Source organism: Pseudomonas sp. SC3(2021) (genome assembly GCF_019856535.1).
GTDB classification, from domain to species: Bacteria; Pseudomonadota; Gammaproteobacteria; order Pseudomonadales; family Pseudomonadaceae; genus Aquipseudomonas; species Aquipseudomonas monsensis.
The window spans coordinates 57,672-279,870 of record NZ_CP082236.1; the positions used below are offsets into that span (position 1 = coordinate 57,672).

Sequence of the window (222,199 nt, forward strand, 5' to 3'; positions counted from 1 at the left end):
CTTGGACGCGACGACATCGAACGTCGCCTCAGCCAGCGCATCTTCCTGCTCATCCAGCACCTGGCGCGGATGGTCATTACCGGGAATGCTGCTGTCGATCAGACTCAACAGGCTCGATCCGCGCGGCGTCAGCACAAAATTGTTCCCCGTGCTGCCCTCCTCATCCGGACGCGGTGCGATGTAGCCACGCAACAGCAGCAACCTTTCATACTCGCAGGCCAGCGTTTTCAGATGATCCAGATTCTCGATCGGTTCGCCGGCGCCGGCTTTCTCCGCCGCATAGTCTTCGGCATAGGCCCGCGGGGCGAAACTGTGGCCAGCGCTGTTCTGCACTTCGTGCAGCAAGCGCTCAATCAAATCCCAGTTATAAGTCGTCATCCTGATTCAACCTCCGGTGCGCGTGATTATTGGCGCGTTCATAGGTTGTGACCGAGGCCGTCCGCAGCCGTTCAGCCGCATTTTCCGCGCCGACCGACCGGCGGTCTGTCGATTGCTGCCAGGGTTGAACGACTAGTCTGAAACACACGGTTTCAACCCCGCAGGAGAAATCATCATGAACGTTGAGAATCATCCGGTGGTGTCGCGCGAAGAATGGCTCGCCGCCCGCAAGCAGCACCTGGCGGAAGAAAAGGCCTTCACCCGGGAGCGCGATCGCCTCAGCGCCAAGCGCCGCGCATTGCCGTGGGTGAAAATCGACAAGGACTACCGTTTCCAGGGCCCGGACGGCGAGTTGAAACTGGCCGACCTGTTCGGCCAACACAGTCAACTGGTGGTTTACCACTTCATGTTCGCCAAGGGCTGGGAAGAAGGTTGCCAGGGCTGCTCGTTCCTCAGCGACCATATCGACGGCGCCAACCAGCACCTGGCCCATCACGACATTTCCGTGGTCGCCGTTTCACACGCACCGTTCAGCGAGTTTCAAGACTTTAAACGGCGGATGGGCTGGAAATTCGCCTGGGTGTCGTCAGACGGCTCCGATTTCAACTACGACTTTGCTGTCTGCGCTCGGGCCGAAGACGCCGAGGCCGGAAAAGCTACGTACAACTACGAAAAAACTGACAGCTGCGAAGAAGAAATGCCCGGGCTGAGTGTGTTCTATCGCGATCAGGCAGGAGAGATTTTCCACACCTATTCAACCTATGCCCGTGGGCTGGACATGTTGGTCGGCGCCTATCACTACCTCGACCTCACGCCCAAGGGCAGGAATGAAGACGAGATCATGGAATGGGTGCGGCATCATGATCGGTATGAGGGACAACCCCCTTCAAGTTGCTGCCATACGAGCTGAAAGCCTGCGCAGACTGAACTTTTCATCGCAGCGAGGCCTCCACCGGTTAACCCGCCTTACCCGGACCGGAGGCCCGCCCCCATGAAAAACCTGATCAAGCTCACCCTCGCCGCCACCCTCGCCTGCGCCCTGCCCGTCTGGGCCTGCACGCCGGAAGAAGCCACTGCCAAGCGTGAACAACTGGCCAAGGAAGTCGCCAAACTCACTGAGCAGAATCCGGACAAGGCCAAGGAGATCAACGCCGAGTTACAGAAGATGGACCTGGGTACGGCCAGCAAGGATTTGCCGGACAAGTGCCAGTTGATTGATCAGCGGTTGAAAGAGTTGGGCACCGCCGAGAAAAAAGCCGAGAGCTGAAAAACAAGGATCGCAGCCTGCAACAGCACCTACCCAGATCATCGTAGGAGTTGTCACAGGCTGCGATTCTTTGCCTTCGAAAATGCATAAATGCATTTATTTTCTTGCGAAAATGCATATCAAGGCTAAGGTTACATTGAGCAAGGAGATCGGCACCATTCATCGAAGATGAAAACCGTTAGCCACCGATTGCTCGGCAACATCGCGACACCACACAAGCTGGACGCTTGTTTTCACTCATGGAGGATTGAAAGATGTTAACCACTGAAGCAACCCGATTTACCGGCGAAACCCTGCCAAGGTGCCTTATCGGCGCTTTGCTCGACCCGCAACTGGTCGAAGCCGAAGCCGCTGAACAGGTCAGCGCCCTGGCCGCCAGTCTCAACTTCAACATGCAGCAGCAAACTCAGACCAATTGGTGCTGGGCTGCCGTTTCCGCCTCGGTCGGCAACTATTACGGCACGGGGTCCTGGACCCAGTGCGGGGTGGCCAGCGCGGCGCTGGATCGCAACTGCTGCAATCAACCCGGCCCGTGCAACGTCTACGGCTATCTGGACACCGCGCTGCGGATCACCCGTAGTTACAACGGCATGAATCAGGGCTCGTTGCAGATGTCAGCCATTCGGAACCAGATCAGCATGGGCCGCCCGGTCGGCCTGCGCTGCGCCTGGTACGGCGGCGGTGCGCACTTCCTGACGATCTATGGCACCAACGGCGACTACGTGCTGGTGGCGGATTCGATCTACGGCTACTCGACTCGTGCACTGAATGCCTTCCCCCGTTCGTACAACGGTGGCGGTAACTGGACCAACACTTATTTCACCGTGAAAAACTGAGGAGGGCGACATCATGCAACTGACGTATCCAAAGGCGCCTTCCAACGGCGTACAGACTTTGCGCCCGGCGCTGCAAGCCGCGCTGCAAACCCGGGGCTTTGGCGCCAACCGCCAGTTCGCCAACGCCGCAGCGGCGAAGATCAGCCTCAGCGAGGCCTACCGCGGCTATTCGCTGAGCCTGGATGACCTGAGCGCCGGCAAAGGTCTGCGCAACGCGCGGATCGGCGACTGGCACTACCTGGTGTTCGCCGATGACGTAACGATCGCCGATGCCCAGTTGGCCGAAGTCCGGGGTCACGTCGAGTTCGCTTCGTTGAACCACGGCAACCTCGCCGCCGCCACGGTAGGGGCGCTGAAACTGGCGGAGCAAGCGCCGCACCTGCAAGGCAAGACCGTTGAGCTGCGGGTGTTGTTCGTATCGGCACTCAACGTTGTGGCGATCTGGCTGCACGCTGATGACGAAGACGTGCTGATCCCGATCGAGCCGACACCCAAGGACCTGGCCGCCACCCGGTTATACAGCGAGGCCGCCCTGCTCGCCGCGCTGAAACCGGCGGCAGATCAGGCAAAACGCCGCTTCGACGCCGACACCAGCGGTCTGTTAGGAAACTGATAAACGCTGGACGAAAAAAAACCCGGACATCGTTCCGGGTTTTTTCTGCGTGCCTGAAAAGCCTTACTCAGCGGCAGGCGCGGCCGGCTTGCGGCGCTTGAGCGGGGCCATGCCATCGCTGCTCACCAGCGAGTCCGGTTTCGGCCGGTTGACGCTCTTGCGCTTGGTCGGCGTCTTGGCGGCGGTTTTTTTCTTGTCGCCCTTGGCGTCGGTCTTTTTCTTCTTCACGCCAACGGCTTTACCCGAGGCCTTGACCTTTTTCGGTCCACCGTAGGTGCCTTTGACTTCCTTGATCGTGCGGCGCTCGAAGCTTTGCTTGAGGTAGCGCTCGATGCTCGACATCAGGTTCCAGTCGCCGTGGCAGATCAGCGAGATCGCCAAACCATCGTTGCCGGCACGGCCGGTACGACCGATACGGTGTACGTATTCGTCGCCGCTGCGTGGCATGTCGAAGTTGATCACCAGGTCCAGACCATCAACGTCCAGACCACGGGCCGCGACGTCGGTGGCGACCAGAATCTTCACGCCGCCCTGCTTCAGACGATCGATCGCCAGTTTGCGATCCTTCTGGTCTTTTTCGCCGTGCAGCACGAACGCCTTGTACTCCTGAGCCACGAGGCGGCCGTAGATGCGGTCGGCCATGGCACGGGTGTTGGTGAATACGATGGCCTTCTGATAGGTCTCGTTGGCCAGCAGCCAGTTCACGATCTGTTCTTTGTGCTGGTTGTGGTCGGCAGTGATGATCTGCTGACGGGTGGTCGAGTTCAGCTGGCTGACCGCGTTGAGCTGCAGGTGCTCAGGGTTGTTCAAGACCTTGGCGATCATCTCGCGCAGGCCGGAACCGCCGGTGGTGGCGGAGAACAGCATGGTCTGCTGACGGTTCGGGCATTCGTCGACCAGACGCTGTACGTCTTCGGCGAAACCCATGTCGAGCATGCGGTCGGCTTCGTCGAGCACCAGCACTTCGACTTCTTTGAGGTCGAGGTTGCCGGCGTTGAGTTGCTCGATCATCCGCCCCGGCGTACCGATGAGGATATCCGGCACCTTGCGCAGCATGGCAGCCTGGACCTTGAAGTCTTCACCGCCGGTGATCAGGCCCGACTTGATGAAGGTGAACTGCGAGAAGCGCTCGACTTCCTTCAGGGTCTGCTGGGCCAGTTCGCGGGTCGGCAGCAGGATCAGGGTCTTGATGCTGACGCGGACCTTGGCCGGACCGATCAGGCGGTTGAGGATCGGCAGGACAAAAGCGGCGGTCTTGCCGCTACCGGTTTGCGCCGTCACCCGCAGGTCACGCCCCTGGAGCGCCAGCGGAATGGCCGCAGCTTGCACAGGCGTTGGCTCGACAAATTTCAGCTCGGCCACGGCTTTGAGCAGGCGTTCGTGCAGGGCGAATTGGGAAAACACGGGTGCTACCTCGAAGATATGCAAAAAAACAGCTGCATAGGTTACCGGTTTCGAGCGCTCAGGCCGAGTTTCTTTATACAAACGGGCGTAATCAGTGGCTTTTTTGTTGCTCGATTTGTCTCCAACGGTAATACACGGCGTCTTAAATGCTCTAATCGCCCATCGCGTCTTACAGAAGAATCGTTGCTCACATGGATTTCAAACAGCTCTGGCTCAAAGCCCAAGACCTCTGGGGTGTCCTCGAACAGCACCCGTTCCTGCAATCCGGCCTGGCGCTGATGCTGCTATTGGTGATCGCACTGGTCCTCGGACGAGTGGCGCGTTATCTGATCCTGCACGCCAGCCGCATGCTCGGACGCCAACCGGCCCTGCACTGGATCAACGACTTTCGCCACAACAAGGTGTTTCAGCGCCTGGCGCAGATGACACCGTCGCTGGTGATCCAGTTCGGCCTGCATCTGGTGCCGGAACTGAGCAAAACCGCGATGACCTTTCTCGGCAACGTGGCGTTGTCGTTCACCATTCTGTTCCTGCTGCTGTCGGTGAGTGCCCTGCTCAATGCGCTGCTGGACATCTACGCGCGCACCGAACATGCCCGTACCCGCTCGATCAAGGGCTATGTGCAACTGGCGAAAATGGTGCTGTACGTGTTCGGCGCGATCATCATCGTCGCCACATTGATCGACCGTTCGCCACTGTTGCTGCTCTCCGGTCTGGGTGCGATGTCGGCGGTGATTCTGTTGGTCTACAAGGACACCCTGCTGTCGTTCGTCGCCAGCGTACAACTGACCAGCAACGACATGCTGCGGGTCGGTGACTGGATCGAAATGCCCCAGGTCGGCGCCGATGGCGACGTGGTCGACATCACCCTGCACACGGTCAAGGTGCAGAACTTCGACAAGACCATCGTTTCAATCCCGACCTGGCGCCTGATGTCCGAGTCGTTCAAGAACTGGCGCGGCATGCAGCAGTCCGGCGGTCGGCGGATCAAGCGCAGCCTGTTCATCGACGCCAGCGGCGTGCGCTTCATCCGCGACGATGAAGAAGAAAAACTCTCCCAGGTGCACCTGCTGACCGACTACATGAGCCGCAAGAAAGCCGAGCTCAAGGCATGGAACGAGGCGCAGGGTAATGTCGCGGCAATGTCGGCGAATCGTCGGCGGATGACCAATATCGGCACCTTTCGCGCGTATGCACTGGCATATCTGAAGAGTCATCCGGAGATTCAACCGAACATGACCTGCATGGTCCGCCAGATGCAGACCACGGCGCAGGGCATTCCGCTGGAAATCTACTGTTTCACCCGCACCACGGCGTGGGCCGATTACGAGCGGATTCAGGGGGATATTTTCGATTACCTGCTGGCAGTGCTGCCGGAGTTTGGCTTGAGCCTGTATCAGCAACCGAGTGGCGGGGATTTGCGCTCGGGGTTGTTGCCGGCGGTGTTGGGGTCCGCGCACATTCCCGTGCCTGAAAAACACCTCATGTAACGCACGATCCGTGCAGGAACTGCCGCAGGAAAAAAAACGCAACCGAAGTTGCGTTTTTTTCTGCCCAGGGTTATTTGGCCTGCCGTTGCGGCGCCTTGTGCACCATGGTGTAGGCGTAATCGACGCCCATGCCGTACGCGCCGCTGTGTTCCAGCACCAGCTCCATCACCGCTTCATAAGTCTCTTTGTGCGCCCAGTCACGCTGGAATTCGAGCAGCACTTGCTGCCAGGTGACCGGCACCGCGCCCGCCTGAATCATCCGTTGCACCGACATGTCGTGGGCTTCTTTGCTGGTGCCGCCGGACGCGTCGGTCACGATGTACACCTCATAACCTTCCGCCAGGGCTTCGAGGGCCGGGAAGGTCAGGCAGACCTCGGTCCACAGCGCGGCAATGATCAGCTTCTTGCGCCCGGTGGCTTTGACCGCGTCGACCAGCGCCTTGTCTTCCCAGGAGTTCATCGAGGTGCGCTCGATCGGCTTCTGCTCAGGATGAACCGCCAACAGCTCAGGCCAGATGTAACCGCTGAAGCTCTCGGTTTCCACCGAGGTGTAGATCGTCGGCACGTTGAAGATCTTCGCCGCCTTGGCCAGGCCCACGGTGTTGTTCTTCAGGGTCTGACGGTCGATCGACTGCACGCCGAAGGCCATTTGTGGCTGGTGGTCGATCAGGATCAGAGCGGAGTTGGTTGGGTTGAGCAGTTCACGAATAGACATGGCGCGTTCCTTTTGATGTCGATGATGTCGGGTCAGTAAGGGTTGGTCGACGCTGCCGGGGTCGGCGTTGTTGTCGGCTTGGATGTCACTTTAGGGGCTGGCAGATAAAGGGACAATTCCCTAAAATCGAGAATCATTGATTCTAAAAAAGGGACAATCATGGATCGCATCGAATGCATGCGCGCCTTCGTGGTGACAGTCGGCGAAAACGGCTTCGCCGCCGCGGCACGCGCCATGGATGTGCCGCGCTCGAAAGTCAGCAAACAGATCCAGGCGCTGGAAGAAGCCATCGGCGTGCAACTGCTGCAACGCACCACGCGCAGCCTGCACCTGACCGAAGCCGGCGCCGAGTATTTTGAAGCGGCGCGCGAGGTCATTGCCGCCCTGGACGAGGCCGAGCAGCGCGCACGTGACGGGATTGGCGAGTTACGCGGCGTGTTGCGCGTGAATGCGCCGATGTCGTTCGGCTTGCGGCGCTTGGGCAAACTGATCCCGCTGTTCCATGAGCAACACCCGAACATCGAGCTGCAACTGGTGCTCAGCGATCAACAGGTCGATCCGGTAAGGGGCGGGTTCGACGTGACGATCCGCATTGCGAGCATGCCCGACTCGACCATGATCGCCCGGCAACTGGCGCCGGCACCGCGAATCATGGTCGCCTCCCCGGCCTACCTCGAACGTGCCGGGATTCCGCAGACGCCACAGGATTTGCGCACACACCAATGCCTGAACTACGGCTATCTGCAAAGCGGTGTGAGTCTGCAACTGTGCAATGGCAAGGAGACCCAGCGGGTCAACGTCACCGGGCCGTTGCACGCGAACAATGGCGACTTGCTCGCGCAGGCGGCCGAGGCCGGAATGGGAATTGCGCTGCTGCCGGACTTCATCGTCGAAGAAGCCTTGGCGGCGGGTCGACTGGTACCGGTGCTGTGCGAATGGCAGGCACCGGCGATCAGCATCAACGCGGTGTATTCCTCGGCGCGGCGGGTGCCGCAGAAGACCCGGGCGTTCATTGAGTTTCTGGTGACGCAACTGGCCCTGCGCTGACAACAAAATTCCCAGGGGGTCATGCGGTGCGTTTGATCCCCAACCGGCTAATCCATACAGCGGCGAGGATCACACTCCCACCGAGCAACAACCGCCCAAGTTCTTCGTGCTGGTTCCAGATCAGCAAATTCAACAGCAGCCCCACCGGCACATGCAGATTGTTCATCACTGCCAGCGTGCCGCCATTGACCATGCACGCGCCTTTGTTCCACCAGTACAGGCCCAATGCGGTCGAGACCAGACCAAGGAACAGCAACACGCCCCACTGCAGCGGTGCTTCGGGCAGGAAGTTGGCCTTGCCGAACAGCAGGAACGCCGGTAACACCACCGCCAGTGCGCCGAGGTAGAAGAAGCCGAAACGCCGGTAATGCGGCAGGTCGCTGGGGTGTTTCGCCACCAGATGCTTGTACAGCACCTGCCCGGCGGCATAGGTGAAGTTGGCCAGTTGCAACAGCAGGAAACCCATGAAGAAGTCCGGGTTGATCCGGTCGAAGCGGATCACTGCCGCGCCCCCTACCGCGACCAGCGCGGCGATCAGCGCCCATGGATTGAAGCGGCGGTTCAGTGCGTCTTCGATCAGGGTCACGTGCAGTGGCGTGAGAATGGTGAACAGCAACACCTCCGGCACCGTCAGCACGCGGAAGCTCAGGTACAGGCAGACGTAGGTCACGCCGAACTGCAACGCGCCGATCAACAGCATGCCGCGCATGAACGCCGGTTCCACCGAGCGCCAGCGCGTCAGCGGGATAAATACCAGTCCGGCCAGCACCACGCGCACCAACACCGCGAAGTAACTGTCGACGTGACCGGCCAGGTATTCGCCGATCAGACTGAAGGAAAACGCCTGGATCAGCGTGACAAAAAGTAGATAGCCCATGGTCGCCTCTGTTTCGAATGGCGGCGACGATAGCGGTTTTTTGGCCCGACCGCGAACGTGTGCCTACTGACACTCCGCAATCGCGGGCACGCCCGCTCCAACTGGGGATTTTTGGTGCTCTGGTAAATCGCGGGCAAAAAAAAGCCCGATCTCGCTAATGCGTTCAATCGGGCTACAGCACTCAGGAGCAACAAGTGCAAAGGGAGGTTCGATGCGCGTAGAGCCTTGAAGGGGTTGCGCCAGGTCACTAGAACAATCGGCGATTATCTGGCGATTAACATATCAAGCGACCTGGGACAGTTTGGCGTTGGCCTGATTCAGGCCCTTCTCCTGGAAGTCGCCACCCAGGTTCATGCCTTCGGCGTGGATGAAGGTCACGTCGTGGATGCCGATAAAGCCCATCACCTGACGCAGGTACGGTTCCTGATGGTCGGCCGGGCCGCCGGCGTAGATACCGCCGCGAGCGGTCAGCACGTAGGCACGCTTGCCGCTGAGCAGGCCTTGCGGGCCGGTTTCGGTGTACTTGAAGGTCACACCGGCACGCAGCACATGGTCGAGCCAGGCCTTGAGGGTGCTCGGGATGGCGAAGTTGTACATTGGCGCGGCCATCACCAGCACGTCGGCTGCCAGCAGCTCATCGGTCAATTGGTTGGAGCGATCCAGCGAGGCTTGTTCGCTGTCGTTACGCTGCTCGGCAGGCTTCATCCAGCCACCCAGCAGGTTGCTGTCCAGGTGCGGCACCGGGTTCACGGCAAGATCACGCACGGTGATCTGATCAGCAGGATGCGCCGCTTTCCACTGGTTGATGAAGGTCTGGGTCAGCTGACGGGATACCGAGTCTTGCTGGCGGGCGCTGCTTTCAATGATCAGAACGCGGGACATGGTGTGTAGCCTCCATCCGAGAATGTTGTAGGTCGATGGAGTGAAGGTTAAACAGTGTCTAATCGATGAAAAAGCGCAAATAATTGCTGCAAAATATCGAATAATTAGTTTAGATGCTGATCCATAGCCTGCTGGAGTGAGCCTGCTCGCGATAGCGGTGTGTCAGAGCAATCATTATTGACTGACACGCCGCTATCGCGAGCAGGCTCACTCCTACAGGAACAGGTGTTATTTCGGGGTGCAGGTCAGTTTGATACGCAGCTTGATGATCTCGCGGGTGAATTTGGCCGTGGCGTTTTTATGTTTGCCGGCTGCCACTTCGATGTTACGGGTGCGCGGTGCTTCCGGGCCATTGGTAAACACAGCCTTGCAGACGGCATCGACATCGCCGTAGTTGGCTACCCGAATGGAGCCGATGTCGTTGTCGGTATCGAAAGTCTCGTAGTCGATCTTCATGCCGTTGAGATCTTTCTGCACATCAATCGGATAAGCAAAAGCAGTCAGCGGAAGCAGCGCCAGCAGCACACAACAGAATTTTTTCATTCGGCAGTCTCCATGAGGGACAGCCAGCTTAGGACAAGAGGAGCTATTGATGAAAGCGCCCCGCGTGACCCTGGATCAATGGCGAACACTGCAGGCTGTGGTCGACCACGGCGGATTCGCCCAGGCTGCCGAGGCCCTGCACCGTTCGCAATCGTCGGTGAGCTACACCGTGGCGCGCATGCAGGACCAGCTCGGCGTACCGCTGTTACGCATCGACGGGCGTAAGGCGGTACTCACCGAAGCCGGCGGCGTATTGCTGCGGCGCTCGCGCCAACTGGTAAAGCAGGCCAGCCAGTTGGAAGACCTCGCCCACCACATGGAGCAAGGCTGGGAAGCCGAGGTGCGGCTGGTGGTCGATGCGGCCTACCCGAGCGCCCGCATCGTCCGCGCGCTGACCGCGTTCATGCCGCAGAGCCGTGGTTGCCGGGTACGTCTGCGCGAAGAAGTGTTGTCGGGGGTCGAAGAAGTGCTGCTCGAAGGTGTCGCCGATCTGGCGATCACCGGCCTGAGCATTCCCGGCTACCTCGGCGCCGAGTTGAGCGACGTCGAGTTCGTCGCCGTCGCCCACCCTGACCACGCCCTGCATCGGCTCAATCGCGAGCTGAGCTTTCAGGATCTGGAAACCCAGATGCAGGTGGTGATCCGCGATTCCGGCCGGCAGCAGCCGCGCGACGTCGGCTGGCTCGGCGCCGAACAGCGCTGGACCGTCGGCAGCCTCGCCACCGCCGCCACCTTCGTCAGCAGCGGCCTGGGGTTTGCCTGGCTGCCGCGGCACATGATCGAGCGGGAATTGAAGGAAGGCACGCTCAAGCTGCTACCGTTGGATCAGGGCGGCAGCCGCAACCCGAGTTTTTACCTGTACTCGAACAAGGACAAACCCTTGGGCCCGGCCACGCAAATTCTCATCGAACTGCTGCGCACCTTCGATACGTTGCCTCTGGATGCGTCGTACGCCGCCCCCGAACAAGCCTGACACGGAGTTCACCGATGGCCTATTTCGAACATGAAGGTTGCAACCTGCACTACGAAGAATATGGCCACGGCACGCCGTTGCTGCTGGTTCACGGGCTCGGTTCGAGCACCCTTGACTGGGAAATGCAGATCCCGGCCCTGGCCGCGCACTACCGGGTGATCGTCCCGGACGTTCGCGGTCACGGTCGCTCGGACAAACCCCGCGAGCGCTACAGCATCGCCGGGTTCAGCGCCGACCTGCTGGCGCTGATCGAACACCTCAACCTCGGCGCGGTGCATTACGTCGGGCTGTCGATGGGCGGGATGATCGGTTTTCAGTTCGCCGTCGATCAACCGCAAATGCTGAAAAGCCTGACCATCGTCAACAGCGCGCCCGAAGTCAAAATCCGCAGCCGCGACGATTACTGGCAGTGGTTCAAGCGCTGGAGCCTGATGCGCCTGCTCAGCCTCGCGACCATCGGTAAAGCGCTGGGCGGCAAGCTTTTTCCGAAACCCGAACAGGCCGGTCTGCGGCAGAAAATGGCCGAACGCTGGGCAAAAAACGACAAACGTGCTTATCTCGCCAGCTTCGATGCAATTGTTGGCTGGGGCGTTCAGGAACGACTTTCCCGGGTGACCTGTCCAACCCTCATCGTCAGCGCCGACCGTGACTACACGCCGGTCTCGCTGAAAGAAACCTATGTAAAACTGCTGCCCGATGCGCGGCTGGTGGTGATCGCCGATTCGCGCCACGCCACCCCGCTCGATCAACCCGAACGCTTCAACCAAACGCTGCTGGATTTTCTTGCCGCAGCCGATACTCAATCTCAGGATCACTGACCCATGCTGAAAAAACTCGCCCTCGCCGCCGGCACTGTGCTGTTTGCTGCCAACCTGATGGCTGCCACCCCGGCCAAAGCGCCACACGTGCTGCTGGACACCACCAACGGTCAGATCGAAATCGAACTGGACCCGGTCAAGGCGCCGATCAGTACCCAGAACTTTCTCGACTACGTCAACAGCGGCTTTTACACCAACACCATTTTCCATCGGGTGATCCCGGGCTTCATGGCGCAGGGCGGTGGTTTCACCCAGCAGATGCAACAGAAAGACACCAAAGCGCCGATCAAGAACGAAGCCAGCAACGGCCTGCATAACGTTCGCGGTACCTTGTCGATGGCGCGCACCTCCAATCCAGACTCGGCCACCAGCCAGTTCTTCATCAACGTGGCTGACAACGCGTTCCTCGATCCGGGCCGCGACGCCGGTTATGCGGTGTTCGCCAAAGTGGTCAAGGGCATGGACGTCGTCGACATCATCGTCAACTCGCAAACCACCACCAAACAAGGCATGCAAAACGTGCCCGTCGACCCTGTGATCATCAAGTCGGCCAAAGTCATCAACTAAGCTGTACAGGGCGTATCGAGCGGCGTGAGTTCTACCCTACGCCGCTCACACCGATAAAAGGAGAGCCCGGCTCCGGGCGGTTATCTGATGCTCTATCGCCGTTTCGAACAACTGATCGACATATTCCGTGACGCCCCGACGGCGTCTCCGCCGGACCGCGTTCTCCCCTTCTATACCTATTACCTCAAGCAGGTCTGGCCGAGCTTTGCCGCCCTGCTGGTGGTCGGCCTGTTTGCCGCGCTGATCGAAGTGGCGCTGTTCAGTTACCTGAGCCGCATCATTGACCTGGCCCAAGGCACGCCCAACCCGAATTTCTTCAGCGATCACGCCCTCGAATTGACGTGGATGCTGGTGGTCGCCCTGGTGCTGCGACCGATCTTTTTCGGCCTGCACGACCTGCTGGTGCACCAGACCCTGAGCCCGGGGATGACCAGCATGATCCGCTGGCAAAACCACAGTTATGTGCTCAAACAGAGCCTGAATTTCTTCCAGAACGATTTCGCCGGGCGCATCGCCCAGCGCATCATGCAGACCGGCAACTCGCTGCGTGATTCGGCAGTGCAGGCGGTGGACGCGCTGTGGCACGTGGTGATCTACGCGATCAGTTCGCTGGTGCTGTTCGCCGAAGCCGACTGGCGCCTGATGATCCCGCTGCTGACGTGGATCGCCGCCTACATCGGCGCACTGTGCTACTTCGTGCCACGGGTGAAAGAGCGCTCGGTGGAAGCTTCCGACGCACGCTCGAAACTGATGGGGCGGATCGTCGACGGCTACACCAACATCGCCACCCTGAAGCTGTTCGCCCACACCAACTTCGAACAGCACTACGCCAGGGAAGCCATCGAGGAACAGACGGTCAAGGCGCAAATGGCCGGCCGTGTGGTCACCAGCATGGACGTGGCGATCACCACCATGAACGGCCTGCTGATCGTCGGTACTACGGCGCTGGCGCTGTGGTTGTGGACACAATCGCTGATCACGGTCGGCGCTATCGCTCTCGCCACCGGTCTGGTGATTCGCATCGTCAACATGTCCGGCTGGATCATGTGGGTGGTCACCGGCATTTTCGAAAACATCGGCATGGTCCAGGACGGTCTGCAAACCATCTCGCAACCGGTCAGTGTCACCGATCGCGAGCAGGCCAAACCCTTGGCCGTGGCCCGTGGCGAAGTGCGTTTCGAACATGTGGATTTTCACTACGGCAAGAAGCGCGGCATCATCGGCGACCTCAATCTGACCATCAAACCCGGGGAAAAGATCGGTCTGATCGGCCCGTCCGGCGCCGGCAAGTCGACCCTGGTCAACCTGCTGCTGCGCCTGTATGACGTCGAGGGCGGGCGCATTCTGGTCGATGGGCAGAACATCGCCGAAGTCGGTCAGGAGAGCCTGCGCGCGCGGATCGGCATGATCACTCAGGATACCTCGCTGCTGCACCGCTCGATCCGCGACAACTTGTTGTATGGCAAACCCGACGCCACCGATGCAGAGTTGTGGGATGCGGCCCACAAGGCCCGCGCCGACGAGTTCATTCCCTTGCTGTCGGACGCTGAAGGCCGTACCGGTTTTGACGCGCATGTCGGCGAGCGCGGGGTGAAACTATCCGGCGGTCAACGTCAGCGCATCGCCATCGCCCGCGTGCTGCTCAAGGACGCGCCGATCCTGATCATGGACGAAGCGACCTCGGCGCTGGACTCGGAAGTCGAGGCAGCGATCCAGGAAAGCCTGGAAACCCTGATGCAGGGCAAGACCGTGATCGCCATCGCCCACCGCCTCTCGACCATCGCGCGCATGGACCGGCTGGTGGTGCTGGAGAACGGCAAGATCGCCGAGAGCGGCACCCATGCCGAACTGTTGGCCCATCGTGGCTTGTATGCGCGGTTGTGGGCGCATCAGACCGGAGGGTTTGTCGGAATCGACTGACTTTTTCCGTCACTACAAAACTCTGCAGGCTCACTCCTACAGGGGATGTGCGAAATCTGTGACAGAGAAAACCGCCACAGCCCGCTAACTACGGGCGCTGGCGGTTTTTTTGCGCCTGCTGGAAATCCGTTCAAAGCCTGCTGTACTCAGGCAAGGCTCCGGCACGGAACCTGTCGTAAATCGGCATGGAGGCCTCACTCGATGCAGTCTCGATAGCACGCCTATCAAGGACACTCTCATGTCTCTGTTCAAACGTTCAGTTACTGAGTTGTTGGGTACGTTCTGGTTAGTGTTGGGCGGTTGTGGCAGTGCGGTGATCGCCGCGTCTTCACCGTTGGGAATCGGGGTGCTGGGGGTCGCCCTGGCGTTTGGTCTGACGGTGCTGACCATGGCGTTTGCCATCGGCCACATCAGCGGATGTCATCTCAACCCGGCCGTCTCGGTCGGTCTGTTCGTTGGCGGCCGGTTCCCGGCCAAAGAGCTACCGGCCTATATCATCGCCCAGGTGCTGGGCGCGATTCTCGCGGCCGCGCTGATCGCCCACATCGCCAGCGGCAAGGAGGGATTTGATATCGCCGCCGGCCTGGCCTCCAACGGTTATGGCGAGCATTCGCCCGGCAAATACTCAATGGCGGCCGGGTTCGTGTGCGAACTGGTGATGACCGCGATGTTCGTGATCATCATCCTCGGCGCCACCGATAAACGCGCTCCGGCGGGCCTCGCACCGATTGCCATCGGCCTGGCCCTGACACTGATCCACCTGATCTCGATCCCCGTGACCAACACCTCGGTCAATCCGGCCCGCAGCACGGGCCCGGCGCTGATGGTCGGCGGCTGGGCGATCGCGCAGTTGTGGATGTTCTGGGTCGCGCCGCTGTTGGGCGCGGTGGTCGGTGGCGGGGTCTATCGCTGGCTGGGCAAAGAAGAAACCTGAAGCCTGTACAAATCCCCTTGTAGGAGTGAGCCTGCTCGCGATAGCGGTGTGTCAGTCAACATCCATGGCTCTGACGAGACCGCTATCGCGAGCAGGCTCACTCCTACAGGGGATTCAGGTTTGGCGGTAGGGCAAGGCTGTTCTGGCTTCTTCGGCGTACGCAAGGACTCCGGTGCGCTCTTGTTGCAGGAAATCCTTCACCGCCGCTTTCAACCCGGGATGGCGCAGGTAATGCCACGAATGAGTGATCACCGGTTCGAAACCACGAATCAACTTGTGCTCGCCCTGGGCACCAGCGTCGAAACGTTGATAGCCCTGCGCAATCGCGTAATCCATGCCCTGATAAAAACAGGTTTCGAAGTGCAGCCGATCAAACTCCGCCAGGCAACCCCAATAGCGTCCGTAAAAGCTATCGCCACCCACGAGACTGAAGGCCATCGCCACCGGGCGTGAACCCTGTCTGGCCAGCACCACGCGAATCGACTCCGGCATGCGTTCGGCAAGCAGGCTGAAGAACTCGCGCGTCAGGTATGGCGCCTGACGTCGCACCGCATAGGTATTGGCGTAACAGGCGTAAACGAAATCCCATTGTGCCTCGTCCAGCTCCCGCCCCTGCAACCATTCAAACTCGAAGCCCTGCCCCGCCACTTGCTCGCGCTCTTTGCGCATCTGCTTGCGCTTGCGCGAACTGAGCACATCGAGAAAGTCCTGAAAGTCCCGGTAACCGCGATTCTGCCAGTGATACTGACAGCCGATGCGCTGCAACCAGCCTGGTTGTTCAGCCATGGCGGTATCGGTGAAGAGATCGGTGAAATTGATATGTGCGCTGGAAAGCCCTTCGATTTCCAGATACCCCGGCAGGCTCTTGAGCAACTCGAAGCCGTCTTCGACCTTCGCCGCCAACAAGCGTGGGCCGCTGACCGGGCTGAACGGCACGGCCGTCAACAGCTTGGGGTAATAGTCGATTCCGGCGCGGGCACAGGCGTCGGCCCAGCCATGATCGAACACATACTCGCCGTAGGAATGCCACTTGCGGTAACTGGGCAGTGCCGCTATCAGTCGATCATCCTCGATGTGCAACAAATGTTCCGGCTGCCAACCCGTGTGAGGGCCGACGCTGCCGCTGTCCTCCAGGGCGCTGAGGAAGGCATGGCGCAGAAACGGCTGATTCTCCGGCACCAGTGCGTCCCAGGTGGCCGGGGCGATTTCTGACAGGTTTTGCAGGCGTTGCAACGGCATCAACAGAGTCTCCACAAGCGGGTTTCAGCGCCCGGCGAGTATCGCCTATCGCCGGCCATTGCACACGTTCAATCGGGCGACAGCGCTCTAGATCAATAGTTCACGACGCATCTGGATCGTCATCAACCTGCCATCATCGTGCCACTGCTCTGTCATAAACCATCGCGATACTGGCGCCTGTTTTTAGAGCGCCGGGTTCTACCCGGACACTGTTTTCCGACCTTCACGTCGGTTGTGCCCAGGATGGTTCAGCCATCCCCTCTCATCTTCGGAGATTGCTATGCGTCTTGCTTCCACGAAAACTGCGGCGGCCCTGTGCGGTGGCCTGTTACTGGCCATGAGTGTTCCGGCCAGTGCTGCAGTCGACGCCAAACTGCTCGACATGCTCAAGGCTAACGGTTCGATTTCCCAGGCGCAGTACATTGAACTGCAAACTGAACTGGCCAAGGATCAGAAGGCTCAGCAAATCGCGCAGCAGGCGCAGCAAGAGACTAACGAGCAAATCGCGGCAACCGCGAAGAAAACCAATGAGCTGAGCTCCTTCGACCAGAAACTGGCCTGGGCTGCCAAGACCCAGTTCAAGGGTGACGTGCGTATCCGCCAGGAAACCATCAAGATCGACGGCGAACCGAACAACGGCGGCCGCGACAAGGATCGCCAGCGCATCCGTGCCCGCCTGGGCGCCTACACCGAGATCAACCCGCAAGTCGACACCGGCATCCGTATCGCCACCGGCGGCGGCGACGACGCCCGTTCGACCAACCAGGATCAGGACAACTACTTCGACAAGAAGCAGATCTGGCTCGACCTGGGCTACATCGACTACCACCCCGATCAGATCAAGAACCTGCACGTCATCGGCGGCAAAATGCTGCAACCGTGGGTCAGCATGGGTGACGTGATCTGGGACAGCGACATCAACCCGGAAGGTCTGGCCGTTACCTACAAATACCCGTTGGGCAGCAGCGCCGAGCTGTTCGGCAGCCTGGGTAACTACAACCTCAAGGACAACGTCGACGGCGACGGCGTGCAATTCCGTCACGACCTGCGCCTGACCTCTGGCCAGTTGGGTAGCCGCTTCGCGATCACCGACAACCTGAAACTGACCCTGGGCGGCAGCGTCTACGCCTACCAGAACGACAAAGACAGCCGCTGCACCGGGACGTCCACCCCGTGCGCCCTGGCGGTCAACGGCAACTCGGCCAACAACGAATTCCGTCTGTACGAGGGCTTCAGCCAGATCGATATCGGTGGCTTGCCAATGCCGTTGTCGTTCTACGGTCAGTACGTGAAGAACAACGATGCCGTGACCGATGCAGACACCGCCTGGCTGGTCGGCGCCAAGTCGAAAGTGTTCGGTCTGAACCTCGACTACAACTATCGTGACGTCCAGCGTGACGCCGTGGTCGGCGCCTTCACCGACTCCGACTTCGCCAACGGCACCACCGGTTCGCGTGGTCACAAGTTCAAGGTCGGTTACGACATCGACAAGAACTTTGCCATCGGCGCGACGTACTTCCTGACCAAAGCAGACTTCTCCAGCCGTACCCAGCGTGATGCAGACACCAACACCCTGCAGCTGGACGCGGAAGCGAAGTTCTAAGAAAACAGCGACAAGCTTCGAGCGACAAGTTGCAAGTCACCGCTCCCCTTGCGACTTGCCGATCGAAGTTGATTTTCCTGCAGCTCGATGCAGCAACAGCGATCCCCATCATCCGTTCGCTGGTGCTTCACCGGGCTGTGTTTTTTCACGGGCTATCGTCCCGCCGTTGCGCCGCCAAACGTTCCGCCAAGGCATCCACCCCTTCCTCCGGTTTCTCCGGCATCGCCTTCAAGGTCGCCTGCATCAAACGCATCTGCCGAATGAAACGCCGACAGTTCGGGCAGAACATCAGGTGATGACGCACCATCAGCTTCTCGCGAAAGCTCAACTGATCATCGAGATAATCGCTGGAGCGCGCCACTTGTTCCTTACAGGTCAGCATTCCCCGGTCTCCTCAAAATGCTCCACGGTCGCGAAGACTTTCAGCCGCGCACGATGCAGCAGCACACGGACATTGGAGAGCGAGATCTCCAGAAGATTACAGATCTCTTCCAGCTCCAGGCCCTGACGCTCACGCAACAGCAGAACACTGCTTTGCAATTCCGACAGACTGAGCAGCGTATGCTCCAGGCAGTCACGTAATTCACTTTCGGTCAGCAAGGCTTCGGGCGTGTCCTGGTGCCAGGCGAACGGGGCGATCAACCAATGGCCGTCGCCGGGAGAAAAGCGGTCGTCATCAATGGTGCCGTGGGGCGATGGCAAGTCATCCATCAGCACTTCGCGGCGATTCAGCTTGTAACGACTTTTGGCCGAGTTGGCGGTGATGGTCAGCAGCCAGGTCTTGAGGCTGGAACGACCTTCGAAACTGGCGATGTGGCGCACCACGGAAAGCCAGGCGTCCTGCACCACTTCTTCGACATGACGCTGGCCGACAATCGCATACGCCACGGCACGCATGGCGCTCTGATACGTAGTCACCAGTTCCTTGAAAGCCCGTTGTTCACCTGCCAGCAGGCGCTCAAGCAGTTGGGTGTCGTCAGCCATCCAAAAATCTCCTTGTGCCGATTCCGAAATGATAGCGGCAGGACTTCGCCTGCCGCCATTTCCGAAAAATTACAGCGTTTGAGCCGATTCGGATGTAGGAAAAGTCGACGTGTTTAAGAGGAAACTAAACCTCTTTTCAACGCTTGCGCAGAATCACGCTGCCGATCGAATAGCCTGCACCGAACGAACTCAATACAGCCAGCGAACCGGCAGCCAGATCATCCTGGTGCTTGTGGAAGGCAATCACGGAACCGGCGGAGCTGGTGTTGGCGTAGGTGTCGAGAATCACCGGTGCCTCTTCTTCGGTCGCTTCGCGGCCAAGCAGCTTGCGCACGATCAGGTGGTTCATGCTCAGGTTGGCCTGGTGCAGCCAGAAACGCTTCACGTCGCCGACATTGAGCTGATTCTCTTGCAGATGCTCACCAATCAGTTCGGCGACCATCGGGCAGACATCCTTGAACACCTTGCGCCCTTCCTGCACGAACAGCTTGTCGCGGGCGCCGACGCCCTCTTCCGCGGCGCGATTGAGGAAGCCGAAATTGTTGCGGATGTTGTTGGAGAACTTGGTCAACAGTTTGGTGCTGACCACGTCGAACTGGTATTTGGACGTCGCCAGATCGGCACGCTCTATGATCACTGCAGTCGCGGCATCACCGAAGATGAAGTGGCTGTCACGGTCACGGAAGTTCAGGTGACCGGTGCAGACTTCCGGGTTGACCATCAGGATCGCCCGGGCCTGACCCAGTTGCACGCTGTTGGCCGCCGCCTGGATGCCAAAGGTAGCCGAGGAGCAGGCCACGTTCATGTCGAAGCCGAAGCCCTGGATGCCCAGCGCTTCCTGGACTTCGATGGCAATGGCCGGGTAAGCGCGCTGCAGGTTGGAACAGGCAACGATCACGCCGTCGATATCAGCGGCGGTTTTACCGGCGCGCTGCAAGGCTTGCTCGGCTGCGCCGATGGCCATCTGGCACAGCACCGACCATTCGTCGTTGGAACGCTCCGGCAGACGCGGCGCCATGCGCAGCGGGTCGAGGATGCCGTCCTTGTCCATGACAAAGCGGCTCTTGATGCCCGAGGCCTTTTCGATGAACGCGGCGCTGGATTCGGTCAGGGCCTGGACTTCACCGTTGGCGATGGCTTCGGCGTTATCGGCGTTGAACTGGGCGACGTAGGTGTTGAAAGACTGCACCAGCTCTTCGTTGGAGATGCTGTTGGCCGGGGTGTAAAGGCCGGTGCCGCTGATGACGACATTATGCATGGTCGTTTCTCTAATCTGTTCAGGCAGAAAGTGCTGGAACCGTCGTACCAACACACAAAGGGTCTATTCCCATCCGGGGGACGCTGACCTGGCATCGCTTTATTCCGGTTCGCGACCTTACCGAGGGCTCTGGGTCGCGAAACGGGCGTTTATGGTCGCGAAGTTTGCCATAAACCCGAGGTTTTGGCGCCTTTCTCAAGATCGACGCTGCTTCCCTGCAGGAGTGAGCCTGCTCGCAATTGCGTCGTATCAGTCACTATTGCGTTGACTGACACTCTGCTATCGCGAGCAGGCTCACTCCTGCAGGGGGTTGTGCAGGCCTGGCAATCAAGGTTCGACCTGCGTCCACTGCTTGTTCAGGCGTTTGTCGGAAATCGGGACTTTGGTGCCCAACTGCTGGGCGAACAGTGATACCCGGTATTCCTCCAGCCACCAGCGGTACAAATCCAGCTGCGGATCGCGCTTGCCTTCCTGGGCATGCTTGGCGGCGCGGGTCTGGTATTGCGCCCAGAGGCCGGCCAGTTCGCCGCTCCAGACACGATCCTTCTGCACTTGCGCCCCGAGCTTTTCGAAACGCTGCTCGACCGCTTTCAGATAACGCGGCAATTCCTTGAGCCATTGCATCGGCGTTTCCCGGACGAAACCGGGGTACACCAACTGGCTGATCTGCTGCTTGATGTCATTCAGCGCCACCGCTTGCGCAAGGTCGATCTTGCCCTTGAAACGCTTTTGCAGACCGTGCCACAGCTTGAGGATCTCCAGCGTCAGGCGCGCCACGCGTTCGGCGTGTTCGGTCCAGCTGCCGCGCTTGCGCTCGGCCAACGCTGCCAGCCCGGCGCCATCGCGGGGCAACGGGTCTTCGCCTTCCAGAATGCAGCTGTCGAGGCTGGCCAGCAGAATGTCTTCGACCAGCGCATCGACCCGACCCAACTCGCGATAGAGCAGGCCCAGTTCAGTCTGCCCCGGCAATTTGCTGCGCAGGAACTTGGCCGGTTCCGCCAGTTGCTGCATCAGCAGACGCTGCAACGCGCGGCGGTGTTGAAACTCGGCTTCGGCCGGAGTCGAGAAGCGCCCTTCCTTGACCGCGCCGCCCTCTTCCACCAGCGCCGGATACACCGTCATCGACAGCCCGGCGATCTTCTGCTGCGTCTTTTCCGCCACTGGTGCAAAGACTTTCGCCTCCACCGGTTGCTGACTGTTTGCGCTCTGCGGCACCGCCAGTGCAGCCTGACTGGCTTCGGCAAACCGTGCGGTCAACTCGGCCAGATCGCGACCTTCGCCGAGGAACTTGCCCTGGCCGTCGACGATTTCCAGGTTCATCCGCAAATGCCCTTCGACCTGCTGCGCCGCTTCCGCCCACGCCTCATCGCTGACCCGCGCACCGGTCATGCGCAGCAACTCGCGACCGAGCGCTTGCGGCAACGAACCTTCGGCGAAGGTCATGCGCTGCAATGCCGCTTTGATGAAGTCCGGCACCGGTACGAAGTTCTTGCGCAGCGCCTTCGGCAGGTTGCGCACGAGGGCGATGCACTTGGCTTCGATCATCCCCGGCACCAGCCATTCGAGGCGTTCCGGCGGCAGCATCGGCAACAGCGGCGCCGGCACGCGCAAGGTCACGCCGTCGCGCGGGTGATTGGGTTCGAAATGATAGGTCAGCGCCAGTTCCAGGTCACCGATGTGCAGCGTATCCGGGTAGTCGCGCGCGGTGACTTCACTGGCCTCGCGGGCCAGCACGTCCTCTTCGCGCATGATCAGCAGTTGCGGGTTCTTCTGGCTGTTGACCCGATACCAGCTGTCGAAGGTCACGGTCTGGTGAATCTCTGCCGGCAAGCGCGCATCGTAGAAGGCGTACAGGGTTTCTTCGTCGGCAAGGATGTCACGGCGCCGGGCCTTGGCCTCCAGCTCGTCGAGCTGTTCGAGCAACTGTTGGTTGGCCGTCAGGCACTTGGCTTTCGACTGAATCTCGCCGCGCACCAGGCCTTCGCGGATAAACAGCTCGCGGGACACCACCGGATCCACCGGACCGTAATGCACCGGGCGACGGCCAACGACGATCAGCCCGAACAGGGTGATCTGCTCGTAAGCCACGACCTGGCCACGCTTCTTCTCCCAGTGCGGTTCAAAGTGGTTCTTCTTGATCAGGTGCCCGGCCAGCGGCTCGATCCAGTCGGCGTCGATCTTGGCGACCATGCGCGCGTAAAGCTTGGTGGTTTCCACCAGCTCGGCTGTCATCAGCCATTGCGGACGCTTCTTGCCGATCCCCGACGACGGGTGAATCCAGAAACGCCGCTGACGGGCGCCAAGGTAATCGCCGTCCTCGGTTTTCTGACCGATCTGGCTGAGCAGACCGACCAGCACCGCTTTGTGCAGTTTCGGGTAATCCGCCGGCTCTTTATTGAGGCTCAGCTGCATGTCGCGACAGATCAGGCTCAACTGGCGATGGGAATCACGCCATTCGCGCAGACGCAGGTAGTTGAGGAAGTTCTTGCGGCACCAGTTACGCAGCGGGCTGGCCGTCAGCGCCTGGCGCTGTTCTTCAAAACCACGCCACAGATTGACCAGCCCGGCGAAGTCCGAATCGCTGTCTTTCCATTGCGCGTGGGCCTGATCGGCGGCTTGCTGACGCTCCGGTGGACGCTCGCGCGGGTCCTGAATCGACATCGCGCTGGCGACGATCAGCACTTCCTGCAGGCTGCCGAGCCTGGCCGCTTCGAGCAGCATGCGGCCCATGCGCGGGTCCACCGGCAGGCGTGCCAACTGGCGTCCCAGCGGGGTCAACTGACTGTTGCGATCCACCGCCGAGAGTTCTTGCAGCAGATTGAAACCGTCGCTGATGGCTTTGCCATCCGGCGGCTCGATAAACGGGAACGCGGTGATCTCGCCGAGGCGCAAGTGCAGCATCTGCAAGATAACAGCGGCAAGGTTGGTGCGCAGAATCTCCGGGTCGGTGAATTCAGGGCGACCGAGGAAATCTTCCTCGCTGTACAAGCGCACGCAAATGCCCGGCTCGACCCGGCCACAACGACCTTTACGCTGGTTGGCGCTGGCCTGGGAAATCGCCTCGATCGGCAGACGCTGGACCTTGGCGCGGTAGCTGTAACGGCTGATGCGCGCGGTGCCGCTGTCAATCACGTAACGGATGCCCGGCACGGTCAGCGAGGTCTCGGCGACGTTGGTCGCCAGCACCACGCGACGCCCCGGGTGCGACTGGAAAATCCGCTGCTGTTCGGCCGGCGACAGGCGCGCGTACAGCGGCAGGATTTCGGTGTGTTTGAGCTGAGCCTTGCGCAGCATGTCGGCGGCGTCGCGAATCTCGCGTTCGCCGGGCAGGAACACCAGCACATCGCCAGGACTGCGGCGCTCGCTGCGCTCGTAGGCGGCGATTTCGTCGAGGGTGGCGAGGATCGCCTGATCCACGGTCAGGTCGTCTTCGACGCGGTTGCCCTCTTCGTCCTGCTCCAGGGTCAGCGGGCGATACCAGGTGTCCACCGGGAAGGTGCGGCCGGAGACTTCGACAATCGGTGCGTCATCGAAATGTTTGGAGAAGCGCTCCAGGTCGATGGTCGCCGACGTGATGATGACTTTCAGGTCCGGACGACGCGGCAGCAGGGTTTTCAGGTAACCGAGCAGGAAGTCGATGTTCAGGCTGCGTTCGTGGGCTTCGTCGACGATGATCGTGTCGTAGCGTTCCAGATAGCGGTCGTTCTGGGTTTCCGCCAGCAGGATGCCGTCGGTCATCAGTTTGATCAGGGTGTTGGAATCGCTCTGATCCTCGAATCGCACCTGATAGCCGACCAGCGAGCCGAGCGGCGTGCCGAGCTCTTCGGCAACCCGGCTTGCGACGCTGCGTGCTGCAATTCGGCGCGGCTGGGTGTGGCCGATCAAGCCATGCTGGCCACGACCGATTTCCAGACAGATTTTCGGCAACTGAGTGGTTTTGCCCGAGCCGGTTTCGCCGGCGATGATCAGCACCTGATGCTTTTCCAGGGCCTGTTTGATTTCGTCACGCTTGGCCGCAATGGGCAGGCTGTCGTCATAACGAATCACCGGCAGGCTGGCCTTGCGCGCCAGCACCTGATCGCAGGACGCCTGCATCCGCGCCACCCACTGGGCCAGCTTGGCCTCGTCGGGTTTCTTGCGCAGCTCAAGCAACTGCCGCCGCAGCCGGTGACGGTCGGCGAGCATGGCGTGATCGAGGTTTTTCAGCAGTTTGTCGATGGAGGGCGATTCGTCGGTCATCGGGTACGCAATTCGGTCGTCTATTTATGCAGGGGGCGGATTGTCGCAGATTTGGCGGATTTGTGGCGTGTCTGGGGGATTGCGGCCCTCACCCTGGCCCTCTCCCAAAAGGAGCGGGGACCGAGCGAGTCAACTTTGCCAGCTTCACCGACCTGAACGTGCATCACCGAATCCATAATCGCCAAGGCCTTTCAGGTCGATGCTTGCTCCGTCAGCGCCCTCTCCCTCCGGGAGAGGGCTGGGGTGAGGGAGTTTTTAAGAGGGCTATTCGTTATCCAACCCTTTACGCCGATAAGGAAAGACATCAATCACTTTCCCGGCGCGAATCGCCTCCTGCAGGCTCTTCCAGTAATCCGCGTTATACAACTCGCCATGCAACTGATCGAACAACTTGCGCTGCCCCGAATCGGCAAACAGAAACGGCGGAAACTCCTCAGGAAAGACATCCAGCGGCCCGATCGAATACCACGGCTCGGAGGCCATTTCGTCCTCCGGCGTGCGCGGTGCGGGGATGTGGCGGAAATTGGCTTCGGTCAGGAAGCAGATCTCGTCGTAGTCATAGAACACCACCCGCCCGTGTCGGGTGACGCCGAAGTTTTTCAACAGCATGTCGCCGGGAAAGATGTTGGCCGCCGCCAATTGCTTGATCGCCAGGCCATAGTCTTCCAGCGCCTCGCGCACCTGTGCATCGTTGGCGTTTTCCAGATAGAGGTTCAGCGGGGTCATCCGGCGCTCGGTCCAGCAGTGACGGATCAATACCGTGTCGCCTTCGACCGAGACGGTGGATGGCGCCACCTCCAGCAGTTCTTCCAGGCACGCCGGATCGAACTTGCTCAGCGGGAAACGGAAGTCGGCGAACTCCTGGGTATCGGCCATGCGCCCGACCCGGTCGACGCTTTTCACCAGCCGGTATTTCTCGATCACTGTGGCGCGATCGACGTTTTTCGACGGCGAGAAGCGGTCCTTGATGATCTTGAACACGGTGTTGAAGCCCGGCAGGGTAAACACGCTCATGACCATGCCGCGCACGCCCGGGGCCATGATGAACTGGTCATCGGTATTGGCCAGGTGGTTGATCAACGCGCGGTAGAACTCGGACTTGCCGTGTTTATAGAAACCGATTGAGGTGTACAGCTCGGCGATGTGCTTGCCCGGCAGTATGCGTCGCAGAAAACCGATGAATTCCGCCGGCACCGGCACATCGACCATGAAATACGAGCGGGTAAAGGAAAAGATGATCGACACGTCGGCTTCGTCGGTGATCAACGCGTCAATCTGAATCCCGCGTCCTTCACGGTGCAGCAGCGGAATCACCAGCGGCCACTGTTCGTCACGGGTGTAGATGCGCCCGACCAGGTAGGCCCCCTTGTTGCGGTAGAGCACCGAAGAAAACAGCTCGACGCTCAGTTCCGGGTCCTTGCACACCCAGTCCGGCAGGTTCTCGCGCAGTTGCGCTTCAAGGCGGCGCAAGTCGCCGGGCAAATCGGCGTAATCTTCGCTGAAGCGGTAATCGGCAAAAATGCTCGCCAGCATCGCGCTCAGCTGGCCTTGCGGCTTGTAGGTGCGGGTCTGCGCGGCCCGTGCGCGGCGCAGGCTCGGACGCGTGGTGTGGATGAACATGCAGCCATCGCTGATCAGGTCATGGCTGAACAGTCCGCAGAAGATCGAGTTGTACCAGGTCTCGGACAATTCATCGTCGAAGCGCAGGTCGATGACGCTGATGTAGGCGCTTTTCACCAGTGGCCAGCAACTGACATTCATGAGTGCTTCGTCATCGAAGCACTCCCGCAGGCGGGCAATGGTTTCTCCGACTTTCTCTTCGTAGAGGTTGATTCGCGCCGCAGATGCGGTTTGCGTCTCCTGCCAGCGAGCCTGTTCGAAACGCTCCCGGGCGCCGTCGGTAATGCGCCGGAAATGCTCGCGGTAATCGTCAAAGCCTTCGAGAATCATCCGGGCGATGTCGGTGGCTGGCCATGGCTGCGGCATAGATGAGACCTCGGCGTGCAAGTGGGAATCCGTGCCAGAGCTTAGCCATGGATGCACCGGCAGGAGAAGTGCAATTTCTGCCAAATGCGCGGCAGGGTTGTACAACAACACAGTTTTTATCAAAGTTTTTTTAGTCGACCGTTCGGTCAGCAAAGCCACCGGGCAGTCGCGGACAACGCCCGCCAACCACGTGGCGCGGAGCCGCGTATTCATTGGCTTGCGGATCCAATAGCCGCCCCAGCGCTCTAGCCTGCATCTCTTCCTCTGTTACTCGTGCTGCAGCAACACTCGGCATAACGTGCGCAGATTGGTCTTACCAAAATAGTGGCACTTTGATATACAAGCCGCCATCACCCTCTTCACAACAAGATCCTCGACTGACGGGGACGACCTCTCCCCCTCAAAGATCAAGGAGCACATTGATGTCTATCCGCAATCTGCGCATCGGTTTGCGCGCCGGTTTGAGTTTTGCCGTGCTGGCCAGTCTGTTGGTGATCGTCGGCCTGTTTGGCCTGGGTCAGATGAAAACCCTGCGTGAAAGCGCTGCGGTCATCGAAGAGTCGTGGATGCCGGGCATCGAAAGCATTCATGACGCTGCAGCGAACATTGCCAGCATCCGCCTCGAATCCCTGCGCCTGATCACCAGCACCCAGCCAGCCGTGCGTGACAGAAGCAAAGGCCTGATCAAGGTGCAGCGCGAAGAATTGCTCAAGCGTCTCAAAGACCATGAAGCCTTGCTCACCAGCGATCAGGAACGGGGCATGCTCGCAGGCTTGAGTGCCGACATCGGCAAGTACATGAGCATCCTCGACCAGATCATCAGCCAGATTGACGCCGGGCAAACTGAACAGGCCTACACCCGTTTGAACAATGATCTGGCGCCACAGGGCAGAGTGCTCGACACGACCCTGGAGCAGATGATCAGCCTCAACCAGCAAGGTGCCGACGCCGCCGCCGAGGCCGCCGCCGACATGTACCAGCGGGCGCTGTGGATCGTTGCGACGATTATCGTCACCGCGTTGATTGCCACGCTGTTGCTGGCGTGGCAACTGACCCGCAGCATTACCACGCCGATCAATCAGGCGCTGAAGGTGGCCCAGCGCATCGCCGTCGGCGACCTCAGCGGCGAGATCGTCAGCAGCGGTCGCGATGAGGCCGCGCAATTGCTCGATGCCCTCGCGCAAATGCAGGGCAATCTGCGCTCGACCATTCGCGGCATCAGCGAGTCGGCGCAGCAACTGGCCTCCGCCGCCGAAGAAATGAGCTCGGTGATGGAACAAAGCACCCGCGGCCTGCAACAGCAGAATGACCAGATCGAACAGGCCGCCACCGCCGTCACCGAGATGAGCACAGCTGTGGATGAGGTCGCCGCCAACGCCGTGTCCAGTGCCGAGGCTTCCGAAGCGTCGAACGAAGACAGCAAGCATGGCCACGTCCAGGTCAGTGAAACCATCCGTTCGATTCAAGAACTGGTCACCACCGTGCTCGGTGCCTCGGAACAGGCCGAAGGCCTCGCCACCCAGGCCCAGGACATCAGTAAGGTGCTGGAGGTGATTCGCGGGATCGCCGGGCAGACCAACCTGCTGGCGCTCAACGCCGCCATCGAGGCTGCGCGGGCCGGTGAGGCCGGGCGCGGTTTTGCCGTGGTCGCCGATGAAGTGCGCTCGCTGGCGCAGCGTACGCAGAACTCCACCGAAGAAATCGAGTTGATGATCAGCAGCATCCAGCACGGCACCGGCGCGACGGTCGGCGCGTTGCAAAGCAGCGCCGAGCAGGCCAGTCACACCCTGCGTCGGGCCAACAGCGCCGGGCAGGCACTGGAGAAGATCACCGCGTCGATTGGGCAAATCAACCAGCGCAATCTGGTGATCGCCAGCGCCGCCGAGCAGCAGGCGCTGGTGGCGCGCGAAGTCGACCAGAATCTGGTCAGCATTCGCGATCTCTCGACGCAAACCGCGGCCGGCGCCACCCAGACGTCGGCCGCCAGCCAGGAGCTGTCGCGGCTGGCGGTAGACCTCAATGGTCTGGTCACGCGCTTCGTGATCTGAGGGAAAAATTAAATGCCCCGATAGCGGTTGCCATCGCCGGGGCGCTCGGCAACACTCTCGTCCCGATCAAGGAAGGAGTGTTGTCGTGAGCCCTGTCGATATTTTCCGCATGCTGTCGCTGGCCGCCATCTGGGGTGCGAGCTTCCTGTTCATGCGCATTATTGCGCCGGTGATCGGCACGATTCCGACGGCGTTCTTTCGGGTGTCGATTGCGGCTGTCGGGCTGCTGGTGATTCTCGGCCTGATGCGCATCAACTGGGATTTCAAGGGCAAGCTGAAAACCGTGATGTTGCTGGGGGTGATCAACTCGGGCATTCCGGCGACCCTGTATTCGGTCGCGGCGCAAGTGTTGCCGGCGGGTTATTCGGCGATCTTCAACGCCACCACGCCGCTGATGGGCGTATTGATTGGCGGCTTGTTCTTCAGCGAGAGGCTCACCGTCGCCAAACTGACGGGCGTGTTCCTGGGATTGTTCGGTGTCGGCGTGCTCACCCGCGCAGGGCCCGTGGCCTTCGACCTGGAATTGTTGATGGGCGCCCTCGCCTGCCTGCTCGCGACCACCTGCTACGGTTTTGCCGGATTCCTCACCCGTCGCTGGCTGGACCATACCGGTGGGCTCGACAGCCGACTGTCAGCCGTGGGCAGCATGCTCGGTGCCTCATTGTTTCTCTTGCCGCTGTTCGGCTACAGCGTCATCACCGCACCACCGGCAAGCTGGGGTGGCTGGAATGTCTGGCTGTCGCTGCTCGGCCTGGGCCTGGGTTGCACGGCATTCGCCTACATCATTTACTTCCGCCTGCTCAGCTCGATTGGCCCGGTGAAGTCGATGACCGTAACCTTCATGATTCCGGCGTTCGGCGTGCTGTGGGGCGCATTGTTGCTGGATGAGCCGCTGTCGATGGCGCACCTGTATGGCGGGGTGTTGATTGCCTTGGCGTTGTGGCTGGTGTTGAAGCCTGCGGTGGTGAAGCCTGCCGAGGTGGCGGCTCGCTGATTCAGTCTTTGCGGGCAAGCCTGCTCCCACAGTGATTGATGTCGTCCACATCCTGCGGCTCGACACAAAACCCTGTGGGAGCGGGCTTGCCCGCGATGGCGACCGAACAGCCGCCACCTCAACTGGCTATCAGCTGGATTTACGGAACACAAACGCCAGACCGACAATGATCAACAGCATCCCCAGCACGCTCAACGCGGCCAGACGATTACCGAAGATCAGATAGTCCATCACCGCTGTCACCGCCGGCACCAGATAAAACAGGCTGGTGACATTCACCAGATTGCCCCGCGCGATCAGCCGATACAGCAACAGCGTCGCCAGCACCGACACCACCAGGCCCATCCACAACACCGGCACGATAAACCCTGCGCTGTGTTCGAAATGAAACGGCTGGAACGGCACGAAGATCCCGCACAGCAACAGCCCGGCCAGGTATTGCACCGGCAGCGTGCCGAGGGGATTGTCAGTGATGCCTTTCTGCATGATCGAGCCCAGTGTCATGCTCGCCAGCGCCAGCAGACCGAAGAGCATCCCGGCCCAGGACATACCGGCCAGACCGATCCCTTGAAACACCACCATGATCAGCCCTGCCAGCCCCAGCGCCAGCCCGAACAGGCGGCTCGCCGAGCGCTGCCGCTCCATCAATACAACGGTGAGAATCGGCTGCACGCCCATGATGGTCGCCATCACTCCCGGAGTGATTCGGGTGTTAAGGGCCAGCAGATAGAAAATCTGATAAGCCCCCAACAGCACCACCCCGGTGGCGATTGCATAGAGCATCGGCCTGCCGCCCTTGGGCTGCTTCAACTTGAGCAACGGCGCCAGCAGCAACAGCCCGCACAGGGCAATCACAAAGCGAATCAGCAGAAAGGCAAAGGGTGACGCATGGGCCAGGCCCCATTTGGAGAAGATCGCCCCGCTGCTCCACAGCAGAACGAACAGGCTCGTGGACGTCGCCGCGAGCGCGGTTTTTTTCGAAAGGACAAACATGAATACCACCTGTAGTCAGGCAAGAAGCCAACTCAGCCGAAGCTGAAGTTCAGTAGGTTTTTCTGGCGGGCGCAGGGGTCAGCAGAGGATGCCGATCAGCCCGAAACGCCAACGCCCGGCGGTGATACGACTGCGCACACCGGCGTGCTACTGACAGGTGGAGGGTAATGACTGATCTGCACAGGCGGCTGATTCCCGCACGGCACGACGCCAGCGTTGACCGCTGAATCGACTACCGCGTTGATGAGGGATGCAGGCATCGGGGCTGATCTTTGTTGAGGGTCTGGAGGTGAATCGCCTGATTCACGAGCGCCGACTATAACCAGCGCGGAACATGGATTGCAACGATTTGGACAAAGGGCCAGCAGGGACAGCTCGAAGGCAGGCGCATAGGCTGATGAGCAACGGATAGGCCCATTGATGGGGAGACAGGGAATGCTCGAAATCACATGCCAAGGGAACGGACGAATTTGCGGTATCAGTTGTATCGGTCAGAGGCGAGGAAGCAGGCGGCCAATACTTTTGCAAAACTACAGAAAGATTTGCAGCAGAAGGGGATCGTCGATGTCGACCACTCCAGAGTCCGATTTGAAGCTGTCGATGCGCTGGCTCTGAATGCCTATGAAGAATGGCTCGACCCTCATTTTTCATGGCAAGAAATTGTCAGGTGGAAATCCAGAGAACCGATGGGTTTTGATTTGGCTATCTGGTTTGACCATGAGCTCTGCGGGCTGTGCTTTGCAAACCCGAATCAGAGTCGGTTACGCGTGAAAATCGTGCGACTGGAAGGCAAGCCTGGCAACGATCACCCGCTCAAGAGTCGGATCGCGACGTTTGCCCTGACAGCTGTTACTCACTTCGCGCGAATCATTGGCAGTGAGCAGATCGAAATTCAGGAGCCTCTAGCAGGGGTTATTCCTCTCTACCGGCAACTGGGTTTCGATTTCGACTCAGAGGGGCGGCTTGTGATGCCTGTCGACTACGTCTAGTATCAGCTCAACTGCTCATTTAATGATCAATTTCGGAGGCGCCATGAAAAATCTCGTAGAAAGCAAAGCGCCAGACGTCAAATCGACCAACAGCAAGCGCTGTTCTGGGGAGTTGTCTGAAAAAGAGTTGCGCCGAATTACAGAAGCATTGGCAAAGCCCGCCAGTGAGGAGCCGGGAGGTGTTCTCGCCGGCGCCTCATTCACCTTCGCCTCATGAAAAAACCGCTCACAAGGAGCGGTTTTTTTAGTGATTGCGTTCAGCCTCAACCAAACAACCAATACCCCAGCAATGTCAGCACCACCACCGCCAAAATCGGGCGCATGATGCGGTAGGCCTTGGGATTGCGTCGTTTCCACTGTTTGACCACGCCGCTGAACTTGTCGCTGAAGCTCTTGCTCCAGGCATAGGCCTGGTTGATCCCGCCGACACGTTCGTCGTCAAGGTTCTGCGGTGCCGTTGCGCGCCCCAGCCAGCCGCTGATGAAGCGGTTGATGCGAGTCATCAAACGGTTGCTCAACGGACGCTCGATGTCGCAGAACAGAATGACGCGGGTTTTCTCGGTTTCGTTCTTGACCCAGTGCACATAGGTCTCGTCGAACATCACGTCTTCCCCGTCCCGCCAGGCGTAGACCTGACCATCGACGAAGATCCGGCAATCGTCAGAGTTTGGCGTCGACAGGCCCAAGTGATACCGCAGGGAGCCGGCAAACGGATCACGGTGCGGGTTCAGGTGGCTGCCACCCGGCAACAGCGCGAACATTGCCCCTTTGACATTGGGAATCGCACTGACCAGCGCTACGGTCTTCGGGCACAGGGCCTCGGCCGATGGCAGCGGCTTGTCGTACCACTTGAGGTAGAAACGTTTCCAGCCCTTCTTGAAGAACGAACCAAAACCGGCATCGTTGTTCTTCTCGGCGGCACGAATATAGCCCTCGTCGAACAGGTGCATGGCTTCGTCGCGAATGGTTTCCCAGTTGTCGCGCAGCACGTCCAGCTCCGGGAACTTGCTGCGATCCAGATACGGTTTGGACGGCACACCGGAGAACAGGTACATCAGGGCGTTGTACGGAGCGAACAGCGCCGAGTGGTTGACGAACTGACGCAGGACCGGCAAACGCGCCCGACCGCGCAAATGCACGTAGAGGATGCTGCCCACGAACAGCAGCAACACCAACACCTTGGCGGCTAACGAAAAGGTCATCAACGACTCCTTGAATAAAGACAACGCTGCGCAAGGCCCTTTACTCGGCATGGCAGCCGGCCATGATAAACACTACCGGCCTCGGGAAAAACCCGCCCAAGCCAAGATTCAGTGTTAAGAATTGCGCAACAAAGCATTTATTAGCATAACGATCCTGAATCCCGGCTGATTTGAATCAATGGGTTTACTGCTGATTCTCCTGTTCGGTGAACAGATCGCTGAACAACATGCTCGACAGATAGCGCTCGCCGGAGTCAGGCAAAATCACCACGATGGTCTTGCCCTGCATCTCCGGCGTTTCTGCCAGGCGTACCGCTACCGCCATGGCCGCGCCGCACGAAATACCGCACAAAATCCCCTCTTCCTGCATCAATCGCAGCGCCATGGCCTTGGACTCGTCGTCGGTCACCTGCTCCACCCGATCAACCATCGACAAATCGAGGTTTTTCGGCACGAAACCGGCACCAATCCCCTGAATCTTGTGTGGGTTCGGCTTGATCTCTTCGCCCGCCAGCGCCTGACTGATCACTGGCGAGGACACCGGTTCCACCGCCACCGACAGGATCGGTTTGCCCTGGGTATTCTTGATATACCGCGAAACGCCGGTGATGGTTCCGCCGGTTCCGACACCAGCCACCAACACGTCGACTGCGCCATCGGTGTCGTTCCAGATTTCCGGCCCCGTGGTTTTCTCGTGAATCGCCGGATTGGCCGGGTTGTCGAACTGCGACGGCATAAAGTACTTGTCGGCATCACTGGCAACAATTTCGGCGGCCTTCTCGATCGCACCTTTCATGCCCTTGGCCGGTTCGGTCAGCACCAGCTCGGCGCCCAGCGCCTTGAGTACTTTACGACGCTCGATGCTCATCGAGGCCGGCATGGTCAGCATCAACTTGTAGCCTCGGGCGGCCGCGACAAAGGCCAGGCCGATGCCGGTGTTGCCCGAAGTCGGCTCGACAATGGTCATCCCCGGCTTGAGTTTGCCGCTGCTTTCGGCGTCCCAGATCATGTTGGCGCCAATCCGGCACTTGACCGAATAACCGGGGTTACGCCCCTCGATCTTGGCCAGAATGGTGACGCCGCGCGGCGCGATACGGTTGATCTGCACCAGCGGTGTGTTGCCGATGGAATGGGCGTTGTCAGCAAAAATACGGCTCATGGCTGGGTCCTTATGCAGCATTGAATTCAACGCCCAAGGTAAGCCTGTTGCCCAGCGCAGTCCAGTCAGGTCGAACGTCTGCGGCACACAACAGTCAATCGCTTACATCGTCAGGGAATTACCGTCATGAAGCGTCGCTACAGCTGGCCATTAGGGATTTTTGCCGTCGTCGTTGTGTTGCTGATCGCGCTGCACATCGCCCTGCCCTACATGGTGCGCGACTACCTGAACGGCAAACTGGCGGACATGGGCGATTATCGGGGCCAGATTACCGACGTTGATCTGGCTTTGTGGCGCGGCGCGTACAAGATCAACGGGCTGAAAATCGTCAAGGTCGACGGCAAGGTACCGGTGCCGTTCGTCAACGCACCCGTGATTGATCTGGCGGTCAGCTGGCACTCGCTGTGGTACGACCATGCCGTGGTGGCGCAGGTGCAGTTCCTCAATCCCGAGGTCAACTTCGTCGATGGCGGGGCCAACAAGCAGAACTCCCAGACCGGTAAAGGCACCGACTGGCAAGCGCAACTCAGTAAATTGCTGCCGATCACCCTCGACGAGGTGCAGATCCACGACGGCAAGATCAGCTTCCGCAACTTCAGCTCCAGCCCACCGGTGAACATGAATGCCACCCAGGTCGAGGCCAGCGTCTACAACCTGACCAACGTGGTCGACAAGCAGGGCAAGCGCGATGCCCGCTTCGAAGGCAAGGCCCTGCTGCTGGGGCATGCACCACTGGAAACCACCGCCACCTTCGACCCGCTGAGCAATTTCGAAGACTTCCAGTTCCGCCTGCGTGCCCGTGACATCGAACTCAAGCGCATGAACGACTTCGCCTCGGCCTACGGCAAGTTCGATTTCAACGCCGGCCACGGCGATGTGGTCATCGAAGCCCAGGCGAAAAAAGCTCAGGTCAGCGGCTACATCAAGCCACTGCTGCGTGACGTCGAAGTGTTCAACTGGCAACAGGACGTGGAAAACAAGGACAAGAGCATCTTCCGCTCAGTCTGGGAGGCCATCGTCGGCGGCTCGGAAACCGTGCTGAAGAACCAGGCCAAAAACCAGTTCGCCACCAAGGTCGAACTCAGTGGCAACGTGCATCAGCAAAACATCAATGGATTCGAAGCGTTCTTGCAGATTTTGCGCAATGGTTTCATCCAGGCCTTCAATGCGCGGTATGAACGGCCGAAGCCGGATGCGGGCTAAGACTTACGATTGACCACATATCGACCAGACTCCTCAGCTGCCAGCGTAGACTTTTGCTGCAATGAGTCCCAACCGAGACAAGCCAAGGCTAATGACCTTGGCACCGTCTCCCGCCCGTTACTGTATCGGCTGATGCTGCGGGCACTGACACCCAGCGCCTCGGCTGCCTGATTCAGAGAGAGTCCGGTACGTGCGCGCCAACCGATGAAAATACGGGTGTTTTCATCGGCAGTGTTTTGAGCCAGTGCCTCCATATAAAGCGTGTCTGCGCCAATCTGTATATCGGGCTCGAGCCATTCGACAGTCCAGCCATGGTCGTCCAGGGTCGCAGTCGCAAACAGTCCGGGATCCAGCAATGGTTGCAGACCTGGATAAGCGTGGATATCTCGGCTCAGATCAAGCGTCAGATCCTGACCATCAATAAAAGTCAGTTTCAATCGAAAATCCGACAGTGCCTGTACAGCCGACAAACGAGGCCTTTTCATGGGTAACATCGTTTCCAGTCCTCCCGCAGTCGCGCTTGATGAGCCGCAACCCAAGCCAATGCTTCCTTGATAATCAGCGGCGGTGCCTTGCCCGTCATGACCTCGATGGTTTCCAGGCTCAGCATCACGTCCACACCACCGGTCAGGTGAACATAGGGCGGAGGATGATCCTTCTCACGCAACTGAATGCGGTATTTGTCGCGAAATCGGTATTGAGTCGTCATGCCCGACCGGCTATCGCCAAATCGGCGATACTCGAATACTGGCCCCGCGCCGAAACCGAGTCACCATGTGACGCCCCATTCAGAGACTGAATAAGCCGTCTGCGTTCACAGTCGACCGGGCTGCGCGTTATAGTCGGGGCATCCGATTATTCGCCCCCGCCCTGCCCGTGCAGGTCGGCGTTACCGTTCGAGGATTAGCAGATGAAGTTCGAAGGCACCCAGGCCTACGTCGCCACCGATGACCTGAAGCTGGCGGTCAACGCCGCTATCACCCTGGAGCGGCCGCTGCTGGTCAAGGGCGAACCGGGCACCGGCAAGACCATGCTCGCCGAGCAACTGGCCGAATCGTTCGGCGCCAAGCTGATCACCTGGCACATCAAGTCCACCACCAAGGCCCACCAGGGTCTGTACGAGTACGATGCGGTCAGTCGTCTGCGCGACTCGCAACTGGGCAACGAAAAAGTCCACGACGTGCGCAACTACCTGAAGAAGGGCAAGCTGTGGGAAGCTTTCGAGTCCGAAGAGCGGGTCATTCTGCTGATCGACGAAATCGACAAGGCCGACATCGAGTTCCCTAACGACTTGCTGCAAGAACTCGACAAGATGGAGTTCTACGTTTACGAGATCGACGAAACGATCAAGGCCAAAAAGCGCCCGATCATCATCATTACCTCCAACAACGAGAAAGAGCTGCCGGACGCTTTCCTGCGCCGCTGCTTCTTCCACTACATCGCCTTTCCGGACCGCACCACCCTGCAGAAAATCGTCGACGTGCACTACCCGGACATCAAGAAGGATCTGGTCAGCGAAGCGCTGGACGTGTTCTTCGACGTGCGCAAGGTGCCGGGCCTGAAGAAGAAGCCGTCGACCTCGGAACTGGTGGACTGGCTGAAGCTGCTGATGGCTGACAACATCGGCGAAGCGGTGCTGCGCGAGCGCGATCCGACCAAAGCCATTCCGCCGCTGGCCGGTGCGCTGGTGAAGAACGAGCAGGACGTGCAACTGCTTGAGCGTCTGGCGTTCATGAGCCGTCGCGGCTCTCGATAAGGGCATCGTCATGCTGCTCAATCTGTTCAATGAAATGCGTGCAGCCAAGGTGCCGGTGTCGGTGCGCGAGCTGCTCGACTTGATCAACGCGCTGAAACAGCGCGTGACCTTCGCCGACATGGACGAGTTCTACTACTTGTCGCGGGCGATCCTGGTCAAGGACGAACGGCATTTCGACAAGTTCGACCGCGCGTTCGGCGCTTACTTCAATGGCCTGGAAAAACTCGACGATCACTTGCAGGCGTTGATTCCCGAAGACTGGTTGCGCAAGGAATTCGAGCGTTCGTTGACCGATGAAGAGCGCGCGCAGATCCAGTCCCTCGGCGGCCTCGACAAGCTGATCGAAGAGTTCAAGAAGCGTCTGGAAGAACAGAAGGAACGCCACGCCGGCGGCAACAAATGGATCGGCACCGGCGGCACCAGCCCGTTCGGCTCCGGTGGGTTCAACCCGGAAGGCATCCGAGTCGGCGATGCCGGCAAACGCCAGGGCAAAGCGGTGAAGGTCTGGGATCAGCGCGAGTACAAGAACCTCGACGATTCGGTGGAGCTGGGCACGCGCAACATCAAGGTCGCCCTGCGTCGTCTGCGCAAGTTCGCCCGCCAGGGGGCGGCGGAAGAGCTCGATATCGACGGCACCATCGACCACACCGCCAAGGACGCCGGCCTGCTGAATATCCAGATGCGTCCGGAACGGCGCAACACGGTGAAGCTGTTGTTGCTGTTCGACATCGGCGGCTCGATGGATGCACACGTGAAGATCTGCGAGGAACTGTTCTCGGCCTGCAAGACCGAGTTCAAGCATCTGGAGTACTTCTACTTCCACAACTTCATTTATGAATCGGTGTGGAAGAACAACATGCGCCGCACCTCTGAGCGCACCTCGACCCAGGACCTGCTGCACAAGTACGGTGCCGACTATAAAGTGATCTTCATCGGTGACGCTGCGATGGCGCCGTATGAAATCACCCAGGCCGGCGGCAGCGTCGAGCACTGGAACGAAGAGCCGGGCTACGTGTGGATGCAGCGCTTCATGGAGAAGTACAAGAAGCTCATCTGGATCAATCCGTATCCAAAGGACACGTGGGGCTATACCTCGTCGACCAATATCGTGCGTGATTTGATCGAGGATCAGATGTATCCGCTGACCCTGCGCGGGTTGGAAGAAGGGATGCGGTTTCTGTCCAAATAATTGCTGCTGTCTGGACGGACGCCATCGCGGGCAAGCCCGCTCCCACAGTTCTCGAGTTGGACACAAATCTTGTGAACACCACTGAACACTGTGGGAGCCGGGCTTGCCCGCGATGCTTTTAGCGAATCGAAAAGCGCTGCAAATACTCGACATGCTCCCGGTGCGCGACTTCTTGCACCACCGGTCTCAACCGCACCTGCGCCCCCGGCAGACACTGCGCCAGACGCGCCAGCGCCAACGGCGTCAACGCCCCCAACCGCGGATAGCCGCCAATGGTCTGCCGATCATTGAGCAGCACAATCGGCTGCCCGTCCGGCGGCACCTGCACCGCACCCAACGCAATCCCCTCGGAAATCATCGGCTGGCCCTGATACTGCAACGCTTTGCCCAGCAGCCGAATGCCCATGCGGTCGGCGCGACTGTCGAGCGTCCAACGACTGTTGAAGACATCAAACAGACTTTGCCCACTGAACTGGCCGATCTGTGCGCCGAGCACCAGGTCCAGCGGCGTATTCAGCCGCAAATCAGGTCGATGCTCCTGCGACATTTCACGCACCGGCAGCACGTCTGCGTGGTAACTCAGCGTCGCGCCTTTGGCCAGTGGCAATCCCAGCCCCTCGAGACCACCGAGTTCTTCGCGCACCACGGTGGCGCTGCTGCCCAGCACCTTCGGCGCATCAAAACCACCGGGGGCTGCCAGATAAGCCCGGGCCCCGAGCAACGGTTGGGTGAACTGCAGTTGCTGCCCTTTGCCCAGTTTGAAACTGCGCCATGGCGCCAATGGCTGACCGTCGATTCGTGCATCGAGATCAGCGCCGGCCAACGCCAGCCAGCAATCCTCCTGCGCTACCACGGCAAACCCGCCGAGGGTGATTTCGATCACCGGCAGGTCCAGTCGATTACCCAGTAGCCAGTTGGCCCAGCTCATCGAACACCAATCCGCCGCGCCGCCCTGGGTCACGCCCAAATGGCGAACGCCAAAACGCCCGGCATCCTGCAACAAGCACAGGGGCGTGCTCGCCTCTATCATCAGTCGGCTCATGTCAGCGCCTCCAGCGGGGTGTCGTCGCCGCCAAGATTAATGAACTCGGCGTGACCGACCGCTTCGAATCGCACCGTGTCACCCGGCTGCATCAAGCTGTAACCGTCGCGATGGCGGTCGAACAGTTTGGCCGGGGTGCGCCCGATCAGGTTCCAGCCACCGGGAGACACCACGGGATACGCGGCGGTCTGGCGCTCGGCGATACCGACGCTGCCGGCGGCGACTTTCTTGCGCGGGGTGTCCAGACGTGGCGCTGCCAGCACCTCTTCCACCAGCCCCATGAAGGCAAAACCCGGGGCAAACCCAAGCGCAAAGACCTGATATTCCCGGCCACTGTGACGCCGGATCACCTCCTCCACCGACAAGCCGCTGCGTTGCGCCAACAGGCTCAACTCGGGGCCGACACTGAGGTCGTACCAGACCGGCAGCACATGACACTGGCCGGCCGTTCGGGCATTCGGCGACAGCTCGATCAGGGCTTGCGCGATCAATTCACGGGCCTGATTCGGGCTCAGCGCGGTCAGGTCGTAATGCACCATCAACGTGGTGTAGGACGGCACCAGGTCGATCAACTGCGCGCCAAACGTGGCCCGCAGGCGTTCACTGGCGGCGAGCATCCACGGCATGTTGGCTTCGGCGATTTCATCGAACAGGCGCAGCATCAGGCAGTCCAGGGCCACCACTTCAATCCGTGGGTTCATGGCGCGCTCTGCTGGTTCAGGGCCTCACGAATGCGTTGCACGGCGGCCACCGAACTGGCGTTGTCGCCATGCACGCACAAGGTGTTGGCCTGCAGATGCAGCGCGCTGCCGTCGCTGGCGACGAGGTCGCCGCCACGGGCGATGGTCAGGGCCTGTTCGATGATGGTTTGCGCATCGTGATGCACTGCGCCCGGCTGTTGCCGCGATACCAGTCTGCCGGCACTGTCGTAGGCACGGTCGGCGAAGGCTTCGAACCACAGGGTCACGCCGTACTCGTCACCGAGCTGTTGCGCCAACGCGTTGTCGCGGGTGGCCATCAGCATCAGCGGCAAGCTGCGATCGTAAGCGGCGACAGCTTGAATCACCGCACGCAATTGCGCCGGGTTGGCCATCATGTCGTTGTACATCGCGCCGTGGGGTTTGACGTAGCTGACTCGCCCGCCCTGTGCCCGACAAATGCCGTCGAGGGCGCCGATCTGGTAATGCAGGATGTCTTGCAGTTCTTGCGCCGAATACGCCATCGAGCGGCGGCCGAAACCGACCAGATCCTGATAGGCCGGATGCGCACCGATCTGTACGCCGTGGCTCAAGGCGAGGCTGACGGTTTTGCGCATGATGCCCGGGTCACCGGCATGGAAACCGCAGGCCACATTGGCGCAATCAATGAAAGGCATGACTTCGGCGTCCAGACCCATGGTCCAGCTGCCGAAACTCTCGCCAATGTCGCAATTCAATAACAGGCGGCTCACGGTCAACACTCCTGTAGCTTTTTGTCTTTCTATCCGTAGGACAAATGCCCGGTGGGCACTGCCCCCGCAGGTTATCAGTTACTGCGCATCCAGTTGCTTGCCGCGGGTTTCCGGCAGGCTCAACGCCGCCAGGATCACCACCCCGTAGGACACCGCAGCGAACGCGCCGATACCCACGCTCAGCGGGACTTTCTGACTGAGCAAGCCGATCAGCAGCGGAAACAGCGCCGCCAGCGCCCGGCCGATGTTGTAGCAAAACCCTTGGCCCGAACCGCGAATCCGCGTGGGAAACAGCTCGGTGAGAAACGCGCCCATGCCGCTGAAAATTCCCGAAGCGAAAAAGCCCAGCGGAAAGCCCAGCCACAGCATCACGCCGTTGCTGACGGGCATCTGCGTGTACAGCAAGACGATGGTGAACGAGCCGACCGCAAACAGGATGAAATTCTTTTTACGCCCCAACAGGTCGGTGAGATAAGCACTGATCACATAACCGACGTAGGAACCGACGATCACCATGGCCAGATAACCGCCGGTGCCGAGCACGCTCAAACCGCGTTCATTCTTGAGGAATGTCGGTAGCCAGGAGGTGATCGCGTAGTAGCCGCCCAAAGCGCCGGTGGTCAACAGGGAGGCGCGGAACGTGGTGAACAGCATGCCGGGGGCGAAAATCTCGTAGAACTTCGCCGAATTCTCCGGGGTTTGCGCAGCCTTGGCCTCGCGATAGATCTCCGGATCTTTCACCAGGCGACGGACGAAAATCACAAAAATCGCCGGCACGATGCCGAGGATGAACAGCGCGCGCCAGGCGTCTTCCGGCGGCAATACCGAGAACAGCAGCGCATACAGAATCGCCGTCAGCCCCCAGCCCAGGGCCCAGCCGGATTGCACCATGCCCACCGCTTTGCCGCGGTCCTTGGCGCGGATCACTTCACCGATCAGCACCGCGCCGGCGGTCCACTCGCCGCCGAAACCGAAGCCCATCAGGGTGCGGGCGATCAGCAGTTGCTCATAGTTCTGGGCGAAGCCGCAGAGGAAGGTGAAGAAGGCGAACCACAGCACCGTCAGTTGCAGGGTGCGCACGCGGCCGATGCGGTCGGAGAGAATCCCGGCCACCCAGCCGCCGATGGCCGAGGCGATCAGGGTGCTGGTGTGAATCAGCCCGGCCTGCCCGGTGCTGATGCCCCACATGGCGATCAGGGTCGGCACCACGAAGCTGAGCATCTGCGTGTCCATGCCGTCCAGACCGTAGCCGATCTTGCAGCTCCAGAACGTGCGACGTTCTTGCTGATTGATGTTGCGATACCAGTCGAACGGCCCCGGACGCGCCGTTGCCGTGGATGCTTCTAGGGTGTCGGGAGCACTCATGGCTTATCTCCGCAGGTTTTTTATTGGTCTTGTTCGTAGCCCCGACGACGCCTATCGTGGGGGCCGGATACGCCGATTTTTGGGCGCGTCGCCCGGCTGCGTCCAACGAATAAAAACCCGCCTTAGGCATAAGAAAAATTTGTCACCCGAGCCGTTGCCATGAATCTGAAGTTTCTCGAGACCTTTGTCTGGGTCGCCCGGCTGAAGAGTTTTCGCCTGACCGCCGACAAGCTGTTCACCACCCAGGCGTCGATTTCCAGCCGCATCGCGGTGCTCGAAGGCGAGCTGGGGGTGAAGCTGTTTTTGCGTGATTCACGCGGCGTCAGCCTGACGCCCGAAGGCCTGAAGGTGCTGGACTATGCCGAGCAGATGCTCGACACCATGCAGGCGCTGAAGCACTCGATCGAGACCCGTTCGAGCAAGGTCGGCCGGGTGCGCATCGGGGTGATGGACACGGTGATCCACACCTGGCTCAGCCCGTTGGTGGCGCAGATGACTGATCTGTATCCACGGGTGGAAATCGAGCTGGTGGCGGATACGTCGTTGAACCTCTGCGATCAGTTGCAAAAAGGCTTTCTCGATATCGTCCTGCAAACTGACCTGATCCGCCATGAAAGCGTGCGCAGTCTGGAGCTGGCCAGTCATCCGCTGGGCTGGATCGTCGCCAGTAACTCAATCTACAACCGCGACTACGCCGACCTGGCCGAACTGGCGCAGGAACGGATCATCACCTACTCGAAAAACTCCCGGCCGCATCAGGACCTCCTGGCGCTGATGCAGGCCAACGGCGTGCTGACGCCACGCTTGAACTGCGTGAATTCGGTGTCGGCGATCACGCGGTTGTTGCGTGATGGATTTGGCATCGGTGTGCTACCACCGGTGTTGGTCGCCGAGGAGTTGGCGCGAGGCGAATTGACCTTGCTGGACATTGATCAGCGACCGCCAAATCTGCAGGTGGTGGTGTCTTGGCGGGTGGGGGTTGAGTGGGTCGAGGAGATCGTGACGTTGTGTCAGCAGGTGCTGGGGGACTATGCGCGCAAGGTGGGCGATAACTACATCACCCTCACTGACTGATCACACCTGTGGTGAGGGGATTTATCCCCGATGGGCTGCGTAGCGGCCCTTAAACCTGCAGCATCAGGTTTATCTGACACACCATAAGGGGCCGCTTTGCGCCCCATCGGGGATAAATCACTTCACCACAAAATCCCCTCACTTCAAGGGATTGTGCAGAACTTACAAGCCACGCACGTCGCGGTCTTCGATCGGCCGGCTCTGGCGCAAACGCCGGCCGCCCAGCACCACCCAGTCAATCAGACGAATCAGGCACTCGATGCCGAACGACAGCAACAACGCCCCGCTCATGCCCCAGATCATCGCCTCTGGCGTCAGCAGGATCTGGTAGCTGTAACCGTTCCAGGTTTCCTTGCGAATGTCGGGATCTGCCGCCAGCACCACCTGCAGAAAGCGGATGTACCACGGGCCTTGCATCGCCTGGTATTGCTTGTCCAGCGCGATCTGCCGGTTGAGCAAGGTGCTCAGGCTGTCGGCATCGCTGCGAAACACCGGGTCTTCACTGGCACGGTAATGCGCGACCAGCGCCTGCAAGTCGCCCTTGAAGAACTGCTCGGCAGTACCCTGGAAACCACGCAGACCGGTCTGCGCCTCGATCAGATGCGCCTCGACGCGTTTGGCGTAATCGCTGATGAACCCCGGCACCTGGACACCGATCAACAGGCCCGCCGCAAACAACACCAGCCGTAGATAACTGAGCAACATGGGGTGCAATCCTTATTCGGTCGTGCCCTGGCTGACGCATTCGCCGCGTCGCCACAGGCTCCATTGGCCCGGTTCGTAGCGGGTCCAGGTTTCATTTTCGGTCAAAGGCTCGGTGGCGATCACCGTGACCACGTCGTTGGGCGTGGTTTCGGCCTGGAAATCGACGATCACATCGACGTCCTTGAGCCGTGCCGGACCGAACGGCGCGCGTCGGGTGATCTGTGCCAGTTTGGTCGAGCAATAGCAGAACAGCCAGTCGCCGTCGCTGAGCAGGCAGTTGAACACGCCTTTGCTGCGGTATTCGGCGCACGCGGCGACCAGATCCGGCAACAGCACTTCTATATCGACCGGTTCCGGGAAGGCTGCACGCACGCGGTTGAGCAAATCGCAGAACGCCGCTTCGCTGTCGGTGTCGCCCACCGGGCGGTAGAAACTCTTGATCGGGGTGAAATCGGCGAGCTGGCCGTTGTGCGCGAAACACCAGTTGCGCCCCCACAGTTCACGCACGAACGGGTGGGTGTTGGACAGGCAGACCTTGCCCACGTTGGCCTGACGAATATGGCCGATGACCACTTCGCTCTTGATCGGATAACGCTGTACCAGATTGGCGACTTCCGACTCACTGCTGGCGGCCGGGTCCTGAAACAGGCGCAAACCGCGACCTTCATAGAAGGCGATGCCCCAGCCGTCGCGGTGCGGGCCGGTACGCCCGCCGCGCTGCATCAGGCCGGTGAAGCTGAACACGATATCGGTCGGCACGTTGGCACTCATGCCCAGTAATTCACACATGTGCGGACTCTCGGGATTACAGACGCGGCTCGACCCGCATGCGCTGCGGATTGTTCGGCACCGGCGGACGACCGTAGCGGTCATCACCGGCAGCGCCGAACGGTTGATCGTCGTCACGGTCATCGGCACGCGCCGCCGCTTTGGCGGCCTCGGCCTGCTCGCGACGTGCGCGGGAGGCGCGTTCGATCGGGAAGCGGATCAACACGAAAATCAGGTAGATGCCAAAGGCGATCATGCCGTACATGAACAGGTCGGAAATCGCCCGCCAGGCGTTGTTGCCGACCTTGAAGGCCAGATCCAGCGCAGTGATGGCGATGGACGGTGCAACCTTGGCTTTCACCGGGTCAATGATGGTCGGGCTGAACAGCAACACCGCCATCAGCACCCGCAGAGGCTCGCGCAGCCAGCGCCACATCCAGCGGGTCAGGCGCATCCATACCAACAGGCAGCCTACAGCGGCAAAGGCGTAGAGGCCCCAGGCGATCAGATAGTCGTTCTCGGTCATGGTGTCCATGGCAAGGCAGGCAAAGAGGCGCTTATAGTAACGACTTTTCGTCCGCCAGGCTTGTCCCAATGCCAGACGGCCAGCAGCCAACCTGTGGGAGCGAGCTTGCTCGCGAAAGCGGTGGGTCAGTGAAACAAATGTCATCTGACACGACGCCTTCGCGAGCAAGCTCGCTCCCACAGGGGTCGGTGGCGGTCTCAAGAGCGGCGCCCCCTTATTTCCGAACATTGTCCGAGAGCCTTCCATGCCCCAATCCGCCCATGCCATCACTGCTCCGATTGCCCACAAGGCGCCCGGTGCCGACCCGTATGCCTGGCTGCAGGAGCGCGACACCGACGCGGTGCTCGACTACCTCAAGGCTGAAAACGCTTATCAGGAAGCACAAACCGCCGACCAGACCAAGCTGCGCGAAAGCCTGTTCGAAGAGATCAAGGGCCGGATTCTCGAGACCGACCTGTCCCTGCCCTCGCCGTGGGGTCCGTATCTGTATTACACGCGCACCACCGCTGGCGACGAATACGCCCGGCATTACCGCTGCCCGCGTCCGGCGGACGACAGCCTGACCCTCGACGAAAGCCGCGAGCAACTGCTGCTCGACCCGAACGTGCTGGCCAATGGCGGCTTTTTCTCTCTCGGCGCATTCAGCATCAGCCCGGATCACCAGCGCCTGGCCTACAGCGTCGACGCGTCGGGCGACGAGATCTACACGCTGTTCGTCAAGGAACTGACCAATGACAAGGTCAGCGAACTGGAATTCGAAGACTGCGACGGCAGCATGACCTGGGCCAACGACAGCCTGACCCTGTTCTTCGGGGTACTCGACGACACCCACCGCCCGCACAAACTGTTTCGCTACCGCCTCGACGGTACCGCCGCCGAAGAGGTGTTCCACGAGCCGGACGGGCGTTTCTTCCTGCATTGCTATCGCTCCAGCTCCGAACAGCAATTGCTGCTGACCTTGGGCAGCAAGACCACCACTGAAGTCTGGGCTCTGGACGCGCATCAGCCGCACCTGGCCTTCACCTGCCTGGCGCCACGGGTCGAAGATCACGAATACGATGTCGACCACGGCATGCTCGATGGCGCATGGACCTGGTTCATCCGCACCAACCGCGACGGCATCAACTTCGCCCTGTATCAGGCGCCGGACACCAGGGTCGCGCCGAGCGAAGCCGACTGGCAGAACCTGATCCCGCACAGCGACACGGTGATGCTCGACGGCGTCACCCTCAACGCCGAGGCCATGACCCTGAGCCTGCGCGAAGGCGGCCTGCCGATCATCGAGGTGCACTCACAGGGTTTGCCCTCGTATCGCGTGCAACTGCCGGATGCGGCCTACAGCCTCTATGTGCAAAACAGCCTGGAGTTCGACAGCGATCGCATTCGTCTGCGCTACGAGGCGTTGAACCGTCCGGCGCAGGTGCGACAGTTGCTGCTGGCCACCGGCGAGCAAACCGTCCTCAAGGAAACCCCGGTGCTCGGCCCGTTCGACGCCGACGCCTACGTCAGCCAACGCCTGTGGGCCACCGCGCCGGACGGCACGCAGGTGCCGATCAGCCTGGTGATGAAGCGCGAAATGGTCGGCAAACCAGTGCCGCTGTACCTTTACGGTTATGGCGCCTACGGCTCCAGCCTCGACCCGTGGTTCTCCCACGCGCGCCTGAGTCTGCTTGATCGCGGCATGGCGTTTGCCATCGCCCACGTGCGTGGTGGCGGCGAGCTGGGCGAAGCCTGGTACCGCGCCGGCAAGCAGGAACACAAGCACAACACCTTCAGCGATTTCATTGCCTGCGCCGAATTCCTGATCCTCAACGGCATCACCACCGCCGAGAAACTGGCGATCAGCGGCGGCAGTGCCGGGGGTCTGCTGATCGGCGCGGTGCTCAATCAGCGCCCGGACCTGTTCGGCGTGGCGATTGCCGAAGTGCCGTTCGTCGACGTGCTCAACACCATGCTCGACCCGGAGCTGCCGCTGACTGTCACCGAATACGACGAATGGGGTAACCCCGAAGAGCCGGACGTCTATGAGCGGATCAAGGCCTACGCGCCGTACGAAAACGTCACCGCGCAGGCCTATCCGGCAACACTGGTGATCGCCGGCTACAACGACAGCCGCGTGCAGTACTGGGAAGCGGCCAAATGGGTGGCGAAACTGCGGGCGACCAAGACCGACGATAACGTGCTGCTGCTCAAGACCGAACTCGGCGCCGGGCACGGCGGGATGAGCGGGCGTTATCAGGGATTACGTGACGTAGCGCTCGAATACGCATTTGTTTTCAAGGTTCTGGGGCTGGCCTGAGGAACTCCGTCGGTCACTTGGGTCTTAATTCCAGACCCTTGTGGCGAGGGGATTTATCCCCGTTGGTCTGCGAAGCAGCCCCAAGAACTGCAAATTCGGTATCCCTGAAGTACCGTATTGGCAGGATTTGCGACTGCTGCGCAGCCGAGCGGGGATAAATCCCCTCGCCACAAAAGCGTGTTCACACGGGATCCGTGTGAGGCCTTGAAATGTGAAAACAAAAAGACCGCAATGACATGTCAGAACCCACTCTACTGAACAACGAAATCCGTGACTGGCTGATGGACTGCGGCCTGTTCGATCAATTGCAGCTGGCGGACTTTGCCGCGGCCTCCGGCTACTTCAGCATCAGCACCGTGGCGCAAGGCGAGGCGATTTTCCACGAAGGCGATGCCGGCAGCTTCATGTGCATCATTCACACCGGGCAGGTCGCCGTGCAGAAAACCGGCGCCGACGGCCAGGTCATCACCATGGCCACCCTGCGCAGCGGCCGCGCCTTCGGTGAAATGGCGGTGCTCGATGGTGAACGACGCTCGGCGACCTGCATCGCCGCGAGCCACTGTCAATTGCTCAACCTCGGCAAGGACTCGCTGGAAAAAATGCTCAACGACGCGCCGAAGATCGCCGCGAAAATCATCCGCGCCCTCGCCGTTTCCCTGTCGAAACGCCTGCGCATGGCCGACGGCCAACTGGCGGCGCAACAGGTTTAACCGCCAGGGGATTTCGCCTTGGTGCCGCTCGGTTCGATGCCCGGCACCGGTTGATCCTTGCCCGGTGGACTGGGCATTTCGATCGGTACCAGCGGCGGGCTGCCACTGCCGGCACCCGACTTGGGAATGTTGATCGGGGTGATTTGCGGATACGGCGTCGGTGTTGCAGTCCCGGGCGAACCGGGTGACGGCGTCGGGCTGACCGGAATGGTCTGCTGCGCCTGCACTGCAGTAATCGAGAGCGCGGCCAGGGCAATGACCGTTAGAATGGTGCGCTTCATCAAGGGCTCCGTTTGGCCTCTAGTCTGCGCTCAGGCTACTCCCAACGGGCCTGCTTGCCTTCCCCCTTGTAGAGATTTCCATGAAACGTTTCGTTCTGCTCGACACCACGCCGATCCCTGACAACGGTGGCGCCCTGTGCCTGTTCGAGTATGGCGAGGATTTCGTCATCAAGATCCAGGGCGGCGACGGCGGGCAATTGATGAACACGCGCATGCACGGTTCCGAAGATGCGCTGGCCGAGATTCCTTGCCGCAAAGTCGCCGGACGGCCGCACTCGCGGGTGTTGATCGGCGGCCTGGGCATGGGCTTCACCCTTGCCTCGGCGCTCAAGCATCTGGGCAAAAGTGCCGAAGTGGTGGTCGCCGAACTGGTCCCTGGCGTCGTCGAATGGAACCGTGGGCCGCTGGGGGAAAAGTCCGGGCGGACGCTGCTCGATCCGCGCACGGTGATCCGTCAGGACGACGTGGCCAAGGTGCTGCAAAGCGAGCCGAACGGCTTCGACGCGATCATGCTCGACGTCGATAACGGTCCTGAAGGCCTGACCCAGAAGGCCAACAGTTGGCTGTACTCCGCCGCCGGCCTTAACGCCTGCGCCAAGGCCCTGCGCCCCAAAGGCGTGCTCGCCGTATGGTCAGCCAGCGCCGACCGGCAGTTTTCCGACAAATTGAAGAAGGCCGGTTTCAAGGCCGAAGAAGTCCAGGTGTTCGCCCACGGCAACAAGGGCACCCGCCACACGATCTGGATTGCCGAGAAGCTCAAGGGCTGAGCTAAACTCTGCACATATCCGTCATTAGTCTTTTTACAAAGGTGAACCCATGAGTTCGTCCACCCCGACCAACACGTCGAAGCTCGATCGCATCCTTGCCGACAACCAGCGCGACAAGGAAATGGGCTACCGCGACAAGGCCCTGAAGATGTACCCGCACGTCTGTGGCCGCTGCACCCGTGAATTTTCCGGCAAGCGCCTGAGCGAACTGACCGTGCATCACCGCGACCACAACCACGACAACAACCCGCAAGACGGCTCGAACTGGGAATTGTTGTGCCTGTATTGCCACGACAACGAACACTCGCGCTACACCGATCAGCAGTATTTCAGCGAAGGCTCGCTGAGCACGCCGAAGATCGCCAAGGCCACGCACAACCCGTTTGCTGCATTGGCCGGCCTGATGAAAAAAGAAGACTGAAGATCTTCAGCGCCTGAACAGGCCCAATCGCTGGCAAGCCAGCTCCCACAATGATTTTTGGTCGCTCACAAATTTTGTGAACACCCGAGATACCTGTGGGAGCTGGCTTGCCAGCGATAGGGCCAGAGCAGACACCGCAGATCTCGAATCTGCCCGCCCTCCCCCAATCCCCGTATAATCGCCCTCTTTTTCCCGAAGGCACCCCGCTCGTGGCAGACAAACGTTACAGCTGCATTGGTTTGTACAACCCCAAATCACCGGAGAACGTCGGTTCGGTGATGCGCGCCGCAGGCTGTTACGGCGTGGCATCGGTGTTCTACACCGGCAAGCGCTATGAACGCGCCGCCGACTTCGTCACCGACACCAAGCGCGTGCACTACGACATCCCGCTGATCGGCATCGACGACCTGAAAAAAATCCTGCCGCTCAACTGCGTACCCGTTGCCGTGGAACTGGTCGAAGGCGCCCGCCCGCTCCCCGAATACACCCACCCGGACCGCGCGCTGTACATCTTTGGCCCCGAAGACGGCTCGCTGGATAAAGAGATCCGCGACTGGTGCGAAGACGTCGTGTACATCCCGACCACTGGCTGCATGAACCTCGCCGCCACGGTCAACGTCGTGCTCTACGACCGCATGGCCAAGGGTCTGAATACCCGCTCCGGACCAAAATTCCGCTGAAACGTCGCACATCCGATGGAACGAGCTGAGCGCTGCGGCAGTCAGCTTGTTTATCCATTACTCATTGCCTGGAGAAAGATCATGGCCGAGCTCAAACGCGTCGAACGTATCGAATCCACCCCGTTCCAGAGCCGTTCCGAACAGAACGTCGAAGGCTGGGAGCGCATCGGCTCGCTGGCCGGTGGCGTGATCATGGTCGGCAAGGGGCTGCGCCGTGGCGGCGTGTTCGGCCTGATTCAGGTGGCAATTGGCGGCGTGGCGATGGCCCGCGGGATCACTGGGCACAGTTCGATGAAAAGCCTGATCGAGAAGAGTCGTCAGGACATGAACAATGTACGGGCCAAGATCGAGCGCGCCGGGGAAGAATTGAACAAACTCAAGGCCAATGCCGAGGCGGCGACCAGCACCGCCACCGTGACCGGCAACGATTCGGTGAAGTCGCCGAAAGCCGGGGTTTGATCAAGGATTTGCGCTGAGGCTTCTGGCCTCTTCGCTGGCAAGCCAGCTCCCATAGTTTCTGTGTCGTTCACCATTTTGATGAACATCCCGAATTCTGTGGGAGCTGGCTTGCCAGCGATAGCGATGTCACTGCAATAACGCGGTATCGAGGACCTTGGAGGACTCGCCCAGAACACTCTCGGCCAGTTGCACAAAACCCTTGGTATCCACCGTCCCCAGATGCATTGCCCCGCGCAGTACATCATCCAGCGAGCGCTTGTTACGCGTCTTCAGGCGAATCTCGCGATCCAGCTCCTGCAGCACCATCACTGCTTTTGAAAGCTGCGCCGGGCTGATCTGCTCGCCGCGCAAGGTCGTCACCTTCTGACTGTCCCTGGCCAACTTCGCCTGCAACGCCTGATAACGCTCATCGCTCATGCCACCCGCACGGCGCACCAGTTCGATCGCGTAATACTCGGCCAATCCTTCACTGATCCAGTCGCTGCGCTGCGCGTCGTTGATCCGCCCGAACACCTGCGCCAACTCACGCACCAGTGCACTGCTGCCGCTCTCGCTGACCAGCGGCAGCCGCGTGTTCATATAGATGGATTCGTGCGCGCCGAGACTGCCGCGCCACATCGGGTCGTTGGCGCCGACGATCAACAGTTTTTTCGGATGCCGGGGGTAGACCGCTTGCACCTGCGGCCAGACGAACGTCAGCAAGGTCAGCACATCCATGCGGCGCATGCCCTGCCCTTGCGGTGAGGCCACGGTAACTTCGGTTTCGCCCAGGCGCGTGCGGCGGCTGCCGAGATGACCGGCCAGCATCCAGCCCGTAGGGCGGTCGAACAGGCGCGAAGGGTTATCGATGCGGAATTTGTACTTGCCGATGCGCGGCCAGGCGGTTTCGACGCTTTGCCAGCCGCCGGGCAGTTCGAATTGCAGACGCGACACCAGCTCGACGCCATCCTGCTGATCGAGCTTGGCCGGTGGCACCAGATCCTCGCCGCGCAGCAGCGCCCAGCTCGGGGTCATGCGCGTGTCGAAGCTGCCGCCCTTGCGACCGTGGCTGACGCTGACGCGGTAGGTCAGACTGGCCTTGTCGCCCGTCGGACGCCAGATGCCCCGGGCCTGTTTGCCCGGGGTCAGCTGCCACTGGCCGTCGGCCTTGAAGTCGCTGTAATGGCTGCCATCACCGAGGTCGAAGTCGAGGCTGCGCACCGCTTCACCTTTGGCCAGGGTCAGGCGCACTTCGGCCTGATCGCTTTGCGGCAACAGGCGCACGTGATAGTCCAGATCGACTTTCTTCGCTGCCCACACTGGCGCGCTCAACGCCAACAAGCCCACACTGAGCGCCCGCCGCAATCCCCCAGCCATACACACTCCTTGGTGAAAGGTGAATCTGCGGGCGCTTAACCGGCCCGGAAAATCAGGTGATCTTCCCAGTCATCCTCCGGCACGCTGCCTTCGGCGAGCATGCGCCCGGACTGGGAAATCCGTTCGTGGTGCACCGCGTCGCGATCACCGCACACCAGGTGGTGCCACAACGGCAGGTCCTTGCCTTCGCTGACCAGCCGATAACCACAGGTCGGCGGCAACCACTTGAATTCTTCGGCCTGGCCCGGGGTGAGCTGGATGCAGTCCGGGACAAACTTGATGCGGTTCGGGTAATCGCTGCACTGGCAGGTTTTCAGGTCCAGCAGTTTGCAGGCGATGCGCGTGTAGTAGACGCTGTTGTCTTCTTCATCCTCGAGCTTTTGCAGGCAGCACAGGCCGCAGCCGTCGCACAGCGATTCCCATTCCTCGTGATCGAGTTGATCGAGGGTTTTGCGTTTCCAGAACGGTTCGACTTTGGCGGCCATGGCTCAAGCATCAACATCAGGTGGTGAAAAGGCCGCCAGTCTAGTGCCCCCGGCCTTGCGGGCCAAGCGCTGGCGACTGTCGGTAAATCCCGCTTGTCAGGCAAATCACCGCCCAGTAGGGTTCTGTCACGAATTCATGACTCAAACACAGCAAGGAATCTTTTGATGAGTGCCAACCCTCGCGTTGCCGATTACGCCATTCACCCGCAATTCACCGACCGCTGGTCGCCGCGCGCGTTTACCGGCGAAGCGATCCCGGAAGAAACCCTGCTGAGCTTCTTCGAAGCCGCACGCTGGGCACCATCGGCTTATAACTCGCAGCCGTGGCGTTTTCTCTACGCGCGTCGCGATACGCCGAACTGGGCGCGTTATCTGGGTCTGCTCAATGAATTCAACCGCAGCTGGGCGCAACACGCTTCGGCGCTGGTGATCGTGATTTCCAAAACCACGTTCACCGCACCCGGCGCCAGTGAAGAGACGCCGGCGCTGTGGAGCACGTTCGACACCGGTTCGGCCTGGGGCCATCTGGCACTGCAAGCGAGCATCAGCGGCTGGCACACCCACGGCATGGCCGGTTTCGATCAGGAACTCACGCGCAAGGAGCTGAATATCCCGGAAGGTTATGCGCTGCATGCAGCAGTCGCAGTTGGCAAGCTGGGTGACAAGGCGACGCTGGCCGAGTACCTGCAGGCCCGTGAAGAGCCGAGCCCGCGTCGTCCGCTGAGCGAGCTAGTGGCTGAAGGCGACTTCACCCTTTAAGCCATACTGCAAAAACCACTGTGGGAGCTCGCCTGCTAGCGATTGCGGTGTGTCAAACAACATCCATGTTGACTGACACTCCCTGATCGCCAGCAGGCTAGCTCCCACAGGTTTTGTGCATCATTCAAGTGAGCGGTGGATTTAATATCCGCGGTTGAAATCCACTTCGCCGCGCAACGCCTCGCCGGCCTGATACGCCTTCAGGTTGTCGACAAACAGCTGCACCATCAACGAAGGCGAAGTCGGCGCCGAACTGTGGCCGGTCAGCAACAGACCCCAGGCCGTCCAGAACGGATGGCGTTGTGGCAGCGGTTCCTGGCGGCAGACGTCGATCACCGCACCGGCCAGATGGCCTTCTTTCAATGCTTCGACCAGATCCGCATCCACTACAGCCACACCGCGCCCGACGTTGATGAACAACCCGGTCGGCTTGAATTGCTTGAACAGTGCCGCGTCGTAGATATCGTGGGTGTGCTCGGTGTTGGGCAGCAGATTGACCACGTAATCCACCTCGCCCACCAGCCGTGGCAGATCCGCCAGCGCCCCGACTTCGACGAACGGCGCCTGTTCGCGGGCGCTGCTGGCGATGCCGTACAACTCGACGCCAAACGGCAGCAGGAACTGCGCCACGCTCTGGCCAATGTCGCCGGTGCCGACGATCAGCACCTTGCGCCCGACCAGGCTCTGACCGGTGCGGTTATCCCACTTGCGCTCGACCTGGCTGACCAGACGCGCCAGCACTTCACGTTCATGACCGAGCATGTAGGTCAGGACGTATTCGGCCATCACCTGACCGAAAATCCCCACCGCACGGGTCAAGCGGTAATCGCGGCGCAAACCGTCGGCCAGCAACGGCGTGATGCCGGCCCAGGTCGACTGCAGCCATTGCGGTTGATGCCCCTGGCGCAACAGGGTCGCGAGCAGATCCGGCTGCCCCAGCCACACCGGGCAATCGGCAGCCTGTCGGGCCAGTTCGGCGGAGTCGCCGCTGGTCAATACTTCCAGTTCCGGAGCTGCCTGACGCAGCAGCCGGGCGTATATCGCGTGGTCGTGTTCAGCAATCAGAACGCGCATCTTCAAACCTTTCGCAAACCGTGCAGACGGCCACCGGAGTAAGGGTGGCCATCGCGGTAAAAACAGTTCCAGGGTTACCCGAGGCCCAGAACAGGGCCTGGCAGATCAGACCGGATCGTTGCGTCGCAGCAACTCTTCGGGCAAGTGTTCGATGTATTCGTCCTCGGCCGGCGGCATCTGCAGGTGATAGCCCTGCTTGTCGAGGTTTTCCAGCACTACGACGATGTCTTCGCTGGCCAGCTTGCGCTCGGGCGACAGCACCAGATCGAAGGCGTGCTTCGGTTTGCCGAAGGCCAGCATCAATGCTTCCGGCACGCGCTCGAGCGCATCGCTCTTGAGCACGTAAAGGTACATGCCGCTGCGTTTGGAGCTTTGGTAAATGGAGCAAATACGTTTCAAGGCTGTTCTCCGGCGGTGGCCAGGCTGTCGAGCAGCTTCTGGCCCATCAATTCGCGGCGCCAGCCACGCAGCGAATCAGGCAATTGGTAAGGCCCCTCGGGGTAGCCGCTTTTGACCAGCGCCTCGAGGGTTTTCTTGCGCAGCATCAGTTCCGGGGCAATGCCCAGACGCTCGGCCTCGGCCTGCCCCAATGCGCGCAGTTGTTTGATCAATGCTGCGGCTTCGATCGGCAATGGCTCCGGTACGGCGGGCGGCCATTGATCAGGCCCCACACTGCCAGAGCGCTTGATCAGATCAAGCAGAAATTGGCCGTCCTGACGCACGGTACGCGGGTGCATGTCTTCGATCTTGCCCAACGCCGCGAGGTTGTCCGGTTGTGTGCGGGCCAGCGGCCACAGCGAATGCTCGCGGACAATGCGGTTACGCGGGAGATCACGGGCGCGGGCTTCCTTTTCCCGCCAGGCACACAGCTCACGCAGAACCGCCAGTTGCGCACGGGACAGTTTCCACGCCAGTTTGGCCTCGCGATAAACCTCATAAGGGTCGGTTTCGCGGCGCAGGTTGGCGACCAGTTCCGCGCCGTCCTCCAACACCCAGGCGAATTTGTCGTCAGACAGTTTGGGCCGCAGTTGTACGAAAACCTCCGCCAGATGCACGGCATCTTCGGCGGCGTAGCTGATTTGCGTGTCGGACAACGGGCGCTGCAACCAGTCGGAACGGGTTTCGCCCTTGGGCAGTTCGATGCCGAGCACTTCCTGCACCAGCCGCGAATAGCCCATCGAGAAACCGATGTTCAGGTAAGCGGCTGCCAACTGGGTGTCGAACAGCGGTGCCGGCAGGCTGCCGGTCAGGCGCAACAGGACTTCGAGGTCTTCGCTGCACGCGTGCAGCACCTTGAGCACTGCCGGGTTTTCCAGCAACGCAGCCAGCGGTTGCCAGGCGTTGATGGTCAGCGGATCAATCAGGTAGGCGCGCTTGCCGTCACCGACCTGCAACAGACCGGCAATCGGGTAGAAGGTGTCGACCCGCATGAATTCGGTGTCGAGGGCAACGAACGGCAGCTGCTGCCACTCGGCGCAAAACTGCGCGAGGCTTTCGTTGTCGCGAATCCAGTGAATATCGATAGCCACACGGCTCTCCCTTGAAGAATGGCGCGCAGTATATATCGCCACCGGCGATTTACGCGCCTGCGAAGGGCAAGAGCTGTAACGAAATGTCCTGCCAAGGAAAAAGAATAGTCTGACAGAGAGACAGCACATGGTCGGTATAGACCAGCGTGTTGTCGTAACCGTTGACGATGCTTTCGCGGCTGCAATTGTTCAGCGCATTACTTTCGCACACCGGCGTGAAGTGTTCGTACGCCTTCGGATAACGCTTGAAGTATTCCGGACCGTGGCTACCCATCTGGTGCAGCACCAGCACGGTGTCTTTGTCCAGATGCTCGATAAAACCCTGCAGACCTTGCAGGAGAATGTCATCGCGGCATTCGCGGTTGGCGCACCAAGTAGGGTCTTTCATATTGCTGACGTCTTGCAGGGTGACACCGGTCGCAAGTGCCTTTACAGCCGGACTGGTTGTCGTGCCAGATCAGGTCGATCCCGGCATCTTCGATCCGCGCCACTACGCACGCCAGTTCCATTGAGCAAGCTAGAGGCTTCTGGCCATCTTTTCGCGGTTTGCCGGACGACGTCGTATTGCTAAAAGTTTCTGTCCCACAACTGACCGTGAATTGTCCCACGGGGGTTTCTCCTGGCACCATCGTTCCGTTAGGATCATTCGCACACGTTTGCGCGGATTCAGCGCAAGGAGCACAGCGAGACGGAACGGATGCTGAACAGTAACTTGCTTCGAAAGCTCGACATGCAGGATCTCATGGTGTTTATCGCCGTGTATGAGCAAAGCAGCGTCACCGATGTCTCGGAAACGCTGTTTGTCAGTCAGTCCACAGTCAGTTACTGCCTGAAAAAACTGCGCACCAGTTTCGAAGACGAACTGTTCATCAATACCCGCACCGGCATGCGCCCGACCTACAAGGCCAGCAGCATGTACAGCCATGTGCAGAAGATCCTCGAAAGCATCAACCTGTGCCATGCCGGTGCAGCGGCCTTCGATCCGACCCGGCAAGCGGTCACCTTCAACATCTGCGCTCCGGAATACTTCGAACAACTGATCCTGCCGCGACTGTTGAAGCGCTTCGACTTCGATGATTTGCCGGTGATGGTCAACATGCACAAGTTCGAAACCGACGTACCGGCCGACGAGTTACGCGACGGCAGCCTCGACCTGGTGATCAGTTTCGGCCCCAACTTCCATCGCTCTCACGCCGACCTCAAGTCACGGATGCTGCTGGAAGATGATCTGGTCTGTGTCTTCGACAAGCGCGCCACGCCACTGGAACCACGCCTGAGCCTGCAAGCCTTTACCGAACGCCGGCATGTGTTCCCGACACCGTGGACGTCCACCACCAACATGGTCGACGGCTGGCTCGCTCGCCAGGCGCAGAAACGTCAGATTGTTGCGCGCTCGAATAGCTATAGCGCGGCGTTGAAGATGATCACCGGCACCGACTTCATTCTCACCCTGCCGCGCCGCATTCAACGCCTGCTGACCAACGATGCGGTGTTCAAACACTGTGAGGCGCCGAATGGTCTGCCGGGCTTCACCCTCGACATGCAGTGGAGCCAGAACGCCGATCAGGACAGCGCCAACGTCTGGCTGCGCGAGCAGGTGATCAAGGTGTGCAGCGAACTGGAAGTGGCCTGAGCCTTACACGCCGATGGCCGTTTTGCTGTAGGACTCGCGATCAATGTCGAGCAGCTCGACACACAGCTGCACCTCAACCCCGGCCGGCCATTCGCACAGGTCCTGCAACACCGCCAGGAGGCTCTGGGACAACTGTTTCTTGATCTCCGGCGAACGGCCACTGAGCATCGCCAGTTTCACATACACAAACGCACGCTCGCCCATGACCGTGCCGACCTTGAAGGTCTCGACCTTGATCGCCCGGCTCTTGATATCGAATTCCGCCGCGAACTGACCGGACCCCACCAATGTGTTGTTGAGCCGGATCAATGCAACGTCGGCATTGAGCTGCGGCAGATTGGCGGTGTATTCCATATGCAGGTGTGGCATCGCAAGACTCCAGTGTGGCGACAGAAAGGTCGTACATATATCACAGCGGCGACCTGCTCTCCTGCGCGACTTTTCGGCAATCTGTCGCCCCTACCCTTGCAGGAGCCGCCGGAGGCCGCGATCTGTTGATCTTGCTTTCAACATAAAAGGCAAGGATTGCAGCCTTCGGCAGCTCCTGCGGAAAAGCGCTCGCCCTCAGGACACGCTGAGCGGCCGCTCGCTCATGAAGGCCTCCAGCCGTGAGCGCAGCCAGCGTTCTGCCGGGTCGCTGTCGACGTGACTGAGCCAGACCATCGACAGGTCCAGCGTCGGCGTCTTGAACGGAAACGGCTCCTTGAACAGCAACCCCGACGCGGCCATGGCCTCGGCGGTGTAATCCGGCAGGCTGGCGATCAGGTCGGTGCCGGCCAGCAATGCCGGCAAGGCGCTGTACTGCGGCACCGACAACACCACCTGCCGGGTACGCCCGAGCTCCGCCAGCCATTCGTCCGCGAATCCGCTGACGTTGGCGGTGTGAGACACCAGTACGTGCGGGCGGGCGCAATATTCATCGAGAGTCAGCGGCGTATCGGAGGCGTCGGCCCGCAGAATGCTCGGCTGAATGTGCCGCAACAATTTGCGCTTGGCGTTGGCCGGCAGGCCACGGGTCTGACTGATGCCGACGGTGATGTCGCCGGCAGCCAGCAAATCGGGAATTCGCCAGTAATCGACATGTTGCACGACAAACACCACATTCGGCGCCTCCTGACGCAGCGCGCGCAACAGCGGCGGCAACAGGCCGAACTCGACATCATCGGACAGGCCAATGCGAAAGGTCATGGTGCTGACGGCCGGATCGAAGTTGCGCGTCAGGCTCAGCGCTACCGACAGCGAATCCAGCGCAGGCTTCAGATGACGAAAGATATCCTCTGCACGGGCCGTCGGTTCCATGCGGTGCCCCACGCGGATGAACAGCGGATCGTTGAGCATCGTACGCAGCCGGTTGAGCGCCGAACTGATGGTCGGCTGGCCGAGAAACAGCTTCTCCGCCGCCCGCGTCACATTGCGCTCAAGCATCAGGGTCTCGAACACCACCATCAGGTTGATGTCGGCCTTGCGTAGTTCATTGCGATTCATCCCTTGCTCCCCGATCCCCAGATAGCCGGCAGTGTAGAAAGGCCTTGGGGGCGGCGTCCATCGCCACGATGGATCCGCTCACTGTCTAACACTTCGAGGTTTCTGGGTCGCACCTTTCAGAAACATCCGCCAACCATTGGAAACAATTGCCCAATAGCCAAAAACCTCGCCTGCGCTAGGCTTGCGTCGATGCGCCACACAGGCTGGCGCACACGTCTATCGCATGGAGCGAACTGAATGTATTTCGAGATTTACAGGCAATCCAGAGGCACCCCGAGCACCGGCAAAGGGCAATGGCGCTGGAGGCTGAGGGCGGGAAACCACGAGACCATCGCCAGTGGCGAGTCGTATGTGAACAAGGCGGATTGCTTACATGTGATCGAATTGATCAAAGCAGCGCGAGGGGAAACACCGATAAAGGAGATTTAAGCGCGCAACGGTACGCCTGACTTGATCAAACGCGAACAGGCGCTCTCGCGGTCATGACTGTCTGATGCAGGTGTAAGTTAACGCCTGCAAAACAACAAAGCCCCGCTGGTTTGATTCAGCGGGGCTTTGTTCCGGCTCTGCAGAGATTGGAACAGGCAAGACCTGGTCACGCGTTGCCAGATTGATCGCAGGAAACAAAAAAGCCCCGCAGCTTCTCAGCTACGGGGCTTTTTCTATGTAATGGCGGAGAGATAGGGATTCGAACCCTAGGTACCGGTGAAGGTACAACGGATTTCGAATCCGTCCCATTCGGCCACTCTGGCATCTCTCCAACGGCGCGCATCATAACAACACTTTCGCTGGTTGCGAACCCCCCAAACGAAATTTTTTCCGTGCTATCAGATGCTTGCGTCGATTAAAGCGGTACACCCAGACGATTGGCGACTTCTTCGTAGGCTTCGATGACGTCACCGAGGCCCTGACGGAAGCGGTCCTTGTCCATCTTCTTCTTGGTGTCCTTGTCCCACAGACGGCAGCCGTCCGGGCTGAACTCGTCGCCCAGGACGATCGAGCCGTCGCTGAACACGCCGAATTCAAGCTTGAAGTCGACCAGCAGCAGGCCGGCGTCATCGAACAGTTTGCTCAGGACTTCGTTGACCTTGAGCGACAGTTCTTTCATGCGCGCCAGTTGTTCGGTGGTGCCCCAGCCGAATGCCACGACGTGGGATTCGTTGATGAACGGGTCGCCCTTGGCGTCGTCCTTCAGGAACAGTTCGAAGGTGTAAGGGTTGAGCTTCATGCCCTCTTCAACGCCCAGGCGCTTGACCAGGCTGCCAGCGGCATAGTTACGCACAACGCACTCGACCGGAATCATGTCGAGCTTCTTCACCAGGCACTCGTTGTCGCCCAGCAGTTTGTCGAATTGGGTCGGAATGCCGGCCGCTTCGAGTTTCTGCATGATGAAGGCGTTGAACTTGTTGTTCACCATGCCTTTGCGGTCGAGCTGCTCGATGCGCTTGCCGTCGAACGCCGAGGTGTCGTTGCGAAACAGCAGGATCAAGCGGTCAGCGTCGTCGGTTTTGTAAACCGATTTGGCTTTGCCGCGGTAGAGTTCTTCACGTTTTTCCATGATGGGCTCCGCTTGCTAAGTAGGTGGGCTAGGCGATGTGGCGCCAGTCGAGCCCTGAATCTTGATCGGCCAGTTGCAGCCAGTCCGGATCGCACCCGAGGGTGTCGACAAAACATTGCCGGGCCAGTTGCGGCAGGTTGTTCTTGCTGCTCAGATGGGCCAGGACCAGGTGTTGCAGGCCCTGCCAGCCCAACTCGGCCACCAGGAATGCCGCCTGATGGTTGTTCAAATGTCCCAGCTCGCCGCCCACCCGCTGCTTGAGAAAGTACGGATAGTGACCACGGGCCAGCATGTCGCGGCAATGGTTGGACTCGATCATCAACGCATCGAGATCCCGATAACCGTCCAGCACCCGCTCGCAGTAGGAACCCAGGTCGGTCAGCAGGCCGAAGCGCCGCTGCTGTTGATCACTGAAGACGTACTGGGTCGGTTCCTGCGCATCATGGGCCACGGCAATGACCCCGATGTTCAGAGCACCGATCTGCAGTTGCTCGCCGCCGGCCAGATAGCCTGCGGGTTCAATCGGTTTGCGCATCCCGCGCAGTGTGCCGCGACTGAGGTAGACCGGCAGATTGTAGCGCCGAGACAGTAAACCCACGCCATGCACGTGGTCGGCATGTTCGTGGGTCACAAGTATCGCGCTCAGTTGCGCCGGGTGCACACCCAGGCGCAACAGGCGTTTTTCGGTTTCCCGCAGGGAAAAACCACAATCCACCAGCACATACGTATCAGCACTGGCGATCAGCGTGCCGTTCCCTTGGCTACCGCTGCCGAGAACGGCAAAACGCATGTGATCAGCCCAGATTGTCCTGAATCACGCTCAACACTTTGCGCGCCACGTCAGCCGGTGCGACGGTGTTGATGTTTTTCTCGACGGTCACCTGAATGCTCTCGCCAACCTTGCTCAGGCGAACCTGATAGCGCTCGGCGCGGGCTTCCACTTCTTCCTTGCTCGGCGCACTGCCGAACAGGCTGCTGAAGAAACCAGGCTTTTCATCTTTCTTCTCGGCTTTTTCGGCCAGGTTGATGTAGTACAGGCCCAGGCTGCGGTTGATGTCTTCAACGCGCCATTCACCCTGTTCCAGTGCACGGCCGACGCTCGACCAGGCACGGTCCAGATCGGTACCGACGTTCAACACCGGGTTACCGCTGCCGTCTTCGCTGAGGCTGACACGGCTCGGCGTATCGAAGTCACGGGAAGCAAGCATCGACACGGAACCGCCCTTCTCGGAGATACGGCTCATGCTCGCCAGCATGTCGTCGACCAGCGCTGCGTCCAGGCCAGTGTTGACCGAACGGTTGGTGAAGGCCACGTCGGCGGTGCTGCCGGCAGGACGCTCGGCGCTGACCACGTAGATTTCACTGGTGTTGCGCTGCACACCTGGCTCGATACGCACACGAACGCGGGTTTCGCTGTCGCTGGCGATACCGGCCGCGCTCAGGCGCTTGGCCATGGAGGCGGACAGTTCATCGGAATGCTGCCAGGTGGTGGTGAATTCACCGGTTTGCGGACGCTGTTCATCCAGACGGAAACCGTTGTCCTGGAAGAACTGCACAGCCACTGGCCAGACTTCGGCCGGCGGATGCTGTGCCACGACCCAACGTGAGTCACCGCTCTTCTGCAGCGAGTAATCGCTGGCATCGGCAACGGCCGACAACGGTTGAGGACGTGGAACGATGTACTCACCCTTGGCAGTGTCGTCAGCGACGTTGCGCGGGATCGGCAACAGCGGATCCAGACGTTTGGAGGTGCTGACATCCGGTGGCAGTTGCATCGGTGCAGTCTGTTGCGCTTGCAGGTAATCGCTTCCACGGTCGCGGAAATAACCTTCCGGCCCCCAGACCCATCCACAGCCGCTGGTGCTGGAGATAATCAAGGCAAGTGCGGAAAGTCCGGCCATTCGCTTCATGCGTTGTACTTCCTCAATTAAACCAGGACGCTGCACTGGCGCAGGGCCGAGCGAAGCGTTTCATGACAAGGTGCGCTCAGCCAGGTCAGCGGCAGGCGGATGCCTTCGTGCATCAGGCCCATTTCAACCAGAGCCCACTTGACCGGAATCGGGTTGGCTTCGATGAACAGGTCTTTGTGCAGCGGCATCAGTTTTTCGTTGATGGCCCGTGCGGTGTCGGCGTCGCCCTTGAGCGCGGCCTCACACAGGTCGGCCATTTCGCGCGGAGCGACGTTGGCAGTTACCGAGATGTTGCCTTTGCCGCCCAGCAGGATCAATTCGACGGCGGTCGGATCATCGCCGGACAGCACGATGAAGTCCTTGCTCACGCCGTCGATGATGGCCTTGGCGCGCTTGAGGTCGCCGGTGGCTTCCTTGATGCCGACGATGTTCGGCACGCTGGACAGGCGAATCACGGTCTCGGCCTGCATATCGCAGGAGGTGCGGCCGGGAACGTTGTAGAGAATCTGCGGAATGTCGACCGCTTCAGCGATGTGCTTGAAGTGCTGGTACAGACCTTCCTGAGTCGGCTTGTTGTAGTAAGGAACAACCAGCAGGCAGGCATCGGCGCCGGCTTCCTTGGCGTTGCGGGTCAGTTCGACGGCTTCGCGGGTGGAGTTGGCGCCAGTACCGGCGATGACCGGAATGCGCCCGGCAACCTGTTTGACCACGGCTTTGATCACGGCGATGTGTTCTTCTACATCAAGGGTTGCCGACTCGCCGGTAGTACCGACCGCGACAATGGCATGGGTGCCGTTCTTGAGATGGAAGTCCACGAGTTTGCTGAGGCTGTCCCAGTCCAGACGCCCTTGTGCATCCATGGGAGTGACCAGTGCCACCATACTGCCCGCAATCATGAAACCGCTCCTGCCGGAAAAAGAGAGCGGTAATGGTACTGGCGCCAAGATGCTTGCACAAGCGAAGTACTGCGCTGCCGCCATTCCCCTTGGCGTCGCTTTTCGCTACCCTTCAGACTTTGATCGGTACTGATCAGCTTGTACGCCGGGTTCCAGCCTCCCTTTTCGGCCTCCCAGGCCCCGTTCCTGCGTCGCATCGACGCGCTCCCGCTATAGTGGAGCGAGCCGCGAGCGCTGGCCGGGCCTTTTGAACGGACAGCCTGAACAGGCACGCAGGCCCGCTCCGACGACCAACGCCCGTCAACCTACCGACCGCTCATCGCTTTAGGAATGCTGCATGTCCACCCCCACAGTTCGCGAACAATTCCTTGTCATCAGTGCCCTTGGCGCCAACCCCATGGAGCTGACTAACGTCCTGTGCCGCGCCAGCCATGAAAATCGCTGCGCCGTCGTCACCTCCCGCCTGACCCGCCACGGCGAATGCAGTGCGCTGGTGCTGGAGATTTCCGGTAGCTGGGACGCGCTGGCCCGCCTCGAAGGCAGCCTGCCGGTTCTGGCCAAACGGCACGCTTTCACCGTCAACGTGGTGCGCAGTGCGGCGCTGGAAAACCGCCCGCAAGCGTTGCCGTACGTGGCTTATGTCAGCTCGGCGTATCGCCCTGACATCATCAATGAGCTGTGCCAGTTCTTCATGGATCACAACGTCGAGCTGGAAAACCTGACCTGCGACACGTATCAGGCACCCCAGACCGGCGGCACCATGCTCAACGCCACGTTCACCGTGACGCTGCCGGCCGGCACACAGATCAGCTGGCTGCGCGATCAGTTCCTCGACTTCGCCGACGCGATGAACCTGGATGCGCTGATCGAACCCTGGCGCCCACAAAACCCAATGTAAGGAAGCTTTCATGGCCGTTGTCATCGACCAACCGGTTACGGATTTCGAAGCCCCTGCCACCAGCGGGCAGACCGTCAGCCTGTCTGCCCTGAAAGGCAAGCAAGTGGTGATCTACTTCTACCCGAAAGACAGCACTCCGGGCTGCACCACTGAAGGCCAGGGTTTTCGTGATCAGTACGCGGCATTCCAGGCAGCCAATACGGAAATTTTCGGTATCTCCCGCGACAGCCTGAAGTCCCACGAAAACTTCAAGTGCAAGCAGGCGTTTCCGTTCGAGCTGATCAGCGACAAGGACGAAGCCGTTTGCCAGCTGTTCGACGTGATCAAGTTGAAGAAGCTGTACGGCAAGGAATACCTGGGCGTTGATCGCAGCACGTTCCTGATCGACAAGAACGGTGTACTGCGCCAGGAATGGCGCGGCGTGAAAGTGCCGGGGCATGTGGATGCGGTGCTGGCAGCGGCTCAGGATTTGAATAAAGCCTGATGTTTTGGCGTCGCTCTCACTGACGCCATCGCTGGCAAGCCGGCCACCACAGGTTTTGTATGCGCCTGAAACCCTGTGGGAGCTGGCTTGCCAGCGATGAGACCCCAAGCCTCAGCCCGATTTACAGCAAAGGCGCCACCACCGGTTCCTTGCGCGGCCAGGCATCAAGCACAGCCTTGAACAGCGTCGCCAGCGGGATCGCAAAGAACACCCCCCAAAAGCCCCACAGCCCGCCAAACAACAGCACTGCACAAATGATCGCCACCGGGTGCAGGTTGACCGCCTCCGAAAACAGCAGCGGCACCAGCACGTTGCCGTCCAGCGTCTGAATGATCCCGTAGACCGCCATCAGATAGATGAACTGATCGCTCCAGCCCCACTGGAACAAGGCGATCAACAGCACGGGCACCGTCACCACCACAGCGCCGACATAAGGCACCACCACCGAGACACCCACCAGCAACGCCAGCAGCGCCGCGTAATTGAGCCCCAGCGCAACGAAGGCGATGTAAGTCACGCCACCGCAAATTACGATTTCGATCACCTTGCCGCGAATGTAGTTGGCGATCTGCCGGTTCATTTCCTGCGCGACCCGGGTGATCAGCGCGCGCTCGCGGGGCAAATAGCCGCGCACCCACTCGCCGATCATCGACCGGTCCTTGAGGAAGAAGAACACCAGGATCGGCACCAGCACCAGATAGATCATGATGTTGACCAGCAGCGGCAGGCTCGATAGCGAAAACGTCAGCGCCCATTGCCCGAACTTGCCGATCTCGCCACGCGCCGCTTCGATGGCCTGCAGCACCTGCTCATCGGAGACCAGATGCGGGTACCGCTCTGGCAGCAGCAGGAGCAACGATTGCCACTTGGCAAGCATGCCCGGCAGTTCGTTGAACAGCGTGATCACCTGATGCCAGAGCAACGGCAGCACCACGACGATAAACAGCATCAGCACGCCCATGAACAGCGCAAATACCAGCCCCACCGCCGCACCACCCGGCACCCGCAGTCGCTCGAGCGTCACCACCAGGCCCTGCATCAGATAAGCGAGCACCATCCCGGCCAACACCGGGGCCAGCATTCCGCCGAGGGTGAGCACAGCCGTGAAGGCGAGAATCAACAGCACCGCCAGCACCACCGCCTCTTCATCGGAAAAGTAGCGCTGAATCCAGTCGCGTAACACTTTGAACATCAATAATCCTCAGGGCTTTTACGCTGTCGGTTTCAGGCTTTTTTCAACCAGTAACGGTAAACACCGGCGTCGTCTTCTTCGCGCAGCAGCGCATGACCGGCCAAGCGGGCGAAGGTGCGGAAATCGCGTTGCGAGCCCGCATCCGTGGCGATCACCTTGAGCACCGCACCGCTCGGGAGCTTGTTGAGTTCCATTTTTGCCTTGAGTAACGGCAACGGACAATTAAGGCCACTGGCGTCCAGTTCCACGTCATGGGCTACAGCGTCAGTCATTGCGTCACTCCGGATCAGGTCATTCGAGCTGCCTAGAATATCTGGTCGCAAGCCCGGTGTCCGGCTACAGTAAGGTCTTTGTCTTCTAAGGCTTTGTGCATGACTTTTCTGCGCCCTACCCTGCTGACGCTCGCTTGCCTGCTCGCCTCACCGGGCTTTGCCGACGATCTGCCGTCACTTGGCGACGCCAGTTCTGCCATTGTCTCGCCGCAACAGGAATACCAGCTCGGTCGGGCCTGGCTGGCCATGCTGCGCAGCCAGGTTGCACAGCTCAACGATCCGCAGCTCAAGGACTACGTCGAATCCAGCGTCTACAAGCTGGTGGAAACCAGTCAGGTCACCGACCGCCGCCTTGAATTCATTCTGATCAACAGCCCGCAACTCAACGCCTTCGCGGCGCCGGGCGGCGTGGTCGGGGTCAACGGCGGCCTGTTCCTCAATGCACAGACCGAAGGCGAATACGCTTCGGTACTGGCCCACGAACTGGCTCACTTGTCGCAACGTCACTTTGCCCGCGGCGTCGAGGCGTCCCAGCGGATGCAGGTGCCGATGATGGCAGCCCTGCTGGCCGGGATCGTCATCGCCGCAGCCGGCGGCGGTGACGCCGGCATCGCGACCATCGCCGGCACCCAGGCGGCGGCGATTCAGTCACAACGCACATTCTCCCGTCAGAACGAACAGGAAGCCGACCGCATCGGCATCCTCAATCTGGAAAAGGCCGGGTACGACCCGCGCTCGATGCCGACCATGTTCGAACGCCTGATGCGCCAGTATCGCTTCGACGCCAAGCCGCCGGAGTTCCTGCTGACTCACCCGGTCACTGAATCGCGTATCGCCGACACCCGCAACCGTGCCGAACAGGCCAAACCCGGCGGCATCGAAGACAGCCTGCGCTATCAACTGATCCGCGCGCGCGTGCAACTGATCTACGAAGAAACCCCGGGGCTGAGTGCCAAACGCTTCCGTGCACAACTGGATGAGAACCCGAAGAACAACGTCGCACGCTACGGTCTGGCAATCGCCCAGATCAAGGGCGGCCAGTTGAACGAGGCTCGGGAGAATCTCAAGCCACTGCTGGCAGCGGCGCCGAACGAAATCATCTACAACCTTGCGCAGGTCGATCTGGACATCACCAATAATCGCCTGGCAGATGCGCAATCGCGGGTGGACCGGATGCTCACGCAGTATCCGGGCAACTATCCACTGAATCAGGTGCGCGTGGATCTACTGCTCAAGCAGAACCGCACAGCCGATGCCGAGAAGGCCCTGGAAGGCTTGCTCAAGTCGCGCCCGGATGATCCGGACGTCTGGTATCAGGTCGCTGAAACCCGGGGCTTGTCAGGCAACATCATCGGTTTGCATCAGGCGCGCGCCGAGTACTTTGCACTGGTCGGCGATTACCGTCAGGCGATCCAGCAACTGGATTTTGCCAAGCGCAAGGCAGGCAGCAACTTCCCGCTGTCGTCGCGTATTGATGCCCGCCAGCGCGAGCTGATGGAGCAGGAGCGCATGATCAAGGACATGATGGGCTGATTCTGTCTTTCGGCAAAAAGCTTCAGGCATAAAAAACCGCCTCTTTCGAGGCGGTTTGTTTTTGCCTTCGGCGCTGAATTATTCAGCCAGCTTGAAGGTGATGAAGCTCGCGCGACCTTGACGCAGAACCCGCATCGACACCGAACGGTTCTTCGGCAGTGCCTTGGCGATGTCGGCGAACTCCTTGGTGGAGCCGATGGCCTGGTTGTTCAGGTGAGTGATCACGTCACCCGGCTGCAGACCGATCAGGGCCGCAGGACCATCCTGCACTTCCTTGATCACCACACCACCTTTAAGGTCGTAGGTTTTCTTCTGCTCGGCGGTCAGCTCGCCTACCGAAACACCAAGGCGATTGCTGGTGCTTTCAGTGCCCGACTTCGGCAGCGCGTCCAGCGCCTTGTCTTCGTCCGGAATCGCACCCACCGTCAGCTCGACGTTCTTGCGCTTGCCTTCACGAATCACTTCAAGATTGGCTTTCGCGCCCGCCTTCAGTGCGCCGACCAGATGCGGCAGGTCAGCGGACATGACAATCGGCTGGCCGTTCATGCTCAGAATCACGTCACCGACTTGCAGACCGCCCTTGGCCGCCGGACCGTCATCCTGGATCTGTGCCACCAGCGCACCGGCCGGTTTTTCCAGACCGAACGACTCGGCCAGATCCTTGTTCACTTCCTGAATGACCACACCAAGCCAGCCGCGGCTGACCTTGCCACCGCTCTTCAACTGGTTGGACACATCCATCGCCACGTCGATCGGAATGGCGAATGACACGCCCATGAAGCCACCGGAACGGGTGTAGATCTGCGAGTTGATCCCGACCACTTCACCATTCAGGTTGAACAGCGGACCACCGGAGTTACCCGGGTTGATCGGCACGTCGGTCTGGATGAACGGCACGTAGTTTTCGTTCGGCAGGCTACGGCCCACGGCGCTGACGATGCCTTGGGTCACGGTGTGGTCAAAGCCGAACGGCGAACCGATAGCAACGACCCACTGGCCGGCTTTCAGGTCTTGGGATTTGCCAAGCTTCAGCACTGGCAGATCCTTGCCTTCGATTTTCAGCAGCGCCACGTCGGAACGTGGATCGGTGCCGATCAGTTTGGCTTTCATTTCACTGCGGTCGGCGAGACGGACGAGGATTTCGTCGGCATCGGCGATCACGTGGTTGTTGGTCAGAATGTAGCCATCCGGAGAGATGATGAAGCCCGAACCCAACGATTGCGCTTCACGCTGACGATCACCACGCGGCGAGCGCTGTTGAGGCGGCATGCCACGTTCGAAGAACTCGCGCAGCATCGGCGGCAAGCCTTCCAGGTCTGGCATCTGCTGGTTGACCTTGCGATCCGGCAGTTTCTGCGTGGTACTGATGTTCACCACAGCTGGCGAAGCTTGTTCGACCAATTGGGTGAAGTCAGGCAGATCAGCTGCTTGCGCAGCAGGTACAGCCTGACCGAGCAACAGCACGGTGGCGAAAATGGAGAGATAAGATTTCAAACTTGGTATCGACATACAGCTCCCGTTACGACGAGCAGGGTTAAGCGATATGGAGCAAGGAACACCGGAAACCACCGACCGGCATTTTTGTTCCGGGAACAACAAACAAGGCCAGAGCCGTGAGGCTCTGACCTATAAAAAATTTTCAGGTGTTTTGCAAATGAAAATGCTCAGCAAACATTTCTACGTCTCGGCGACGAAGTGGGAATGACTGAAATCAGCTCACTGCTTGCTGGTTGCAGTGCCATCATTGTTACGCATCGACAGCGCAATTCGTTCGGCTGTGCCAATAGGAATCTCGCCCACCACCGTCACCATCATTTCGCCTTGTGGCGTCGTCAGGCGGCGGGACACGGCAACGGTCGGGCCCAATTGCGTACGGGTATCGGTGACCGTAGCGCCATTCAAAGGCTCGAGGAAAACCGAGAAACGCGCCAGACCGTCGTCATACAGCAAGCTGTTGACCTGAGTCTTGGTTTCCGGATCCTTGTGCGACGTGCTGCTGATCAGTTCGAAACCCGGTGGCAACCAGTCGGAATGCCAGACCTGAGCGGTCTTCATGGCTGAAGCCTTGTCACTGTCCAGCGTGACTGGCTTGCAGTCGGCGTCAGCCAGCAAATCCTTGTCCGAAGGAACTTCGTCGGTATTGAGGCTGGTGAACTGGAATCGCTCCAGCAACTGCCCCTTGTCGTTCAGCAGCAACGACTTGAGCGGCAGGCCGGTCTGTTTGTCCAGATGCAGCTCGAAGCCGTAGCGATGCTGATCGCGAGGCGTCAGCGATACGATCACTGCGTCCCGCCCGGCCACGCGCGATTTGCCAATGACGGCAAGGTCATACCAGTTTTTCAGCTTCTGGGGATCGAGAGAACGAGCAGTAGAGTTTGGAGAATCTCCCAACCCCGCAATCAGGGTGCCGCTGACGCATTGAGTATGTCCATCAATGCGCACGACTTCCTGTGCCGAACCGTCGAGCTGGAGCAAACGCTCGCGGACCTGGCCATTCTGGACACGATGCCAGATGTTGTGGGTAGAAAAACTACCGTTGCGCTCGTAAACGAAGGTGCCGTGAAAGCTTTGCCGCTGCTCGGCCTGGCCCAGCCGGGTCAACCAGTCCTGGGCGTCATCAGCGTGGGCTGGAACAATGAACCAGCCACTGAGCAGAAGCGAAAGTAGAGGTATGGCGCGCATGATCCTCCTTAACGGTTTTCCAGGCTTGCGGCACGCGCATAAGGCAGTGCGCTTTCAGTACCTTTCAGTGCAGCCTGCTGAGCGTGCTGACGCAGATAGCCTGGCAGACGCTGGTCATGCCAGCCTGGCTGACCTTGCAATACGCCATTGGCCATTGGGCCAGTCGCTTCGGAACTCTCACTGTAGCCTGCCAGAACAGCCGGGCCTTTGACCTGTGGAGTGGCCAGGGTTGGCTGATTGGATTGCTGAGCCAGTTCGGCACCAGCGATTTCGTCCTGGTTGTACAGACGCACACCCGCCAGCACGGCAACGGTCACCGAGGCTGCAACAGCCAGACGACCAAGGCTGCGCCATGGGCTGCGGGATACTTTGGCCGGAGCCGTTTCGTCTTCCAGCGCAGCAGACACTGCCGCAGCGATATCCAGACGTGGAAGCAGCAAATCCTTGTGCATGGCTGCCCGAGCGATCTGGTAACGAGCCCAGGTCTCACGGGTATCCACATCATCCAGTGCATTGAGCACTCGACGCAATTCCAGTTCGTCCGCTTCGTTATCCATCACTGCGGACAGCGATTCCTGCAGGGCTTCACGACTCATGGCGTTCCTCTCTTGGCTGTCGCCGCTGTCTCAGTTTTCCTGCAACAACGGCTGCAGGGCTTTATCGATGGCCTCCCGAGCGCGGAAAATCCGGGAGCGCACGGTACCCACCGGGCATTGCATGACGCTCGCAATGTCCTCGTAACTCAGACCATCGAATTCACGTAAAGTTAAAGCCGTACGCAAATCCTCTGGCAGTTGCTGAATGGTTCGATGGACGGTGCCTTCGATCTCATCCCGCAGCAGTGCTCGTTCTGGTGATTCGAGATCCTTGAGGCCGTGATCGCCATCGTAGAACTCTGCATCTTCGGAACTGACATCGCTATCCGGCGGCCGGCGGCCGCGTGAAACCAGGTAATTCTTCGCCGTGTTAATGGCAATACGGTACAGCCACGTATAAAACGCACTGTCGCCGCGAAAGTTTCCAAGTGCTCGATACGCCTTGATAAAGGCTTCCTGAGCCACGTCCTGGGCTTCATGGGTGTCGTGCACGAAACGCACGATCAACCCGAGAATTTTGTGCTGATACTTCAGCACCAGCAGATCGAAAGCTCGCTTGTCGCCACGCTGAACGCGCTCGACCAGCTGCTGATCCTCTTCCTGGGTTAGCATGAACACTCCTCGATAAGCCCGGAGGAGGCTTGCACAACTAAACGACCAGACTTGCAAACATAGACTCGGGCTTTTCGCAAAAGTTCTCCCCCTCCAAGCAAGTTTCCTGCGGGCTCTGATTTGGCACGCACGAAAAACGCAGCTCGGGATAAACCGGCTGCGCGAATAATCTTGTCATCGGTTTCGCCGGCAGGAATCTAACTGCAGATTCCGCACTGAAGCCGACACGTCCCTTGTTTCTGGCACCGACTATTGATCTTGGGCCTTTGGCAAAAGTTCCAATTATTTATAGCCGGACCGATCCGACATTGGGCAACCCTGCGCTGAAAAATCCTGTTTCAACGCCGATACAGTCGTCTTTTCGCGAACCCGGCGAAAAAAACTTCCGACGAAGCACCCGGCTTTTTTCGTCACAGTAGTTTCACAATGCCATATCGGCGCGGCTATTGTGCCGCCCCACCCCTCTATATACTAGTGGGCTGTGTGGCTGCCTTGACTCGCCGACCCAGCTGTCTTGCGCCAACCCCGATCCGGGTCGCTTTGAGCGGAATCCTGAAATGAGCCAACAGTTCCAACACGATGTTCTGGTCATTGGCAGCGGTGCTGCCGGTTTGAGTCTCGCGCTGACCCTGCCGGGTCATTTGCGCATTGCCGTATTGAGCAAGGGCGATCTCGCCAACGGTTCAACCTATTGGGCCCAGGGCGGCGTCGCCGCCGTGCTCGACGATACCGATACTGTCGAATCCCACGTTGATGACACCCTCAATGCCGGCGGCGGTCTGTGCCATGAAGATGCCGTCCGGTTCACTGTCGAGCACAGCCGTGAAGCGATCCAGTGGCTGATCGACCAAGGCGTGCCGTTCACCCGCGATGAACAGTCCGGCACCGAAGACGGCGGATTCGAATTCCACCTGACCCGCGAAGGCGGCCACAGCCATCGGCGCATCATCCACGCGGCCGACGCGACCGGTGCAGCCATTTTCAAAACCCTGCTGGCCCAGGCCAGGGAACGTTCCAACATCGAATTGCTCGAGCAGCGGGTTGCCGTCGATCTGATCACCAAGCGTCGTCTGGGACTGGATGGCGACCGTTGCCTGGGTGCCTACGTGCTCAACCGGGCCACCGGCGAGGTCGATACCTACGGCGCCCGTTTCGTGATCCTCGCCTCGGGGGGCGCCGCCAAGGTCTACCTCTATACCAGCAACCCCGATGGCGCCTGCGGGGATGGCATTGCCATGGCCTGGCGTTCCGGCTGCCGGGTGGCGAACCTGGAATTCAACCAGTTCCACCCCACCTGCCTGTATCACCCGCAGGCCAAGAGTTTTCTGATCACCGAGGCCTTGCGTGGCGAAGGCGCGCATTTGAAATTACCGAACGGCGAGCGCTTCATGCACCGCTTCGACAAGCGTGCCGAGCTGGCTCCACGGGACATCGTCGCCCGGGCCATCGACCATGAAATGAAGCGCCTGGGTATCGACTGCGTCTACCTCGACATCAGCCACAAGCCCGAGGCCTTCATCAAGAGCCACTTCCCGACCGTCTACGAGCGCTGCCTTGGCTTCGGCATCGACATGACGAAACAGCCGATCCCCGTCGTACCCGCCGCGCACTACACCTGCGGCGGGGTGATGGTCGACCAGAATGGCCGCACCGACGTCACGGGCCTGTACGCCATTGGCGAAACCAGCTTCACCGGCCTGCACGGCGCCAACCGCATGGCCAGCAACTCGCTGCTCGAATGTTTCGTGTATGCGCGCTCGGCTGCAGCCGACATCGTTGCGCAACTGGATGATGTCGCCGCGCCAAGCACCCTGCCCGTATGGGACGCCAGCCAGGTGACCGACTCGGACGAGGACGTGATCATCGCGCACAACTGGGACGAATTGCGGCGGTTCATGTGGGACTACGTCGGTATCGTGCGCACCAACAAGCGCCTGCAACGGGCTCAGCACCGTGTGCGCCTGCTGCTGGACGAAATCGACGAGTTCTACAGCAATTACAAAGTCAGCCGCGACCTGATTGAGCTGCGCAACCTGGCCCAGGTCGCCGAACTGATGATCAGCTCAGCGATGGAGCGCAAGGAAAGTCGCGGCCTGCATTACACCCTCGACTATCCCGACCTTCTGCCCGAGGCGCTCGACACTATTCTGGTGCCGCCCACCTACGTCGGCTGAACTTGAGCCGGACCCGCAGGCGTCGGTGCAAGTCCGCCGCCTGCGAGTCACGCGGTACGCAGACCGATCTGACCCGCCATTCCCCACGCAAACGAAAGCGCAGCACCACGATCAGTGGCAGCGCCAGGCTGTCCGGGCGCAGTTGTACAGCCTGCCAGCCATCGGCCTGATTCCACAGTTGCCAGCCATCGGCATCCCGACGCAACCCTCGAAACGCCCTTGGATGGCTCAGCAGAACTTGCCGTGGCAGTACCCGAAAAGCGTGCGCAAGACAGGCGAAAGCCCCGAGCACACTGGCCCAGAGCGGAATCGAAAGCAGAAACAAGGCACCCAGTGCGAACGCCTGGGCCAACAGATACACCGCCAGCAACTGCCTTGAGGCGTGCCAGCGGCATTCGAACGAGTTACTTGGGCTGAACACGGTCCAGAATCATGCGAACCATGCGCTGCAGCTCAGGATCTTCAGACTCGCTGCGCTCCATGAACCAGCCGAACATGTCCTGATCCTCACACTCCAGCAGGCGAACGTACAATGCGCGATCGACCTCGTTCAGATCGGCATAAACCTCTTTCACGAACGGCACCAGCAACACGTCTAGCTCAAGCATGCCGCGGCGGCTGTGCCAAAAGAGGCGATTCAGTTCAACTTGTTCGACCATGGGGCCCTCCTCAAATTTGCCGGCAAGTATACAGGCCCGGCGCGGGCCGCACAGTCGGCTTTGGTCGGGCACTACCGATCCTTTATCAACTACCCATTTCAACAACGCGCCCTTATGATGTGCCCCAGTCTATTTACCCTGCGATGACCCATGGCCGATTCTGCTTTTTTCTGCACCCTGTCTCATGAAGGCGTTCTCGCGGTTCGCGGCGCGGATGCCGGAAAATTCCTGCAAGGCCAACTGACCTGCAATATCAATTACCTGAGCGACACCCGGGCCAGCCTCGGCGCCCGCTGCACGCAGAAAGGCCGGATGCAGTCGAGCTTCCGCATCCTGCTCGAGGGTGACGGCGTGGTGCTGGCGATGGCCAGCGAGTTGCTGGAGCCGCAACTGGCGGACCTGAAAAAGTATGCGGTGTTCTCCAAATCGAAACTCACCGACGAAAGCGCGGCCTGGGTGCGCTTTGGCCTGGAGCATGGCGATACCGCCCTGACCAGCCTCGGCCTCGATCTGCCAGCCGAAACCGACAGCGTCGTGCGCAACGAAGGGTTGATCGCCATTCGCGTCTCGCCGCAGCGCGCCGAACTCTGGGCGCCGGCCGATCAGGCTGATGCGAGCAAAGCCAGACTGGCCGCAGCCCTGCCCGAAGCCGGGCTGAATCAATGGCTGCTGGGCCAGATCCGCGCCGGTATCGGCCAGGTCATGTCGACCACCCGCGAGCTGTTCATCCCGCAAATGCTCAACCTGCAAGCCGTCGGCGGCGTAAGTTTCAAGAAAGGCTGCTACACCGGCCAGGAAATCGTCGCGCGCATGCAGTACCTGGGCAAACTCAAGCGCCGTCTGTATCGACTGAGCCTCGACACTGCCCAATTGCCAGAGCCTGGCACCCCGCTGTTCGCACCGAGCCACAACAGCTCCATCGGTGAAGTGGTGCTGGCTGCCCACACCGGGCAAAACATTGAACTACTGGCGGTGCTGCAGGCCGAAGCTGCCGAAGCGGGCGACCTGCATGTGGGCAGCCTCGAAGGGCCCGCCCTGCATTTGCTCGATTTGCCCTACGAACTGGATCGCGACCGCGAAATCCAGCGCTGATCGCAGCGGTTGGTTGCAACACCTTAGAGAGTCTAAATGAGCGAACTGGCGGAAAAGGTCCAACAGGATTTGGTTGAGGCCATCGATAACGATGACCTGGTTCTGCCAACGTTGCCGGAAGTGGCCCTGCAGATTCGCAAGGCCGCTGAAGACCCGGAAATCAGCGTCAGCGACCTGAGTAAAGTGATCGGCCGAGACACGGCGCTGTCGGCGCGCCTGATCAAAGTGGTCAACAGCCCCCTGCTGCGAGCCGCACAGGAAGTCACCGACCTGCACACCGCCATTACCCGCCTGGGTATCAACTACAGCAGCAACCTGGCAATCGGGCTGGTGATGGAGCAAATCTTCCACGCCCGCTCCGAGGTGGTTGAACAGAAGATGCGTGAAGTCTGGCGCAAGAGTCTGGAGATCGCCGGTGTCAGCTACGCGCTGTGTCGGCGCTACACCCAGCTCAAGCCCGATCAGGCCGCGTTGGGCGGGCTGGTGCATCAGATTGGCGTACTGCCGATTCTGACCTACGCCGAAGACCATTACGAACTGCTGTCAGATCCTGTCAGCCTCAACCATGTGATTGATCACATTCACCCGCTGCTGGGCGACAAGTTGCTGCGTGTCTGGGAGTTTCCGGAACGGCTGGTGGAACTGCCTGGGCGTTATCAGGACTTCAAGCGCGATTCGACGACCATCGACTATGTCGATCTGGTGCAAGTGGCGAGCCTGTACTGCCACAAGGACACCGACCATCCGTTTGGGCGGATTGATCCGCTCAGCGTTCCGGCATTTCGCAAGTTGGGGATTGATCCGGAGAACGAGGCGCTGTGCGCGGATCTGGAAGAATCGCGGACGATGTTTTACTGATCCGAAACCGAGACGCCCCGTTCGCAAGCAAACCGCTCCCACAGGAGACAGCATTCGTCTGTGGGAGCCGGCTGGCTCGCGAAGAAGTCATGACAAACCACAGCAACTCAGCCGGCAATAAAACTGACCCGCACTTTAAGCCCCGCCTGCTCGCCATCATGTAGCGTGATCTGCGCCAGGTGCGCGCGACAGATTTCCCCGACAATCGCCAGCCCCAGCCCTGAACCGGCCACCTGCTGATTGCGCCGGTAGAAGCGCTCGAACACTCGATCGCGCTCCTGCAGCGGGATCCCCGGTCCGTCATCCTCGACCTCAAGCACCGCTGGCGCCGTCACCCGCAAAATCACATTACCGCCCGGCGGCGTGTGGGCCAGTGCGTTGTCCACCAGATTGCTCAGCAATTCATTCAGCAGCGTCGGCTCACCGCGCAGCCACACCGGTTCATCCGCCTCCAGCGCCAGCGCCACCCCGCGTTTGTGCGCCAGCGGTGCCATGGCCATGCCCAACTCGCGGGCCAACTGGCTCAGATCGAGCAACTGCGCACCGCCCTCGGCAATCGCCCGCGCGCCGTTTTCGACCCGCGCCAGCGACAGCAATTGATTGGCCAGATGGGTCAGACGGTCAGTGCTTTGCGCTGACGACTCCAGCGTGCTGTGCCAGGTTTGCGGATCATTCGAGCGCAGGCCCAGTTCCAGCCGCGCCTTCAACGCCGCCAGCGGCGTGCGCAATTCGTGGGCGGCATCGGCGATAAACTGCGCCTGCCGTTCGAACTGGCCCCGCAGGCGCTCGGTGAAATGATTGAGGCCGCGCACCAGCGGCCACAGTTCATGCTGCACTTCCACCAATGGCAGCGGACGTAAATCGTCGGGTTGACGCTCCTCCACCGCGGTGCGCAAACGCTCCAGTGGACGCAACGCGGCACTGACCGCAAACCACACCAACAGCAACGCACCGATCGCCAGCATGCCCAGGCGCAACAAAGTGTCGGCCGCCAGACTGCGGGCCATGCTGACCCGGGCTTCGTCGGTTTCGGCCACGCGGATTTCCGCCATGCCATTCATGTTCGGCTCGGTGACCGCTTTCAACAGACTGACCACACGCACGTTCTGCCCGCGGTAGGTCGCGTTATAGAAGCGCGCCAGAGCCGGATAATCATCGGTTCTGGGGGTGCCGGGCGGCGGGCCTGGCAGGTTTTCATAACCGGAAATCAGCTTCTGATGGATGTCATTGACCTGGTAGTAAATCCGCCCGGCGCTGTCGTAAGCAAACGTGTCGAGCGCCACGTAAGGCACATCGGCGCTCAGGGTGCCGTCGCGTTGCGACAAACCCGCCGCGATAGTGCGCGCCGAAGCCAGCAATGTGCGGTCATACGCTGTGTCGGCGGCTTCGCGACCATTCCAGTAAGCACTCAAGCCGCTGGCGAGCATCAGCACCACCAGCAGCAACGCGAGGTTCCACAGTAACCGCCAGCGCAGGCTGCTGGGCTTATGCATCGCGGCTTTCCAGCAAGTAGCCGAGGCCACGGAAGGTCACGATAGCCACCGGTTGGCCGTCGAGTTTCTTGCGCAACCGGTGCACGTAGATTTCGATGGCATCGGGGCTGGCCTCTTCATCAAGGCCAAACACCTGCGCGGCCAATTGTTCCTTGCTCATCACCCTGCCCGGCCGGGCGATCAGGGCTTCCAGCACGGCCTGCTCGCGGGAGGTCAGCGTGAGCAACTCTTCGCCGAGGGTGAAACGCCGGGTGTCGAGGTCATAGGCCAGCACACCGCAGCGCTGTTGCCGCTCGCCGCCGAGCACACTGCGCCGCAACAGGGCTTTGACCCGTGCTTCCAGTTCCGTCAGTTCGAACGGTTTGGCCAGGTAATCGTCAGCGCCTAGATTCAACCCGTGCACGCGATCCTTCACATCGCTGCGCGCCGTCAGCATCAGCACCGGGAGATTTTTCCCGCGTGCCCGCAAACGCGCCAGCACTTCAAAACCGTCCATGCGTGGCAGGCCGACATCAAGGATCGCGACCGCGTATTCCTCGCTGCCCAGCGCCAGATCGGCGGCCACGCCATCGTGCAACACATCCACGGTCAGACCGGTGCTCTTGAGCGCCTGAGCGACACTTTCGGCCAGTTGCAGATGGTCTTCGACGAGCAGAACACGCATGGTTTTTTACCTCGTTCAGGGATGGCCGACGCCACGCTTTGCCGCGGAGTTTACAGCCGCCACCGCCGCTGTGAAGCCCGAAAACCGTGAAAGCCAGCTGAAAGGTTAGTGAAAGGTTAGCCCGTTAGAGTCGTGCTACGGACAGTCCCGACTGCCGTCGCTGATGCCACACAGCGCAAAGAAAAACGCCTCGAAGCGTTTTCGACCAATAAGAACAATAAACGGAGTACACCCGCATGCAGTCCGTGCAGCCTCAGGCGTCCACGCCTGTTCGCCCTTCCCGCTTCAGCCACGCCACCCTCGCCAGTGCCGCCGCCCTCGCCGGTTTTTCGCCGCTGAGCTACGCCGACTTTATCGAAGACAGTTCCGCCACTTTCGAAACCCGCAACATGTACTTCAACCGCGACTTTCGCGACGGCACCAGTGCCCAGCAAAGCAAACGGGATGAATGGGCACAAGGGTTCATGCTCAACCTGCAGTCGGGTTACACCGACGGCACCGTGGGGTTCGGTGTCGATGCGTTGGGCATGCTGGGCGTCAAACTCGATTCGAGCCCGGACCGCACCGGCACCGGCCTGCTGCCGACCCACGATGACGGGCGCGCCGCCAACGAATACTCCAAGGTCGGCCTGACCGGGAAAATGAAAATCTCTGCCACTGAACTGAAAGTCGGCAGCCTGATTCCTGAGCTGCCGATCCTCAAGCCGAACGACGGGCGCATCCTGCCGCAGACCTTTGAAGGCGGCCTGCTGACCTCTAAAGAGATCAAGAACCTGACGTTCACCGGTGGCCGCCTGGAAAAAGCCAAGGACCGTGACAGCACCGACTTCGAGGACATTGCCCTCAACAACAAGAACAGCCGCTTCGCCGGCACTGCGGTCGGCAAACATTTCGATTTTGGCGGCGTCGATTACAAGTTCACCGACAAGATCACCGGCAGTTACCACTTCGCCCAACTCGACGAAGTCTACAACCAGCACTTCTTCGGCCTGGTCGCCTCGCGTCCGATGGGCCCCGGTACGTTTGCCACCGACCTGCGCTTTGCGGTCAGCGATGATCAGGGCGCGGCCCGTGGCGGCAAGATCGACAACCGCTCGCTCAACGGTCTGGTCAGCTACGCCCTGAGTGGCCACAAACTCAGCGCCGGCTACCAGCACATGTCCGGCGACAGCGCTTTCCCGTATGTCGATGGCAGCGACCCGTACCTGGTCAACTTCGTGCAGATCAACGACTTCGCCGGCGCTGAAGAACGCTCCTGGCAGGCGCGCTACGACTTTGACTTCGCCAAACTCGGCATTCCTGGCCTGAGCTTCATGAGTCGTTACCTGAGCGGTGACAACATCAAGCTCAAGAACGGCGAAGAAGGCAAAGAGTGGGAGCGCAATACCGAGATCAAATACGTAGTACAAAGCGGCGCCTTGAAGGATGTCGCCGTGCGTTTGAGGAATGCCACCTACCGCTCCAACTACTCCGCTCGCGATGCAGACGAAGTGCGTTTGCTGGTGAGCTATAGCGTTGCCCTTTGGTAATTCAGTACGTCCATAACAACAACTCCCAAGGAGACATAGATGAACTTATCACTGCGTAAAGTTGCTCTAGCCGCTGGCGTCATGCTGTTCGCCGGCCAACTCATGGCCGAACCGAAACGTCCGGAATGCATCGCCCCCGCCTCCCCCGGCGGTGGTTTCGACCTGACCTGCAAACTGGCGCAAAGCGCGCTGGTCAACGAAAAACTGCTGACCAAACCGATGCGCGTGACCTACATGCCCGGCGGTGTCGGCGCGGTGGCGTACAACGCCGTGGTCGCCCAGCGTCCGGCCGACGCCGGCACACTGGTGGCGTGGTCCAGCGGCTCGTTGCTCAACCTGGCGCAGGGCAAGTTCGGTCGTTTCGATGAAACCAACGTGCGCTGGCTGGCAGCGGTCGGCACCAGCTACGGCGCCATCGCGGTCAAAAGCGATTCGCCCTACAAGACCCTCGACGATCTCGTTCAGGCCCTGAAGAAAGATCCAAGCTCGGTGGTGATCGGTTCCGGCGGCACCGTCGGCAGCCAGGACTGGATGCAAACCGCACTGATCGCCAAGGCTGCCGGGATCAACCCGCGCGACCTGCGTTACGTCGCGCTCGAAGGCGGCGGCGAAATCGCCACCGCCCTGCTCGGCGGTCACATTCAGGTCGGCAGTACCGACATCTCCGACTCCATGCCGCACATCCAGAGCGGCGACATGCGTCTGCTGGCGGTGTTCGCCGACAAGCGCCTCGACGAGCCGGAAATGAAAGACATTCCGACCGCTCGCGAGCAAGGCTACGACATCGTCTGGCCAGTGGTGCGCGGTTTCTACCTCGGGCCGAAAGTCAGCGACGAAGACTACGCCTGGTGGAAAGACGCGTTCGACAAACTGCTGGCCTCCGAGGATTTCGCCAAGCTGCGCGATCAGCGTGAACTGTTCCCGTTCGCCATGACCGGCCAGGAACTGGACACCTACGTGAAGAAGCAGGTCGCGGACTACAAAGTGCTGGCCAAAGAGTTCGGCCTGATCCAGTGATCGCCTCTGTCTAGCGGCTGCGTTCCCGGTTGCGGGGACGCGGCACAGGAGCTCCCATGCTTATTCAACGCATTTTCGCCTCGGTGCTGTTGCTGGTCTGTGCCGGCCTGGCCCTGATGGCGTGGCCGTACCAGGCGGCCTTTTCCTACGAACCGGTGGGCCCGCGCGCCTTCCCTCTGCTGATGCTCGGCCTGATGGGCTTGGCGCTGCTGTACATGGTGTTCCGCCCGGCACCGATCAAACACAGTGAAGACGAGCCGCCTCTGGATCGCGAAACCCTGATCAAGATCGCGATCTGCGTCGTCCTGCTGCTGGTGTTCGCCGGCACGTTCGAACCGCTGGGTTTCATCATCGCCAGCATCATCACCGGTGTTCCGATGGCTCGCCTGTACGGCGGCCGCTGGGTACCGAGCGTGGTGATCATCAGCCTGATGGCCATCGGTCTTTACTTGCTGTTCGACCGTTTGATGGACGTTCCGCTGCCCCTTGGCCTGCTCAGCGTTCTGGAGAACTGATATGGATACTCTTGGCTATTTGGGTCAGGGTTTCGGCGTCGCGCTGAGCCCATACAACCTGGTGACCGCGCTGTGCGGCACGCTGATCGGCACCGTCGTCGGCCTGTTGCCGGGCCTGGGCCCGATCAACGGCGTGGCGTTGCTGATACCGATCGCATTTGCCCTCGGCCTGCCACCGGAATCGGCACTGATCCTGCTGGCGGCGGTGTACCTGGGCTGCGAATACGGCGGCCGGATCAGTTCGATCCTGCTGAACATTCCGGGCGAAGCCTCCACCGTGATGACCACCCTCGACGGCTATCCGATGGCCCGCAAAGGCCTGGCCGGTGTGGCGCTGTCACTGTCGGCATGGAGTTCGTTCATTGGCGCGTTCATCGCCACCTGCGGCATGGTCCTCTTCGCGCCGTTGCTGGCGAAATGGGCGATTGCTTTTGGCCCGGCGGAATATTTTGTGCTGATGGTGTTCGCGATCGTCTGTCTCGGCGGCATGGCCGGTGACCGTCCGCTGAAAACATTCATTGCGGCGTTGATCGGTCTGTTCCTGTCAACGGTCGGCATTGATGCCAACAGCGGTGTTTACCGCTTTACCGGCGACAACATTCACCTGACCGACGGCATTCAGTTCGTGGTGCTGGTGTTGGGCCTGTTCTCGATCAGCGAAATTCTCCTGCTGCTGGAAAAAACCCACCACGGCCAGGAAGCGGTGAAAGCCACCGGCCGGATGATGTTCAACTTCAAGGAAGCGGCGTCGGTGTTCGCAGTCAACGTCCGTTGCGGCGTGCTGGGCTTCATCATGGGCGTATTGCCGGGTGCCGGCGCGACCCTCGCCAGTGCCGTGGCCTATATGACCGAGAAACGTATGGCCGGCGCCAGCGGCAAGTTCGGTGAAGGGGATGCCCGTGGCCTCGCCGCGCCGGAAACCGCGATCGGCGGCGCAGCCTGCGGCGCTCTGGTGCCGATGCTGACCCTCGGCGTTCCCGGCTCGGGTACCACGGCGGTGATGATCGGCGCCCTGTCGCTGTACAACATCACCCCGGGCCCGCTGCTGTTCCAGCAACAACCGGACATCGTCTGGGGCCTGATCGCCTCGCTGTTCATTGCCAACATCATGCTGGTGATCCTCAACATCCCGATGATCCGCATCTTCACCCGCATTCTCGCCGTGCCGAACTGGGCTCTGGTGCCGGTCATCGCGATCATCACCGGGATTGGCGTCTACGCGGTGCACGCCACCACGTTCGACCTGTTCCTGATGATCGGTATCGGCATCTTCGGCTACATCCTGCGCAAGCTGGACTTCCCGCTGTCGCCGCTGCTGCTGGGGTTCATCCTTGGCGAACTGATGGAGCAGAACCTGCGTCGCGCCCTGTCGATCTCCAACGGTGCGCTGGAAATCCTCTGGTCGAGCCCGATCACCGTCGGCTGCTGGGTGTTGACGGGGATCATGCTGTTGATGCCGATCATCCGTATCTGGCGCAAGCGTGCGGCTGCGCAACGCGCCATTGCCGATGTTTGATCGCTCCGCGCTCAAATCCTGGTGGGGCACCCCGCTGGTCGGTCTGCTCGGCGGTTATCTCGCCAGCCAGATCGGCTGGCCGCTACCCTGGATGGTCGGCTCGTTGCTGGCGATCATCCTGGTGCGCTGCCTGACGCCCTGGCAGCTCACGGAAATCCCCGGAGGCCGCAAATGCGGCCAATGGATCGTCGGCATCGGTATCGGCCTGCACTTCACCCCGGTGGTGATGGAGCAGGTGCTCAGTCATTTCGGTCTGATCTTCTTCGGTGCGCTGGTCACCAGTCTGTCGGCGGTGGTCGGCGTCTGGCTGATGCGCCGCACCGGCGAAGATCGCGCCACGGCATTCTTCTCCAGCATGCCCGGCGGTTCCGGGGAGATGGTCAACCTCGGCGCGCGCAATGGCGCGATGCTCAGCCATGTCGCGGCGGGGCAGAGTCTGCGGGTACTGGTGGTGGTGCTGTGTGTGCCGGCCGCATTCAAGTACCTGCTCGGCGATGGCACGCCGATCGCTCACGCCGGCAGCGTCGACTGGCGCTGGCTGGCGATTCTGTTCCCGGCGGGCGCCCTGCTCGCGTGGCTCTGGCAACGTCTGCGTCAACCCAACCCGTGGCTGTTCGGGCCGTTGCTGGTTAGTGCGGCGGTGAGTATTGGCTGGGACCTGCACATCGGTTTGCCCAATGGCGGCAGTCAGATTGGCCAGTGGCTGATCGGCAGCGGTCTGGGTTGCCACTTCAACCGGCAGTTCTTCCGCCGTGCACCGTCGTTCATGGGCCGTACCTTGATCGGCACGGCTCTGACCATGTTGATCGCCACGTTGGCCGCATTGGGCCTGAGTGCGCTGACCCATCTGGATCTGCGCTCGCTGACCCTGGGCATGATGCCCGGCGGCATTGCCGAGATGAGCCTGACGGCGGAAACCCTGCAATTGTCGGTGCCGCTGGTGACGGCGATGCAGGTGATGCGGCTGTTGTTTGTGCTGTTTCTGGCGGAGCCGTTGTTCAAGTACTGGAACCGTAATCCCGAGTAGCACCGAGTCGACTTCATCGCTGGCAAGCCAACTCCCACGGGTTCTTGTGGCTGCCACAGACTATGTGCCCCCCTCCAAAAACCTGTGGGAGCTGGCTTGCCAGCGATGGGGCCCTTCAGACCGCCATCAGATCGGAGGAAGCCGCCACTCGATCGGCGTCTCGCCATTCTGCTCAAGAAACTTGTTGGTCCGGCTGAAGTGCCCGCAGCCCAGGAAGCCACGATACGCCGACAACGGCGACGGATGCACCGACGTCAGTACCAGATGTTTGGTGGCATCAATCAGCTTCTGCTTGCTCTGCGCATGGGCGCCCCAGAGCATGAACACCAGATGCGGCTGGCGCTCGCTGACCAGTTCAATGATCCGGTCGGTGAAAAACTGCCAGCCCTTGTCCTTGTGCGCATTGGCGGTGGCACGCTCGACGGTCATGGTGGTGTTGAGCATCAACACGCCCTGATCGGCCCAACTCTGCAGGTAACCGTGGTTGGGGATGTCGATGTTCAGGTCGCGTTTCAACTCTTTATAGATGTTGACCAGCGACGGTGGCGCCGGCACGCCCGGTTGCACCGAGAAGCACAAGCCGTGGGCCTGACCCGGGCCGTGATACGGGTCCTGGCCGAGGATCACCACTTTGACTTTATCCAGCGGCGTCGAATTCAACGCATTGAAAATCAGCGGTCCCGGCGGATAAATCTCCTTGCCGGCCGCCCGCTCCTGCTGCAGAAAGTTGCGCAACTCTGCCATGTAAGGCTGGTCGAATTCAGCACGCAGTGCCTCCTTCCAGCTCGGTTCGAGTTTGATACGGTCGTCAGCAGTCATGGTCATACCCGGCAAAAACAATGGGGCGAACCCTAGGAAAGCCGACCACGCTTGTCAATTGATCTGACGCAGATCCGGCACTTTCCCACACAACGATCATACTGATCGTTCAAACTCCCGATCGAGGTCACGATGAATCTGCACTTCGAAGAACTCACCGGCACCGACGGTGCCCGCCTCGGTATCGCCAGCCTGGATGCTGAAAAATCCCTGAACGCGCTGTCGCTGCCGATGATCAACGCCCTGAGCGACAAATTGAACGCATGGGCCAAGGATCCGCAAATCGTCTGCGTACTGCTGCGCGGCAATGGCGCAAAGGCGTTCTGCGCCGGCGGCGAGGTGCGCAGTCTGGTCGAAGCCTGTCGCGCCCACCCTGGCGAAGTACCGCCGCTGGCCGCACAGTTTTTCGCGGCGGAATACCGCCTGGATTACAGCCTGCACACCTACCCGAAACCGTTGATCGGCTGGGGCCACGGTTACGTGCTGGGCGGCGGCATGGGCCTGCTGCAAGGCGCGAGCACGCGGATCGTCACGCCGAGCAGCCGTCTGGCGATGCCGGAAATCACCATCGGTCTATATCCGGATGTCGGCGCCAGTTGGTTTCTCGCGCGCCTGCCGGGCAAGCTCGGTTTGTTCCTCGGCCTGACCGGCGCGCACATGAACGGCCGCGATGCGATTGATCTGGATCTGGCCGACCGCTTCCTGCTCGACGAACAGCAACCGGAGCTGATCGAAGGCTTGCTGCAACTGAATTGGCAGGAACAGACCGACATGCAGCTCAACAGTCTGCTCAAGGCCTTGCAGCAGGAAGCCGTGGCGCAAATGCCTGAAGCACAGTGGTTGCCGCGTCGGCAACAGATTGATGAGTTACTGGACGTGAGCGACGTAACCTGCGCCTGGAAAGCCATCAGCCTGCAACGCGACAGCCACGATCCGCTGATCGCCCGAGCGGCGAAAACCCTGAGCGAAGGTTCACCGCTGACCGCGCATCTGGTCTGGGAGCAGATCCGCCGCGCCCGGCACCTGTCGCTGGCGGAAGTCTTTCAGATGGAATACACCCTGAGCCTCAATTGCTGCCGACATCCGGAATTCAGCGAAGGCGTCAGGGCGCGGTTGATCGACAAGGATCAGAAGCCGCACTGGCATTGGCCGGACGTCAGCAGCGTGCCGGATGCGGTGGTCGAGGCGCACTTTCACAAGGTCTGGGAGGGACGCCATCCGTTGGCGGATCTGACGCAGTATTGAGTGTCCAGGACAAAATCCGCGTACAAAAAAAGCGGCGCTTTAAGCGCCGCTTTTCATTTGCGGATGATTACCAGCGATTGCCACGTCCGTTGTGGTCACCGCGTCCACTGTGTCGGTCATAGTTGCCACGACCGCGGTGATCGTTATCCCAACCGCCGCGACGATGGCCATCCCAGCGCCCGCGATCGTTGCCGTGCCAGCGACGACTTTCGTAATAACGTGGTGCCGGTTGGTAGTAGCGCGGCGCCGATTGGTAATAACGCGGTTGCTGGTAATACCGCGGGGCTGGCTGATAGTAGCGAGGCTGCGCGTAATACGTGCTGCCACCGCGGTAATAGGTGCCGCCCGTGTTGTAGTAGGCCGGTGCGGGTGACGTGTAGACCTCTGAGCTGTAATACGAGTCCGCGTAAGAGTACGGGACGCAACCGGCAACGGAAACCATCAACGCAGCAAGCAGAAGAATTCGTCTATACATGGCGGCCTCCTGGACCGCGGGTAGCCTCGCCAGCGACGCTGGCAGGCGTCAGTCGTTTATTCGGTGACTGACGAGAAATCAGACAGCGTTTTCGGCATCTGGTGCGTTCCAGCAACAAGTTGAAACAAGTGATTAATGAAATCCTGTTCATTTGGAAAACGCTGTCATTCAGCGACTGATCAATGGTGACCACCGTGGTACCCACCGCCGTGATAACCCCGTCCATAGCCACCCCGATAACCGTGGCCACCGTAGTAGTAGCGCCCGCCGCCGTAGTAGCGCGGACCGTAATAACCGCCGTAGTAATAAGGCGAGTAATAGCCCGGAGAGTAGTAAGTAGAAGGGTAAGCATCGTAAGGGCCGGCGTAGTAATAACAGCCGGATAAGCCCAGACCGAGCACCGCTCCCAGCAGCACCCGACGCAACGTTTTCTGAATAAGCATGGCGGCCTCCTGAAAGACCTGCGACAGCAGTCGGCACAGACCGGCTGACATCTGCTTTGACTGACAAATCAGGGCCGAGTGCCAACGTTGCATCAGCACCAGATCAGCGGCAGACACGCTGCATCACGGTGCAGTCGCGCACCAACACAAAGCGCCGCTCCGCTGCGCATCAGCGATGATCCACGCCGTGAGCCCGCGCCAGAGCGCCTGACGCGACTTGGCACGCCTCTCGCTTTAGCAAACCCGTGCAGGAGTCATCACAGGTTCGCGGCACCACAATTTGCAATGGCTGACTAGGGTTCCGGCTCGCACTCGCGAGTGGCTGGTCCGAGAGTTGGCGACCTCCAGTTGAGGTTACACGGCGGGACAAAAGCCCGGGAGACAAGCCACCGTTCGCGGTGCCGCGTTGCCTTCCTGTCCGCCCTTGATCAACTGGAGAACCCACCATGTCCCGACTACGTTTGCCCGCCCTGCTCGCCGCTGCGTTCGCCGCGCTCATCAGCACGCAATCCCCAGCCGCCCAGAAAGAACACTTCAGCGTGTGCTGGACGATCTACGCCGGCTGGATGCCGTGGGAATATGCCGGCAGCCAGGGCATCGTCGACAAATGGGCGAAGAAATACGGAATCAAGATCGACGTCGTGCAACTCAATGACTACGTCGAATCGATCAACCAGTACACCGCCGGCCAGTTCGACGGCTGCACCATGACCAACATGGATGCGTTGACCATTCCCGCCGCCGGCGGCGTCGACAGCACCGCACTGATCGTCAGCGACTTCTCCAACGGCAATGACGGCATCGTCCTCAAAGGTGAAGGCAAGACAGTCGCCGACCTCAAGGGCATGGACGTCAATCTGGTCGAACTGTCGGTCTCGCACTACCTGCTGGCCCGCGCGCTGGACTCGGTCGACCTGACCGAAAAAGACCTGAAAGTGGTCAATACCTCCGACGCCGACATTTCCGCTGCATTCAACACCGATCAGGTGAATGCCGCGACCACCTGGAACCCGATGCTCTCGGACATCAAGGCCAAGCCGGGCGTGACCGAAGTGTTCAACTCCAGCCAGATCCCCGGCGAGATCATGGACATGATGGTGGTCAACAGCGCCACCCTAAAAGACAACCCGGCGCTGGGCAAAGCGCTGACCGGTGCGTGGTTCGAAGTGGTCGAGCTGATGAACGCCAAGAACGCCGCGAGCAAAAGCGCGCTGGAGCACATGGCCAAGGCCTCGGGCACTGATCTGGGCGGATTCCAGGCACAACTGGACACCACCCGACTGTTCGCCACACCGAAGGAAGCCCTGAGTTTCGCCACCAGCAAACAACTGCCGGAAACCATGCGCAAGGTCGCCGAGTTCTCGTTCCAGCACGGCCTGCTCGGTGAAGGCGCGAAGGACACCAGCGCGGTCGGCATGGCCTTCGCCAACGGCGTGACCAGTGGCGATACCGGCAACCTCAAGCTGCGTTTCGATCCGACCTACGTGCAGATGGCCGCCGACGCCAAGCTGTAAGCCACGGAGGATTTGGCCATGCGCCTGATCAATCGCCACCCGGATCGCCCGAGTCGCCTGCTGTTGGTGATCCTGCCGTTCGCCCTGGTGCTGTTCGCCTACTTCATGGGCTCGGCCGAGCGCCTGGCCGACAACCCCAACGACAAACTGCTGCCCAGCGCGGTACAGATGAGCGACGCGGTAAAGCGTCTGGCCTTCAATGCCGACAGCCGCACCGGTGATTACCTGTTGTGGCAGGACACCGCGTCGAGCCTGCGGCGTCTGGCCATCGGCCTCGGCATCGCTGCGCTGGCCGGGCTGTGCCTGGGCATCGCTGCCGGCACCTTGCCGTTGTTCGGCGCACCGTTGTCGCCGTTGCTGACGGTGCTGTCGATGGTGCCGCCGCTGGCGATCCTGCCGATCCTGTTCATCGTTTTCGGTCTGGGCGAGTTGTCGAAAGTCATGCTGATCGTGATCGGCATCACTCCGGCCCTCGCCCGGGATCTGGAACAGCGCGCCCGGGAAATCCCCGTCGAACTGCTGATCAAGGCGCAGACCCTCGGCGCCTCGACCTGGACGCTGATGCTGCGCGTGGTGCTGCCGCAACTGCTGCCGCGTTTGCTGATCTCGCTGCGGCTGATGCTCGGCTCGGCGTGGCTATTCCTGATTGCCGCCGAGGCGATCGCCTCCACCGACGGTCTCGGCTACCGGATCTTTCTGGTCCGGCGTTATCTGGCGATGGACGTAATCCTGCCGTACGTGGTGTGGATCACCCTCCTCGCCTGGCTGATGGATTGGGGCCTGAAATACCTGACCCGCCGCGCATTCCCTTGGTATGAGGGGGCGGCCAAATGAGCTTCATCACGGTCAAAAACGTCTGGCAGCAATACGCCGATCAGGTCGTGCTGGAAGGCTTGAACCTGAGCGTCAACGAGGGTGAATTCTGCACCCTGGTCGGCGCGTCCGGTTGCGGCAAATCAACCTTCCTGCGCCTGCTGCTGGGGCAGGAAACCGCCAGTCGCGGCACGATCCTGCTCGACGGCCGGCCACTGGCCAACGAACCGGATGCCAGCCGTGGCGTGGTGTTCCAGCGCTACTCGGTGTTCCCGCATTTGAGCGTGCTCGACAACGTCGCCCTCGGCCTTGAACTGCCTTGCTCGCCGTTGTTCGGTCGGTTGTTCGGCAGCGCCAAACGTGAGGCGCGCGAACAGGCCGCGGCATTACTCGACAAAGTCGGCCTCGGCCATGCGCTCGACAAATACCCGGCGCAGCTGTCCGGCGGCATGCAGCAACGGCTGGCGATTGCCCAGGCGCTGATCATGAAACCGAGGGTGTTGCTGCTCGACGAACCGTTTGGCGCGCTCGATCCAGGCATCCGCAAGGACATGCACGCCTTGCTGCTGGAGTTGTGGCGCGAGACGAAACTGACGGTGTTCATGGTCACCCATGACCTGTCGGAAGGTTTCAGCCTCGGCACCCGGCTGCTGGTGTTCGACAAGGTTCGCCTCGACCCACATGCCCCCGGCGCCTATGGCGCGCGCATCACCTACGACATCCCTTTGAACAGCGACCGCCGCGCCCAACGCGCCGCCGTCGACGCCCTGCCGTTGCCACTGGCAGGCGCCCTTCGCACCGCTTGAGAGGACTTCTTCAATGAATAAGCCGATGACCGATTCGACTCAACTGTTCCCACCGTTTGCCGAAGAAATGCTCCCCGGCGGCGGCCACCGTTCCTTCGTATTGAAGCGCGGCCAATTGCTGCGCCTGACTGATCTGCGCGGCGGCGCCAACGTCAGCCTGACCCTGCTCAACGCCAACGAAAAAACCGAACGGCTGAACCTCCCCGACAGTCTCAAATGCCAACACACCGCCAAGCTCACCGCCGGCCATTGCCTGTATTCGGACATGGGCCGCGTACTGGCCGCGATCACCGCCGACACCTGCGGCTGGAGCGACAGCCTCGGCGGCGTGCTCTGCGCCGCGGAAGTGGCGGAGAAATACGGCCAGGGCCGTTACCAGGAACTGCGCAACGGCTTCTTCCGCAACGGCACCGACAACCTGCTGGTGGAACTGGGCAAGTGGGGGCTGGGCCTGTCCGACCTGCTGATGACCCTCAACCTGTTCAGCCGCGTGAACGTCGATGACGCCGGACGCTTCCACTTCGTCGAGGGCAACTCCAGGGCCGGCGACTACATCGAGTTGTACGCGCCGATGGACACGCTGGTGGTCCTCACCGCCCTGCAACACCCGATGGATCCGGCACTGGAATACGCGCCAAAACCCTTGAAGCTGAGCTGGATGAACGCCGACGCCAGCGTCGCCGAACACTGCCGCACTTCGCGCCCGGAAAACGAGCGCGGCTTTATCAACACCGACCGTTTGTTCGCCTGAGGATCGCTGCCATGTCCGTTGCTATCGCCACTTCGCAAAAACAACCCGACACAGCGGTGTACCGCGCCACGATCCCGGCCGGTGAACCCTGGCTGATGGAGGTCAAGGCCGGCCAGACCCTGCGCATCCTCGACCTGGAAGGCAATCAGGCCATCGACACCTTGTTCTACAGCCTCGCCAATCCCAAGGAGCGCTACGACGTGCAACGCACCTTGCGTCGGCAAAACAGCGTCTACCTGAGCACCGGCAGCGTGCTGTATTCCAATCTCGGCCACACGATGCTGACCATCGTCGCCGACACCTGCGGGCGCCACGACACCCTCGGCGGCGCCTGCGCACAAGAGAGCAACACCGTGCGCTACGCCCTGGAAAAACGCTACATGCACAGCTGCCGCGACAACTACCTGCGCGCCTGCGTCCACGACGGGCGGCTAGGCAAAGGTGACATCGGGCCGAACATCAATTTCTTCATGAATGTGCCGGTGACGGCGGATGGCGGGCTGACCTTCGAGGACGGGATTTCGGCACCGGGCAAGTACGTCGATTTGCGTGCGGAGATGGATGTGATCGTGCTGATTTCCAACTGCCCGCAATTGAACAACCCGTGCAACGCCTACAACCCGACACCTGCGCAGCTGCTGGTATGGAACTGACCATGAGCCGATTGCGCCGTTGGTTTTTCGCACTGTGCCAGGCGCGTTCCGGGCAGTGCCTGAAATCCCCCAGACACCCCTGATCAAAATGTGGGAGCGAGCTTGCTCGCGAAGGCGTCGCATCAGAAACATCAATGCTGACTGACACATCGCATTCGCGAGCAAGCTCGCTCCCACAGGGATCTGTAGTGATTTGAAGTCGGTGTTTTTTCATCCGGGACGGCCCGGATGTCTGTCGAAAAACGGCGGGACGGCCCGCTTCCCCTTCAGGGGTTATGCCATGTTCGAAAAAATCCTCATCGCCAACCGGGGCGCCATCGCCTGCCGCATCCTGCGCACGCTGCGTGACTTGCAAGTGCAAGGCGTCGCCGTGTATTCCGAAGCCGATGCCGCCAGCCTGCATATCCTGCACGCCGCTGAAGCCCACAGCCTCGGTGAAGGGGCCGCCGCCGGCACTTATCTGGCGGTCGACAAAATCCTCGCCATTGCCACGGCCAGCGGCGCGACTGCCATTCATCCCGGTTACGGTTTCCTGTCCGAGAACGCCGCCTTCGCCGAGGCCTGCGAAGCGCACGGCATCGCGTTCATCGGCCCTACAGCCGAACAACTGCGGGTGTTCGGTCTCAAGCACACCGCGCGCGCGCTGGCAAAACAGCATGGTGTGCCGATGCTCGAAGGCACCGAGCTGCTCGACAGCCTCGACGCCGCGCTGATCGCCGGCGAACAGGTGGGCTATCCGGTGATGCTGAAAAGCACCGCCGGCGGTGGCGGCATCGGCATGCGTGTGTGTCGCAATGCCAGCGAACTGAGCGAGTCGTTCGAAGCGGTGAAACGCCTCGGCCAGAACAACTTCAGCGACGCCGGAGTGTTCATCGAGAAGTACATCCAGCGCGCCCGGCACTTGGAGGTACAGGTGTTCGGCGACGGTCGCGGTGAGGTCATCGCCCTCGGCGTACGCGACTGCTCGGTGCAACGGCGCAACCAGAAAGTCCTTGAAGAAACCCCGGCACCGAACCTGCCGGACGGCATGGCCGAAGCGCTTTGTGCGGCGGCGATCAAACTGGCGCAAGCGGTGAACTACCGCAGCGCCGGCACCGTGGAATTCGTCTTCGACAGCGAGGCGCAGCGCTTCTATTTTCTCGAAGTGAACACACGGCTGCAGGTGGAGCATGGCGTCACCGAACAGGTCTGGGGCGTCGACCTGGTACGCTGGATGATCGAACTGGCGGCCGGTGATCTGCCGCCGCTGAGCACGTTGTATGGCGCGCTGAAACCCGAAGGCCATGCGATTCAGGCGCGGCTGTATGCGGAAGATCCGGGGCGCGATTTCCAGCCGAGTCCGGGCTTGCTGACGGCAGTGGCATTCCCGCCGGCCAACGGCATCCAACTGCGCATTGATACCTGGGTCGAAGCCGGCTGCGAGATCCCGCCCTACTTCGATCCGATGCTTGCCAAAGTCATCACCTGGGCGCCGACCCGTGAACAGGCGCGTGCCGAGCTGCATCAAGCATTGGGCGACAGTCTGTTGTATGGCGTGGAAACCAACCGCGATTACCTGCGGCAGATTCTGCTCGACACGCCGTTTGCCAGCGGTGAGCCGTGGACCCGTTGCCTGGAGCATCTGGTCTACCGCGCCAACACTTTCGAAGTGCTCGGCGCCGGCACGCAAACCAGCGTGCAGGACTACCCCGGTCGCCTCGGTTACTGGGCCGTCGGTGTGCCGCCGTCGGGGCCGATGGACAGTCGCGCCCTGCGCCTGGGCAATCGCCTGCTCGGCAACGCTGAAGGCGCGGCTGCACTGGAAATAACCATGAGCGGGCCGCTGCTGCGCTTCAACTGTGAAGCGGTGATCGCGGTGACCGGTGCGCCGATTGGCCTGACGCTTGAGGGGGAAAGCGCGCCAATGAATACCGCCCTGCTGATCCCCGCGGGCGCGACACTGCATCTGGGCAGCATCAGCGGCGCCGGGGCACGCAGTTATCTGTGCCTGCGCGGTGGCTTGCAGGTGCCGGATTATCTGGGCAGCAAAAGCACCTTCACCCTTGGCCAGTTTGGTGGCCATGGTGGTCGAGCATTGCGTGCCGGTGACGTGTTGCACCTGCCTGCGTTGACCGATCGCAGCGCAGGGCAACAACTGGACGAGCACCACATCACCGCGTTGCCGGCGGTGCGGCAGATTCGGGTGATTTACGGCCCGCACGGCGCGCCGGAATACTTCACCGAAAATTACATCGGCACGTTCTTCACCACCTTGTGGGAAGTGCATTTCAATTCCAGCCGCACCGGTGTGCGTCTGATCGGGCCGAAGCCGGAGTGGGTGCGCGCCGATGGCGGTGAAGCCGGGTTGCATCCATCGAACATTCACGACAATCCGTATGCAATCGGTGCAGTGGACTTTACCGGTGACATGCCGGTGATCCTCGGCCCGGACGGCCCGAGCCTTGGCGGGTTTGTCTGCCCGGTGACGGTGATCGAGGCGGACCTTTGGCAACTGGGGCAGCTCAAGGCGGGCGATAAAATCCAGTTCATCCCTGTCTCTCTCTCAAACGCCCGCGAGCTCGCCCTGAAATGGGCTGCCCCCTGTGGGAGCGAGCTTGCTCGCGAAAGCGGTGTTTCAGAAACATCAGTATTGATTGACCCAGCGCATTCGCGAGCAAGCTCGCTCCCACAGGGTCTGGTATCGCCTGTGGTGTTGGCGTTGGGTCAGGGGGATCGGCGGCTTGTTGCGCGGGTCTCCGGGGATACTCACCTATTGCTGGAAATCGGCGAGCCTGAACTCAATCTCGTCCTGCGCTTCCGCGCCCACGCGCTCATGCAAGCGCTGGAAAGCAAAACCCTGCACGGCGTGATCGACCTCACGCCCGGCATTCGCTCGCTGCAAATCCACTACCAGCCCGAGCAACTGCCACTGGCCGATCTGCTCGGCATCATCGCCGGCGAATGGGACGCGGTGTGTGCGGCCAACGATCTGCAAGTGCCGTCGCGCATCGTGCATTTGCCGCTGTCCTGGGACGATCCGGCCTGCCAGCTGGCCATCGAAAAATACATGACCACCGTGCGCAAGGACGCGCCGTGGTGCCCGAGCAATCTGGAGTTCATCCGCCGCATCAACGACCTGCCGAACCTCGACGAAGTGCAGCGCACAGTGTTCGACGCGAGCTATCTGGTGATGGGCCTTGGCGACGTTTACCTCGGCGCCCCGGTGGCGACCCCGCTGGACCCGCGCCATCGTCTGGTGACCACCAAATACAACCCGGCACGCACCTGGACTGCGGAGAATTCGGTGGGCATCGGCGGCGCCTACCTGTGCGTGTACGGCATGGAGGGCCCCGGCGGTTATCAGTTTGTCGGGCGCACGTTGCAGATGTGGAATCGCTATCGCGAAGTCGCCGCGTTCGATGGCAAACCGTGGCTGCTGCGCTTCTTCGACCAGATCCGGTTCTACCCGGTCAGCGCCGACGAGCTGCTGCGTATCCGCCGGGATTTTCCGCTCGGGCGCTTCGAACTCAACATCGAACACAGCCAGCTCAACCTTGCCGATTATCAGGCGTTTCTCAACCGTGAAGCCGAGCGCATCAGCGCGTTTCGGGCTCAGCAACAGGGCGCCTTCAATGCCGAGCGCGAACGCTGGATCACCAGTGGCCAGGCACATTTCGACAGCGAAGAAGCCCTGGCGCCGTGCAGCGAGGATTCGCCGTTGGTCGACGGTGAACACAGCGTTGACAGCCACATTGCCGGCAACCTCTGGCAGGTGCAGGTCGAGGCCGGCAGCCGCGTTGCGGCAGGTGATGTGCTGGTGATTCTCGAGTCGATGAAGATGGAAATCCCGGTACTCGCGCCGATGGCCGGGGTGGTGCGCGAGATTCGCGTGCAGCCCGGTTCGGCGGTGCGCGCCGGGCAACGGCTCGTGGTACTCGAACTCGACTGAAGCCAATTGGATAAGGATCAACTCATGAATCTGCAACTCGATGTTCTGCGCCAGGCCTATCGCTCCGGCGCCACCACACCGCGTCAGCTGCTGCCGAAGCTGCGGGAAAAAGCCGCCGCGCTGAACCCGGATTATCACCTGTTCATTCATCTGCTCAGCGCCGAAGAACTGGAGCCGTACCTCGCCGCCCTCGACGGTCGTGACCTCGACAGTCTGCCGCTGTACGGCGTGCCCTTCGCGATCAAGGACAACATTGATCTGGCCGGCATTCCCACCACCGCCGCATGCCCGGACTTTTCTTACGTGCCCGAGCGCTCGGCGACCATCGTCGAGCAATTGCTGGCGCTGGGGGCGATTCCGCTGGGCAAGACCAATCTCGATCAGTTCGCCACCGGCCTTAATGGCAGTCGCTCGCCTTATGGCGCATGCCCCAACAGCGTGTTGGCGGAGTATCCGTCCGGCGGCTCCAGCGCCGGTTCGTCGCTGGCGGTGGCATTGGGCGTGGCGAGTTTTGCCCTGGGCACCGACACCGCAGGCTCCGGTCGGGTGCCGGCGGCGCTGAACAATCTGGTCGGGTTGAAGGCGAGCAAAGGGCTGATCTCCACGGCCGGCGTGCTGCCGGCTTGCCGCACGCTGGATTGCGTGACCACGTTCACCGCCACTGCGCGTGAGGCCAGTCAATTGCTGGCGCTGACCGCCAAACTTGATCCGCGTGATGAGTACAGCCGCCGCAATCCATCGTGGAATGACGGCTCGGCGTTTGGTGCGCCACGGGCGTTTCGTTTCGGTGTGCCGCGCGCGCAAGACCTTGAGTTTTTCGGCTGCGTCGAAGGTCCGCTGCTGTTTGGCGATGCCATCGACCGGCTCAAGGCGCTGGGTGGCGAAGCGGTTGAACTGGACCTGTCGCCATTCCTCGAAGCCGCACGCTTGCTCTACGAAGGGCCGTGGGTCGCCGAGCGCTACAGCGTCGCCGGTGAACTGATGGAGCAGAATCCCGCAGCGGTGTTGCCGGTGATCCGCGCCGTGCTGGCCAAGGCGCCAGCGGTGACCGGCGTGCAGACCTTCCGCGCGCAGTATCAGCTGCAAGCCCTGAAAGCCCTGTGCGACCAGGCACTCGAAGGGCTCGACTGCGTACTGACCCCGACCATCGGCCGCCCGGTGACACTGGCCGAACTGGACGCAGAACCGGTGCTGCGCAACTCCGAACTGGGTTACTACACCAACTTCATGAACCTGCTCGACTACGCCGCCGTCGCCGTGCCGAGCGGATTCATGGCCAACGGTTTGCCGTGGGGCGTGACGTTGTTTGGCCGGGTGTTTACCGATCAATACCTGCTGAGCGTGGCCGATGCGCTGCAGCGTCAGTTGGATTGCGACCTGCCGACACCGGTGAACGCAGCTCGCCATGATCGCGCACGCATCGTGGTGTGTGGCGCGCATCTGCAGGGGTTGGCGTTGAACTGGCAACTGACCCAGCGGGGTGGGCGCTTGCTGGAAACGACATTGAGCTCGCCGGACTATCAACTGTACGCATTGGCCGGCGGCCCACCACTGCGTCCGGGGATGGTACGAGTCAAGCATGGCGGCGTGGCGATTGCGGTGGAAGTGTGGGAGTTGCCGAGCAGCGAATTGGGCTCGTTCCTGACCGGGATTCCCGCGCCGCTTGGACTGGGCAAGGTGCAGTTGGCGGATGGGCGTTGGGAGAGCGGATTTATCTGCGAGCCGTATGGTCTGGAAGGTGCGCTGGACATCAGCCATTTGGGCGGGTGGCGGGCGTATCTTGAAACTCGGAGCTGATCCAAAAACCAACCCTCACCCTAGCCCTCTCCCGGAGGGAGAGGGGACTGACCGAGGTGTCTGTAAGAGGGTTGTCATTCAGTGATACTCCGTCGAACTCAAGTTTTGAACTCAGCACAATTTAGCCCCCTCTCAGGAGGGCGAGGGTACTGACCGAGGTGTTTGCCATGCGGTGATGCCGAGCCGAACACAACTTTTGAAATCACCACAATTTAGCCTCCTCGCCCTCCCGGAGAGAGGGGGGACTGACCGAGGTGGTTGCCATTCGGTGATACCGAGCCGAACACAACTTTTGAAATCATCACAATTTAGCCCCCTCTCCCTCCGGGAGAGGGTTGGGGTGAGGGGAGCGATCCTCCTGGCACACCCTCTGCGCCATATCCCCTGCCATTTCAGGCATAAATCCCGCAGTCTTTTCCCGGCCATCCCACTAGAATGCATGCCATCGGGCCACTGCCAACGGAACCGCCATGCCGCTTCGTTCTCCCCTGTACTCGCAACGCTCGCTGGTCCTGACGCTGATCGCCCTCCTCGGCGCCGGGTTCCTCGCCACGTCATTGCTGAGCTACTACGCCTCCCGCGCATCGATCCGCGACAGCATCGTCAACACCGAACTGCCGCTGACCTCCGACACGGTCTACTCGGAAATCCAGAAAGACCTGGTCCGGCCGATCCTGATTTCTTCGATGATGTCCCGCGATACTTTCATGCGCGACTGGGTGGTCAACGGTGAACAGAACCCCGAGCAGATGACCCGCTACCTCGACGAGGTCATGACCCATTACGGCGCCTACACGGCGTTTTTCGTGTCCGACAGCACCCACACCTATTACCACGCCAAAGGCGTGCTCAAGCAGGTCAAGGTCGATGAGCCGCGCGACACCTGGTACTTCCGCGTGCGCGACATGAAAGACCCGTACGAAATCAACGTCGACCCGGATCTGGCCAACAAGGACAACCTGACGTTCTTCATCAACTACAAGGTCTACGACTACCACAACCGCTTCATCGGCGCGGCGGGCGTCGGCCTGACTGTGGACGCGGTGATCAAGCTGATCGACAAGTATCAACAGCGCTATCAACGCAGCGTGTATTTCGTCGATACCTTCGGCCGGCTGGTGTTGACCGGTGCCGACGGCGGCCCGGAAGGTGCGCACATCGGCCAGCGTCTCGGTGAACTCGAAAGCCTGAAAGGCCTGGTCAGTCAATTGCCCAAACCGCACAGCGGCAGCTACGAATATGCCACCCATGGTCAGGGGCATTTTCTCAACGTGCGGTTTATTCCGGAGTTGAACTGGTACCTGTTCGTCGATAAACGCGAGGACGGCGCACTGAGTGAAATCCGTCAGTCGCTGTACTTGAATCTGCTGATCTGCCTGCTGGTGACGCTGATTGTCCTGGCGTTGCTCAACCGTGTGATCAAACGTTTCCAGCGCAAAATCCACGCTCAGGCCACCCTCGACAGCCTCACCGAACTGCCCAACCGCCGAGGCTTCGACATTCTCGCCGCACAGGCCCTGCACGAAGCGCAACGCGAGACCAAACCACTGACCGCGTTGTTGCTCGACCTCGATCACTTCAAAGTGTTGAACGACACCTACGGACACATGGCCGGCGATCAGGTGTTGATCGGTTTTGCCCGCGATCTGCAAAGCTGCCTACGCCACGCCGACATTGTCTGCCGCTGGGGTGGTGAGGAATTTATCGTTTTGCTGAAGGACACCGACGGCGACACCGCTCAGAAAATTGCCGAGAAGATCCGCCAACATGTGGAACAGCACGAATATGCCTACAACGGCCACAGCCTCAACCTGACGGTGAGCATCGGTGTCACCACCCTGCAACGCGATGACACCTTGCACAGCCTGCTGTCGCGGGCCGATCATGCGATGTACCGGGCCAAACAAACCGGCCGCAACCGAATCTGCGTGGAAATGCCTCACTCGACTTATGCCTGAATCTGACGTTAAACCCGACCATTGCCCGGCTTGCGGCGCCCGCAACGACTGCAGCCTCGCCGACCCGCGCACCGCCGACCGCGAATGCTGGTGCTATGGCGTGACTATCGACCCGGCCGTGCTCCAAGCGCTGCCGCCAGAACTGCGCAACCAATCCTGCCTGTGCCCGCGTTGCGCGCAGGTCGAGGCGCAACTGCAAGCGACCCGTCCGTCGATCCCGTAAGATGCGCGGCCTTTCACCCTGCGAATTCTGAACATGCGTGTCGATCGTTTCCTCAGCAACCTGCCCCGCTACAACCGTCAGCAGGTTCGTCTGTTGCTGGTGGAAAAGCGTGTGCGGATTGACGGAAAAGTCGTCAGCGATCCCCACAGCGAAGTACTCGACTTCAGCCGAGTCGAAGTCGACGACGAGGTGTTGCAGGTCGGTAAACCGGCGCGCTACTTCATGCTGCACAAACCACCGGGCTGCGTCAGCGCCACCCGCGACCCGCAGCACCCGACCGTGCTCGACCTGATCGACGAACCCGACAAGGACGATCTGCACATCGCCGGGCGTCTGGACTTCAACACCACCGGTCTGATGCTGATCACCAACGACGGCGCCTGGTCGCGCCGTCTGACCCAGCCACAGACCAAGCTGCCGAAGGTCTATTACGTCGAAACCGAAGAGGCGATCGGGCCGGAATACGCGATCACCTTCGCCGAGGGCATCTACTTCGCCTTCGAGGACCTGACCACACAACCGGCGCATCTGGAACGGCTCGGCCCACGCTCGGCACGGTTAAGCATCGTCGAGGGTCGTTACCATCAGGTGAAGCGCATGTTTGGGTTCTTCAACAACAAAGTCCTGCGCCTGCACCGCGAATCCATGGGCCAGCTACTGCTCGATAACGCGCTAAAACCGGGCGAGTACCGTGCTTTGCGCACCGAAGAGATCCATTTGTTCTAAGCCCGCGACCGCTCAGCAGAAGTTGTCGAACAATTTACCAATGGCACTTGCGCGATCCCCATCCCCCTGCTTGAATCAGGACGTCGGCCAGATTGTGACCGATGAGTCACAACATACATCCAAGAAACTTTTTGCCGGTAGAGAGCCTTCAAGGCTCCGCCTCAGCCGGCAGACTGCCCGCCAATAACAATACCCGTCGACCGCAGTCATGGATCGACATGGGCCAAGCAAATTCCAGGCGTATGCCTACCTGTCACAAAGCTCGTGCAATCTCTATTTGCGCGCATACCCGCTTGCTTGCCAGGAGTCTTATGACATGAGGCCAGAAATCGCTGTGCTGGATATACAGGGTCAGTATCGGGTTTACACGGAGTTCTATCGCGCAGACGCCGCAGAAAAGACCATCATCCTGGTCAACGGCTCGATGGCCACGACTGCGTCGTTTGCACAGACTGTGAAAAACCTGCACCCGCAATTCAACGTGGTTTGCTACGACCAGCCCTACGCGGGCCGGTCAAAAGCCCACAACCGACACGAGAAACATCTGACGAAGGAAGTCGAAGGGCAGATCCTGCTCGAGCTGATCGACCACTTCGCCGCCGAACACGTGCTCTCTTTTTCCTGGGGCGGCGCAGCTACGCTGGTTGCCCTCGCGCAACAGCCACGGCGCATCGAACGAGCGGTGATCAGCTCGTTCTCGCCGGTGATCAACGCACACATGCTCGATTACCTTGAGCGCGGCGTCGATTACCTCGGGCAGCGCGACGGCGATCGCGTCGGGCACCTGGTCAACAACACCATCGGCAAACACCTGCCGTCACTGTTCAAACGCTTCAACTATCGCCACGTCAGCAGCCTGGCGGAACACGAATACGGACAGATGCACTTCCACATCAGCGACGTGCTGCACAGCGATCGGCAGTGCTATCTGAATGCAGCGAAAAAGATCAACGTGCCGGTGCTGTTTCTAAACGGCGAATGGGACGAATACACCGCCGCTGAAGACGCTCGCCTGTTCGGCAACCACGTGGCACACAGCACCTTCACTACGCTGCAAGCCACCGGGCACTTCCTCGACATGGAACACAAGGCCGCCTGCCGCGATAGCCAGAACGCCTTGCTCGGCTTTCTGAAACCGGCGCAGCAGGCCAGCCGAACGCGTTACTCGTTTGTTCAGGATCAACATGCACTGGCCATTTGAAAAAGCGTCGTCGCGAGCGAGGCTGCAGGGTTGGGATTTTGCTTTGCGCACCGCAGTGCTCGCCCGCGATTGACCGTTTTCAGCGATTTAAAGCGTTCATGAGTAAAAGAAAAACTTCAAATCCGTGGCCGAGTCTGGTACAAAGTCAGCCGCTCTGAGCGGGTATAGTTTAATGGTAGAACAGTAGCTTCCCAAGCTTCCGACGAGGGTTCGATTCCCTCTACCCGCTCCACTCGAATTTTGGTCTCACGTTGTGTTTTTCGACGAGGGATGCAGGAATAGAAAAAACCGGCCTACAGGGCCGGTTTTTTTGTGGCTGGGATTTGAGGTTGGCCGCTTCGACAGCGCAGAACCATTCAGCAACACACCGTAGATTGCAGATTCGCCAGTCCCCCCTCTCCGCTTCGGTTTCTCTAATGACAACAAGTGCAGTCTGCTCAAGGCAATGATCCGCACCCAGGGGCTTTGACCACCCTATCCCCGAGAAGCAAGACACGACCTGATGACCATGCTTGGGATCAATGACGAAGCAACCCCATGAAATTCGGATCCACAAAGGAGTCCAGGAGTCCATTCGCAGACTTCATTCGAAATGCGAAATCGGAAGAAAAGAAGCGCGTTTACAGTGAAGTGCTGACCGAAGCTACCAAGAAACAGAATGAAGTGATGTTGGCGGCGCGCGAAAAGCAGGCCTGAGTACGATATTGAATTTCAAAAACGCCCGACCGATTGCCGGGCTATTTCATTCCATCGAAAACCCCATCTCTCATCTGCCGATTATCGTATTCCACTGGTTACCATTCGCGAACGGCAGCGTTCGGCCATCAGTGCCCCCAAAATAGCTGCGCGGAGGATTAGCGCCCTTAAGAGAACAGCGTAAAGCGGGACGGGTATATTTCAGTAGAAATTTATGGCTTAAACATTTCCATATGCAAATAAGGCTTGTTAGTAGTAATTGATGGTAAAGGTAGCTGTTGCATTGGCCGGACCGGCGGTGATTCTGTCCTCGGTCTGGATGTATCGGGCCTTCAACGGAATAGTGTAACTGGCACCCTCGACGGCACGCGGAGTTATGCCGCTGGTGCGCAAAGTGGCCAGCGGTAATGGCGTGCCATGACTATCGGCCACTTGCAGGCCGACGCCGGTAGCCGCCGGATCTTCCCCGGGGGCGCTGGGGTTAAGGCCCATGATACCGAGGCTGGGTGTGATTGCCGCACGGGTCGGATCCAGGCGAACCTGCAGCACGTTATTCTTGCGCGAGTCGAGATTGTTGCTGCTGCCGTCGCTTAACCAGCGCGGACCGGTGCCTTGGTAATAGCCGTGGAACGCTGGGCAGTTGTTCAGGGCAATCGAGAAATCCTTCCACGGCGTGAACGAGTTCTTGCCGGAAAATTCGTTGAGCCTGTACGTGCCCATCGGCACCGACACGTCGGGTGTCGAACAGGTGCGCGAGACGATGTTAATGCTCCCGGAGAAGTTGACGCGCTGAACTTCAACGCTATTGCTGCTGACCCGCGACTGAGCCATTGTCGGTAACGACGCGCCCTGAATGGTGCCCGGCAAGACGTCACCGATCTTGATCAACGACAGGTCGAATGACAGCGGGGCTTGAATCGACACGATGCAATTGGCCGTCCCGTTACCGCAGTTCGTGGAGTTGAGCGATGAAGGAAAAGGAGTACCGCTGAACCACAATGCAACCCCAATACCCGGAACACCGGTTTGGTACACATGCCCGCCCCAAGGTGTACCAGCCCAATTGGACAATGGCAGCGGTGTGGTCGGAAGCCAGCGCCGGGTTTCTATATTGTAAATACCTGCATTACAGAGGATGCGCACGACCGTTGTCGCATTGAACGTCTGACGATAGATTTCCGCGCCCAGCGGAACATCCCGTCCAACGGTCAGATTGCCACCTAACAAAGGCTGCGTGCGGATCATGTTGGTGGTGCCGTCGGTGTAGTCACACTGAGCCATTGCCACACTCGCCATCAATGAAAGTACCGCCACCGCCAAACCGGACTTGATCAAACGCTTTGTCTTCATTACTTATACTCTTGGGCGCTGTTCACAGAAGCAACGCGATTATCTGTTTGAGCGACCGAGCACACTGCATCCACTTGCTGCAGTTGCTTGCCTGCGCTTTTCACTGACGGCAATGGCAATGCGCATTGCTGACCGGCCTGAGTGCCCCAACTGATTAACAGTCGGCGCGCGTTGTCCTTGACCCGAGCGTAGAGCTGACCGCCCTGCCCGACCACCCCGACCGACACGCCACGGTCATCGACCACGCTGGCGCCGAACGGCAGGCTGCTGCCGTCGGCCAACGTGACGTTGAGCAACAGCGCTTGACCGTTTTGCGTACCGTATTTGAGCGCCACCACAGCGCCGGCACGCGGCGCGACTTGCTGACTGGTTTCGCTAAATTCGACGTTCATGTCGGTGCCCAACGGATCGATCGCCACTTCGTTCAGCTCATAAGGACGCAAGTACGGCACCACCGCGTTGCCACGTTTATCGAGACGCAGGCCCGGAAAGCCCACCACTTTCGCGCCCTCGGCGCCTTCAGCAGTGATGACCGCCATGGTTTCGCCGCGATACGGGGTCAGCGTCACGCCGTTCGGGTGCGCGACCACGCTGCCGCTGGCGTTCAGCGACAGGCTGTCGTAGCCCTCACCACGGCTGACGGTGGCGCCGACGATGGCTTTGGGGCCGATGTACTGACCATTGACCGAGGTGCTGTTGGTGCGAGTTGCGCCGTCATGGCCGGCCGTCACGCCATAGTTGTACTGACGGTCTTCACCGGCGGTGCCGCTGAGCGTCGCTTGCTCGCTGTAAGCACCACGGGTGTCACGCATGACCCGCGCCGACAGTTGCGGGCGGTTGACCGAGGAGCCGAACTCCAGCGGCATGCTCACGGTAAACAGCAAGCTGGTGTCCATTTCGCCCATGCCCATGCGCGCCCGGTTGGCGCTGACGCCATAACTGACTGAACCGTGCTGCTTGTTGTAACTGAACTGGTACTGCACATCACGACCTGGCAGGTTCCAGTAGTTTTGGGTAAAACCGTTGAAGGCCACCTGGCCCCAGTCGCCCATGCTTTGGTTGGCGGTCAGCGACAGACGACTGCGCGGGCGGCCGTAAAGGCTGGTGTCGAGGCCATTGCGCTCGGCATCGATCAACTGCACGGCGTTGCTGAAATCCAGATAGTTTTCCGTGGAAAAACGGGTGGCTGCCACGGCGAAGTTACTGCCTGTGCTGAGGATGTTTTTGCTGTAGCTCAAACGCGCACTCTGGCCACTGGCGGTGCCGCTCTTGAGGTCGGTCTGCGCATGAGTGACGTCCACCGCCATCGCCCCGACCGGCGTGCTGAACGCCACGCCACCGAGTGCCGCACGGTAGTCGTCGCTCAGTTGCGATCCACCGTAACCGGTGAAAATATTGCTCAAACCACGCTGATAGGTGCCCTGAAAAAGCTTCGCCTGGCTGTCGATATAGTTATTGCGGGTTTCCCCGGCAGTCACGCTGAAACGCGAGGTCCCCGGACGCAGCAATTGCGCAGTCGAGGCAAATGGCACGATGAACGATTGCTCGCTACCGTCGGCTTCGTAGACGGTCACCTCGAGGTCGCCGCCATAACCGGTCGAGTACAGGTCATCGATCACGAAGGCGCCCGGCGCCACCGTGGTTTCATACAGCAGATTGCCGGCCTGCCGCACAGCGACTCGCGCACTGGTGCGGGCGATGCCACGGATTACCGGCGCATAGCCGCGCTGCGATTCTGGCAGCATGCGATCGTCGGTGCCCAGTTGCACACCGCGATAGGCCAAAGTATCGAAAATCTCGCCACTGGTGTTGGCTTCGCCCACCGTCAACTGACTCTTGAGCGAGGTGACATCGCGCTGGGCGTAGGTGTTGAGCACCTGATAACTCTGACCGTTGGACTTGTCCCAACTCGCTGAACCATTGTGGCGCAGCCGCCAGTCACCGATGTTCAACCCGGCATTCAGCCCCAAATAGGCCGAGTCGTAATTGCCGCTGTCGGTCTTGTTGTGGGTGGCGTTGAAGTTGTAGCTCAAAGTCCCGGAGGTCACGCCGCGATCCCATAATTCCGGGCTGACATAACCACGCGCATCGCGGCGCAAGGCAACCTGTGCAATGCTGATGTCGAGTTGCTGATTGGAGGGTGAAAACGTCGCACTCGCGCCTTCGATCAACTGCACGATATCCAGGCATGAGGCGCCGCTTTCAACGCTCGCCATGGCTTCAGCGGACAGGCGACGAAAATCCACGCCGATCAATTCCAACAAGCCACGGCTGAAGCACACCGTCGGGTGGCTGCCATCGGCTTCGGCATTGATGCGGATGTCCTGACGCATCATCAGTTTACCGTTGACCGCGATGTCGGCACGATACTCGCCGGGCAACACCGGGTTGCCCTGCTGATAAGCAGCCAGATCGAGGCTGCGCGAATCCTCAGGCAGAAACGCGTCGTTGAACTGTACGTCTTCGGCCCATGCCTGGGTGGCGAACGCACCTGATACGCCGGCCAGCGTCTGGAGAACCAGAGCGGTCAGCCGATTCAGGGCAAAGCGAGGTCGAGCCTGCGGGCACGCGCCCAGGCGTGGAAGAGTCTTCATAGGTTACTCGTGCGGTGCGCTAAAAACGTTCGCGGGAAGTCAGGGCTTGAGTGGTTGCTTTAATGGCACCAGAGCGCCGTAGTCATTGATGGCGTTGAACTCGACCTGCGCCGTAGCACCGGGCATCGACTTGAGTGTGGGCAAGGCAAATGTCTTGGTTTCACCCGGGCCGACCATGCCGTTTTCACTCTCGAAACGTTGTGCGCCAACTGTCAGGGCCAGTTCGACCTGGGACAGGTGGAACGCGCTCGGATTGAATGCCTGCAAGGCAAAACCCTTGTCCGCCGGTACGACTTTCCATTGCACCTGCTGCATCGCCTCGTTGGGATTACCTGGCAGACCGTCGGGGCGATAAAAAATCTTGATCCGTGAACGGAAAGCCATTTGCAGCATGTTCAGATCCGTCGGGCCTTCGGCCTTCGGCGGGATCTCCAGCACGTTGAGCCAGAACACCGACTCCTTGTTGGTCGGTAACGCTGCGCCGGTGAACATCAGGCGCAGGCTTTGGCCCTTGCTCGGGTCGATACGCGACACCGGCGGCGACAGCACAAACGGCGACTTGGAGCTGGTAGGACTCGACTGGATATCACCGCTGTCGACCCACGATTGCACCAGCACGGGACGCGCGCCGTTGTTGTTCAATTTGACGGTGACTTCTTTCTGACTCGCCGGATACACCAGACGCGTCCCGGTGATCACCACACCGGCCTTGGCTTGCGCATGCATCAGCATGCACAGCAGCAACACTGCACTGACTCGAAACAGACTTGCGTAACGCATGACGCACCTCTTTTGCCGCACTCTGATGCGCCCTTCCCCCTGGTTCAGGGCACGTCAGAGGGCTATCGGCTTACTGGTAGTCGACGTTGTAGGTCACGGAGCTGACCACGGTGCCCGGCGTGGTTGCGCCAGTGGCGATGTATTGCACGGCGTACGGCATGTTGGCCGCGCCAGTGCCATCGATGGTGTTGCGGGTGGTTTTGGTGATCTGGTTGGTGTTACCCGCCTGAATCACTGCGCCGCCCTGCTGGTCAACCAGTTGCAGTTGCACGTTGTTTGCGGTGCCGGTCATGTTGTTCAGGTTGCCGCTGACCGGATCAACGGTCGAACCGGCGTTGAAGAACGCCGCCGCAGTAGTCGCGGTACCGACGCAGCTGCTCAACTGAATGTTGAAACCGGTCTGGCCTTCAACCTGCCCAGCGGTAGTCAAAAGGCCCGTGGAGATGGTTGGCAGGGTCACGGTTGCGACAGCCGGTGAAACCACGCCGTCAACGGAGATGGTGCAGGTCTGGTTGACCAGCTCGCCATTGAAATTGATGGTGCCGTCAGCGGCGTTGGCGAACTGAGCGCCAGAGGCGGCAACCAGCACAGCGATAGCGAGAGCTTTGCGATTCATGGGACAACTCCAAAAGTAAGATACGAACCCGTCGCGTAAGTCTGGACGGTTGTCCGGCGCGGAATGCGTCGTGATTTACAAGCCATCTAGCTGGGCGACGAGACAATCCTGGTCTTTTGGAGAGAGCATTCCCGTAGGCGTCTTCCCTCTCAGCTGTAGGAAATTTCCCACCGCTGGCAATTGCCAATATTGGAGGACAATGGTGCGCACCGATATTCGTGAGAGACACAAAGTAAGGCGATGAATATTGGTAATAGCTAATTTCGAACTTCCGCTTTTGGCCGACAGCAGCCGTTGATGAACGACCCCTTCTGGTTTCAAGCCGGTAGCCACTGAGGCATCGCTTGATGCCCCTAGCTAGTTTGATCTCGATGTAGCCCTGCCCTCCGTTCGAAGGCAGACAAAAATGCATTACTCGTAAATGGATTGGATGCCAGAAATCATCCCTCTACCCGCTTCACTCAAACATTGGTCTCACGTCGTGATTTTTTGACGGGGAATGAAGGCACAGCAAAAACGCGCATAAAGAACCGATTTTTTGTGTCCGGGAATTGAGGTTGGCGCTTCACATTACAGATTCACAACACTCCACCGGTTTTCACCTCCCACCCGACCGACTAGCATTTCCCCATCACCCACCACCCTCCCCCTGCGCGGCCATCGACGAATACGCGCCATCACTTTCGAGGGATTCCAATCGCGGCCACTTTGCCGCTGACGATCGAACTCAAAAGAGCACTTCACCATGACGCAAAACATTTACGACGATCCCGAATTTTTTCAGGGCTACAGCCAGATGAATCGCTCCATCGGCGGCCTCGACGCGGCGCCGGAGTGGCCGGCGCTCAAGGCATTGCTGCCTTCCATGCATGGTTTGAACGTGGTGGATCTGGGCTGCGGCTATGGCTGGTTCAGCCGTTGGGCGGTCGAGCATGGCGCGGCCAGTGTGTTGGCGCTGGATGTTTCGGAGAAGATGCTGGAGCGCGCGCGTGCGACCACGGCGGCGGCGAACATTCGCTATGAGCGCGCCGATCTGGAACAGCTCGACTTGCCCGCCTGCAGTTTCGATCTGGCTTACAGCTCACTGGCGCTGCATTACATCAAGGATTTGCCGGGGCTGTTTGCGCATCTATACGCGGCACTGAAACCGGGTTCGCATTTTGTATTTTCCATTGAGCATCCAATCTTTATGGCACCGCGTAATCCGGGCTGGTTGATTGATGCTGAAGGCAACAAGCGTTGGCCGCTGGACAGCTATCAGCTGGAGGGTGAACGGGTGACAAACTGGTTGGCCGAGGGAGTGATCAAGCAGCATAGGACGGTAGGAACGCTGCTGAATTCGTTGATCGATGCAGGGTTCGCCATTCGCCATGTCAATGAATGGGGCCCGAGCGATGCAGAGGTGGCGGCGCAACCGGCGCTGGCGGAAGAACGGGAGCGGCCGATGATGATGCTGGTGGCGGTGCAGCGCTGAGCGGGTTTACAACTTGAGAAGCCCCCTCACCCTAACCCTCTCCCAAAGGGAGAGGGGACTGACCGCGGTGCCAGTACGAGCTACGCCGACGTGCGAAATCGAGGCGAACTCAGGTTTTGGAAACGACACCACTCGGCTCCCTCTCCCTCGGGAGAGGGCTGGGGTGAGGGGCCTGTCCGAAAGTGCAGACAAAATTTCAAGCCGGACAACAGGCCCAATTGATTTTATCGGGTCGCGACGATAAACAACCTGGGAAACGGCAACAACACCGAGCCATCCGCCAACGCCGGATAAGCCCGCTCAACCTCCGCCAGATACTGCTCCAGGTACTGCGTCTTTTCCTCCTCGGTCAGCGGACTCAAAAACGGAATCAAGCCGCTGCCCTTGAACCACTCCACCACCCCCGCCGCCCCGCCAGACAGCTGATGGTGATAGGTCGTGCGCCACACATCGACCCGCGCACAGTGCGGTCGCAGCATGGAGAAGTAATCGCTCGCACTCGCCATGTCGGTACGTTGCCCCGCTGCGCCGCTGAGCTTGCTCGCCCACGGGCCATTCGCAGCGACTTCACGCATCAAGCGGTGGGACGGCTCGTTGAGGTTGTCCGGCATCTGGATCGCCAGACTGCCACCGGCCGACAACTTGCCGGCGAGTGCCGGTAACAATGTCGCATGATCCGGCAGCCACTGCAGCACGGCGTTGGCAAAGATCACATCGTAAGGGCCGACATCGGCCCATTTATCGATGTGCGCGACGTCGAACTGCAACTGCGGCAAGCGCTTGCGCGCGGCCTCGATCATGTCGGAGGAACTGTCCAGGCCGCTGACCGTGGCTTGCGCAAAACGCTGCACCAGCAGTTCTGTCGAGTTACCGGGACCGCAGCCGATATCGACCACCGTTCGTGCCTGTGCCGTGGGAATCGCCGCCAGCAGATCGCGGGCCGGGCGGGTGCGTTCATCTTCGAAAGCGACGTATTGTCTGGCGGACCAACTCATTGCGTTCTCCTGTCGGGGGCATGGCAGCGGTTCGTCACGATACAGGCAGCGCAGCGGGCAGTTCCACAGCGACTGATTGCAAACGATGTCAGATCACCGCACCGACTTATCGCCGACCGATTGGTCGTTATGAATGCTGCGACCGTCCGTCGAGTCGTATAAAAGCGATTTTGACAGCTAAAAAAACAAACCTATAGTCAAGTGGCGGCAATCGGAAGGAACCCGATCAGACGATTTCGTGCAAGGAGCACGGCCTGCTCACCTCTCGTGACCGGTGGGTTCCCCCCAGTAGTGTGCTCGCAAATGCCATACGGCAAGCAAGCGTCGTCGTGCCTGGACTGCGGGCCGGCGTTCACTATGAAAAAGGAGCATTACCATGTCTCGAGTGACGGATATTCTGGTTTCCATCGACACCGAAACCATTCTGAAAAAGTATCCAAACATCAGCAAGGACCCGAAAAATCCGACGCTGATCGATTGGAAACATGTGTACATGGTTACCAATCAGGACAACGTCGTCAGCGGTCAGGCCGGTGGCGAACTGGATCTCAAGGCGCAGGTCGGCGACCTGATCCGCTGGCGTGAAACCAGTCTGTCGCAGAGCTTCGAACAGGCGGTGATTTTCTACAAATTCATTGGCAACGCCGGCGCCGACCTGATCTCCCCACCCTCGCCACGCAAGGCCAGCGCCTGTGTGGCGGTGCCGAACACCAGCAATCCATCCGTGCCGAGCTGCCAGAAAGTCGATAACCATTACTGGTCATCCGAGACCCTGGACTGCGGTCGCGTGACCTATCACTTCCACTTCCTGATCGTAGACCGCAACTGCCAGATCATCGGCTGCTGCTCGTGGGACCCGTTCATCTCGATCCACAACTGATGATGCGTCGAGCCCCTTGGCAACGAGGGGCTTTACCGATCCGTCGCCGCCCCGGCCGGAACAGGATGCGTTGCCTTGACCGAAGCGGCTGTCGCCTTGAGCCACCATCATGAAAGGAATCCATGATGACCAGCGAACCGATCCCTTCCCCCTCCTCCGGCGCCACCAGCGCACAAAATGTGCTGCTGATCGTCGATGCCGAATCCGTGCTTTCCCGGTATCCGAATCCCAGTCTGGACGCTACTGCGCCGACAAGCATTGCCGACGGTTTCATCTTTTTCGTCACGGATAATAACTCGAAAGAAATAGTCACAAATGACAGCAAATTTACGATTAGGTGGGTCATTGATCGTGACCTGCATGTGCGCGCAAGATCCGTCAGCCTGATCGCTGAACACAGCATTGTCATGTACGCCCTGACCGCTGATGGCGACGCCTTGTCCGATCCGCGGCTGGAGGTCCACACCAACCTGACGGTGCCCGCCCCCAATCCGGACAACCCGGCTGAACCGGGCAGCAAGAACGCCGATGATCACCTCTGGATCTGCACACCGAAAAACAGCGGCACTGCCCACTGCCACTTGAGCTTCATGCTGGTCAATCAACAGTGTGAGGCCGTGGGGTATTTCGATTGGTCGACGAAAATAGAAATCACAAAATGACCTATAAAAAAACCGGCCTCCTGGGCCGGTTCTCTCTATCAATCGTAAAAGCCGACCGTCTTCTTCAAATGCTCTGAATACTCATAAATTTCGTCAACCGAACTAATCGGGTGTCGCGTTTCGTTCTTTTCTCCATCAAAGATACCAATGTATTTCTGAGAGCGATTGAAGTGTAAGCGACAGATCGGCTTACGATTGTTGTCATCCAGCAAGATGCCAAAATAACTTTGAGTATCACGTTGAACAATTCGCTTGGCGTCAACCACTGATCTGACTAGGGCACGGACAATGTGATAACCCTCAAGCTCTTCCAGCGTTGTCAGCACCTTATCGTCTGATTCGTCTCGTGGATCAACTGGGTCAGTTCCAGTTGAAGCCGATGGCAAGGACGCCAACGCGGGCTGGATTGCACCACTCATTGCAGATTTTAGGCGATCGTTTATCTGATCGTTCAAAAACTGCACTACGGCTTTCCTCGTCAACTCATGAAACTGTTCACGTACCTTTTGCGTAATCACACCGTCGTACACACGAGAAGCGAAAACCTTGACGAAGTCATCGTCCGGCTTGCTGACCTGCGCCGCGATCACCTTCTTTATCTGGCTGACATATTTCAGTTCGCCAGCCGCGTTGATGATTGAGTCAACGTCAAAAGCCGACTTCGTCAACTTGACCAACTCGGGCACCGAGTATTCATCAATATCTAGAAGGTCCAACTCCAGGAATGGCTTTTCATCCATTTTGTTAGGCGCATCCAAGTCCGTAAAAAACTTGTAGACCTGACCATTGGTAAGGATGGAGATGCGAGCACTGGTCACGTGAAAATAGCGAAACAGCTGAGAGGCATGATTGATATGCAGAGGCTCACCGATCTTTTTGCACTCGATCAGAATCTGTACCTCTCCTTCCTTCATGATGGCGTAATCAATTTTCTCGCCTTTCTTCGTACCAATGTCACAGACAAACTCGGGGGTCACCTCAGTCGGGTCAAAAACGTCGTAGCCCAGAACAGTGCTGATAAAAGGCATTACAAAAGCATTTTTCGTTGCTTCTTCCGTCTGGATGGCAGCGCTTTGCAACCGGACTTTGGCGGCTAGGCTGGCTAACTTTTCGAAGAATTCCATGAGTGGCCTCTTGCGTTGTTGTCTATCCGTGTTGTGCGCTAATGGCAGTTTGATTGCCACTTGATACTAGACACAAACCAGCACAATGAAAGTTTCGCCTCCATGCGCAGCGAAACGCTGACGTACTCACAACGTTTATCTCAGAGCTAAGGCTGCAAGTAGAATTTTCATCCCGCCGTCACTGTCTGAATTTCAGGCATTCCCAATGAGGAACACGGCAATGAAATTCGCGAAAATCTCTCAGAAACTCGCCCTTTGGGCCGGTAGCCCCAAGACGTTTATGGGGGCGCTGATCCTGATTGGACTGTGGGGCTTGAGTGGGCCGATTTTTCATTACAACGACACCTGGCAACTGATCATCAATACCTCGACGACCATCATCACCTTTCTGATGGTGTTCCTGATCCAGAACACCCAAAACCGCGACACCGACATCCTGCATTTGAAGATCGACGAGTTGCTGTTGGTGACCAAAGAGGCGCAGAACGCGATGCTCGGGCTGGAGGCGCTGGATTTGAAGCAACTGGAAGCGCTACGCAGGCATTACCGTGCGTTGGGCGAAGGGGAAGTGTTCAATCTTGAGGGGCTGGGCGAGAAGAGCAAGTCGAAACAGGATTTGAATGAGTGCTGATGGTCAGATAAAAGCAAAAGATCGCAGCCTTCGGCAGCTCCTGAAGGAAGAGTGCAGGAGCTGCCGAAGGCTGCGATCTTTATATCTTGATCAACGGCTGGCCTGTAATTGGCGAGCCATTTGCAGATGGCTTTGCAGCTTGGGTAACGTTTCATCCGCGAAGGCTTTGATTTCCGGCACGTCAGTGTTTTGTGCCTCCTGCTGAATCTGCTCGATGGCCTCTTCAGTGGCTTTGACCTGGCTGGCGGCATAGGCCTGATCGAAAGAAGGGCCGTCGGTCACCTGCGGCATCAATTCCTTGGCCTTGTCTGCGAGTTCTTCACGGGGCGCCACCGGCAGATCAAGCTTCTTGGCGATTTTCGCCAGGTGCTGATTGGCCGTGGTGCGGTCGTTGATGACGACGATGGTGTAGTCCTTGACCTCTTTCGATTCGGCCTTGCTGTGGGCCAGACGGCTGGCCTCGATGTCGGCCATGCCTTTGGCGGAGGCATCGTTGATGAAATCGGTGGGCGACTGGGCAAAAACGCCAGTGGCACACACGCTCAACAGCAGGCCCGACACAGGTGCAAAAACAGCGTTACGTATACGGGTGGCCATCCGGCTCATGGTCGCGCCCTCCTTCATTCGAAATTCAAGCGGGAGCTTACGCCCCCGCCTCTCAATCAAAACAACCTTCACTTACTTCGATTTTTGAGCGGGCTTGCGGCCCATTTCGGTTTTCGCAGGCTCTTTATCGACGGTCGTGGTGGTGGTTTTCCCACCTTTGCGACCGGCTTCAGACGCCTTCGTTCGATCGTTAGCAAAGTTTCCCGAGTTCGAGTTTCTTGAATTAGGCATGATTCTCTACCTCTTGGTATTGATCGTCGCGAGCAACTGCCCACCTGAATTGAGAATTTTCTGGCTGGCAAAGGTTTAGAAAAGTTACCGATGTCGCGACGAACGGCGCGCCGCCGATCAGATATCCAGCGCCCGATGGTTCAAGCGTTTCGCCGTGTACATGGCCTGATCGGCGTGGCGAAACAGTTGTTGTTCTTCACTGCCGTGTTCCGGGTAACGGGCGACACCGATGCTCGGTTCGATGTGCAGGTTGTGACCGTCCAGACGCATCGGTTGTACCAGCACCTGGCGGATTTTTTGCGCCACGCTGTCGGCATCTTCCGCGACGTGAACGCTGTGCAGCAGCACGATGAACTCATCGCCACCGATGCGCGCGACGGTATCAGTCTCGCGCACGCACCCCTTCAACCGGTTGGCCACGGTTTGCAACAGCATGTCGCCAACGGCGTGACCAAAGGTGTCATTGACCTGCTTGAAGCGATCCAGATCGACATACAGCAGCGCCATGTTGCCCGACGCGTCCCGGGCGCTGGCCAGCGCAGATTTGAGGCGATCCCGGAGCAATTCGCGATTGGGCAACTGCGTCAGTTGGTCGTACTGCGCCATGCGCTTGAGCCGTGCATGCAATTGCTGACGCTCGATGGCAGTCGCGACCTGGGCACAGACGTATTGCAGCAGTTCCTTGTCCTGTTCGGTGTAGCGCTCGCCGCCGGGCAGGCTCTTTACGATCAGTGCGCCGATGGTGCCGTTTTTCGAGTGCAACGGCACGCCGAGCCAGCAGGGTGAATCCTGCCCGGCCACCAGCGCAGCGAATTCGGGAGAGGCATCGGGACTGTCCGGTGTCAGCAGGATCGGTTGACCGCTGCGGATCACTTGCGTGCACAGACGTCCGGTGACCGTGCCCGGTTGCTCGGGCTGCAATTCGTGGTCATCGACGTGGTAAGGGAAATTCAGCTTGGCGCAATGTTCGTCGTACAGCGCCACGGAGAAATTCAGCGCCGGTAGCCATTCGCCAATGATCAGGTGGATGCGCTTGAACAGCGCCAGCAAATCCTCTGCCACGTGCGCCGCCTCCGAGATCGCATACAACGCCGCCTGCCGGGATTCGGCCTGCTTGCGTTCGGTGATGTCGCGGGCCACGGCAATGCGCAGTTGATCGACTTCCGACCAGCGTGCCGACCAGAGGATATGGGCGACGCTGCCATCCTTGCGCACGTAGCGGTTTTCGAAGTTGTGTTTGGGGTCGCCACCCATGATTTCATGGGCGGCGGCCAGGGTGCGCTGACGGTCGGCCGGGTGCACCAGTTCGATCATTTCCCGGCCGATCAGCTCTTCAGGCGTGTAACCGAAGATCCGCTCGCAAGCAGCGCTGACAAAAACGAAACGGCCCTGCTTGTCGACCGCGCAAACGGCATCCAGCAATAAATCAATAAAACTCGCCAACGGCGCGGAATTTCGGCTTTCCATGGTTCAGCGTGGGTGTCCGGGTAATGCAGCACTGATCAACCATCCGTGACCTCTTGATTGCGCATCCCTGCACACACCTTCAAGCCTTGTTCGGCATCAGCCCCGGCAGCGCATGCATCAGCGCGTTGATGGCGAAACCGATGAACATCACGCCACACAACCGCGTGATCAGCAATTCGTGACGCTGATACAGCCTCCGCACGCGCTGCGCGCCGACCACGCCAATCAGGATAGCGTAGGCCAGCAGTCCGCCGAGGAAGCTCAGGGCGATCAGCGCCGGCAGCATCGACCAATTCAGCAATTCAGCGCGGCTCGACAGCAGCGCGGTGAACGTCGCGACTGCCACCGGGTACGCCTTGGGATTGGTCAGACCGAACACAATACCGTGCCAGAACGGCTGGCGCGCCGCGCCTTGCGGTTCGTCACCGCTGCGACGCTGAGCACGCACTGCACGCCAGCCAAGCCAGAACAGGTACAAACCGCTGAGCACGCCGAGCACATCGAACGCAGTGCTGCCGATTTCCCGGGCGCCGACAATGGCGATCAGCGCGGTGCTGCACCAGACCACATCGCCGAGCAGATGCCCGCAGAGAAACCCGGCCCCGGCCCGCCGTCCGTGGGCCGCGCCAATACCGAACACCGCCAGCACGCCAGGACCCGGCGTGATGCCATAGATGAAACCCGAGGCCAGCACGGCCAGTAACAACGATGGAGTCATGGAAAACCTGCACGGGGCCATTACACGTGGTGGCCAGTCTATAACAGACAAATGTGTCTGATCATGACTCGTCGTAAAAACGCATGCCGGAGTACGGTTTGAACCGACACGCTGCCAGTCGCGAGGCCAGATCACCGACGTGGACTTCGAGCTTGTGGCCATCAGGGTCGAGAAAGTAGAACGATGCACCTTCGCTGCGGTTGTCCCGCCATTGCTGCACGTTGGCCGCTTTTAGCCGCTGGACGAAGTGCGGAAAATCCACCTCGCCGAGGCTGAACGCGTAATGGGTGTAATCGACGGCGGGCGCTGACAGGCGCTGCGGATCGAGTGACAGACACAACCACAGCCCCGGCAGCGACAGGTAGGCCCCGGCGTCCCATGTCGCTTCGACGCGCAGTTGCAGCAGCTCGTGATAAAACGCCAGGCTGCGATCCACATCGCTGACCGCCAGGGTCAGGTGGTTGAGGCCGGTGAGCATCGGTTCAGTAACCTCTGAGGTCTTCGGGGACGATGTATTGCTGGCCGTCGTAGGTCAGGGTGATCTGTTTTTGCTTCAGACGGGTGGTCTTGGAAAGACACTCCTTACCCGACTGCGTATTTTTCATCTTGCTGCCGTTGGTGGTGACGATCAAATCGGCCAGACCATGATGGCTGGAAGGGCCGATCTCGACGGTTCGGCGAATGGTCTTGGTATAGCCTTCGCAATCATTGATGAACTCGCCGTTGTTCTTGGCGACCACCAGGCCCTCCAGCACCGGACGCAACTCATTGCCTTCGCGCACGTACAGCGCCAGATCGGTTTTCTCGTAGGGAATGGCGTGGGAACTGTGCGCGAACATTGAACGCAGACCAAAAGCCCGAACCTGCGGCGCCAGTCGATAACGGGCGGTGTCGATACGCAGATCATCCAAGCGCACAGCATCGGAGTTGTAAGCGCCCGGTTTACGGTAACTGGCGATGGGGTTGTAAGTACTGGCATTGACGATCGACAGGTCCAGGTCGAATACCCCGGCATCATCGCCGCCGGAATCGGCAAGGTAGGTGGATTTCACCGAGATCGCCTGACTCGGGAAGGCCGGCCAGACGTTGCAGCGCGACATGGATGTGCCGTCGAAACTCTGGGTGGTGCAGGCGGCCTGAGCTTGAGTGGTGATTGACAGGAAACCGAGGGCAAGGACAAAAGTTTGTCTGATGGTCATTGTTCTTCCTTGAAAAAATCAGTTGGACCGTTCGATAGACGAACGGCAAATCGCCGCGAGTATGACGCTGTAGTATGTTGCACTACAAATCACTACTTCGAGATTGTCATGTCCATCATGTCACTGCGCATCCCAGATGAAATCGCCGACACACTCGCCAGCCTCGCCAAAGCGACTGGCCGCAGCAAGTCTTACTTGGCGGTGGATGCATTACGCGAGTACCTCGCGCGGGAAGCCTGGCAAATAGAACAAATCCAGCAAGCGCTGAAAGAGGCCGATGCGGGGGACTTCGCGTCGGCTGATGAAGTCAGGGCCATTGCTGAAAAATGGAATGCCAATGCGCATTGAGTGGCTGAAAACCGCGTTAAAGAATCTCGATGAGGAAGCCGCGTACATCGCCCTTGAAAATCCCAAGGCTGCCTCTGACTTTGTTCAGACCATTCTCGACAATGTTGATCACCTCACCCGATTTCCCGCCTCGGGACGCGAAGGGCGCCTACCCGGAACGCGTGAGTGGATTGTCCCCGGTCGCCCTTATTTGATTCCGTACCGTGTTCGCCAGAGCCGGTTACAGGTTTTACGCATTTTCCATACTCGCCGACTCCCGCCCAAGACTTGGTAAGTGGTCAGGCACATATCCCATCCTCAATCCCACGATTCAACCCGTTCCCTCCCAGGCGCCTGTGCCGCGCCAACACAAACGTGCCGGGTGGAATCTCTAACAGTGGCACCACGATCCATGCCCGCCGCTCGCTCTCACGCACGCGTGCCACACGTGTTGGAGACGTTGCTGCACTGGAGGGGGGGTGTTGATTCAGATTGGCGGGGGCGAGAGGAATGTGGTGGCTGTTGGCCGATGTGAGAATCCTTGATTTTGTGGTGTTGGCGAAGCCGTCTTCACGAGCAAGTCCGCTCTCCAGGGGATTTGCAAACAACACAAATCCAATGTGGGTGCGGGCTTGCTCGCGAAGGGGGCAGTCAGGTCAGCTCATCTAGATCGGCACGCTACCGACTCAAAACGCGTTGCGGAAAATCTCCTCGATCTGCCGCTGATCCGCCGCCCGCGGGTTGGTCAGGCCACAAGCGTCTTTCAAGGCATTGGTGGCAAGCACCGGAATGTCGTTGAGTTTGGCGCCGAGCTCACGCAGGCCACCTGGAATATCGACATCTCTGGCCAGGCAACGGATCGCGTTGATCGCCGCTTGCGCGCCCTCCTCCGGGCTGAAGCCGCGAATGTCCGCGCCCATGGCATGGGCAACATCGGTCAGACGATCGGCACACACCAGCGCATTGAACGTCTGCACGTGGGGCAGCAGCACGGCGTTGCACACACCGTGAGGCAAGTCGTAGAAACCGCCCAATTGATGCGCCATCGCGTGCACATAGCCGAGGGACGCATTGTTGAAGGCCATGCCGGCAAGGAACTGTGCATACGCCATGTTCTCCCGCGCGGCGAGGTCACTGCCGTCGCGCACGGCCAGGCGCAGATTGTTGCTGATCAGGGTTATGGCCTTCAGCGCGCAGGCGTCGGTGATCGGGTTGGCGGCGGTCGACACGTAGGCTTCGATGGCGTGGGTCAAGGCGTCCATGCCGGTGGCGGCAGTCAGGCCTTTGGGCATGGCGACCATCAGTTCAGGATCGTTGACCGACAGCAGCGGTGTGACGTTACGGTCGACGATGGCCATTTTCACGTGACGCGATTCGTCAGTGATGATGCAAAAGCGGGTCATCTCACTGGCCGTGCCGGCGGTGGTGTTGATGGCGATCAGCGGCAGTTGCGGCTTGCTCGATTGGTCGACGCCTTCGTAGTCGCGGATCTGCCCGCCGTTGGTCGCACACAGGGCGATGCCCTTGGCGCAGTCGTGGGGCGAACCGCCGCCCAGCGATACAACGAAATCGCAGCGACTTTCCTTGAGCAGCGCCAGCCCGGACTCGACGTTAGCGATGCTCGGGTTCGGTTTGGCGCCGTCGAAGATCACTGAGTCGATGTCCTGCATCGCCAGTTTCTCGGCGACCATCGTCGCCACACCGGCCTTGGCCAGCCCCGCGTCAGTGACGATCAGCGCCTTGCGGAAACCGTAATTGCGAATCGCAATCATGGCCTCGTCGAGGCATCCGTTGCCCATGATGTTTACGGCCGGAATGAAAAATGTGCTGCTCATGCGCGTCTCCTGACTGAGGCCGAATCGACTGCTCCGATACGGCGGATGTGCACAGGATCGACCGATCGGTCACGGCCGATGTTGATCTGGCTCAATGCCCGCTCGTGATAAAGTCGCCGCCCATCAGCCCCTAAGTTTTGAGATGTGCCAAGCAATGAGCGATTTTCTGGATGTCGACGCGACCCTCGAAGACTGGAACGCCCTGCGCGCCACGACCGACTTCACAGGCTTGCTGGTGGGCAACGGTGCCAGCCGCGCGGTGTGGGACGACTTCGGCTACGACTCGCTGTTCGAAAACGCCCGCAGCGTGGAAGAGAAACCGCTGAGCCCGTCGGAACTGAGCGTGTTCGACGCGATGCAGACGCGCAGCTTCGAGCAGGTACTCGGCGCGCTGAAAACCACCAGCCGGGTGAACAAGGCGCTGGCCGTCAGTTCGGCGGCACCGCGCAACCGCTACTACGCGATCAAGGAAGCGCTGATCAATACCGTGCACGCGGTGCACATTCCGTGGCGGCTGGTGCAGGCCTCAACCCTGGCGACGCTCAACGAAGAACTGGCGCGTTATCGCACGGTGTTCACCACCAACTACGACTTGCTCAATTACTGGGCGCTCCAGCACCGCAGCGAGGCCATCGACGATCTGTTCAATGGCCCCAACGCTAGGTTCGATTTGAGCGAAACCGCCACGGGCAAACCACGTCTGCTGTACCTGCACGGCGGCCTGCATCTGGTACGTAATCAGGACGGTACCGCGCGTAAATTGACCTCGACCGAGGGCACGTTGCTCGGCAGTTTTGCGATCAACAACACGCTCAAGACGCTGGATGACGTGCCGCTGTTCATCAACGAAGGGCCGAGTGCGGAGAAACTGAGGACCATCCGCAGCTCCGATTACCTGTCGTTCTGCTACGCGCAGTTATTGGGCCACGGCGACAGCCTGTGCATCTTCGGCCATGCCTTGGGCGAGCAGGACAGCCACATCGTGCGGGCCCTGCGTCTGGCAAAACCTGCGACTGTGGCGATCTCGGTTTATCCGCGCAGTGCGGCGTTCATTCAGCATCAGAAGCGGCATTACGCGAAGGTGTTTGAAGGGACCGGGGTTGCGTTGCGTTTTTTTGACTCGAAGAGCCATGCACTGGGCAATCCGAAGTTATCGGTCCTCGTAGAGCGCTAGGCTAAGCGGATCAATCTACAAGGTTATCTTTCCTTTTCACCGCGGCGAGGCAGTCTTGAGGGATGTCCCATGAGCCTTTGCCATTGCCGCGCAAATCATTTTTCTGAAAGTCACCGCGTCCTTTGGTCATGACCTTTATGCCGTAAATCTTATTACTGACAATTTCGTTGCCGGACACGATCGGGGAACTGAAGCCCGCGATGAGGATACCGGAATGATCGTTACCGATAATATGATTTCCTTCCAGTCGGCCCTTGCCACGGTTATGAACATAGATACCACCCTGCTTCCCGTCGCGGATGGTATTACGCCGAAATAATGGAGCGGCCCCACTACGAACTTCGAGACCCGCAAGACCGTTTCCAACAATCAGATTTTCCTCGTAAACACCTATCCCTTTGTCATAAACCATGATGCCACCCTCTATGTTGCTATGTACATTACAACGACGCACGACCGGGTTGCTGAGATTATCCACGGCTATTCCAGCGAGAGCGTTTTTGAAAATCTCATTGTCTTCAATGACACCCAGACCGCCGTCATGGATGAAAATCCCACTGCCCTTGGCCTCATAAATACGATTACGCCTGACAAATGGATTGGCACCCGAGCGAATGAGTAACGCCGATTTTCCGTGGGAAAAAATCTCATTATCTTCGATCACTCCACGACATTCCTGCCCATAAATCCCATATTGCCCACAGTCATGAATTCGGTTGCGACGCAAGGTTGGATTAGCCTGCTCTCGCATAACAACACCAGAGGCGGCATTATCAAAAATTTCATTGTCTTCAAGCGTTCCAAAGCCGTTTTTATAAATAAGCACTCCACTTTGCAAGCTATTATGGATACGGTTGCGACGCAGGCGAGGATCGGCACCGTCATGAATACCAATGCACGATAAATTATGTCCTGAGATATCACAGTCCTCGATATCCAGACGACCTTGACCGATATCAATACAAAATAATCTACTGTCCCCGGTTTGGCGTAATGTGAGATTTGCTATACGCCCCATGCTCGCCATAAAGCGAACGGCGTTTTTGTTTTCCGCCTCGATGACAACCTCACCGAGCTCACCTTCTCCGATAATCTCTATCGGTTTATCAATGACAAGTCCCTCACGATACAGCCCAGGACGAACCAAGATACGATCACCAGGTGATGCTGCGCAGAGAGCCTCGCTGATACTCAGAAAGTCACCACGATGGAATGAGTCAACGACATGACTCTTGGGAGGTGATGATCGCTTTTGATTCTTCAGGACGATTTGAGCTCCGTCCGCATCATTCTTTGGCTCCGGAGGATCCTGCGTACCAATCTCGCTGGCAGGTGCAACGACATTCTCTAACTGCTCTGGCTCTCGCTCCATTGCCTGGACAATCTGTTTGGCCATGTCGGCCAGCGCGCGGCGCATTTCCGGTTTAGTGAAAGGCTCGAACCGCAGCTCTCGCCAATCATAATAATTTCGGCTGGCAATGACTTGCGCGAGCGAATCCGGATCTTTTTTGTTCGGTCGACTCATGGCAGGGCAATCGACGTAATAGACAGGAAGGATCAAATCAGCACGACCTCTGGCCTTTTCCCGCAGGAGGAAGCGATCCAGTTCCTTGCGGCAGGCTGCACTCTTGAAGAGGCCAGGTGTGATAATCGGAATAAGGAACGTAGATCCGTCGATCGACTCATCCAAGCGCTCAGCCCATTGCTGCCCCCATGTGATGTCCTTCAGATCCTGAAAAATCTCGAATTTTTCGCCTGTCTGGATTCGAACTTCGCCGGCCAAACGCTTACAGAACTCTGTCAGTTGCCCTTCATCATGTTCATTGTCAAAACGTACGTAACTCATGAAGCCAATGGGTTGCTTGCTCATATCACGCTACTTGGTCGTCTAGTCTAATAAGCAACCCGCTTCACCAGGTCCCTTCCGTTTTTCACCGACCCTTCAGTGGGTTCAGAAATGACCGTCAAACTGTAGGGCGGTCACATTGCCAAGTAAGATACTAATGCGCCACTACCCTGTCCATCCAACTCACGTTGATTCTTCGCTGCTGTGCACCACCACCAGCAACTGCGCCTGCACCTCGCCCACCGAGCGGATCCGGTGTGGCTTCTGTGCATTGAAGTGCAGCGCATCGCCACGCTCGAGCAGCACCTTCTCGTTCATGAAATCGACTTCCACCTGCCCTTCGTGGACGAACAGAAACTCCTCGCCCACATGCTCCTTGAAGGTCTTGTCGGTGAATTCCTTCGCCGGGTAAATGATGAACGGCAGCAGGTTGCGTTCGCTGACCTGATGCGCCAGCACCGCATACCCGGGGCTCTGATCGTTGGCCGCGAGGGACTGGCGTTCGTGGCTGCGCACCAGGCTATAGCTGTCGAGGCTGACGCTGTCCTCGGAGAACAATTCCTCGACCTTCACGTTCAGCGCTTTCGCCAGTTTCAGCGCGGCAGCGATCGACGGCGTGTTCAACCCGCGCTCGACTTTCGACAGGTAACTCTTGGTCATGCCGGATTTTTCGGCCAGCGCCTCAAGCGTCACCCCAAGTTTTTTTCTCAATAATTTCAAACGGATAGACATGCGCAGCGGTTATTCCAGCAAGGAAGCGACGATTTATACTTGCCAATGACACTTTGTGTCATATAGCCTCTTTCGTGTCATTTGCTCTCACCCAAAGGACACACACATGGCCAAGACATTAGCACTACCCAAAGAACAACTGGTCAAGCAAGCGCTGACCCAGATGCAAAAAAGCCTGGCGGATAATACGTGGACTGACCGGCAAAAGCTGGCACTGACCTGCCGAATTCTATTCGAGAATGGCCACGACTCCGGTCTGGCCGGACAAATCACCGCCCGTGGTCCACAGCCCGGCACCTATTACACTCAGCAACTGGGCCTGGGGTTCGATGAAATCACCGCGAGCAATCTGCTGCTGGTCAATGAAGACCTGGAAGTCCTCGAAGGGCACGGCATGGCCAACCCGGCCAACCGTTTCCACAGTTGGGTGTACCGCGCCCGGCCAGACGTGAACTGCATCATCCACACCCACCCGGCGCACATTGCCGCGCTGTCGATGCTGGAAGTACCGCTGCAGATTTCCCACATGGACCTGTGCCCGCTGTACGACGACTGCGCGTTTCTCGAAGGCTGGCCGGGCGTGCCGGTGGGCAATGAAGAAGGTGAGCTGATTGCCGGCGCGCTGGGCGACAAGCGCGCGATTCTGCTTTCGCACCACGGCCAGTTGTCGACCGGCACCACGATCGAAGAGGCCTGTGTCATCGCCCAACTGATCGAACGCGCCGCCAGGCTGCAACTGCTGGCGATGGCAGCCGGCACCATCAAACCGATCATCCCGGCGCTGGGCCGCGAGGCCCATGACTGGGTGTCGAAACCCAAACGCCACGCCGCCGCTTTCAACTACTACGCCCGGCAGAACCTGCGCCAGCACGCCGATTGCCTGAACTGATTTCAGCTTTTTCCGGAGACTCATCATGTCCAACATTCACGGCATCATCGGCTACACCATCACCCCGTTCGGCGCCAACGGTGAAGGCCTCAACCTACCGGCGCTCGGCCAGTCTATCAATCGCCTGATCGACAGCGGCGTCCACGCCATCGCCCCGCTGGGCAGCACCGGCGAAGGCGCCTACCTGAGCGACGCCGAGTGGGATCAGGTTGCCGAGTTCAGCATCAAACACGTGGCCAAACGGCTGCCGACCATCGTCAGCGTGTCCGACCTGACCACCGCCAAAGCCATACGCCGTGCACGCTTCGCCGAAGCCCACGGCGCCGACGTGGTGATGGTGCTGCCAGCCTCGTACTGGAAGCTCAGCGAAGCGGAAATCCTTGCGCACTACCGCGCCATCGGCGACAGCATCGGCGTGCCGATCATGCTCTACAACAACCCGGCCACCAGCGGCACCGACATGTCGGTGGAACTGATTCTGCGCATCGTCAACGAGGTGGAAAACGTGACCATGGTCAAGGAGAGCACCGGCGACATCCAGCGCATGCACAAGCTGCAACTGCTCGGCGACGCTCAGGTGCCCTTCTACAACGGCTGCAATCCGCTGGCGCTGGAAGCGTTTGCCGCTGGGGCCAAGGGTTGGTGCACCGCCGCACCGAACCTGATCCCCCAGCTCAATCTGGATTTATACGCGGCGTCGCTGGCCGGTGATCTGGAACGGGCGCGCGAGTTGTTCTACCGCCAGTTGCCGCTGCTGGACTTCATCTTGAAGGGTGGTTTACCGGCGACGATCAAGGCCGGGTTGCGCGAGACAGGGCTGGAGGTTGGCGATCCGCGCTTGCCGGTGTTTGCGTTGAGCGAGGCTGGGCGAGGTCAGCTGCAAGCGATCCTCGAGACCCTGCGTTGATCTCACACACACAATTACCTGTGGGAGCTGGCTTGCCAGCGATAGCGGTGTATCAGTCAACATCAATGCTGAATGATAGGCCCTCATCGCGGGCAAGCCCGCTCCCACAGGAGCTGTGTGAAATTTGAGAGGGAATTCAGAGCACCGGCAAGGTCTTGTCCTTGACCGTTTTGCTCGGCCCGTTGGCCTTGACGCTGGCGATGCCTTTGGCACACGCAGCGTCATTGGTGTACGACTCGCTGCTGCCAATGATCTGATGGTTGGCAGCCTTGAGGTTGAAGTACGGATGGCCATCCCTGGTGGTCTTTTTCTCGTAGCGCTCGTCCAGCGGGCTGTTGGCCTGCACCGCAGCAATGCCGTTATCGGCGGCCGCACGGGTGGTGTAGAGCTCGCTGGTGAGAATGGTTTCGGCGTTGGCGGCCTTCAGCACAAACCTGAACTGACCGTTGCTGCTTTTGCTCACTTCGTACCATCCGGACATGCTCGATTCTCCTTGGCGGTTGAGAGGTTCCGCGCTTCGAAGTAAAGACCAGCCTCAGACTTCTGTCGCCTGAAGCGGCGCCTTCGCGAGCAAGCTCGCTCCCACAAGGTTCTTCAGCGAACACAAAATTTGTGAGCACCAGAGAAAACTGTGGGGGCTTGCCCGCGATGGGGTCAACTCGGTCAGGGCTATTTCACCAGCGCCCGCACCACCGACAGCTCCGGCGCCCCCACCCGCCGCTGACTCAGATACCGCGTACAACTCACCCGCAGGAACGAGGCGAAATTCACCACTTCGCCGCGATAGTCCATCACCTCTTCATACAGCTTGGCGATCAGTTGATTGGTGGTCATGCCGTCAACTTCGGCGATTTCGCTGAGGATGTCCCAGAACTGGTTTTCCAGGCGCAGCGTCGTCACCACGCCGCAGATGCGCAGCGAGCGCGAGCGGGATTCGTAGAGAATCGGATCGGCCTTGACGTAGAGCTCGCACATGGACGAATCCTCGTTACAGGGTAATTTTGGTGCCAAGCAAGCCGAGGAAACCGGCCAGCCAGTTCGGATGCGCCGGCCAGGCCGGTGCAGTGGCCAGATTGCCTTGAACGTGGCCGTCCGTCACCGGGATGTCGATGTACGTACCACCGGCCAGGCGCACTTCCGGGGCACAGGCCGGATAGGCGCTGCACTCGCGCCCTTCGAGAACGCCCGCCGCCGCCAGCAGTTGCGCACCATGGCAGACCGCCGCAATCGGCTTGCCGGCCTTGTCGAAGGCGCGCACCAGTTCGAGGACTTTTTCGTTCAGGCGCAGGTATTCCGGCGCACGACCGCCGGGGATCAGGAGGGCGTCGTAGTCGGCTTCGGCGACCTTGGCAAAGTCGAAGTTGAGGGCGAACAGGTGACCGGGTTTCTCGCTGTAGGTCTGATCGCCTTCGAAGTCATGGATCGCGGTGCGCACAGTTTTGCCGGCAGCTTTGTCCGGGCACACGGCGTGCACGGTATGCCCGACCATTTGCAGGGCCTGGAACGGCACCATCACTTCGTAGTCTTCGACGTAATCGCCGACCAGCATCAGAATTTTTTTCGCGGCCATGGGGAGGACTCCTCTGGGAAATGCCTGGGAGTATTCAAGGTAGACCTTATCCGTTCGGGCGGGTAACAACCGGCTACTACCGAGTTGACTTCATCGCTGGCAAGCCAGCTCCCACAGGTTCTGTGTCGATCACGCATTTGTTGGCGCTCAACTCGGACACTGTGGGAGCTGGCTTGCCAGCGATGGCAAACTCGAACTGTACGCCTAAGTCTGTGCCTAGCTGTAACAGCCAGAAGTCCACGGTTTATGGCTTTATGAGACTCGCTCCCTGCCACCCTCAATTTCGGTCTTCCTATGTCTTCGCGCGAAAACACCGGCATGGCCCTCGGCCTGCTCGGGGTTGTGATTTTCAGCCTCACCCTGCCCTTCACCCGGATCGTGGTGCAGGAACTGCATCCATTGCTCAATGGCCTGGGGCGGGCGCTGTTCGCGGCAATCCCGGCAGCATTGCTGTTGTTGTGGCGCCGGGAAAAATGGCCGACCTGGCAGCAGATCAAAGGCCTGAGCCTGGTGATCGCCGGGGTGATCCTCGGCTTCCCGGTGTTGTCGGCGTGGGCCATGCAGACCTTGCCGGCGTCCCACGGCGCACTGGTCAATGGTTTGCAGCCGCTGTGCGTGGCGCTGTATGCGGCGTGGCTGTCCCATGAACGGCCGTCGAAAGCCTTCTGGGCCTGCGCCGCGCTGGGCAGTGCGCTGGTGCTCGGTTACGCGTTGTACACCGGTGCCGGCAGCATTCAGGCCGGGGACCTGTTGATGCTCGGCGCAATTGCCGTGGGTGGCCTGGGGTATGCCGAGGGTGGGCGACTGGCGAAGGAGATGGGCGGCTGGCAGGTGATCTGCTGGGCGCTGGTGCTGTCGACGCCGCTGTTGATCGGGCCGGTGCTGTACCTGGCGCTGCAACATCACGGCGCAGTGTCGGCCAGGACCTGGTGGGCTTTTGGCTACGTCGCGCTGTTCTCGCAGTTTCTCGGGTTCTTCGCCTGGTACGCCGGGCTGGCGATGGGCGGGATTGCGCGGGTCAGTCAGATCCAGTTGCTGCAGATCTTCTTCACCATCGCGTTTTCAGCGTTGTTCTTTGGCGAACATGTGGAGCCGATCACCTGGGTATTTGCCTGCGGGGTAATTGCGACGGTGATGCTCGGTCGCAAGACCGTCATCAAACCCCATGTGGGAGCGAGCGTGCTCGCGAAGGCCGACTGACCGTCACAATGATGTCGCGAGCAGGCTTGCTTCCAAAGGATCCAGGTCAGGCCAGGTAACCGTCTGCGCGCAGCAAGGTTTCCAGGCAGTGCTCGCTGATATTGTAGAAGTCTTTCAACGCCTGAATCTTCACCAACAACTGAGCCGGGTCCAGCGGCTCGGCGCGTTTCACCGCCAGAATCATCTTGTTCTTGTTGGTGTGTTCCAGCGAGATGAACTCGAACACCTTGGTCTCGTAACCACAGGCTTCGAGGAACAGCGCGCGCAAGCTGTCAGTGACCATTTCCGCCTGCTGGCCGAGGTGCAGACCGTATTGCAGCATCGGTTTGAGCAGTGCCGGGCTCTGGATCTGCAGACGAATCTGCTTGTGGCAGCACGGCGAGCACATGATGATCGAGGCACCCGAACGGATGCCGGTGTGGATCGCATAGTCGGTGGCGATGTCGCAGGCATGCAGGGCGATCATCACGTCCAGCTCGCTCGGCGCCACGCTGCGCACGTCACCGCACTTGAACACCAGCCCCGGGTGTTCCAGCTTCGCGGCGGCGGCGTTGCACAGGTTGACCATTTCCTCGCGCAATTCGACGCCGGTGACTTCGCCTTCGGCCTTGAGCGTGTTGCGCAGGTAATCGTGGATGGCAAACGTCAGGTAACCCTTGCCCGAACCGAAGTCCGCCACCCGCACCGGTTTGTCCAGCGCCAGCGGTGACGAGGTCAGGGCGTGGCTGAACACTTCGATGAACTTGTTGATCTGCTTCCACTTGCGCGACATCGCCGGGATCAGCTCGTGTTGCGCGTTGGTCACGCCGAGGTCCTTGAGGAACGGTCGACTGAGCTCCAGAAAACGGTTTTTCTCGCGGTTGTGCTCGGCGGACGGCGCTTCACGCAATTGCTGAGGTTTGCTCTTGAACAGCGAAGACTTGCCCTTTTTGCTGTATTCGAGCTGGGCTTCGTCGGTCACGGTCAGCAAATGCGCATTTTTGAACGCGGCCGGCAACAGCTCGGCAATCACCGCCACGCCTTCGCTCAGCGCCAGATTCTTGGTGATGTCACGGGTCTTGTAGCGATAGACGAACGACAGGTTCGGCTGGGCCTTGACCGTCACCGCTTTGATGATGATCCGCTGCAGATCCGCCTCTTCGCCCACGTACTTGGCCAGCACCAGTTTGATGAAGCCGTTCTGTTCGAGGCTGGTTTGCAGCAGTTCGATGAACTGGGCGTGGTGATCGGGCGCAGGCTTGATGGATGGGGCGGTAACGGACATGAAAAAGCGGCCTCGGACGGGCGAAATCGGGAATGGCGGGTATTTTAGGGGGGATGGGGGTTGGGGACACGCTCTTATTTGCCGAACGGTTGGTTAAAGCGGCCCTCACCCTAGCCCTCTCCCAGAGGTAGAGGGGACTGATTGGGGGATATTGACGAGATACACCGACTTGAACGATTTGCCTTGAATCCATAATCGACACGGTTTTTCAGGTCGATGTCGAGCGCAAGACACCTCGGTCGGCCCCCTCTCCCTCCGGGAGAGGGCTGGGGTGAGGGTTTGTCTCACCCCAGCACAATCAACCGATTCGGCAACTCATTCCTCACCTGCGTCACCGGCACATGCACTTTCAGCAATTCCCCACACGCTTCGATACAGGTGACAAACCCCTCCAGCGTGCGCCCTTGCCTGACCTGCTCGGTAAACGCCGCAACAATCAAATCCCAGCTCTTGTTGTCCAGCCGCCGGGAAATGCCCTCGTCCACCAGAATCTCCACGTAACGCTCGGCCTCGCAGACAAAGATCAGCATGCCGGTGCTGCCGACGGTGTGGTGCAGGTTCTGTTCGAGAAATTGCCGCCGCGCCAGGTTCGATGCACGCCAGTGGCGCACGCGGCGCGGGACCAGGTGAGTGGTGACTTTCGGCAGGCGAAACAGCAGGCACAGGACAATGAACAGCCCCCACTGCACCAGTAACAGACTGCGCATGGTCAACCAGCCCGTCAGGTAGTGGACGATGCCTGGCACCAGCAACGCCAGCAGACTGGCCCACAGCAACGGGATGTACGCATAGTCGTCGGCGCGGGCTGCCAGCACCGTCACCAGTTCGGCGTCAGTGTCGCGTTCGACCCGGGCGATCGCCTCGGCGACTTTGCGCTGTTCGTGTTCAGTCAGTAATGCCATGTCGAAAGTGCCTGCTCATTATTCTTTTAATGTCACCAGCCGCCGGACGAACCGCCGCCGCCGAAACTGCCCCCGCCGCCGCTGAAGCCCCCGCCTCCGCCGCCGCCGCCAAATCCACCGCCGCCGAAGCCGCCCCCGCCACCGGTGCCGCCACGGCCGGCGGGAAGGATACCGAGCATCTGGCAGACAAACACCGTCAGGATGAACAACATCACCAGAAAAACGAACAACAGCGGATGGCGCGAGACAAAATCGTTTTGCGGATCACCGCTCGACTCATACACCGTCGACGGCTCGTCCAGCGGATTACCGCCGAGCACCACCAGCATCGCCGCCACGCCGTCGCTGATGCCCTTGCTGAAATTGCCGGCCTTGAACGCCGGAGTGATGACCTGGTGGATGATCACCGATGTCTGGGCGTCAGTCAGGCGATCCTCCAGCCCGTAACCGACTTCGATGCGCAGCTTGCGCTCGTCCCGGGCGACGATCAGCAGCGCGCCGTTGTTCTTGTCCTTCTGGCCGATGCCCCAGTGCCGGCCCAGTTGCACGCCATAATCCTCGATGGTGGTGCCTTGCAGGTCCGGCACCGTGACCACCACCAGTTGCTCGCCGGTCGTCTGCTCGTGCGCCTGCAATTGCTGGCTCAGTTGCGCACGCACCGACGGCTCGATCATTTGCGCCTCGTCGACCACGCGTCCGCTCAGCGCCGGGAACGTCAACTCGGCCCGGGCGCTGACGGCGAACAGCCACAGCATCAGCACCAGGCCTATCTTCAACACACGCATGAATTACCTCGGGTCAGAACTTCACTTCCGGGGCCTTTTCCGCACCGGGGGTCGTGGCTTCGAAGGTTTCGCGAATCGGCAGATCGCTGTACATCACGCTGTGCCAGAGGCGACCGGGAAACGTGCGGATCTCGGTGTTGTACTTCTGCACCGCCAGAATGAAATCGCGCCGCGCCACGGCAATACGGTTTTCCGTGCCTTCGAGCTGCGATTGCAAGGCGAGGAAGTTCTGGTTGGCTTTCAGGTCCGGATAACGCTCGGAGACCACCATCAAGCGACTCAACGCGCCGCTCAGTTGATCCTGCGCCTGCTGGTACTGCTTGAGTTTCTCAGGATTGTCGAGGGTGCTGGCATCGACCTGGATCGACGTCGCCTTGGCCCGGGCTTCGACGACCGCTGTCAGGGTTGCCTCTTCATGCTTGGCGTAACCCTTCACGGTTTCCACCAGGTTGGGAATCAGGTCCGCGCGACGCTGATACTGGTTCTGCACCTGGCCCCAGGCGGCCTTGGCCTGTTCGTCGAGGGTTGGAATATTGTTGATGCCGCACGCAGTCAGCAGCGTTGCCAATATCAGTAACGTGACAACCTGCAAACGCGAACGGTGGATCGGACTGACATTCATCAAAATGATGCTCCCTGGCACATTTCATTTAAAAACCGAGCGCGAAACATTCTCGCCGGCTGTTGGGGCATAATCGGCGGCGCCACTGGATTGCGACGGGCCAATGGGCTAAAAAGTGCCCTGCGCGCTCACGCTGCCAACCGTCGGCTGCCGTTTTCCGGCTCTGACTTTTCGAGCCTGCACCCGAACAACAATAGTCGCTCCCTAAATTTTGGCTGGCCGGCATTGCATTGCCGTTTGGGCCCTAGAGAAAAACATTCATGAAGAAGCTGTGTTTGCTGGGTCTGTTCGTCAGCCTGGCCAGTCATCAAGTATTGGCCGCCACGACCCCGGTACCCCTGGAAAACAAGGACGCGTTCATCAGCGACCTGATGAAGCAAATGACCCTCGACGAGAAGATCGGCCAGTTACGCCTGATCAGCATCGGCCCGGAGATGCCTCGCGAGCTGATCCGCAAAGAGATCGCCGCCGGCAACATCGGCGGTACGTTCAATTCGATCACCCGCCCGGAAAACCGTCCGATGCAGGACGCGGCGATGCGCAGTCGCCTGAAGATTCCGATGTTTTTTGCGTACGACGTGATCCACGGTCACCGTACGATTTTCCCGATTCCACTGGCCCTCGCCTCGAGCTGGGACATGGACGCCATCGGCCAGTCCGGGCGCGTTGCCGCCAGGGAAGCCGCGTCCGACAGCCTCGACATCACCTTCGCGCCGATGGTCGATATCTCCCGTGACCCACGTTGGGGCCGCAGCTCAGAAGGTTTCGGTGAAGACACTTACCTGACCTCGCGCATCGCCAAAGTCATGGTCAAGGCCTATCAGGGCGACACCCCGAGCGCCGCCGACAGCATCATGGCCAGCGTCAAGCACTTCGCCCTGTACGGTGCGGTCGAGGGTGGTCGCGACTACAACACCGTCGACATGAGCCCGGTGAAGATGTACCAGGACTACCTGCCACCGTACCGCGCCGCGATTGATGCCGGCGCTGGCGGTGTGATGGTGGCGCTGAACTCGATCAACGGCATCCCGGCCACGGCCAATACCTGGCTGATGAACGATCTGCTGCGCAAGGACTGGGGCTTCAAGGGCCTGGCGGTCAGCGACCACGGCGCGATCTTCGAACTGATCAAGCACGGCGTGGCACGCGACGGTCGAGAAGCGGCGAAGCTGGCGATCAAGGCCGGCATCGACATGAGCATGAACGACACCCTGTACGGCAAAGAGCTGCCGGGGCTGCTCAAGTCTGGCGAAATCGAACAGAAAGACATCGACAACGCGGTGCGCGAAGTGCTCGCCGCCAAGTACGACATGGGCCTGTTCAAAGACCCGTACCTGCGCATCGGCAAGGCTGAAGATGATCCGGCCGACACCTACGCCGACAGCCGCCTGCACCGCGCCGAGGCCCGTGACGTGGCGCGCCGCAGTCTGGTGCTGCTGAAGAACCAGAACGACACCCTGCCGCTGAAGAAAGACGCGAAAGTCGCCCTGGTCGGCCCGCTGGCCAAGGCGCCGATCGACATGATGGGCAGTTGGGCTGCCGCCGGGCGCCCTGCGCAGTCGGTGACCCTGTTCGACGGCATGAGTTCGGTGATCGGCGACAAGGCGAACCTGATCTACGCCCGTGGCGCCAACATCACCAGCGACAAGAAGGTCCTGGACTACCTGAACTTCCTCAACTTCGACGCGCCGGAAGTGGTCGATGACCCGCGTCCGGCCAACGTACTGATCGACGAAGCGGTGAAAGCCGCCAAGGACGCTGACGTGATCGTCGCAGCGGTGGGCGAATCCCGTGGCATGTCCCACGAATCCTCGAGCCGTACCGACCTGAACATCCCGCAGAACCAGCGCGAGCTGATCCGCGCACTGAAAGCCACCGGCAAGCCGCTGGTGCTGGTATTGATGAACGGCCGGCCGCTGACCATCCTCGAAGAGAACCAGTCGGCTGACGCGATTCTGGAAACCTGGTTCAGTGGCACCGAGGGCGGCAACGCCATCGCTGACGTGCTGTTCGGCGACTACAACCCGTCGGGCAAACTGCCGGTGACCTTCCCGCGCTCCGTGGGCCAGATTCCGACCTATTACAACCACCTGAGCATTGGCCGGCCATTCACGCCGGGCAAACCGGGCAACTACACCTCGCAGTATTTCGATGACACCACAGGTCCGCTGTTCCCGTTCGGTTACGGCCTGAGCTACACCAGCTTCGCCCTGAGCGACATGGCGCTGTCGTCGACAACCCTGAACGCCACCGGCAAGCTCGACGCCAGCGTCACGCTGAAGAACACCGGCAAACGTGACGGCGAAACCGTGGTGCAGCTGTACATTCAGGACGTCACCGGCTCGATGATCCGCCCGGTGAAAGAACTGAAGAACTTCCAGAAAATCATGCTCAAGGCCGGCGAACAGAAAGTCGTGCACTTCACCATCACCGAGGATGACCTGAAGTTCTACAACGCCCAGCTCAAATACGCGGCCGAGCCTGGCAAGTTCAACGTGCAGATCGGCCTGGACTCCCAGGACGTGACGCAGCAGAGCTTTGAATTGCTGTAAGAACTGAAGCTACACACAAAACCTGTGGGAGCTGGCTTGCCAGCGATGGCGGCCTGACAGTCAACTGATATGTTGAATGTGATGGCCTCATCGCTGGCAAGCCAGCTCCCACAGTGTTTTGGGGTGTTGCAACTAGCCGCGTCTATCGAGGATATTGACCACCACCCGATCCACCCACCCCCACACCCGCTGCTTCACCCGCCGCCACAACGGTCGGCGCTGCCATTCTTCCAGACTCACCTGCTGGCTCAGCCCGAAGTCCTTCACGAAACTCGCCTGCACTGCTGCCGTCAACGCCGGATCCAGCGCTTCCAGGTTCGCCTCCAGATTGAAGCGTAAATTCCAGTGATCGAAGTTGCATGAGCCGATGCTCACCCAATCGTCCACCAGCACCATTTTCAAATGCAGAAAGCACGGCTGGTATTCAAAGATCTGCACCCCGGCCTTGAGCAGTCGCGGGTAGTAACGATGCCCGGCGTAGCGCACCGAGGGGTGATCGGTGCGCGGGCCGGTCAGCAGCAGGCGCACATCGACGCCACGCGCGGCCGCTTTGCGCAGGGAGCGGCGAATTTTCCAGGTGGGCAGGAAGTACGGCGTGGCCATCCAGATGCGTTGCTGTCCGCTGTTCAAGGCGCGGAACAGTGATTGCAGAATGTCGCGATGCTGGCGGGCGTCGGCATACGCAACGCGGCCCATGCCCTCGCCCTTGTCCGGCACCCGTGGCAAACGCGGCAGACCGAAATGCGCGGCCGGTCTCCAGGCGCGGCGATAGCGGTTGGCGATCCATTGGCGGTCGAACAGTAATTGCCAGTCAATCACCAGCGGGCCGCTGATTTCCACCATCACCTCATGCCATTCACTGGTGGCGTGGCCCGGCGTCCAGAATTCATCGGTGACACCGGTCCCCCCCACCACTGCCAGACGCTGATCGACCAGCAACAGCTTGCGATGATCGCGGTAGAAATTGCCGACCCAGCGCCGCCAGTTCAGGCGATTGTAGAAACGCAGCTCGACGCCGGCCTGGATCAGGCGCTGACGCAGATGCAGGGTAAACGCGAGGCTGCCGTAATCATCGAACAGGCACCGCACGCGCACCCCGCGCTCGGCCGCCAGCACCAGGGCTTGCACGATGGTTTCGGCACAGGCGCCGGCCTCGACCAGATACAACTCAAGCTCGATCTGCTCCTGAGCGCCGGCAATCTGCTCGAGCATGCGCGGGAAAAATTGCGGGCCGTCGATCAACAACTCGAACCGGTTGCCGTCACGCCACGGAAACACCCCACCGCGCATGTCAGCGCGCCGTGAAGATCAGCACCGCACCCACCGGCACTGACAGACTGATGGCCGACAGGTCGGCCAGTTTGCGCAAGGACTCCAGCCCCGGCGCCAGATCGAAATCCTCGGCGTTGATCACCAAGGGCTCCAGCGTGACCACTTGAAACCGGCGGTCATCGAGACGCGTTGCCAGCAGTTCGGCGGGATATTCGTGTTGTTTGCCGTGCAGGTTGACGGTCAGCGGCAAGCGCAACTCCAGCTGCGCGCCGGGGGCCAGATCGTTGATCGGCCGCAGGTCGATCCGGGTGGTGATGGTCGCTTCGGGGAATTGCTCGATCTGGAACAACTCTTTGCGCATACGCTCATCACGCAGCGGGACGCCGCTGTTGATCGAGTCCAGCTCGACTTCAACTTCGGCGCGGCCATCCGGATCGACCTTGCCGTGCAACACCAGAAAGCGCTGCACTTCGGAGACACTGGCGTTTTTCGTGCTGACGAACGAGAGCCGCGACGACTCGCCATCCAGGTACCAATTGGCCTGCGCCGGTAACGCGGCGGCGGCCAGCAACAGGCTGGACACGGTTGCAATGAGGGGGCGGTTGAACATTGAAGACTCGTGGGGGCAATAAACCTGCACGAACCTTAACCGCCCACGCAGTTATTGCAAACTGATCGCAGCAAATCTAACCGTTGGTGAAAATCCCTGTGGGAGCTGGCTTGCCAGCGATAGCGCCAGGGCAGGCTATATCTCTGTTGACTGAAACACCGTCATCGCTGGCAAGCCAGTTCCCACAGGGTTATCTACGGCCTGGCGGATCGAGGGTTTCAGGGATCGAGGCGACAGCCCTGGCGCTCGCCCTGCCAGCGGGCGCTGTTGCTGCGACCCAGGCCGCTGACGGTGATGGTTTTGCTGGCGGCGTCATCGCTAAAGTGGCCGGTCGGCAGCCACTGTTTCACATAGCCACGGCAATACCCGACGTCGTTGTTCATCACATAACGGCACGAACAATATTCCTTGGCGGTGTAGGCGCTGATGATGTCCGGGAACGCCCATAGATTTTCACGCTCGTAGCCGATCCACCCAAGCAACGCGATCAGCAGCACCAGCAACAAGCGCTTCATGGCTGCACCGCCTTCAACACACGGTTGAGCAATTCGTTGTGGCGGTAACTGCCATCACGATCATCGCCATAGCGCACGATCACCAGTTTTTCACTGGGAATCACGTACAGCGCCTGGCCCCAGTGGCCGAGGGCGGCGAAGGTGTCGGGAGGGGCGTCGGGCCACGGCGAGGCGGCGCCATCGGCCGGGCGATTGAGCCACCATTGGCCCCCGGGAACGGCTTCGTCCTGATGGGCCTTGTAACCGCTGAAGGGTTGACGGTTGAAGGCCAGCCAATCCTTGGGCAGCAATTGCCGATCCTTCCAGCGTCCATCGCGGGCCATCAACAGACCGACCCGCGCCAGATCGCGCGCCGTCAGATAAGCGTAGGACGACGCGACAAACGTGCCCGCGGCATCGGTTTCCCACACGGCGTGGCGGATATCCAGGGGTTCGAACAACGCCGTCCACGGGTAGTCCGGATAACGTTGCGCGCCGACGATGTTTTTCAAGGCGGCGGCGAGCAGGTTGCTGTCGCCGCTGGAGTAACGGAACGCCTGCCCCGGTTCGGCATAGGCTGCGTGATCGGCGCTGAACGCCGCCATGTCTTGATGACCACGGGTGTAGAGCATCGCCACCACCGAGGATTTCAGCGGTGCGTACTCGTAGTCTTCCTGCCAGTCGATGCCTGAGGCCCAGTGCAGCAGGTCGGCGATTTTGATCGTCGGGTGTTTTTCCAGCGGTGGGTAAAACTGCACGGCCGGGTTTTCGAGTTTGAACAGGCCTTCGCCGTACGCCACGCCGAGGACGGTGGCCATCAGGCTTTTGCTGATCGACCAGGTCAGGTGCGGAGTTTGTTCGGTGGTCGGGCCGGCGTAGCGTTCGTAGATGATCTGGCCATCGCGGACGATCAACAAGGCATCGGTGCGGACGCCCTGGCGGGTGCTGTCAGCGCGGGGCGGGAAGGCGTAACGCTCCAAGGCCTCGACGGCCGGGCCGGTGATCTTCGGGCCGATTGGCCATTGTTCGCCGGGCCATGGTTCGGCTTGAACGGTGAAGCAGATCAGCAGCAGAAACAGCGACAGGCCTTTGCACATGACGAGGGCTCTTGGGGAGAACCTGCTGAGACTAGTCGGGGCTCATGACAAATTTGAGATTTTGCTGTCCATGAGATCGCCATCGCTGGCAAGCCAGCTCCCACAGGGTTCTTTAGTGAATACAAATTTTGTGAACACCTGTGAAACCTGTGGGAGCTGGCTTGCCAGCGATGGGGTCAGTCAGGACACCGCCAAAGCCTTGGCCAAGCGCTTGGCCCGAGCCCCCGCCGCCAATTGCATCACCCCCTGATCGCGCTGCCACATCTGCGCCCACTCCGGATTGCCCTCGGCCAACGCCTGATCGATCTCGGGTTTGAACGCATCAAACTGCGCAAACAACCCGCCCAGCAACACATGCCCGGCGGGATTGTTCGGCGGCTGCCGACTCGCTTCGGCACACCCGGCCAACAGCGCCAGCAAGCGCAATTGCAGGGTCTGCGGCCAGTCGCTGTCCTGGCCGACGCCGTACAGCCACGCGGTCATCGCGCTCAGGACATAGACATCTTCAAGGGTACGAAACGGTTTGACGTAAGCATCCCAGCCATCACCCGCGAGCAACTCGCACAACGCACCATCCAGCTGCAAACGGCCATGACTGATGTCGGGCATCAACGGTAGCGCCGGCAGTTTTTCCACGCTCACGCCGGGTTCACCGGGATAGACCACGGCCAGACTCAGACGCGGCGTTTCACCGGGTTCCTCACTGCGTGCCGCGATCAACAACCAGTCGGCAGCATCGCCGGCCGTGACGAAATCCTTGCGCCCGCTCAGGCGCAAATCCGTCAGCCGGGTCTGCATGTCTGCCGGGCGCAGGCTGCGCTGTTCGGTCGCACACAATGCACCGAGGCTCAGTGGCGCGCTCGGCCACAACATCCTCAGCGCCGCCTGATATCCGACCAGAAACGCCAGCCCCGGCGTCGCCATCCGCCGAGCGCCGGCCACCGCCAATTCAAACGGTGTGACGTTGCCCAGTTGATGCAACAACGTCGCAAAACCCTCCGCAAGGTCAGGGGCGGCGGGCAATCGTTCACGGTTTTGCAGCAGAGCGGGCCAGGGCATAAGAGGCTCCTTGTGGGCTGTCATATAAGCATCACCGAACGTTCATGGCGATGACACCGGGGCTACATAGCCTGACTTTGCACAACACGGCTGCATAAAGAAAGTCGATCGGCTGCAACCCACGACGGGTTAAAGGCCCGTACGGAGATTCACAATGACTCAGATCGCCCGCATCAGCGACACCGGCAATGAACGCCGCCTGCAAGCCGAACGCCTGATCGGCGCCGAGGCTCTGCAGCAAGCCCAGGCCCTGCGTTTCAACGTTTTCAGCGGCGAGTTCAACGCCAAACTGAAAGGCGCGGAACTGGGTCTGGACATGGATGACTATGATGTTCACTGCAGCCACATCGGTGTGCGTGACTTGAACACCGGCCGTTTGGTCGCGACCACCCGCCTGCTCGATCACACCGCCGCCAGCAGCCTGGGCAAGTTCTACAGCGAAGAAGAATTCAGCCTGCATGGCCTGGCGCATCTGCAAGGCCCGATTCTGGAAATCGGCCGCACCTGCGTCGACCCGGCCTACCGCAACGGCGGCACCATCGCCGTGCTCTGGGGTGAACTGGCGGAAGTGTTGAATCAGGGCGGTTACAGCTACTTGATGGGTTGCGCGAGCATTCCGATGCAGGACGGCGGTATCCAGGCCCACGCGATCATGCAGCGCCTGCGCGAACGTTATCTGTGCACCGAAAACCTGCGCGCCGAGCCGAAGAACCCGCTGCCGACGCTGGACATCCCGTCCAACGTGATCGCCGAAATGCCGCCCCTGCTCAAGGCTTATATGCGTCTGGGCGCGAAGATCTGCGGCGAGCCGTGCTGGGACGAAGACTTCCAGGTTGCCGACGTGTTTATCCTGCTCAAGCGCGACGAACTCTGCCCGCGCTACGCCAAGCACTTCAAGGCGGCGGTGTGATGAGCCGGCTGCGGGTGTACGCGCGAATCGCGCGAGTGTTGCTGGTGGTGGCACTGGGTTTGACCATGGCCAGCGTCTTTGGTGTGTTCGAACGGATTGGCCTGGCGCATTCAATGGAGCGTCGCCAGCGCTGGTCGCGCTTTTTCATGGCGCGTCTGAGCAATGCCCTGCCCTTTCGCGTGACCGTGCACGGCGAGCTGCCAAAGCAGCCGATGCTGTGGGTCAGCAATCATGTGTCGTGGACCGACATTCCCTTGCTGGGCATGCTGACGCCGCTGTCGTTTCTGTCCAAAGCCGAAGTGCGCACCTGGCCGGTGGCCGGCTGGCTGGCGGCTAAGGCCGGCAGCCTGTTCATCCGTCGCGGTTCGGGCGACAGCCAGTTGATCCGCAAGCAGATGACCCGTCACCTGCAAACCGATCATGCGCTGCTGATGTTCCCGGAAGGCACCACCACCGACGGCCGCTCGCTGCGGACCTTCCATGGGCGCCTGTTGTCGGCAGCGATTGATTCGCAAGTGATGCTGCAACCGGTGGCGATCCGTTATCTGCGCGATGGCGAAATCGACGCGCTGGCGCCGTTCATTGGTGACGACGATTTGCTCTCGCATCTGATGCGCCTGTTCAGCCACGATTGCGGTGACGTAGAAGTGCACCTGCTCAAGCCCATTGCCTGCCAGGGTCGTGAGCGTGCGGCATTGGCGTTTGAAGCGCAGCAGGCGGTGCAGAAGGCGTTGTTTGGTGAGGTGGCGAAACCTGCTGAACCACGTCGTGCCGGCGAGCTGATCGCCGCCTGAAACACATTTCCCGAAATCGACAAATGACCCTGTGGGAGCGGGCTTGCCCGCTCCCACAGGGATCCAGGTTTATTGGTCGAAGCGTGCGAAGTCCTGAAGTTGCGGGTAGAACAACCGGAAGTCTTCGCTCAATGGCTCATACAACCGCCGCAATTCCTGCATCGCCCCCGCCAGTTCTTCCGGCCGAGTCAACCGCCGCGAGATCCCGCGCAATACCTGCTCCAGCACTTCAAATTCCTGATACGAACCCAGCCAGTCATTGGCGACCATGTGCGGGGCAATCTTCGCCAGTCGCTCGGGCAATTGCGGTTCACGGGACAGCACCCGGTACACATCTGCGGTGAAGTGCTCCAGCGGCTGATCGGCATACAGCGTCCAGTCCCGCGCCAGGCAATGATCAAAAAACACATCGAGGACGATCCCGGCATAACGCCGGCGGGTCTGGGTAAAGCGCCCGAGGGCGGTGTCCACCAACGGATGACGATCGGTAAATACGTCAATCCGTCGATGCAGTTGAATGGCCGCCTCGACCTCCGGAGCGAACTGCCCTTGCAGCCGGCCTTTGACGAAGTCGCCATAGAGGCTGCCGAGTAATTGGCCGGGACGCTGGCCACCGAGGTGCAAATGTGCGAGATAGTTCATGGGCGCAGCTTAGCACTGCGTCCTGTAATCAACACCCCATGTATCGTTATAACTCGATATACCGATTTATGCTGAGTTCAGATCAAAATCATATTGGTGTATCGCGAACTAACGATTTAAAGTTCGCCTCATCGCGATATAGCGTTGTACACACACGAGCACCCTGCCATGAACCTTGACCTCGACGAAATAATAAAAGCCCTGGCGCACCCAGTACGGCGAGACATCCTCAACTGGCTGAAAGACCCGAAAGGCGAGTTCCCGGAACAGTTGCACAACCACGAGTACGGCATCTGCGCCGGGCAGATCGATCAGCGCTGCGGCCTGTCGCAATCGACTGTCTCGGCACACCTGGCAACGTTGCAACGCGCCGGTCTGATCAGCAGCCAGAAGGCCGGTCAATGGCACTTTTTCAAACGTAACGAGGACGTGATCCAGGCGTTCCTCAGCACCCTCAGTAAAGAGCTCTGACCCTTAACGTCAGCCAGCCGACAAGGAAACCTGCATGCCCCTCTCGCTACTCATACTCGCCTTGAGCGCCTTCGCCATCGGCACCACCGAGTTCGTCATCATGGGCCTGCTGCCCGATGTGGCGGCCGACCTCGGTGTGTCGATCCCCGGCGCCGGCTGGCTGGTGACCGGCTACGCCCTCGGCGTGGCCATCGGTGCACCGTTCATGGCTCTGGCCACGGCAAAACTGCCACGCAAGGCTGCACTGGTCGCGTTGATGGGCATCTTTATTGTCGGCAACCTGCTTTGCGCCATCGCCAGTGACTACAACGTGCTGATGTTTGCCCGCGTGATCACTGCGCTGTGCCACGGTGCCTTCTTCGGTATCGGTTCGGTGGTGGCGGCCAATCTGGTGCCGGCGAACAAACGCGCTTCGGCCGTGGCCCTGATGTTCACCGGCCTGACCCTGGCCAACGTCCTCGGCGTGCCGCTGGGCACCGCACTGGGTCAGGAAGCCGGCTGGCGTTCGACCTTCTGGGCCGTGACCGTCATCGGTGTGATCGCACTGATCGGCCTGATCCGCTTCCTGCCGGCCAAGCGTGACGAAGAAAAACTCGACATGCGCGCCGAACTCGCCGCCCTCAAAGGCGCCGGTATCTGGCTGTCGCTGAGCATGACCGCGCTGTTCGCCGCCTCGGTGTTCACCCTGTTCACTTACGTGGCGCCGCTGCTCGGCGAAGTCACCGGCGTGTCGCCCCGTGGCGTGACCTGGACGCTGGTGCTGATCGGCCTGGGCCTGACGGTCGGCAACATCATCGGCGGCAAGCTGGCCGACAAAGGCATGGCCGCCACGCTGATCGGCGTATTCATCGCCATGGCCGTGGTCTCCACCGTGCTGACCTGGACCAGCGTCGCGCTGATCCCGACAGAAATCACCCTGTTCCTCTGGGCCACCGCCTGTTTCGCCGCCGTGCCGGCACTGCAAGTCAACGTGGTGACCTTCGGCAAAGCGGCACCGAACCTGGTTTCGACCCTGAACATCGGCGCGTTCAACGTCGGCAATGCCCTTGGCGCCTGGGTCGGCGGCACCGTCATCGCGCACGGCTACGGCCTGACCAGCGTGCCGCTCGCAGCCGCCGCGCTGGCAGTGCTCGCCCTGCTGGTGACCCTGATTACTTTCCGTCAGAACGGCAACGCCGATCTGGCCCCGGCAACCAACTGATTAACTTTTACTTATGAGGGTTGTAGACATGGCAACTATTTTTGATCCGATCAAACTCGGCGACGTCGAACTGGCCAACCGCATCATCATGGCCCCGCTGACTCGCTGCCGCGCCGACGAAGGCCGTGTGCCGAACGCGCTGATGGCCGAGTACTACGTACAACGCGCCTCTGCCGGCCTGATCCTGTCCGAAGCCACCTCGGTGACACCGATGGGCGTCGGTTACCCGGACACCCCGGGTATCTGGTCCAATGACCAGGTGCGTGGCTGGGCCAACGTGACCAAGGCCATTCACGCGGCCGGCGGCAAGATCTTCCTGCAACTGTGGCACGTTGGCCGTATCTCCCACGAGTCGTACCTGAACGGTGAAACCCCGGTTGCGCCGAGCGCGATTCAGCCTAAAGGTCACGTCAGCCTGGTGCGTCCAATGGCTGACTACCCAACCCCGCGCGCTCTGGAAACCGCTGAAATCGCCGACATCGTCGACGCTTACCGCACCGGTGCCGAAAACGCCAAGGCGGCTGGTTTCGACGGCGTGGAAATCCACGGCGCCAACGGTTACCTGCTCGACCAGTTCCTGCAAAGCAGCACCAACCAGCGTACCGACCTCTACGGCGGCTCCCTGGAAAACCGCGCCCGTCTGCTGCTGGAAGTGACTGACGCGGCGATCGAAGTCTGGGGCGCTGGCCGCGTCGGTGTGCACCTGGCACCGCGCGCCGATTCCCACGACATGGGCGATGACAACCTGGCGGAAACCTTCACCTACGTCGCCCGTGAGCTGGGCAAACGCGGTATCGCGTTCATCTGCTCCCGCGAGAAAGAAGGCGCCGACAGCCTCGGCCCACAACTGAAGGAAGCCTTCGGTGGCCCGTACATCGCCAACGAACGTTTCACCAAAGACAGCGCCAACGCTTGGCTGGCGGCTGGCAAGGCAGATGCCGTGGCCTTCGGCGTGCCGTTCATCGCCAACCCGGATCTGCCGGCACGCCTGAAGGCGGATGCGCCGTTGAACGAGGCGCGTCCAGAGCTGTTCTACGCCAAAGGCCCGATCGGCTACATCGACTACCCGACGCTGTAAGCCGTAACGTTGGAAGACAAAAGCCCCCGACTCGTGAGAGCCGGGGGCTTTTTTGTTCGCCTGGAGATTGATTGGGTGGCTGAGTACGTGGCCCCTCACCCCAGCCCTCTCCCAAGGGCGAGGGGGCCGATCTGTGTGCTTTTCAAATCTGGAGTTCGACCCTGATATCTCAGGTCGGTGTAACTCGAATAAACAACACGGTCAGTCCCCTCTCCCTCTGGGAGAGGGTTAGGGTGAGGGCAGCAGCCAACACTTGTTCACACAGAAGACACAAATTCCCTACAAAATGCGTAGCTCGCTACGTATAAACTCCCTGCCGCGAACGTATATAAAAGCCGGCCAATTGACATAGGCTGTGCCAATTACGCATTTTGTTTCATTTGCGCAGGCTGGGGCTCAGGCGCAGCATATCCAACCCTGTATCGACCCAACGCTCGGCCTCGGCATGCAGCTCAAAGCTGTCCGGCGCCAGAAGCCATCCATACAGGAGGCCATCAATATAGCCATGAATACTGATGGCCGCACGGGCGGTGTCGAGATCTTCCGGCAACTGGCCGCGATTGACCGCATTACGCAAGGTCAGCGCGATGCGCTCATTGCAATCGAGACTGACTTCCCGGCGCTGCTGACGCAGATCGCACATTTCATCGGTGAACTCGCACTTATGAAACAGAATTTCGTTGATACGCCGGGTTTTCGGGTCCAGCGCAACTTGATGAAACAAATGAATCAGCAATTGGCGCATGCAGCCCAGCGGATCCAGCTCATCCTCACTTTCACTGGCCCGAGCCAGCTCATCCAGCGGCTCCCGCAAGGAGTCGAGCATGGCCTGTACCAGATCGGCCTTGTTGCTGAAGTGCCAATAAATAGCACCGCGCGTGACGCCGGCCAACGCCGCAATATCCGCCAGGGTGGTGCGCGCAACGCCCCTTTCATAAAAAGCTTTCTCCGCCGCTTCCAGAATCTGGCTACGGGTTTCTTGAGCTTCCTCTTTGGTACGACGGACCATGGCAGTAAAACCTCAAACAGGATGTTTCAGGGATGGCTGAATATCCGCTGAATAAAGAGGGGGCGATCTCTCGTGAATCGGCTCCCCGGCCTACAATTTCAAACCTTGCGACGCGTTTTGTAACAGGGTGGGTACAACGCCAAGGTGTTTACAAACAACCATGAACGTAAGTATATTCCTTAGCAAGCTACTTATCCACCCGGAAGCCGTTTTTTACCCTTCCACACTTCTTGTGCGTTTTTCGCGCGCCTGACCCGAGGATTTTCATGCAATTCAAGCCAGCTGTTACCGCTCTGGTCACTGCCGTCGCCCTGGCATCGCTGCTCAGCGGATGTAAAAAGGAAGAAGCGGCTCCAGCCGCTCCGCCTCCTCAGGTCGGCGTCGTCACCCTGCAACCACAAGCGTTCACCCTCACGTCCGAACTGCCGGGGCGCACCAGTGCGTACCGCATTGCTGAAGTTCGACCGCAGGTCAACGGCATCATCCTCAAGCGTCTGTTCAAGGAAGGCGGCGACGTCAAAGCCGGCCAGCAGCTGTATCAGATTGACCCGGCGGTCTATGAAGCGACCCTGAAAAGCGCCGAAGCCAGCCTGCGTTCGACCAAGTCGATCTCCGACCGCTACAAGCAACTGGTCGATGAGCAGGCCGTGAGCCGTCAGGAATACGACACCGCCGTGTCCAACCGTATGGAATCGGAAGCGGCGTTGCAGAGCGCACAGATCAACGTGCGTTACACCAAGGTGTACGCGCCGATCTCCGGGCGAATCGGCCGTTCTTCGGTCACCGAAGGTGCCTTGGTGAGCAATGGTCAAACCGACGCCATGGCCGTGATCCAGCAATTGGACCCGATCTACGTTGACGTCACCCAGTCTTCGGTGGAGCTGCTGGAGCTGCGCCGCGAACTGGAAAGCGGTCGTCTGCAAAAAGCTGGCGACAACGCCGCCGCCGTCAAACTGACCCTGGAAGACGGCAGCCAATACAAGCTCGACGGTAAGCTGGAATTCTCCGAAGTGTCGGTCGACCAGACCACCGGTTCGGTGACTCTGCGTGCCGTGTTCCCGAACCCGGATCACACCCTGTTGCCAGGCATGTTCGTCCACGCCCAGTTGCAGGCTGGTGTGAACAGCGCGGCTATCCTCGCTCCGCAGCAAGGCGTGACCCGTGACCTCAAAGGCACGCCGACCGCACTGGTCGTCGGCCCGGACAACAAAGTCGAGTTGCGTCAGTTGAAGGCCAGCCGCACTGTCGGCAGCCAGTGGCTGATCGAAGACGGTTTGAAGGCCGGCGATCGCCTCATCACCGAAGGGCTGCAATTCGTCAAACCGGGCGTCGAGGTCAAACCGACCGAAGCGACCAACGTCGACACCAAAAACCCGGCCCCCGCTCAGGCAGCTGACAAAGCCGCTGGCGGCAAAGGGGAGTAACTCATGTCGAAATTTTTTATCGACCGTCCGATTTTCGCCTGGGTAATTGCCCTGGTGATCATGCTGGTCGGGGCACTCTCGATCCTGAAACTGCCGATCAACCAGTACCCGAGCATTGCGCCTCCGGCCATCGCGATCTCCGTGACCTACCCGGGCGCTTCAGCGCAAACCGTGCAGGACACCGTGGTCCAGGTGATCGAGCAGCAGCTCAACGGTATCGACAACCTGCGTTATGTGTCCTCGGAAAGTAACTCCGACGGCAGCATGACCATCACCGCGACCTTCGAGCAAGGCACCAACTCCGACACCGCGCAGGTTCAGGTTCAGAACAAGCTGAACCTGGCCACCCCGCTGCTGCCGCAGGAAGTGCAGCAACAAGGTATCCGCGTCACCAAGGCAGTGAAAAACTTCCTCCTGGTGATCGGCGTGGTGTCGCGTGACGGCAGCATGACCAAGGACGACTTGTCCAACTACATCGTGTCGAACATGCAGGACCCGATCTCGCGGACCGCCGGTGTCGGTGACTTCCAGGTCTTCGGTGCCCAGTACGCGATGCGCATCTGGCTCGACCCGGCCAAGTTGAACAACTTCAACCTGACCCCGATCGACGTGAAGACTGCCATCGCGGCGCAGAACGTCCAGGTCTCGTCCGGCCAGCTCGGCGGCTTGCCTGCCGTGCAGGGTCAGCAACTGAACGCGACGATCATCGGCAAAACCCGTCTGCAAACCGCCGAGCAGTTCAAAGAGATTCTGCTCAAGGTCAACAAGGACGGCTCGCAGGTTCGCCTCAAAGACGTCGCCGACGTCGGCCTCGGTGGTGAGAACTACGCGATCAGCGCCCAGTTCAACGGCAGCCCGGCTTCCGGCCTGGCAGTCAAACTGGCCAACGGCGCCAACGCCCTCGACACCGCCAAGGCCCTGCGTAATACCATCGACAGCCTGAAGCCGTTCTTCCCGCCAGGCATGGAAGTGGTGTTCCCGTACGACACCACGCCGGTGGTGACCGAGTCGATCAAGGGTGTGGTTGAAACCCTGGTCGAAGCGATCGTGCTGGTGTTCCTGGTGATGTTCCTGTTCCTGCAAAACTTCCGCGCCACGGTCATCACCACGATGACCGTGCCGGTGGTACTGCTCGGTACGTTCGGCATCCTCGCCGCCGCCGGTTTCAGCATCAACACCCTGACCATGTTCGGCATGGTGCTGGCCATCGGCTTGCTGGTGGACGACGCCATCGTCGTGGTGGAAAACGTCGAACGGGTGATGAGCGAGGAAGGCCTGTCACCGAAGGAAGCGACCAAAAAATCCATGGGCCAGATCCAGGGAGCCCTGGTCGGTATCGCCCTGGTGCTGTCGGCGGTACTGTTGCCGATGGCGTTCTTCGGCGGCTCAACCGGGGTGATCTACAAGCAGTTCTCCATCACCATCGTTTCGGCCATGGCGTTGTCGGTACTGGTTGCCCTGATCTTTACCCCTGCGCTGTGCGCCACCATGCTCAAGCCGATTCCCCATGGCGAGCACGGCATACCGAAAAAAGGCTTCTTCGGCTGGTTCAACCGTGGATTCGACCGCAGCGTCAAAAGCTACGAACGAGGCGTGGGCAATATCCTGCGTCACAAGGCCCCGTACCTGCTGGCTTACGTGATCATCTTCGTAGGGATGATCTGGCTGTTCCTGCGCATACCGTCCTCCTTCCTGCCGGAAGAAGACCAAGGCGTACTGTTTGCCCAGGTGCAGACACCGGCCGGTTCCAGTGCCCAGCGCACCCAGGTGGTCGTGGATGAAATGCGTGAGTTCCTGCTGCGTCCGAGCAAGGATGGCGGCGAAGGTGACGCGGTCTCGTCGGTGTTCACCGTCACCGGCTTCAACTTCGCCGGCCGTGGTCAGAGTTCGGGTATGGCGTTCATCATGCTCAAGCCGTGGCACGAGCGGAACGCCGACAACAGTGTGTTCAAACTCGCCGCCCGCGCCCAGCAGCACTTCTTCAGTTTCCGCGATGCAATGGTGTTTGCCTTCGCCCCGCCTGCGGTACTGGAACTGGGTAACGCCACCGGATTCGACGTGTTCCTGCAGGACCGTGCCGGTATCGGCCATGATCAACTGATGGCTGCTCGCAACCAGTTCCTCGGCATGGCAGCGCAAAGCAAAGTGCTGTCGCAGGTGCGTCCAAACGGTCTGAACGACGAGCCGCAGTTCCAGCTCGAAATCGATGACGAGAAGGCCAGTGCACTGGGTATCACCATCAGCGACATCAACAACACCCTGTCGATTGCGCTGGGCAGTAGCTACGTCAACGACTTCATCGACCGCGGTCGCGTGAAGAAGGTGTATGTCCAGGGCCAGCCGGATTCGCGGATGAGCCCGGAAGACCTGAAGAAGTGGTACGTGCGCAATGCCTCCGGCACCATGGTTCCGTTCTCGGCGTTCGCCAAGGGTGAGTGGATCTACGGGTCGCCGAAGCTGTCGCGTTACAACGGCGTGGAAGCGATGGAAATCCTCGGGGCCCCGGCACCGGGCTACTCCACCGGTGAAGCGATGGCTGAAGTCGAGGCAATCGCTGCCAAGCTGCCTAAAGGTGTCGGTATTTCCTGGACCGGACTGTCCTATGAGGAACGTCTGGCAGGCTCGCAGGCTCCGGCGCTGTTTGCACTGTCGTTGCTGATGGTATTCCTGTGTCTGGCGGCGCTGTACGAGAGCTGGTCGATCCCAATCGCCGTTGTGCTCGTAGTGCCGTTGGGGATTATCGGGGCATTGCTCGCCACCAGCCTGCGCGGCCTGTCCAACGACGTGTACTTCTTGGTGGGTCTGTTGACCACCATTGGTCTGGCGGCGAAAAACGCTATTCTGATCGTCGAGTTCGCCAAGGAGCTGCACGAGCAGGGCAACAGCCTGATCGACTCCGCAGTCGAAGCGTGCCGCATGCGTCTTCGCCCGATCATCATGACGTCCCTGGCGTTCATTCTGGGCGTCGTGCCACTGGCCATCTCCACCGGGGCCGGCTCGGGTAGCCAGCATGCCATCGGTACTGTGGTAATCGGCGGTATGATCACCGCCACGATCCTGGCGATCTTCTGGGTCCCACTGTTCTTTGTCACGGTTTCGTCCCTCGGCCAGCGTAAAATCGCCGACCAGGACGAGACGACTGAAACCCCTAAAGAGGCTGGCCAATGAGCAAGTCGCTACTCTCCATCGCAGTCGCCGCCTTCGTGCTGAGCGGTTGCTCGCTGATCCCCGATTATCAGCAGCCTGAAGCACCGGTTGCGGGCCAGTACCCGCAGGGCCCGGCGTACTCGCCGGCCCAGGCTCCGGCGCAAGCGGCTGCCGAGCAAGGCTGGAAGCAGTTTTTCCATGACCCGGCCCTGCAACAGCTGATCCAGGTCGCCCTGGAAAACAACCGCGACCTGCGTGTCGCGGCGCTGAACATCGACGCCTATGCGGCTCAATACCGCATCCAGCGTGCCGATCTGTTTCCGGCGGTGTCGGCCAATGCCAACGGCAGCCGTCAGCGGGTTCCGGCCCGTGCCTCGCAGACCGGTGAAGCGTCGATCAGCAGCTCCTACTCCGCTACCGTCGGCATCAGTGCCTACGAACTCGACTTGTTCGGTCGCGTTCGCAGCCTGAGCGAACAAGCGTTGCAACAATACTTCGCCACCGAAGAAGCACGGCGCAGTACCCAGATCAGTCTGGTGGCCAGCGTGGCCAACGCCTACCTGACCTGGCAAGCGGACAAGGAACTGCTCAAGCTCACGCAGGACACCCTTGGTGCCTTCGAGGAAAGCTACAAGCTGACCAGCCGCAGCAACGAAGTCGGCGTGGCCTCGGCACTCGACCTGGCGCAGTCGCGTACTTCCGTGGAAAACGCCCGGGCCCAACTGGCGCGTTATACCCGCCAGGTCGCGCAGGACGAAAACAGCCTGACCCTGCTGCTCGGCACCGGTATCCCGGCCAACCTGCAAGGGGCGAAGCCGCTGTCGGATGACCTGCTCAGCGACGTACCGGCCGGTCTGCCATCGGACTTGCTGCAACGTCGTCCGGACATCCTGCAAGCCGAGTACAACCTGAAGGCGGCCAACGCCAACATCGGCGCGGCCCGTGCCGCGTTCTTCCCGAGCATCAGCCTGACCGCCAATGCGGGCAGCCTGAGCCCGGACCTGTCCGGTCTGTTCAAGGGTGGTTCGGGGACGTGGCTGTTCCAGCCGCAGATCAACCTGCCGATCTTCAACGCCGGCAGCCTGCGCGCCAGCCTCGACTACGCCAAGATCCAGAAGGACATTGGCGTGGCGAACTACGAGAAGTCGATTCAGACCGCCTTCCAGGAAGTCGCCGACGGCCTGGCGGCCCGCCAGACCTACACCGAGCAGTTGCAGGCGCAGCGTGACTTCGTCGCGGCCAACCAGGATTACTACCGCCTGGCCGAGCGTCGTTACCGCATCGGTGTCGACAGCAACCTGACCTTCCTCGATGCCCAGCGTCAGCTGTTCAGTGCGCAACAGTCACTGATCACCGACCGCCTCGCGCAGCTGACCAGTGCGGTCAACCTGTACAAGGCCTTGGGTGGCGGCTGGAATGCGCAGACCGCGCAGAACGAAGCGCTGAAAGAAGAAGCACCGAAGATGAAGCTGTTCTAATCATCTTCAGGTGAAAACCGGAAGCCCACCGATTGGTGGGCTTTTTGTTGCCTGTCAAAACGCTGTGGTGTCCGACCCGGCCCCATCGCTGGCAAGCCAGCTCCCACAGATTTATCTGGGGGTCTGCAAATGTGTGTTCACTGAAGATCCTTGTGGGAGCTGGCTTGCCAGCGATGGGGCCTTATCAACCCCCACAAAACCCGGCAAAATCTTGCGTTCGATAATCGCCCAAAACCCGCTTTCCCCGATTGAAACCCGCCCTTCGCGCCCCGCACCATTCGCTCCACAAAACCAATAACAACAGGTTCGATACCATGCTCCCGCGCCCTGCTCCGTCCGGCTGATCGCTCGCCGCTTCATCCCCAAAAGTGCAACTTCGTAACTGCCCCGAGAACGGCGGCAACGGATTTCGTTCGACCCCAAAAAATAACAAGAGACCCTGCGATGACCCATCCCATTGCGCCGTATGCAATTCCCGGCCTGATCGCCCTGACACTGGCTGGCGCGGCCCTGCCCGTAGCGGCCGAAGAAGCCGGTTTCATCGAAGGGGCAAAGGTCAACCTCAACCTGCGCAACTTCTACATCAACCGCAACTTCACCAACCCGACCAAGGCCCAGGGCAAGGCTGAAGAATGGACGCAGAGCTTCATCCTCGACGCCAAATCCGGCTTCACCCAAGGCACCGTCGGCTTCGGCCTGGACGTACTCGGTTTGTACTCGGTGAAGCTCGATGGCGGTAAAGGCACCGGCGGCACGCAACTGCTGCCGCTGGATCACGACGGCCGTCCGGCTGACAACTTCGGTCGCACCAACGTCGCGTTCAAGGCCAAGCTGTCGCAGACCGAAATCAAGGTCGGCGAATGGATGCCGGTGCTGCCGATCCTGCGCTCCGACGACGGCCGTTCGCTGCCGCAAACCTTCCGTGGCGGGCAGATCACCTCGAAGGAAATCGACGGCTTGACCCTCTACGGCGGGCAGTTCCGCGCCAACAGTCCGCGCGACGACAGCAGCATGAGCGACATGTCGATGACCGGCAAAGCGGCGTTCACTTCCGATCGCTTCAACTTCCAGGGTGGTGAATACGTTTTCAACGACAAACGCACGCAGATCGGCCTGTGGAACGCCGAGCTCAAGGACATCTACAGCCAGCAATACGTCAACCTGATTCACAGCCAGCCACTCGGCGACTGGACGCTGGGGGCCAACCTCGGGTTCTTCTATGGCAAGGATGACGGCAGCGCCCGCGCCGGTGACCTCGATAACAAAACCTGGTCCGGAATGTTCTCGGCCCGCTACGGCGGCAACACCTTTTACCTCGGCCTGCAGAAACTCACCGGCGACAGCGCCTGGATGCGCGTCAACGGTACCAGTGGCGGCACCCTGGCCAACGACAGCTACAACGCCAGCTACGACAACGCGCAAGAACGCTCCTGGCAATTGCGCCATGACTACAACTTCGCCGCCATGGGCATTCCCGGCCTGACGCTGATGAACCGCTATATCAGCGGCGACAACGTACACACCGGAACCATCACCGACGGCAAGGAATGGGGTCGCGAATCGGAACTCGGTTACACCGTGCAAAGCGGCACGCTCAAGGACCTGAACGTGCGGTGGCGCAACTCGACCATGCGTCGCGATTTCAGCAACAACGAGTTCGACGAGAATCGCCTGATCGTCAGCTATCCGATCAGCCTGCTCTAACCCCTTGCAGGAGTGAACCTGCGCGCGAAGGCGGCATACCAGCCATCACTGTTGGTGACTGATCTACCGCCCTTGCGAGCTGGCTCACTCCTACAGGGTCGGTGCCATCCGTCAGGATCTGTGGCACATCGCGAGGCCTCGGATAAAGTAAGAAAAACCTGAAGGACTCAGGCGCCACACTCACCCGCTTCCGCTACCCATAGTTGTTGGTCCTCAAGATTTGGCCAGATTGTCATCGGAAGACACTGCTGATCATCGGAGGACCACCTCATGATCACCCGTTTCTACACCGTGCCCGACTGGGACGCCAAGGCGTACCAGCAGTTTTCCAGCCACCGGCAACGCCCGGTCAACGAATTGCTCGACCGTGTCGAACTGGACGACCCCAAACGCATTTACGACCTCGGTTGCGGCACCGGCATTGCCACGCAACTGCTGGCCGAACGCTGGCCGCGTGCGCAGTTGCATGGCGTCGACAGTTCCGCACAGATGCTCGAAGAGGCGCGTTGCCTGCCAATCAGCGCACTGTGGAAACAATGCGACCTGCTCGACTGGCAACCTGAACAACCCGCCGACCTGCTACTCGCGGCGGCGGTGTTGCACTTCATCGGTGACCACGAACAGTTGCTGCCCCGTTTGCTGGGCCATCTCAGCCCCGGCGGCTGTCTGGCGGCGCATATGCCGGACTGGCGCGATGCGTTGTGGTATCGCCTGATGCTCGACACGCTTGAGGACTCAGGCCCAGGCCACACGCCCATGGGCAGTGCGCAATTGCGCCAGCGCATGGCCGCGCGACCGTTGCTGTCGCTGGAGGATTACTACCGCTTGCTGGCGCCACTGACCACGTCGCTGGATATCTGGGAAACCGAACAACTGCAGGTGGTTGACGGCAAGTCGCCGATTTATGACTGGGTAAAGGTGTCGGCGCTGCGGTCGGTGATGCAGGCGCTGAACTCAGAAGAACAGGCGCGGTTTATCTACCACTTCATGATGCGCGTGCATGCGCATTATCCGCAGGAGAAAAACGGCAATACGCTGTTTCCGTTCAAGCGGATTTTCATTGTGGCCAGGGTTTAATTCATCAAGGCACCTAACGCTATCGCTGGCAAGCCAGCTCCCACAGCCATGTTCAGTGAACACCATTTTTGTGTACACCCGAAAACCTGTGAGAGCCGGCATGCCAGCGATGGCGCCATTACTCCCGGGATTCGACGCCTAGCTCATCCCAAACAGATTCGGCCAGGTGGAACGTCGCATTGGCCGCCGGAATCCCGCAATAAATAGCACTCTGCATGATCACTTCCTTGATCTCGCTACGGCTCACGCCGTTATTGGCCGCCGCCCGCAGGTGCAGTTTCAGTTCGCCCTCGCGGTTCATGCCAATCAGCATGGCGATGGTGATCAGGCTGCGGGTATGCCGCGGCAACCCCGGACGTGTCCAGATATCGCCCCAAGCGTGGCGGGTGATCATTTCCTGAAACTCCGAGTTGAACTCGGTCAGGGTGGTGAGGCTGCGATCGACATGCGCATCGCCCAGCACCGCACGGCGAACCTGCATGCCCTCGTCGTAACGTTGTTTCTCGTCCACAAACACTTCCTCACTGAGCCTGCAAAAACGCCAGCACGCGATCACTGAAATCCGCACCGGCCTGCACGTTGGACAAATGCGCCGCATAGAACTCGGCGTACTCGGCGCCGCGCACATGTGCCTGAATGAAATGCCCGCCGGACGGCGGTGTCACCGCATCTTCGGTGCCGGCAATCACCAGCAGCGGCAGGTTGATCGAGGCCAACTGTTCACGGAAGTCGGCATCGCGCACCGCCGCGCAGTTGGCTGCGTAACCTTCAGGCGAGGTGGCCGCGAGCATGTCGGTGATTTTCTTCGCTGCGGCCGGATCGGCCGCTGAAAAGTCCGGGGTGAACCAGCGCGCAATCGACGCATCACGCAGGGCGACCATCGCTGCCGGGCCATCACGCAGCACAGTTTCGATGCGCGGGTTCCACACCGACGGGTCGCCGATCTTCGCCGCGGTGTTGCACACGATCAATTTGTGCAGACGATGCCCGGCGTTGATCCCCAGCCACTGGCCGATCAAACCACCCATCGACAGCCCGCAGAAATGCGCACGCTCGATGTGCAATGCATCGAGCAGACCCAGCACGTCGCGGCCCAGTTGTTCGATGCTGTAAGGCCCCGCTGTCACCAGCGACTGGCCGTGGCCACGGGTATCGAAACGCAGCACGCGAAAGTGTTCGGTGAACGCCGGCATCTGCGCGTCCCACATGTGCAGGTCGGTGCCCAGTGAGTTGGACAGCACCAGCACCGGCGCCTCGGCCGGGCCCTCCAGTTGATAGTGCAGTTCGCCATCGGCGAGTTGAACGAAAGCCACAGCCCTCTCCTTCAGACAGTCAAAGCGTTGTGTTCAGCCACCGCACGCTCGACCCAGACCTGCGCCTGGCCGAGGTAATGGGCGGGATTCAAAAGATCATCGAGTTCGGCGTGGCTCAACTCGGCAGTCACCTTGGGTTCGTCACCCAATACCGCACGCAAATGCCGTTGTTCGGCCACCGCCCGCTTGCAGCATTGTTCGAGCAAGTGGTGCGCGGTGTCGCGACCGACCCGTTGCGCGAGCACGATGCTCACCGCTTCGGCCAGCACCAGCCCTTGGGTCAATTCGAGGTTGCGCGCCATGCGCGCGGCGTCGACTTCCAGGCCAGCGGCGAGCAATTGCGCTTGTTGTAACGCGCCGGACACCAGGCAGCAGATCTCCGGCAGGGTTTCCCACTCGGCATGCCAGAGACCGAGGCTGCGCTCGTGCTCCTGAGGCATGGCGCTGAACAGCGTCGAGACTAGCCCCGGCACCCGGGTCGCCGCGCCGATCAACACCGCCGCGCCCACCGGATTGCGCTTGTGCGGCATGGTTGAAGAACCGCCCTTGCCCGGCGCCGACGGCTCGAACACTTCCGCCGCTTCGGTCTGCATCAACAGACTGATGTCGCGGCCGAACTTGCCAAGGCTGCCGGCGATCAAGCCGAGTACCGCACCGAACTCGACGATGCGATCACGCTGGGTGTGCCACGGTTGCTCGGGCAGCGTCAGGTGCAGTTCTTCAGCCAGGGCTTGCGCGATGGGCAACGCTTGCTCGCCGAGCGCCGCGAGCGTCCCCGACGCACCGCCGAATTGCAGCACCAGCAAGCGCGGCTTGAGTTCACGCAGACGCTGGCGGCTGCGAGTCACCGCCCCGAGCCAGCCGGCGATCTTCATGCCGAGGGTCACCGGTGTCGCGTGTTGCAACCAGGTGCGGCCGGCCAGTGGCGTGGTGGCGTAACGCTGTGCCTGGGTCACGAGCGCATCCGCCAGTTGCGCCAGATCGCTTTCGATCAACTCCAGCGCCTGACGCACTTGCAGCACCAGCCCCGAATCCATCACGTCCTGACTGGTGGCACCCAGGTGCACATAGCGTTCTGCTGCAGCGTCGGTGGCAGCGATCTGCTTGCCCAACGCCTTGACCAGCGGAATCGCCGAATTCCCCGCCGTGGCGATGGCCTCACCCAGCGCCGCGAAGTCATACAGACCGGCGTTACAGGCAGTGCCAATCGGGGCAACGGCGGACGCCGGAATCACCCCGACCCGTGCTTCGGCCCGCGCCAGTGCAGCTTCGAAGTCGAGCATCGCCTGCACGCGGCCCTGATCGCAGAACACCTCACGCATATCGCGGGCAGTGAAGTAGGCATCGAACAATTGATTGCCCGGTCGCTGAGTCATAAAAATCCTTGCCGGCGCGGGCCGTGGCGGCCCGCGCCCATCGGGTTAAAGATCGTGGTGCAGATACGCGGCCTGTTTCGGCAAGCGCAGGCTGAACAGAAACGCCACCGCCATCATCACCGTGACGTACCAGTAGAACGCGTTTTCCATGCCCCCGGCTTTCAGGCTCAGGGCAACGTATTCCGCCGAGCCGCCGAAAACCGCGTTGGCCACGGCATAGGCCAGGCCGACGCCGAGGGCGCGCACTTGCGGCGGGAACATTTCGGCTTTCACCAGGCCGCTGATCGAGGTGTAGAAACTGACGATCGCCAGCGCCACGGTGATCAGCACAAACGCCAGAATCGGGCTGCTGACGCTTTTCAGGCTCAACAGAATCGGCACCGTGAACAGCGTACCGAGCGCACCGAACCAGAGCATCGAATTACGTCGACCGATCTTGTCAGCAAGCATGCCGAACAGCGGCTGCATGCACATATACAGGAACAGCGCGCCGGTCATGATGTAGCTGGCGGTCTTGGCATGCATACCGGCGGTATTCACCAGGTACTTCTGCATGTAGGTGGTGAAGGTGTAGAAAATCAGCGAGCCACCGGCGGTGTAACCGAGCACAGTGATGAACGCGGCTTTGTGATCGCGCAACAGTGCGCGGATGCTGCCGGCGTCCTCGTTCTCGCGCATTTCCTTGCTGCTGGTTTCTTTCAGGGAGCGACGCAGGAACAACGAAATCACCGCCGCCACCGCACCGACCACAAACGGAATCCGCCAGCCGTAGGCACGCAGTTCGTCTTCGCTGAGGAACTGCTGCAGGATTACCACCAGCGACACCGCCAGCAATTGCCCGCCGATCAGGGTCACGTACTGGAACGAAGCGAAGAAGCCGCGCTGGCCCTTGAGCGCGACTTCACTCATGTAGGTCGCGGTGGTGCCGTACTCCCCGCCCACCGACAAACCTTGCAGCAGACGGGCAAACAGCAACAGCAGCGGCGCCCAGACACCGATGCTGGAATAGGTCGGCAAACAGGCGATGAGCAACGAGCCGAAGCACATCATCAGCACCGAGATCATCATCGAAGTCTTGCGGCCCTTCTTGTCCGCCAGCCGACCGAAAATCCAGCCCCCAATCGGGCGCATCAGGAACCCGGCGGCGAACACCCCGGCCGTGTTGACCAGTTGCACCGTGGGATTGTCGGAGGGGAAAAACGCCGGGGCGAAATAGATCGCACAGAAGGCATAGACATAGAAGTCGAACCATTCGACGAGGTTGCCGGACGAGGCACCGACAATCGCGAAGATGCGCTTGCTGCGCTCCTCGCCAGTGTAATCAGCGGTGGTAGTTGTCATTGTTTTTTACTCTGAAGGGACAGGTGAGAGTCTAGACACACTTTGCAACAGTCCCGTTCCACAGATACATCCAACACAGTTCCCTTGCAGGAGTGAACTATGTGGCGAGGGGATTTATCCCCGATGGGCTGCGAAGCAGCCCCAAAACGGATAATCACGAAGCAACAGACCTGGCGCATTTACCGGTTTTGCGAGCGCTGCGCACTCGGTCGGGGATAAATCCCCTCACCACAAACTCACTCCCTTGGAAGGGGATTTCGATCAGTAATCGAAGAACACCGTCTCCGCCTCAGTGCCCTGCAAAATCACATTCCACTGATAAACCCCCGCCGCATCCGGCTTGGCCAGCAACGTCGCGCGACGCTCGGCCGGTACACACTCCAGCAGCGGATCATCTACGTTCGCCGGCTCGCCTTCAAAGTAGATCCGTGTCAGCAAATGCTTCACCAGGCCACGGGCAAACACCAGCACCACCAGATGCGGCGCCTGGGTCGAGCCCTTCAGGCCTTCGACCGTGCCCGGTTTGATCGTGGTGAAACGGAAACGCCCCTCGGCGTCCACCGGCACCCGGCCGAACCCTTCGAAATGCGGGTCCAGCGGTTTGTCCTGCTCGTCTTCCGGATGCGCGTACTTGCCGGCGGCGTTGGCCTGCCAGACTTCGAGCATGGCGTCATTGACGACATCGCCATTGCCATCAATCACTTGCCCGGTGATCGCCACGCGCTCGCCGAGGGTTTGTTCAACCGCGAGGTTCTCGCGGTTCAGCCAGGTCAGGCCGATGTGGTAGTACGGCCCGACGGTGTGGGACGTGGTCGCAGTCAGCGTCATCTTATTTCTCCATCGGCGTGGCTTCACGGCCGCGCAACACGATGTCCCAGCGGTAACCGAGGGCGTAGGACGGAATGGTTTTTTCCAGATCGAAAGCGGCGATCAGACGTTCCTTGGCAGAAGTGTCCGGCACGCAGTTGTAGATCGGGTCGTAGGCCAGCAGCGGATCGCCGGGGAAGTACATTTGCGTCACCAGACGGGTGAGGATGCTCGGCCCGAACAGCGAGAAGTGGATGTGCGCCGGGCGCCACGCATTGTGGTGGTTGCCCCACGGATAGGCGCCGGGCTTGATGGTCTGGAACTGATACCAACCGTCGGCATCGGTCACGGTGCGGCCGGTGCCGGTAAAATTCGGGTCCAGCGGCGCGTCGTGCAGATCGCGCTTGTGGTTGTAGCGGCCGGCAGCGTTGGCCTGCCAGATCTCCACCAGAATCCCCGGCACCGGCAGGCCGTTTTCGTCGAGCACGCGGCCGTGAATGATGATGCGCTCGCCCAACGGTTCGCCGTCGTGCTGGGCGGTCAGGTCGTTGTCCTTGTCGGCGACGCGTTCGGCGCCGATGGTCGGACCGGTGATCTCCGACAACGAATGCGGCAGAAACACCAACGGCTTGGACGGCGAGCGCAGGTTGGTGGATTGATACGTCGGGTGCAGGTACTCGGGCTGGGTGCCTTCCTGCGGACGACGGTAGCCAGGCTTGTCAGTCATTTCGCTTTCCTCTGTTCTTATCAGTCGACGCGCTGCGTCAGACGCGTTCGATGGCCAGGGCCAGACCCTGGCCGACACCGACGCACATGGTCGCCAGACCTTTCTGGCCGCCGGTCTTTTCAAGTTGATGCAGCGCGGTCAGCACCAGGCGCGCACCGCTCATGCCCAACGGGTGACCGAGGGCAATCGCGCCACCGTTCGGGTTGACCTGCGCCGCATCGTCGGCCAGGCCCAACTCACGCAGCACCGCCAGGCCCTGGCTGGCGAAGGCTTCATTGAGTTCGATCACATCGAAATCGCTGACTGCCACGCCGAGACGCTCGGTCAATTTGCGCACCGCTGGCACCGGGCCGATGCCCATCACCCGTGGCGCGACGCCGGCGCTGGCCATGCCGAGCACTTTGGCGCGGGCGGTCAGGCCGTGTTTCTTCACCGCTTCAGCCGACGCGAGAATCAGCGCCGCAGCACCGTCGTTGACGCCGGAGGCGTTGCCGGCGGTGACGGTTTTGTCCGGGCCGTTGACCGGTTTCAATTTGCTCAGCGCTTCAATGGTGGTCTCAGCGCGCGGATGTTCGTCCTGGCTGACCACGGTTTCGCCCTTCTTGTGGGCGATGCGGACTTCGACGATTTCCTCGGCGAAGTAGCCGGCAGCCTGCGCGGCGGCGGTGCGTTGCTGACTGCGCAAAGCAAAAGCGTCCTGATCGGCGCGCGAGACTTTATAGTCATCGGCCACGTTGTCGGCGGTCTGCGGCATCGCGTCGACGCCGTACTGGGCCTTCATCAACGGGTTGATAAAGCGCCAGCCGATGGTGGTGTCTTCCAGTTTCATGTTGCGCGAAAACGCCGCGTCAGCCTTGCCCATCACGAATGGCGCGCGGGACATCGACTCGACGCCACCGGCAATCGCCAGCTCCATCTCGCCACTGGCAATCGCGCGGAACGCGGTGCCGATCGCGTCCATGCCCGATGCACAGAGACGGTTGAGGGTCACGCCCGGCACGGTTTCCGGCAGGCCGGCCAGCAGCAGCGCCATGCGCGCGACGTTGCGGTTGTCTTCGCCGGCCTGGTTGGCGCAACCGAGGAACACTTCGTCGATGGCGTTCCAGTCCACCGACGGATTGCGCTCCATCAGCGCCTTGATCGGCACGGCGGCCAGATCGTCGGCGCGCACGCCGGCCAGACCACCGCCGAAACGGCCGATGGGGGTACGAATCGCATCGCAGATATACACGTCACGCATCATGCTTCTCCCGGTGCCTGGCCGTGGGCGGCGGCGGTGCGTGCTTCGAGATCGCGCAGCGCAGTCAGTTCGACGTCGGTCGGCTCGGCGGTAATGGCGACAGGGTCGGCAAAACGAATCGCCCAGCCGGTGGCCGCGACCACTTGCTCGCGGGTCACACCGGGGTGCAGCGCGGTGACCACGAACTCATGAGTGCCCGCTTCCGGCTCCATGATGCACAGGTCGGTGATGATCCCGACCGGGCCGGCACCCGGCAGGCCCAGACGCTTGCGCGAATCGCCGCCCTCGCCATGACCGACCGAGGTGATGAAGTCGAGCTTGTCGACGAACGAACGCGCCGACTGCTTGAGGATGATCAGCACGCTTTTCGCCGAACCGGCGATTTCCGGCGCGCCACCGGCACCCGGCAGACGCACTTTCGGCGCATGGTAATCACCGACCACGGTGGTGTTGATGTTGCCGAAACGGTCGACCTGCGCCGCGCCCAGGAATCCGACGTCGATGCGCCCGCCCTGCAGCCAGTAGCGAAAAATCTCACCGGTCGGGACCACGGTGTCGGCGGTTTCCGCCAGCTCCCCGTCACCGATCGACAGCGGCAACACGCTTGGCTTGGCGCCAATCGGGCCCGACTCGTAGATCAGTACCACGTCCGGCGACGAGGTCAGGCGCGCAAGGTTCGCGGCTTTCGACGGCAGGCCGATACCGACGAAGCACACCGAGCCGTTTTTCAGGCGACGGGCTGCGGCGACGGTCATCATTTCATTGGTGGTGTACGTCATTACTTGGCCTCCGAAGCAGCGGCCAACTTGGCCTGGAACTCGCTGAAGTCAGCGCAGCCATGGATGTATTCGTTGATCCACGCGGTAAACGTCGCGCGGTCGCGAGCGATCGGGTCCCACGCCTGATAGAAACGGTTGTCGCGTTCGGTGTAACCGTGGGCGTAGGACGGGTGCGCACCACCGGGTACGTGGCAAACCGCGCTCAAGGCCCAGGTCGGCAGCACGCAGGCGTTCATCGGGGCGTTGAGGTTGTCGACGATTTCCTCGACGGTGACGATGCAGCGCTTGGCCGCCAGTGCGGCTTCTTTCTGCACACCGAGAATGCCCCACAGCAGCACGTTGCCCTGGCGGTCGGCTTTCTGCGCGTGGATCACGGTCACATCGGGACGCACCGACGGCACCGCCGCCAGCACTTCACCGGTGAACGGGCAGGTGACCGATTTGATCAGCGGGTTGACCTTCGGCAGGTCGGAACCGGCGTAAGCCCGCAACACGGCGAACGGCAGGCCGGAAGCGCCGGCAACATAGGCATTGGCCAGGTCGGCGTGGCTGTGTTCTTCGATTTCCAAAGCGTGCGGCCATTGCTTCTCGACCGCATCGCGCAGACGGTGCAGCGAACCGACGCCCGGGTTGCCGCCCCAGGAGAAAATCAGCTTGCGGGCACAACCGGCACCGATCAGTTGGTCGTAGATCAGGTCAGGCGTCATCCGCACCAGGGTCAGGTCTTTCTTGCCCTGCCGAATGATTTCATGACCCGCTGCCGTAGGGATCAGGTGAGTGAAGCCTTCGAGCGCGACGGTATCGCCGTCGTTGACGAATTGCTTCACCGCGTCGTGCAGCGAAAGGATCTCAGCCATGGAGCGGGCTCCCGTTTTTATAATGAATCGCCAGTGATAAAAAGGCGCGAGGTTCAGCGCCGGAGTCACTGCAGATTAAGCCGCTGAAAATCGCCAAACAATCCGATAATCGACTGAGTGTTCGTTTATCGAACGGATTGTTATCACCCTAACAATCAAAACCAAAGGCATCGCGAGCAGGCTCACTCCTACCGGGGAAATGCATTCTCAAATGTCGGAGTGAGCCTGCTCGCGATGCGGCCATCACATTCACCGACGATGCTGAAAGTGAAACTCAGGTCGCATCCGCATGACTCACCATGCCTTTGATCACCACCGCCGCCGTCGCCAACGCCGCCGGAATCACCAGCGCCGTCAACACCTGTTCGAAGTTCCAGCCCAGGCCCAACAGCGTCGCGCCCATCCACGCTCCGAGAATCGCGCCGAAGCGACCAATCCCCAGCATCCAGGAAACACCGGTCGCCCGGCCCTGAGTCGGATAAAACCGCGCCGCCAGCGACGGCATCGCCGATTGCGCACCGTTCACGCACATCCCCGCCACCAGCACCAAGGTCGCAAGCAAGGTAATGTTGCCCAGGCTCTGCCCCACCGCATAGGCAAACACCCCGGCCAACAGATAGAACGTGCCAATGACCTTGTGCGGATTGAAGCGGTCCATCGCCCAGCCCACCGCGACCGCGCTCAGCACACCGCCGAACTGGAACAGCGCACCGATGAACGCGGCCTGCTCCATGCTCGCGCCGCTGTCACGCATCAGCGTCGGCAACCAGCTGGTCAGCAGGTACACGATCACCAGCCCCATGAAATAGGTCAGCCACAACAACAAAGTGCCGGTGCTGTAGGTGCCGGAGAAGATCACCGCGAACACATTGCGCGCCTTGACGGTTTTCTGTTCCGGCACACTGAAACTCGACGCCTGGGCAACGGTGACCGGGTCGATCGGTGCCAAGGTCTTGCGCACCTTGTCGGTGCCGCGGTTACGCACCACCAGGTAACGCGCCGATTCCGGCAGCCAGACCAGCAATACCACCGCGAGGATCAACGGCAGAATCCCGCCAATCAGCAGCAGGCTGTGCCAGCCGAACGCCGGAATCAATTTGGCGGAAATGAAACCGCCGCCGGCCATGCCGAGGTTGAAGCCGCAGAACATGCTGGTCACCAGCAGCGACTTCTTGCGCTCCGGGGTGTATTCCGACAGCAGCGTAGTGGCGTTGGGCATGCCGGCGCCCAGACCGAGGCCGGTGAGAAAGCGCAGCACCAGCAGTTGTTCGACATTGGTGCTGTACGCCGACGCCAGGCTGAAGGCACCAAACAACACCACTGCGCCGACCAGCACGACTTTGCGCCCGAAGCGGTCAGCCAGGGGGCCGGAGCCCAGTGCACCGAAAACCATGCCGATCAACGCGGCGCTCATCACCGGGCCGAGGCTGGCGCGGTCGATGCCCCAGTCCTGAGACAGCGCCGGGGCAATGAAGCCCATCGCGGCGGTATCAAGGCCATCGAGGAACACAATCAGGAAACACAGGATCACCACCCGCCACTGATAGCGCGAGATCGGTTGGGCATTGATGAAGGTCTGCACGTCGAGGCAGTTACCCACAGCGGACTGAGGCTGGTTCATTATTTTTATTCCACGCAAAAAACGCAGTCGAACGGCGGCCGGCCAGAGAGCGGCACGGTCACAAGAATAGAAGGTGTGGATCAGGCGTTGCGTTGAAACCGGCAACACGGGGAGCGGCGGCGACAGTCGGGGAACGTGCGCATGGGGAGTTGCCTCTTGTCATTATTATGGGAGTCGGCAGTCCGGCGAGCTCATTCACATCAGCGCCGGATGACGCTGCCGCGACATTAATGATCCGAGGGTTTTAGCGTCAATTCGATAAACGCAACACTGTGCGTTTATCGAACAGCTTCCTCAGGCAAACAGTTGCGCACTGAGGTCGCGGCTGGCGCTGAGCAGGCCCGGCAGGAAGCGTTGCTCCAGCTCGGTACGGCTGACACGGCCAGCGTGGGTGCTGACGTTGAGCGCAGCGACCACTTGCCCCGAAGCATCGTAGACCGGCACGGCAATCGAGCGCAGGCCTTGTTCCAGCTCCTGATCGACAATGCACCAGCCCTGCTGCCGCACTTCTTGCAGACACTCGAGCAAGGCTTCCGGGGTGTGAAGCGTGCGGCTGGTCTTGGCCACGAGTTCGGCATGATCGAGGTATTCACCGAGGGATGTGTCGTCCAGCGCCGCCAGCAGAATCCGCCCCATCGACGTGCAATACGCCGGCAGGCGCCCGCCCACCGACAGGTCCACCGAAATCAGCCGTTGCGTGGTCGCCGAGCGAGCGATGTAGAGAATGTCGTCCCCTTCAAGCGTGGCCATGTTGCAGGCTTCGTGCAATTGCTCGCTCATGCGGTCGAGGTACGGCTGGGCCGAAACCGCCAACGGGGTCGAAGACAGATAGGCGTGACCGAGGGTCAGCACTTTGGGCAGCAGCGAATAGGTACGGCCGTCGGTGGTGGCGTAGCCGAGCTTGATCAGGGTGTGAAGGCAACGACGCACGGCAGCGCGGGGAATTTCCGTGCGGTGGCTGATCTGGGCGATGGTCAGGTGCCGCTTGCGCTCCTGAAATGCCTGCACCACCGCCAGGCCCCGGGCCAGCGAGGTCATGAAGTCCGGATCGCCGGTCAGGGCCTGAATGCGCTTGGCCGGCGAGGCAACGATCGGCGGCGCCACGGAGGTAAAGGAGTTGCGCATTTGATCGTTCATGTCGGGTCCTTGTTTTTGTGCTCGGCTCAGCGGCTATACAAACGACTTGGCAACCGATGCACAAGCGTCGAACCGCCAACATTGGGCGATTATCGAACCGTCGACCGATAATCGCAATCGACCTGCGCAGCCTCGCTCGGTGCTTTTTTGCCCAGGCCTCAACTTCGCCAGCGCACTGAACAGCGCTTTAGTTGTTCGACTAAATGACGCCAAAAACAGGTCGCCAGGCCAATAACGTATTTTCCAGACGTTAACTAGCAATAAAGTTGCGAGCAACAAAACGATCACACATCCAGAACCGTTTTTAACTTGGCAAAGATAGTCATTCCCGAATCGACCGCTATAATGCACCTCAGTGGCACCGCGTTTTTAATCACCGGGGTCGCCACTGGCTGATGCGATGTCCATCGCCGACGCCCCGGCCTGCGCCTGACACCAATGCCTCATGCAACGCCAGCGCTCGCTGAAACAGGAAACTGATGCTGCGTCAGTTTTAATCTGGTGCCGTAGCCACCTGTAACATGGAAGTCCTTGACCCGCCCTGCTCTTATATCAATGTCTGTTCAGGCGTTGAGCACTCGACGGGACCGATCAAGCGACTCGTTGCAGTGTGTTCACCAGACATTCAACTCAACTCAAACAGGTAGCACTGTGACGAAAGACGAACTGCGCGCGGAACTTGAGCGCCAGGAACAACGTTACAAGGAAGTTTACGGCGGGGAAGTCACCACCTACGCCGCTCAACCCGAGCCGGAACGCAAGGCATGGCGCAAACGCCCTACCGTTCAGGATCAGGTCTTCAAGCAGGAAATCGAAAAGATCGAAAAGGAACTCAAAGCCGAAGAGCCATGAGCCACGGGTTTTGACGATTTCGAAGGTCAACGTGCGCACCGGTTACCAGCGCGGTGTATCGACGATGCCTTGCGCGCCCGCTACCCGCGGGCAGCGGCTCTCTTTCAGTCAGACCGACTGAAGGAAGCTTCCTACACGTTTCAGAGATATTTCAGACAAGCGTTTGATGCTTTGTCACGCCTGGAAAAACCCCTTCCAGGCAAAGCTTTTAGCAACAAAATCAATGACTTGAAAAACCCTGCGCCACGCTTGGTTTTAACCTGCTGCAACAAATTAAATCGAAGAACATTGTTACCAATGAGCAGGTAGGGGATCGATTCCCAGTCTTTTCTGGCATAATCGCGCCCCCTTACGACCGGGTCAGAAAACCTTCATGATCGATTTATTCAGCGGACTGGATGCTTGGGTGCTTGTGAGCCTCTTGCTCGCCCTGACGTTTGTCCTCGCCTTCGAGTTCATCAATGGATTTCATGACACCGCTAACGCGGTAGCCACTGTTATCTACACCAAAGCCATGCCGCCTCACCTGGCGGTGTTCTTCTCCGGTGTGTTCAATTTCCTCGGCGTGCTGCTGGGCGGCGTTGGCGTGGCGTATGCCATTGTCCACCTGCTGCCGGTAGAGCTGCTGATCAATGTGAACACCGGCCATGGCCTGGCAATGGTGTTCTCGTTGCTCGCCGCGGCAATCGCCTGGAACCTGGGCACCTGGTACTTCGGTATCCCGGCCTCCAGCTCGCACACCCTGATCGGTTCGATCCTCGGTGTCGGCCTGGCCAACGCCCTGATCAACGACATTCCGCTGGCTGACGGCGTGAACTGGCAGAAAGCGATCGACATCGGTGCCTCGCTGGTGTTCTCGCCGATGGCCGGTTTCCTTGTCGCGGCGCTGGTGCTGATTGGCCTCAAATGGTGGCGCCCACTGTCGAAGATGCACAAGACGCCGGAACAGCGCCGCAAGATCGACGACAAGAAACACCCGCCATTCTGGAATCGTCTGGTGCTGGTGATGTCGGCGATGGCCATGAGTTTCGTGCACGGTTCCAACGACGGTCAGAAAGGCATCGGCCTGATCATGCTGGTGCTGATCGGTATCGTGCCGGCGCAGTTCGTGCTCGACCTGAACAGCACCACTTACCAGATCGAACGCACCCGCGACGCGACCCTGCACCTGAGCCAGTTCTACCAGCGCAACTCCGCCACCCTCGGTGAGTTCCTGGCCCTGGGCAAAAGCGTGGAAGGCGACCTGCCGGAGAAATTCCGCTGCAACCCGCAGCAGACCGAACCGACCATTTCCGCCCTGCTGCACACCCTCAAAGGTGTAGCGGACTACCACTCGCTGCCGGCCGAAAGCCGCATCGAAGTGCGTCGCTACCTGCTGTGCCTGGACGACACCGCGAAGAAAGTCGCCAAGCTGCCAGGCCTTGAAGCCCGCGAAAAGGCTGACCTCGACAAGTTGCGCAAAGACCTGACCACCACCACCGAATACGCCCCGTTCTGGGTAATTCTGGCGGTCGCGCTGGCCCTGGGTCTGGGCACCATGATCGGCTGGAAACGCGTGGTACTGACCATCGGCGAGAAAATCGGCAAGCAAGGCATGACCTATGCCCAGGGCATGTCGGCGCAGATCACCGCCGCGAGCATGATCGGCCTGGCCAACATCTTCAGCCTGCCGGTATCCACCACTCACGTTCTGTCCTCGGGCGTGGCGGGCACCATGGTCGCCAACAAAAGCGGCCTGCAAGGTGGCACGGTTCGCACCATCCTGCTGGCTTGGGTCCTGACCCTGCCGGCGACGGTGGCGCTGTCGGCTGGTTTGTTCTGGCTGGCGTCGAAGGCGTTGGGTAGTTGATAGGCTGCTTCAAGCTTTGATGAAAAGACGCGATTCTTGAGGATCGCGTCTTTTTTTTGGGTCTGGTTTTGTGAGCATATCCGTTGCTGTGGGTGTTGCTGCTGGCGGTTTCGCGCTTACAGCGAGTCAATTTTTCCAAACGCCGGAATGCCGGCCCAGCGAAAAATAACCCAAAAGGCTTTGCCCCGGCGTACGGCACTTCGCTGAGGCTCAGTGTTCCCTCGCTACGATGGGGCAAAAGATCAAAAGCCGAAGCCAGATCAAAAGCCCCTCACCCTAGCCCTCTCCCGGAGGGAGAGGGGACTGACCGAGGTGTTTGGTAGAGTTACGCCGACGTGAAAGTCCGAGTTGAACGCAAATTTTCACAGGCCCACCATCGGCTCCCTCTCCCTCGGGAGAGGGCTGGGCGGGCGGCGTTCCGATGAGGGGCAAGAGCAGCACAAACCCAAAGCCGAACACCCGCTTTTCACCACTCAATAGGCCGAGTGTCAGCTCGCCTGCTTTTGATCTTGATCTGTAAGGCGACGTCGGAAGGCTGAGTGGAGGGATTGATCCGGGCGTGGGAGCGCAGCGACCGTACGACGCAGTCGTACACAGCGGAAGGAGGTGCAGCGAAGCAAACCGGAGCCGCTGCGCCCGGATTGATCCCGTAGCGAAGGAACCCGAGCCTGCGAGGGCCGAACGTAGGAGCAAGCCTTTTCGGTTACCTTTTTGGCGTTTGAAAAAGGTGACCCGCCGTAAGGGCGGAACCGTAATCAACAACACCCGCAAAAACGGATATTCACCCAGAACCCCAGGAGCCTGGTCGGCCCAAAGGCCGCCAAGAGTCCGCCAAGAGGCCAAAAAAAAGGGCAACCGAAGTTGCCCAAAATGCCTTGCGTGCTCATCAAACCCAGAAAGACCTACTTCTTGCGCTTATTCGCATCCTTCCAGATAAAAAATCCAAACCCTGCAAAAAACAGAACCATGAGCCCAACGGTCAGAACCCCGGCAAACACCACGTTATCGAAAAACATGACTGTGGCCTCCCGGCCCCTGCTTTGCTGCGATGGAGCTAAGTTAACCAATCACGCAGGCGCAGAAATTGACCAGGATCAAGTCCGGTCAACACAGAGGGCAAAGGCGGGAAAATAACTGACCTGCATCAAAGGATGCGGAGGGAGATCAACGCTTTTTCGGTTTCTTTTTCGGCTTTTTCTGGGTTTTTCCCAACGGCATGGCCTGCTCGAAGGCCTTGCGCACTTCATTCAGGCGCTTCTCGTTGAGGTCATGCACGCGCTTGGCGCGCTCGGTGCTGAGGTCAATCAGTTTATCGTCTTGGCTCATGGCGTTCGGCGCATCGCTTGAAGAAATCACAACTGCCGCATCGCCGGCAGGACTGCGCCAATCATGCCGCCTGACGCCAGCGCTGACCAGCCACCGCTCTAAGACATTTCATGTAAATGGACGGATTCAGATCTCGATATCGACCCACAAACCCTGACGCGGCTGGTCTTCCATCAGCGGCACCACCGGTACGGTGTTGTCGGCATTGAGTTCGGTGCCTGGCACCGCAAGGTGTTCTTCCGGATCTTCGTCGGCCTCGCGACGACGGCGATCACGCTCCTGCTGACGGCGCTGTTCTTCGCGCAACAGCAAGCCATCCTCTTCCGGATCGCGTTTTTGCAGATCAATCGTGCTTTCGTTGGAGCTTTCCTGCACCGGTACCACTGGCGGAATGTCCGGTCGCTGGCGGATCGGATCCTGCTGGGAAGTGATCGGCACGGCGCTCAGGGGGAGCATCGGTGGCAACATATAAAGGGTCTCCTGTCAGCAGGCTATCGGCTGTGGCAAAGGCGCCTTGAGCCACTCGTCGTAAATCTGTGACGCGCTTGGCACCTGCAGGAGCTGCCGAAGGCTGCGATCTTTTAATCGGACACCACAAAACTCAAGTGTTCCCAACGATTAAAAATTCGCCGCCCGCCACAGCGCCTACCCAGTAATCTTTGGCCCTTAAGCCCGCATTCCGTTAAGATAGCCCGCTTTTTCAAGGTGGGAGTCAGGCAGCATGGCGCAGCAGTATCAACCGGGGCAACGCTGGATCAGTGACAGCGAAGCAGAGCTTGGTTTAGGCACCGTTCTGGCACAGGACGGCCGCTTGTTGACCGTGCTTTACCCGGCCACTGGCGAAACCCGCCAGTACGCGCTACGGAATGCGCCCCTGACCCGCGTGCGGTTCTCGCCGGGTGACAGCATCACCCACTTCGAAGGCTGGAAGATGACCGTACAGCAAGTCGACGACGTCGACGGGTTGATGGTCTATCACGGTCTCAACGGGCAAAACGAAGCAGTTACCCTGCCGGAAACCCAGCTGTCGAACTTCATTCAGTTCCGTCTGGCCAGCGACCGTCTGTTCGCCGGGCAGATCGACCCGTTGGCGTGGTTCTCCCTGCGTTACAACACCCTCGAACACACCAGCCGCCAGTTGCAGTCCTCGCTCTGGGGCCTGGGTGGCGTTCGTGCTCAGCCAATCGCGCACCAGTTGCACATTGCCCGTGAAGTCGCCGACCGTATCGCCCCGCGCGTTCTGCTGGCGGACGAAGTGGGCCTGGGTAAAACCATCGAAGCCGGTCTGGTGATCCATCGCCAACTGCTCTCGGGCCGCGCCAACCGTGTACTGATCCTGGTGCCGGAAAACCTCCAGCACCAATGGCTGGTGGAAATGCGCCGCCGCTTCAATCTGCAGGTCGCGCTGTTCGACGAAGAGCGCTTCATCGAAAGCGATGCCTCCAACCCGTTCGAAGACACGCAACTGGCGCTGGTGGCGCTGGAGTGGCTGGTCGAAGACGAGAAAGCCCAGGACGCGCTGTTCGCCGCCGGCTGGGACCTGCTGGTGGTCGACGAAGCCCACCACCTGGTCTGGCACGAAGACAAGGCCAGCCCGGAATACACCCTGGTCGAGCAACTGGCAGAAACCATACCGGGCGTGCTGCTGCTGACCGCTACCCCGGAACAACTCGGTCAGGACAGCCACTTCGCTCGCCTGCGTCTGCTCGACCCGAACCGTTTCCATGACCTGGCCGCGTTCCGCGCCGAGAGCGACAACTATCGCCCGGTGGCCGAAGCCGTCCAGGAACTGCTCGACAAGGGCCGCCTGTCGCCAGAAGCGCACAAGACCATTCATGGCTTCCTCGGCAACGAGGGTGAAGCCCTGCTGACCGCCGTCAACGATGGCGACACCGAAGCCAGCGCCCGCCTCGTGCGCGAATTGCTCGACCGCCACGGCACCGGCCGCGTGCTGTTCCGTAACACCCGCGCCGCCGTGCAAGGGTTCCCGGAGCGCAAACTGCACCCGTACCCGCTGCCATGCCCGGATGAATACCTCGAACTGCCGCTGGGCGATCACGCCGAGCTGTACCCGGAAGTCAGCTTCCAGGCCCAGCCGGACGCCAGCGAAGAAGAACGCTGGTGGAAATTCGACCCGCGCGTCGAATGGCTGATCGATCAGCTGAAAATGCTCAAGCGCACCAAAGTGCTGGTGATCTGCGCCCACGCCGAAACCGCGATGGACCTGGAAGACGCCCTGCGCGTGCGCTCCGGCATCCCGGCCACGGTGTTCCATGAAGGCATGAACATCCTCGAGCGTGACCGCGCCGCCGCCTACTTCGCCGACGAAGAGTTTGGCGCGCAAGTGCTGATCTGTTCGGAAATCGGCAGTGAAGGCCGCAACTTCCAGTTCGCGCACCACCTGGTGCTGTTCGATCTGCCGTCGCACCCGGACCTGCTTGAGCAGCGGATCGGTCGTCTCGACCGGATCGGCCAGAAGCACATCATCGAACTGCACGTGCCGTACCTGGAAACCAGCCCGCAAGAGCGCCTGTTCCAGTGGTACAACGAGGCGCTGAACGCGTTCCTCAACACCTGCCCGACCGGCAACGCCTTGCAGCATCAGTTCGGCCCGCGCCTGCTGCCGCTGCTCGAAGAAGCCGACGACGGCGAGTGGCAAGCGCTGATCGACGAAGCACGCAGCGAGCGCGAGCGTCTGGAAGAAGAGCTGCACACCGGTCGCGATCGCCTGCTGGAGCTGAATTCCGGTGGCGCTGGCGAAGGTGATGCGCTGGTCGAAGCGATCCTCGAGCAAGACGATCAGTTCGCCCTGCCGATCTACATGGAAACCCTGTTCGACGCCTTTGGCATCGACAGCGAAGACCATTCGGAAAACGCCCTGATCCTCAAGCCGAGCGAAAAGATGCTCGACGCCAGTTTCCCGCTGGGCGACGACGAAGGCGTGACCATCACCTACGACCGCAACCAGGCGCTGTCGCGTGAAGACATGCAGTTCATCACCTGGGAACACCCGATGGTGCAGGGCGGCATGGACCTGGTGCTGTCCGGCTCGATGGGCAACACCGCCGTCGCGCTGATCAAGAACAAGGCGCTGAAACCGGGCACCGTATTGCTGGAACTGCTCTACGTCAGCGAAGTGGTTGCCCCGCGTTCGCTGCAACTGGGCCGCTATCTGCCACCAGCGGCCCTGCGCTGCCTGCTCGACGCCAACGGCAACGACTTGTCGCCACGGGTCTCGTTCGAAACCCTGAACGATCAGCTGGAAAGCGTGCCACGCGCCAGCGCCAACAAGTTCATCCAGGCCCAGCGCGATCAGCTGACGCCACGGATCAACGCCGGTGAAGACAAGATCGCCCCGCGTCACGCCGAGCGCGTGGCCGAGGCCCGCCGCCGCCTGGCGGCCGACACCGATGAAGAACTGGCGCGCCTGACCGCGTTGCAAGCGGTCAACCCGTCCGTGCGCGACAGCGAACTGGATGCGTTGCGCAAGCAGCGTGAACAGGGTCTGGCGATGCTCGATAAAGCGGCGTTGCGCCTGGAAGCGATCCGGGTGTTGGTGGCGGGTTAACCCCCTCCTCCTAGCTGAAAACAAGAAGGCCCGCAGCGATGCGGGCCTTTTTGTTTGCCTGTTATTTATCCGGTGATGCTGATGGCTTCATCGCTGGCAAGCCAGCTCCCACAGTGATCGGGTCGTTCACATAATCTGTAAACACCACAAAACCTGTGGGAGCTGGCTTGCCAGCGATAGCGGTCAGGCAGTCGCTGCTGCAACCTCTGGCTCAACCACCGCCACCAACCCCTCCTTCATCCGCTTCGCATCCCGCACAAAACACCGCGCCGCCAGAAACAGAAACACCATGGTTAAGAACAGCGCCACCGGAATCAGGTACATCGCATCATGCAGGCCGACTGCCTTGAACGCTTCGGTCATCTGCTCCGCCCCCGCCGACAACATCGCGGTATGCGCAAAATGATCCGACAAACCGCCGACCACCACCGGCCCCAGACCACCGCCGAGCAGATACAACCCGGCAAAGAACAATGCCATCGCCGTCGCCCGCAGACGTGGCTCGACCACATCCTGAATCGCCGTGTAAACGCAGGTGTAGAAGTTGTAGGCAAACAGCCAACCGACACTGAACACCGCGACAAACACACCAATCTCGATCCGCCCGGCATGCAGCGCCCACGCCGTGCACAGGGTCGAGATGATCAGGCTGAACGCCGCAAACAGCAGCCGCCCGTTGGCCACGCGCTGGTGAATCTTGTCGGCAATCCAGCCGCCCAGCGTCAACCCCACTAACCCAGTGACGCCAACAATCATCCCGGTGGCCACCGCCGCTTCCTGCAACGGCATGAGGAAATAGCGCTGCAGCATCGGCACCAGAAACGAGTTGCAGGCGTACGTCGCGAAGTTGAAGCACAACCCGGCCATGACCAGCCAGAGAAAAGTCGGCACCGCCAGAATCCGGCGGATCGGCTTGTCGACTTTCTCCTGCGAAACTTGCACGGTTTCCGCCGCACCGCGCTTCGGCTCTTTAATGAAGAACATGAAAATCGCCAGGATCAGCCCCGGTACGGCGGCAATAAAGAACGGCGCGCGCCAACTGTCGAACGCCTTGACCATCGCGCCGATGGTGAAGAACGCCAAGAGCAATCCGAGCGGCAGACCGAGCATGAAAATGCCCATCGCCCGCGCCCGACGATGGGCCGGAAACAGGTCGCCGATCAGCGAGTTGGCCGCCGGCGCATAACTGGCCTCGCCAATGCCGATGCCCATGCGCACGATCAGAAAACTCCAGAAACTGCCGACCAGACCGTTGACCGCGGTCAGCGCGCTCCAGGTCGCCAGGCCCCAGCCCATCAGTTTGCTGCGCGAACCGGTGTCCGCCATGCGCCCCAGCGGCAGCCCGGCAATCGCGTAAACAATGGTGAATGCGGTACCGACAATGCCCAGTTGAAAGTCACTGAGGTGCCATTCCATGCGGATCGGTTCGATGATGATCGCCGGAATGGTGCGGTCGAAGAAATTGAACAGGTTGGCCAGGAACAGCAGGAACAGAATGCGCCAGGCATTCGCCGCTTGGGTCGAGTTCTGCATGGGTCCGTCTCTTTATTGTTATAGGGCTTCACTGCCACCGCATCCGAGCCCGGAACCTGCAATCTAGTCAGCGCGGACTGGCCTGTCTGTGATCATTCGTCTGCCTGATATCGGGCCATGGCACTGTAACGAAACGTAAGCCCTTGATAAGCCTGCAATCCCCCGAAAACAGGGGCTTTTGCGGCAAAATCCTGGCACAAAAAAATACTTTCGCGCCCCCCTTCCCAAGTTTGTGGCAAAGCCTAGAATGGCCGCCGGATCCGTCCGGATCTCCCGATCAATCCCTTTGATACCCTCGCCCATGTCTGAAGTCAGTCCGTGTCTGAATTGCGGTGCCTGCTGTTCCCATTTTCGCGTGTCGTTCTTTTGGGGTGAGTGCTCATCTTCAGGTGGCACGGTGCCTGATGAGTTGGTCACACAGATCAGTCCCAGTCGGGTGGCGATGAACGGCACCGACTGCAAATCGCCGCGCTGCACGGCGTTGGTCGGTGAAGTCGGCAGCGAGGTGAAGTGCTCGATTTATGAACTGCGCTCCAGCCCCTGCCGGGAATTCGAGTCGTCATGGGAAAATGGCGAGCAGAATGTCGATTGCGATAAGGCCCGCGCGCGTTTCGGCTTGCCGCCCCTGCAACCCGACTGGGCGCAAATCCCTTTCGAACAGATCGCTTAAGCTTTTAGCGCTAATCGCTATGACGCTAATGCCAAAATCATTAGCACCAATGTGCCACTACCGCTTGCACCCCGAAATCGGCCTCTATACTCCTGACATTCAGCTGCGTTCAACGCTTACTCGGGACGACTTCAGAGACGGGGCATGCTATGGAGTGGCTTGGTTTGCAGTTTGTTACCGAGCTGCCGGAGAGCGGGCAGGTCATCCTCGATTGCACACATAATCCCCTGCTGGTGCTGGTGGCCTATCTGGTCGCCAGCGCCGCGAGTTTTGCCACCCTCGACATGGCCGAGCGCGTCGTCCATGCCGAAGATCCACGCTCGCAACGCCTTTGGCGCTGGATCGGCGCGACGTGCCTGGCCGGCGGCATCTGGGCCATGCACTTCATCGGCATGCTGGCGTTCCAGGCACCGATCGAAATCCATTACGACCTGCCGATTACCCTGTTTTCCCTGCTGATCGCCCTGCTCGCCTCGTGGCTGGCCATGTACACGTTGAGCGAAGCGCAGACCAGTCTGGTGCGGTATCTGAAAACCGCCATCCTCATCGGTCTGGGCATTGCCGGCATGCATTACGTCGGCATGGCGGCGATGAAATCGAACGCCACCGCCTACTACCAACCGACGCTGTTCGTGTTGTCGATCGCCATCGCCATCGGCGCCAGTTTCGCCGCATTGTGGGTCGCCGGTTATTTGCGTGAAGGCAGTGGCCTGTTCCATCAGATGCTCAGGTACAGCGCGGCACTGCTCCTCGGCGCCGGCATTTTCAGCATGCATTTCACCGCCATGGCGGCGCTGAATCTGGTCTTGCCCGAAAGCGGCCAGCCGATACCGGCAGCCCAAACCAACCATCTGCAGCTGGGCCTCACCGTCGCGCTGATTACCTTGCTGATCCTTGGCAGTGCGATCAGTGCGGCGCTGGCCGACAAGAAACTGCAGAACAAGGAAGAGGACCTGCGCCGGCTCAACGCCCTGCTCAGCCAGCTCGATCAGGCGCGCATGTCGCTGCAGCAAGCGGCCAACTACGATGCCCTGACCAACCTGATCAACCGTCGCGGTTTCAACCAGATCTTTGCCGAAAAGCTCTGCCAGAAAACCACTGAGGGCGGCATGCTCGCGGTGATGTTTCTCGACATCGACCACTTCAAACGGATCAACGACAGCCTCGGCCATGACGCCGGTGACGCACTGCTCAAGGTTATCGCCCAGCACATCAAAGGCTCGGTGCGCAGCCATGAAGACGTGGTTGCGCGTTTTGGCGGCGACGAGTTCTGCATCCTGATCGGCCTTCGTGATCGCGAAGAAGCGCGCAATATGGCCCAGCGCATCATGCTCAAGATGAAAGAGCCGATCGAACTGGCTGGACGCCGCATGGTGATGACCACCAGCATTGGCATCAGTCTGTTTCCGGAGGATGGCACCACCTGCGAGGAACTGCTCAAACATGCCGATCTGGCGTTGTATCAATCCAAGGGCGCCGGCCGCAACGGCCTGCATTTTTTCAGTTCCAACCTCAAGACCCGCGCCAGCTTCGAGCTGCAACTGGAAGAAGAACTGCGCCACGCCTTGCGCGAAGAAAACGGCCTGACCCTGTATTACCAACCGATCTTCGAACTGAAGACTGGCCGTGTCACCAAGCTCGAAGCGCTGATCCGCTGGCAGCATCCGCTGCACGGTTTGCTGACCCCGGATCGCTTTATCTCCATCGCTGAAAATAATGGCCTGATTGCCGAGCTGGATAATTGGGTGCTGCGCCGGGCCTGCAAGGACCTGGGTGAATTGTCGCGGCATGGCTGCGAAGAACTGAAAATTGCCTGGAACTGCTCACCGCTCAACCTCGCCCGTGAAGAACTGGCCATGGAAATCGAAAGCGCATTACGCACCGCCGGGGTGGCGCCGGAACGGCTGGAACTGGAAGTCACCGAAAACGCCCTGATGGGCAACATTGCCAACACCCTGGTATTGCTGCGGCAGATCCGCGCGCTTGGCGTCTCACTGTCGATTGACGACTTCGGCACCGGCTACTCCTCGCTGGCCTACCTCAAGCGCCTGCCGCTCAACACGCTGAAGATCGACCGCTCGTTCATCCTCGACATTCCCACGGCGACCGCCGACATGGAGATCGTCCAGGCGATCATTGTCATGGCGCACACCCTGCATTTGCAGGTGGTAACCGAGGGCGTGGAAAGCCTGGAGCAGTACGAATTCCTTGAACGCTCGGGCTGCGATTTCATTCAGGGTTACCTGCTCAGCCGCCCGGTGCCGCTGGACGAATTACGTCCGGTGCTCGAGGAAATCAATCAACGCACGCCGCCCCACGCGGTCAATCCGCTGATTCTGGCGCGCGGTACATTTGCACCAGTGTCGCTGGATCCTGCGCCAAATAGCCTTGCGCCCCATGCAGGCGCATCAGTTGTGCGGCCAATCCGCTGATTGGCGTCGCCGAACCCTGTTCGCGGGAGAATTTGACGGCGGTATCAAGATCCTTGAGCAGCGTGCGCACGTGCCATTTGATCGGTTCGAAACGGCTTTCCGCCATTTGCGGGGCGAGGATCTGCAACGGTTTCGAATCGGCAAAACCGCCGGCCAGCGCTTCAGCGATCAGGCTCGCATCGACGCCCGCGTGTTCGGCGAGCGCCACCACTTCGGCAATCACCAGCGCGTTGCAGGCGACAATCATCTGGTTGCAGGCCTTGGTCACCTGCCCGGCACCGATGCCGCCCATGTGCGTAACGCGCTGACCGAGGTTGAGCAACACCGGGCGTACGCGCTGAAGATCGGCCGCAGCGCCACCGACCATGATCGCCAGGCTGCCCGCCTCGGCACCGACCACGCCGCCGGACACCGGTGAGTCCAGCCAGCTCATGCCGGTTTTCTCCACCAGCTCTGCCGCCATCTCGCGCGTGGCGGTCGGTTCAAGGCTGGAAAAGTCCACCAGCAACTGGCCTTTTTTCGCGCCTTCGGCGACACCCGCCGGGCCAAATACCACTGCGCGAACCACCGCCGTATCGGCCAGACACATCATCACCACGTCGGCGTGTTCGCACAGTTCAGCGGGGCTCGCTACCTGTCGCGCACCGGCTTCAACCAATGGCGCGCACTTGTCCGGGTTGCGATTCCACACGGTCAGCGGGTAACCCGCCGCCAACAGACGCCGGCACATGGGCAGCCCCATCAGACCGATTCCGGCGAACCCCAACGAAGGTAGCGTTGACATCACTTTGCCTCTTTTCGATTAAAGATCGCCGAATAATGGCCGATTCATCAACGATCAGGAAAGGATTCCCCCCAGCGACAGTCAGGCCAGAAGCCTGACGCTCGGGCTCAATTCGCGCACAAAAGACGCGAGATCTTATTCCGTGAGGCCCGCTGACATCGGTCAGCGGGCCAAACCAGTCCAGGTATATGGCGCCCAATGACTTCTAAAAACAATCCTGCCACTGCGGTCTCCGATCTGACGTTGAGCCCCGCTGCCAACAGCCCGTCATCGTCAAAGCCAGCGGTCCCGTCGCGCCCGCTGTCGACCCAGCAATACCTGTACTTCACCGAAACCAACACCGACCGCATCCTCGACAACCTCGACGGCTTGCGCGACCTGGTGTTCCCGCGCCCGCCGCACCTGGAAGGCGACAACGAACAGCACAACGACCAGGAATTCCCTTCGGTGTGCCTGATCGGCCTCGGTCGCTGCGGCTCGAACATTGCCCTCGACGTCGCGGAGCTGGTGTACAACGCGCGCAAGTTCTACCTCAACGAATTCAACAACGAAGACCGCGCGGCGGATCGGCGTCTGGCTGACAAGGGCTACAGCCCGGCCCAGTGGATCAAGCAGAACCTGCGGATCGGCCCGAACAAATCCACCAAACCGGTGTTCCTGGTAGAACCGTTGGTGATGCTCGGCGACCTCGACAAGGACATCGCCGGGCGTATCCGGTTCTCGCGCAAGGGCGAGAAAAGCGGCTTCCTGCGCGACTACAGCAAAATGAAGATCATGGACTTGTCCGAAGTCCACGCCGGTGGCGCCGGTAACGCGCCGATCCTCGGCCAGTACCTGGCGAAGATCATCCTCAACAAGGATACCCAGCGCTTCTCCAGCCCTGACTGGAAAATGATCCACTCGTACCTGATCGACAGCTGCGGCATCAAGGCCAACCAGTCGCGCCTGTATTTCTCGATTTTCAGCGCCGGCGGCGGTACCGGTTCGGGCATGGCTTCGGAATTCGGTCTGGCCCAGCAGCACTCGTACATGAACAAGACGTTCGACACCAAGCCGATGGACGAGCATGACGGCAAGAGCGGCCATTCGTTTGTGTTCGAGCCGATCTTTACCAGTGGCATCTGCGTGCTGCCGAACATTTCCGACCACCGCAGTGAAATGTCCGAGGCGCTGCACATCAACGCCGGGCGCCTGCTGTGCAAATACCTGTCGGAAGAATGGGATTTCTCCTACAACTTCGCCAACGAAGACAGCAGCGAAGCCAGCGTCATGGGCCGTATCCGTCCATGGAACGCGATGATGCTGATCTCCAACGACATCATGCGTTACGCCGAAGAAAGCGATGACGGCAACATCCAGAACATTGATGTCAATGCGATGGAGAAGCACGCCAATCAGTACATCTCGCAGCAGATCTTCAACATTCTGACGGCGCAGGCGGTGACCACCGACTACGACCAGAACTACTTCCGTCGTGCCGGCATCGACATCGGCGAAACCATTCGCCTCGACGCCAACGACCTGTTCATGAGCCTGGCCGGCCCGGTGGCGATCGCCTACGCCGAATCGGTAGTGCCGGAAACTCCGCCGCCGAGCAGCGACAAGTTCAAGGTGTTCGACAAAGAGCCGCAGCGCCTGAACATCGACGACCTGTTCTTCCGCTCGATCGACCTGCCGCATTTCAACAAGGTCACCCAGGCGATCGAGGGCATCAGCCTGCTGCCGATCGAGTCCAAGCGCTATCGTGCGTCGCTGGAGCAGTACAAGAACTCCGGCTACGACGCCGCCGCCCTGCACGACCTGCACTTCTTCAAGAACTGCTCGTCGGTGGTCTCGATTGTCTCGCTGCCCAAAGACTACAAACTGTCGTACATGGACCTGAACCGGTTGAAGACCCACCTCAACAGCCTGTTCCCCAACACCACGCTCAAGCGTTACGCGCTGGTGATCGGCGCCTCGGCCAACCTGTCGCTGACCACTCTGATCGCCAAGAGCCCGTGCCTGTCGGACGACTTCCTGACGTTGATCGTGGCGTTCATCAAGCGTTGCTTCGCGAAGAACCCGTACCGCTTCGACGAGACCCTCGACAACTCGATCCTCGACTTCATCATCCACGAGGATTTCGACGAAGACCGCATCGACGATCTGCTCAACGAGTTCGAAAACCCGGCGAAGATCCTCGACACCAACTGGTACGCGATCAAACCGATGTACGAGAAGAAGTACCGCGAGCTGATCAACGACAAGGACAAGTTTGTCTCGATCAATGACATTCGCCTGTCACGGGATTGCGTGAAGAAGTCGATCAAGTACCTGCGCGAGATCTACCGTCACCGGATCGGCAAGACCAAGGTTATTTCCCTCAATAACCATACGGGGAAGACTTACTCGGTCTGATCCAGAACCGAGTCGCCTCAATCGCTGGCAAGCCAGCTCCCACAGGATTGGTGGTGTTCACAATAGTTGTGTTCACTCGGACCCTGTGGGAGCTGGCTTGCCAGCGATGAGGCCATGACAACAGCGCAAAAACTCACGCCTCCCAACATCCAGAAACAATTAAGCAGCCGTTAGGCTGCTTACTAAACTGTTCCCGTTACGTTTACGTCACCGTGATGCCACCCCCGCTTGTGGCATTTCTCTACGGCAACCTGCCATCACGCTACTCCACTACACACTTTTCCCCGGCGGCAACGCGCACCACCGAGGTGCACGCATTCAACTGCGCGCCCTTTCCTGGACCAGAATCCACGGCCGAACCACCACCGCCCACATCTCGGGATCACGCTCGAAAATATCCAGCGCCCGCGTTTCAGACAGCTTGCCGACCTTGTCTTCGGCCAGCCAGGCAGCCACTTTCTCGCCATCGTCCGAGGCCACGGCCTCGGCGGCAGCGATCAAATCCAGGTCAGGGTCGACCCACAATAGGGCACCCTTGGCAAAGAACGGCTCCAACTCTTTCCAGGTAATAGATGCGGTTTCACCAAGCAGCTTGGCATAGAGGGTGCTAGGTTCTTGATTCATGGGAACTGTCCGGAAAAGAAATCGGCGCGAATGATAACGTCGGTGGTCCGCCAGAAAAACCCGGTTGCAAAGGGCTGCACCGAACGAAAAGAGCAGGAACGCCAGGGAATGCTGCTGATTGAGCTATATGCCCACGATCGCCCCGCCGCAATTCTGTCTTTTTCATTCAAAAATGCGACACCCTCAAGTTTTGCCCCTCGGCGCCCGCTTCCCAGGCTAACAACCGGCGCTCTACACTGTACCGGTACAGTTGCCGGGGGCATTTCCGGAGGGTATCGCAAAGATATCTGACCCGGTTCTGCTGCTACGGCGCCAGGACTCTAAAAAAATACAACAGTAAGAGTGGAGCACTATGACTAAGGCTACTAAGCAGATTTCCAAACTGTTTGCCGCTATGGTTCTGGCCGGGGTTGCCAGCCATTCGTTCGCAGCTGACACCATCAAAATCGGTATCGCCGGTCCAAAGACCGGTCCAGTAGCCCAATACGGCGACATGCAGTTCAGTGGCGCGAAAATGGCCATCGAGCAGATCAACGCCAAGGGCGGCGTCGACGGCAAGAAACTCGAAGCCGTTGAATACGATGACGCCTGCGATCCGAAACAAGCCGTAGCGGTCGCGAACAAGGTCGTCAACGACGGCATCAAGTTCGTGGTCGGTCACCTGTGCTCCAGCTCCACTCAACCGGCTTCGGACATCTACGAAGACGAAGGCGTGATCATGATCACCCCGGCTGCCACCAGCCCGGACATCACCGCCCGTGGTTACAAAATGGTCTTCCGTACTATCGGTCTGGACAGCGCCCAGGGCCCTGCCGCCGGTAACTACATTGCCGATCACGTGAAACCGAAAGTCGTTGCCGTCCTGCACGACAAACAGCAATACGGTGAAGGCATCGCCACCGCCGTTAAAGCTACCCTCGAGAAGAAAGGCGTGAAAGTCGCCGTGTTCGAAGGCGTCAACGCCGGCGACAAGGACTTCTCCTCGATCATCGCCAAACTCAAGCAAGCCAACGTCGACTTCGTTTACTACGGCGGCTACCACCCAGAGCTGGGTCTGATCCTGCGTCAATCCCAGGAAAAAGGCCTGAAAGCCAAGTTCATGGGTCCGGAAGGCGTGGGTAACGACTCCATTTCGCAGATCGCCAAAGACGCTTCCGAAGGTCTGCTGGTAACCCTGCCGAAATCCTTCGACCAGGATCCGGCCAACGTCGCCCTGGCAGATGCATTCAAGGCGAAGAAAGAAGACCCGAGCGGCCCGTTCGTGTTCCCTTCCTACTCGGCGGTTGAAGTGATTGCCGGCGGTATCACCGCAGCCAAATCCGAAGACACTGCCAAAGTGGCCGAAGCCATTCACGCCGGCACCTTCAAAACCCCGACCGGCGACCTGAGCTTCGACGCCAAGGGCGACCTGAAGGACTTCAAGTTTGTGGTTTACGAGTGGCACTTCGGCAAACCGAAAACTGAAGCTTCGCCTCAGTAAGGCGCGCCCTGACTGACTGCCAATAAAGCCCACGGCGTGCCGTGGGCTTTGTTTTACGAATGTATGGGCCGCGCTGGCGTGATCCGCCAGTCTCCCCACCTGAAAATCTCAAAACCGTCATCAGCGGTTCGCTGGCAAAACCCGGATTCGAAGTGGATACAGATCCACGGGGCCGGGCGGGAAAATGACTCCACCAGTGAAATGCGTATCAGGTTTTTAGGAGCGTTGTAATGCCTGACCTCTATCACTTCTTCCAGCAGCTGGTTAATGGTCTGACCATTGGCAGCACGTATGCCCTGATTGCCATCGGCTATACGATGGTTTACGGCATCATTGGAATGATCAACTTCGCCCACGGCGAGGTGTACATGATCGGCTCCTACGTGGCGTTCATCGCCATCGCCGGGCTGGCCATGATGGGAATCGACAACGTCCCGCTGTTGATGACCGCAGCTTTCATCGCGAGCATCGTCGTGACAAGTTCCTACGGTTACAGCATCGAACGGATCGCCTACCGCCCCCTGCGCGGCAGCAACCGTCTGATCCCGCTGATCTCCGCCATCGGTATGTCGATCTTCCTGCAGAACACGGTGCTGCTGGCGCAAGACTCCAAGGACAAATCCATCCCCAACCTGATCCCCGGCAACTTCTCCATCGGGCCAGGTGGCGCACATGAAGTGCTGATTTCCTACATGCAAATCGTGGTGTTCGTGGTGACCCTGGTCGCCATGCTCGGCCTGACGCTGTTCATCTCCCGTTCTCGCCTGGGTCGCGCCTGCCGCGCCTGCGCCGAAGACATCAAGATGGCCAACCTGCTGGGCATCAACACCAACAACATCATCGCCCTGACCTTCGTCATTGGTGCTGCGCTGGCGGCCATCGCGGCTGTGCTGCTGAGCATGCAATACGGTGTGATCAACCCGAACGCCGGTTTCCTCGTCGGCCTCAAAGCCTTCACCGCGGCAGTACTCGGCGGCATCGGCAGCATCCCCGGCGCCATGCTCGGCGGGTTGGTGCTTGGGGTGGCGGAAGCCTTTGGTGCCGATATCTTCGGCGACCAGTACAAGGACGTCGTGGCTTTCGGCTTGTTGGTTCTGGTGCTGTTGTTCCGTCCGACCGGCATTCTGGGCCGTCCGGAGGTTGAGAAAGTATGACTAGGAATCTTAAACAGGCACTGTTCAGTGCCTTGCTGGTGTGGGCCGTGGCCTACCCGGTACTCGGTCTGAAACTGACCATCGTCGGCATCAACCTCGAAGTGCATAACACCAGCCCGATGATTCTGGCGACCATCGCCATCTGCTCGGTGCTGATGTTCCTGCGGGTGCTGTTCAACCAGCAGATCAGCAAGGCGTGGAAATCCTCGCCAGGCTTGCCGCTGATCCCGGCCAAGGCGAGTAACTTCCTGACCCTGCCGACCACCCAACGCTACTTCATCATTGCGCTGATCATCGGTGCGCTGGTGTGGCCGTTCTTCGGTTCGCGTGGCGCGGTGGACATCGCCACGCTGATCCTGATCTACGTGATGCTCGGCCTCGGTCTGAACATCGTCGTGGGGCTGGCCGGTCTGCTCGACCTCGGTTACGTCGGCTTCTACGCCGTCGGCGCCTACAGCTACGCGCTGCTGTCGCACTACTACGGCCTGAGCTTCTGGATCTGCCTGCCGATTGCCGGCCTGATGGCGGCGACGTTCGGCTTCCTGCTGGGCTTCCCGGTGTTGCGTCTGCGCGGTGACTATCTGGCGATCGTGACCCTCGGTTTCGGCGAGATCATCCGTCTGTTCCTGCGTAACCTGACCGATATCACGGGTGGCCCGAACGGCATCAGCAATATCGAGAAACCGACGTTCTTCGGCCTGACCTTCGAACGTAAGGCGGCGGAAGGTCTGCAGACGTTCCACGAGTACTTCGGCCTCGAATACAACTCGATCAACAAGGTGATTTTCCTCTACCTGGTTGCGTTGTTGCTGGCGCTGGCGGCGCTGTTCATCATCAACCGTCTGCTGCGCATGCCGATCGGCCGTGCGTGGGAAGCGCTGCGTGAAGATGAAATCGCTTGCCGTGCACTGGGTCTGAATCCGACCGTGATCAAGCTGTCGGCCTTCACCCTCGGTGCGAGCTTCGCCGGTTTCGCCGGCAGCTTCTTCGCCGCCCGTCAGGGTCTGGTAACCCCGGAATCGTTCACCTTCATCGAGTCGGCGATCATCCTCGCCATCGTCGTGCTGGGTGGCATGGGCTCGCAACTGGGCGTGATTCTCGCGGCCGTGGTGATGATCCTGTTGCCGGAAATGATGCGTGAGTTCAGCGAGTACCGCATGTTGATGTTCGGTGCCCTGATGGTGTTGATGATGATCTGGCGTCCACAAGGTCTGCTGCCGATGCAACGCCCACACATGGAGTTGCGAAAATGAGCCGCGAGATTCTTAAAGTCGAAAACCTGAGCATGCGCTTCGGCGGCTTGCTGGCGGTCAATGGCGTGGCCCTGACCGTCAAGGAAAAACAGGTGGTTGCCTTGATCGGGCCGAACGGCGCGGGCAAGACCACCGTGTTCAACTGCCTGACCGGTTTCTATCAGCCTACCGGCGGCAGCATCCTTTTGGACGGCGAGCCGATTCAGGGCTTGCCGGGCCACAAGATCGCCCTCAAAGGCGTGGTGCGCACTTTCCAGAACGTGCGTTTGTTCAAGGAAATGACCGCGGTCGAGAACCTGTTGATCGCCCAGCACCGTCACTTGAACACCAACTTCCTGTCCGGCCTGTTCAAGACCCCGGCGTTTCGCAAGAGCGAGCGCGAGGCGATGGAGTTTGCCGAGTACTGGCTGGAAAAGGTCAACCTCAAAGAGTTCGCCAACCGTACCGCCGGAACCCTGGCCTACGGTCAGCAACGGCGTCTGGAAATCGCCCGCTGCATGATGACCCGTCCGCGGATCCTCATGCTCGACGAACCGGCGGCCGGTCTGAACCCGAAGGAAACCGAAGATCTCAAGGCGCTGATCAGCGTGTTGCGGGAAGAGCACAACGTCACCGTGCTGCTGATCGAACACGACATGAAACTGGTCATGAGCATTTCCGACCACATCGTCGTGATCAACCAGGGCACGCCTCTGGCCGACGGTACGCCGGAACAGATCCGCGATAATCCTGAAGTGATCAAAGCCTACCTGGGGGAAGCGTAAATGCTGCAGTTCGAAAACGTTTCCACCTTCTACGGCAAGATCCAGGCCCTGCACAGCGTCAACGTCGAAGTCCGCCAGGGCGAGATCGTGACCCTGATCGGCGCCAACGGGGCCGGCAAGTCCACGCTGCTGATGACGCTCTGCGGTTCACCGCAGGCGCACAGCGGCAGCATCCGCTACATGGGTGAGGAACTGGTCGGCCAGGATTCGTCGCAGATCATGCGCAAGAGCATCGCCGTGGTGCCGGAAGGTCGTCGGGTGTTCGCCCGTCTGACCGTTGAAGAAAACCTGTCCATGGGCGGCTTCTTCACCGACAAGGGCGACTATCAGGAGCAAATGGACAAGGTCCTCGGTCTGTTCCCACGCCTGAAAGAACGCTTCAACCAGCGCGGCGGCACCATGTCCGGCGGCGAACAGCAGATGCTCGCCATCGGCCGGGCGCTGATGAGCAAGCCGAAACTGCTGCTGCTCGACGAGCCCTCGCTGGGCCTGGCGCCGATCATCATCCAGCAGATCTTCGACATCATCGAACAGCTGCGCAAGGACGGTGTGACGGTGTTCCTGGTCGAGCAGAACGCCAACCAGGCGCTGAAAATCGCCGACCGTGCCTATGTTCTGGAGAACGGCCGGGTGGTGATGCAAGGCACCGGTGAAGCGCTGCTGACCGACCCGAAAGTACGCGAGGCGTATCTCGGCGGTTGATGTGTTTCGCCCAACAAAAAAACGGCCTTCGGGCCGTTTTTTTGTGCCTGCTCGATCTTCAGATCCTCCAAAAATCCCTTGTAGGAGTTTTGCGTTTTTTCAAAAAGATTGTGAGTGAGCTGTAACGCAACGCCACCTCGTTTCTCTAGAGGGACAAGCAAGCGCAATTTTGCTTGCAAAACCCAAGTTCAAATCTGGAGAAACATCATGACTGCTACCACCCGCACCCTGTCCGCCACCGCCCTGGTTCTGGCCCTCGGTTCCGCCCTCAGCATCGCCGCCGTATCTACCGTCCACGCCGCTGACGCTGACATGGAAAAATGCTTCGGCGTGGCCTTGAAAGGCAAAAACGATTGCGCCGCTGGTGCAGGCACCACCTGTGCCGGCACGTCGAAAATGGACTACCAGGCCAACGCCTGGAAACTGGTTCCGAAAGGCACCTGCGCCACCACCGAAAGCAAGACCTCGCCGACCGGCTTCGGTCAGATGGAAGCGTTCAAAGCCAAGTCCTGACCTGCGGCCTGCCTGAGTGACGATCATGTTCACCCTCGACGAACCTGTCCCACCCCGCACTCAGGCAGCCCTCCCCGGGCTCCCGCCCCGTGCCGGGCTGGGGCTCAAGACCGGGCACTTTCGTGAAGTGCTCGGCTCACTACCGGACCTCGGCTTCTTCGAAGTCCACGCCGAAAACTACATGGTGGACGGCGGTCCGTTTCATCATTTTCTCGGTTTGATCCGCGAACAGTATCCGCTGTCGCTGCACGGCGTCGGCCTGTCCATCGGTGCCGAAGGGCCACTGGACACAGAGCACCTCAAGCGTCTGGCCGGGCTGATCGAGCGTTATCAACCCCAATCCTTTTCCGAACACCTGGCCTGGTCGAGCCACGGCCCGGTGTTCCTCAATGACCTGCTGCCACTGGCCTACGATACGCCGACGCTGAACCGCGTCTGCGCGCATATCGACCAGGTGCAGAACACCCTCAAACGCCCGATGCTGCTGGAAAATCCGGCGACCTATCTGGCCTTCCAACACTCGACCCTCGACGAAGCCGACTTCATCAGTGAAGTCATCCGTCGCAGCGGCTGTGGCTTGCTGCTCGACGTCAACAACGTCTACGTCTCTTGCATCAACCATCAACGCGATCCGCAGGCCTACCTCAACGCGCTGCCACTGCACGCCGTCGGTGAAATTCATCTGGCCGGGTTCGCCGAAGATTGCGACAGCCTCGGTGACCGCTTGCTGATCGACGATCACGGAGCGCCGGTTGATCAAGCCGTTTGGACCTTGTACCGACAAGCGCTGGAGCGTATCGGCCCGGTAGCGACGCTGATCGAACGTGACAATCAGGTCCCGGCCTTCAATGTGCTGCTGGCCGAGGCACGGCAGGCCGACGAAATACTGCTCGGTGCGGGAGTCCGGTCATGAGTCATCAAGCGGCTTTTGCTGCCGCGCTACTCGACCCGCAATTGCCCTGCCCCGATGGGCTGTGCAGTGCCAACGGGGCCGATCCGGCCAGTCGGTTTTCGGTGTATCGCAACAATGTGCAGAGTTCGCTGATCAACGCGTTGGCGGACAGCTATCCGGTGGTGCAGCAATTGGTCGGCGAGGATTTTTTCCGCGCCATGGCCGCTGTTTTCGTACAACAACACCCGCCAGAAACCCCGTTGATGAGTCGCTACGGCGAAGCGCTGCCAGCCTTCCTCGACGCATTCGAGCCGGCAGCGAGCGTGCCGTATCTGGCCGACGTCGCACGGCTCGAACGCCTGCGCACCCGCGCCTACCACGCCGCCGATGCACTGCCGGTGCGCCCGGAGCAGATCACCGCGGCACTCGCCGATCCGACTGCGCTGAGCGACCTGCGCTTCAAGCTTCATCCGTCGCTGCACTTGCTGGACTCGCACTACGCCGTGGTTGCGATCTGGGCTGCGCATCAGGGTGATGCGACGCTGACCGGCATCGACACCCGGCACGGGCAGCACGCCTTGGTGCTGCGCAACGGCCTCGACGTCGAGGTGTTTGCCGTCGAACCCGGCGCCAGTGTGTTTCTGCGTCACCTGCTCAATGACCAACCGCTGTTGCTGTCCGCACAAAACAGCCCGCCGTTCGACCTCAGCCACACCCTCGCGCTGTTGATTGCCAGCAACGCCATCGTCCACCTGAAAAACAAGGAATCGCCATGAACAACCTCATCACCCGCGCCATCGCCCTGCTGGAGAAAATCCCCCACAGCCTGATCGCCTTCATTGCGCGTTTCTCGATTGCGGCGGTGTTCTGGAAGTCCGGGCAGACCAAGGTCGAAGGGTTGGCCATTGACCTGATCGACGGCACGTTTCAATTCGGCTGGCCACGCCTGGCGGACTCGACCATTGCGCTGTTCAAAAGTGAATATCACGTACCGTTACTGTCGCCGGATGTTGCCGCGCACCTGGCCGCGTTTGCCGAACACTTCTTCCCGGTGCTGATCCTGGTCGGCTTCGCTACGCGGTTTTCGGCGCTGGCGCTGTTGGGCATGACCCTGACCATTCAACTGTTCGTGTATCCAGATGCCTATCCGACCCACGGCACCTGGGCGGCCGTGTTGCTGTACCTGATGACGACCGGGCCGGGCAAGCTGTCGATTGATCATCTGATCGCCCGCCACTTTTCGCGCTGAGCAGAATCCCACTGGAAATGAATTGCAGAGCTATTTCGGCAGGCGATCCAGCGCCTCGCCACTGCGCTTGAACCAGCCCATCAGATAGTCCGCCAGCACTTGCGTGCGTTTCGGCAGACCGCCCTGATAAGGGTGCACCAGGTACATCGGCATGCGTCGAGTCTGAAAATCGCGCAGGAGCCAGCGCAATCGCCCGTCAGCCAATTCCGCCTGCAACAGGTACGAAGGTAACCGGGCGATGCCGGCCCCGCTGAGTGCGGCTTTCTTGAGCAGGTTGTAATGGTTGCTGGTGAACGGTCCCGACACCCGCACCCGCTGCAATTCGTGTTGCTGGTGATACAACCATTCTTCGCGACCGCTGTAATGGCTATTGAGCAGGCAACGATGATCGGCCAGCGCCTGGGGCGTCAGCGGTTCGCCGAACCGCTCGAGATAGGCAGGGCTCGCGCAGGTCATCTCCTGCCAGGCCAACAAGGGTTTCGCCACCAGTCGCTCGTCGTTGGCCACTTCACTGCGGATCGCCAGATCGAAGCCGTCGCGCGACAGATCACGGTAGCTGTTGTTCAGCTCCAACTCGATCTGCACCTCGGGGTACTGCTGGGAAAACTCCAGCAGCAAGCCATCGAAGAAGGTTTCCCCCAGCGACACCGGCACTGTCATCCGCACCGGACCGGCCATGTCGTCTTTCAGCCGCGCCAGGGCCTGACGCGCTCGTTCGACCTGAACCACAAGCGCCTGGGCCTGCGGCAATAACGCTGCGCCCGCGGCAGTCAGGCTCAGCCGGCGCGTGGTGCGCTGCAGCAGCACCACGGAAAATCGCGCTTCCAGTTGGCTGATGCGTTTGGACAGTTGCCCCTTGCTGCAACCCAATTGCTGCGCCGCCAAGGTAAAACTGCCGGCCTCGATCAACACCGCGAACGCCGCCAGATCATCCATTTCACTCATGGATTGTTTCCATTTGAAAACCAAAGGTTGCCCATTAGCGCGCTTATCCGTAGAAAAAACCACTCTAGACTGAAACCTCGTTCAATCACTTGAGGCACAGCACAATGAAAATCCTGTTGATCGGCGCCAGCGGCACCATCGGTTCAGCCGTGGACAAAGAACTGTCGCAACGCCACGAAGTCATTCGCATCGGTCGCACCAGCGCTGATCTGCAAGTCGATATCAGTGACAGTGCGTCGATCCGCCAGCTGTTCGAAAAAACCGGCAAATTCGACGCCCTGGTCTGCGCCGCCGGCAACGTGACATTCGCCCCGCTGGGAGAGATGAACGAAGACAGTTTCGCCCTCGGCCTCAAGGACAAACTGATGGGCCAGGTCAACCTGCTGCTGATCGGCCGCGAGTTCGCCAATGACGGTGCGTCGTTCACCTTCACCACCGGCGTACTCAGCCATGATCCGATTCGCAGCGGTGCGTCAGCGGCGCTGGTCAACGGTGCACTGGACAGTTTTGTGAAAGCGGCCGCCATCGAACTGCCTCGCGGTCTGCGGGTGAACTCGGTCAGCCCGACCGTACTGCTTGAGGCGATGGGCAGCTACGCCCCGTACTTCCGTGGCTACAAGCCGGTTCCGGCGGCGGACGTGGCGTTGGCCTACGCAAAAAGTGTCGAAGGCCTGCAGACCGGTCAGACCTTTCACGTGGGTTGATTTTCACTTCTCGATCAAAGTCGGCAGCAGTTTTTTGGCCACAGGGCGCGACATCACGATCATCAGTTGCGCACCCAGCTCCGAATGCACCGTCGCCGTTGAGATGTGCTGGCCGTTGATAGACAGGTTCAATGGCTGGCCCAGCGCCTCTCGACTGATCCTTCGAGCCCTGATGGTCGCCTCGGGAGACAGGGTCACGGAAAGCCGGACGTGATCCGGTTGGGCGCTTGGGTCATCCTTGAGCAGTATCTCCATCCGGGTGAAATCTGCCGCGGAGGAAAAATCAATATCGGCAGCCTGGCTGGCCCCACAGCCTGCGACTGCCAACAGCAACAGTGCATGTTTCCATTGCATGGCGATCTCCTTGATCCATCGAACCCAACCGGCCCAAGACTATGTGCTGCCCCTGTGCCCAACTCAATAGTGGCCAGACAAACCTTGTGATCGGCAGCCAGCCTCAGTAACGTGGCGGCACTTGTCTGGAGAGCCGAAGATGCGTGTTGCCCGTTCGTTGATCGTTATTGCCCTGCTGCCGTTGTTTGCCGGCTGCCAATTGCTGGATGGCCCGCGTCAGAGAGCTTCCCACGTCGGGCAATCCCGGATGCAAGGGCAATTGACGGCGGCCGACGGCAAACTGGTGTTCCAGCCGTGTGGCGAACAGCGTCAGTACGCGGTCAACGACATCGGCGGCACCAGCGTGCTGCAAGAGGCCGCCACGCTTGCCGATCAACAGGGCAAGTTATTCGCCGATGTACGCGGCAAGATCGCCGGCGACCGTCTCGACCTGACCCAGTTGTACCGCGTCGAACGTTCCGGCACGGCGTGTGACGACCCGAATTTCAAACTGCTGATCCTGCGCGCCGCCGGCCATGGCCCGGAATGGAACGTCAAGGTCAGCGGCAAAGGCATGGTCATCGACCGCGCCGGACAGCCGCCGCTGGCCGTGCCTTATGTTGAAGAGCAACTGGGCGACGGCCGCTTCAACCTCAGCAGCGAAGCCAACAACCAGCGCATCGAGTTGTGGGTCGCACCACAACGTTGCGTCGACAGCAGCACCGGCAGCGTCCAGCACATGAGCGCCGAGTTGCGCATCGACGGCCAGGTCGAGCGCGGCTGCGGGTATTTCGGCGGATCGCGCAACGACTGAGCGTTTTAGCCTCACCGGATCCGGCCTTTGCGGCTTATAATCGCGGCCTTCAAACGCCTTGGCGCAGTTGTGCGCCCCGCGAACCCGGATCCCCGCCATGTTACGAATCACTGAACTCAAGCTGCCAATCGACCATCCCGAAGAAGACCTGCGCGCCGCCATCGTGCAACGCCTGGGCATCGCCAGCGATGATTTGCTCGATTTCACCTTGTTCAAGCGCAGCTACGATGCGCGCAAAAAGTCCTCCGAACTGTGCTTCATCTACACCATCGACCTCAACGTACGCGATGAGGCCAAGGTGTTGGGCAAGTTCGCCGACGACCGAAACGTCAACGTGGCGCCGGATGTCAGCTACAAATTCGTCGGCCAGGCGCCGAGCGACCTGAGCCAGCGCCCGATCGTCGTCGGTTTCGGCCCGTGCGGGATCTTCGCCGGCCTGCTGCTGGCACAGATGGGCTTCAAGCCGATCATCCTCGAACGCGGCACCGAAGTGCGCCAGCGCACCAAGGACACCTGGGGCCTGTGGCGCAAAAGCGTGCTCAACCCCGAGTCCAACGTGCAATTCGGCGAAGGCGGTGCGGGCACGTTCTCCGACGGCAAGCTGTACAGCCAGATCAAGGACCCGAAGTTCCTTGGCCGTAAAGTCCTGCACGAGTTCGTCAAGGCCGGCGCGCCGGAAGAAATCCTCTACGTCAGCAAGCCGCACATCGGTACGTTCCGCCTGACTGGCATGGTCGAGACCATGCGTGAAGAGATCCGCGCGCTGGGCGGCGAAGTGCGCTTCCAGGAGCGCGTCAGCGACGTGCTGATCGAAGACGGCCAACTGGTCGGCGTGCAATTGGCGAGCGGCGAAACCCTGCACTCCAGACATGTGATTCTGGCACTGGGCCACAGCGCCCGTGACACCTTCCGCATGTTGCACAGCCGTGGCGTGTTCATGGAAGCCAAGCCGTTCTCGGTGGGTTTCCGCATCGAACACCCGCAATCGCTGATCGACCGCGCACGACTGGGCAAGTACGCCGGCCATCCGAAACTCGGAGCCGCCGACTACAAACTGGTGCATCACGCCAAAAACGGCCGTTCGGTCTACAGCTTCTGCATGTGCCCGGGCGGCACCGTGGTCGCGGCGACTTCCGAGCCAAACCGGGTGGTCACCAACGGCATGAGCCAGTATTCGCGTAACGAGCGTAACGCCAACTCCGGGATCGTCGTCGGCATCACCCCGGAAGTCGATTATCCGGGCGGCCCGCTGGCGGGGATCGAGTTGCAGGAGCGCCTGGAATCCCATGCGTTCATCCTCGGCGGCAGCGATTACAAGGCCCCGGCGCAATTGGTCGGCGACTTCATCAACGGCACGCCTTCGACCGAACTGGGCGAAGTCGAGCCGTCGTACAAACCCGGCGTAGCGCTGGGTGATCTGGCGTTGGCCTTGCCGGAATTCGCCATCGAAGCGATCCGCGAAGCCCTGCCGGCGTTCGAGAAACAGATTCGCGGTTATTCGTTGCACGACGCCGTGTTGACCGGGATCGAAACCCGTACCTCGTCGCCGCTGCGCATCACGCGTAACCAGTCGTTGCAGAGCATGAACGTCAAGGGCCTGTTCCCGGCCGGCGAAGGCGCGGGTTATGCCGGCGGGATTCTGTCGGCAGGCGTGGACGGGATTCGGATTGCCGAGGCTGTAGCACGCGACATTCTCGGCCTCGAAGCCTGATCAGCATTAGCTGACCCAACACAAAACCCTGTGGGAGCGAGCTTGCTCGCGAAAGCGGTATTTCAGACAACGATGATGTTGAATGAGATGACGCCTTCGCGAGCAGGCTCGCTCCCACATTGGTCTCTGCTCTTGATCAGATGTTTGCGCGCAGGACTGAGTCAGGCAGCGGCTCACCCCGCTCGGCACTCGCCGCCACCGCTTCGATCAACCCACTCAACTCATACCCCTGCGCCTTGAGCCAGTCCTGGTCGTAATAGGTGTCAGCGTAACGCTCACCGCCATCGCACAAAATCGCCACGATCGACCCCGACTCCCCTGCCGCTTTCATCTGCTGCGCCGCCATCAATGCGCCAATCAGATTGGTGCCGCTCGACCCGCCGACATGCCGCCCCAGACGCTGCGCCAGATAATGCATGGCCGCCAGCGACAAGGCGTCCGGCACCTTGACCATCGCATCGATCACCTTGGGCAGAAACGACGCTTCCACCCGAGGCCGGCCAATTCCTTCAATCCGTGAGCCGCAATCCAGACGCAGGCTGGCGTCGCCAGTCTGGTAGTAATCAAAGAACACCGAACGCTCGGCGTCGGCGCACAACACGCGAGTGCAGTGCTGGCGATAGCGCACATAGCGGCCGAGGGTCGCAGTGGTGCCGCCGGTGCCGGGGCTGGAAATCAGCCAGCTCGGTTCCGGGTGTTTCTCGTAGCGCATCTGCTGGAAGATCGATTCGGCGATGTTGTTGTTCGCCCGCCAGTCCGTGGCGCGCTCGGCATAAGTGAATTGATCGATGAAGTGGCCGCCATGCTCGCACGCCAGACGTTCGGACTCGGCGTAGATCTGCGTCGGATCCTTCACCAGATGGCTCTGGCCACCGTAGAAGGCAATTTGCGCGATCTTCTCCTTGGAGGTGGTCGCCGGCATCACCGCAATGAACGGCAAACCGAGCATCCGCGCGAAATACGCCTCGGAAATCGCCGTCGAACCGCTGGACGCCTCGATCACCGGCGCGCCGGGTTTGAGCCAACCGTTACACAACGCGTAGAGAAACAGCGACCGGGCCAGGCGATGCTTGAGGCTGCCGGTCGGATGGCTGGATTCATCCTTGAAATACAGCTCGATGCCCGCAAAACCCGGCAGTGGCAAGGGGATCAGGTGGGTGTCGGCGCTACGCTGGAAGTCCGCCTCGATGATGCGGATGGCTTCGCGGGCCCACTGTCGGTTGTCGCTCATGGTGAGGGTTCTCGTTGAATCGGGCAGAAAATCGACCTCCTTTTGAAGGCTTGTCCATCAGCTTAGGAAAAAACCCGAAACGCGCACAGATACAGCTGAGTCTCAATATGTCAGGCAACTGCTAGGCTCAGCGTGGCCTCGGGAAAGCTGCGTTGTAACGCCATATAACAAAAAAGAATATAACTTTTGTTTTAACAACTAACAGTACGGGTTAGGGTGTTCCACCTTTTGACCTTTCGATGGAGAGCGACCTTGCCTCTGCGTAGCACTTTCACGCGTTTCTTTCAGTTGGAAGCTGCCAGCGGTCTGTTATTGATCGCTGCGGCCATCCTGGCTCTGATTATCAACAACTCGCCACTGTCGTGGCTGTACACCGGCCTGCTCGACACCCCGGTGGTGGCGCAGATCGGAGCGTTGAAAATCGCTAAACCGCTGCTGCTGTGGATCAACGACGGCTTGATGGCGATGTTCTTCCTGCTGATTGGCCTGGAAGTGAAGCGCGAGGTGCTCGACGGCCAGTTGTCCAAGCCTTCGCAGATCGTCCTGCCCGGCGCGGCAGCCATCGGCGGCATGCTGATACCGGCGCTGATCTACTGGTTTCTCAACCGCGACAACCCGCCCGCGCTGAGCGGCTGGGCGATCCCGACCGCGACCGATATTGCCTTCGCCCTCGGCGTGCTGGCCCTGCTGGGCAAGCGGGTGCCCGTGTCGCTGAAACTGTTTCTGATGACCCTGGCAATCATTGATGACCTAGGCGCCATCGTGATCATTGCGATCTTCTACTCCGGCGAACTCTCGACCCTGTCGCTGGGCCTGGCGGCGGCGTGCATCGCGGCGCTGGTGGCGATGAATCGGCTGGGTGTGGTCAAACTCGGACCGTACATGATCATCGGTTTGATCCTGTGGGTCTGTGTACTCAAAAGCGGCGTCCATGCGACGCTCGCCGGTGTGACACTGGCGTTCTGCATCCCCCTGCGCACGAAAAACGCCGAGCCCTCGCCGCTGTTGACCCTCGAACATGCGCTGCATCCGTGGGTGGCCTACGGCATCCTGCCGCTGTTCGCCTTCGCCAACGCCGGCCTGTCGCTGAGCGGCGTCACCGTCGAAAGCTTTACCCACCATGTGCCAATGGGCATCGCGATTGGCCTGTTGTTGGGCAAGACTGTCGGTGTGTTCGGCCTGACCTGGCTGGCCGTGAAAGCCGGCATCGCTGCCCTGCCCCAAGGCGCGAATTGGGGCCAGGTGCTGGGCGTGGCGATCCTGTGCGGCATCGGCTTCACCATGAGCCTGTTCGTCGGCTCGCTGGCCTTTGAACCGGGCGTAAGCGATTACGCCGGAATGGACCGAATGGGCATTCTGACCGGTTCGATTCTGGCGGCGTTGATCGGTTATGCGGTGACGGCGGCGGCGAGCAAAAAGAACACCGCGCTGCCTTCCTGATACGCCATGGATCGCCGTAGCGAACAATCGCCACGTCTTTAGAGACGCGTCCTACAGCCACGATTTTCCTGCTTCGTTAACGTTGCGCAGCCCTTTGCGAAGGGCTGTCGACGGATGAACGAAAGGACGATCAGTGGCTGGCAACAAGGACATTCCCCGGGTTTCCAACCCACCGCAAGGCGACGGGCATCACGTCACCTACCGCTACATGACGGCCACTGAACTGGCCGAGCGCGACGCCAGACAAAACGCTTACGACGCCATGCTGGCGCGGCAGGAGGCTTTCGAGCGCAGCCGTGACGTTGCGGCCAAAAAAGCCGAGCCCGTGCGTGCCGGTTGCGTATTTGCCAAGTCCTGCAAATTGCCGGATGCGATTATCGATTACTCGAGTCCTTCGGGGATGGTGCCGACCGACAGCCTGAAGGATTACGGCGATCTGATCCTGCTGGGCGCTCGCGAGGCTGATGAAAACGGCGCAGTTCCTCTCAAGAAAATCGGCGCAACGGCCATCCCGGCAGGCTTCGGCAGTTTTGCGTTGACGGGTTCAGCTTTCAAAGCACTGCCCACAGTTATATCCACCGCAGTGATCACGCCATTGGTGACCCTGGTGGCGCTGTTCATACCCTCGAACCTTGGTGACAGCGCGCTCTATACCGACGAGCAACTGCGTGGACTTGAACAGGCGCGAACGCGTGTTCGGTTGAGAGTCGAACAGCAGGCCGACGGCAGCCTGAAGGGCTACGGCTTCTACACCGGCAAGAATCGCGATTGGGAAATGGTTGATGTCGTGCAGTTCAAGTTGCGTGGCAGCCAGTTCATTACTGACTTGGGTGAAGGCGTAGAGCTGATCTGGACGCCTGCTGTGGATGGCTCGGACATCCTCGGTATTCCCGCGCTGGAGGCTGCACCGCAGGCACCGCACATCTGGGTTTATCCGCCGACGAAAGCGGCGGACGGGATTCTGGTTAATCCGGTTTATCCGCCGGAGTACAGGGATTTTATTCTGGTTTTTCCGGTGAACTCGGGAATCAGGCCGGTCTATGTTGTAGCGAGCATTTCGCATGGAAACTACTATCAAAAGCCTGAAAACTTGCCGGCTTATCCCGATGCCCGATGGGCTACGCCAAAAACGCCAATAAAAGGTGGCGGGGGATTACGCCCACGCTGGAAAGACAGAGACGGCGTAATTTATGAATGGGATTTTCGACATGGAGCGATTGAAAAATATACAAAACGTGGAAAACATTTGGGGGAGTTTAACCACGAAACAGGCGAGCAAACGAAACCGGCAGATCCCACCAGAAGGATAGAACCATGAAACATCAGGTCATGGGAGTAAAGAGAGGAGAAGATTTCCCCCTCTTTCAGCAACCCCTTTCCATCGCTACATCAGATCTGAAGATAGTTATGGGCTGGGAGAATGAGGAAGAATTCCAGCATGACTATAGGCTGACAGAGCAACAGATTATTGAAATTGAAAAATCATGCGCGATCACTCTTCCTCGAGATCTTGACCTTTATCTATCCACTCAGATCTGAGTAGCCGCGCTGTGAACTCTTCGAAGCCTAAGTTTCCCGAAAGGCTGGGAGTTCTTTGTGGGCACCTGTGCTGATTACTGAACTACCGAATTGAAAGCAAAAAACAAAACCCCGACCAGTCACCTGATCGGGGTTTTCTTTACCCTACATTCCGCTTAGTGCGAAACGCGGCTGGTTCCGCCAACGGTGGAGATGCGCACGCGCTCGCCAACACGGAACACTTCATTCTCCTGAACCTGCTGCACATAGGCACGCATGCTGCCGTCGTCTTCACGCACGGTGATTTCCACGCCCTGGGTACGGGTCAGACCTTCTTCAGTGGCCGAACCGATCAGACCACCCGCCACCGCACCGATGACCGCAGCCACGATGCTGCCTTTACCGCCGCCGATCGCGCTGCCGCCGACACCGCCGACCACTGCGCCTGCAGCGCCGCCGATCGGGGTCTTGGTGCCTTCGATTTTCACCGGACGCAAGGATTCGATGGTCCCCATGCGAATCGTCTGTACACGACGCGCTTCGTCACGGGAGTAGGAGTCACCGGTCAGGCTCGATTGGCAGCCGGTAAGCAACATCGCCATCGTGGAAAAGGAAGCAACCAGCAGAACAGACTTACGCATAGCATCAACTCCAAAGGAACATATATTCATTAAACTCCGCTGCTTGACGCCTGTCACGGCACAGCCCGGATAAATTGGCTTTCATTCAGGCGCGGTACAGACGCCTGCAAGGTTTTCCAACAGTAGCGCCAAATTACCGATTCTGCGCCACCGACACCAAGGATTTTCATGGATTACTTCATCATTTTCGTCACCACCGTTGCGGGACTGTACTTCCATTGGTGGCTTTACGTGCGCATCAAACGCTGGATGGATCGCGACCTGGCACTGTCGCTGGCGGGCGAGGATGAAGGTAAACGCGCCTTCATGCTTGAACGGTTGGCGGACGCGCAGGCGCAAAATATCAAGCGCAAGGATCTGCCGCAGTGGCTGGAGGCCGCTGCGGCAAGCTATTGCGCTCGGTAGACTGCCTAGGGTGCCAGACGTTCAAGAATCCAGTCGGCGCCCTGCAGGCGGTAGTTGAGGCGATCGTGCAGGCGGCTCGAACGCCCCTGCCAGAACTCGATGCGCTCGGGCAGCAGGCGGTAGCCGCCCCAGTGTTCCGGGCAATGCGGCTGGGTGTCGCTGAAGCGCTGTTCGGTGGCCTTGAGCAACTCTTCCAGCTCACCCCGGCCGTTGATCACCCGGCTCTGCGGTGAAGCCCAGGCCCCGAGGCGGCTGCCCAGTGGACGCACCTGAAAATACGCATCGGACTCCTCAGGCGTGACTTTCACCACCCGTCCTTCAATGCGCACCTGACGCTCAAGGGTTGGCCAGAAGAACGTCATGGCGGCGAACGGATTAGCCGCCAGATGCTGGCCCTTGGCGCTGTCGTAGTTGGTGAAAAAGGTGAACCCCTGCTCGTCCAGGCCCTTGAGCAGCAGAATGCGGCAATGCGGTCGTCCGTGCGTATCGACCGTGGCCAGGGTCATGGCGTTGGCCTCCACGGGCGCCTGTTCGGTTTTCACCGCGTCGGCAAACCATTGGTGAAACAACGCAAACGGCTCGTTCGGGGCTTGCGCCTCGGTCAAGCCATCCCGGGTGTAATCACGACGCATATCTGCCAGAGCCTGGGTCATGGCGCATTCCTTTTCGTTAGCGGATCACTGCTTGGAAGTATCGGTGGCGGCGACTTTCTTGTCAGTGGTCGCCGCTTTGGCTGGAGCGGTTTTCTTGGCAGGCGTTTTCGCCGGAGCCTTGGCCGCCGCTTTTTTCGCCGGAGCCTTGGCGGCGGCTTTCTTCGCTGGCGCCTTTTTGGTTGCAGGTACGGCGGCTTTGGAAGCGGCCGGCGCCGGTGTTACCGGCTTGGCTACAGGCTTGACGTCCTGGGCGGCAATCATCGTGGTCGGTGCCGGTGCCGGCATGTTGTATTTGCTCAACAGGGCAACCATGGTGTTCTGCGGGGTCACCAGCAATTCGACGCGACGGTTCAGGGCACGGCCTTCGGCGCTGTCGTTGGCAGCACGCGGGGCATCGCCGCCCATGCCGCGCAGCATCAGGCGATCACGCTGCAAACCGCTCAGACGGAAGATCGCCGCCACGGACTGGGCGCGCTCCTGGCTGAGTTTGACGTTGGCCGGCGCGGCGCCGGTGTTGTCGCTGTGACCGAGCACCAGTACCGCGGTTTTCGGGTCAGCTTCGAGAATTTTCGCAACATTGGTGAACGGGCTGAGTGTCACCGGCAGCAACATGGCCGGACGCTTCGGGTTGAACGAGCCCTCCACCGGCGCGATCACCACCAGCACGTTGTCACGGCGCTCGAGTTGCAGATTGCTGTCCTTGATTGCCGCACGCAGGCGTGGCTCGTAGTCATCCAGCCAGGCCTGGGTGACTTTCGGGTCAGGCATCGGCACTACTTTGGCAGTGGACTGATCCTTGCCGCCGAACGGCCACCACCACTTGCTGCCGGTGTCGGCATCGGTCTTGGCCACTGCAACCGGGGTTTTGGCTGCAGGTTTTACTTCAGGTTTCACCTCAGCCTTGGCCGCTGCATCATCGGAGCTGCCGAACGGCCAGTACCAGTGGCTGCTGCTTTCAGTCTTGGCCACCGGTGCAGTGGCGGCAGGTTTCAACGGGGCTGGAGCAGGTGCTGGCTCTTTGGCCGCGACTTTGTCGGAAGAGCCGAACGGCCACCAACTGCCGCCGTCTGCATCGTTTTTCGGAGTCTGTGCACAACCGGTCATTGCAACGCACAGGGCCAGGGCGAGGGTCTTTTTAGATGACATTGAAAATCCACAAAATGAAGTAAGGAAAAATCAGAGCTCTTTCGCCCGGATAAACAGTCGGTTTGAATCGAAAAACCGCATGAGGTTCCGGCCCTGGAACCCCGAATGAAACTTTACAGACAAGTGGCAAGCACCCGCGCGAGCTTCTGTGCGCGCGGATCCATCAAGACGTACGGCCCCAGGGTATTTGTCACAAAACCGAAGGCAACATCATGCTCAGGATCAGCAAAACCGATGGAACCGCCCGCGCCCGGATGGCCGAACGCCCGCGGGCCGAGGCCATAGGTGGCGTTCGGCACGTCCGGTTGATCGAGCATGCAGCCCAGACCGAAACGGGTACGGGTCAACAGAGTCTTGTCTTCGCCGAGGCTGTGTTCGCGGGTCAGCTCTTCGAGCATCTCGCTCTCGAGCAGGCTGCCATCGAGCAAACCGGCGTAAAAGCCCGCCAGACTGCGTGCGTTGCCGTGGCCGTTGGCCGCCGGTTGCTGCATGCGGCGCCACTCCGGTTTGTTGGTGCTGGTAAGCACCGAGGGCGGATTGGTAAAGGCGCGGGTGGTCATCGCGGTCGGTTCGCGCAGGGTCACTTGCAGCAGACGCTGAGCGGCGGCGTCCCCGGCATTGCCTTTGCCCCGTGCGATATGCGCGACGCGGTGAAACTCTTCATCGGCCAGGCCAACGTGAAAGTCCAGGCCCAGGGGCCTGGCGACACGGGCGACGATGGACTCCCCGGGCCCGCGACCGTCGGCGCGCCGCAGCAATTCACCCATCAACCAGCCGTAAGTGATTGCGGCATAACCGTGGCCGGTGCCCGGCGTCCACCACGGTGCTTCGGCCGCGAGGGCGTCGACCATGGTTTGCCAGTCGTACAGTGCTTCCGGCGCCAGCAACTCACGCAAGGCCGGCAGACCGGCCTGATGGCAGAGCAATTGGCGCAGGGTGACCGACTCTTTGCCGGCCGCGGCGAACTCCGGCCAGTAGCGCGCAACCGGAACATCGAGTTGCAACTTGCCTTCGGCAACCAGCTGTAGCGCGGTGACGGCGGTGAAGGTTTTGGTGCAGGAAAACAGGTTGGCGATGGTGTCGCTGTGCCAGGCCTCGCGACCATCCTTGTCGGCAGTGCCGGACCAGAGGTCGAGAACGGTTTCTCCACCGACCTTGATGCACAGGGCTGCGCCGCGTTCCTGGGGATCGTCGAACAGTGCGGCAAAGGCTTCGCGCACCGCTTCGAATTGAAGCTCGTAATGTCCCTGAATCTGCACCCGCAACTCCCCCGCGAAAACGCTCTACAAAGTGGCCCGCATTGTTCCAGCCCTAGAGGGATTTGGGAACAGCTGCGGGCCAGACGGTTAAATGCTGTGGTGAGGCTACTGGCGCCTTCGCGAGCAGGCCCGCTGCCACACTGATCTTCAGTGCAGCAGCGATTGAATGCGGGAGCGGGCTTGCTCGCGAAGAACGCTAACGCGGTCTAAACCTTAGTGACCATTCCCGGAATGCCCACCCGCATGACTGGCACCCGGCCCCTTGCCGGCCTCGCCCTTGCGTCCGCCTTCAGCTTCATGCCCCGCCGCAGTGGCCGCTTTCTCAGCCTCCTTGCCCAACTGATCAAGCGCCTGCAGGTTGCTTTTGCGCACAGTCTCGACAAACCCCTGATACGGCAGATCCGTCACCCCGACCAGTCCGAAGTGCCCGTTCTCGCCATCGAGCAGACGCCCGGTCACCGGCTGATCCAGATACTGGAACCAGTGCACACCGACAATCGACGGTTCACTCAACGCCTGCTTGAGGAAGTTGGCGTAGGCCGGTCCGCGATCTTCTTCCCGGCTCAACTGCGTCACGCCGCCCCAGAACGGGCCGCGATCGGTCGAGCCGAAGTTGAACTCGGTGATCAAGACCGGTTTGTCGAGGGCACCCAGCGCGGCGAAGTCATAGCCGTCCTGTGGCTTGAGCGTGTACATGTTGAAACTCAACACATCGCAATACTGCGCGCAGGAGGCCACGGCTTCCGGAGTGCTGGTGGCGAAACGGCCGCCGAGCAGCAGCTGATTGGGCGCGTGCCATTTCAGCGAGTCGGAAATGGTTTTGAAGTAGGTGTCGGCAAAGACCTTCTGGAAGTACTTGAAGTCGGCCTCGATTTCCGGGTGTTCAGGGTTCGGCAGCGGCGGCACGAAGCCCGGGTCTTCCATCAGTTCCCAAGCCGGCAGATCAATGCCCCATGCCTTCGACAGCCCCGCCTGATTACGGTATTTGTCGCGCAGTTGCTTGAGGAACGCGCGTTTGGCCGGCACGTCGGTGGTCATTTTCAACGTGCCGTAGGCCAGCGCGTAGCGCGATTGCGGATCGTCACCGGGGCCGGCCCAGGCCAGTTCGTTGTCGGCAAAGTAGCCGATCAGCCAGGGATCGTCGCGGTGATCACGGGCGGCAATCGCCACGGCACGTTCGGTGGCCATGGCGAAGCGTGGATCGAACGGATCCGGCATGCCGCCCCACCAGTCGCTGCCCGTGCTGATGCTGGTGTAATCGCCGACGATCGACAACGGCAAGGTGTACGGTACGCGCTCGGCGTCGCCCAACTGCGGCGCACTCCAGTTGCCAACCGTGTTGAAGCCCCAGGCTTGCAGGCGATCAAGGGTGTGGCTGGCCCATTGCTGCTCATCGAGGGCGGCTGTGCAGGGCGCGGCTGCGTTGGCGTTCGTCGCTTGCGCAGCATCGGTCTGCGCCGCTTCGGCAACCCCGGCCTTCGGCTCAGTCGGCACAGCGGCAGGCTCTGCGGTGTTGGCGGCAACGCTTTCGGCGGCTTGCGTCTTCGCCGCTGCCGCGACACCGGATGCGCCGATACTGGCCGATTTGCACGGTTCGCCGTAGACCCGCTGCAGGTTGGCGGCATAAAAGTCGTACCAGCGCCCGTTGCCGTAACCGCGGCCCTGATCGGAACCATTGCCGCCCCGGTTATCGCCTTCGCCGAAATGGCTGGCGAGCGGTTCGTCGGGTTTGGGCAGGGATTCGAACATGTATTCGCGACCGGCCACGTATGTCTGGTTGACGTCCGGGCTGACGGTGTTGACGCCGAGGGAGTAGAACGGATGGCCCTCAGGGGTCACCAGATACCAGCGCCCGTCACGTTTCTCGGTGCGGAAGAAGCCGCTGGCCTTGAACGTCGGGCCCTTGTTCCAGCCGCCAAACTTGTCCAGCGAGGACTTTGCGCGTTCGGCCAGCCAGGTTTTCAGCTGTTGCTGCTCTTTGGCGGCAGCAGATTTGAGTTGTTCGTCGCTGGTGACCTTTTCCGGCCATCTGCTACGGGTCGACTGCCCGTAGGCGTCCACCAGATTGCCGTACACGGCCTGCGTCACCGCATCGCCGTCCTGTACGCCGAAACGTTCGAGCAGCAGGCTTTGAGGCACTTTCGGCTGATCCATCGACAGACTGACCGACACCACCTGGCTGCGATCCAGCTCGCCGCTGCTGCTGGCCAACAGAATCCGCTGGCCATCGACGGTCACCGGCATCGGCGGCCCGGCCTTCATGCCCTGGCTCAGCGGCGAGGTCGCCACCAGCGGCACCAGCAGGGTTTGTGCCGGCCCTGCTGGCAGGTCGACGCGACTGGTCAGCGTCTGCCCGTTGTTGCTCTGGATTTGCACGTAGACCGTCACGGCCCAGTTCATTGCGCTTTGCAGCCGCAGGCTCATCATCCCGGACTGCGACCAGTCCCATGCACCGGTCTGCGGGGTCAGGCGCAGGGTCGGGCGGGCTACCGGGTTGAACGTCACCCGGCGCAGCACTTCACCTTCCTGGGTCTGTTCGGCATTGGCTTGTGGCAGGTCAGTGTTTTCGGTGACGACTTTCACCACGTCGGCGGGGCGAACGAAGTTGAACAGGGTCTGCTGACCGGCAGGCGCCGCCAACAACGGCGCGGCGAAGATCAAGGCAAACACGGCAGGCAACGAGCGGCGAATCATAAGAACGGAGTTCTCCCTAACGACCAAAGGGCCAATGGAAAAGCATGGCAGAGAGATAGACAGCGCGGCGGGCAAAACTGCCCACCGTTGTCTCAGGATATTTCACGACGGAATGGCGGCAACGCATTGAGGATCGCTTTGCCGTAGCGCTGGGTGACCAGACGGCGATCCAGCAAGGTGATGGTGCCGCGGTCTTCTTCGGTACGCAGCAAGCGACCGCAGGCCTGGACCAGTTTCAGCGAGGCGTCCGGCACCGAGATTTCCATGAATGGATTGCCACCACGGGCCTCGATCCACTCCGACAACGCCGCCTCGACTGGATCGTCCGGTACCGAGAACGGAATCTTGGCAATCACCACGTGTTCGCAGTAGGCGCCCGGCAAGTCCACCCCTTCGGCAAAACTGGCGAGGCCGAACAGCACGCTGGAATCGCCGCCATCGACCCGCGCCTTGTGCTTGTTCAGGGTTTCCTGTTTCGACAGGTTACCTTGAATGAACACTTGCTTGCGCCAGTCGCGGTCGAGGCCGTCGAACACGTCCTGCATCTGTTTACGCGAGGAGAACAACACCAGCGTACCGCGCGAGCCTTCGACCAGATCCGGCAACTCACGGATGATCGCGGCGGTGTGAGCGGCGGCATCGCGCGGGTCGGCCTTCAGGTCGGGGACCCGCAACACGCCGGCGTCGGCGTGATGGAACGGGCTCGGCACCACAGCGGTGACGGCTTTTTTCGGCAGGCCGGCACGCATGCGAAAACGGTCGAACGTGCCCAGCGCGGTCAGGGTTGCCGACGTCACCAGACAACCGTAAGCCACGTTCCACAAGCTGCGGCGCAAGGTCTCGGCGGCGAGAATCGGGCTGGCGTTGACCTCGATATCGAACAGCGAACCGCTTTCGGCCAGCGTCAGCCAGCGGGCCATCGGCGGGCTGTCTTCCGGGTCTTCGGCGGTGAAGGCGGTCCACAGCTCCCAATTGCCCGAGGCACGGGACAACAGGCTGCCGAACAGCGGATACCACTCTTCGGCCTGATTGCTGGCGATGCCGATATTGACCTCGCCGTCCATGCCTTCCTTGAGCAGGTCGGTCAGACGGGTGAACAGGTCATTGAGCCGCGAGTAGCCCTTCTTCAGCTCGATGCCCATCTCGCGCATGTGCTCGGGAATCACCCCGCCGACGAAACGATGGCGTGGCCGCTCGCGACCTTCGACGTCTTCGCCGGGTTTGAAATCGGCAATCTGCTCGCACGCGGTGAACATGAACTGCTGCTGGGTCTTGATCTCCCGCGCCAGCTCGGGCACTTGCTCGATCAGCTTGCCGAGATCCCCCGGCAACGGATGCTGGGCCAACAGTTTGGTGAGGTTTTTCGCGGTGGTTTCCAGCCAGTCGGCGGTGGAACGCAGGCGCGTGTAATGAGCGAAGTGGCCGATGGCCTTGTCCGGCAGATGATGACCTTCGTCGAACACGTAAATGGTGTCGCGTGGGTCCGGCAACACCGCACCGCCGCCGAGGGCCAGGTCAGCCAGCACCATATCGTGGTTGGTGACGATCACGTCGACCTTGCCCATGCCTTCGCGAGCCTTGTAGAAGGCGCACTGGCCGAAGTTCGGGCAATGGCGGTTGGTGCACTGGCTGTGATCGGTGGTCAGACGCGCCCAGTCGGCATCTTCCAGCGCATTGGGCCAGCTGTCGCGGTCGCCGTCCCACTTATTGCCGGCGAGCTTTTCGATCATGCTGGTGAACAGCTTCTGACTGGCCTCGTCGACCTCGATCTTGAAACCTTCTTCTTCGAACAACTGCGCAGTGGCGGTTTGCGCGTGCCCTTCCTGCAGCAACATGTCGAGCTTGGACAGGCACATGTAGCGGCCCCGACCCTTGGCCAGGGCGAAGCTGAAGTTCAGCCCGCTGTTGCGCATCAGGTCGGGCAAGTCCTTGTAGACGATCTGCTCTTGCAGGGCCACGGTCGCGGTGGCGATCACCAGACGCTTGCCGGCCAGCTTCGCCGTCGGGATCGCCGCAAGGCTGTAGGCCACGGTCTTGCCGGTACCGGTGCCGGCTTCCACCGCGACAATCGCGGGGTCGCCACTGCGCCGGCCTTCGTCATCGGTGTCGATATCCCCGAGGACTTTGACGATTTCAGCGATCATCAGGCGCTGGCCGTAACGCGGTTTGAGGCTCTTGGCTTCAAGAAAACGCGAATAGGCGCCCTGGATCGTGGTTTTGAGTTCAGTGCTGATCATTGAGTGTCGGGCGCAAAAATGCTGGATAAATTTTCAGTGGTTCGGTTCGGCGGCTATCATACCCCGCGAATCGATCCCGCGCAGAACGGAGTACCCCAATGACACCTTTTAGCCTCGTTTATCCGCTGCATGTCCTGTCCGCCCTGGTCTGGGTCGGCGGCATGTTTTTCGCCTGGATGGTCCTGCGCCCGGCGGCGGTAAAGGCCCTCGACGGTCCAGCCCGCCTGACCTTGTGGGTGGAAGTGTTTCAAGGTTTTTTCCGCTGGGTGTGGGTCGCGGTGATCCTGCTGCCGATCAGCGGCGTGGGCATGTTGCATTTGCAGCACGTGGGGTTCGAAACCGCACCGAAGTACGTGCAGGTGATGATGGGCTTGTATGTGGTGATGACCGCGCTGTTCATCCGGATTCAGGGCTTGATGCTACCGGAACTGCGCAAAGCAGTGGACGCGAAGGACTGGCCGGCGGGTGCGGCGGTCCTGGGGCGGATTCGCCGGGTGGTAGGGATCAATCTGATTGTCGGGTTGGTGCTGGTGGCGATTGCGGCGGCAAGACCGATGATCTGAAAATCAAAAGCCCCTCACCCTAACCCTCTCCCGGAGGGAGAGGGGACTGAATGGGGGATATTGAAGAGTTACACCGACCTGGAGGATTGGCTTTGAATCCATAATCGACTCGGTTTTTCAGGTCGATGGATAGTCTGAGTCACCTCACCCCAGCCCTCTCCTCCCTGTATGTACCGGAGACATGGTGGACACATGTTCGGAGACATGGTGGACGGTTTTAGATCTTCTTACCTGCTGTAACGATCTGCAAGTTCAAGTCGATTCGGGCGATGCGATGTCTACTCCAGTAGACATCGTGGATGCCGTCCTCCGTCGTTTCCCGGATAGCTACTGACTTCCCGTAAAAAGCTTTCCCGACTGTGTATTCACGGTTCCTCCAGTAGATCTCGCCCTTTACCTGAACCTTCCTGACCACATCACCATCGTCGTACTCCGGCGCTGCGGGTTGCTCCTGATATTCCCTTGAGCTGCTGCTGTACCGAGTAGCAGGAACCTGCATGTCCAGCGCTTGATGCGGGCGCTTCTGGTTGTAAATATCACGCCAGATATCAAACGCCCGTTGCGCGCTGTTGAGATCGTTAAAGTGCTGACCCTGGAGAACTTCATTTTTCAGACTGCGGTGGAAGCGTTCCAGCTTTCCCTGGGTTTGCGGATGATAAGGTCGAGAGTGGCCGACCTTGATGCCTTGACTCATCAGCCAGACCTCCAGCGCGGTATAAACGCCTGTCTGATCACCCCATGGAGAGCCGTTGTCCATCGTCATGCGCAAAGGCAGGCCATAGCGCCGAAAGGCCCGGACCAGATGCTCCTGGACGGTGTCGCGCTGCTCATTGATACACGCCGCGATGCACAGTGAAAACCGCGAATGATCGTCCAGTATCGTCAACGGATGGCAACGCCCCTGACCCAGACTGATATGCCCTTGAAGTCCATCTGCCAAAGATCGTTGGGCGCTTCATGCTCAAAACGGATAAACGGTTTGATCTCGGCGGCCTTTGGATCAACGCGTGAATGACGCTGTAAAACCGCATGCACGGTACTGACTGAAGGCATCACTAAGCCATTGTCTTCCAACACACGTTTGAGCTTGCGAGCGCCCCAGGCCGCGTACTCCTGACTCACGGTCAGAATCTGCTGTTCAACCTCATCAGCACATCGCTTGGGTGATGTCTTCGGTCGTCGAGACTGATCGTTCAGTCCTTCTGCACCCAGGTTTTCAAACCTGTTAAGCCATTTATAGGCGGTGCTTGGGCTGATATTAAATCGACGGCAAAGCTGCCGGACATTGGCCCCTTCTTGCCGAGCCAAAAGCACGAATTCTGAACGAAGCTGCACAGTGGACACCTCTTCCCAAGACACAGGTCATCTCCTTAGTGATGAGCAATGTGCCTATTAAAAAGTGTCCACCATGTCTCCGAACACCTGTCCACCATGTGTCCGGTACATACACTCCCGGAGGGAGAGGGGACTGAATGGGGGGGTATTGGAGAATTACGCCGACTTGAAATATCTGCTTTGAATCCATAATCGACACGGTTTTTCAGGTCGATGGATAGCCTGAGTCGCCTCACCCCAGCCCTCTCCCTCGGGGAGTGGGCTGGGTGAGGGTAAAACGTTCAGAGACGTTGCACAGTCACAGCACCCGCCGCGCCCGCCGGCCCAGGCTGGCCATCAGCCCCGGCCTTGCCATTTTTGCCGCCATCGGCGCGATACACCAGGCAGCCCTTGGATTTGCCGCCCTTCCCTGCTTTGCCGCCAACACCCGCCGGGCCACCGGCACCGCCAGCCACGTTGACCTTGATCAGCTCAGCCGGAAACTCGCGTGGCACTTCAAGACGCACCAGCGCACCCGGTGCGCCCGGTTGGCCATCGCTGCCGTTACTGCCATCGAAACCGTGCCCGGCCGCGCCATAGGTGCAGCCCGGGTCTTCGCCGTTACCGCCATCGAGGCCGACAAAACCCGGCGCACCGGTGCCGCCACGGGCATCGACCAACAGTTGCGGCGCGTTCAACGCCTTGAATTGCAGATTCAGATTGCGCCCCGCACGGGCGGCTTTTTCAAAAGTTCCTGGCGCCCCGCGCGCGGTGATCTGGCTGCCTTCGCTCAGTTCGGCACGGGCCACTTTCAATTCCAGCGCCTGTTCAGCCGGAACGATCGCAATGCGCGCTTCATGGCCAAGACGCAATTGGCCCACGGTCAGCTCGGTCACGTTGGCGGGAATCAGCAAAGTACCGTAATCGGCCACGTCCAGACGTTCGAGCTGCAAAGTGCTGACGGTATTGGGCAAACGCATCAGGGAATTGGGTTCGACGCTGACCACCTGGGCACAGGCCAAGGGACTGATCAATGCAGCGAGCAAGCAGAGTTTACGCATGGGAAGAAGCCTCCGGAGCGGCCGGGGCCGGGATGGTTTGCAGGTGAAATACGCCGAACAACAGGATCCGCAGACGGTCACGCCACGGGTTGGGACGCCCCTTGAGGCGACAGAACAGCAACTGCAGAACATGCAGCGCCAGCAACAAGGCGCCAGCCAGATTGACCAGCAAGTGCAGCGGATGCACAAAAGGCACCAGCAGATTGACCACCACCACGCACCAGAACAGCAGGGTCAACAAGCGCCCCAGCCCCCAGAAAACCTTCATACGCTCCCCCGTGTCGGAATTATTCTTTGGGCGCACAGTAACGGCTTAGACGGGGGATAAGCCAGAGGGAAAAATGAAAAAACTTTTGTCAGTCGTCGGATCGCTGCCGGTTCGACGATGATCGTCGCCCGGCAGCTCTAGCCTGCGGACTACAGACAAGTCCTAGCGATTGATATGCAACTCCACCCGACGGTTTTTCGCCCGTCCCTCGTCCGTCGCGTTGTCGGCGACCGGCTCGCTCTCGCCACGCCCTTCACTGGTCAGCTTGCCCGGTTCCAGGCCCTGGCTCAGCAGATACGCCGCCACACTGCTGGCACGCCGCTCCGACAGTGCCTGGTTATAGGCATCCGAACCTTTGCTGTCGGTATGGCCGATGACTTTGATGCTGACCACATCGGCGTTGCGCAGCTTGTCCATCAGCGTATCGAGCTGGGCTTTCGCGGCCGGCGTCAGATCAGATTTGTCGAAATCGAACAGCACGTTGCCGGCATCGCTGAGGGTGATGACTTCCGATTGCGGCGCAGGTTCGGGGGCTTTTACAGTGACCGGGTATTGCGGCAGCGGGCAACCACGGTGATCGACCGGGGTATTGGCCGGGGTGTCCGGGCAACGGTCGCGGCGGTCGAACACGCCATCGCCGTCTTCATCGCCGTCCTGGGCATAACAGATCAGTCCGCCGGTGAGGATCCCCAGCGCTGCGCCACCGCCAGCCCAGCCACCACTTTCGATGGCGCCAAGACCGCCGCCGACCAGCCCGCCGATCAGGCTGCAAATCGGCCACGTACGTTGATTGAGGGGTGCAGTGCCATCGCTGTGAGTAGCGCAACCGGTGAGCAAGCTGCCTAGCAGCAGCACCGGCAAGACGGACCTTGAGAAAACAGTCATTTTGAAAGCTCCTGTGTCACCGGCCCATACCGGTTACACAGGAGTAAAGACCCGCATCCGCGACTGCACAAGCCGCGGATGCGAGAGGTCTAGCGGACGATTTTGATTTCGGTACGACGGTTTTGCGCGCGACCGTCAGCGGTTTTGTTATCGGCCACTGGCTGGCTTTCACCCATGCCGGACACCGAAACGAAGCTGGCGCGTGGCACACCCTGCTGGATCAGGTATTCCACCACCGAATGCGCACGACGATCCGACAGTTTCTTGTTGTAGGCATCGCTGCCCACACTGTCGGTATGACCGGTCACGGTCAGTTGCGCGTTGGAGGATTCCTGTTTCAGGCGAGTGGCGACTTTGTCGAGTACTTGCTTGTCAGGGCCGGTCAGCGTGGCTTTGTCGAACTGGAAGTGCACATCACGGATGACAATGGTTTCTTCCTTGACCACTACCGCTTCTTCAACCACCGGCGCAGGGGCTGGTGGAGGGCAACCGTCAGCGTCGACCTGTACGCCTTTAGGCGTGCCCGGACACTTGTCGCGACTGTCCGGCACGCCATCGCCGTCTTCGTCGCCATCACCATGTACCCAGCAATAGGCCGCTGCCGTGCCGCCGACCAGCAACGCACCGTAGCCGGCCCACGCCGAACTTTCCGTCGCGCCGAGACCGGCACCGACAACACCACCGACCGCCGCACAGGTCGGCCAGTCGGTTTTCTGTAAACCTGCGCAACCAGTCAACACACTGGTTAGCAGAATCAAAGGTAATGCTGTCCGAACTATGCTCATCTGGTTTTCTCCTGAGGGATCGGCTTAGAACCGATTCAGGGAGTAAAGACCGGAGTTTTAATCTCCGCCAGCAATAGGCCATTGCTGTTTGCGACCGTGTTCACAGGACTTTCCCCGCATTTACCGCAAACCGGCGTCGCAGCGCGCTTTGCCGGCGCAGTCAGGCAGGCTAGTCTTGGCAGTCTGATTGAGGAGCATTGATGAACGTCGCCATTTCTTCCCGCACACCACAACAGGCGTTGGCCGCTTTGCTGGATCGCTACGCCCCGGCGCGTCTGCTGTTGATCGGTGCCAGTGAATTCCCGGCGCTGAGCGCATTCAAGCAAGCGCACCCGGACACCTGCGTGGCGCATGCCGCGCCCGGCGCCTTGCCAGCGGAACTGGCCGCGCGGCGTTTCGACCTGGCGCTGGTGGTCGATTGCCTGGAACATTTGCCCAAGCGCGATGGCCTGAACCTGTTGGGCGGCATTCGTAACCTCAACGCCAGCCGCATCGCGGTGCTCTCGGATCTGACGGCCAGCGGCTGGCAGGAAACCGATTTCTATTCGCTGGCACTGCAGGCCAGCGAGCGCTTCCAGCGTGACGATCAGGTGCTGACCCTGTTCACTTACGATCTGCTTGACTACAAACAAGTCCCCGACTGGCTCAACTCGCGGTTCTGGGCCAATCCGGAAAACTTCGGGAAATACTGGTGGTAATGCAATGAGTACAGCCATTTGCCCGTGCGGCAGCGGTAATCTGCTGGACGCCTGCTGCGGTCACTATCACGCCGGCCACCCGGCGCCTTGCGCCGAGGCGCTGATGCGCTCGCGCTACAGCGCCTATGTGCTGGGTCTGATCGACTATCTGGTGGCGACCACCCTGCCCGCCCAGCAAGCGGGGCTGGATCGTCAGGCAATCAGTGCCTGGAGTGCGCAGAGCACCTGGCTCGGCCTCGACGTGGAAAGCTCGGAAGTCTTCGGCGGCCAGCCGGAGCACGCCTTCGTCACCTTCACTGCACGCTGGCACGACAGCCAGGGCGAACACAGTCACCGCGAGCGCTCATCGTTCGTGCAAAACGCCGGGCGCTGGTACTTCATCGACCCGACCGTGCAGTTGAAACTGGGACGCAACGATGCGTGTCCTTGTGCCAGCGGGCAGAAATTCAAGAAGTGCTGTGCGGGGTATTTCGGCGTATAGGATCAACAGATCGCAGCCTGCGGCAGCGCCTGCAGAGAACGCCATCTCATGCAGGCGGCGATCTTTCAGCGTCTAGACTGGCAGCAAAAGGAGTTCAACCATGCTCGGTCGTTGGCGCACATTCCAGCTCTTCACCTTGATGCTGACCCTGAGTCTGGGCGGCTGCGCTTCGTGGTTCAGCGACGACAGTGTCGACCCCGCGGTGCACCTGGTGAACGTCGAGGTGGTACGGGCAAAACTGCTCGAACAGAAATTCATCCTGCACTTTCGCATCGACAACCCCAACGACAGCGACCTGACCGTGCGCGGCCTGGAATACCGCATTCATCTGGACGACCTGCTGCTGGCCGAGGGTGAACATGAACACTGGTTCACGGTGGGGCCCAAACGCAGCGCCTACTTCAAGGTGCCGATCCGCACCAACCTGTGGCCGCAGGTCAAGGAGGTGGTGAAAATGCTGAAAAATTCGAACCAGCCGATTCCTTATCGGTTACAGGGCGAAATGGAAACCGGTTTATTCATCGCTCACTACGTGCACCTTGAACGCAATGGCGTGATAATCCCCGCCGATCTAATTCCGGAGCAACACCGATGACCCAGCAACCTCATGTCCATGGCCCTGACTGCAACCACGATCATGATCATGACCATCACCACGATCATGGCCATGTCCACGGCCCGAACTGCGGCCACGCCCACCAGGAACCGGTGCGCAACGCCTTGAAAGACGTCGGCCGCAACGATCCGTGCCCATGCGGCAACGGCAAGAAATTCAAGAAGTGCCACGGCGCGTGATGCGCCAGGCGAAGAGCGCCTTCGCCTGATACTCCGCCATCGCTGGCAAGCCAGCTCCGACAGTGATCGAGTTCCTCCCGTTGGAATGCAATTGACTGTAGGAGTGAGCCTGCTCGCGATGACGGCAGCACATTCAACATCGCTGGCGCCTGACAGACCGCTATCGCGAGCAGGCTCACGCCTGCAGGTGAGCGGGTTTCTTCAGATGGAATGCAATCGCCCTGTGTGAGCGAGCTTGCTCGCGAAGGGGCCGGTACACAGGGCAAAGATTTTCAGCCCGCCGCGAGAATCTGCTTCGCACTGACCACCGTCGCATACTCCCCCTGCAAATTCCCCAGCGACATCCCGTGCACCTCTTCAGCCGTGCGCAACGTGCCGAAATAATCGGCCTTGTCGAAGGTAAAGCACGCATCCTCCACCACCCACGCGTCGAACCCCAGATTGCCCGCCGCGCGCGCCGTGGACTCCACCGAGTTGTGGGTGGCCACGCCAACGATGATCAACTGCCCGATCCCCGCCTCATTCAACCGTGCCTCCAGCCCGGTGCCACAAAAGGCATCCGGCACGCGTTTCTGTATCAGCCACTCGCCATCCTGCGGCAAAAACCGCTGCTGAAACTCCACGCCTGACTGTTGCGGCCAGAACACCGAGTCCGGCGAATGCGACAGATGCTGCACATGAACCACCGGCCGCGCGTTGCGACGCCAGAATCCGAGCAAATCGAGGATTCGCTCTTCGGCCTGCGGATTGTTCCGCCGCCCCAGACGCGGTTCCAGAATGCCTTGTTGCTGGTCGATGATGATCAGCGCAGCGTTGGCCTGAAGTTCCATGGCGATTTTTCTCACGAGGGGTCATTGAATTCCCCCTAGTTCAGCATCACCTCTTCCTGCTAGGCAAGCGATCGAACGCACACGGGACGACTCGACGCCGACGTTGGCTGCACGCAAGTCCATTTCTGATTTGGAGCTTTCCATGATCGACCTGTATTACTGGACCACCCCCAACGGCCACAAGATCTCGCTGTTTCTCGAAGAAGCCGACCTGCCGTACAACGTGCACCCGATCAACATCAGTCAGGGTGAGCAATTCCAGCCGCACTTTCTGAAAATCGCTCCGAACAACCGAATCCCGGCCATCGTCGACCATGAACCGGCCGATGGCGGCGAGCCGCTGTCGCTGTTCGAGTCGGGGGCCATCCTGCTGTATCTGGCGGAAAAGACCGGGCTCTTCCTGCCCAAGGATCTGCGGGGTCGGCAAACGGCGTTGCAATGGCTGTTCTGGCAAATGGGCGGGCTGGGGCCAATGGCGGGGCAGAATCATCACTTCAGCCAGTTCGCCGCGGAAAAAATCCCCTACGCGATCAAGCGCTACATCGACGAAACCGCGCGCCTCTATGGCGTGTTGAACAAGCAACTGGCCGACCACGCATTCGTCGCCGGCAGCGAGTACAGCATCGCCGACATGGCGATCTACCCGTGGATCGTCTCGCATAAATGGCAGAGCCAGAACCTTGAGGACTTCCCGCATGTGCTGCGCTGGTTCAATCACATCAAGGATCGTCCGGCGACGGTCAAGGCGTATGCCCTGGTGCAGCAGATCAACCCGCCCAAAGCCTGATTGAATTCATTGTGGCGAGGGGATTTATCCCCTCGCCACAGGTCTTGTGTTGTCCTCAGGTAAAGGTTCGTCTGACAAATCGAGAAATAACCCCCGCCCCCGCTTGCGCGGCACCCTCCTGCTCACTAACGTAGCGCCTTTACTGACGCTACCCCCGCAGGAGCTTTGCCATGGCCTCGCCAGCCCTTACACATTTTCTTCCCCGGTTCGGCGTTGCCGCAGCAGTGGCCGGTGTTTTGGGCCTGTCCGGGTGCCAGACCTGGAACGCCCAGGACACCCTCCCGCCCACCTCCGGCGTGCAACCGCTCAAGGGCCTGGCGCAGAACGTGTCGGTGCGACGCAATGCCATGGGCATGCCGTTGATCGAAAGCAACAGTTTCCATGACGCGCTGTTCACCCTCGGTTACGTGCACGCCAGCGACCGCATCAACCAGATGGTCACCCTGCGCCTGTTGGCTCAGGGCCGTCTCGCGGAAATGTCCGGTGCGTCAATGCTCGATGCCGACCGCTACATGCGCGCGGTCAACCTGAAGAAAAGTGCCGGCGAGCTGTACAAGGCCTCGTCGCCACGGCTCAAGCGCTTCTTCGAAGTCTATGCGCGGGGCGTCAACGCCTACCTGTTCCGCTACGCCGACAAACTGCCGGGCGATCTGGCCTCCAGCGGCTACAAGCCGGAATACTGGAAACCGGAAGACTCGGCGCTGATATTCGCCCTGTTGAATTTCAGCCAGTCGGCCAACCTTCCGGAAGAAATCTCATCCCTGGTGCTCGCGCAAACCGTAACCAGCGACAAACTCGCCTGGCTGACGCCGTCCGCCCCCGATGAGAATTTGCCGCTGGCTGAGGCCGACAAGCTGCAAGGCTTGAAACTGAACGGACAGATTCCCGGCCTGAGCGAACTGAGCAACGCCAGCCAACAGTTGTCGGCGCTGAACCTGCTCGGCACCACCTCGTCGAACAATTGGGCCATCGCCCCGCAACGCAGCCGCAGCGGCAAGAGCCTTCTCGCCAGCGACAGCCATGGCCCACTGGCGGCGCCGTCGCTGTGGACCTTCGTGCAGATCCGCGCACCGAAGTATCAGGCCGCCGGTGTCACCGTTGCCGGTTTGCCGATGGTGCTCGGCGGCTTCAACGGCAGAGTTGCGTGGAGCGCCACCAGCGTGCTCGGCGACAACCAGGACCTGTTCCTGGAAAAAATCCGTCGTCAGGGCAACAGCCTGACCTACGAGGTCAATGGCAAATGGCAGCCGCTGGGCGTGCGCAACGAAACCTATTTCGTCAAAGGCCAGCGGCCGATTCGCGAAGCGGTGTACGAAACCCGCCACGGCGCACTGCTCAACAGTGCCCAGGCCGCGGCACAGGGCAACGGTTTTGGCCTGGCTCTGCAAACACCGAGTTTCACCGACGACAAGTCGCTGGACGCGTTTTTTGACCTGACCCGTGCGCAGAACGTTGAACGTGCCTCGGACGCGAGCCGCGAGATCCGCGCCATTGCCCTGAACCTGGTGTTCGCCGACGCCAGCAACATTGGCTGGCAAGTCACCGGGCGTTTCCCCAACCGCCGTGAAGGCGAAGGCCTGCTGCCGTCGCCGGGCTGGGAAGGTCGTTACGATTGGGACGGTTACGCCGACCCGATGCTGCACCCGTACGATCAGGACCCGGCGCAAGGCTGGCTCGGCACCGCCAACCAGCGGGTGATTCCTCACGGTTACGGCATGCAACTGTCGAACTCCTGGGCGGCGCCGGAACGTGGCGAGCGTCTGGCGGAACTGGCCGGCAGCGGCAAACATGACGGCCGCAGCGTGATCGCCATGCAGTACGACCAGACCACCACGTTTGCCGCCAAACTGAAAAAAATGTTCGAAGCGCCGGGCATGAAGCAACCGCTGAAACAGGCGATCGACGCCCTGCCGGAAGCGCAGCGCAACAAGGCCCGAGAGGCGTTCACCCGCTTGATGGCATTCGACGGCAAACTCAGCCCGACTTCGGCCGATGCGGCGATCTACGAACTGTTCCTGCAAGAAAGCATGAAACAGATCTTCCTCGACGAACTGGGCCCTGAATCGAGCCCGGCGTGGAAAGCGTTCATCGCCAACGGCGACTTGTCTTACGCGGCCCAGGCCGATCACTTGCTCGGCCGTGAGGACAGTCCGTTCTGGGACGACATTCGCACGCCGCAGAAAGAAGACAAAGCCGTGATCCTCGCCCGCAGTCTCGCGGCGGCGATCAGCGCTGGCGACGGTCAACTGGGTGGCGATCACCGGGCCTGGCAGTGGGGCAAACTGCATAGCTACGCGTGGAAAAACGCCAATGGCCAGACCGTTCGCGGACCGCTGGCAGCCGGGGGCGATCACACCACCCTGAATACCGCCGCGTTCGCCTGGGGCCAGGACTTCACTACCACCCGCGCGCCGTCGATGCGCTTCATCGTCGACTTTGGTCAGGCTGAACCGCTGATGGGGCAGAACGGTACCGGCCAGTCGGGGAACCCGGTCAGCCCGAACTACCTCAACGGTGTCGATGCATGGCTGAAGGGGCAGTACATCGGTTTGCCGATGCAGCCGCAGAACTTTGACCGGGTGTACGGCAAAACCCGCCTGACCCTCACCCCCGGCAAATAAGCCAAACATCAAGAGCCCCTCACCCTAACCCTCTCCCAAAGGGAGAGGGGACTGATTGGGGGTTGCTGAAGTCATGCGCCGAGCTGAACGGGCACTGCCGAATCCAGAATCGACTCGGTCTTTCAGGTCGATGTAATTCACCAGACACCTCGGTCGGCCCCCTCTCCCTCCGGAAGAGGGGTTGATGGGGGGTTGCTGGAGTCATGCGCCGAGCTGAACGGGCACTGCCGAATCCAGAATCAACTCGGTTCAGGCTTTGCCGAACCCATATTCGACTCGGTTCGGGCTTTGCCGAACCCATAATCAACTCGGTCTTTCAGGTCGATGTAATTCACCAGACACCTCGGTCGGCCCCCTCTCCCTCCGGGAGTGTATGTACCGGAGACATGGTGGACACATGTTCGGAGACATGGTGGACGGTTTTAGATCTTCTTACCTGCTGTAACGATCTGCAAGTTCAAGTCGATTCGGGCGATGCGATGTCTACTCCAGTAGACATCGTGGATGCCGTCCTCCGTCGTTTCCCGGATAGCTACTGACTTCCCGTAAAAAGCTTTCCCGACTGTGTATTCACGGTTCCTCCAGTAGATCTCGCCCTTTACCTGAACCTTCCTGACCACATCACCATCGTCGTACTCCGGCGCTGCGGGTTGCTCCTGATATTCCCTTGAGCTGCTGCTGTACCGAGTAGCAGGAACCTGCATGTCCAGCGCTTGATGCGGGCGCTTCTGGTTGTAAATATCACGCCAGATATCAAACGCCCGTTGCGCGCTGTTGAGATCGTTAAAGTGCTGACCCTGGAGAACTTCATTTTTCAGACTGCGGTGGAAGCGTTCCAGCTTTCCTTGGGTTTGCGGATGATAAGGTCGAGAGTGGCCGACCTTGATGCCTTGACTCATCAGCCAGACCTCCAGCGCGGTATAAACGCCTGTCTGATCACCCCATGGAGAGCCGTTGTCCATCGTCATGCGCAAAGGCAGGCCATAGCGCCGAAAGGCCCGGACCAGATGCTCCTGGACGGTGTCGCGCTGCTCATTGATACACGCCGCGATGCACAGTGAAAACCGCGAATGATCGTCCAGTATCGTCAACGGATGGCAACGCCCCTGACCCAGACTGATATGCCCTTGAAGTCCATCTGCCAAAGATCGTTGGGCGCTTCATGCTCAAAACGGATAAACGGTTTGATCTCGGCGGCCTTTGGATCAACGCGTGAATGACGCTGTAAAACCGCATGCACGGTACTGACTGAAGGCATCACTAAGCCATTGTCTTCCAACACACGTTTGAGCTTGCGAGCGCCCCAGGCCGCGTACTCCTGACTCACGGTCAGAATCTGCTGTTCAACCTCATCAGCACATCGCTTGGGTGATGTCTTCGGTCGTCGAGACTGATCGTTCAGTCCTTCTGCACCCAGGTTTTCAAACCTGTTAAGCCATTTATAGGCGGTGCTTGGGCTGATATTAAATCGACGGCAAAGCTGCCGGACATTGGCCCCTTCTTGCCGAGCCAAAAGCACGAATTCTGAACGAAGCTGCACAGTGGACACCTCTTCCCAAGACACAGGTCATCTCCTTAGTGATGAGCAATGTGCCTATTAAAAAGTGTCCACCATGTCTCCGAACACCTGTCCACCATGTGTCCGGTACATACAGGGAGAGGGCTGGGGTGAGGGGGCTTTTCAAAGTCGATAGAACTTCCGGACTCGCGCCCGCCTCATAGCTAACAAGCCCCCCATTCTGGTAACGACATGGACCTTGTTATCGCGCGCCCCGAAGGTTTGTATTGCCCGGCAGGCGATTTCTATATTGACCCGTGGCGTCCCGTCGAACGCTCGGTCATCACCCATGCCCACGGCGATCACGCCCGTAACGGCAACCAGCATTACCTGGCCAGCAGCGCCAGCGAAGGGATTTTGCGTGCGCGACTGGGTCAGGACATCAATCTGCAGACCCTCGCCTACGGCCAGCGCCTGACCCACCACGGCGTTACCTTGAGTTTTCACCCGGCGGGCCATGTGCTCGGTTCGGCGCAGGTGCGTCTGGAGTACGGCGGCGAAGTCTGGGTCGCGTCCGGCGATTACAAGATCGAACCGGACGGCACTTGCGCGCCGTTCGAGCCGGTGCGATGCCATACCTTCATCACCGAATCGACCTTCGGCCTGCCGATCTACCGCTGGCAGCCGCAGGCGCAGGTGTTCAGCGAGATCAACCAGTGGTGGCAGGCGAACATCGCCGCCGGCAAGGCCAGCGTGTTGTTCTGCTATTCGTTCGGCAAGGCCCAGCGCATTCTGCATGGCATCGACGCCAGCCTCGGGCCGATCCTCAGTCATGGCGCGGTTGAACCGCTGAACCGGGTCTACCGCGAAGCCGGGGTGTACCTGCCGCCGACGATCTACGCCGGCGATGTGAAAAAGTCCGACCCGATCATGCGTCAGGCCTTGGTCATCGCCCCGCCGTCGGCCGGTGGCAGCACCTGGATGCGGCGTTTTGGTGATTTCAGCGACGCCTTCGCCAGCGGCTGGATGCGCCTGCGCGGCACTCGTCGGCGACGTGGCGTGGATCGCGGCTTCGTGCTGTCCGATCACGCCGACTGGCCCGGACTGCTCTGGGCCATCAACCAGACCGGTGCCGAACGGGTGATGGTCACCCACGGCTCGATCAGCGTGCTGGTGCGTCATCTGCGCGAACAGGGCCTGGACGCGCAGGGTTTCAGCACCGAATACGGCGATGACGAAGAGGAGAACATCGGCGCCGACCCGGTTATTGCCGAGGTACAAGCATGAAAGCCTTTGCCGAGTTGTACGCCGAACTCGACGCCACCACGTCCAGCAACGCCAAACTGGCGGCCATGCAACATTACTTCGCCCAGGCTGCACCGCAGGACGCCGCCTGGGCGGTGTACTTTCTGTCCGGCGGTCGTCCACGGCAACTGGTGCCGGTGCGCATCCTGCGCGAATTGGCCGTCGAGGTCTCGGGGCTTGCACCCTGGCTGTTCGAAGAGAGCTACCAGGCGGTCGGCGATCTGGCGGAAACCATTTCGCTGGTACTGCCGGAAAACCCGCACAGCTCCGAGGCCGGGCTGGCCGAGTGGGTCGAAGACAAACTGCTGCCATTGCGCGGTGAAACCCCGGAATACCTCACCCGCCAGTTGCCAGCGCTGTGGGCGCAACTGGACCGACCGAGCCTGATGTTGTGCATCAAGCTGATCACCGGCAGTTTCCGCGTGGGGGTGTCGAAACTGCTGGTCACTCGCGCCCTGGCCTCCATGGCCGGGCTCGACAGCAAACGCGTGGCGCAGCGGCTGGTGGGTTACACCGACCTGTCGAACCGGCCGAACGCGGCCAGCTATCTGAAACTGATCGCCGCAGAATCGGCCGACGAGCACGCCCTGCGCGGCGGGCAGCCGTACCCGTTTTTCCTCGCCCATGCCTTGTCGCAACCGGTCGAGGAGTTCGAAGCACTGATCGGCCCTGTGAGCAACTGGCAGGTGGAATGGAAGTGGGATGGCATCCGCGCGCAGGTGGTCAAGCGCGAAGGGCGTTTGTGGCTGTGGTCGCGCGGCGAGGAACTGGTGACCGAACGTTTTCCCGAGCTTGATGTGCTGGTACACGGTTTGCCGGAAGGCACGGTGGTCGATGGCGAAATCGTCGTGTGGAAAAGTACGCATCCGCGCACTGAAGACGCTTTCGATCCGCAATCGACCGAACCACCGGCGGTGCAACCCTTTGCCTTGCTGCAACAACGCATCGGTCGCAAGACCCTCGACAAGAAGATTCTCGAAGAGGTGCCGGTGGTGGTGCTCGCCTACGACTTGCTGGAATGGCAGGGTGAGGACTGGCGCAACCGGCCGCAGGTCGAGCGCCGCGCACAACTGGAAGCGCTAATCGCCCGGTGCAACAGCCCGGTGTTATTGCCCTCCCCTGTGTTGACCGGCACCGACTGGTTCGACCTCGCCCGCCAGCGCGAAGCGTCGCGACGGCTGGGAGTCGAGGGCATGATGCTCAAGGCCCGCGACGCGTTATACGGCGTCGGCCGCACCAAGGACATGGGCGTGTGGTGGAAGTGGAAAGTCGACCCGTTCAGTGTCGACGCGGTGCTGATCTACGCGCAACGCGGCCATGGTCGACGCGCCAGTCTGTACAGCGATTACACCTTCGCGGTGTGGGACGGCCCGCCGGAGTCGAGCGAGCGGTCACTGGTGCCGTTTGCCAAGGCCTATTCCGGGCTGACCGATGAGGAAATGCGCCAGGTCGACAGCATCGTGCGCAAGACCACCGTGGAAAAGTTCGGCCCGGTCAGCAGCGTGAAACCGAGCCTGGTGTTCGAGTTGGGGTTCGAAGGCATTGCCCTTTCGCGTCGACATAAAAGTGGCATTGCCGTGCGTTTCCCGCGCATGCTGCGCTGGCGCCAGGACAAGACCGTGGAAGAGGCCGATAGCCTGGCGACGTTACAGGATCTGTTGGCGTGACCCGGTTTTCCGGGACAGCGACACGCGTAGGAATAAATAACCGCCAGCGAGAGATCATCTGTGGCGAGGGGA

General features: G+C 60.1%; 215 protein-coding genes, 2 tRNA genes, 3 pseudogenes and 1 riboswitch (1 of these 221 running past the window's edge). Of the genes and pseudogenes, 107 read left to right on the top strand and 113 right to left on the bottom strand.

Going from position 1 to position 222,199, the window contains the following annotated elements; translation table 11 throughout:
* On the bottom strand, positions 1–378 hold the 5' portion of the coding sequence (locus K5Y35_RS00230) for a transcriptional regulator (RefSeq protein WP_128615120.1). The gene continues 15 nt to the left of window position 1, outside the view; only the first 378 of its 393 coding nucleotides appear in the window; the start codon lies at positions 376–378; its stop codon lies off the left edge, out of view.
* Positions 379–553: 175 nt separating this feature from the next.
* Between K5Y35_RS00230 and K5Y35_RS00235 the strand changes: the two genes are divergently transcribed.
* The 4 genes from K5Y35_RS00235 to K5Y35_RS00250 all read left to right on the top strand — a co-directional run bounded on the left by K5Y35_RS00235 (position 554) and on the right by K5Y35_RS00250 (position 3,094).
* Positions 554–1,288 (top strand): DUF899 domain-containing protein, encoded by a 735-nt coding sequence (locus K5Y35_RS00235; RefSeq protein WP_222833457.1) that lies wholly within the window; start codon positions 554–556, stop codon positions 1,286–1,288.
* Between the two features lie 81 nt (positions 1,289–1,369).
* Complete coding sequence (locus K5Y35_RS00240) at positions 1,370–1,645, top strand: hypothetical protein (protein ID WP_222833458.1); 276 nt, start codon at positions 1,370–1,372, stop codon at positions 1,643–1,645.
* A gap of 254 nt (positions 1,646–1,899) precedes the next feature.
* Complete coding sequence (locus tag K5Y35_RS00245) at positions 1,900–2,481, top strand: papain-like cysteine protease family protein (RefSeq protein ID WP_186744642.1); 582 nt, start codon at positions 1,900–1,902, stop codon at positions 2,479–2,481.
* Between the two features lie 13 nt (positions 2,482–2,494).
* Positions 2,495–3,094, top strand: a complete 600-nt coding sequence (locus tag K5Y35_RS00250) for a hypothetical protein (protein WP_222833459.1) — start codon at positions 2,495–2,497, stop codon at positions 3,092–3,094.
* A gap of 63 nt (positions 3,095–3,157) precedes the next feature.
* On the opposite strand, the gene K5Y35_RS00255 is transcribed toward K5Y35_RS00250, so the two are convergent.
* Positions 3,158–4,498 carry a DEAD/DEAH box helicase gene (locus tag K5Y35_RS00255; protein ID WP_123465575.1) on the bottom strand — a complete coding sequence of 447 codons (1,341 nt, stop codon included), beginning with the start codon at positions 4,496–4,498 and terminating at the stop codon, positions 3,158–3,160.
* Between the two features lie 191 nt (positions 4,499–4,689).
* Here K5Y35_RS00255 and K5Y35_RS00260 point away from each other — a divergent pair, with 191 nt between their 5' ends.
* The gene (locus K5Y35_RS00260) at positions 4,690–5,988 is read left to right on the top strand and encodes a mechanosensitive ion channel family protein (RefSeq protein ID WP_123465573.1); all 1,299 of its coding nucleotides are present in this window, start codon (positions 4,690–4,692) and stop codon (positions 5,986–5,988) included.
* 70 nt (positions 5,989–6,058) lie between these two features.
* On the opposite strand, the gene K5Y35_RS00265 is transcribed toward K5Y35_RS00260, so the two are convergent.
* Positions 6,059–6,703 (bottom strand): hydrolase, encoded by a 645-nt coding sequence (locus K5Y35_RS00265; protein ID WP_123465571.1) that lies wholly within the window; start codon positions 6,701–6,703, stop codon positions 6,059–6,061.
* A 159-nt stretch (positions 6,704–6,862) separates the two neighbouring features.
* Here K5Y35_RS00265 and K5Y35_RS00270 point away from each other — a divergent pair, with 159 nt between their 5' ends.
* Positions 6,863–7,750 carry a LysR family transcriptional regulator gene (locus K5Y35_RS00270; protein ID WP_123465569.1) on the top strand — a complete coding sequence of 296 codons (888 nt, stop codon included), beginning with the start codon at positions 6,863–6,865 and terminating at the stop codon, positions 7,748–7,750.
* 19 nt (positions 7,751–7,769) lie between these two features.
* On the opposite strand, the gene K5Y35_RS00275 is transcribed toward K5Y35_RS00270, so the two are convergent.
* The 3 genes from K5Y35_RS00275 to K5Y35_RS00285 form a co-directional block, all read right to left on the bottom strand.
* A complete protein-coding gene (locus K5Y35_RS00275) occupies positions 7,770–8,627 on the bottom strand; it encodes a carboxylate/amino acid/amine transporter (protein ID WP_222833460.1) in 858 nt (285 codons plus the stop codon).
* A 282-nt stretch (positions 8,628–8,909) separates the two neighbouring features.
* On the bottom strand, positions 8,910–9,509 hold the full coding sequence (locus K5Y35_RS00280) for an FMN-dependent NADH-azoreductase (RefSeq protein ID WP_123465565.1): 600 nt from the start codon (positions 9,507–9,509) through the stop codon (positions 8,910–8,912).
* A 228-nt stretch (positions 9,510–9,737) separates the two neighbouring features.
* Positions 9,738–10,052 carry a hypothetical protein gene (locus K5Y35_RS00285; RefSeq protein ID WP_016985956.1) on the bottom strand — a complete coding sequence of 105 codons (315 nt, stop codon included), beginning with the start codon at positions 10,050–10,052 and terminating at the stop codon, positions 9,738–9,740.
* Between the two features lie 49 nt (positions 10,053–10,101).
* Between K5Y35_RS00285 and K5Y35_RS00290 the strand changes: the two genes are divergently transcribed.
* From K5Y35_RS00290 to aqpZ, 5 genes are all read left to right on the top strand, one after another.
* Positions 10,102–11,025: a LysR family transcriptional regulator gene (locus K5Y35_RS00290; protein ID WP_123465563.1), complete on the top strand. Its 924-nt coding sequence runs from the start codon at positions 10,102–10,104 to the stop codon at positions 11,023–11,025.
* Positions 11,026–11,039: 14 nt separating this feature from the next.
* Positions 11,040–11,843: an alpha/beta fold hydrolase gene (locus K5Y35_RS00295; RefSeq protein ID WP_123465561.1), complete on the top strand. Its 804-nt coding sequence runs from the start codon at positions 11,040–11,042 to the stop codon at positions 11,841–11,843.
* 3 nt (positions 11,844–11,846) lie between these two features.
* Positions 11,847–12,410, top strand: coding sequence for a peptidylprolyl isomerase (locus K5Y35_RS00300; RefSeq protein WP_186744632.1), 564 nt, complete (start codon positions 11,847–11,849; stop codon positions 12,408–12,410).
* Positions 12,411–12,497: 87 nt separating this feature from the next.
* A complete protein-coding gene (locus K5Y35_RS00305; protein WP_123465557.1) occupies positions 12,498–14,330 on the top strand; it encodes an ABC transporter ATP-binding protein in 1,833 nt (610 codons plus the stop codon).
* Positions 14,331–14,568: 238 nt separating this feature from the next.
* Entirely contained in the window at positions 14,569–15,264 is a 696-nt protein-coding gene (gene aqpZ / locus K5Y35_RS00310) for an aquaporin Z (RefSeq protein WP_128616360.1), read from the top strand.
* 114 nt (positions 15,265–15,378) lie between these two features.
* On the opposite strand, the gene K5Y35_RS00315 is transcribed toward aqpZ, so the two are convergent.
* Positions 15,379–16,503 carry a GNAT family N-acetyltransferase gene (locus tag K5Y35_RS00315; RefSeq protein WP_222833461.1) on the bottom strand — a complete coding sequence of 375 codons (1,125 nt, stop codon included), beginning with the start codon at positions 16,501–16,503 and terminating at the stop codon, positions 15,379–15,381.
* 280 nt (positions 16,504–16,783) lie between these two features.
* On the opposite strand from K5Y35_RS00315, the gene K5Y35_RS00320 reads away from it, so the two are divergent.
* Entirely contained in the window at positions 16,784–18,106 is a 1,323-nt protein-coding gene (locus K5Y35_RS00320) for a putative porin (protein WP_123465552.1), read from the top strand.
* Between the two features lie 145 nt (positions 18,107–18,251).
* Here the strand turns inward: K5Y35_RS00320 and K5Y35_RS00325 are convergent, their stop codons facing one another.
* From K5Y35_RS00325 to aceK, 5 genes are all read right to left on the bottom strand, one after another.
* Entirely contained in the window at positions 18,252–18,488 is a 237-nt protein-coding gene (locus tag K5Y35_RS00325; protein WP_123465550.1) for an anti-sigma factor family protein, read from the bottom strand.
* On the bottom strand, positions 18,482–19,090 hold the full coding sequence (locus tag K5Y35_RS00330; protein WP_123465548.1) for an RNA polymerase sigma factor: 609 nt from the start codon (positions 19,088–19,090) through the stop codon (positions 18,482–18,484). The genes K5Y35_RS00325 and K5Y35_RS00330 overlap by 7 nt, the downstream gene beginning before the upstream one ends.
* Before the next feature lie 136 nt (positions 19,091–19,226).
* Positions 19,227–20,348 (bottom strand): beta-ketoacyl-ACP synthase III, encoded by a 1,122-nt coding sequence (locus K5Y35_RS00335; RefSeq protein ID WP_123465546.1) that lies wholly within the window; start codon positions 20,346–20,348, stop codon positions 19,227–19,229.
* A 327-nt stretch (positions 20,349–20,675) separates the two neighbouring features.
* On the bottom strand, positions 20,676–24,587 hold the full coding sequence (gene hrpA, locus K5Y35_RS00340; protein ID WP_222833462.1) for an ATP-dependent RNA helicase HrpA: 3,912 nt from the start codon (positions 24,585–24,587) through the stop codon (positions 20,676–20,678).
* A 264-nt stretch (positions 24,588–24,851) separates the two neighbouring features.
* Positions 24,852–26,573 carry a bifunctional isocitrate dehydrogenase kinase/phosphatase gene (gene aceK, locus K5Y35_RS00345; RefSeq protein WP_222833463.1) on the bottom strand — a complete coding sequence of 574 codons (1,722 nt, stop codon included), beginning with the start codon at positions 26,571–26,573 and terminating at the stop codon, positions 24,852–24,854.
* 422 nt (positions 26,574–26,995) lie between these two features.
* Here aceK and K5Y35_RS00350 point away from each other — a divergent pair, with 422 nt between their 5' ends.
* Together K5Y35_RS00350 and K5Y35_RS00355 are read left to right on the top strand one after the other, a co-directional pair.
* Entirely contained in the window at positions 26,996–28,621 is a 1,626-nt protein-coding gene (locus K5Y35_RS00350; protein WP_222833464.1) for a methyl-accepting chemotaxis protein, read from the top strand.
* Between the two features lie 85 nt (positions 28,622–28,706).
* Complete coding sequence (locus K5Y35_RS00355) at positions 28,707–29,615, top strand: DMT family transporter (protein WP_123465539.1); 909 nt, start codon at positions 28,707–28,709, stop codon at positions 29,613–29,615.
* Positions 29,616–29,744: 129 nt separating this feature from the next.
* On the opposite strand, the gene K5Y35_RS00360 is transcribed toward K5Y35_RS00355, so the two are convergent.
* A complete protein-coding gene (locus K5Y35_RS00360) occupies positions 29,745–30,608 on the bottom strand; it encodes a DMT family transporter (RefSeq protein WP_222833465.1) in 864 nt (287 codons plus the stop codon).
* A gap of 449 nt (positions 30,609–31,057) precedes the next feature.
* Between K5Y35_RS00360 and K5Y35_RS00365 the strand changes: the two genes are divergently transcribed.
* Both K5Y35_RS00365 and K5Y35_RS00370 read left to right on the top strand, forming a co-directional pair.
* The gene (locus tag K5Y35_RS00365; RefSeq protein WP_222833466.1) at positions 31,058–31,597 is read left to right on the top strand and encodes a hypothetical protein; all 540 of its coding nucleotides are present in this window, start codon (positions 31,058–31,060) and stop codon (positions 31,595–31,597) included.
* 43 nt (positions 31,598–31,640) lie between these two features.
* The gene (locus K5Y35_RS00370; RefSeq protein ID WP_185015791.1) at positions 31,641–31,814 is read left to right on the top strand and encodes a hypothetical protein; all 174 of its coding nucleotides are present in this window, start codon (positions 31,641–31,643) and stop codon (positions 31,812–31,814) included.
* 46 nt (positions 31,815–31,860) lie between these two features.
* On the opposite strand, the gene K5Y35_RS00375 is transcribed toward K5Y35_RS00370, so the two are convergent.
* Both K5Y35_RS00375 and cysK read right to left on the bottom strand, forming a co-directional pair.
* A complete protein-coding gene (locus K5Y35_RS00375) occupies positions 31,861–32,799 on the bottom strand; it encodes an aspartyl/asparaginyl beta-hydroxylase domain-containing protein (protein WP_222833467.1) in 939 nt (312 codons plus the stop codon).
* Positions 32,800–32,983: 184 nt separating this feature from the next.
* Complete coding sequence (cysK, locus tag K5Y35_RS00380; protein ID WP_222833468.1) at positions 32,984–33,958, bottom strand: cysteine synthase A; 975 nt, start codon at positions 33,956–33,958, stop codon at positions 32,984–32,986.
* Positions 33,959–34,084: 126 nt separating this feature from the next.
* Between cysK and K5Y35_RS00385 the strand changes: the two genes are divergently transcribed.
* Positions 34,085–35,161 (top strand): DUF748 domain-containing protein, encoded by a 1,077-nt coding sequence (locus K5Y35_RS00385; RefSeq protein ID WP_186744620.1) that lies wholly within the window; start codon positions 34,085–34,087, stop codon positions 35,159–35,161.
* Here the strand turns inward: K5Y35_RS00385 and K5Y35_RS00390 are convergent.
* Entirely contained in the window at positions 35,158–35,655 is a 498-nt protein-coding gene (locus tag K5Y35_RS00390; RefSeq protein ID WP_222833469.1) for a DUF2442 domain-containing protein, read from the bottom strand. The two genes, K5Y35_RS00385 and K5Y35_RS00390, sit on opposite strands and share 4 nt — an antisense overlap.
* Positions 35,643–35,870: a DUF4160 domain-containing protein gene (locus K5Y35_RS00395; protein WP_222833470.1), complete on the bottom strand. Its 228-nt coding sequence runs from the start codon at positions 35,868–35,870 to the stop codon at positions 35,643–35,645. The genes K5Y35_RS00390 and K5Y35_RS00395 overlap by 13 nt, the downstream gene beginning before the upstream one ends.
* A gap of 201 nt (positions 35,871–36,071) precedes the next feature.
* Here K5Y35_RS00395 and K5Y35_RS00400 point away from each other — a divergent pair, with 201 nt between their 5' ends.
* Positions 36,072–36,917 (top strand): AAA family ATPase, encoded by an 846-nt coding sequence (locus K5Y35_RS00400; protein ID WP_025110627.1) that lies wholly within the window; start codon positions 36,072–36,074, stop codon positions 36,915–36,917.
* Between the two features lie 10 nt (positions 36,918–36,927).
* Entirely contained in the window at positions 36,928–38,106 is a 1,179-nt protein-coding gene (locus K5Y35_RS00405) for a vWA domain-containing protein (RefSeq protein ID WP_007956512.1), read from the top strand.
* A 118-nt stretch (positions 38,107–38,224) separates the two neighbouring features.
* Here the strand turns inward: K5Y35_RS00405 and K5Y35_RS00410 are convergent, their stop codons facing one another.
* From K5Y35_RS00410 to K5Y35_RS00425, 4 genes are all read right to left on the bottom strand, one after another.
* Positions 38,225–39,148 (bottom strand): biotin-dependent carboxyltransferase family protein, encoded by a 924-nt coding sequence (locus tag K5Y35_RS00410; RefSeq protein ID WP_222833471.1) that lies wholly within the window; start codon positions 39,146–39,148, stop codon positions 38,225–38,227.
* Entirely contained in the window at positions 39,145–39,849 is a 705-nt protein-coding gene (pxpB, locus tag K5Y35_RS00415) for a 5-oxoprolinase subunit PxpB (RefSeq protein ID WP_222833472.1), read from the bottom strand. Before pxpB ends, K5Y35_RS00410 begins: the two co-directional genes overlap by 4 nt.
* Positions 39,846–40,598: a 5-oxoprolinase subunit PxpA gene (locus K5Y35_RS00420; RefSeq protein ID WP_123465520.1), complete on the bottom strand. Its 753-nt coding sequence runs from the start codon at positions 40,596–40,598 to the stop codon at positions 39,846–39,848. Before K5Y35_RS00420 ends, pxpB begins: the two co-directional genes overlap by 4 nt.
* A gap of 78 nt (positions 40,599–40,676) precedes the next feature.
* Positions 40,677–41,963 (bottom strand): MFS transporter, encoded by a 1,287-nt coding sequence (locus K5Y35_RS00425; RefSeq protein WP_123465518.1) that lies wholly within the window; start codon positions 41,961–41,963, stop codon positions 40,677–40,679.
* 159 nt (positions 41,964–42,122) lie between these two features.
* On the opposite strand from K5Y35_RS00425, the gene K5Y35_RS00430 reads away from it, so the two are divergent.
* Positions 42,123–43,037, top strand: a complete 915-nt coding sequence (locus K5Y35_RS00430) for a LysR family transcriptional regulator (protein WP_186744610.1) — start codon at positions 42,123–42,125, stop codon at positions 43,035–43,037.
* Positions 43,038–43,199: 162 nt separating this feature from the next.
* Here the strand turns inward: K5Y35_RS00430 and K5Y35_RS00435 are convergent, their stop codons facing one another.
* From K5Y35_RS00435 to K5Y35_RS00445, 3 genes are read right to left on the bottom strand one after another with little or no spacing between them, the layout of a single operon-like run.
* Positions 43,200–43,742 (bottom strand): DUF2937 family protein, encoded by a 543-nt coding sequence (locus K5Y35_RS00435; protein ID WP_128616348.1) that lies wholly within the window; start codon positions 43,740–43,742, stop codon positions 43,200–43,202.
* A gap of 12 nt (positions 43,743–43,754) precedes the next feature.
* Positions 43,755–44,531: a class II glutamine amidotransferase gene (locus tag K5Y35_RS00440; RefSeq protein ID WP_025110635.1), complete on the bottom strand. Its 777-nt coding sequence runs from the start codon at positions 44,529–44,531 to the stop codon at positions 43,755–43,757.
* 16 nt (positions 44,532–44,547) lie between these two features.
* Positions 44,548–45,045 carry a hypothetical protein gene (locus tag K5Y35_RS00445; protein ID WP_064586450.1) on the bottom strand — a complete coding sequence of 166 codons (498 nt, stop codon included), beginning with the start codon at positions 45,043–45,045 and terminating at the stop codon, positions 44,548–44,550.
* 235 nt (positions 45,046–45,280) lie between these two features.
* On the opposite strand from K5Y35_RS00445, the gene K5Y35_RS00450 reads away from it, so the two are divergent.
* Positions 45,281–47,335, top strand: a complete 2,055-nt coding sequence (locus tag K5Y35_RS00450; protein WP_222833473.1) for a S9 family peptidase — start codon at positions 45,281–45,283, stop codon at positions 47,333–47,335.
* Positions 47,336–47,571: 236 nt separating this feature from the next.
* Complete coding sequence (locus K5Y35_RS00455) at positions 47,572–48,045, top strand: cyclic nucleotide-binding domain-containing protein (protein ID WP_123465510.1); 474 nt, start codon at positions 47,572–47,574, stop codon at positions 48,043–48,045.
* On the opposite strand, the gene K5Y35_RS00460 is transcribed toward K5Y35_RS00455, so the two are convergent.
* Positions 48,042–48,326 carry a hypothetical protein gene (locus tag K5Y35_RS00460; RefSeq protein WP_123465508.1) on the bottom strand — a complete coding sequence of 95 codons (285 nt, stop codon included), beginning with the start codon at positions 48,324–48,326 and terminating at the stop codon, positions 48,042–48,044. The genes K5Y35_RS00455 and K5Y35_RS00460 overlap by 4 nt on opposite strands.
* 80 nt (positions 48,327–48,406) lie before the next feature.
* Between K5Y35_RS00460 and K5Y35_RS00465 the strand changes: the two genes are divergently transcribed.
* The 4 genes from K5Y35_RS00465 (at position 48,407) to K5Y35_RS00480 (ending at position 50,653) form a co-directional block, all read left to right on the top strand.
* Complete coding sequence (locus K5Y35_RS00465) at positions 48,407–49,093, top strand: spermidine synthase (protein ID WP_222833474.1); 687 nt, start codon at positions 48,407–48,409, stop codon at positions 49,091–49,093.
* 49 nt (positions 49,094–49,142) lie between these two features.
* Positions 49,143–49,514, top strand: coding sequence for a YajD family HNH nuclease (locus K5Y35_RS00470; RefSeq protein ID WP_007911336.1), 372 nt, complete (start codon positions 49,143–49,145; stop codon positions 49,512–49,514).
* A gap of 209 nt (positions 49,515–49,723) precedes the next feature.
* Entirely contained in the window at positions 49,724–50,194 is a 471-nt protein-coding gene (locus K5Y35_RS00475; RefSeq protein ID WP_007911337.1) for an RNA methyltransferase, read from the top strand.
* An 81-nt stretch (positions 50,195–50,275) separates the two neighbouring features.
* The gene (locus K5Y35_RS00480; protein WP_123465504.1) at positions 50,276–50,653 is read left to right on the top strand and encodes a DUF2892 domain-containing protein; all 378 of its coding nucleotides are present in this window, start codon (positions 50,276–50,278) and stop codon (positions 50,651–50,653) included.
* 126 nt (positions 50,654–50,779) lie between these two features.
* Here K5Y35_RS00480 and K5Y35_RS00485 read toward each other — a convergent pair whose 3' ends face one another.
* Positions 50,780–52,009, bottom strand: coding sequence for a hypothetical protein (locus K5Y35_RS00485; RefSeq protein ID WP_222833475.1), 1,230 nt, complete (start codon positions 52,007–52,009; stop codon positions 50,780–50,782).
* Positions 52,010–52,044: 35 nt separating this feature from the next.
* Positions 52,045–52,494 (bottom strand): YcgN family cysteine cluster protein, encoded by a 450-nt coding sequence (locus K5Y35_RS00490; protein ID WP_003222605.1) that lies wholly within the window; start codon positions 52,492–52,494, stop codon positions 52,045–52,047.
* A gap of 165 nt (positions 52,495–52,659) precedes the next feature.
* Here K5Y35_RS00490 and K5Y35_RS00495 point away from each other — a divergent pair, with 165 nt between their 5' ends.
* Positions 52,660–53,253 (top strand): nitroreductase family protein, encoded by a 594-nt coding sequence (locus tag K5Y35_RS00495; RefSeq protein WP_123465500.1) that lies wholly within the window; start codon positions 52,660–52,662, stop codon positions 53,251–53,253.
* Positions 53,254–53,394: 141 nt separating this feature from the next.
* On the opposite strand, the gene K5Y35_RS00500 is transcribed toward K5Y35_RS00495, so the two are convergent.
* The 4 genes and pseudogenes from K5Y35_RS00500 to K5Y35_RS00515 form a co-directional block, all read right to left on the bottom strand.
* Complete coding sequence (locus K5Y35_RS00500) at positions 53,395–54,327, bottom strand: D-2-hydroxyacid dehydrogenase (protein WP_123465498.1); 933 nt, start codon at positions 54,325–54,327, stop codon at positions 53,395–53,397.
* 105 nt (positions 54,328–54,432) lie between these two features.
* Entirely contained in the window at positions 54,433–54,726 is a 294-nt protein-coding gene (locus tag K5Y35_RS00505) for a YcgL domain-containing protein (RefSeq protein WP_122608866.1), read from the bottom strand.
* Complete coding sequence (gene rnd, locus K5Y35_RS00510; protein ID WP_222833476.1) at positions 54,723–55,856, bottom strand: ribonuclease D; 1,134 nt, start codon at positions 55,854–55,856, stop codon at positions 54,723–54,725. The genes K5Y35_RS00505 and rnd overlap by 4 nt, the downstream gene beginning before the upstream one ends.
* An 85-nt stretch (positions 55,857–55,941) precedes the next feature.
* A pseudogene (locus tag K5Y35_RS00515) lies at positions 55,942–56,329 on the bottom strand (sulfatase-like hydrolase/transferase); the annotation flags it as partial.
* Between the two features lie 224 nt (positions 56,330–56,553).
* On the opposite strand from K5Y35_RS00515, the gene K5Y35_RS00520 reads away from it, so the two are divergent.
* Entirely contained in the window at positions 56,554–57,489 is a 936-nt protein-coding gene (locus K5Y35_RS00520; RefSeq protein WP_123465494.1) for a LysR family transcriptional regulator, read from the top strand.
* A 3-nt stretch (positions 57,490–57,492) separates the two neighbouring features.
* On the opposite strand, the gene K5Y35_RS00525 is transcribed toward K5Y35_RS00520, so the two are convergent.
* Positions 57,493–57,858 carry a 5-carboxymethyl-2-hydroxymuconate Delta-isomerase gene (locus K5Y35_RS00525; RefSeq protein ID WP_222833477.1) on the bottom strand — a complete coding sequence of 122 codons (366 nt, stop codon included), beginning with the start codon at positions 57,856–57,858 and terminating at the stop codon, positions 57,493–57,495.
* A gap of 195 nt (positions 57,859–58,053) precedes the next feature.
* Positions 58,054–58,974, bottom strand: a complete 921-nt coding sequence (locus K5Y35_RS00530; protein ID WP_123465491.1) for a LysR family transcriptional regulator — start codon at positions 58,972–58,974, stop codon at positions 58,054–58,056.
* 237 nt (positions 58,975–59,211) lie between these two features.
* Here K5Y35_RS00530 and K5Y35_RS00535 point away from each other — a divergent pair, with 237 nt between their 5' ends.
* On the top strand, positions 59,212–59,403 hold the full coding sequence (locus K5Y35_RS00535) for a YegP family protein (RefSeq protein ID WP_123465490.1): 192 nt from the start codon (positions 59,212–59,214) through the stop codon (positions 59,401–59,403).
* Between the two features lie 241 nt (positions 59,404–59,644).
* Here K5Y35_RS00535 and K5Y35_RS00540 read toward each other — a convergent pair.
* From K5Y35_RS00540 to dapA, 5 genes are all read right to left on the bottom strand, one after another.
* A tRNA-Ser gene (locus K5Y35_RS00540) sits at positions 59,645–59,734 on the bottom strand.
* A gap of 84 nt (positions 59,735–59,818) precedes the next feature.
* Positions 59,819–60,532, bottom strand: coding sequence for a phosphoribosylaminoimidazolesuccinocarboxamide synthase (gene purC, locus K5Y35_RS00545; RefSeq protein ID WP_123465488.1), 714 nt, complete (start codon positions 60,530–60,532; stop codon positions 59,819–59,821).
* A gap of 28 nt (positions 60,533–60,560) precedes the next feature.
* A complete protein-coding gene (locus K5Y35_RS00550; protein WP_123465486.1) occupies positions 60,561–61,322 on the bottom strand; it encodes an MBL fold metallo-hydrolase in 762 nt (253 codons plus the stop codon).
* A 4-nt stretch (positions 61,323–61,326) separates the two neighbouring features.
* Positions 61,327–62,442, bottom strand: coding sequence for an outer membrane protein assembly factor BamC (gene bamC, locus K5Y35_RS00555; protein ID WP_128614644.1), 1,116 nt, complete (start codon positions 62,440–62,442; stop codon positions 61,327–61,329).
* A gap of 17 nt (positions 62,443–62,459) precedes the next feature.
* Positions 62,460–63,338 (bottom strand): 4-hydroxy-tetrahydrodipicolinate synthase, encoded by an 879-nt coding sequence (dapA, locus tag K5Y35_RS00560; RefSeq protein WP_123465482.1) that lies wholly within the window; start codon positions 63,336–63,338, stop codon positions 62,460–62,462.
* Positions 63,339–63,675: 337 nt separating this feature from the next.
* Between dapA and K5Y35_RS00565 the strand changes: the two genes are divergently transcribed.
* Both K5Y35_RS00565 and K5Y35_RS00570 read left to right on the top strand, forming a co-directional pair.
* Positions 63,676–64,236: a glycine cleavage system protein R gene (locus K5Y35_RS00565; protein WP_123465477.1), complete on the top strand. Its 561-nt coding sequence runs from the start codon at positions 63,676–63,678 to the stop codon at positions 64,234–64,236.
* Positions 64,237–64,246: 10 nt separating this feature from the next.
* Complete coding sequence (locus K5Y35_RS00570) at positions 64,247–64,720, top strand: peroxiredoxin (protein WP_123465475.1); 474 nt, start codon at positions 64,247–64,249, stop codon at positions 64,718–64,720.
* A 121-nt stretch (positions 64,721–64,841) separates the two neighbouring features.
* Here the strand turns inward: K5Y35_RS00570 and K5Y35_RS00575 are convergent, their stop codons facing one another.
* Positions 64,842–65,912 (bottom strand): AI-2E family transporter, encoded by a 1,071-nt coding sequence (locus K5Y35_RS00575; RefSeq protein ID WP_123465473.1) that lies wholly within the window; start codon positions 65,910–65,912, stop codon positions 64,842–64,844.
* Positions 65,913–65,944: 32 nt separating this feature from the next.
* Complete coding sequence (locus tag K5Y35_RS00580) at positions 65,945–66,184, bottom strand: sulfurtransferase TusA family protein (RefSeq protein WP_123465472.1); 240 nt, start codon at positions 66,182–66,184, stop codon at positions 65,945–65,947.
* Positions 66,185–66,283: 99 nt separating this feature from the next.
* Here K5Y35_RS00580 and K5Y35_RS00585 point away from each other — a divergent pair, with 99 nt between their 5' ends.
* The gene (locus K5Y35_RS00585; RefSeq protein ID WP_123465470.1) at positions 66,284–67,717 is read left to right on the top strand and encodes a M48 family metalloprotease; all 1,434 of its coding nucleotides are present in this window, start codon (positions 66,284–66,286) and stop codon (positions 67,715–67,717) included.
* 78 nt (positions 67,718–67,795) lie between these two features.
* Here the strand turns inward: K5Y35_RS00585 and K5Y35_RS00590 are convergent, their stop codons facing one another.
* Positions 67,796–69,226, bottom strand: coding sequence for a DegQ family serine endoprotease (locus K5Y35_RS00590; RefSeq protein WP_123465468.1), 1,431 nt, complete (start codon positions 69,224–69,226; stop codon positions 67,796–67,798).
* A 34-nt stretch (positions 69,227–69,260) separates the two neighbouring features.
* On the opposite strand from K5Y35_RS00590, the gene K5Y35_RS00595 reads away from it, so the two are divergent.
* Positions 69,261–69,422: a hypothetical protein gene (locus K5Y35_RS00595; RefSeq protein ID WP_177490577.1), complete on the top strand. Its 162-nt coding sequence runs from the start codon at positions 69,261–69,263 to the stop codon at positions 69,420–69,422.
* Positions 69,423–69,433: 11 nt separating this feature from the next.
* Here the strand turns inward: K5Y35_RS00595 and K5Y35_RS00600 are convergent, their stop codons facing one another.
* From K5Y35_RS00600 to rpoE, 3 genes are read right to left on the bottom strand one after another with little or no spacing between them, the layout of a single operon-like run.
* Positions 69,434–70,399: a MucB/RseB C-terminal domain-containing protein gene (locus tag K5Y35_RS00600; protein WP_222833478.1), complete on the bottom strand. Its 966-nt coding sequence runs from the start codon at positions 70,397–70,399 to the stop codon at positions 69,434–69,436.
* Between the two features lie 8 nt (positions 70,400–70,407).
* Entirely contained in the window at positions 70,408–70,995 is a 588-nt protein-coding gene (locus K5Y35_RS00605; protein WP_128615223.1) for a sigma-E factor negative regulatory protein, read from the bottom strand.
* A 30-nt stretch (positions 70,996–71,025) separates the two neighbouring features.
* Positions 71,026–71,607 (bottom strand): RNA polymerase sigma factor RpoE, encoded by a 582-nt coding sequence (gene rpoE / locus K5Y35_RS00610; protein ID WP_003172477.1) that lies wholly within the window; start codon positions 71,605–71,607, stop codon positions 71,026–71,028.
* A gap of 557 nt (positions 71,608–72,164) precedes the next feature.
* Between rpoE and nadB the strand changes: the two genes are divergently transcribed.
* Complete coding sequence (gene nadB, locus K5Y35_RS00615; RefSeq protein ID WP_222833479.1) at positions 72,165–73,781, top strand: L-aspartate oxidase; 1,617 nt, start codon at positions 72,165–72,167, stop codon at positions 73,779–73,781.
* Here the strand turns inward: nadB and K5Y35_RS00620 are convergent.
* Positions 73,750–74,202, bottom strand: coding sequence for a protein YgfX (locus tag K5Y35_RS00620; protein ID WP_222833480.1), 453 nt, complete (start codon positions 74,200–74,202; stop codon positions 73,750–73,752). The genes nadB and K5Y35_RS00620 overlap by 32 nt on opposite strands.
* Entirely contained in the window at positions 74,186–74,440 is a 255-nt protein-coding gene (locus tag K5Y35_RS00625; RefSeq protein WP_095049216.1) for a succinate dehydrogenase assembly factor 2, read from the bottom strand. The genes K5Y35_RS00620 and K5Y35_RS00625 overlap by 17 nt, the downstream gene beginning before the upstream one ends.
* Before the next feature lie 150 nt (positions 74,441–74,590).
* On the opposite strand from K5Y35_RS00625, the gene K5Y35_RS00630 reads away from it, so the two are divergent.
* Together K5Y35_RS00630 and K5Y35_RS00635 are read left to right on the top strand one after the other, a co-directional pair.
* A complete protein-coding gene (locus K5Y35_RS00630; protein WP_222833481.1) occupies positions 74,591–75,532 on the top strand; it encodes a YgfZ/GcvT domain-containing protein in 942 nt (313 codons plus the stop codon).
* 36 nt (positions 75,533–75,568) lie between these two features.
* Positions 75,569–76,390 (top strand): HDOD domain-containing protein, encoded by an 822-nt coding sequence (locus tag K5Y35_RS00635; protein ID WP_123465457.1) that lies wholly within the window; start codon positions 75,569–75,571, stop codon positions 76,388–76,390.
* Positions 76,391–76,497: 107 nt separating this feature from the next.
* Here the strand turns inward: K5Y35_RS00635 and K5Y35_RS00640 are convergent, their stop codons facing one another.
* Positions 76,498–77,883, bottom strand: a complete 1,386-nt coding sequence (locus K5Y35_RS00640) for a sensor histidine kinase (protein ID WP_123465455.1) — start codon at positions 77,881–77,883, stop codon at positions 76,498–76,500.
* A complete protein-coding gene (locus K5Y35_RS00645) occupies positions 77,876–78,547 on the bottom strand; it encodes a response regulator (protein WP_034153139.1) in 672 nt (223 codons plus the stop codon). Before K5Y35_RS00645 ends, K5Y35_RS00640 begins: the two co-directional genes overlap by 8 nt.
* Positions 78,548–78,783: 236 nt before the next feature.
* Between K5Y35_RS00645 and K5Y35_RS00650 the strand changes: the two genes are divergently transcribed.
* The 5 genes from K5Y35_RS00650 to K5Y35_RS00670 are packed head-to-tail and all read left to right on the top strand — an operon-like array spanning position 78,784 to position 84,151.
* Entirely contained in the window at positions 78,784–80,076 is a 1,293-nt protein-coding gene (locus K5Y35_RS00650) for an OprD family porin (protein ID WP_222833482.1), read from the top strand.
* 39 nt (positions 80,077–80,115) lie between these two features.
* Positions 80,116–81,093, top strand: a complete 978-nt coding sequence (locus K5Y35_RS00655) for a Bug family tripartite tricarboxylate transporter substrate binding protein (RefSeq protein ID WP_123465451.1) — start codon at positions 80,116–80,118, stop codon at positions 81,091–81,093.
* A gap of 56 nt (positions 81,094–81,149) precedes the next feature.
* Positions 81,150–81,608 (top strand): tripartite tricarboxylate transporter TctB family protein, encoded by a 459-nt coding sequence (locus K5Y35_RS00660; protein WP_123465449.1) that lies wholly within the window; start codon positions 81,150–81,152, stop codon positions 81,606–81,608.
* Position 81,609: 1 nt separating this feature from the next.
* Positions 81,610–83,124 carry a tripartite tricarboxylate transporter permease gene (locus K5Y35_RS00665; protein ID WP_222833483.1) on the top strand — a complete coding sequence of 505 codons (1,515 nt, stop codon included), beginning with the start codon at positions 81,610–81,612 and terminating at the stop codon, positions 83,122–83,124.
* A complete protein-coding gene (locus K5Y35_RS00670) occupies positions 83,117–84,151 on the top strand; it encodes an AbrB family transcriptional regulator (RefSeq protein ID WP_186744582.1) in 1,035 nt (344 codons plus the stop codon). Before K5Y35_RS00665 ends, K5Y35_RS00670 begins: the two co-directional genes overlap by 8 nt.
* A 126-nt stretch (positions 84,152–84,277) precedes the next feature.
* On the opposite strand, the gene ung is transcribed toward K5Y35_RS00670, so the two are convergent.
* Entirely contained in the window at positions 84,278–84,970 is a 693-nt protein-coding gene (ung, locus tag K5Y35_RS00675; RefSeq protein WP_222833484.1) for a uracil-DNA glycosylase, read from the bottom strand.
* Between the two features lie 132 nt (positions 84,971–85,102).
* Between ung and K5Y35_RS00680 the strand changes: the two genes are divergently transcribed.
* Positions 85,103–86,215 (top strand): enoyl-CoA hydratase/isomerase family protein, encoded by a 1,113-nt coding sequence (locus K5Y35_RS00680; protein ID WP_123465445.1) that lies wholly within the window; start codon positions 85,103–85,105, stop codon positions 86,213–86,215.
* 67 nt (positions 86,216–86,282) lie between these two features.
* Here K5Y35_RS00680 and K5Y35_RS00685 read toward each other — a convergent pair whose 3' ends face one another.
* Both K5Y35_RS00685 and K5Y35_RS00690 read right to left on the bottom strand, forming a co-directional pair.
* A complete protein-coding gene (locus tag K5Y35_RS00685; RefSeq protein ID WP_222833485.1) occupies positions 86,283–86,690 on the bottom strand; it encodes a hypothetical protein in 408 nt (135 codons plus the stop codon).
* Positions 86,691–86,869: 179 nt separating this feature from the next.
* Positions 86,870–87,133, bottom strand: a complete 264-nt coding sequence (locus K5Y35_RS00690; RefSeq protein ID WP_123465994.1) for a hypothetical protein — start codon at positions 87,131–87,133, stop codon at positions 86,870–86,872.
* Positions 87,134–87,415: 282 nt separating this feature from the next.
* Positions 87,416–87,516, top strand: a riboswitch (guanidine-I (ykkC/yxkD leader).
* 63 nt (positions 87,517–87,579) lie between these two features.
* Here K5Y35_RS00690 and K5Y35_RS00695 point away from each other — a divergent pair.
* The 13 genes from K5Y35_RS00695 to K5Y35_RS00755 all read left to right on the top strand — a co-directional run bounded on the left by K5Y35_RS00695 (position 87,580) and on the right by K5Y35_RS00755 (position 102,199).
* A complete protein-coding gene (locus K5Y35_RS00695; protein WP_222833486.1) occupies positions 87,580–88,647 on the top strand; it encodes a putative urea ABC transporter substrate-binding protein in 1,068 nt (355 codons plus the stop codon).
* A gap of 18 nt (positions 88,648–88,665) precedes the next feature.
* Positions 88,666–89,481 (top strand): ABC transporter permease, encoded by an 816-nt coding sequence (locus K5Y35_RS00700; RefSeq protein ID WP_007911459.1) that lies wholly within the window; start codon positions 88,666–88,668, stop codon positions 89,479–89,481.
* A complete protein-coding gene (locus K5Y35_RS00705) occupies positions 89,478–90,266 on the top strand; it encodes an ABC transporter ATP-binding protein (RefSeq protein WP_222833487.1) in 789 nt (262 codons plus the stop codon). The genes K5Y35_RS00700 and K5Y35_RS00705 overlap by 4 nt, the downstream gene beginning before the upstream one ends.
* Positions 90,267–90,291: 25 nt before the next feature.
* On the top strand, positions 90,292–91,017 hold the full coding sequence (locus K5Y35_RS00710) for an urea amidolyase associated protein UAAP1 (protein WP_222834425.1): 726 nt from the start codon (positions 90,292–90,294) through the stop codon (positions 91,015–91,017).
* Positions 91,018–91,028: 11 nt separating this feature from the next.
* Complete coding sequence (locus K5Y35_RS00715; RefSeq protein ID WP_222833488.1) at positions 91,029–91,670, top strand: urea amidolyase associated protein UAAP2; 642 nt, start codon at positions 91,029–91,031, stop codon at positions 91,668–91,670.
* Positions 91,671–91,950: 280 nt separating this feature from the next.
* The gene (uca, locus tag K5Y35_RS00720) at positions 91,951–95,598 is read left to right on the top strand and encodes an urea carboxylase (protein ID WP_222833489.1); all 3,648 of its coding nucleotides are present in this window, start codon (positions 91,951–91,953) and stop codon (positions 95,596–95,598) included.
* A gap of 24 nt (positions 95,599–95,622) precedes the next feature.
* Positions 95,623–97,395 carry an allophanate hydrolase gene (atzF, locus tag K5Y35_RS00725; protein ID WP_222833490.1) on the top strand — a complete coding sequence of 591 codons (1,773 nt, stop codon included), beginning with the start codon at positions 95,623–95,625 and terminating at the stop codon, positions 97,393–97,395.
* A gap of 470 nt (positions 97,396–97,865) precedes the next feature.
* Positions 97,866–99,353 (top strand): sensor domain-containing diguanylate cyclase, encoded by a 1,488-nt coding sequence (locus tag K5Y35_RS00730; protein WP_123465429.1) that lies wholly within the window; start codon positions 97,866–97,868, stop codon positions 99,351–99,353.
* Positions 99,346–99,576 carry a cysteine-rich CWC family protein gene (locus tag K5Y35_RS00735; protein ID WP_123465427.1) on the top strand — a complete coding sequence of 77 codons (231 nt, stop codon included), beginning with the start codon at positions 99,346–99,348 and terminating at the stop codon, positions 99,574–99,576. Before K5Y35_RS00730 ends, K5Y35_RS00735 begins: the two co-directional genes overlap by 8 nt.
* 33 nt (positions 99,577–99,609) lie before the next feature.
* On the top strand, positions 99,610–100,302 hold the full coding sequence (locus tag K5Y35_RS00740; RefSeq protein WP_222833491.1) for a pseudouridine synthase: 693 nt from the start codon (positions 99,610–99,612) through the stop codon (positions 100,300–100,302).
* Between the two features lie 316 nt (positions 100,303–100,618).
* Complete coding sequence (locus tag K5Y35_RS00745) at positions 100,619–101,503, top strand: alpha/beta fold hydrolase (protein ID WP_123465423.1); 885 nt, start codon at positions 100,619–100,621, stop codon at positions 101,501–101,503.
* Between the two features lie 158 nt (positions 101,504–101,661).
* Positions 101,662–101,735, top strand: a tRNA-Gly gene (locus K5Y35_RS00750).
* Positions 101,736–102,040: 305 nt separating this feature from the next.
* Positions 102,041–102,199, top strand: a complete 159-nt coding sequence (locus K5Y35_RS00755) for a hypothetical protein (RefSeq protein ID WP_222833492.1) — start codon at positions 102,041–102,043, stop codon at positions 102,197–102,199.
* Positions 102,200–102,448: 249 nt separating this feature from the next.
* Here K5Y35_RS00755 and K5Y35_RS00760 read toward each other — a convergent pair whose 3' ends face one another.
* The 4 genes from K5Y35_RS00760 to K5Y35_RS00775 all read right to left on the bottom strand — a co-directional run bounded on the left by K5Y35_RS00760 (position 102,449) and on the right by K5Y35_RS00775 (position 107,539).
* Positions 102,449–103,549: a fimbrial protein gene (locus K5Y35_RS00760; RefSeq protein ID WP_123465421.1), complete on the bottom strand. Its 1,101-nt coding sequence runs from the start codon at positions 103,547–103,549 to the stop codon at positions 102,449–102,451.
* Positions 103,549–106,143, bottom strand: coding sequence for a fimbria/pilus outer membrane usher protein (locus K5Y35_RS00765; RefSeq protein ID WP_222833493.1), 2,595 nt, complete (start codon positions 106,141–106,143; stop codon positions 103,549–103,551). Before K5Y35_RS00765 ends, K5Y35_RS00760 begins: the two co-directional genes overlap by 1 nt.
* Positions 106,144–106,182: 39 nt before the next feature.
* The gene (locus K5Y35_RS00770) at positions 106,183–106,923 is read right to left on the bottom strand and encodes a molecular chaperone (RefSeq protein ID WP_222833494.1); all 741 of its coding nucleotides are present in this window, start codon (positions 106,921–106,923) and stop codon (positions 106,183–106,185) included.
* Between the two features lie 70 nt (positions 106,924–106,993).
* Entirely contained in the window at positions 106,994–107,539 is a 546-nt protein-coding gene (locus K5Y35_RS00775; protein ID WP_064587339.1) for a fimbrial protein, read from the bottom strand.
* 745 nt (positions 107,540–108,284) lie between these two features.
* Between K5Y35_RS00775 and K5Y35_RS00780 the strand changes: the two genes are divergently transcribed.
* Positions 108,285–109,013 carry a class I SAM-dependent methyltransferase gene (locus tag K5Y35_RS00780; protein ID WP_123465416.1) on the top strand — a complete coding sequence of 243 codons (729 nt, stop codon included), beginning with the start codon at positions 108,285–108,287 and terminating at the stop codon, positions 109,011–109,013.
* Positions 109,014–109,237: 224 nt separating this feature from the next.
* Here K5Y35_RS00780 and tam read toward each other — a convergent pair whose 3' ends face one another.
* A complete protein-coding gene (gene tam, locus K5Y35_RS00785; RefSeq protein ID WP_123465414.1) occupies positions 109,238–110,008 on the bottom strand; it encodes a trans-aconitate 2-methyltransferase in 771 nt (256 codons plus the stop codon).
* 376 nt (positions 110,009–110,384) lie between these two features.
* Between tam and K5Y35_RS00790 the strand changes: the two genes are divergently transcribed.
* Positions 110,385–110,888, top strand: coding sequence for an inclusion body family protein (locus K5Y35_RS00790; protein WP_123465412.1), 504 nt, complete (start codon positions 110,385–110,387; stop codon positions 110,886–110,888).
* A 125-nt stretch (positions 110,889–111,013) separates the two neighbouring features.
* Complete coding sequence (locus K5Y35_RS00795; protein WP_222833495.1) at positions 111,014–111,550, top strand: AidA/PixA family protein; 537 nt, start codon at positions 111,014–111,016, stop codon at positions 111,548–111,550.
* A 38-nt stretch (positions 111,551–111,588) separates the two neighbouring features.
* Here K5Y35_RS00795 and K5Y35_RS00800 read toward each other — a convergent pair whose 3' ends face one another.
* Positions 111,589–112,674, bottom strand: coding sequence for a type I restriction endonuclease (locus K5Y35_RS00800; RefSeq protein ID WP_222833496.1), 1,086 nt, complete (start codon positions 112,672–112,674; stop codon positions 111,589–111,591).
* Positions 112,675–112,894: 220 nt separating this feature from the next.
* Between K5Y35_RS00800 and K5Y35_RS00805 the strand changes: the two genes are divergently transcribed.
* Positions 112,895–113,305 (top strand): low affinity iron permease family protein, encoded by a 411-nt coding sequence (locus tag K5Y35_RS00805; RefSeq protein ID WP_123465408.1) that lies wholly within the window; start codon positions 112,895–112,897, stop codon positions 113,303–113,305.
* A gap of 90 nt (positions 113,306–113,395) precedes the next feature.
* Here K5Y35_RS00805 and K5Y35_RS00810 read toward each other — a convergent pair whose 3' ends face one another.
* The 6 genes from K5Y35_RS00810 to K5Y35_RS00835 form a co-directional block, all read right to left on the bottom strand.
* Positions 113,396–113,911, bottom strand: coding sequence for a DUF4142 domain-containing protein (locus tag K5Y35_RS00810; RefSeq protein WP_128614009.1), 516 nt, complete (start codon positions 113,909–113,911; stop codon positions 113,396–113,398).
* Between the two features lie 72 nt (positions 113,912–113,983).
* On the bottom strand, positions 113,984–114,142 hold the full coding sequence (locus K5Y35_RS00815; RefSeq protein WP_003222499.1) for a KGG domain-containing protein: 159 nt from the start codon (positions 114,140–114,142) through the stop codon (positions 113,984–113,986).
* A 117-nt stretch (positions 114,143–114,259) separates the two neighbouring features.
* Positions 114,260–115,609, bottom strand: coding sequence for a bifunctional diguanylate cyclase/phosphodiesterase (locus K5Y35_RS00820; protein WP_222833497.1), 1,350 nt, complete (start codon positions 115,607–115,609; stop codon positions 114,260–114,262).
* Positions 115,610–115,688: 79 nt separating this feature from the next.
* A complete protein-coding gene (locus K5Y35_RS00825; protein WP_222833498.1) occupies positions 115,689–116,327 on the bottom strand; it encodes a LysE family translocator in 639 nt (212 codons plus the stop codon).
* 61 nt (positions 116,328–116,388) lie between these two features.
* Positions 116,389–116,805, bottom strand: coding sequence for a fosfomycin resistance glutathione transferase (gene fos / locus K5Y35_RS00830; RefSeq protein WP_123465400.1), 417 nt, complete (start codon positions 116,803–116,805; stop codon positions 116,389–116,391).
* 4 nt (positions 116,806–116,809) lie between these two features.
* Positions 116,810–117,526 (bottom strand): hypothetical protein, encoded by a 717-nt coding sequence (locus K5Y35_RS00835; protein WP_128614015.1) that lies wholly within the window; start codon positions 117,524–117,526, stop codon positions 116,810–116,812.
* A gap of 108 nt (positions 117,527–117,634) precedes the next feature.
* Here K5Y35_RS00835 and K5Y35_RS00840 point away from each other — a divergent pair, with 108 nt between their 5' ends.
* Together K5Y35_RS00840 and K5Y35_RS00845 are read left to right on the top strand one after the other, a co-directional pair.
* Positions 117,635–117,874 (top strand): CopG family ribbon-helix-helix protein, encoded by a 240-nt coding sequence (locus K5Y35_RS00840; protein WP_128614016.1) that lies wholly within the window; start codon positions 117,635–117,637, stop codon positions 117,872–117,874.
* The gene (locus K5Y35_RS00845) at positions 117,864–118,148 is read left to right on the top strand and encodes a type II toxin-antitoxin system RelE/ParE family toxin (RefSeq protein WP_128614018.1); all 285 of its coding nucleotides are present in this window, start codon (positions 117,864–117,866) and stop codon (positions 118,146–118,148) included. The genes K5Y35_RS00840 and K5Y35_RS00845 overlap by 11 nt, the downstream gene beginning before the upstream one ends.
* A gap of 391 nt (positions 118,149–118,539) precedes the next feature.
* On the opposite strand, the gene yiaY is transcribed toward K5Y35_RS00845, so the two are convergent.
* A complete protein-coding gene (yiaY, locus tag K5Y35_RS00850; RefSeq protein WP_222833499.1) occupies positions 118,540–119,688 on the bottom strand; it encodes an L-threonine dehydrogenase in 1,149 nt (382 codons plus the stop codon).
* 154 nt (positions 119,689–119,842) lie between these two features.
* On the opposite strand from yiaY, the gene K5Y35_RS00855 reads away from it, so the two are divergent.
* Positions 119,843–120,862, top strand: coding sequence for a DUF4917 family protein (locus K5Y35_RS00855; RefSeq protein WP_222833500.1), 1,020 nt, complete (start codon positions 119,843–119,845; stop codon positions 120,860–120,862).
* Positions 120,863–120,872: 10 nt separating this feature from the next.
* On the opposite strand, the gene K5Y35_RS00860 is transcribed toward K5Y35_RS00855, so the two are convergent.
* Together K5Y35_RS00860 and K5Y35_RS00865 are read right to left on the bottom strand one after the other, a co-directional pair.
* A complete protein-coding gene (locus K5Y35_RS00860; RefSeq protein ID WP_222833501.1) occupies positions 120,873–122,732 on the bottom strand; it encodes a right-handed parallel beta-helix repeat-containing protein in 1,860 nt (619 codons plus the stop codon).
* A gap of 159 nt (positions 122,733–122,891) precedes the next feature.
* Entirely contained in the window at positions 122,892–123,440 is a 549-nt protein-coding gene (locus K5Y35_RS00865; protein ID WP_222833502.1) for a helix-turn-helix domain-containing protein, read from the bottom strand.
* Positions 123,441–123,546: 106 nt separating this feature from the next.
* On the opposite strand from K5Y35_RS00865, the gene K5Y35_RS00870 reads away from it, so the two are divergent.
* Both K5Y35_RS00870 and K5Y35_RS00875 read left to right on the top strand, forming a co-directional pair.
* The gene (locus tag K5Y35_RS00870; RefSeq protein WP_128615973.1) at positions 123,547–124,329 is read left to right on the top strand and encodes an aldolase; all 783 of its coding nucleotides are present in this window, start codon (positions 123,547–123,549) and stop codon (positions 124,327–124,329) included.
* 22 nt (positions 124,330–124,351) lie between these two features.
* A complete protein-coding gene (locus tag K5Y35_RS00875; RefSeq protein ID WP_222834426.1) occupies positions 124,352–125,236 on the top strand; it encodes a dihydrodipicolinate synthase family protein in 885 nt (294 codons plus the stop codon).
* Between the two features lie 136 nt (positions 125,237–125,372).
* Here the strand turns inward: K5Y35_RS00875 and K5Y35_RS00880 are convergent, their stop codons facing one another.
* From K5Y35_RS00880 to K5Y35_RS00890, 3 genes are all read right to left on the bottom strand, one after another.
* The gene (locus tag K5Y35_RS00880; protein WP_123465384.1) at positions 125,373–125,717 is read right to left on the bottom strand and encodes a YegP family protein; all 345 of its coding nucleotides are present in this window, start codon (positions 125,715–125,717) and stop codon (positions 125,373–125,375) included.
* Between the two features lie 188 nt (positions 125,718–125,905).
* Positions 125,906–126,211 (bottom strand): ribbon-helix-helix domain-containing protein, encoded by a 306-nt coding sequence (locus K5Y35_RS00885; protein WP_222833503.1) that lies wholly within the window; start codon positions 126,209–126,211, stop codon positions 125,906–125,908.
* 13 nt (positions 126,212–126,224) lie between these two features.
* Positions 126,225–126,806, bottom strand: coding sequence for a DJ-1/PfpI family protein (locus K5Y35_RS00890; protein WP_123465380.1), 582 nt, complete (start codon positions 126,804–126,806; stop codon positions 126,225–126,227).
* 294 nt (positions 126,807–127,100) lie between these two features.
* Between K5Y35_RS00890 and K5Y35_RS00895 the strand changes: the two genes are divergently transcribed.
* Complete coding sequence (locus K5Y35_RS00895) at positions 127,101–128,006, top strand: DMT family transporter (protein ID WP_222833504.1); 906 nt, start codon at positions 127,101–127,103, stop codon at positions 128,004–128,006.
* A gap of 46 nt (positions 128,007–128,052) precedes the next feature.
* Here K5Y35_RS00895 and K5Y35_RS00900 read toward each other — a convergent pair whose 3' ends face one another.
* The 4 genes from K5Y35_RS00900 to K5Y35_RS00915 all read right to left on the bottom strand — a co-directional run bounded on the left by K5Y35_RS00900 (position 128,053) and on the right by K5Y35_RS00915 (position 131,579).
* Entirely contained in the window at positions 128,053–129,270 is a 1,218-nt protein-coding gene (locus K5Y35_RS00900) for a class I SAM-dependent methyltransferase (RefSeq protein ID WP_222833505.1), read from the bottom strand.
* 284 nt (positions 129,271–129,554) lie between these two features.
* Positions 129,555–130,172 carry a TPM domain-containing protein gene (locus K5Y35_RS00905; protein ID WP_186744524.1) on the bottom strand — a complete coding sequence of 206 codons (618 nt, stop codon included), beginning with the start codon at positions 130,170–130,172 and terminating at the stop codon, positions 129,555–129,557.
* A 32-nt stretch (positions 130,173–130,204) separates the two neighbouring features.
* On the bottom strand, positions 130,205–130,957 hold the full coding sequence (locus tag K5Y35_RS00910) for a TPM domain-containing protein (RefSeq protein WP_222833506.1): 753 nt from the start codon (positions 130,955–130,957) through the stop codon (positions 130,205–130,207).
* Between the two features lie 13 nt (positions 130,958–130,970).
* Positions 130,971–131,579 (bottom strand): LemA family protein, encoded by a 609-nt coding sequence (locus tag K5Y35_RS00915; protein WP_123465370.1) that lies wholly within the window; start codon positions 131,577–131,579, stop codon positions 130,971–130,973.
* A gap of 260 nt (positions 131,580–131,839) precedes the next feature.
* On the opposite strand from K5Y35_RS00915, the gene bglX reads away from it, so the two are divergent.
* The gene (gene bglX / locus K5Y35_RS00920) at positions 131,840–134,131 is read left to right on the top strand and encodes a beta-glucosidase BglX (RefSeq protein WP_222833507.1); all 2,292 of its coding nucleotides are present in this window, start codon (positions 131,840–131,842) and stop codon (positions 134,129–134,131) included.
* A gap of 132 nt (positions 134,132–134,263) precedes the next feature.
* Here the strand turns inward: bglX and K5Y35_RS00925 are convergent, their stop codons facing one another.
* The 5 genes from K5Y35_RS00925 to K5Y35_RS00945 form a co-directional block, all read right to left on the bottom strand.
* Positions 134,264–135,421 (bottom strand): phospholipase D-like domain-containing protein, encoded by a 1,158-nt coding sequence (locus K5Y35_RS00925; protein ID WP_123465366.1) that lies wholly within the window; start codon positions 135,419–135,421, stop codon positions 134,264–134,266.
* A 1-nt stretch (position 135,422) separates the two neighbouring features.
* Entirely contained in the window at positions 135,423–136,013 is a 591-nt protein-coding gene (locus K5Y35_RS00930; protein WP_222833508.1) for a YceI family protein, read from the bottom strand.
* Between the two features lie 218 nt (positions 136,014–136,231).
* On the bottom strand, positions 136,232–136,528 hold the full coding sequence (locus tag K5Y35_RS00935; protein ID WP_222833509.1) for an amidase: 297 nt from the start codon (positions 136,526–136,528) through the stop codon (positions 136,232–136,234).
* Positions 136,525–137,604 carry a serine hydrolase domain-containing protein gene (locus K5Y35_RS00940; RefSeq protein WP_222833510.1) on the bottom strand — a complete coding sequence of 360 codons (1,080 nt, stop codon included), beginning with the start codon at positions 137,602–137,604 and terminating at the stop codon, positions 136,525–136,527. The genes K5Y35_RS00935 and K5Y35_RS00940 overlap by 4 nt, the downstream gene beginning before the upstream one ends.
* A gap of 180 nt (positions 137,605–137,784) precedes the next feature.
* Positions 137,785–138,663 (bottom strand): acyl-CoA dehydrogenase family protein, encoded by an 879-nt coding sequence (locus tag K5Y35_RS00945; protein ID WP_123465358.1) that lies wholly within the window; start codon positions 138,661–138,663, stop codon positions 137,785–137,787.
* Positions 138,664–138,817: 154 nt separating this feature from the next.
* On the opposite strand from K5Y35_RS00945, the gene olsB reads away from it, so the two are divergent.
* Both olsB and K5Y35_RS00955 read left to right on the top strand, forming a co-directional pair.
* Positions 138,818–139,573 (top strand): L-ornithine N(alpha)-acyltransferase, encoded by a 756-nt coding sequence (gene olsB / locus K5Y35_RS00950; protein WP_016982801.1) that lies wholly within the window; start codon positions 138,818–138,820, stop codon positions 139,571–139,573.
* Positions 139,573–140,367, top strand: coding sequence for a lysophospholipid acyltransferase family protein (locus K5Y35_RS00955; protein ID WP_123465356.1), 795 nt, complete (start codon positions 139,573–139,575; stop codon positions 140,365–140,367). Before olsB ends, K5Y35_RS00955 begins: the two co-directional genes overlap by 1 nt.
* 69 nt (positions 140,368–140,436) lie before the next feature.
* Here K5Y35_RS00955 and K5Y35_RS00960 read toward each other — a convergent pair whose 3' ends face one another.
* Complete coding sequence (locus K5Y35_RS00960) at positions 140,437–141,009, bottom strand: ACP phosphodiesterase (protein WP_123465354.1); 573 nt, start codon at positions 141,007–141,009, stop codon at positions 140,437–140,439.
* 168 nt (positions 141,010–141,177) lie between these two features.
* Between K5Y35_RS00960 and K5Y35_RS00965 the strand changes: the two genes are divergently transcribed.
* The 3 genes from K5Y35_RS00965 to K5Y35_RS00975 are packed head-to-tail and all read left to right on the top strand — an operon-like array spanning position 141,178 to position 143,759.
* A complete protein-coding gene (locus K5Y35_RS00965; RefSeq protein ID WP_016771327.1) occupies positions 141,178–141,480 on the top strand; it encodes an ArsR/SmtB family transcription factor in 303 nt (100 codons plus the stop codon).
* Between the two features lie 34 nt (positions 141,481–141,514).
* Entirely contained in the window at positions 141,515–142,681 is a 1,167-nt protein-coding gene (locus K5Y35_RS00970; protein ID WP_222833511.1) for an MFS transporter, read from the top strand.
* Between the two features lie 28 nt (positions 142,682–142,709).
* Positions 142,710–143,759, top strand: coding sequence for an alkene reductase (locus tag K5Y35_RS00975; protein WP_123465350.1), 1,050 nt, complete (start codon positions 142,710–142,712; stop codon positions 143,757–143,759).
* Positions 143,760–144,135: 376 nt separating this feature from the next.
* Here the strand turns inward: K5Y35_RS00975 and emhR are convergent, their stop codons facing one another.
* Entirely contained in the window at positions 144,136–144,768 is a 633-nt protein-coding gene (emhR, locus tag K5Y35_RS00980) for an efflux system transcriptional repressor EmhR (protein WP_123465348.1), read from the bottom strand.
* A gap of 266 nt (positions 144,769–145,034) precedes the next feature.
* Here emhR and emhA point away from each other — a divergent pair, with 266 nt between their 5' ends.
* The 5 genes from emhA to K5Y35_RS01005 all read left to right on the top strand — a co-directional run bounded on the left by emhA (position 145,035) and on the right by K5Y35_RS01005 (position 153,598).
* Positions 145,035–146,192 (top strand): efflux RND transporter periplasmic adaptor subunit EmhA, encoded by a 1,158-nt coding sequence (gene emhA / locus K5Y35_RS00985; RefSeq protein WP_222833512.1) that lies wholly within the window; start codon positions 145,035–145,037, stop codon positions 146,190–146,192.
* A 3-nt stretch (positions 146,193–146,195) separates the two neighbouring features.
* Positions 146,196–149,360: an efflux RND transporter permease subunit EmhB gene (gene emhB / locus K5Y35_RS00990; RefSeq protein WP_123465343.1), complete on the top strand. Its 3,165-nt coding sequence runs from the start codon at positions 146,196–146,198 to the stop codon at positions 149,358–149,360.
* Entirely contained in the window at positions 149,357–150,817 is a 1,461-nt protein-coding gene (emhC, locus tag K5Y35_RS00995) for an efflux RND transporter outer membrane subunit EmhC (protein ID WP_123465341.1), read from the top strand. The genes emhB and emhC overlap by 4 nt, the downstream gene beginning before the upstream one ends.
* Before the next feature lie 444 nt (positions 150,818–151,261).
* Positions 151,262–152,521 carry an OprD family porin gene (locus K5Y35_RS01000; RefSeq protein ID WP_222833513.1) on the top strand — a complete coding sequence of 420 codons (1,260 nt, stop codon included), beginning with the start codon at positions 151,262–151,264 and terminating at the stop codon, positions 152,519–152,521.
* 270 nt (positions 152,522–152,791) lie between these two features.
* The gene (locus K5Y35_RS01005; RefSeq protein WP_222833514.1) at positions 152,792–153,598 is read left to right on the top strand and encodes a methyltransferase domain-containing protein; all 807 of its coding nucleotides are present in this window, start codon (positions 152,792–152,794) and stop codon (positions 153,596–153,598) included.
* 118 nt (positions 153,599–153,716) lie between these two features.
* Here K5Y35_RS01005 and pcaC read toward each other — a convergent pair whose 3' ends face one another.
* The 11 genes from pcaC to pcaR all read right to left on the bottom strand — a co-directional run bounded on the left by pcaC (position 153,717) and on the right by pcaR (position 164,796).
* Positions 153,717–154,109 (bottom strand): 4-carboxymuconolactone decarboxylase, encoded by a 393-nt coding sequence (gene pcaC / locus K5Y35_RS01010; RefSeq protein ID WP_095113833.1) that lies wholly within the window; start codon positions 154,107–154,109, stop codon positions 153,717–153,719.
* Between the two features lie 10 nt (positions 154,110–154,119).
* Positions 154,120–154,911 carry a 3-oxoadipate enol-lactonase gene (gene pcaD / locus K5Y35_RS01015; RefSeq protein WP_128616248.1) on the bottom strand — a complete coding sequence of 264 codons (792 nt, stop codon included), beginning with the start codon at positions 154,909–154,911 and terminating at the stop codon, positions 154,120–154,122.
* Positions 154,912–154,922: 11 nt separating this feature from the next.
* Positions 154,923–156,287, bottom strand: coding sequence for a 3-carboxy-cis,cis-muconate cycloisomerase (locus K5Y35_RS01020; protein WP_222833515.1), 1,365 nt, complete (start codon positions 156,285–156,287; stop codon positions 154,923–154,925).
* A gap of 45 nt (positions 156,288–156,332) precedes the next feature.
* Entirely contained in the window at positions 156,333–157,628 is a 1,296-nt protein-coding gene (locus K5Y35_RS01025) for an MFS family transporter (RefSeq protein WP_222833516.1), read from the bottom strand.
* A 261-nt stretch (positions 157,629–157,889) separates the two neighbouring features.
* Positions 157,890–158,456, bottom strand: a complete 567-nt coding sequence (gene pcaG / locus K5Y35_RS01030; RefSeq protein ID WP_222833517.1) for a protocatechuate 3,4-dioxygenase subunit alpha — start codon at positions 158,454–158,456, stop codon at positions 157,890–157,892.
* A 1-nt stretch (position 158,457) separates the two neighbouring features.
* Positions 158,458–159,162, bottom strand: a complete 705-nt coding sequence (gene pcaH / locus K5Y35_RS01035) for a protocatechuate 3,4-dioxygenase subunit beta (RefSeq protein WP_123465327.1) — start codon at positions 159,160–159,162, stop codon at positions 158,458–158,460.
* A 37-nt stretch (positions 159,163–159,199) separates the two neighbouring features.
* Complete coding sequence (gene pcaF, locus K5Y35_RS01040; RefSeq protein WP_185015789.1) at positions 159,200–160,405, bottom strand: 3-oxoadipyl-CoA thiolase; 1,206 nt, start codon at positions 160,403–160,405, stop codon at positions 159,200–159,202.
* Complete coding sequence (locus K5Y35_RS01045; protein ID WP_123465323.1) at positions 160,402–161,181, bottom strand: CoA-transferase subunit beta; 780 nt, start codon at positions 161,179–161,181, stop codon at positions 160,402–160,404. Before K5Y35_RS01045 ends, pcaF begins: the two co-directional genes overlap by 4 nt.
* Positions 161,181–162,038, bottom strand: coding sequence for a CoA transferase subunit A (locus K5Y35_RS01050; RefSeq protein WP_123465321.1), 858 nt, complete (start codon positions 162,036–162,038; stop codon positions 161,181–161,183). The genes K5Y35_RS01045 and K5Y35_RS01050 overlap by 1 nt, the downstream gene beginning before the upstream one ends.
* Positions 162,039–162,312: 274 nt before the next feature.
* Complete coding sequence (locus K5Y35_RS01055; protein WP_222833518.1) at positions 162,313–163,659, bottom strand: MFS transporter; 1,347 nt, start codon at positions 163,657–163,659, stop codon at positions 162,313–162,315.
* 294 nt (positions 163,660–163,953) lie between these two features.
* Complete coding sequence (gene pcaR / locus K5Y35_RS01060; protein WP_123465317.1) at positions 163,954–164,796, bottom strand: pca regulon transcriptional regulator PcaR; 843 nt, start codon at positions 164,794–164,796, stop codon at positions 163,954–163,956.
* A 651-nt stretch (positions 164,797–165,447) separates the two neighbouring features.
* Here pcaR and K5Y35_RS01065 point away from each other — a divergent pair.
* Together K5Y35_RS01065 and K5Y35_RS01070 are read left to right on the top strand one after the other, a co-directional pair.
* On the top strand, positions 165,448–165,648 hold the full coding sequence (locus K5Y35_RS01065) for a hypothetical protein (protein ID WP_008080067.1): 201 nt from the start codon (positions 165,448–165,450) through the stop codon (positions 165,646–165,648).
* A 373-nt stretch (positions 165,649–166,021) separates the two neighbouring features.
* Positions 166,022–167,497 carry an inorganic phosphate transporter gene (locus K5Y35_RS01070; RefSeq protein ID WP_123465315.1) on the top strand — a complete coding sequence of 492 codons (1,476 nt, stop codon included), beginning with the start codon at positions 166,022–166,024 and terminating at the stop codon, positions 167,495–167,497.
* A 902-nt stretch (positions 167,498–168,399) separates the two neighbouring features.
* Here the strand turns inward: K5Y35_RS01070 and ccoM are convergent.
* The 3 genes from ccoM to K5Y35_RS01080 form a co-directional block, all read right to left on the bottom strand.
* Positions 168,400–168,513, bottom strand: coding sequence for a cytochrome c oxidase subunit CcoM (gene ccoM / locus K5Y35_RS28005; protein ID WP_003222396.1), 114 nt, complete (start codon positions 168,511–168,513; stop codon positions 168,400–168,402).
* Positions 168,514–168,661: 148 nt separating this feature from the next.
* Positions 168,662–168,823 carry a hypothetical protein gene (locus K5Y35_RS01075; protein WP_164747860.1) on the bottom strand — a complete coding sequence of 54 codons (162 nt, stop codon included), beginning with the start codon at positions 168,821–168,823 and terminating at the stop codon, positions 168,662–168,664.
* Between the two features lie 126 nt (positions 168,824–168,949).
* Positions 168,950–169,291, bottom strand: coding sequence for an aspartate-semialdehyde dehydrogenase (locus K5Y35_RS01080; protein WP_085581675.1), 342 nt, complete (start codon positions 169,289–169,291; stop codon positions 168,950–168,952).
* 253 nt (positions 169,292–169,544) lie between these two features.
* Between K5Y35_RS01080 and rapA the strand changes: the two genes are divergently transcribed.
* The gene (gene rapA / locus K5Y35_RS01085; protein WP_123465313.1) at positions 169,545–172,391 is read left to right on the top strand and encodes an RNA polymerase-associated protein RapA; all 2,847 of its coding nucleotides are present in this window, start codon (positions 169,545–169,547) and stop codon (positions 172,389–172,391) included.
* A 183-nt stretch (positions 172,392–172,574) separates the two neighbouring features.
* Here rapA and K5Y35_RS01090 read toward each other — a convergent pair whose 3' ends face one another.
* Positions 172,575–173,924, bottom strand: coding sequence for a spinster family MFS transporter (locus K5Y35_RS01090; RefSeq protein WP_123465312.1), 1,350 nt, complete (start codon positions 173,922–173,924; stop codon positions 172,575–172,577).
* A gap of 301 nt (positions 173,925–174,225) precedes the next feature.
* On the opposite strand from K5Y35_RS01090, the gene K5Y35_RS01095 reads away from it, so the two are divergent.
* Positions 174,226–174,594, top strand: coding sequence for a YkgJ family cysteine cluster protein (locus tag K5Y35_RS01095; protein ID WP_007918504.1), 369 nt, complete (start codon positions 174,226–174,228; stop codon positions 174,592–174,594).
* A 149-nt stretch (positions 174,595–174,743) separates the two neighbouring features.
* Positions 174,744–177,026 (top strand): putative bifunctional diguanylate cyclase/phosphodiesterase, encoded by a 2,283-nt coding sequence (locus K5Y35_RS01100; protein ID WP_222833519.1) that lies wholly within the window; start codon positions 174,744–174,746, stop codon positions 177,024–177,026.
* On the opposite strand, the gene K5Y35_RS01105 is transcribed toward K5Y35_RS01100, so the two are convergent.
* Positions 176,917–177,810, bottom strand: coding sequence for an NAD(P)-dependent oxidoreductase (locus K5Y35_RS01105; protein WP_410055909.1), 894 nt, complete (start codon positions 177,808–177,810; stop codon positions 176,917–176,919). The two genes, K5Y35_RS01100 and K5Y35_RS01105, sit on opposite strands and share 110 nt — an antisense overlap.
* Before the next feature lie 198 nt (positions 177,811–178,008).
* Here K5Y35_RS01105 and K5Y35_RS01110 point away from each other — a divergent pair, with 198 nt between their 5' ends.
* The gene (locus tag K5Y35_RS01110; RefSeq protein ID WP_123465306.1) at positions 178,009–180,207 is read left to right on the top strand and encodes a hypothetical protein; all 2,199 of its coding nucleotides are present in this window, start codon (positions 178,009–178,011) and stop codon (positions 180,205–180,207) included.
* Positions 180,208–180,525: 318 nt separating this feature from the next.
* On the opposite strand, the gene K5Y35_RS01115 is transcribed toward K5Y35_RS01110, so the two are convergent.
* Positions 180,526–180,831, bottom strand: a complete 306-nt coding sequence (locus tag K5Y35_RS01115) for a DUF2288 domain-containing protein (protein WP_123465304.1) — start codon at positions 180,829–180,831, stop codon at positions 180,526–180,528.
* Between the two features lie 352 nt (positions 180,832–181,183).
* On the opposite strand from K5Y35_RS01115, the gene K5Y35_RS01120 reads away from it, so the two are divergent.
* The 9 genes from K5Y35_RS01120 to K5Y35_RS01160 all read left to right on the top strand — a co-directional run bounded on the left by K5Y35_RS01120 (position 181,184) and on the right by K5Y35_RS01160 (position 188,838).
* The gene (locus tag K5Y35_RS01120) at positions 181,184–182,311 is read left to right on the top strand and encodes a branched-chain amino acid ABC transporter substrate-binding protein (RefSeq protein WP_123465302.1); all 1,128 of its coding nucleotides are present in this window, start codon (positions 181,184–181,186) and stop codon (positions 182,309–182,311) included.
* A gap of 230 nt (positions 182,312–182,541) precedes the next feature.
* Positions 182,542–183,465: a high-affinity branched-chain amino acid ABC transporter permease LivH gene (gene livH, locus K5Y35_RS01125; protein ID WP_123465300.1), complete on the top strand. Its 924-nt coding sequence runs from the start codon at positions 182,542–182,544 to the stop codon at positions 183,463–183,465.
* The gene (locus K5Y35_RS01130; protein ID WP_123465298.1) at positions 183,462–184,718 is read left to right on the top strand and encodes a high-affinity branched-chain amino acid ABC transporter permease LivM; all 1,257 of its coding nucleotides are present in this window, start codon (positions 183,462–183,464) and stop codon (positions 184,716–184,718) included. Before livH ends, K5Y35_RS01130 begins: the two co-directional genes overlap by 4 nt.
* A complete protein-coding gene (gene livG / locus K5Y35_RS01135; RefSeq protein ID WP_123465296.1) occupies positions 184,715–185,482 on the top strand; it encodes a high-affinity branched-chain amino acid ABC transporter ATP-binding protein LivG in 768 nt (255 codons plus the stop codon). The genes K5Y35_RS01130 and livG overlap by 4 nt, the downstream gene beginning before the upstream one ends.
* Positions 185,483–186,184, top strand: coding sequence for an ABC transporter ATP-binding protein (locus tag K5Y35_RS01140; protein WP_003222380.1), 702 nt, complete (start codon positions 185,483–185,485; stop codon positions 186,182–186,184).
* A gap of 207 nt (positions 186,185–186,391) precedes the next feature.
* Positions 186,392–186,697, top strand: coding sequence for a DUF2282 domain-containing protein (locus K5Y35_RS01145; protein ID WP_123465294.1), 306 nt, complete (start codon positions 186,392–186,394; stop codon positions 186,695–186,697).
* 25 nt (positions 186,698–186,722) lie between these two features.
* Positions 186,723–187,610 carry a DUF692 domain-containing protein gene (locus K5Y35_RS01150; protein WP_222833521.1) on the top strand — a complete coding sequence of 296 codons (888 nt, stop codon included), beginning with the start codon at positions 186,723–186,725 and terminating at the stop codon, positions 187,608–187,610.
* Positions 187,607–188,365 carry a DUF2063 domain-containing protein gene (locus tag K5Y35_RS01155; protein WP_222833522.1) on the top strand — a complete coding sequence of 253 codons (759 nt, stop codon included), beginning with the start codon at positions 187,607–187,609 and terminating at the stop codon, positions 188,363–188,365. The genes K5Y35_RS01150 and K5Y35_RS01155 overlap by 4 nt, the downstream gene beginning before the upstream one ends.
* Complete coding sequence (locus tag K5Y35_RS01160) at positions 188,362–188,838, top strand: DoxX family protein (RefSeq protein ID WP_123465288.1); 477 nt, start codon at positions 188,362–188,364, stop codon at positions 188,836–188,838. The genes K5Y35_RS01155 and K5Y35_RS01160 overlap by 4 nt, the downstream gene beginning before the upstream one ends.
* A 30-nt stretch (positions 188,839–188,868) precedes the next feature.
* On the opposite strand, the gene K5Y35_RS01165 is transcribed toward K5Y35_RS01160, so the two are convergent.
* Positions 188,869–189,783: a LysR family transcriptional regulator gene (locus tag K5Y35_RS01165; protein WP_222833523.1), complete on the bottom strand. Its 915-nt coding sequence runs from the start codon at positions 189,781–189,783 to the stop codon at positions 188,869–188,871.
* A 104-nt stretch (positions 189,784–189,887) separates the two neighbouring features.
* Here K5Y35_RS01165 and K5Y35_RS01170 point away from each other — a divergent pair, with 104 nt between their 5' ends.
* Positions 189,888–190,487, top strand: coding sequence for a short chain dehydrogenase (locus K5Y35_RS01170; protein WP_123465284.1), 600 nt, complete (start codon positions 189,888–189,890; stop codon positions 190,485–190,487).
* 3 nt (positions 190,488–190,490) lie between these two features.
* On the opposite strand, the gene K5Y35_RS01175 is transcribed toward K5Y35_RS01170, so the two are convergent.
* Positions 190,491–190,841 carry a hypothetical protein gene (locus K5Y35_RS01175; protein WP_222833524.1) on the bottom strand — a complete coding sequence of 117 codons (351 nt, stop codon included), beginning with the start codon at positions 190,839–190,841 and terminating at the stop codon, positions 190,491–190,493.
* A gap of 139 nt (positions 190,842–190,980) precedes the next feature.
* Here K5Y35_RS01175 and K5Y35_RS01180 point away from each other — a divergent pair, with 139 nt between their 5' ends.
* Both K5Y35_RS01180 and K5Y35_RS01185 read left to right on the top strand, forming a co-directional pair.
* Positions 190,981–191,634 carry a COG3650 family protein gene (locus tag K5Y35_RS01180; protein WP_222833525.1) on the top strand — a complete coding sequence of 218 codons (654 nt, stop codon included), beginning with the start codon at positions 190,981–190,983 and terminating at the stop codon, positions 191,632–191,634.
* Positions 191,635–191,731: 97 nt separating this feature from the next.
* A complete protein-coding gene (locus K5Y35_RS01185) occupies positions 191,732–193,345 on the top strand; it encodes an NAD(P)/FAD-dependent oxidoreductase (RefSeq protein WP_222833526.1) in 1,614 nt (537 codons plus the stop codon).
* 136 nt (positions 193,346–193,481) lie between these two features.
* On the opposite strand, the gene K5Y35_RS01190 is transcribed toward K5Y35_RS01185, so the two are convergent.
* Positions 193,482–194,576 carry a PLP-dependent cysteine synthase family protein gene (locus K5Y35_RS01190; RefSeq protein WP_222833527.1) on the bottom strand — a complete coding sequence of 365 codons (1,095 nt, stop codon included), beginning with the start codon at positions 194,574–194,576 and terminating at the stop codon, positions 193,482–193,484.
* Between the two features lie 252 nt (positions 194,577–194,828).
* Between K5Y35_RS01190 and nhaA the strand changes: the two genes are divergently transcribed.
* From nhaA to K5Y35_RS01205, 3 genes are all read left to right on the top strand, one after another.
* Positions 194,829–196,016 carry a Na+/H+ antiporter NhaA gene (gene nhaA, locus K5Y35_RS01195; protein WP_123465274.1) on the top strand — a complete coding sequence of 396 codons (1,188 nt, stop codon included), beginning with the start codon at positions 194,829–194,831 and terminating at the stop codon, positions 196,014–196,016.
* Between the two features lie 133 nt (positions 196,017–196,149).
* Positions 196,150–197,334 carry a colicin E3/pyocin S6 family cytotoxin gene (locus K5Y35_RS01200; RefSeq protein ID WP_222833528.1) on the top strand — a complete coding sequence of 395 codons (1,185 nt, stop codon included), beginning with the start codon at positions 196,150–196,152 and terminating at the stop codon, positions 197,332–197,334.
* Positions 197,331–197,555 carry a hypothetical protein gene (locus tag K5Y35_RS01205; protein WP_128615358.1) on the top strand — a complete coding sequence of 75 codons (225 nt, stop codon included), beginning with the start codon at positions 197,331–197,333 and terminating at the stop codon, positions 197,553–197,555. The genes K5Y35_RS01200 and K5Y35_RS01205 overlap by 4 nt, the downstream gene beginning before the upstream one ends.
* Positions 197,556–197,710: 155 nt before the next feature.
* Here the strand turns inward: K5Y35_RS01205 and K5Y35_RS01210 are convergent, their stop codons facing one another.
* On the bottom strand, positions 197,711–198,175 hold the full coding sequence (locus K5Y35_RS01210; protein WP_007969461.1) for a glycine zipper 2TM domain-containing protein: 465 nt from the start codon (positions 198,173–198,175) through the stop codon (positions 197,711–197,713).
* Between the two features lie 168 nt (positions 198,176–198,343).
* On the opposite strand from K5Y35_RS01210, the gene K5Y35_RS01215 reads away from it, so the two are divergent.
* Positions 198,344–198,580 carry a hypothetical protein gene (locus K5Y35_RS01215; protein WP_222833529.1) on the top strand — a complete coding sequence of 79 codons (237 nt, stop codon included), beginning with the start codon at positions 198,344–198,346 and terminating at the stop codon, positions 198,578–198,580.
* A gap of 5 nt (positions 198,581–198,585) precedes the next feature.
* Here the strand turns inward: K5Y35_RS01215 and pdxH are convergent, their stop codons facing one another.
* The 5 genes from pdxH to dinG form a co-directional block, all read right to left on the bottom strand.
* Positions 198,586–199,233, bottom strand: a complete 648-nt coding sequence (gene pdxH / locus K5Y35_RS01220; protein ID WP_123465266.1) for a pyridoxamine 5'-phosphate oxidase — start codon at positions 199,231–199,233, stop codon at positions 198,586–198,588.
* A 24-nt stretch (positions 199,234–199,257) separates the two neighbouring features.
* On the bottom strand, positions 199,258–200,379 hold the full coding sequence (locus K5Y35_RS01225; protein WP_123465264.1) for an OmpA family protein: 1,122 nt from the start codon (positions 200,377–200,379) through the stop codon (positions 199,258–199,260).
* A 113-nt stretch (positions 200,380–200,492) separates the two neighbouring features.
* On the bottom strand, positions 200,493–201,638 hold the full coding sequence (locus tag K5Y35_RS01230) for a serine hydrolase domain-containing protein (RefSeq protein WP_222833530.1): 1,146 nt from the start codon (positions 201,636–201,638) through the stop codon (positions 200,493–200,495).
* A 213-nt stretch (positions 201,639–201,851) separates the two neighbouring features.
* Positions 201,852–204,332 (bottom strand): beta-galactosidase, encoded by a 2,481-nt coding sequence (locus K5Y35_RS01235; protein WP_222833531.1) that lies wholly within the window; start codon positions 204,330–204,332, stop codon positions 201,852–201,854.
* Between the two features lie 92 nt (positions 204,333–204,424).
* Entirely contained in the window at positions 204,425–206,569 is a 2,145-nt protein-coding gene (gene dinG / locus K5Y35_RS01240) for an ATP-dependent DNA helicase DinG (RefSeq protein WP_222833532.1), read from the bottom strand.
* Positions 206,570–206,667: 98 nt separating this feature from the next.
* On the opposite strand from dinG, the gene K5Y35_RS01245 reads away from it, so the two are divergent.
* A complete protein-coding gene (locus tag K5Y35_RS01245; protein WP_123465258.1) occupies positions 206,668–207,132 on the top strand; it encodes a CopD family protein in 465 nt (154 codons plus the stop codon).
* Positions 207,133–207,349: 217 nt separating this feature from the next.
* Here K5Y35_RS01245 and K5Y35_RS01250 read toward each other — a convergent pair.
* The 5 genes and pseudogenes from K5Y35_RS01250 to K5Y35_RS01270 form a co-directional block, all read right to left on the bottom strand.
* Positions 207,350–208,491: pseudogene (locus tag K5Y35_RS01250) on the bottom strand (IS481 family transposase).
* Positions 208,492–208,748: 257 nt separating this feature from the next.
* Positions 208,749–209,507, bottom strand: coding sequence for a collagen-like protein (locus tag K5Y35_RS01255; RefSeq protein ID WP_222833533.1), 759 nt, complete (start codon positions 209,505–209,507; stop codon positions 208,749–208,751).
* On the bottom strand, positions 209,500–209,775 hold the full coding sequence (locus K5Y35_RS01260) for a DUF1145 domain-containing protein (RefSeq protein WP_123465254.1): 276 nt from the start codon (positions 209,773–209,775) through the stop codon (positions 209,500–209,502). Before K5Y35_RS01260 ends, K5Y35_RS01255 begins: the two co-directional genes overlap by 8 nt.
* 162 nt (positions 209,776–209,937) lie before the next feature.
* Complete coding sequence (locus tag K5Y35_RS01265) at positions 209,938–210,660, bottom strand: OmpA family protein (RefSeq protein ID WP_123465252.1); 723 nt, start codon at positions 210,658–210,660, stop codon at positions 209,938–209,940.
* A gap of 89 nt (positions 210,661–210,749) precedes the next feature.
* Entirely contained in the window at positions 210,750–211,445 is a 696-nt protein-coding gene (locus K5Y35_RS01270; RefSeq protein WP_123465250.1) for an OmpA family protein, read from the bottom strand.
* A 200-nt stretch (positions 211,446–211,645) separates the two neighbouring features.
* On the opposite strand from K5Y35_RS01270, the gene K5Y35_RS01275 reads away from it, so the two are divergent.
* From K5Y35_RS01275 to K5Y35_RS01290, 4 genes are all read left to right on the top strand, one after another.
* On the top strand, positions 211,646–212,143 hold the full coding sequence (locus tag K5Y35_RS01275; RefSeq protein WP_123465248.1) for a DUF6231 family protein: 498 nt from the start codon (positions 211,646–211,648) through the stop codon (positions 212,141–212,143).
* 4 nt (positions 212,144–212,147) lie between these two features.
* Positions 212,148–212,624 (top strand): YchJ family protein, encoded by a 477-nt coding sequence (locus tag K5Y35_RS01280; RefSeq protein ID WP_186744479.1) that lies wholly within the window; start codon positions 212,148–212,150, stop codon positions 212,622–212,624.
* 100 nt (positions 212,625–212,724) lie between these two features.
* Positions 212,725–213,219 carry an LEA type 2 family protein gene (locus tag K5Y35_RS01285; RefSeq protein WP_123465244.1) on the top strand — a complete coding sequence of 165 codons (495 nt, stop codon included), beginning with the start codon at positions 212,725–212,727 and terminating at the stop codon, positions 213,217–213,219.
* Positions 213,216–213,419, top strand: coding sequence for an SEC-C metal-binding domain-containing protein (locus tag K5Y35_RS01290; protein ID WP_030139406.1), 204 nt, complete (start codon positions 213,216–213,218; stop codon positions 213,417–213,419). Before K5Y35_RS01285 ends, K5Y35_RS01290 begins: the two co-directional genes overlap by 4 nt.
* 272 nt (positions 213,420–213,691) lie before the next feature.
* Here K5Y35_RS01290 and K5Y35_RS01295 read toward each other — a convergent pair whose 3' ends face one another.
* Positions 213,692–214,249, bottom strand: a complete 558-nt coding sequence (locus K5Y35_RS01295; protein ID WP_123465242.1) for a cysteine hydrolase family protein — start codon at positions 214,247–214,249, stop codon at positions 213,692–213,694.
* A gap of 142 nt (positions 214,250–214,391) precedes the next feature.
* Between K5Y35_RS01295 and K5Y35_RS01300 the strand changes: the two genes are divergently transcribed.
* Both K5Y35_RS01300 and K5Y35_RS01305 read left to right on the top strand, forming a co-directional pair.
* Positions 214,392–215,036, top strand: a complete 645-nt coding sequence (locus K5Y35_RS01300; protein ID WP_222833534.1) for a glutathione binding-like protein — start codon at positions 214,392–214,394, stop codon at positions 215,034–215,036.
* A gap of 170 nt (positions 215,037–215,206) precedes the next feature.
* Complete coding sequence (locus K5Y35_RS01305; RefSeq protein WP_222833535.1) at positions 215,207–217,657, top strand: penicillin acylase family protein; 2,451 nt, start codon at positions 215,207–215,209, stop codon at positions 217,655–217,657.
* A gap of 422 nt (positions 217,658–218,079) precedes the next feature.
* On the opposite strand, the pseudogene K5Y35_RS01310 reads toward K5Y35_RS01305, so the two are convergent.
* Positions 218,080–219,221, bottom strand: a pseudogene (locus K5Y35_RS01310) (IS481 family transposase).
* 186 nt (positions 219,222–219,407) lie between these two features.
* Between K5Y35_RS01310 and K5Y35_RS01315 the strand changes: the two are divergent.
* Together K5Y35_RS01315 and K5Y35_RS01320 are read left to right on the top strand one after the other, a co-directional pair.
* Positions 219,408–220,442, top strand: a complete 1,035-nt coding sequence (locus tag K5Y35_RS01315; RefSeq protein ID WP_222833536.1) for a ligase-associated DNA damage response exonuclease — start codon at positions 219,408–219,410, stop codon at positions 220,440–220,442.
* The gene (locus tag K5Y35_RS01320; protein WP_222833537.1) at positions 220,439–222,127 is read left to right on the top strand and encodes an ATP-dependent DNA ligase; all 1,689 of its coding nucleotides are present in this window, start codon (positions 220,439–220,441) and stop codon (positions 222,125–222,127) included. The genes K5Y35_RS01315 and K5Y35_RS01320 overlap by 4 nt, the downstream gene beginning before the upstream one ends.
* The last annotated feature ends 72 nt before the right edge of the window (positions 222,128–222,199 follow it).

What these genes read in the sequence shown, in the direction of transcription:
- K5Y35_RS00840 (WP_128614016.1), top strand. Translation starts at nt 117,635, where the DNA reads ATGTCCATCATGTCACTGCGCATCCCAGATGAAATCGCCGACACACTC.
- emhR (WP_123465348.1), bottom strand. Translation starts at nt 144,768, where the DNA reads ATGGTCCGTCGTACCAAAGAGGAAGCTCAAGAAACCCGTAGCCAGATT.
- K5Y35_RS00470 (WP_007911336.1), top strand. Translation starts at nt 49,143, where the DNA reads ATGAGTTCGTCCACCCCGACCAACACGTCGAAGCTCGATCGCATCCTT.
- K5Y35_RS00690 (WP_123465994.1), bottom strand. Translation starts at nt 87,133, where the DNA reads ATGCTTATTCAGAAAACGTTGCGTCGGGTGCTGCTGGGAGCGGTGCTC.
- pcaR (WP_123465317.1), bottom strand. Translation starts at nt 164,796, where the DNA reads ATGAACGATCAAATGCGCAACTCCTTTACCTCCGTGGCGCCGCCGATC.
- K5Y35_RS00825 (WP_222833498.1), bottom strand. Translation starts at nt 116,327, where the DNA reads ATGACTCCATCGTTGTTACTGGCCGTGCTGGCCTCGGGTTTCATCTAT.
- K5Y35_RS01280 (WP_186744479.1), top strand. Translation starts at nt 212,148, where the DNA reads ATGAGTACAGCCATTTGCCCGTGCGGCAGCGGTAATCTGCTGGACGCC.
- K5Y35_RS00835 (WP_128614015.1), bottom strand. Translation starts at nt 117,526, where the DNA reads ATGACCATCAGACAAACTTTTGTCCTTGCCCTCGGTTTCCTGTCAATC.
- K5Y35_RS00565 (WP_123465477.1), top strand. Translation starts at nt 63,676, where the DNA reads ATGTCCACCCCCACAGTTCGCGAACAATTCCTTGTCATCAGTGCCCTT.
- K5Y35_RS00260 (WP_123465573.1), top strand. Translation starts at nt 4,690, where the DNA reads ATGGATTTCAAACAGCTCTGGCTCAAAGCCCAAGACCTCTGGGGTGTC.
- ung (WP_222833484.1), bottom strand. Translation starts at nt 84,970, where the DNA reads ATGACTGCTGACGACCGTATCAAACTCGAACCGAGCTGGAAGGAGGCA.
- K5Y35_RS01190 (WP_222833527.1), bottom strand. Translation starts at nt 194,576, where the DNA reads ATGAGCGACAACCGACAGTGGGCCCGCGAAGCCATCCGCATCATCGAG.
- K5Y35_RS00710 (WP_222834425.1), top strand. Translation starts at nt 90,292, where the DNA reads ATGACCGATTCGACTCAACTGTTCCCACCGTTTGCCGAAGAAATGCTC.
- K5Y35_RS01285 (WP_123465244.1), top strand. Translation starts at nt 212,725, where the DNA reads ATGCTCGGTCGTTGGCGCACATTCCAGCTCTTCACCTTGATGCTGACC.
- K5Y35_RS00330 (WP_123465548.1), bottom strand. Translation starts at nt 19,090, where the DNA reads ATGGCTGACGACACCCAACTGCTTGAGCGCCTGCTGGCAGGTGAACAA.
- K5Y35_RS00705 (WP_222833487.1), top strand. Translation starts at nt 89,478, where the DNA reads ATGAGCTTCATCACGGTCAAAAACGTCTGGCAGCAATACGCCGATCAG.
- livH (WP_123465300.1), top strand. Translation starts at nt 182,542, where the DNA reads ATGCCTGACCTCTATCACTTCTTCCAGCAGCTGGTTAATGGTCTGACC.
- K5Y35_RS01210 (WP_007969461.1), bottom strand. Translation starts at nt 198,175, where the DNA reads ATGCGTAAGTCTGTTCTGCTGGTTGCTTCCTTTTCCACGATGGCGATG.
- K5Y35_RS01235 (WP_222833531.1), bottom strand. Translation starts at nt 204,332, where the DNA reads ATGATTCGCCGCTCGTTGCCTGCCGTGTTTGCCTTGATCTTCGCCGCG.
- K5Y35_RS00740 (WP_222833491.1), top strand. Translation starts at nt 99,610, where the DNA reads ATGCGTGTCGATCGTTTCCTCAGCAACCTGCCCCGCTACAACCGTCAG.
- K5Y35_RS00315 (WP_222833461.1), bottom strand. Translation starts at nt 16,503, where the DNA reads ATGCCGTTGCAACGCCTGCAAAACCTGTCAGAAATCGCCCCGGCCACC.
- aqpZ (WP_128616360.1), top strand. Translation starts at nt 14,569, where the DNA reads ATGTCTCTGTTCAAACGTTCAGTTACTGAGTTGTTGGGTACGTTCTGG.
- K5Y35_RS00585 (WP_123465470.1), top strand. Translation starts at nt 66,284, where the DNA reads ATGACTTTTCTGCGCCCTACCCTGCTGACGCTCGCTTGCCTGCTCGCC.
- ccoM (WP_003222396.1), bottom strand. Translation starts at nt 168,513, where the DNA reads ATGTTTTTCGATAACGTGGTGTTTGCCGGGGTTCTGACCGTTGGGCTC.
- K5Y35_RS00490 (WP_003222605.1), bottom strand. Translation starts at nt 52,494, where the DNA reads ATGGCCGCCAAAGTCGAACCGTTCTGGAAACGCAAAACCCTCGATCAA.
- K5Y35_RS01170 (WP_123465284.1), top strand. Translation starts at nt 189,888, where the DNA reads ATGAAAATCCTGTTGATCGGCGCCAGCGGCACCATCGGTTCAGCCGTG.
- tam (WP_123465414.1), bottom strand. Translation starts at nt 110,008, where the DNA reads ATGAGTTGGTCCGCCAGACAATACGTCGCTTTCGAAGATGAACGCACC.
- K5Y35_RS01095 (WP_007918504.1), top strand. Translation starts at nt 174,226, where the DNA reads ATGTCTGAAGTCAGTCCGTGTCTGAATTGCGGTGCCTGCTGTTCCCAT.
- K5Y35_RS00940 (WP_222833510.1), bottom strand. Translation starts at nt 137,604, where the DNA reads ATGTGCAAAGGCCTGTCGCTGTTTCTGCTGCTGATCTGCTTCACCGTT.
- K5Y35_RS00550 (WP_123465486.1), bottom strand. Translation starts at nt 61,322, where the DNA reads ATGCGTTTTGCCGTTCTCGGCAGCGGTAGCCAAGGGAACGGCACGCTG.
- K5Y35_RS00265 (WP_123465571.1), bottom strand. Translation starts at nt 6,703, where the DNA reads ATGTCTATTCGTGAACTGCTCAACCCAACCAACTCCGCTCTGATCCTG.
- K5Y35_RS00865 (WP_222833502.1), bottom strand. Translation starts at nt 123,440, where the DNA reads ATGTCTATCCGTTTGAAATTATTGAGAAAAAAACTTGGGGTGACGCTT.
- K5Y35_RS00240 (WP_222833458.1), top strand. Translation starts at nt 1,370, where the DNA reads ATGAAAAACCTGATCAAGCTCACCCTCGCCGCCACCCTCGCCTGCGCC.
- K5Y35_RS00480 (WP_123465504.1), top strand. Translation starts at nt 50,276, where the DNA reads ATGGCCGAGCTCAAACGCGTCGAACGTATCGAATCCACCCCGTTCCAG.
- K5Y35_RS00595 (WP_177490577.1), top strand. Translation starts at nt 69,261, where the DNA reads ATGGAGCAAGGAACACCGGAAACCACCGACCGGCATTTTTGTTCCGGG.
- K5Y35_RS00625 (WP_095049216.1), bottom strand. Translation starts at nt 74,440, where the DNA reads ATGGTCGAACAAGTTGAACTGAATCGCCTCTTTTGGCACAGCCGCCGC.
- K5Y35_RS00525 (WP_222833477.1), bottom strand. Translation starts at nt 57,858, where the DNA reads ATGCCACACCTGCATATGGAATACACCGCCAATCTGCCGCAGCTCAAT.
- K5Y35_RS00350 (WP_222833464.1), top strand. Translation starts at nt 26,996, where the DNA reads ATGTCTATCCGCAATCTGCGCATCGGTTTGCGCGCCGGTTTGAGTTTT.
- K5Y35_RS01305 (WP_222833535.1), top strand. Translation starts at nt 215,207, where the DNA reads ATGGCCTCGCCAGCCCTTACACATTTTCTTCCCCGGTTCGGCGTTGCC.
- K5Y35_RS00925 (WP_123465366.1), bottom strand. Translation starts at nt 135,421, where the DNA reads ATGCGCGGTGGGGTGTTTCCGTGGCGTGACGGCAACCGGTTCGAGTTG.
- K5Y35_RS01315 (WP_222833536.1), top strand. Translation starts at nt 219,408, where the DNA reads ATGGACCTTGTTATCGCGCGCCCCGAAGGTTTGTATTGCCCGGCAGGC.
- K5Y35_RS00880 (WP_123465384.1), bottom strand. Translation starts at nt 125,717, where the DNA reads ATGTCCGGATGGTACGAAGTGAGCAAAAGCAGCAACGGTCAGTTCAGG.
- K5Y35_RS00570 (WP_123465475.1), top strand. Translation starts at nt 64,247, where the DNA reads ATGGCCGTTGTCATCGACCAACCGGTTACGGATTTCGAAGCCCCTGCC.
- K5Y35_RS00520 (WP_123465494.1), top strand. Translation starts at nt 56,554, where the DNA reads ATGCTGAACAGTAACTTGCTTCGAAAGCTCGACATGCAGGATCTCATG.
- K5Y35_RS00755 (WP_222833492.1), top strand. Translation starts at nt 102,041, where the DNA reads ATGAAATTCGGATCCACAAAGGAGTCCAGGAGTCCATTCGCAGACTTC.
- K5Y35_RS00930 (WP_222833508.1), bottom strand. Translation starts at nt 136,013, where the DNA reads ATGTTCAACCGCCCCCTCATTGCAACCGTGTCCAGCCTGTTGCTGGCC.
- K5Y35_RS01265 (WP_123465252.1), bottom strand. Translation starts at nt 210,660, where the DNA reads ATGACTGTTTTCTCAAGGTCCGTCTTGCCGGTGCTGCTGCTAGGCAGC.
- K5Y35_RS00970 (WP_222833511.1), top strand. Translation starts at nt 141,515, where the DNA reads ATGCCCCTCTCGCTACTCATACTCGCCTTGAGCGCCTTCGCCATCGGC.
- aceK (WP_222833463.1), bottom strand. Translation starts at nt 26,573, where the DNA reads ATGCCGCAGCCATGGCCAGCCACCGACATCGCCCGGATGATTCTCGAA.
- K5Y35_RS01260 (WP_123465254.1), bottom strand. Translation starts at nt 209,775, where the DNA reads ATGAAGGTTTTCTGGGGGCTGGGGCGCTTGTTGACCCTGCTGTTCTGG.
- K5Y35_RS00635 (WP_123465457.1), top strand. Translation starts at nt 75,569, where the DNA reads ATGAGCGAACTGGCGGAAAAGGTCCAACAGGATTTGGTTGAGGCCATC.
- olsB (WP_016982801.1), top strand. Translation starts at nt 138,818, where the DNA reads ATGACTCAGATCGCCCGCATCAGCGACACCGGCAATGAACGCCGCCTG.
- atzF (WP_222833490.1), top strand. Translation starts at nt 95,623, where the DNA reads ATGAATCTGCAACTCGATGTTCTGCGCCAGGCCTATCGCTCCGGCGCC.
- K5Y35_RS00360 (WP_222833465.1), bottom strand. Translation starts at nt 30,608, where the DNA reads ATGTTTGTCCTTTCGAAAAAAACCGCGCTCGCGGCGACGTCCACGAGC.
- pdxH (WP_123465266.1), bottom strand. Translation starts at nt 199,233, where the DNA reads ATGACCCAGGCTCTGGCAGATATGCGTCGTGATTACACCCGGGATGGC.
- K5Y35_RS00405 (WP_007956512.1), top strand. Translation starts at nt 36,928, where the DNA reads ATGCTGCTCAATCTGTTCAATGAAATGCGTGCAGCCAAGGTGCCGGTG.
- K5Y35_RS00815 (WP_003222499.1), bottom strand. Translation starts at nt 114,142, where the DNA reads ATGCCTAATTCAAGAAACTCGAACTCGGGAAACTTTGCTAACGATCGA.
- K5Y35_RS00245 (WP_186744642.1), top strand. Translation starts at nt 1,900, where the DNA reads ATGTTAACCACTGAAGCAACCCGATTTACCGGCGAAACCCTGCCAAGG.
- bglX (WP_222833507.1), top strand. Translation starts at nt 131,840, where the DNA reads ATGAAGAAGCTGTGTTTGCTGGGTCTGTTCGTCAGCCTGGCCAGTCAT.
- K5Y35_RS00290 (WP_123465563.1), top strand. Translation starts at nt 10,102, where the DNA reads ATGAAAGCGCCCCGCGTGACCCTGGATCAATGGCGAACACTGCAGGCT.
- K5Y35_RS01225 (WP_123465264.1), bottom strand. Translation starts at nt 200,379, where the DNA reads ATGTCATCTAAAAAGACCCTCGCCCTGGCCCTGTGCGTTGCAATGACC.
- K5Y35_RS00695 (WP_222833486.1), top strand. Translation starts at nt 87,580, where the DNA reads ATGTCCCGACTACGTTTGCCCGCCCTGCTCGCCGCTGCGTTCGCCGCG.
- K5Y35_RS00770 (WP_222833494.1), bottom strand. Translation starts at nt 106,923, where the DNA reads ATGCGTTACGCAAGTCTGTTTCGAGTCAGTGCAGTGTTGCTGCTGTGC.
- K5Y35_RS00715 (WP_222833488.1), top strand. Translation starts at nt 91,029, where the DNA reads ATGTCCGTTGCTATCGCCACTTCGCAAAAACAACCCGACACAGCGGTG.
- nadB (WP_222833479.1), top strand. Translation starts at nt 72,165, where the DNA reads ATGAGCCAACAGTTCCAACACGATGTTCTGGTCATTGGCAGCGGTGCT.
- K5Y35_RS00910 (WP_222833506.1), bottom strand. Translation starts at nt 130,957, where the DNA reads ATGCGTGTGTTGAAGATAGGCCTGGTGCTGATGCTGTGGCTGTTCGCC.
- K5Y35_RS00945 (WP_123465358.1), bottom strand. Translation starts at nt 138,663, where the DNA reads ATGCCCTGGCCCGCTCTGCTGCAAAACCGTGAACGATTGCCCGCCGCC.
- K5Y35_RS00320 (WP_123465552.1), top strand. Translation starts at nt 16,784, where the DNA reads ATGCGTCTTGCTTCCACGAAAACTGCGGCGGCCCTGTGCGGTGGCCTG.
- K5Y35_RS01120 (WP_123465302.1), top strand. Translation starts at nt 181,184, where the DNA reads ATGACTAAGGCTACTAAGCAGATTTCCAAACTGTTTGCCGCTATGGTT.
- uca (WP_222833489.1), top strand. Translation starts at nt 91,951, where the DNA reads ATGTTCGAAAAAATCCTCATCGCCAACCGGGGCGCCATCGCCTGCCGC.
- K5Y35_RS01290 (WP_030139406.1), top strand. Translation starts at nt 213,216, where the DNA reads ATGACCCAGCAACCTCATGTCCATGGCCCTGACTGCAACCACGATCAT.
- K5Y35_RS00575 (WP_123465473.1), bottom strand. Translation starts at nt 65,912, where the DNA reads ATGTTCAAAGTGTTACGCGACTGGATTCAGCGCTACTTTTCCGATGAA.
- K5Y35_RS00860 (WP_222833501.1), bottom strand. Translation starts at nt 122,732, where the DNA reads ATGAGCAAGCAACCCATTGGCTTCATGAGTTACGTACGTTTTGACAAT.
- K5Y35_RS00235 (WP_222833457.1), top strand. Translation starts at nt 554, where the DNA reads ATGAACGTTGAGAATCATCCGGTGGTGTCGCGCGAAGAATGGCTCGCC.
- K5Y35_RS00960 (WP_123465354.1), bottom strand. Translation starts at nt 141,009, where the DNA reads ATGAACTATCTCGCACATTTGCACCTCGGTGGCCAGCGTCCCGGCCAA.
- K5Y35_RS01155 (WP_222833522.1), top strand. Translation starts at nt 187,607, where the DNA reads ATGAGTCATCAAGCGGCTTTTGCTGCCGCGCTACTCGACCCGCAATTG.
- K5Y35_RS00535 (WP_123465490.1), top strand. Translation starts at nt 59,212, where the DNA reads ATGTATTTCGAGATTTACAGGCAATCCAGAGGCACCCCGAGCACCGGC.
- K5Y35_RS00775 (WP_064587339.1), bottom strand. Translation starts at nt 107,539, where the DNA reads ATGAATCGCAAAGCTCTCGCTATCGCTGTGCTGGTTGCCGCCTCTGGC.
- K5Y35_RS01005 (WP_222833514.1), top strand. Translation starts at nt 152,792, where the DNA reads ATGATCACCCGTTTCTACACCGTGCCCGACTGGGACGCCAAGGCGTAC.
- K5Y35_RS00660 (WP_123465449.1), top strand. Translation starts at nt 81,150, where the DNA reads ATGCTTATTCAACGCATTTTCGCCTCGGTGCTGTTGCTGGTCTGTGCC.
- K5Y35_RS01130 (WP_123465298.1), top strand. Translation starts at nt 183,462, where the DNA reads ATGACTAGGAATCTTAAACAGGCACTGTTCAGTGCCTTGCTGGTGTGG.
- K5Y35_RS00400 (WP_025110627.1), top strand. Translation starts at nt 36,072, where the DNA reads ATGAAGTTCGAAGGCACCCAGGCCTACGTCGCCACCGATGACCTGAAG.
- K5Y35_RS00300 (WP_186744632.1), top strand. Translation starts at nt 11,847, where the DNA reads ATGCTGAAAAAACTCGCCCTCGCCGCCGGCACTGTGCTGTTTGCTGCC.
- K5Y35_RS00965 (WP_016771327.1), top strand. Translation starts at nt 141,178, where the DNA reads ATGAACCTTGACCTCGACGAAATAATAAAAGCCCTGGCGCACCCAGTA.
- K5Y35_RS01070 (WP_123465315.1), top strand. Translation starts at nt 166,022, where the DNA reads ATGATCGATTTATTCAGCGGACTGGATGCTTGGGTGCTTGTGAGCCTC.
- K5Y35_RS01090 (WP_123465312.1), bottom strand. Translation starts at nt 173,924, where the DNA reads ATGCAGAACTCGACCCAAGCGGCGAATGCCTGGCGCATTCTGTTCCTG.
- K5Y35_RS00935 (WP_222833509.1), bottom strand. Translation starts at nt 136,528, where the DNA reads ATGAAGCGCTTGTTGCTGGTGCTGCTGATCGCGTTGCTTGGGTGGATC.
- K5Y35_RS00425 (WP_123465518.1), bottom strand. Translation starts at nt 41,963, where the DNA reads ATGAGTGCTCCCGACACCCTAGAAGCATCCACGGCAACGGCGCGTCCG.
- K5Y35_RS00440 (WP_025110635.1), bottom strand. Translation starts at nt 44,531, where the DNA reads ATGTGTGAATTACTGGGCATGAGTGCCAACGTGCCGACCGATATCGTG.
- K5Y35_RS01150 (WP_222833521.1), top strand. Translation starts at nt 186,723, where the DNA reads ATGTTCACCCTCGACGAACCTGTCCCACCCCGCACTCAGGCAGCCCTC.
- emhB (WP_123465343.1), top strand. Translation starts at nt 146,196, where the DNA reads ATGTCGAAATTTTTTATCGACCGTCCGATTTTCGCCTGGGTAATTGCC.
- K5Y35_RS00335 (WP_123465546.1), bottom strand. Translation starts at nt 20,348, where the DNA reads ATGCATAATGTCGTCATCAGCGGCACCGGCCTTTACACCCCGGCCAAC.
- K5Y35_RS00760 (WP_123465421.1), bottom strand. Translation starts at nt 103,549, where the DNA reads ATGAAGACAAAGCGTTTGATCAAGTCCGGTTTGGCGGTGGCGGTACTT.
- K5Y35_RS00410 (WP_222833471.1), bottom strand. Translation starts at nt 39,148, where the DNA reads ATGAGCCGACTGATGATAGAGGCGAGCACGCCCCTGTGCTTGTTGCAG.
- pxpB (WP_222833472.1), bottom strand. Translation starts at nt 39,849, where the DNA reads ATGAACCCACGGATTGAAGTGGTGGCCCTGGACTGCCTGATGCTGCGC.
- K5Y35_RS01295 (WP_123465242.1), bottom strand. Translation starts at nt 214,249, where the DNA reads ATGGAACTTCAGGCCAACGCTGCGCTGATCATCATCGACCAGCAACAA.
- K5Y35_RS00395 (WP_222833470.1), bottom strand. Translation starts at nt 35,870, where the DNA reads ATGACGACTCAATACCGATTTCGCGACAAATACCGCATTCAGTTGCGT.
- pcaG (WP_222833517.1), bottom strand. Translation starts at nt 158,456, where the DNA reads ATGACGCTGACTGCGACCACGTCCCACACCGTCGGGCCGTACTACCAC.
- hrpA (WP_222833462.1), bottom strand. Translation starts at nt 24,587, where the DNA reads ATGACCGACGAATCGCCCTCCATCGACAAACTGCTGAAAAACCTCGAT.
- K5Y35_RS00895 (WP_222833504.1), top strand. Translation starts at nt 127,101, where the DNA reads ATGTCTTCGCGCGAAAACACCGGCATGGCCCTCGGCCTGCTCGGGGTT.
- K5Y35_RS01000 (WP_222833513.1), top strand. Translation starts at nt 151,262, where the DNA reads ATGACCCATCCCATTGCGCCGTATGCAATTCCCGGCCTGATCGCCCTG.
- K5Y35_RS01115 (WP_123465304.1), bottom strand. Translation starts at nt 180,831, where the DNA reads ATGAATCAAGAACCTAGCACCCTCTATGCCAAGCTGCTTGGTGAAACC.
- K5Y35_RS00305 (WP_123465557.1), top strand. Translation starts at nt 12,498, where the DNA reads ATGCTCTATCGCCGTTTCGAACAACTGATCGACATATTCCGTGACGCC.
- K5Y35_RS00430 (WP_186744610.1), top strand. Translation starts at nt 42,123, where the DNA reads ATGAATCTGAAGTTTCTCGAGACCTTTGTCTGGGTCGCCCGGCTGAAG.
- K5Y35_RS00685 (WP_222833485.1), bottom strand. Translation starts at nt 86,690, where the DNA reads ATGTATAGACGAATTCTTCTGCTTGCTGCGTTGATGGTTTCCGTTGCC.
- K5Y35_RS00870 (WP_128615973.1), top strand. Translation starts at nt 123,547, where the DNA reads ATGGCCAAGACATTAGCACTACCCAAAGAACAACTGGTCAAGCAAGCG.
- K5Y35_RS00370 (WP_185015791.1), top strand. Translation starts at nt 31,641, where the DNA reads ATGAAAAATCTCGTAGAAAGCAAAGCGCCAGACGTCAAATCGACCAAC.
- K5Y35_RS01320 (WP_222833537.1), top strand. Translation starts at nt 220,439, where the DNA reads ATGAAAGCCTTTGCCGAGTTGTACGCCGAACTCGACGCCACCACGTCC.
- K5Y35_RS00460 (WP_123465508.1), bottom strand. Translation starts at nt 48,326, where the DNA reads ATGAAGCGCACCATTCTAACGGTCATTGCCCTGGCCGCGCTCTCGATT.
- K5Y35_RS00955 (WP_123465356.1), top strand. Translation starts at nt 139,573, where the DNA reads ATGAGCCGGCTGCGGGTGTACGCGCGAATCGCGCGAGTGTTGCTGGTG.
- K5Y35_RS00805 (WP_123465408.1), top strand. Translation starts at nt 112,895, where the DNA reads ATGAAATTCGCGAAAATCTCTCAGAAACTCGCCCTTTGGGCCGGTAGC.
- K5Y35_RS00795 (WP_222833495.1), top strand. Translation starts at nt 111,014, where the DNA reads ATGACCAGCGAACCGATCCCTTCCCCCTCCTCCGGCGCCACCAGCGCA.
- K5Y35_RS01185 (WP_222833526.1), top strand. Translation starts at nt 191,732, where the DNA reads ATGTTACGAATCACTGAACTCAAGCTGCCAATCGACCATCCCGAAGAA.
- K5Y35_RS01245 (WP_123465258.1), top strand. Translation starts at nt 206,668, where the DNA reads ATGACACCTTTTAGCCTCGTTTATCCGCTGCATGTCCTGTCCGCCCTG.
- K5Y35_RS00600 (WP_222833478.1), bottom strand. Translation starts at nt 70,399, where the DNA reads ATGCGCGCCATACCTCTACTTTCGCTTCTGCTCAGTGGCTGGTTCATT.
- K5Y35_RS00295 (WP_123465561.1), top strand. Translation starts at nt 11,040, where the DNA reads ATGGCCTATTTCGAACATGAAGGTTGCAACCTGCACTACGAAGAATAT.
- K5Y35_RS01080 (WP_085581675.1), bottom strand. Translation starts at nt 169,291, where the DNA reads ATGTTGCCACCGATGCTCCCCCTGAGCGCCGTGCCGATCACTTCCCAG.
- K5Y35_RS00465 (WP_222833474.1), top strand. Translation starts at nt 48,407, where the DNA reads ATGAAACGTTTCGTTCTGCTCGACACCACGCCGATCCCTGACAACGGT.
- K5Y35_RS00445 (WP_064586450.1), bottom strand. Translation starts at nt 45,045, where the DNA reads ATGGACACCATGACCGAGAACGACTATCTGATCGCCTGGGGCCTCTAC.
- rapA (WP_123465313.1), top strand. Translation starts at nt 169,545, where the DNA reads ATGGCGCAGCAGTATCAACCGGGGCAACGCTGGATCAGTGACAGCGAA.
- K5Y35_RS00365 (WP_222833466.1), top strand. Translation starts at nt 31,058, where the DNA reads ATGCCAAGGGAACGGACGAATTTGCGGTATCAGTTGTATCGGTCAGAG.
- K5Y35_RS00250 (WP_222833459.1), top strand. Translation starts at nt 2,495, where the DNA reads ATGCAACTGACGTATCCAAAGGCGCCTTCCAACGGCGTACAGACTTTG.
- K5Y35_RS00765 (WP_222833493.1), bottom strand. Translation starts at nt 106,143, where the DNA reads ATGAAGACTCTTCCACGCCTGGGCGCGTGCCCGCAGGCTCGACCTCGC.
- emhA (WP_222833512.1), top strand. Translation starts at nt 145,035, where the DNA reads ATGCAATTCAAGCCAGCTGTTACCGCTCTGGTCACTGCCGTCGCCCTG.
- K5Y35_RS00855 (WP_222833500.1), top strand. Translation starts at nt 119,843, where the DNA reads ATGAGCGATTTTCTGGATGTCGACGCGACCCTCGAAGACTGGAACGCC.
- K5Y35_RS01110 (WP_123465306.1), top strand. Translation starts at nt 178,009, where the DNA reads ATGACTTCTAAAAACAATCCTGCCACTGCGGTCTCCGATCTGACGTTG.
- K5Y35_RS00915 (WP_123465370.1), bottom strand. Translation starts at nt 131,579, where the DNA reads ATGAATGTCAGTCCGATCCACCGTTCGCGTTTGCAGGTTGTCACGTTA.
- K5Y35_RS01275 (WP_123465248.1), top strand. Translation starts at nt 211,646, where the DNA reads ATGAACGTCGCCATTTCTTCCCGCACACCACAACAGGCGTTGGCCGCT.
- K5Y35_RS00640 (WP_123465455.1), bottom strand. Translation starts at nt 77,883, where the DNA reads ATGCATAAGCCCAGCAGCCTGCGCTGGCGGTTACTGTGGAACCTCGCG.
- K5Y35_RS00670 (WP_186744582.1), top strand. Translation starts at nt 83,117, where the DNA reads ATGTTTGATCGCTCCGCGCTCAAATCCTGGTGGGGCACCCCGCTGGTC.
- K5Y35_RS00975 (WP_123465350.1), top strand. Translation starts at nt 142,710, where the DNA reads ATGGCAACTATTTTTGATCCGATCAAACTCGGCGACGTCGAACTGGCC.
- K5Y35_RS00605 (WP_128615223.1), bottom strand. Translation starts at nt 70,995, where the DNA reads ATGAGTCGTGAAGCCCTGCAGGAATCGCTGTCCGCAGTGATGGATAAC.
- K5Y35_RS00325 (WP_123465550.1), bottom strand. Translation starts at nt 18,488, where the DNA reads ATGCTGACCTGTAAGGAACAAGTGGCGCGCTCCAGCGATTATCTCGAT.
- dinG (WP_222833532.1), bottom strand. Translation starts at nt 206,569, where the DNA reads ATGATCAGCACTGAACTCAAAACCACGATCCAGGGCGCCTATTCGCGT.
- K5Y35_RS00485 (WP_222833475.1), bottom strand. Translation starts at nt 52,009, where the DNA reads ATGGCTGGGGGATTGCGGCGGGCGCTCAGTGTGGGCTTGTTGGCGTTG.
- K5Y35_RS01175 (WP_222833524.1), bottom strand. Translation starts at nt 190,841, where the DNA reads ATGCAATGGAAACATGCACTGTTGCTGTTGGCAGTCGCAGGCTGTGGG.
- K5Y35_RS00800 (WP_222833496.1), bottom strand. Translation starts at nt 112,674, where the DNA reads ATGGAATTCTTCGAAAAGTTAGCCAGCCTAGCCGCCAAAGTCCGGTTG.
- K5Y35_RS00645 (WP_034153139.1), bottom strand. Translation starts at nt 78,547, where the DNA reads ATGCGTGTTCTGCTCGTCGAAGACCATCTGCAACTGGCCGAAAGTGTC.
- K5Y35_RS00735 (WP_123465427.1), top strand. Translation starts at nt 99,346, where the DNA reads ATGCCTGAATCTGACGTTAAACCCGACCATTGCCCGGCTTGCGGCGCC.
- cysK (WP_222833468.1), bottom strand. Translation starts at nt 33,958, where the DNA reads ATGAGCCGTATTTTTGCTGACAACGCCCATTCCATCGGCAACACACCG.
- K5Y35_RS00385 (WP_186744620.1), top strand. Translation starts at nt 34,085, where the DNA reads ATGAAGCGTCGCTACAGCTGGCCATTAGGGATTTTTGCCGTCGTCGTT.
- K5Y35_RS00530 (WP_123465491.1), bottom strand. Translation starts at nt 58,974, where the DNA reads ATGAATCGCAATGAACTACGCAAGGCCGACATCAACCTGATGGTGGTG.
- K5Y35_RS01165 (WP_222833523.1), bottom strand. Translation starts at nt 189,783, where the DNA reads ATGAGTGAAATGGATGATCTGGCGGCGTTCGCGGTGTTGATCGAGGCC.
- K5Y35_RS01045 (WP_123465323.1), bottom strand. Translation starts at nt 161,181, where the DNA reads ATGACGTACACCACCAATGAAATGATGACCGTCGCCGCAGCCCGTCGC.
- K5Y35_RS00890 (WP_123465380.1), bottom strand. Translation starts at nt 126,806, where the DNA reads ATGGCCGCGAAAAAAATTCTGATGCTGGTCGGCGATTACGTCGAAGAC.
- K5Y35_RS00655 (WP_123465451.1), top strand. Translation starts at nt 80,116, where the DNA reads ATGAACTTATCACTGCGTAAAGTTGCTCTAGCCGCTGGCGTCATGCTG.
- K5Y35_RS01205 (WP_128615358.1), top strand. Translation starts at nt 197,331, where the DNA reads ATGAAACATCAGGTCATGGGAGTAAAGAGAGGAGAAGATTTCCCCCTC.
- emhC (WP_123465341.1), top strand. Translation starts at nt 149,357, where the DNA reads ATGAGCAAGTCGCTACTCTCCATCGCAGTCGCCGCCTTCGTGCTGAGC.
- yiaY (WP_222833499.1), bottom strand. Translation starts at nt 119,688, where the DNA reads ATGAGCAGCACATTTTTCATTCCGGCCGTAAACATCATGGGCAACGGA.
- K5Y35_RS00275 (WP_222833460.1), bottom strand. Translation starts at nt 8,627, where the DNA reads ATGGGCTATCTACTTTTTGTCACGCTGATCCAGGCGTTTTCCTTCAGT.
- K5Y35_RS01055 (WP_222833518.1), bottom strand. Translation starts at nt 163,659, where the DNA reads ATGAACCAGCCTCAGTCCGCTGTGGGTAACTGCCTCGACGTGCAGACC.
- K5Y35_RS00810 (WP_128614009.1), bottom strand. Translation starts at nt 113,911, where the DNA reads ATGAGCCGGATGGCCACCCGTATACGTAACGCTGTTTTTGCACCTGTG.
- K5Y35_RS00790 (WP_123465412.1), top strand. Translation starts at nt 110,385, where the DNA reads ATGTCTCGAGTGACGGATATTCTGGTTTCCATCGACACCGAAACCATT.
- K5Y35_RS00885 (WP_222833503.1), bottom strand. Translation starts at nt 126,211, where the DNA reads ATGTGCGAGCTCTACGTCAAGGCCGATCCGATTCTCTACGAATCCCGC.
- K5Y35_RS00285 (WP_016985956.1), bottom strand. Translation starts at nt 10,052, where the DNA reads ATGAAAAAATTCTGTTGTGTGCTGCTGGCGCTGCTTCCGCTGACTGCT.
- K5Y35_RS00495 (WP_123465500.1), top strand. Translation starts at nt 52,660, where the DNA reads ATGAGTGCCAACCCTCGCGTTGCCGATTACGCCATTCACCCGCAATTC.
- fos (WP_123465400.1), bottom strand. Translation starts at nt 116,805, where the DNA reads ATGCTCACCGGCCTCAACCACCTGACCCTGGCGGTCAGCGATGTGGAT.
- K5Y35_RS01145 (WP_123465294.1), top strand. Translation starts at nt 186,392, where the DNA reads ATGACTGCTACCACCCGCACCCTGTCCGCCACCGCCCTGGTTCTGGCC.
- K5Y35_RS00650 (WP_222833482.1), top strand. Translation starts at nt 78,784, where the DNA reads ATGCAGTCCGTGCAGCCTCAGGCGTCCACGCCTGTTCGCCCTTCCCGC.
- K5Y35_RS00590 (WP_123465468.1), bottom strand. Translation starts at nt 69,226, where the DNA reads ATGTCGATACCAAGTTTGAAATCTTATCTCTCCATTTTCGCCACCGTG.
- K5Y35_RS01020 (WP_222833515.1), bottom strand. Translation starts at nt 156,287, where the DNA reads ATGACTCAGCGACCGGGCAATCAATTGTTCGATGCCTACTTCACTGCC.
- K5Y35_RS00390 (WP_222833469.1), bottom strand. Translation starts at nt 35,655, where the DNA reads ATGTTACCCATGAAAAGGCCTCGTTTGTCGGCTGTACAGGCACTGTCG.
- K5Y35_RS01075 (WP_164747860.1), bottom strand. Translation starts at nt 168,823, where the DNA reads ATGAGCCAAGACGATAAACTGATTGACCTCAGCACCGAGCGCGCCAAG.
- K5Y35_RS01105 (WP_410055909.1), bottom strand. Translation starts at nt 177,810, where the DNA reads ATGTCAACGCTACCTTCGTTGGGGTTCGCCGGAATCGGTCTGATGGGG.
- K5Y35_RS01025 (WP_222833516.1), bottom strand. Translation starts at nt 157,628, where the DNA reads ATGACAACTACCACCGCTGATTACACTGGCGAGGAGCGCAGCAAGCGC.
- K5Y35_RS00820 (WP_222833497.1), bottom strand. Translation starts at nt 115,609, where the DNA reads ATGGAAAGCCGAAATTCCGCGCCGTTGGCGAGTTTTATTGATTTATTG.
- bamC (WP_128614644.1), bottom strand. Translation starts at nt 62,442, where the DNA reads ATGAAGCGAATGGCCGGACTTTCCGCACTTGCCTTGATTATCTCCAGC.
- K5Y35_RS01140 (WP_003222380.1), top strand. Translation starts at nt 185,483, where the DNA reads ATGCTGCAGTTCGAAAACGTTTCCACCTTCTACGGCAAGATCCAGGCC.
- rpoE (WP_003172477.1), bottom strand. Translation starts at nt 71,607, where the DNA reads ATGCTAACCCAGGAAGAGGATCAGCAGCTGGTCGAGCGCGTTCAGCGT.
- K5Y35_RS01050 (WP_123465321.1), bottom strand. Translation starts at nt 162,038, where the DNA reads ATGGCTGAGATCCTTTCGCTGCACGACGCGGTGAAGCAATTCGTCAAC.
- K5Y35_RS01160 (WP_123465288.1), top strand. Translation starts at nt 188,362, where the DNA reads ATGAACAACCTCATCACCCGCGCCATCGCCCTGCTGGAGAAAATCCCC.
- K5Y35_RS00580 (WP_123465472.1), bottom strand. Translation starts at nt 66,184, where the DNA reads ATGACTGACGCTGTAGCCCATGACGTGGAACTGGACGCCAGTGGCCTT.
- K5Y35_RS01180 (WP_222833525.1), top strand. Translation starts at nt 190,981, where the DNA reads ATGCGTGTTGCCCGTTCGTTGATCGTTATTGCCCTGCTGCCGTTGTTT.
- pcaF (WP_185015789.1), bottom strand. Translation starts at nt 160,405, where the DNA reads ATGATGCGTGACGTGTATATCTGCGATGCGATTCGTACCCCCATCGGC.
- K5Y35_RS00900 (WP_222833505.1), bottom strand. Translation starts at nt 129,270, where the DNA reads ATGTCCGTTACCGCCCCATCCATCAAGCCTGCGCCCGATCACCACGCC.
- K5Y35_RS01255 (WP_222833533.1), bottom strand. Translation starts at nt 209,507, where the DNA reads ATGCGTAAACTCTGCTTGCTCGCTGCATTGATCAGTCCCTTGGCCTGT.
- dapA (WP_123465482.1), bottom strand. Translation starts at nt 63,338, where the DNA reads ATGATTGCGGGCAGTATGGTGGCACTGGTCACTCCCATGGATGCACAA.
- pcaH (WP_123465327.1), bottom strand. Translation starts at nt 159,162, where the DNA reads ATGACTGACAAGCCTGGCTACCGTCGTCCGCAGGAAGGCACCCAGCCC.
- K5Y35_RS00455 (WP_123465510.1), top strand. Translation starts at nt 47,572, where the DNA reads ATGTCAGAACCCACTCTACTGAACAACGAAATCCGTGACTGGCTGATG.
- K5Y35_RS00270 (WP_123465569.1), top strand. Translation starts at nt 6,863, where the DNA reads ATGGATCGCATCGAATGCATGCGCGCCTTCGTGGTGACAGTCGGCGAA.
- K5Y35_RS01215 (WP_222833529.1), top strand. Translation starts at nt 198,344, where the DNA reads ATGGATTACTTCATCATTTTCGTCACCACCGTTGCGGGACTGTACTTC.
- K5Y35_RS00630 (WP_222833481.1), top strand. Translation starts at nt 74,591, where the DNA reads ATGGCCGATTCTGCTTTTTTCTGCACCCTGTCTCATGAAGGCGTTCTC.
- K5Y35_RS00905 (WP_186744524.1), bottom strand. Translation starts at nt 130,172, where the DNA reads ATGGCATTACTGACTGAACACGAACAGCGCAAAGTCGCCGAGGCGATC.
- K5Y35_RS00700 (WP_007911459.1), top strand. Translation starts at nt 88,666, where the DNA reads ATGCGCCTGATCAATCGCCACCCGGATCGCCCGAGTCGCCTGCTGTTG.
- K5Y35_RS00375 (WP_222833467.1), bottom strand. Translation starts at nt 32,799, where the DNA reads ATGACCTTTTCGTTAGCCGCCAAGGTGTTGGTGTTGCTGCTGTTCGTG.
- K5Y35_RS00745 (WP_123465423.1), top strand. Translation starts at nt 100,619, where the DNA reads ATGAGGCCAGAAATCGCTGTGCTGGATATACAGGGTCAGTATCGGGTT.
- K5Y35_RS00845 (WP_128614018.1), top strand. Translation starts at nt 117,864, where the DNA reads ATGCGCATTGAGTGGCTGAAAACCGCGTTAAAGAATCTCGATGAGGAA.
- K5Y35_RS00665 (WP_222833483.1), top strand. Translation starts at nt 81,610, where the DNA reads ATGGATACTCTTGGCTATTTGGGTCAGGGTTTCGGCGTCGCGCTGAGC.
- livG (WP_123465296.1), top strand. Translation starts at nt 184,715, where the DNA reads ATGAGCCGCGAGATTCTTAAAGTCGAAAACCTGAGCATGCGCTTCGGC.
- K5Y35_RS00780 (WP_123465416.1), top strand. Translation starts at nt 108,285, where the DNA reads ATGACGCAAAACATTTACGACGATCCCGAATTTTTTCAGGGCTACAGC.
- K5Y35_RS00435 (WP_128616348.1), bottom strand. Translation starts at nt 43,742, where the DNA reads ATGTTGCTCAGTTATCTACGGCTGGTGTTGTTTGCGGCGGGCCTGTTG.
- K5Y35_RS00680 (WP_123465445.1), top strand. Translation starts at nt 85,103, where the DNA reads ATGAATCTGCACTTCGAAGAACTCACCGGCACCGACGGTGCCCGCCTC.
- K5Y35_RS00280 (WP_123465565.1), bottom strand. Translation starts at nt 9,509, where the DNA reads ATGTCCCGCGTTCTGATCATTGAAAGCAGCGCCCGCCAGCAAGACTCG.
- K5Y35_RS01100 (WP_222833519.1), top strand. Translation starts at nt 174,744, where the DNA reads ATGGAGTGGCTTGGTTTGCAGTTTGTTACCGAGCTGCCGGAGAGCGGG.
- K5Y35_RS00450 (WP_222833473.1), top strand. Translation starts at nt 45,281, where the DNA reads ATGCCCCAATCCGCCCATGCCATCACTGCTCCGATTGCCCACAAGGCG.
- K5Y35_RS01300 (WP_222833534.1), top strand. Translation starts at nt 214,392, where the DNA reads ATGATCGACCTGTATTACTGGACCACCCCCAACGGCCACAAGATCTCG.
- K5Y35_RS00730 (WP_123465429.1), top strand. Translation starts at nt 97,866, where the DNA reads ATGCCGCTTCGTTCTCCCCTGTACTCGCAACGCTCGCTGGTCCTGACG.
- purC (WP_123465488.1), bottom strand. Translation starts at nt 60,532, where the DNA reads ATGGAAAAACGTGAAGAACTCTACCGCGGCAAAGCCAAATCGGTTTAC.
- K5Y35_RS01270 (WP_123465250.1), bottom strand. Translation starts at nt 211,445, where the DNA reads ATGAGCATAGTTCGGACAGCATTACCTTTGATTCTGCTAACCAGTGTG.
- K5Y35_RS00500 (WP_123465498.1), bottom strand. Translation starts at nt 54,327, where the DNA reads ATGCGCGTTCTGATTGCTGAACACGACCACGCGATATACGCCCGGCTG.